General features: G+C 64.5%; 231 protein-coding genes, 3 tRNA genes and 2 pseudogenes (1 of these 236 only partly in view). 106 read left to right on the plus strand and 130 right to left on the minus strand.

Annotation, left to right across the window (positions count from 1 at the left end; translation table 11 throughout):
• Positions 1–54: 54 nt before the first annotated feature.
• Entirely contained in the window at positions 55–1,890 is a 1,836-nt protein-coding gene (locus QN358_RS00005; protein WP_323511008.1) for a phage tail tape measure protein, read from the minus strand.
• 43 nt (positions 1,891–1,933) lie between these two features.
• On the opposite strand from QN358_RS00005, the gene QN358_RS00010 reads away from it, so the two are divergent.
• Positions 1,934–2,173, plus strand: a complete 240-nt coding sequence (locus tag QN358_RS00010) for a hypothetical protein (RefSeq protein WP_323511011.1) — start codon at positions 1,934–1,936, stop codon at positions 2,171–2,173.
• On the opposite strand, the gene QN358_RS00015 is transcribed toward QN358_RS00010, so the two are convergent.
• The 17 genes from QN358_RS00015 to QN358_RS00095 all read right to left on the minus strand — a co-directional run bounded on the left by QN358_RS00015 (position 2,152) and on the right by QN358_RS00095 (position 15,217).
• On the minus strand, positions 2,152–2,484 hold the full coding sequence (locus QN358_RS00015) for a hypothetical protein (RefSeq protein ID WP_323511013.1): 333 nt from the start codon (positions 2,482–2,484) through the stop codon (positions 2,152–2,154). The two genes, QN358_RS00010 and QN358_RS00015, sit on opposite strands and share 22 nt — an antisense overlap.
• Before the next feature lie 14 nt (positions 2,485–2,498).
• Positions 2,499–3,014, minus strand: a complete 516-nt coding sequence (locus tag QN358_RS00020) for a hypothetical protein (protein WP_323511015.1) — start codon at positions 3,012–3,014, stop codon at positions 2,499–2,501.
• Between the two features lie 78 nt (positions 3,015–3,092).
• Positions 3,093–3,581, minus strand: a complete 489-nt coding sequence (locus QN358_RS00025; RefSeq protein WP_323511017.1) for a hypothetical protein — start codon at positions 3,579–3,581, stop codon at positions 3,093–3,095.
• A gap of 79 nt (positions 3,582–3,660) precedes the next feature.
• A complete protein-coding gene (locus tag QN358_RS00030; protein WP_323511018.1) occupies positions 3,661–4,083 on the minus strand; it encodes a hypothetical protein in 423 nt (140 codons plus the stop codon).
• Positions 4,080–4,490, minus strand: a complete 411-nt coding sequence (locus tag QN358_RS00035; protein WP_323511020.1) for a hypothetical protein — start codon at positions 4,488–4,490, stop codon at positions 4,080–4,082. The genes QN358_RS00030 and QN358_RS00035 overlap by 4 nt, the downstream gene beginning before the upstream one ends.
• Positions 4,491–4,492: 2 nt before the next feature.
• On the minus strand, positions 4,493–4,891 hold the full coding sequence (locus QN358_RS00040; protein ID WP_323511022.1) for a DUF6093 family protein: 399 nt from the start codon (positions 4,889–4,891) through the stop codon (positions 4,493–4,495).
• Complete coding sequence (locus tag QN358_RS00045) at positions 4,888–5,529, minus strand: hypothetical protein (protein ID WP_323511024.1); 642 nt, start codon at positions 5,527–5,529, stop codon at positions 4,888–4,890. Before QN358_RS00045 ends, QN358_RS00040 begins: the two co-directional genes overlap by 4 nt.
• Before the next feature lie 72 nt (positions 5,530–5,601).
• Complete coding sequence (locus QN358_RS00050) at positions 5,602–5,844, minus strand: head fiber protein (RefSeq protein ID WP_323511026.1); 243 nt, start codon at positions 5,842–5,844, stop codon at positions 5,602–5,604.
• 3 nt (positions 5,845–5,847) lie between these two features.
• Positions 5,848–6,669, minus strand: coding sequence for a P22 phage major capsid protein family protein (locus QN358_RS00055; protein ID WP_323511028.1), 822 nt, complete (start codon positions 6,667–6,669; stop codon positions 5,848–5,850).
• 27 nt (positions 6,670–6,696) lie between these two features.
• A complete protein-coding gene (locus QN358_RS00060; protein ID WP_323511030.1) occupies positions 6,697–7,374 on the minus strand; it encodes a hypothetical protein in 678 nt (225 codons plus the stop codon).
• A gap of 116 nt (positions 7,375–7,490) precedes the next feature.
• Positions 7,491–8,756: a hypothetical protein gene (locus QN358_RS00065; RefSeq protein ID WP_323511032.1), complete on the minus strand. Its 1,266-nt coding sequence runs from the start codon at positions 8,754–8,756 to the stop codon at positions 7,491–7,493.
• Positions 8,728–10,179, minus strand: coding sequence for a phage portal protein (locus QN358_RS00070; protein ID WP_323511034.1), 1,452 nt, complete (start codon positions 10,177–10,179; stop codon positions 8,728–8,730). The genes QN358_RS00065 and QN358_RS00070 overlap by 29 nt, the downstream gene beginning before the upstream one ends.
• Positions 10,180–10,201: 22 nt before the next feature.
• Positions 10,202–11,917 carry a hypothetical protein gene (locus tag QN358_RS00075; protein WP_323511037.1) on the minus strand — a complete coding sequence of 572 codons (1,716 nt, stop codon included), beginning with the start codon at positions 11,915–11,917 and terminating at the stop codon, positions 10,202–10,204.
• Positions 11,910–12,461, minus strand: coding sequence for a hypothetical protein (locus QN358_RS00080; protein WP_323511039.1), 552 nt, complete (start codon positions 12,459–12,461; stop codon positions 11,910–11,912). The genes QN358_RS00075 and QN358_RS00080 overlap by 8 nt, the downstream gene beginning before the upstream one ends.
• 577 nt (positions 12,462–13,038) lie before the next feature.
• A complete protein-coding gene (locus QN358_RS00085; protein WP_323511041.1) occupies positions 13,039–13,410 on the minus strand; it encodes a hypothetical protein in 372 nt (123 codons plus the stop codon).
• A gap of 41 nt (positions 13,411–13,451) precedes the next feature.
• Positions 13,452–13,524: transfer RNA gene (locus QN358_RS00090), tRNA-Asn, on the minus strand.
• Between the two features lie 1,486 nt (positions 13,525–15,010).
• The gene (locus QN358_RS00095) at positions 15,011–15,217 is read right to left on the minus strand and encodes a hypothetical protein (RefSeq protein ID WP_323511042.1); all 207 of its coding nucleotides are present in this window, start codon (positions 15,215–15,217) and stop codon (positions 15,011–15,013) included.
• A gap of 136 nt (positions 15,218–15,353) precedes the next feature.
• On the opposite strand from QN358_RS00095, the gene QN358_RS00100 reads away from it, so the two are divergent.
• The gene (locus QN358_RS00100; RefSeq protein WP_323511044.1) at positions 15,354–16,040 is read left to right on the plus strand and encodes a hypothetical protein; all 687 of its coding nucleotides are present in this window, start codon (positions 15,354–15,356) and stop codon (positions 16,038–16,040) included.
• Positions 16,041–16,051: 11 nt separating this feature from the next.
• On the opposite strand, the gene QN358_RS00105 is transcribed toward QN358_RS00100, so the two are convergent.
• Positions 16,052–16,888, minus strand: a complete 837-nt coding sequence (locus QN358_RS00105) for a hypothetical protein (protein WP_323511046.1) — start codon at positions 16,886–16,888, stop codon at positions 16,052–16,054.
• A 58-nt stretch (positions 16,889–16,946) separates the two neighbouring features.
• Between QN358_RS00105 and QN358_RS00110 the strand changes: the two genes are divergently transcribed.
• Positions 16,947–17,630 carry a hypothetical protein gene (locus tag QN358_RS00110; RefSeq protein ID WP_323511047.1) on the plus strand — a complete coding sequence of 228 codons (684 nt, stop codon included), beginning with the start codon at positions 16,947–16,949 and terminating at the stop codon, positions 17,628–17,630.
• A 5-nt stretch (positions 17,631–17,635) separates the two neighbouring features.
• Here the strand turns inward: QN358_RS00110 and QN358_RS00115 are convergent, their stop codons facing one another.
• The 12 genes from QN358_RS00115 to QN358_RS00165 form a co-directional block, all read right to left on the minus strand.
• Positions 17,636–18,802, minus strand: a complete 1,167-nt coding sequence (locus tag QN358_RS00115) for an RtcB family protein (RefSeq protein ID WP_323511048.1) — start codon at positions 18,800–18,802, stop codon at positions 17,636–17,638.
• 40 nt (positions 18,803–18,842) lie between these two features.
• The gene (locus tag QN358_RS00120) at positions 18,843–19,949 is read right to left on the minus strand and encodes an RNA ligase family protein (protein ID WP_323511050.1); all 1,107 of its coding nucleotides are present in this window, start codon (positions 19,947–19,949) and stop codon (positions 18,843–18,845) included.
• Positions 19,950–20,150: 201 nt separating this feature from the next.
• Positions 20,151–20,375 carry a hypothetical protein gene (locus QN358_RS00125; RefSeq protein WP_323511052.1) on the minus strand — a complete coding sequence of 75 codons (225 nt, stop codon included), beginning with the start codon at positions 20,373–20,375 and terminating at the stop codon, positions 20,151–20,153.
• Between the two features lie 4 nt (positions 20,376–20,379).
• On the minus strand, positions 20,380–20,793 hold the full coding sequence (locus tag QN358_RS00130) for a hypothetical protein (RefSeq protein ID WP_323511053.1): 414 nt from the start codon (positions 20,791–20,793) through the stop codon (positions 20,380–20,382).
• Positions 20,790–21,428, minus strand: coding sequence for a hypothetical protein (locus QN358_RS00135; RefSeq protein ID WP_323511054.1), 639 nt, complete (start codon positions 21,426–21,428; stop codon positions 20,790–20,792). The genes QN358_RS00130 and QN358_RS00135 overlap by 4 nt, the downstream gene beginning before the upstream one ends.
• Before the next feature lie 308 nt (positions 21,429–21,736).
• Entirely contained in the window at positions 21,737–22,267 is a 531-nt protein-coding gene (locus QN358_RS18795) for an HNH endonuclease signature motif containing protein (RefSeq protein WP_416351937.1), read from the minus strand.
• A 135-nt stretch (positions 22,268–22,402) separates the two neighbouring features.
• Positions 22,403–22,906: a single-stranded DNA-binding protein gene (locus QN358_RS00140; RefSeq protein ID WP_323511056.1), complete on the minus strand. Its 504-nt coding sequence runs from the start codon at positions 22,904–22,906 to the stop codon at positions 22,403–22,405.
• A 2-nt stretch (positions 22,907–22,908) separates the two neighbouring features.
• Positions 22,909–23,112: a hypothetical protein gene (locus tag QN358_RS00145; RefSeq protein WP_323511058.1), complete on the minus strand. Its 204-nt coding sequence runs from the start codon at positions 23,110–23,112 to the stop codon at positions 22,909–22,911.
• 154 nt (positions 23,113–23,266) lie between these two features.
• Positions 23,267–23,620, minus strand: a complete 354-nt coding sequence (locus tag QN358_RS00150; RefSeq protein ID WP_323511060.1) for a hypothetical protein — start codon at positions 23,618–23,620, stop codon at positions 23,267–23,269.
• Entirely contained in the window at positions 23,620–24,453 is an 834-nt protein-coding gene (locus QN358_RS00155; protein ID WP_323511062.1) for a hypothetical protein, read from the minus strand. Before QN358_RS00155 ends, QN358_RS00150 begins: the two co-directional genes overlap by 1 nt.
• A complete protein-coding gene (locus tag QN358_RS00160) occupies positions 24,453–24,722 on the minus strand; it encodes a hypothetical protein (RefSeq protein WP_323511064.1) in 270 nt (89 codons plus the stop codon). The genes QN358_RS00155 and QN358_RS00160 overlap by 1 nt, the downstream gene beginning before the upstream one ends.
• A gap of 110 nt (positions 24,723–24,832) precedes the next feature.
• On the minus strand, positions 24,833–24,979 hold the full coding sequence (locus tag QN358_RS00165) for a hypothetical protein (RefSeq protein ID WP_323511066.1): 147 nt from the start codon (positions 24,977–24,979) through the stop codon (positions 24,833–24,835).
• Between the two features lie 30 nt (positions 24,980–25,009).
• Here QN358_RS00165 and QN358_RS00170 point away from each other — a divergent pair, with 30 nt between their 5' ends.
• A complete protein-coding gene (locus QN358_RS00170; protein ID WP_323511067.1) occupies positions 25,010–25,558 on the plus strand; it encodes a hypothetical protein in 549 nt (182 codons plus the stop codon).
• 4 nt (positions 25,559–25,562) lie between these two features.
• Here QN358_RS00170 and QN358_RS00175 read toward each other — a convergent pair whose 3' ends face one another.
• From QN358_RS00175 to QN358_RS00265, 19 genes are all read right to left on the minus strand, one after another.
• Complete coding sequence (locus QN358_RS00175; RefSeq protein ID WP_323511068.1) at positions 25,563–27,422, minus strand: DNA cytosine methyltransferase; 1,860 nt, start codon at positions 27,420–27,422, stop codon at positions 25,563–25,565.
• A complete protein-coding gene (locus QN358_RS00180; protein WP_323511070.1) occupies positions 27,419–29,995 on the minus strand; it encodes a DNA methyltransferase in 2,577 nt (858 codons plus the stop codon). Before QN358_RS00180 ends, QN358_RS00175 begins: the two co-directional genes overlap by 4 nt.
• Positions 29,992–30,342 (minus strand): hypothetical protein, encoded by a 351-nt coding sequence (locus QN358_RS00185; protein ID WP_323511072.1) that lies wholly within the window; start codon positions 30,340–30,342, stop codon positions 29,992–29,994. Before QN358_RS00185 ends, QN358_RS00180 begins: the two co-directional genes overlap by 4 nt.
• A 168-nt stretch (positions 30,343–30,510) precedes the next feature.
• On the minus strand, positions 30,511–30,996 hold the full coding sequence (locus QN358_RS00190; RefSeq protein ID WP_323511074.1) for a hypothetical protein: 486 nt from the start codon (positions 30,994–30,996) through the stop codon (positions 30,511–30,513).
• The gene (locus tag QN358_RS00195; RefSeq protein WP_323511075.1) at positions 30,993–31,463 is read right to left on the minus strand and encodes a hypothetical protein; all 471 of its coding nucleotides are present in this window, start codon (positions 31,461–31,463) and stop codon (positions 30,993–30,995) included. Before QN358_RS00195 ends, QN358_RS00190 begins: the two co-directional genes overlap by 4 nt.
• Before the next feature lie 2 nt (positions 31,464–31,465).
• Entirely contained in the window at positions 31,466–32,407 is a 942-nt protein-coding gene (locus QN358_RS00200) for a hypothetical protein (protein WP_323511076.1), read from the minus strand.
• A complete protein-coding gene (locus tag QN358_RS00205) occupies positions 32,404–33,024 on the minus strand; it encodes a hypothetical protein (RefSeq protein ID WP_323511078.1) in 621 nt (206 codons plus the stop codon). The genes QN358_RS00200 and QN358_RS00205 overlap by 4 nt, the downstream gene beginning before the upstream one ends.
• Positions 33,021–33,629, minus strand: a complete 609-nt coding sequence (locus QN358_RS00210) for a hypothetical protein (protein ID WP_323511079.1) — start codon at positions 33,627–33,629, stop codon at positions 33,021–33,023. The genes QN358_RS00205 and QN358_RS00210 overlap by 4 nt, the downstream gene beginning before the upstream one ends.
• Positions 33,626–34,348, minus strand: coding sequence for a hypothetical protein (locus QN358_RS00215; RefSeq protein WP_323511081.1), 723 nt, complete (start codon positions 34,346–34,348; stop codon positions 33,626–33,628). Before QN358_RS00215 ends, QN358_RS00210 begins: the two co-directional genes overlap by 4 nt.
• Positions 34,345–35,568, minus strand: a complete 1,224-nt coding sequence (locus QN358_RS00220; RefSeq protein ID WP_323511082.1) for a hypothetical protein — start codon at positions 35,566–35,568, stop codon at positions 34,345–34,347. Before QN358_RS00220 ends, QN358_RS00215 begins: the two co-directional genes overlap by 4 nt.
• A complete protein-coding gene (locus QN358_RS00225; RefSeq protein ID WP_323511084.1) occupies positions 35,565–35,714 on the minus strand; it encodes a hypothetical protein in 150 nt (49 codons plus the stop codon). The genes QN358_RS00220 and QN358_RS00225 overlap by 4 nt, the downstream gene beginning before the upstream one ends.
• The gene (locus QN358_RS00230) at positions 35,714–36,028 is read right to left on the minus strand and encodes a hypothetical protein (protein WP_323511085.1); all 315 of its coding nucleotides are present in this window, start codon (positions 36,026–36,028) and stop codon (positions 35,714–35,716) included. Before QN358_RS00230 ends, QN358_RS00225 begins: the two co-directional genes overlap by 1 nt.
• A complete protein-coding gene (locus tag QN358_RS00235) occupies positions 36,025–36,153 on the minus strand; it encodes a hypothetical protein (protein ID WP_323511087.1) in 129 nt (42 codons plus the stop codon). The genes QN358_RS00230 and QN358_RS00235 overlap by 4 nt, the downstream gene beginning before the upstream one ends.
• Complete coding sequence (locus QN358_RS00240; protein ID WP_323511089.1) at positions 36,150–36,296, minus strand: hypothetical protein; 147 nt, start codon at positions 36,294–36,296, stop codon at positions 36,150–36,152. The genes QN358_RS00235 and QN358_RS00240 overlap by 4 nt, the downstream gene beginning before the upstream one ends.
• On the minus strand, positions 36,293–36,565 hold the full coding sequence (locus QN358_RS00245) for a hypothetical protein (protein WP_323511091.1): 273 nt from the start codon (positions 36,563–36,565) through the stop codon (positions 36,293–36,295). The genes QN358_RS00240 and QN358_RS00245 overlap by 4 nt, the downstream gene beginning before the upstream one ends.
• Complete coding sequence (locus QN358_RS00250; protein ID WP_323511092.1) at positions 36,562–36,912, minus strand: hypothetical protein; 351 nt, start codon at positions 36,910–36,912, stop codon at positions 36,562–36,564. The genes QN358_RS00245 and QN358_RS00250 overlap by 4 nt, the downstream gene beginning before the upstream one ends.
• A gap of 155 nt (positions 36,913–37,067) precedes the next feature.
• Entirely contained in the window at positions 37,068–37,352 is a 285-nt protein-coding gene (locus QN358_RS00255) for a helix-turn-helix transcriptional regulator (RefSeq protein ID WP_323511094.1), read from the minus strand.
• Positions 37,349–37,615 (minus strand): helix-turn-helix domain-containing protein, encoded by a 267-nt coding sequence (locus QN358_RS00260; RefSeq protein ID WP_323511096.1) that lies wholly within the window; start codon positions 37,613–37,615, stop codon positions 37,349–37,351. The genes QN358_RS00255 and QN358_RS00260 overlap by 4 nt, the downstream gene beginning before the upstream one ends.
• Positions 37,612–37,836 carry a hypothetical protein gene (locus QN358_RS00265; RefSeq protein ID WP_323511098.1) on the minus strand — a complete coding sequence of 75 codons (225 nt, stop codon included), beginning with the start codon at positions 37,834–37,836 and terminating at the stop codon, positions 37,612–37,614. Before QN358_RS00265 ends, QN358_RS00260 begins: the two co-directional genes overlap by 4 nt.
• Positions 37,837–37,925: 89 nt before the next feature.
• Here QN358_RS00265 and QN358_RS00270 point away from each other — a divergent pair, with 89 nt between their 5' ends.
• Complete coding sequence (locus QN358_RS00270; RefSeq protein WP_323511099.1) at positions 37,926–38,180, plus strand: helix-turn-helix transcriptional regulator; 255 nt, start codon at positions 37,926–37,928, stop codon at positions 38,178–38,180.
• On the opposite strand, the gene QN358_RS00275 is transcribed toward QN358_RS00270, so the two are convergent.
• A complete protein-coding gene (locus QN358_RS00275; RefSeq protein ID WP_323511100.1) occupies positions 38,169–38,414 on the minus strand; it encodes a hypothetical protein in 246 nt (81 codons plus the stop codon). The two genes, QN358_RS00270 and QN358_RS00275, sit on opposite strands and share 12 nt — an antisense overlap.
• A 166-nt stretch (positions 38,415–38,580) precedes the next feature.
• Between QN358_RS00275 and QN358_RS00280 the strand changes: the two genes are divergently transcribed.
• Entirely contained in the window at positions 38,581–38,844 is a 264-nt protein-coding gene (locus QN358_RS00280) for a helix-turn-helix transcriptional regulator (RefSeq protein WP_323511102.1), read from the plus strand.
• Here QN358_RS00280 and QN358_RS00285 read toward each other — a convergent pair.
• Together QN358_RS00285 and QN358_RS00290 are read right to left on the minus strand one after the other, a co-directional pair.
• Positions 38,841–39,911, minus strand: coding sequence for a tyrosine-type recombinase/integrase (locus QN358_RS00285; protein WP_323511104.1), 1,071 nt, complete (start codon positions 39,909–39,911; stop codon positions 38,841–38,843). The genes QN358_RS00280 and QN358_RS00285 overlap by 4 nt on opposite strands.
• A 319-nt stretch (positions 39,912–40,230) precedes the next feature.
• Positions 40,231–40,311 (minus strand) — tRNA-Leu (locus QN358_RS00290).
• A 39-nt stretch (positions 40,312–40,350) separates the two neighbouring features.
• Between QN358_RS00290 and QN358_RS00295 the strand changes: the two genes are divergently transcribed.
• The 3 genes from QN358_RS00295 (at position 40,351) to polA (ending at position 44,183) form a co-directional block, all read left to right on the plus strand.
• Positions 40,351–40,956, plus strand: coding sequence for an ANTAR domain-containing response regulator (locus tag QN358_RS00295; RefSeq protein ID WP_136641766.1), 606 nt, complete (start codon positions 40,351–40,353; stop codon positions 40,954–40,956).
• Positions 40,957–41,047: 91 nt separating this feature from the next.
• The gene (locus QN358_RS00300; protein WP_136641774.1) at positions 41,048–41,440 is read left to right on the plus strand and encodes a PaaI family thioesterase; all 393 of its coding nucleotides are present in this window, start codon (positions 41,048–41,050) and stop codon (positions 41,438–41,440) included.
• 46 nt (positions 41,441–41,486) lie between these two features.
• Positions 41,487–44,183: a DNA polymerase I gene (polA, locus tag QN358_RS00305; protein WP_136641767.1), complete on the plus strand. Its 2,697-nt coding sequence runs from the start codon at positions 41,487–41,489 to the stop codon at positions 44,181–44,183.
• Positions 44,184–44,332: 149 nt separating this feature from the next.
• Here polA and QN358_RS00310 read toward each other — a convergent pair whose 3' ends face one another.
• The 4 genes from QN358_RS00310 to QN358_RS00325 form a co-directional block, all read right to left on the minus strand.
• Positions 44,333–47,881 carry an error-prone DNA polymerase gene (locus QN358_RS00310; RefSeq protein WP_323511107.1) on the minus strand — a complete coding sequence of 1,183 codons (3,549 nt, stop codon included), beginning with the start codon at positions 47,879–47,881 and terminating at the stop codon, positions 44,333–44,335.
• A gap of 66 nt (positions 47,882–47,947) precedes the next feature.
• The gene (locus QN358_RS00315; RefSeq protein WP_136640518.1) at positions 47,948–49,780 is read right to left on the minus strand and encodes a DNA polymerase Y family protein; all 1,833 of its coding nucleotides are present in this window, start codon (positions 49,778–49,780) and stop codon (positions 47,948–47,950) included.
• Between the two features lie 3 nt (positions 49,781–49,783).
• Positions 49,784–50,578: a hypothetical protein gene (locus QN358_RS00320; protein WP_237280206.1), complete on the minus strand. Its 795-nt coding sequence runs from the start codon at positions 50,576–50,578 to the stop codon at positions 49,784–49,786.
• A gap of 81 nt (positions 50,579–50,659) precedes the next feature.
• On the minus strand, positions 50,660–51,022 hold the full coding sequence (locus QN358_RS00325) for a DUF3140 domain-containing protein (protein ID WP_136640517.1): 363 nt from the start codon (positions 51,020–51,022) through the stop codon (positions 50,660–50,662).
• A gap of 74 nt (positions 51,023–51,096) precedes the next feature.
• Between QN358_RS00325 and QN358_RS00330 the strand changes: the two genes are divergently transcribed.
• From QN358_RS00330 to coaE, 4 genes are all read left to right on the plus strand, one after another.
• Entirely contained in the window at positions 51,097–51,426 is a 330-nt protein-coding gene (locus QN358_RS00330) for a hypothetical protein (RefSeq protein ID WP_136640516.1), read from the plus strand.
• A gap of 86 nt (positions 51,427–51,512) precedes the next feature.
• On the plus strand, positions 51,513–53,351 hold the full coding sequence (locus QN358_RS00335; RefSeq protein WP_323511110.1) for a DUF885 domain-containing protein: 1,839 nt from the start codon (positions 51,513–51,515) through the stop codon (positions 53,349–53,351).
• 206 nt (positions 53,352–53,557) lie between these two features.
• Positions 53,558–55,012 (plus strand): 30S ribosomal protein S1, encoded by a 1,455-nt coding sequence (rpsA, locus tag QN358_RS00340; RefSeq protein ID WP_136640514.1) that lies wholly within the window; start codon positions 53,558–53,560, stop codon positions 55,010–55,012.
• Positions 55,013–55,103: 91 nt separating this feature from the next.
• Positions 55,104–55,757 (plus strand): dephospho-CoA kinase, encoded by a 654-nt coding sequence (coaE, locus tag QN358_RS00345; protein ID WP_323511113.1) that lies wholly within the window; start codon positions 55,104–55,106, stop codon positions 55,755–55,757.
• Positions 55,758–55,786: 29 nt separating this feature from the next.
• On the opposite strand, the gene QN358_RS00350 is transcribed toward coaE, so the two are convergent.
• Complete coding sequence (locus QN358_RS00350; RefSeq protein ID WP_323511115.1) at positions 55,787–56,812, minus strand: ATP-dependent 6-phosphofructokinase; 1,026 nt, start codon at positions 56,810–56,812, stop codon at positions 55,787–55,789.
• Between the two features lie 82 nt (positions 56,813–56,894).
• Between QN358_RS00350 and uvrB the strand changes: the two genes are divergently transcribed.
• The 13 genes from uvrB to QN358_RS00415 all read left to right on the plus strand — a co-directional run bounded on the left by uvrB (position 56,895) and on the right by QN358_RS00415 (position 71,273).
• Positions 56,895–58,958 carry an excinuclease ABC subunit UvrB gene (gene uvrB, locus QN358_RS00355; protein ID WP_136640511.1) on the plus strand — a complete coding sequence of 688 codons (2,064 nt, stop codon included), beginning with the start codon at positions 56,895–56,897 and terminating at the stop codon, positions 58,956–58,958.
• Between the two features lie 103 nt (positions 58,959–59,061).
• On the plus strand, positions 59,062–59,358 hold the full coding sequence (locus QN358_RS00360) for a helix-turn-helix domain-containing protein (RefSeq protein ID WP_136640510.1): 297 nt from the start codon (positions 59,062–59,064) through the stop codon (positions 59,356–59,358).
• Between the two features lie 176 nt (positions 59,359–59,534).
• A complete protein-coding gene (locus QN358_RS00365) occupies positions 59,535–59,834 on the plus strand; it encodes a helix-turn-helix domain-containing protein (protein WP_136640509.1) in 300 nt (99 codons plus the stop codon).
• Between the two features lie 68 nt (positions 59,835–59,902).
• The gene (gene uvrA / locus QN358_RS00370) at positions 59,903–62,794 is read left to right on the plus strand and encodes an excinuclease ABC subunit UvrA (protein ID WP_323511119.1); all 2,892 of its coding nucleotides are present in this window, start codon (positions 59,903–59,905) and stop codon (positions 62,792–62,794) included.
• A gap of 25 nt (positions 62,795–62,819) precedes the next feature.
• On the plus strand, positions 62,820–64,673 hold the full coding sequence (gene uvrC, locus QN358_RS00375) for an excinuclease ABC subunit UvrC (RefSeq protein WP_323511121.1): 1,854 nt from the start codon (positions 62,820–62,822) through the stop codon (positions 64,671–64,673).
• Positions 64,674–64,758: 85 nt separating this feature from the next.
• Positions 64,759–65,637 (plus strand): RNase adapter RapZ, encoded by an 879-nt coding sequence (rapZ, locus tag QN358_RS00380; RefSeq protein WP_136640506.1) that lies wholly within the window; start codon positions 64,759–64,761, stop codon positions 65,635–65,637.
• A 64-nt stretch (positions 65,638–65,701) separates the two neighbouring features.
• Positions 65,702–66,679, plus strand: coding sequence for a DNA-binding protein WhiA (whiA, locus tag QN358_RS00385; RefSeq protein ID WP_136640505.1), 978 nt, complete (start codon positions 65,702–65,704; stop codon positions 66,677–66,679).
• A gap of 87 nt (positions 66,680–66,766) precedes the next feature.
• The gene (locus QN358_RS00390; protein WP_323511123.1) at positions 66,767–67,387 is read left to right on the plus strand and encodes a superoxide dismutase; all 621 of its coding nucleotides are present in this window, start codon (positions 66,767–66,769) and stop codon (positions 67,385–67,387) included.
• 99 nt (positions 67,388–67,486) lie between these two features.
• Complete coding sequence (gap, locus tag QN358_RS00395; protein ID WP_136640503.1) at positions 67,487–68,494, plus strand: type I glyceraldehyde-3-phosphate dehydrogenase; 1,008 nt, start codon at positions 67,487–67,489, stop codon at positions 68,492–68,494.
• A gap of 63 nt (positions 68,495–68,557) precedes the next feature.
• The gene (locus QN358_RS00400) at positions 68,558–69,775 is read left to right on the plus strand and encodes a phosphoglycerate kinase (protein WP_136640502.1); all 1,218 of its coding nucleotides are present in this window, start codon (positions 68,558–68,560) and stop codon (positions 69,773–69,775) included.
• Complete coding sequence (tpiA, locus tag QN358_RS00405; protein ID WP_136640501.1) at positions 69,769–70,572, plus strand: triose-phosphate isomerase; 804 nt, start codon at positions 69,769–69,771, stop codon at positions 70,570–70,572. Before QN358_RS00400 ends, tpiA begins: the two co-directional genes overlap by 7 nt.
• Before the next feature lie 67 nt (positions 70,573–70,639).
• Positions 70,640–70,891 carry a preprotein translocase subunit SecG gene (gene secG / locus QN358_RS00410; RefSeq protein WP_136640500.1) on the plus strand — a complete coding sequence of 84 codons (252 nt, stop codon included), beginning with the start codon at positions 70,640–70,642 and terminating at the stop codon, positions 70,889–70,891.
• 10 nt (positions 70,892–70,901) lie between these two features.
• Entirely contained in the window at positions 70,902–71,273 is a 372-nt protein-coding gene (locus QN358_RS00415; RefSeq protein ID WP_136640499.1) for an RNA polymerase-binding protein RbpA, read from the plus strand.
• A 90-nt stretch (positions 71,274–71,363) separates the two neighbouring features.
• Here QN358_RS00415 and QN358_RS00420 read toward each other — a convergent pair whose 3' ends face one another.
• The 7 genes from QN358_RS00420 to tkt all read right to left on the minus strand — a co-directional run bounded on the left by QN358_RS00420 (position 71,364) and on the right by tkt (position 81,577).
• Positions 71,364–73,229, minus strand: coding sequence for an Ig-like domain repeat protein (locus QN358_RS00420; RefSeq protein ID WP_323511125.1), 1,866 nt, complete (start codon positions 73,227–73,229; stop codon positions 71,364–71,366).
• A gap of 125 nt (positions 73,230–73,354) precedes the next feature.
• Positions 73,355–74,125: a 6-phosphogluconolactonase gene (gene pgl, locus QN358_RS00425; RefSeq protein ID WP_136640497.1), complete on the minus strand. Its 771-nt coding sequence runs from the start codon at positions 74,123–74,125 to the stop codon at positions 73,355–73,357.
• A 22-nt stretch (positions 74,126–74,147) separates the two neighbouring features.
• Positions 74,148–75,122 (minus strand): glucose-6-phosphate dehydrogenase assembly protein OpcA, encoded by a 975-nt coding sequence (locus tag QN358_RS00430; RefSeq protein WP_136640496.1) that lies wholly within the window; start codon positions 75,120–75,122, stop codon positions 74,148–74,150.
• On the minus strand, positions 75,119–76,660 hold the full coding sequence (gene zwf / locus QN358_RS00435; protein WP_136640495.1) for a glucose-6-phosphate dehydrogenase: 1,542 nt from the start codon (positions 76,658–76,660) through the stop codon (positions 75,119–75,121). Before zwf ends, QN358_RS00430 begins: the two co-directional genes overlap by 4 nt.
• Positions 76,661–76,708: 48 nt before the next feature.
• Positions 76,709–78,319, minus strand: coding sequence for a glucose-6-phosphate isomerase (locus QN358_RS00440; protein WP_323511127.1), 1,611 nt, complete (start codon positions 78,317–78,319; stop codon positions 76,709–76,711).
• On the minus strand, positions 78,316–79,452 hold the full coding sequence (gene tal, locus QN358_RS00445; protein WP_323511129.1) for a transaldolase: 1,137 nt from the start codon (positions 79,450–79,452) through the stop codon (positions 78,316–78,318). Before tal ends, QN358_RS00440 begins: the two co-directional genes overlap by 4 nt.
• 25 nt (positions 79,453–79,477) lie before the next feature.
• Positions 79,478–81,577, minus strand: a complete 2,100-nt coding sequence (gene tkt, locus QN358_RS00450) for a transketolase (RefSeq protein ID WP_323511131.1) — start codon at positions 81,575–81,577, stop codon at positions 79,478–79,480.
• A gap of 188 nt (positions 81,578–81,765) precedes the next feature.
• Here tkt and QN358_RS00455 point away from each other — a divergent pair, with 188 nt between their 5' ends.
• Positions 81,766–82,701, plus strand: coding sequence for a heme o synthase (locus QN358_RS00455; RefSeq protein ID WP_136640491.1), 936 nt, complete (start codon positions 81,766–81,768; stop codon positions 82,699–82,701).
• Positions 82,702–83,178: 477 nt separating this feature from the next.
• The gene (locus tag QN358_RS00460) at positions 83,179–83,442 is read left to right on the plus strand and encodes a DUF559 domain-containing protein (RefSeq protein WP_201799199.1); all 264 of its coding nucleotides are present in this window, start codon (positions 83,179–83,181) and stop codon (positions 83,440–83,442) included.
• 39 nt (positions 83,443–83,481) lie between these two features.
• Here the strand turns inward: QN358_RS00460 and QN358_RS00465 are convergent, their stop codons facing one another.
• On the minus strand, positions 83,482–84,609 hold the full coding sequence (locus tag QN358_RS00465; protein ID WP_136640489.1) for a COX15/CtaA family protein: 1,128 nt from the start codon (positions 84,607–84,609) through the stop codon (positions 83,482–83,484).
• A gap of 269 nt (positions 84,610–84,878) precedes the next feature.
• On the opposite strand from QN358_RS00465, the gene sufB reads away from it, so the two are divergent.
• The 5 genes from sufB to QN358_RS00490 all read left to right on the plus strand — a co-directional run bounded on the left by sufB (position 84,879) and on the right by QN358_RS00490 (position 89,056).
• Positions 84,879–86,297, plus strand: coding sequence for a Fe-S cluster assembly protein SufB (gene sufB, locus QN358_RS00470; RefSeq protein WP_136640488.1), 1,419 nt, complete (start codon positions 84,879–84,881; stop codon positions 86,295–86,297).
• Between the two features lie 128 nt (positions 86,298–86,425).
• Positions 86,426–87,586: a Fe-S cluster assembly protein SufD gene (gene sufD / locus QN358_RS00475; RefSeq protein WP_136640531.1), complete on the plus strand. Its 1,161-nt coding sequence runs from the start codon at positions 86,426–86,428 to the stop codon at positions 87,584–87,586.
• Positions 87,586–87,915, plus strand: coding sequence for a non-heme iron oxygenase ferredoxin subunit (locus tag QN358_RS00480; RefSeq protein WP_136640487.1), 330 nt, complete (start codon positions 87,586–87,588; stop codon positions 87,913–87,915). The genes sufD and QN358_RS00480 overlap by 1 nt, the downstream gene beginning before the upstream one ends.
• Entirely contained in the window at positions 87,915–88,706 is a 792-nt protein-coding gene (gene sufC, locus QN358_RS00485; RefSeq protein WP_136640486.1) for a Fe-S cluster assembly ATPase SufC, read from the plus strand. The genes QN358_RS00480 and sufC overlap by 1 nt, the downstream gene beginning before the upstream one ends.
• A 20-nt stretch (positions 88,707–88,726) precedes the next feature.
• Positions 88,727–89,056 (plus strand): metal-sulfur cluster assembly factor, encoded by a 330-nt coding sequence (locus QN358_RS00490; protein ID WP_136640485.1) that lies wholly within the window; start codon positions 88,727–88,729, stop codon positions 89,054–89,056.
• A 94-nt stretch (positions 89,057–89,150) separates the two neighbouring features.
• Here the strand turns inward: QN358_RS00490 and QN358_RS00495 are convergent, their stop codons facing one another.
• Complete coding sequence (locus QN358_RS00495; RefSeq protein ID WP_136640484.1) at positions 89,151–89,744, minus strand: biotin transporter BioY; 594 nt, start codon at positions 89,742–89,744, stop codon at positions 89,151–89,153.
• A gap of 149 nt (positions 89,745–89,893) precedes the next feature.
• Here QN358_RS00495 and QN358_RS00500 point away from each other — a divergent pair, with 149 nt between their 5' ends.
• Complete coding sequence (locus tag QN358_RS00500) at positions 89,894–91,492, plus strand: ABC-F family ATP-binding cassette domain-containing protein (protein WP_136640483.1); 1,599 nt, start codon at positions 89,894–89,896, stop codon at positions 91,490–91,492.
• A gap of 76 nt (positions 91,493–91,568) precedes the next feature.
• Here the strand turns inward: QN358_RS00500 and QN358_RS00505 are convergent, their stop codons facing one another.
• The gene (locus tag QN358_RS00505) at positions 91,569–92,585 is read right to left on the minus strand and encodes a hypothetical protein (protein WP_323511135.1); all 1,017 of its coding nucleotides are present in this window, start codon (positions 92,583–92,585) and stop codon (positions 91,569–91,571) included.
• Between the two features lie 28 nt (positions 92,586–92,613).
• Here QN358_RS00505 and QN358_RS00510 point away from each other — a divergent pair, with 28 nt between their 5' ends.
• The gene (locus QN358_RS00510) at positions 92,614–92,742 is read left to right on the plus strand and encodes a hypothetical protein (RefSeq protein ID WP_323511137.1); all 129 of its coding nucleotides are present in this window, start codon (positions 92,614–92,616) and stop codon (positions 92,740–92,742) included.
• 321 nt (positions 92,743–93,063) lie between these two features.
• On the opposite strand, the gene QN358_RS00515 is transcribed toward QN358_RS00510, so the two are convergent.
• The 3 genes from QN358_RS00515 to QN358_RS00525 all read right to left on the minus strand — a co-directional run bounded on the left by QN358_RS00515 (position 93,064) and on the right by QN358_RS00525 (position 94,419).
• Positions 93,064–93,696 carry an RNA polymerase sigma factor gene (locus QN358_RS00515; RefSeq protein ID WP_136640481.1) on the minus strand — a complete coding sequence of 211 codons (633 nt, stop codon included), beginning with the start codon at positions 93,694–93,696 and terminating at the stop codon, positions 93,064–93,066.
• Positions 93,697–93,797: 101 nt separating this feature from the next.
• Positions 93,798–94,046 carry a hypothetical protein gene (locus QN358_RS00520; RefSeq protein WP_136640480.1) on the minus strand — a complete coding sequence of 83 codons (249 nt, stop codon included), beginning with the start codon at positions 94,044–94,046 and terminating at the stop codon, positions 93,798–93,800.
• A 55-nt stretch (positions 94,047–94,101) separates the two neighbouring features.
• A complete protein-coding gene (locus QN358_RS00525) occupies positions 94,102–94,419 on the minus strand; it encodes a DUF3099 domain-containing protein (RefSeq protein WP_136640479.1) in 318 nt (105 codons plus the stop codon).
• 113 nt (positions 94,420–94,532) lie between these two features.
• On the opposite strand from QN358_RS00525, the gene fabG reads away from it, so the two are divergent.
• Positions 94,533–95,255 carry a 3-oxoacyl-ACP reductase FabG gene (gene fabG / locus QN358_RS00530; protein ID WP_136640478.1) on the plus strand — a complete coding sequence of 241 codons (723 nt, stop codon included), beginning with the start codon at positions 94,533–94,535 and terminating at the stop codon, positions 95,253–95,255.
• A gap of 91 nt (positions 95,256–95,346) precedes the next feature.
• Here the strand turns inward: fabG and serB are convergent, their stop codons facing one another.
• Both serB and QN358_RS00540 read right to left on the minus strand, forming a co-directional pair.
• Entirely contained in the window at positions 95,347–96,099 is a 753-nt protein-coding gene (serB, locus tag QN358_RS00535; protein ID WP_136640477.1) for a phosphoserine phosphatase SerB, read from the minus strand.
• Positions 96,096–97,340: a glucose-1-phosphate adenylyltransferase gene (locus tag QN358_RS00540; RefSeq protein ID WP_136640476.1), complete on the minus strand. Its 1,245-nt coding sequence runs from the start codon at positions 97,338–97,340 to the stop codon at positions 96,096–96,098. Before QN358_RS00540 ends, serB begins: the two co-directional genes overlap by 4 nt.
• Positions 97,341–97,415: 75 nt before the next feature.
• Between QN358_RS00540 and glgA the strand changes: the two genes are divergently transcribed.
• The 3 genes from glgA (at position 97,416) to QN358_RS00555 (ending at position 99,778) form a co-directional block, all read left to right on the plus strand.
• Positions 97,416–98,597, plus strand: a complete 1,182-nt coding sequence (gene glgA, locus QN358_RS00545) for a glycogen synthase (RefSeq protein ID WP_323511310.1) — start codon at positions 97,416–97,418, stop codon at positions 98,595–98,597.
• A gap of 59 nt (positions 98,598–98,656) precedes the next feature.
• A complete protein-coding gene (locus QN358_RS00550) occupies positions 98,657–99,445 on the plus strand; it encodes an ABC transporter ATP-binding protein (protein WP_136640474.1) in 789 nt (262 codons plus the stop codon).
• Positions 99,446–99,526: 81 nt separating this feature from the next.
• Positions 99,527–99,778, plus strand: coding sequence for a type B 50S ribosomal protein L31 (locus tag QN358_RS00555; protein WP_136640473.1), 252 nt, complete (start codon positions 99,527–99,529; stop codon positions 99,776–99,778).
• Positions 99,779–99,870: 92 nt separating this feature from the next.
• On the opposite strand, the gene QN358_RS00560 is transcribed toward QN358_RS00555, so the two are convergent.
• The 3 genes from QN358_RS00560 to treS form a co-directional block, all read right to left on the minus strand.
• Positions 99,871–100,596: a hypothetical protein gene (locus tag QN358_RS00560; RefSeq protein ID WP_323511141.1), complete on the minus strand. Its 726-nt coding sequence runs from the start codon at positions 100,594–100,596 to the stop codon at positions 99,871–99,873.
• Between the two features lie 7 nt (positions 100,597–100,603).
• Positions 100,604–101,428 carry an exonuclease domain-containing protein gene (locus QN358_RS00565; protein WP_323511143.1) on the minus strand — a complete coding sequence of 275 codons (825 nt, stop codon included), beginning with the start codon at positions 101,426–101,428 and terminating at the stop codon, positions 100,604–100,606.
• Between the two features lie 114 nt (positions 101,429–101,542).
• The gene (gene treS, locus QN358_RS00570) at positions 101,543–103,261 is read right to left on the minus strand and encodes a maltose alpha-D-glucosyltransferase (RefSeq protein WP_323511145.1); all 1,719 of its coding nucleotides are present in this window, start codon (positions 103,259–103,261) and stop codon (positions 101,543–101,545) included.
• A 138-nt stretch (positions 103,262–103,399) separates the two neighbouring features.
• On the opposite strand from treS, the gene QN358_RS00575 reads away from it, so the two are divergent.
• A complete protein-coding gene (locus QN358_RS00575) occupies positions 103,400–104,335 on the plus strand; it encodes an alpha/beta hydrolase (RefSeq protein WP_323511312.1) in 936 nt (311 codons plus the stop codon).
• 50 nt (positions 104,336–104,385) lie between these two features.
• Entirely contained in the window at positions 104,386–105,486 is a 1,101-nt protein-coding gene (locus QN358_RS00580; protein ID WP_323511314.1) for a glycosyltransferase family 1 protein, read from the plus strand.
• On the opposite strand, the gene QN358_RS00585 is transcribed toward QN358_RS00580, so the two are convergent.
• Positions 105,413–106,036, minus strand: coding sequence for a histidine phosphatase family protein (locus tag QN358_RS00585; protein WP_136640470.1), 624 nt, complete (start codon positions 106,034–106,036; stop codon positions 105,413–105,415). The two genes, QN358_RS00580 and QN358_RS00585, sit on opposite strands and share 74 nt — an antisense overlap.
• 21 nt (positions 106,037–106,057) lie before the next feature.
• Positions 106,058–106,891 (minus strand): Sir2 family NAD-dependent protein deacetylase, encoded by an 834-nt coding sequence (locus tag QN358_RS00590; protein ID WP_136640469.1) that lies wholly within the window; start codon positions 106,889–106,891, stop codon positions 106,058–106,060.
• A 95-nt stretch (positions 106,892–106,986) separates the two neighbouring features.
• Between QN358_RS00590 and QN358_RS00595 the strand changes: the two genes are divergently transcribed.
• Positions 106,987–107,799 (plus strand): TrmH family RNA methyltransferase, encoded by an 813-nt coding sequence (locus QN358_RS00595; RefSeq protein WP_136640468.1) that lies wholly within the window; start codon positions 106,987–106,989, stop codon positions 107,797–107,799.
• A 65-nt stretch (positions 107,800–107,864) separates the two neighbouring features.
• On the opposite strand, the gene QN358_RS00600 is transcribed toward QN358_RS00595, so the two are convergent.
• The 3 genes from QN358_RS00600 to QN358_RS00610 form a co-directional block, all read right to left on the minus strand.
• Positions 107,865–108,662 carry an SGNH/GDSL hydrolase family protein gene (locus QN358_RS00600; RefSeq protein WP_323511147.1) on the minus strand — a complete coding sequence of 266 codons (798 nt, stop codon included), beginning with the start codon at positions 108,660–108,662 and terminating at the stop codon, positions 107,865–107,867.
• Between the two features lie 91 nt (positions 108,663–108,753).
• The gene (locus tag QN358_RS00605; RefSeq protein ID WP_323511149.1) at positions 108,754–109,758 is read right to left on the minus strand and encodes a DNA-3-methyladenine glycosylase family protein; all 1,005 of its coding nucleotides are present in this window, start codon (positions 109,756–109,758) and stop codon (positions 108,754–108,756) included.
• Positions 109,759–109,811: 53 nt separating this feature from the next.
• Entirely contained in the window at positions 109,812–110,129 is a 318-nt protein-coding gene (locus QN358_RS00610) for a hypothetical protein (RefSeq protein ID WP_323511151.1), read from the minus strand.
• A gap of 261 nt (positions 110,130–110,390) precedes the next feature.
• Here QN358_RS00610 and QN358_RS00615 point away from each other — a divergent pair, with 261 nt between their 5' ends.
• Together QN358_RS00615 and QN358_RS00620 are read left to right on the plus strand one after the other, a co-directional pair.
• Positions 110,391–112,211: a DEAD/DEAH box helicase gene (locus QN358_RS00615; protein WP_323511153.1), complete on the plus strand. Its 1,821-nt coding sequence runs from the start codon at positions 110,391–110,393 to the stop codon at positions 112,209–112,211.
• Between the two features lie 25 nt (positions 112,212–112,236).
• Positions 112,237–113,214: an aldo/keto reductase gene (locus tag QN358_RS00620; protein ID WP_136640463.1), complete on the plus strand. Its 978-nt coding sequence runs from the start codon at positions 112,237–112,239 to the stop codon at positions 113,212–113,214.
• A 13-nt stretch (positions 113,215–113,227) separates the two neighbouring features.
• Here the strand turns inward: QN358_RS00620 and QN358_RS00625 are convergent, their stop codons facing one another.
• The 4 genes from QN358_RS00625 to QN358_RS00640 form a co-directional block, all read right to left on the minus strand.
• Positions 113,228–114,811, minus strand: coding sequence for a serine hydrolase domain-containing protein (locus QN358_RS00625; protein WP_161580313.1), 1,584 nt, complete (start codon positions 114,809–114,811; stop codon positions 113,228–113,230).
• A complete protein-coding gene (locus QN358_RS00630) occupies positions 114,808–115,260 on the minus strand; it encodes a nitroreductase family deazaflavin-dependent oxidoreductase (protein WP_136640461.1) in 453 nt (150 codons plus the stop codon). Before QN358_RS00630 ends, QN358_RS00625 begins: the two co-directional genes overlap by 4 nt.
• Positions 115,261–115,357: 97 nt before the next feature.
• Positions 115,358–115,561, minus strand: a complete 204-nt coding sequence (locus QN358_RS00635; protein WP_104243768.1) for a cold-shock protein — start codon at positions 115,559–115,561, stop codon at positions 115,358–115,360.
• 248 nt (positions 115,562–115,809) lie between these two features.
• Positions 115,810–115,894 (minus strand) — tRNA-Leu (locus QN358_RS00640).
• Between the two features lie 97 nt (positions 115,895–115,991).
• Between QN358_RS00640 and QN358_RS00645 the strand changes: the two genes are divergently transcribed.
• The 3 genes from QN358_RS00645 to mshC are packed head-to-tail and all read left to right on the plus strand — an operon-like array spanning position 115,992 to position 119,498.
• A complete protein-coding gene (locus tag QN358_RS00645) occupies positions 115,992–117,302 on the plus strand; it encodes a M20/M25/M40 family metallo-hydrolase (protein ID WP_136640460.1) in 1,311 nt (436 codons plus the stop codon).
• 9 nt (positions 117,303–117,311) lie between these two features.
• Positions 117,312–118,166, plus strand: coding sequence for an undecaprenyl-diphosphate phosphatase (locus tag QN358_RS00650; protein WP_136640459.1), 855 nt, complete (start codon positions 117,312–117,314; stop codon positions 118,164–118,166).
• A 60-nt stretch (positions 118,167–118,226) separates the two neighbouring features.
• Positions 118,227–119,498 (plus strand): cysteine--1-D-myo-inosityl 2-amino-2-deoxy-alpha-D-glucopyranoside ligase, encoded by a 1,272-nt coding sequence (gene mshC, locus QN358_RS00655; protein WP_136640458.1) that lies wholly within the window; start codon positions 118,227–118,229, stop codon positions 119,496–119,498.
• Between the two features lie 6 nt (positions 119,499–119,504).
• Here mshC and QN358_RS00660 read toward each other — a convergent pair whose 3' ends face one another.
• Complete coding sequence (locus tag QN358_RS00660; RefSeq protein WP_237280205.1) at positions 119,505–120,437, minus strand: proteasome assembly chaperone family protein; 933 nt, start codon at positions 120,435–120,437, stop codon at positions 119,505–119,507.
• 113 nt (positions 120,438–120,550) lie between these two features.
• Here QN358_RS00660 and QN358_RS00665 point away from each other — a divergent pair, with 113 nt between their 5' ends.
• Genes QN358_RS00665 through lnt form a run of 10 tightly spaced genes read left to right on the plus strand, consistent with a single transcriptional unit; the run spans position 120,551 to position 130,886 of the window.
• Positions 120,551–121,261 (plus strand): HAD family hydrolase, encoded by a 711-nt coding sequence (locus QN358_RS00665; RefSeq protein ID WP_237280204.1) that lies wholly within the window; start codon positions 120,551–120,553, stop codon positions 121,259–121,261.
• Positions 121,258–122,277 (plus strand): tRNA (adenine-N1)-methyltransferase, encoded by a 1,020-nt coding sequence (locus tag QN358_RS00670; RefSeq protein ID WP_136640457.1) that lies wholly within the window; start codon positions 121,258–121,260, stop codon positions 122,275–122,277. Before QN358_RS00665 ends, QN358_RS00670 begins: the two co-directional genes overlap by 4 nt.
• A gap of 47 nt (positions 122,278–122,324) precedes the next feature.
• Entirely contained in the window at positions 122,325–123,284 is a 960-nt protein-coding gene (locus tag QN358_RS00675) for an FKBP-type peptidyl-prolyl cis-trans isomerase (protein ID WP_136640456.1), read from the plus strand.
• A 23-nt stretch (positions 123,285–123,307) separates the two neighbouring features.
• Positions 123,308–124,384, plus strand: a complete 1,077-nt coding sequence (locus QN358_RS00680) for a helix-turn-helix transcriptional regulator (RefSeq protein ID WP_136640455.1) — start codon at positions 123,308–123,310, stop codon at positions 124,382–124,384.
• A complete protein-coding gene (locus QN358_RS00685; protein WP_237280203.1) occupies positions 124,365–125,384 on the plus strand; it encodes a helix-turn-helix transcriptional regulator in 1,020 nt (339 codons plus the stop codon). Before QN358_RS00680 ends, QN358_RS00685 begins: the two co-directional genes overlap by 20 nt.
• Positions 125,384–125,731: a hypothetical protein gene (locus tag QN358_RS00690; protein ID WP_136640453.1), complete on the plus strand. Its 348-nt coding sequence runs from the start codon at positions 125,384–125,386 to the stop codon at positions 125,729–125,731. Before QN358_RS00685 ends, QN358_RS00690 begins: the two co-directional genes overlap by 1 nt.
• The gene (gene tatA, locus QN358_RS00695; RefSeq protein ID WP_136640452.1) at positions 125,721–125,990 is read left to right on the plus strand and encodes a Sec-independent protein translocase subunit TatA; all 270 of its coding nucleotides are present in this window, start codon (positions 125,721–125,723) and stop codon (positions 125,988–125,990) included. Before QN358_RS00690 ends, tatA begins: the two co-directional genes overlap by 11 nt.
• A 6-nt stretch (positions 125,991–125,996) precedes the next feature.
• Complete coding sequence (gene tatC / locus QN358_RS00700; protein WP_323511159.1) at positions 125,997–126,812, plus strand: twin-arginine translocase subunit TatC; 816 nt, start codon at positions 125,997–125,999, stop codon at positions 126,810–126,812.
• Positions 126,812–129,277 (plus strand): DEAD/DEAH box helicase, encoded by a 2,466-nt coding sequence (locus QN358_RS00705; protein ID WP_323511161.1) that lies wholly within the window; start codon positions 126,812–126,814, stop codon positions 129,275–129,277. The genes tatC and QN358_RS00705 overlap by 1 nt, the downstream gene beginning before the upstream one ends.
• A gap of 10 nt (positions 129,278–129,287) precedes the next feature.
• Complete coding sequence (lnt, locus tag QN358_RS00710; RefSeq protein ID WP_136640450.1) at positions 129,288–130,886, plus strand: apolipoprotein N-acyltransferase; 1,599 nt, start codon at positions 129,288–129,290, stop codon at positions 130,884–130,886.
• A gap of 114 nt (positions 130,887–131,000) precedes the next feature.
• Here the strand turns inward: lnt and QN358_RS00715 are convergent, their stop codons facing one another.
• From QN358_RS00715 to QN358_RS00730, 4 genes are all read right to left on the minus strand, one after another.
• Positions 131,001–131,366 carry an RNA polymerase-binding protein RbpA gene (locus QN358_RS00715; protein ID WP_136640449.1) on the minus strand — a complete coding sequence of 122 codons (366 nt, stop codon included), beginning with the start codon at positions 131,364–131,366 and terminating at the stop codon, positions 131,001–131,003.
• 121 nt (positions 131,367–131,487) lie between these two features.
• Complete coding sequence (locus tag QN358_RS00720; protein ID WP_136640448.1) at positions 131,488–132,282, minus strand: glycerophosphodiester phosphodiesterase family protein; 795 nt, start codon at positions 132,280–132,282, stop codon at positions 131,488–131,490.
• Positions 132,248–133,162 (minus strand): SPFH domain-containing protein, encoded by a 915-nt coding sequence (locus QN358_RS00725; RefSeq protein WP_136640447.1) that lies wholly within the window; start codon positions 133,160–133,162, stop codon positions 132,248–132,250. Before QN358_RS00725 ends, QN358_RS00720 begins: the two co-directional genes overlap by 35 nt.
• Entirely contained in the window at positions 133,159–133,632 is a 474-nt protein-coding gene (locus tag QN358_RS00730) for an NfeD family protein (RefSeq protein WP_323511165.1), read from the minus strand. The genes QN358_RS00725 and QN358_RS00730 overlap by 4 nt, the downstream gene beginning before the upstream one ends.
• 151 nt (positions 133,633–133,783) lie before the next feature.
• Here QN358_RS00730 and QN358_RS00735 point away from each other — a divergent pair, with 151 nt between their 5' ends.
• Together QN358_RS00735 and QN358_RS00740 are read left to right on the plus strand one after the other, a co-directional pair.
• Complete coding sequence (locus tag QN358_RS00735; RefSeq protein ID WP_136640445.1) at positions 133,784–134,548, plus strand: SDR family oxidoreductase; 765 nt, start codon at positions 133,784–133,786, stop codon at positions 134,546–134,548.
• The gene (locus QN358_RS00740) at positions 134,529–135,032 is read left to right on the plus strand and encodes an NUDIX hydrolase (protein WP_161580312.1); all 504 of its coding nucleotides are present in this window, start codon (positions 134,529–134,531) and stop codon (positions 135,030–135,032) included. Before QN358_RS00735 ends, QN358_RS00740 begins: the two co-directional genes overlap by 20 nt.
• Positions 135,033–135,236: 204 nt before the next feature.
• Here the strand turns inward: QN358_RS00740 and QN358_RS00745 are convergent, their stop codons facing one another.
• From QN358_RS00745 to QN358_RS00765, 5 genes are all read right to left on the minus strand, one after another.
• Complete coding sequence (locus QN358_RS00745) at positions 135,237–136,088, minus strand: fused MFS/spermidine synthase (protein ID WP_323511167.1); 852 nt, start codon at positions 136,086–136,088, stop codon at positions 135,237–135,239.
• Between the two features lie 17 nt (positions 136,089–136,105).
• Positions 136,106–136,705 (minus strand): HdeD family acid-resistance protein, encoded by a 600-nt coding sequence (locus QN358_RS00750; protein WP_161580311.1) that lies wholly within the window; start codon positions 136,703–136,705, stop codon positions 136,106–136,108.
• A gap of 121 nt (positions 136,706–136,826) precedes the next feature.
• Positions 136,827–137,291: a nucleoside deaminase gene (locus QN358_RS00755; RefSeq protein ID WP_136640441.1), complete on the minus strand. Its 465-nt coding sequence runs from the start codon at positions 137,289–137,291 to the stop codon at positions 136,827–136,829.
• Positions 137,288–138,709 carry a purine-cytosine permease family protein gene (locus QN358_RS00760; RefSeq protein WP_136640440.1) on the minus strand — a complete coding sequence of 474 codons (1,422 nt, stop codon included), beginning with the start codon at positions 138,707–138,709 and terminating at the stop codon, positions 137,288–137,290. The genes QN358_RS00755 and QN358_RS00760 overlap by 4 nt, the downstream gene beginning before the upstream one ends.
• 62 nt (positions 138,710–138,771) lie before the next feature.
• A complete protein-coding gene (locus tag QN358_RS00765; protein WP_136640439.1) occupies positions 138,772–139,170 on the minus strand; it encodes a pyridoxamine 5'-phosphate oxidase family protein in 399 nt (132 codons plus the stop codon).
• A gap of 50 nt (positions 139,171–139,220) precedes the next feature.
• On the opposite strand from QN358_RS00765, the gene QN358_RS00770 reads away from it, so the two are divergent.
• From QN358_RS00770 to QN358_RS00800, 7 genes are all read left to right on the plus strand, one after another.
• Positions 139,221–140,432 (plus strand): exonuclease SbcCD subunit D, encoded by a 1,212-nt coding sequence (locus QN358_RS00770; RefSeq protein ID WP_323511172.1) that lies wholly within the window; start codon positions 139,221–139,223, stop codon positions 140,430–140,432.
• Positions 140,429–143,419: an SMC family ATPase gene (locus QN358_RS00775; protein ID WP_323511174.1), complete on the plus strand. Its 2,991-nt coding sequence runs from the start codon at positions 140,429–140,431 to the stop codon at positions 143,417–143,419. The genes QN358_RS00770 and QN358_RS00775 overlap by 4 nt, the downstream gene beginning before the upstream one ends.
• Positions 143,420–143,500: 81 nt before the next feature.
• A complete protein-coding gene (locus QN358_RS00780; RefSeq protein WP_323511176.1) occupies positions 143,501–143,875 on the plus strand; it encodes a hypothetical protein in 375 nt (124 codons plus the stop codon).
• Between the two features lie 67 nt (positions 143,876–143,942).
• Positions 143,943–145,325: an LLM class flavin-dependent oxidoreductase gene (locus tag QN358_RS00785; RefSeq protein WP_136640435.1), complete on the plus strand. Its 1,383-nt coding sequence runs from the start codon at positions 143,943–143,945 to the stop codon at positions 145,323–145,325.
• Positions 145,322–146,362 carry a methionine ABC transporter ATP-binding protein gene (locus QN358_RS00790; protein WP_136640434.1) on the plus strand — a complete coding sequence of 347 codons (1,041 nt, stop codon included), beginning with the start codon at positions 145,322–145,324 and terminating at the stop codon, positions 146,360–146,362. The genes QN358_RS00785 and QN358_RS00790 overlap by 4 nt, the downstream gene beginning before the upstream one ends.
• The gene (locus tag QN358_RS00795; protein ID WP_136640433.1) at positions 146,359–147,096 is read left to right on the plus strand and encodes a methionine ABC transporter permease; all 738 of its coding nucleotides are present in this window, start codon (positions 146,359–146,361) and stop codon (positions 147,094–147,096) included. The genes QN358_RS00790 and QN358_RS00795 overlap by 4 nt, the downstream gene beginning before the upstream one ends.
• Positions 147,097–147,174: 78 nt before the next feature.
• Positions 147,175–148,080: a MetQ/NlpA family ABC transporter substrate-binding protein gene (locus QN358_RS00800; RefSeq protein WP_136640432.1), complete on the plus strand. Its 906-nt coding sequence runs from the start codon at positions 147,175–147,177 to the stop codon at positions 148,078–148,080.
• Positions 148,081–148,098: 18 nt separating this feature from the next.
• Here QN358_RS00800 and QN358_RS00805 read toward each other — a convergent pair whose 3' ends face one another.
• The gene (locus tag QN358_RS00805; protein ID WP_323511179.1) at positions 148,099–149,370 is read right to left on the minus strand and encodes a chloride channel protein; all 1,272 of its coding nucleotides are present in this window, start codon (positions 149,368–149,370) and stop codon (positions 148,099–148,101) included.
• A 69-nt stretch (positions 149,371–149,439) separates the two neighbouring features.
• Entirely contained in the window at positions 149,440–150,312 is an 873-nt protein-coding gene (locus QN358_RS00810; RefSeq protein WP_323511181.1) for a response regulator transcription factor, read from the minus strand.
• Positions 150,313–150,441: 129 nt separating this feature from the next.
• Here QN358_RS00810 and QN358_RS00815 point away from each other — a divergent pair, with 129 nt between their 5' ends.
• From QN358_RS00815 to QN358_RS18800, 5 genes and pseudogenes are all read left to right on the plus strand, one after another.
• A complete protein-coding gene (locus QN358_RS00815) occupies positions 150,442–152,397 on the plus strand; it encodes an AMP-binding protein (protein WP_136640430.1) in 1,956 nt (651 codons plus the stop codon).
• Between the two features lie 61 nt (positions 152,398–152,458).
• Complete coding sequence (locus tag QN358_RS00820) at positions 152,459–153,088, plus strand: acetate uptake transporter (RefSeq protein ID WP_323511182.1); 630 nt, start codon at positions 152,459–152,461, stop codon at positions 153,086–153,088.
• Positions 153,089–153,123: 35 nt separating this feature from the next.
• Positions 153,124–155,085 (plus strand): annotated as a pseudogene (gene acs / locus QN358_RS00825) (acetate--CoA ligase).
• A complete protein-coding gene (locus QN358_RS00830; RefSeq protein ID WP_136640428.1) occupies positions 155,078–155,728 on the plus strand; it encodes an adenylate kinase in 651 nt (216 codons plus the stop codon). The pseudogene acs and the gene QN358_RS00830 overlap by 8 nt, the downstream one beginning before the upstream one ends.
• Entirely contained in the window at positions 155,713–156,027 is a 315-nt protein-coding gene (locus QN358_RS18800) for an ArsR/SmtB family transcription factor (RefSeq protein WP_161580309.1), read from the plus strand. The genes QN358_RS00830 and QN358_RS18800 overlap by 16 nt, the downstream gene beginning before the upstream one ends.
• A 43-nt stretch (positions 156,028–156,070) precedes the next feature.
• Here QN358_RS18800 and QN358_RS00835 read toward each other — a convergent pair whose 3' ends face one another.
• The 4 genes from QN358_RS00835 to QN358_RS00850 are packed head-to-tail and all read right to left on the minus strand — an operon-like array spanning position 156,071 to position 158,553.
• On the minus strand, positions 156,071–156,415 hold the full coding sequence (locus QN358_RS00835) for an ATP-dependent DNA ligase (protein ID WP_136640426.1): 345 nt from the start codon (positions 156,413–156,415) through the stop codon (positions 156,071–156,073).
• Complete coding sequence (locus QN358_RS00840) at positions 156,412–157,002, minus strand: universal stress protein (RefSeq protein WP_136640425.1); 591 nt, start codon at positions 157,000–157,002, stop codon at positions 156,412–156,414. The genes QN358_RS00835 and QN358_RS00840 overlap by 4 nt, the downstream gene beginning before the upstream one ends.
• Before the next feature lie 42 nt (positions 157,003–157,044).
• Positions 157,045–157,509 (minus strand): pyridoxamine 5'-phosphate oxidase family protein, encoded by a 465-nt coding sequence (locus QN358_RS00845; RefSeq protein WP_201799196.1) that lies wholly within the window; start codon positions 157,507–157,509, stop codon positions 157,045–157,047.
• 33 nt (positions 157,510–157,542) lie between these two features.
• Positions 157,543–158,553 (minus strand): zinc-dependent alcohol dehydrogenase, encoded by a 1,011-nt coding sequence (locus QN358_RS00850; RefSeq protein WP_136640424.1) that lies wholly within the window; start codon positions 158,551–158,553, stop codon positions 157,543–157,545.
• Positions 158,554–158,708: 155 nt separating this feature from the next.
• Here QN358_RS00850 and QN358_RS00855 point away from each other — a divergent pair, with 155 nt between their 5' ends.
• The 4 genes from QN358_RS00855 (at position 158,709) to QN358_RS00870 (ending at position 163,293) form a co-directional block, all read left to right on the plus strand.
• Positions 158,709–159,869, plus strand: a complete 1,161-nt coding sequence (locus QN358_RS00855) for an NAD(P) transhydrogenase subunit alpha (protein WP_136640423.1) — start codon at positions 158,709–158,711, stop codon at positions 159,867–159,869.
• Positions 159,866–160,213, plus strand: coding sequence for an NAD(P) transhydrogenase subunit alpha (locus tag QN358_RS00860; protein WP_136640422.1), 348 nt, complete (start codon positions 159,866–159,868; stop codon positions 160,211–160,213). The genes QN358_RS00855 and QN358_RS00860 overlap by 4 nt, the downstream gene beginning before the upstream one ends.
• The gene (locus QN358_RS00865; RefSeq protein WP_323511187.1) at positions 160,210–161,628 is read left to right on the plus strand and encodes an NAD(P)(+) transhydrogenase (Re/Si-specific) subunit beta; all 1,419 of its coding nucleotides are present in this window, start codon (positions 160,210–160,212) and stop codon (positions 161,626–161,628) included. Before QN358_RS00860 ends, QN358_RS00865 begins: the two co-directional genes overlap by 4 nt.
• 69 nt (positions 161,629–161,697) lie before the next feature.
• Positions 161,698–163,293 carry an aldehyde dehydrogenase family protein gene (locus QN358_RS00870; RefSeq protein ID WP_323511188.1) on the plus strand — a complete coding sequence of 532 codons (1,596 nt, stop codon included), beginning with the start codon at positions 161,698–161,700 and terminating at the stop codon, positions 163,291–163,293.
• Positions 163,294–163,799: 506 nt separating this feature from the next.
• Here the strand turns inward: QN358_RS00870 and QN358_RS00875 are convergent.
• Entirely contained in the window at positions 163,800–164,291 is a 492-nt protein-coding gene (locus QN358_RS00875) for a universal stress protein (protein WP_323511189.1), read from the minus strand.
• Between the two features lie 239 nt (positions 164,292–164,530).
• Here QN358_RS00875 and QN358_RS00880 point away from each other — a divergent pair, with 239 nt between their 5' ends.
• On the plus strand, positions 164,531–165,196 hold the full coding sequence (locus QN358_RS00880) for a hypothetical protein (RefSeq protein WP_323511190.1): 666 nt from the start codon (positions 164,531–164,533) through the stop codon (positions 165,194–165,196).
• A gap of 44 nt (positions 165,197–165,240) precedes the next feature.
• Here QN358_RS00880 and QN358_RS00885 read toward each other — a convergent pair whose 3' ends face one another.
• Both QN358_RS00885 and QN358_RS00890 read right to left on the minus strand, forming a co-directional pair.
• Positions 165,241–165,879 carry a response regulator gene (locus QN358_RS00885; RefSeq protein ID WP_136640416.1) on the minus strand — a complete coding sequence of 213 codons (639 nt, stop codon included), beginning with the start codon at positions 165,877–165,879 and terminating at the stop codon, positions 165,241–165,243.
• A gap of 3 nt (positions 165,880–165,882) precedes the next feature.
• Positions 165,883–167,583: a GAF domain-containing protein gene (locus tag QN358_RS00890; RefSeq protein WP_136640415.1), complete on the minus strand. Its 1,701-nt coding sequence runs from the start codon at positions 167,581–167,583 to the stop codon at positions 165,883–165,885.
• Positions 167,584–167,779: 196 nt separating this feature from the next.
• Between QN358_RS00890 and QN358_RS00895 the strand changes: the two genes are divergently transcribed.
• Genes QN358_RS00895 through cydC form a run of 6 tightly spaced genes read left to right on the plus strand, consistent with a single transcriptional unit; the run spans position 167,780 to position 178,374 of the window.
• A complete protein-coding gene (locus QN358_RS00895; protein WP_136640414.1) occupies positions 167,780–168,643 on the plus strand; it encodes a universal stress protein in 864 nt (287 codons plus the stop codon).
• A gap of 41 nt (positions 168,644–168,684) precedes the next feature.
• Positions 168,685–169,593: a universal stress protein gene (locus QN358_RS00900; RefSeq protein ID WP_161580307.1), complete on the plus strand. Its 909-nt coding sequence runs from the start codon at positions 168,685–168,687 to the stop codon at positions 169,591–169,593.
• A 5-nt stretch (positions 169,594–169,598) separates the two neighbouring features.
• The gene (mgtA, locus tag QN358_RS00905; protein ID WP_237280208.1) at positions 169,599–172,334 is read left to right on the plus strand and encodes a magnesium-translocating P-type ATPase; all 2,736 of its coding nucleotides are present in this window, start codon (positions 169,599–169,601) and stop codon (positions 172,332–172,334) included.
• Positions 172,335–172,338: 4 nt separating this feature from the next.
• Positions 172,339–173,934 carry a cytochrome ubiquinol oxidase subunit I gene (locus QN358_RS00910; protein ID WP_323511195.1) on the plus strand — a complete coding sequence of 532 codons (1,596 nt, stop codon included), beginning with the start codon at positions 172,339–172,341 and terminating at the stop codon, positions 173,932–173,934.
• 22 nt (positions 173,935–173,956) lie between these two features.
• Positions 173,957–174,985, plus strand: coding sequence for a cytochrome d ubiquinol oxidase subunit II (gene cydB, locus QN358_RS00915; RefSeq protein WP_136640410.1), 1,029 nt, complete (start codon positions 173,957–173,959; stop codon positions 174,983–174,985).
• On the plus strand, positions 174,982–178,374 hold the full coding sequence (cydC, locus tag QN358_RS00920; RefSeq protein WP_323511198.1) for a thiol reductant ABC exporter subunit CydC: 3,393 nt from the start codon (positions 174,982–174,984) through the stop codon (positions 178,372–178,374). The genes cydB and cydC overlap by 4 nt, the downstream gene beginning before the upstream one ends.
• Here the strand turns inward: cydC and QN358_RS00925 are convergent.
• Positions 178,371–179,120, minus strand: coding sequence for an SDR family NAD(P)-dependent oxidoreductase (locus QN358_RS00925; RefSeq protein ID WP_323511200.1), 750 nt, complete (start codon positions 179,118–179,120; stop codon positions 178,371–178,373). The genes cydC and QN358_RS00925 overlap by 4 nt on opposite strands.
• A gap of 86 nt (positions 179,121–179,206) precedes the next feature.
• Here QN358_RS00925 and QN358_RS00930 point away from each other — a divergent pair, with 86 nt between their 5' ends.
• Complete coding sequence (locus tag QN358_RS00930) at positions 179,207–179,833, plus strand: TetR/AcrR family transcriptional regulator (RefSeq protein ID WP_136640407.1); 627 nt, start codon at positions 179,207–179,209, stop codon at positions 179,831–179,833.
• Between the two features lie 309 nt (positions 179,834–180,142).
• Here QN358_RS00930 and QN358_RS00935 read toward each other — a convergent pair whose 3' ends face one another.
• Together QN358_RS00935 and QN358_RS00940 are read right to left on the minus strand one after the other, a co-directional pair.
• Positions 180,143–180,400 carry a hypothetical protein gene (locus QN358_RS00935; protein ID WP_323511202.1) on the minus strand — a complete coding sequence of 86 codons (258 nt, stop codon included), beginning with the start codon at positions 180,398–180,400 and terminating at the stop codon, positions 180,143–180,145.
• A gap of 65 nt (positions 180,401–180,465) precedes the next feature.
• Positions 180,466–180,744, minus strand: coding sequence for a GlsB/YeaQ/YmgE family stress response membrane protein (locus QN358_RS00940; RefSeq protein ID WP_136640405.1), 279 nt, complete (start codon positions 180,742–180,744; stop codon positions 180,466–180,468).
• A 119-nt stretch (positions 180,745–180,863) separates the two neighbouring features.
• Here QN358_RS00940 and QN358_RS00945 point away from each other — a divergent pair, with 119 nt between their 5' ends.
• Positions 180,864–181,535 (plus strand): response regulator transcription factor, encoded by a 672-nt coding sequence (locus QN358_RS00945; RefSeq protein WP_323511204.1) that lies wholly within the window; start codon positions 180,864–180,866, stop codon positions 181,533–181,535.
• A 68-nt stretch (positions 181,536–181,603) separates the two neighbouring features.
• Here QN358_RS00945 and QN358_RS00950 read toward each other — a convergent pair whose 3' ends face one another.
• On the minus strand, positions 181,604–182,155 hold the full coding sequence (locus QN358_RS00950) for a dihydrofolate reductase family protein (RefSeq protein ID WP_323511206.1): 552 nt from the start codon (positions 182,153–182,155) through the stop codon (positions 181,604–181,606).
• Positions 182,156–182,546: 391 nt separating this feature from the next.
• Between QN358_RS00950 and QN358_RS00955 the strand changes: the two genes are divergently transcribed.
• Positions 182,547–183,554, plus strand: coding sequence for an oxidoreductase (locus QN358_RS00955; RefSeq protein WP_323511208.1), 1,008 nt, complete (start codon positions 182,547–182,549; stop codon positions 183,552–183,554).
• Between the two features lie 113 nt (positions 183,555–183,667).
• On the opposite strand, the gene QN358_RS00960 is transcribed toward QN358_RS00955, so the two are convergent.
• Complete coding sequence (locus tag QN358_RS00960) at positions 183,668–184,099, minus strand: Hsp20/alpha crystallin family protein (RefSeq protein ID WP_323511209.1); 432 nt, start codon at positions 184,097–184,099, stop codon at positions 183,668–183,670.
• 205 nt (positions 184,100–184,304) lie between these two features.
• Here QN358_RS00960 and QN358_RS00965 point away from each other — a divergent pair.
• Positions 184,305–184,758: pseudogene (locus tag QN358_RS00965) on the plus strand (LysE family translocator).
• A 64-nt stretch (positions 184,759–184,822) separates the two neighbouring features.
• Here QN358_RS00965 and QN358_RS00970 read toward each other — a convergent pair.
• The 4 genes from QN358_RS00970 to QN358_RS00985 are packed head-to-tail and all read right to left on the minus strand — an operon-like array spanning position 184,823 to position 188,417.
• The gene (locus QN358_RS00970; protein WP_323511211.1) at positions 184,823–186,058 is read right to left on the minus strand and encodes a redoxin domain-containing protein; all 1,236 of its coding nucleotides are present in this window, start codon (positions 186,056–186,058) and stop codon (positions 184,823–184,825) included.
• Positions 186,051–186,911, minus strand: coding sequence for a cytochrome c biogenesis CcdA family protein (locus tag QN358_RS00975; protein WP_136640399.1), 861 nt, complete (start codon positions 186,909–186,911; stop codon positions 186,051–186,053). Before QN358_RS00975 ends, QN358_RS00970 begins: the two co-directional genes overlap by 8 nt.
• Complete coding sequence (locus QN358_RS00980; RefSeq protein ID WP_323511213.1) at positions 186,908–187,951, minus strand: cytochrome c oxidase assembly protein; 1,044 nt, start codon at positions 187,949–187,951, stop codon at positions 186,908–186,910. Before QN358_RS00980 ends, QN358_RS00975 begins: the two co-directional genes overlap by 4 nt.
• Entirely contained in the window at positions 187,941–188,417 is a 477-nt protein-coding gene (locus tag QN358_RS00985) for a MarR family transcriptional regulator (RefSeq protein ID WP_161580306.1), read from the minus strand. Before QN358_RS00985 ends, QN358_RS00980 begins: the two co-directional genes overlap by 11 nt.
• Before the next feature lie 140 nt (positions 188,418–188,557).
• Between QN358_RS00985 and QN358_RS00990 the strand changes: the two genes are divergently transcribed.
• From QN358_RS00990 to QN358_RS01005, 4 genes are all read left to right on the plus strand, one after another.
• A complete protein-coding gene (locus QN358_RS00990) occupies positions 188,558–190,462 on the plus strand; it encodes a chloride channel protein (protein ID WP_323511217.1) in 1,905 nt (634 codons plus the stop codon).
• A gap of 67 nt (positions 190,463–190,529) precedes the next feature.
• On the plus strand, positions 190,530–191,096 hold the full coding sequence (locus tag QN358_RS00995; protein ID WP_323511219.1) for a sigma-70 family RNA polymerase sigma factor: 567 nt from the start codon (positions 190,530–190,532) through the stop codon (positions 191,094–191,096).
• Entirely contained in the window at positions 191,086–191,682 is a 597-nt protein-coding gene (locus QN358_RS01000; protein WP_323511221.1) for a hypothetical protein, read from the plus strand. The genes QN358_RS00995 and QN358_RS01000 overlap by 11 nt, the downstream gene beginning before the upstream one ends.
• A gap of 142 nt (positions 191,683–191,824) precedes the next feature.
• Positions 191,825–192,634: an SGNH/GDSL hydrolase family protein gene (locus QN358_RS01005; RefSeq protein ID WP_323511222.1), complete on the plus strand. Its 810-nt coding sequence runs from the start codon at positions 191,825–191,827 to the stop codon at positions 192,632–192,634.
• Here QN358_RS01005 and QN358_RS01010 read toward each other — a convergent pair.
• A complete protein-coding gene (locus tag QN358_RS01010) occupies positions 192,621–194,096 on the minus strand; it encodes an MFS transporter (protein WP_323511224.1) in 1,476 nt (491 codons plus the stop codon). The two genes, QN358_RS01005 and QN358_RS01010, sit on opposite strands and share 14 nt — an antisense overlap.
• Before the next feature lie 226 nt (positions 194,097–194,322).
• Here QN358_RS01010 and QN358_RS01015 point away from each other — a divergent pair, with 226 nt between their 5' ends.
• On the plus strand, positions 194,323–194,856 hold the full coding sequence (locus tag QN358_RS01015) for a TetR family transcriptional regulator (protein ID WP_272898602.1): 534 nt from the start codon (positions 194,323–194,325) through the stop codon (positions 194,854–194,856).
• Between the two features lie 9 nt (positions 194,857–194,865).
• Here the strand turns inward: QN358_RS01015 and QN358_RS01020 are convergent, their stop codons facing one another.
• The 9 genes from QN358_RS01020 to QN358_RS01060 form a co-directional block, all read right to left on the minus strand.
• Positions 194,866–195,360: a hypothetical protein gene (locus QN358_RS01020; RefSeq protein WP_323511225.1), complete on the minus strand. Its 495-nt coding sequence runs from the start codon at positions 195,358–195,360 to the stop codon at positions 194,866–194,868.
• A 140-nt stretch (positions 195,361–195,500) separates the two neighbouring features.
• Positions 195,501–196,238, minus strand: a complete 738-nt coding sequence (locus QN358_RS01025; RefSeq protein WP_136640392.1) for an FAD:protein FMN transferase — start codon at positions 196,236–196,238, stop codon at positions 195,501–195,503.
• Positions 196,238–196,786, minus strand: a complete 549-nt coding sequence (locus QN358_RS01030; protein WP_136640391.1) for an FMN-binding protein — start codon at positions 196,784–196,786, stop codon at positions 196,238–196,240. The genes QN358_RS01025 and QN358_RS01030 overlap by 1 nt, the downstream gene beginning before the upstream one ends.
• Positions 196,783–198,069, minus strand: coding sequence for a ferredoxin reductase family protein (locus QN358_RS01035; RefSeq protein WP_323511227.1), 1,287 nt, complete (start codon positions 198,067–198,069; stop codon positions 196,783–196,785). Before QN358_RS01035 ends, QN358_RS01030 begins: the two co-directional genes overlap by 4 nt.
• 289 nt (positions 198,070–198,358) lie before the next feature.
• The gene (locus tag QN358_RS01040) at positions 198,359–199,720 is read right to left on the minus strand and encodes a HAMP domain-containing sensor histidine kinase (protein WP_323511229.1); all 1,362 of its coding nucleotides are present in this window, start codon (positions 199,718–199,720) and stop codon (positions 198,359–198,361) included.
• On the minus strand, positions 199,720–200,412 hold the full coding sequence (locus QN358_RS01045) for a response regulator transcription factor (RefSeq protein WP_136640388.1): 693 nt from the start codon (positions 200,410–200,412) through the stop codon (positions 199,720–199,722). Before QN358_RS01045 ends, QN358_RS01040 begins: the two co-directional genes overlap by 1 nt.
• 58 nt (positions 200,413–200,470) lie before the next feature.
• Complete coding sequence (locus tag QN358_RS01050; RefSeq protein WP_323511231.1) at positions 200,471–201,208, minus strand: VIT family protein; 738 nt, start codon at positions 201,206–201,208, stop codon at positions 200,471–200,473.
• 47 nt (positions 201,209–201,255) lie between these two features.
• Positions 201,256–202,371, minus strand: coding sequence for a cation diffusion facilitator family transporter (locus QN358_RS01055; protein ID WP_323511233.1), 1,116 nt, complete (start codon positions 202,369–202,371; stop codon positions 201,256–201,258).
• Positions 202,368–202,730 (minus strand): ArsR/SmtB family transcription factor, encoded by a 363-nt coding sequence (locus QN358_RS01060; protein ID WP_136640385.1) that lies wholly within the window; start codon positions 202,728–202,730, stop codon positions 202,368–202,370. The genes QN358_RS01055 and QN358_RS01060 overlap by 4 nt, the downstream gene beginning before the upstream one ends.
• A gap of 155 nt (positions 202,731–202,885) precedes the next feature.
• On the opposite strand from QN358_RS01060, the gene QN358_RS01065 reads away from it, so the two are divergent.
• Positions 202,886–203,791 (plus strand): Fic family protein, encoded by a 906-nt coding sequence (locus QN358_RS01065; protein WP_323511235.1) that lies wholly within the window; start codon positions 202,886–202,888, stop codon positions 203,789–203,791.
• A gap of 1 nt (position 203,792) precedes the next feature.
• On the opposite strand, the gene uxaC is transcribed toward QN358_RS01065, so the two are convergent.
• The gene (gene uxaC, locus QN358_RS01070; RefSeq protein WP_136640383.1) at positions 203,793–205,295 is read right to left on the minus strand and encodes a glucuronate isomerase; all 1,503 of its coding nucleotides are present in this window, start codon (positions 205,293–205,295) and stop codon (positions 203,793–203,795) included.
• Positions 205,288–206,370, minus strand: a complete 1,083-nt coding sequence (locus QN358_RS01075; protein WP_323511237.1) for a LacI family DNA-binding transcriptional regulator — start codon at positions 206,368–206,370, stop codon at positions 205,288–205,290. Before QN358_RS01075 ends, uxaC begins: the two co-directional genes overlap by 8 nt.
• A 157-nt stretch (positions 206,371–206,527) precedes the next feature.
• On the opposite strand from QN358_RS01075, the gene QN358_RS01080 reads away from it, so the two are divergent.
• Together QN358_RS01080 and manD are read left to right on the plus strand one after the other, a co-directional pair.
• Positions 206,528–207,937 (plus strand): mannitol dehydrogenase family protein, encoded by a 1,410-nt coding sequence (locus tag QN358_RS01080; protein WP_136640381.1) that lies wholly within the window; start codon positions 206,528–206,530, stop codon positions 207,935–207,937.
• On the plus strand, positions 207,934–209,172 hold the full coding sequence (gene manD, locus QN358_RS01085; protein ID WP_136640380.1) for a D-mannonate dehydratase ManD: 1,239 nt from the start codon (positions 207,934–207,936) through the stop codon (positions 209,170–209,172). The genes QN358_RS01080 and manD overlap by 4 nt, the downstream gene beginning before the upstream one ends.
• Positions 209,173–209,206: 34 nt before the next feature.
• Here the strand turns inward: manD and QN358_RS01090 are convergent, their stop codons facing one another.
• The gene (locus tag QN358_RS01090) at positions 209,207–210,076 is read right to left on the minus strand and encodes a hypothetical protein (protein WP_136640379.1); all 870 of its coding nucleotides are present in this window, start codon (positions 210,074–210,076) and stop codon (positions 209,207–209,209) included.
• 101 nt (positions 210,077–210,177) lie between these two features.
• On the opposite strand from QN358_RS01090, the gene QN358_RS01095 reads away from it, so the two are divergent.
• From QN358_RS01095 to QN358_RS01120, 6 genes are all read left to right on the plus strand, one after another.
• Complete coding sequence (locus QN358_RS01095; RefSeq protein ID WP_136640378.1) at positions 210,178–210,546, plus strand: hypothetical protein; 369 nt, start codon at positions 210,178–210,180, stop codon at positions 210,544–210,546.
• Positions 210,547–210,610: 64 nt separating this feature from the next.
• Positions 210,611–211,102: a MarR family winged helix-turn-helix transcriptional regulator gene (locus QN358_RS01100; RefSeq protein WP_136640377.1), complete on the plus strand. Its 492-nt coding sequence runs from the start codon at positions 210,611–210,613 to the stop codon at positions 211,100–211,102.
• Positions 211,103–211,132: 30 nt separating this feature from the next.
• Complete coding sequence (locus QN358_RS01105) at positions 211,133–211,573, plus strand: OsmC family peroxiredoxin (protein WP_136640376.1); 441 nt, start codon at positions 211,133–211,135, stop codon at positions 211,571–211,573.
• Positions 211,574–211,692: 119 nt separating this feature from the next.
• Positions 211,693–212,751, plus strand: a complete 1,059-nt coding sequence (locus tag QN358_RS01110; protein ID WP_136640375.1) for a PHP domain-containing protein — start codon at positions 211,693–211,695, stop codon at positions 212,749–212,751.
• Positions 212,752–212,929: 178 nt separating this feature from the next.
• Positions 212,930–213,106, plus strand: a complete 177-nt coding sequence (locus QN358_RS01115; protein WP_161580304.1) for a hypothetical protein — start codon at positions 212,930–212,932, stop codon at positions 213,104–213,106.
• A gap of 16 nt (positions 213,107–213,122) precedes the next feature.
• Positions 213,123–213,980 (plus strand): phosphatase PAP2 family protein, encoded by an 858-nt coding sequence (locus QN358_RS01120; RefSeq protein ID WP_237280200.1) that lies wholly within the window; start codon positions 213,123–213,125, stop codon positions 213,978–213,980.
• Here QN358_RS01120 and QN358_RS01125 read toward each other — a convergent pair whose 3' ends face one another.
• Positions 213,981–214,622, minus strand: coding sequence for a hypothetical protein (locus QN358_RS01125; protein ID WP_136640373.1), 642 nt, complete (start codon positions 214,620–214,622; stop codon positions 213,981–213,983).
• Between the two features lie 102 nt (positions 214,623–214,724).
• Here QN358_RS01125 and QN358_RS01130 point away from each other — a divergent pair, with 102 nt between their 5' ends.
• A complete protein-coding gene (locus tag QN358_RS01130) occupies positions 214,725–215,804 on the plus strand; it encodes an NYN domain-containing protein (RefSeq protein ID WP_136640372.1) in 1,080 nt (359 codons plus the stop codon).
• A 56-nt stretch (positions 215,805–215,860) separates the two neighbouring features.
• Here QN358_RS01130 and QN358_RS01135 read toward each other — a convergent pair whose 3' ends face one another.
• The gene (locus QN358_RS01135) at positions 215,861–216,157 is read right to left on the minus strand and encodes an antibiotic biosynthesis monooxygenase family protein (RefSeq protein WP_323511242.1); all 297 of its coding nucleotides are present in this window, start codon (positions 216,155–216,157) and stop codon (positions 215,861–215,863) included.
• A gap of 57 nt (positions 216,158–216,214) precedes the next feature.
• Here QN358_RS01135 and QN358_RS01140 point away from each other — a divergent pair, with 57 nt between their 5' ends.
• From QN358_RS01140 to QN358_RS01150, 3 genes are all read left to right on the plus strand, one after another.
• Entirely contained in the window at positions 216,215–216,628 is a 414-nt protein-coding gene (locus QN358_RS01140; RefSeq protein WP_416351938.1) for a YchJ family protein, read from the plus strand.
• 62 nt (positions 216,629–216,690) lie between these two features.
• Positions 216,691–218,163 carry a cardiolipin synthase gene (cls, locus tag QN358_RS01145; protein WP_136640369.1) on the plus strand — a complete coding sequence of 491 codons (1,473 nt, stop codon included), beginning with the start codon at positions 216,691–216,693 and terminating at the stop codon, positions 218,161–218,163.
• A 106-nt stretch (positions 218,164–218,269) separates the two neighbouring features.
• Positions 218,270–219,409, plus strand: coding sequence for an ice-binding family protein (locus QN358_RS01150; RefSeq protein ID WP_323511246.1), 1,140 nt, complete (start codon positions 218,270–218,272; stop codon positions 219,407–219,409).
• Here the strand turns inward: QN358_RS01150 and QN358_RS01155 are convergent.
• Positions 219,393–220,961: a polysaccharide biosynthesis tyrosine autokinase gene (locus QN358_RS01155; RefSeq protein WP_323511317.1), complete on the minus strand. Its 1,569-nt coding sequence runs from the start codon at positions 220,959–220,961 to the stop codon at positions 219,393–219,395. The genes QN358_RS01150 and QN358_RS01155 overlap by 17 nt on opposite strands.
• A 38-nt stretch (positions 220,962–220,999) precedes the next feature.
• Positions 221,000–223,120 (minus strand): glycogen debranching protein GlgX, encoded by a 2,121-nt coding sequence (gene glgX, locus QN358_RS01160; RefSeq protein WP_416351939.1) that lies wholly within the window; start codon positions 223,118–223,120, stop codon positions 221,000–221,002.
• Between the two features lie 80 nt (positions 223,121–223,200).
• Here glgX and QN358_RS01165 point away from each other — a divergent pair, with 80 nt between their 5' ends.
• Complete coding sequence (locus QN358_RS01165; protein WP_323511248.1) at positions 223,201–224,307, plus strand: acyl-CoA dehydrogenase family protein; 1,107 nt, start codon at positions 223,201–223,203, stop codon at positions 224,305–224,307.
• Positions 224,301–224,589, plus strand: partial view of a PIG-L family deacetylase gene (locus QN358_RS01170; protein ID WP_323511249.1) — the 5' end (the start) only. 1,121 nt of this gene lie beyond the right edge of the window; 289 of the gene's 1,410 nt are visible here — the first part of the coding sequence; it begins with the start codon at positions 224,301–224,303; its stop codon lies beyond the right edge, outside the window. Before QN358_RS01165 ends, QN358_RS01170 begins: the two co-directional genes overlap by 7 nt.

Below are 224,589 nucleotides of genomic sequence, written 5' to 3' on the forward strand. Positions count from 1 at the left end.
CTTAGGCACAACAACATCCTTCCAGCCCGCCCTCCGGGCAAGCCAACTCAGATGTCACCTATCCGTGCAGCAGACCCCAGCGACGCCCTGGGCGCCGGCCAACTCGACCAGTGAAGCCTTGTACTCAGGCATCACCTCAAGGAGACGTTTGACCGTGTCCTCGCCGCCGCCGAGCTTCGTTACCAAGTCAGCGAACTGCTTCGACGCAGACGAGTAATCCGTCTTTGCCAGATCGCCGAACGACGTCCCGATCTGTTTAAACGTGGCCTCGTTCGTCTTGTACACGTCAGAGAGGTGCGACATGCCGAAGCTCGCACCGTCGACCCACTTCACGAACCCCGAGCGGGTTTCGTCTCCGAAACCGCCAGAGATCTCTTTCAGCGACGCAAGTGCGCCCGATGTCGCGTCGATCGAGACGCCCGACTTCGGGAACAGATCGTCAATGTTCTTGAGCTTCAAGTTGTCCAGTGAAACATTCACAGCGGCGAGCTGATCTGCGGTCAACTGTCCCTGAGCGCCGAGACCAGCAAAACCACTGATGAGGGCAGTCACCGCGAGAAGGACGCCGCCGCCCTTGCCGAAGCCGATGGCAACGGACTTGCCGCTCAGGCTCAGCTCCTGCATCGCCAGCTTCGTGGCTGCGATCTTGGGAATTAGAGCAATGAAGCCGCCACCGAGCAAACCAACGGCAGCCAGAAGGACACCGAAAATCAGCCCCGCCGCGAGCACCGGTGCCGGCAGATTGCCCACGGTGTCAACTACGTTCGTGAGGCCTTGTACCAGTGCGCGTAGGGTTTCGTTCGCCGACGACCCTGTCTGAATGAGTGCGGTGTCGATCGAGCCAGACAGAAATTCAAGGTCGCCCCTGAGATTGTCGAGCTTGATACGGGCGGTTTCGGCTGCGAACCCAGAGTCGTTGACCTTATTGGTCCAGTCCTCGATGCCCGCTGCGCCCTGGTCGTAGAGGACTGATGCTGAGCGGACAGCGTCCGACCCGAAGATCGTCGCTAGAGCGGAGTTCCGCTGCTCCTCGGTGAGGCCGCCGAGCTTTGTCTTCAACTGGTCTGCGATGCCCGAGAATCCAAGCATTTTGCCCTGCGCGTCGTACACGCTGATGCCGTACTGCGACATCACGCCCGCAGCCTTGGTCGAGGGGTTCTCGAGCGCCAGCAGCATGGTCTTCAGCGAGGTGCCCGCGTCGGAACCGACGAGGCCCGCAGATGCGAAAGCCGCAAGCGTACCCGTGGTCTGCTCGATCGACTGGCCTGCCTGAGATGCGACAAGGCCACCCTGCTTCAGTGCCTGACCGAGGTCATCAACTGAGCCCTGCGCCTTGCCCGCACCGGCAGCCAGAAGGTCAGCTATATGCGGTACGTCGGTGCCAGCGAGCTTGAACTGCGTCATCGCCGTAGCTGCGAGCTCCGCAGCATCAGCGACACCGAGACCACCAGCCGAGGCGAGAGACATCGCGCCCGTTAGTGCGCCGCCAAGAATGTCGGCGGTTGAAACGCCAGCCTTGGCCAGCTCGTTCTCGGCGTCTGCAGCTTCCTTCGCCGAGAACACCGTGTCGGCGCCCGCTTTGATAGCGGCCGATCGCAGCAAGTTCATGTTCGAAGCGGACTCGTGCGTGGACGCCTGAACCTCGGACATCGCCTGATCGAACTCAGCAAACTTCGACACCGCGAGGCCAACACCCGCCGCCGCTGCCGCGCCCAGGCCAATGAGAAGCGGCCCGGCCGTCGACGACAATTCCTTGATCGCGTCGCCACGCTGCGCGAGCTGCTCAGCAGCACTACCCGTGTCACGAGTTGCCTGAGCTGCCCGCTCCATACCCTGCACATAGTTACTGACCTGCGCCGCAAGGGTTACTCGCACTGTCCTATCGGTCATCAAAACCTCCAGGGAGTACGTATTCAGCTATATGGTTTGACGCATGACAACAGGGGATGCAAAGGTTGCCGGCGACGGAACCGTACGGATCATCGCGGGCGCAGTATTCTGCTTGCTCGGTGTATGGGGTGTGTTCCGGCTGCCGTTCGCAGTGGCGACAGGGGAAGGCGCAACAATCGCCGGCGGGCTGACGAGCGTATTGCTTTTTGGTGGGCTGGGCGTCTTCTTGCTTGTGCGCGGGCTCATCGCGCGCGGCAAGTATCAGCGGCCCTCGAGCGACTGACCTTCCGCCACAGGGGTGTAATCGACGCGCCTGACCGGGAACACCTTGCCGTTGAGGTTCGCTTTTTCGCCATGTGATGCCCGATAGGCGTCGACTGCATCGAGGCGTGCTTTATCGGCCCAATCCGTTCGGACCTCGTCAGCCACATATCGGTAGCCACCCGTGTACTTGGTGGGGTCCGCGTCAGGGTTCGTCGCTTCGGCGAATGGAAAGCCGTGGGTACCGAGACCTTCTTCGCGCAGCTGGTGTGCGAGCATCAGTTCGATGTCGTCTTCATCCCACTGCTGCAACTGAGAGTGCGGAATTCCCATGACAATGCACAGTGCTAGCTCGGCGCGGAGTCTCCCGTCGACTCCAAGACTTTTTTTAGGCGTTCGATGCGCTCCGTCGGCTCCGTCTCGTTGAGCATGTAGGAGGCCTGCGTGAGCAGCGAGTACGACGAGGGCGCCAGCGTCGAGAAGAACTCTTCCCACTCGTCTGTCGTCTGAACGAGTTCGTCGGTGCCCTCGAGGATGCGGGCGTCAACCATGATCGCGGCCTTGAGTGTTGACTCAGTGCTGTAACCGACCTGAGCTGAAAGACGTGCCCAGAAACTCGGGTCGGAACGGTAGATCTTCACAGTCACCAACGATTCGACTTCTGCAGCATCTAACTTCGCGAGGCTGGCTCGCGCCGCGACGCCACTGGCCATGCCAGCCCGCTTGTCGCTGTCGGCCGCCGCTATCTCGGCCATGAGAGCGTCGCGTTCATCGGTCGCGTCGGAGTCCATCGCGACGACGACAATCTTGAAGTTGCGACGAGCCTTCTTGGCTTTGGCAACCTTTTCTTTGTGACTGAGCATTCTGTTTCCTCCGCTGATATTTCCGCTGATGGGTTGAGCCGGCCGGATGCTCAGCGGGAGACACCCGGCCGGGGCTTATTACGTGAGGGTTACGGTGCGAATGACCGAACCCAGCGCCATCGACTGCTCGATGCCGAACTTGCCGTCGTCGCCATTCAGCGGCGACTGGATGCCGAGGGTGCCAGCGATGACGCGGCCTGTCTGTGCGGCAGCGAAGTCGGTCGGGTTCGACACGCTGCGACGTTCGAAGAACCAGCCGGGAGAGTAGGCGGTGAGCAAAACAGCGGCCGAGTTCGGGTCAGCCGAGTCCACGTACTGCATCTTCAGGCTCGCGTTGATCTTGCCGAGCGATTCGAGGTCCTGCGGAAGCGACTTCCGCGGGTCCTTCACGATGTCCTGCGTCTGGTCTGGTGCCCACCCGCCAGGGATGAACGAGTACGTGACCCGCTTGCCAGCCTTCACGGCAGCAGCAGTGATCGTGGCAGGCACTGCGCCAGCGACCCAAACAACGGTCAGGTTGCCCAGCACGTCTACTGCCGGGGCTGGAATTTCAATAACGTCAACCATCGGTCGACTCCTTTACTCGTAATCCCGCTGATTACAGATGCCCCGGAAGGGCTCACCGCACAGGTAGCGCGGTGAAAAATTAGGCCGGGTAGCTTGAGAAACCGCATTCGGCAACATGGAAGATGACCCACGGTACGAGTTCCTTGTCGACCTGAATTGCAGCCGGTGAGTTCCACCAGATCGGGTCGGGAAGCTCTCCTGAGATGACCGGGGTGACACCCACACCCACGCCGCCAGGCACAAGCACCTCGCCGACCTTCTCGCCGATTAGCGCCGCCTGATCAGCGGTCACCCCGACCGAGTGGATTATCCATCGTGGGTTCTTCGTGAATCTTCCAGAGCTCGCACGCGTAGCCGTATTCGTGCCGCTCGAAGGATGAATCACCACGTACGGCGGAGCAACCTTCATCTGCTCAGGGATGATGCCAACGAACGTCTTAGACGCAAGCGCTGGGATGGTCTCGACTTGCGCTTTCAGCCACGCCGTGTGCGTGCGGCTCACGAGCCAAGACCGTTCAGCGCTTGATCAATGGCAATCTCGATGCCGCGCTGAAAATCGGCCTCGTTCTCGTTCAACGACGCCAACCCGTAACCCTTTGGCGGGCTGGTTGGCGAGCCGTACTCGGAGATGAAACCAAGCGAACCCTGCGCCTTTCCTACCTCAATGCCAATCTCAGAGCTGATCGGTGCCTGGGGGGAACTCTCTGACGTGATGTCGTAGTTGATCGCCCGGGCGATGCCGCCCAGGGTGGGGGAGCCCTGCGCTTTACCCTGCCAAGTCCGTTTGATTTTCAGCGAAGTGGTGTTCAGTGCGGCACGAATGTTTCGCCGCGAGACGGGGGCCGTTGCATCGAGAGCCGTTGCGAGGCTGTCGATCTGAGAGAAATCGAACGATACGCCGTCAGCCATAGTCAGCTCACAATCTCGACGGGGAAGCGGCGGGCGGTTGAGAATGACTGAACATGCCCGCCCCGGATGACCATGTGCACCCCAACGGACTCGGGGTCAAGAGGATTCGCGGTGATCGTCGCGACATCGTCGGGCAGTATTCTGCCGGTGCCGGAAATCGGTAGAGACAGCACGCCCTCCTGACGGGCCAACGACTGGCCTTGCACGTCAGCTTCTCGAACGATGGGGGAGACGAACCTGAATCGGCACGGCCCCTCGTACATCGTCGTCAAGACCTTCGGATACAGCCCCGTTGACTCATCGATCGGGCCAAGAGTTTCCCGGGTCACCGCGCACTGGGCAGACATCAGTGACTCGGCGACCGTGCGCCCGAAGAGAGTTGCGCCAGATGCGATGCTCATCGGGTCATCTGCGAGTAGACACCGCTCGCCCCGTACTGGTTCTGCAGGCTCAGGATATTGCGGTCGCTCAGGGCCATGCCGGACATGTCGCCGGCGTCAGCCCATGCGGCCTTGAAGTCGTCAATAGCGACTGACGAGAGCCCGCCGGCAGTGAGCCCGAGCTTGAGTTCGAGAGGGATCAGAGTTTGTGAGACGAGCACACAGGCCCATCGTTTGAGACCTTCAGGCGCGAGCGCGTAACCATATGTGAAGGTCACGGTCACGGGGTCGTCGTGGGTGAGCCTGTAGCCTTGGGAGACGAATGTTTCGGCGCTGAAATCGTCAGTGTTGGTTGAGTAGAAGCGGTTGTACGGGTCGATGCTGAGCACCATGTCGCGGCGCGTGTACGGTACGTCGATGCCGGCGCGCCGGACGCTGTCGACGGAGATCAGCGGCTTGGCTGGAATCTCGACAGTGCCGCCGTCGGGCTGCGCTTCATAGGTGACCTGAGACTGCGGAAAGACGTTCTGCCCGATGACGTCTTCACGGAGATACGCGGATGCTGCCTCAAGCAGGCTCGTGATCCATGCTTGCTCGTCAGTATTGAACGTGCGGTTCAGCATGGTGCCGAGATCTGTGTACGTCGCGAATGCCTGCACGATGCCCCCTTGGACGTTGTGGGTCGTTGGACGGCACCACCGAAGCGATGCCGCCCAACGGGTTGTTGTGGGTCAGGTGATGATGCCCGCGGTGCGCAGCGAGACGATCAGCGCGTTCAGCTGTGTGCCAGCCGAAGTGCCATCAGCAGCAACGGTCGCCGGGGCGACAAGAGCAGCCTTCTTGACCTGGCCTGCCGTACCCGCGGTCGCCGCCGCGTTACCGCCGACGACGCCCGCTTCGAGGTTCTGCATCTGGGCCGGAGTGGGTTTGACCCGTTCGCCGTTCGCCCAGACGCCAGGCGTGTACGTCGCCACGGGTCAGGAACCCGTGTAGTAGACGACACCGGTCGGCTTGATGACCTTGCCGCCGTAGACGTGCAGACCACGGTAGCGGTCCGCGAAGGAGTCGTTCGCGCGCAGGGCTTCCACCTTGTCGAGCTGCGACACGTAGGCCGCGGCGTTCTGGTGGAACGCGACGAACTGCGGGTAGTTGACGACAGGCAGGTTCGCGGCCGACACGATGCGCATGCCGAGGATCTTGCCGATGGTCGCCTCGCGGAGACCGTTGTTGTCACCCGAGGTGTCGAAAGCCGTGAGCTTCGAGTTCGCCTGCAGAAGCAGGGCCTCGAACTCGGCGTTGATGCCAACCACGCGGTTGGCCGCGGGCACCTTGGCCTTCTGCAGCTGCTTGCGCGCCGAGACGAGCAGGTTCCACGCGGCATCGCCCGAGGTCGGCGTCGCAGGCGAACCAGCGAGAGCCGTGCCGTTGGTGATGAGGAGCCCACCAATGAACGCGTCCGAGTCGGTCGCGAGCGCGTCGCCGGCAGCGTTCGTCCAGTCGCCGAACGAACCGGCAGCCTGGGTGGCATCGATGTCGTCGATCTTGAAGTCGAACGACTTCTCCTGATTGATGAGCAGGTCTACACCGGTATCACCGATGTTCTGCGCAGAGGTGACACGGCCGGCGGCCTTGTAGTCGGTGATGTCGGGGGCGACGACACCGGTCAGCTTGACGACATTGCCTTTAGCGGCAATGCCCTCGTACTTGCGTGAAACGAGGGTCGGAAAGACAACTTCCGCGACCCACCGATCGATGGTCTGATCCGACCATACGGACGGAATGAAGTTCGCTACAGTCATGTGGACCACAGCTCCTTATCTGGTTGGTTAGGCGGAGATGCCCATGAGGTTGTTGATCCGCCCATCCGCGCGTGCTTTCGCGCGCTCGGCGGCGGGCAGTGCGGTGTACTGCGACTCGGTGAGCTGGGTGACCTTCGTCTCCTTGCCCTTCGCGCCCTGGTCGGCGGTGGCGTCGAATCGACGCACCGGAGCAGCAGCGAGATGTGGCTTGCGTGCGATGAGGTCATCGATGGCTTCGTCGAGCGCGTCTGAATCGACATCGCCGTTCGCGTCGACAGAGAGTTCCTTGAGATCGATGTACAGGTGCGCGTCAGACGGGTCGGCGAGCTTGCCCTTGGCCGCAGCCTTGAGTTCGCTCTTGACCAGCCGAGTGTTCAGCGCGTTGGTCGCCTCGCTTGCACCCTCACGCCGGGCCGCGTCAAGCGCAGCCTGTTCAGCGGGGAGGTCCTTCGCCGCGGCCGCGGCTCGAAGCTTCTCGAGTTCGGCTTTCGCTTCTCGCGCGTCTTCACGTGCCGCGTTGCGCGCCACCTTCATGCGGTCGAGAGCCTGCTTACCTGCGTCGGCGAGAGCGGATTCGCCTTCGCCTTCGTCGTCGATCTCTTCGTTTTCGTTCTCTGCCTCTTTGGCGGCTTCTTCCGCTGCCGCGGCGGCCAGTGCGGCCTTGTCGGCTTCGGTTTCAGTGCCCTGAATATTTGCTACGGACATGCCTGTTGCTCCTTTGAGGTGTGCTGCCGCGTTGCGCGACGTTCTTCCGCCCGAAAGGAGCGGGAAGTTTTGAGCACAAAAAAGGCGCCTCGCGGGGAGACGCCTGATGTGCGGAGTTAGAAGACGCCCATGGCTCTTGCGAGCCGCTGGACTGATGCGGGGGAGTCTGCGACCTTCGCAAGTTGCAGGTCGTATTGATCCTGAATCAGCTGACGCTGCAGAGGCGTGATCAGCTGCGGCTTCGAGTACTTGTCAGCCGAGTTCTCACCGATCGACCGCGGCAAAATGCCCGTGTTCGCGATGTCGAGGCGGGCCTTGGAATCGAACAGCCGGCGCTCGGCCGCCGTCATCGTGTAACGGTTCAGCGGGTCACGAATCCCGGTCGCGTTGGCATCGAGCACTGCGTTCGATGCCGCGCGCGCCTTCCCGCCTTTGCCGAGCTGGCCGAAGCCTTGCGCTGCGGGTCCCGTGCCGATGATGTTGCCACCACGAATTTGCGGGCCGGTGATGTAACCGTTCTGTTCCATCATCTTCACCGCGTTCGTGCGTGTTCCGGCGGTGCGGTAGATGTCGTCGATCGACATCTTGTGCGGGGTACCGTACTGCGCATTCGATTTCACGGTGCCCAGTCCGCGGGCCCGCAGGTTCTCGACACGGTAGATGTCGCCGCCGTCCCGGATAGACCGAGCTTCGATGCGACCAAAGAGTTTCGTCTGGTCATCGTTCGACAGCGAGTGGAAGTATGCGTACGGGTCAGTGCGCAGGTCGCCGGACGTGTCCTCAGATGCGGGGATATGGCGGCAGTCGCAGCGTGGGTGGCGGAGAAAGCCCGAGTTCCACCTGAACCATTTGCCCGCCAAGATGATGCAACGCGAGCACGAAGGCGCGTTCAGCATCCGCACGTAGCCTGAGATAGCTGGGCGTGCGCCCATGTCGGCCTGCGCCACGCTCCGGCCAGTGTCGGCGAGGATCGTGAGCGTCGTTCCGGTCAGCCACCTGCCCGCCTGGGCGAGAGCCGACTGCGTGTCGCGCCCGCTCCCGACCGCGACCTTCGCTTTCGTGACCGACGTGTCAAGCAAGTCGTTCACGAGTCCGCCGGCGGGGGTGAACTCCACGAACGCCTCGGGAATGATCGCGTTCGCGGTAGGAGCGGACTGCCCAGTCTCGGCGAGCACGGCAGGCAGGTACGCCGCCGAGGTAGCGACCGCTGCCAGCCGCCCGACACGGAGCACGTCGGCGATCTGCGGGCGAAGACTCTTCCACGACGGGTCGAAGTCGCTGCCCATCTGGCGCCACAGCTTGCCTATCGATGCAGCCGTGGCGCCGGCGATGGACTGTTGCTGCTGGTAGTAATCAAGCGACGACTGCGGGTACTGAACCAAGCTGAGCCAGTCCCCTCGTCGCCGCCGTGATCTGCGGGTCAACCGCTTCCTGCTCAACCATCGCCATGACCCTCTCGATCTCGAGCGGGTCGAGGCCGTCGATCTCCATCAGGTACTCGAGTGGGTAGCCGAGCTGCTTCTTCTTCAGAAGGGCATCAGCCAGTTGGGCCTCCGAGCGGATCTCCGGGTTCATCCACGTAGGAACAGCGAGACGCGCCTGCTCGGCGAGCGCCTGGTCACCCTTCGCGAGCGCGATGAGCCGGAATAGCTCACGCATCGCCGGGTTCGTGAAGGTCTGGAACTCCAGAACCTTCTTGTTGAGCCCAATCTCCGACGCCTTCAGCCCGTCACCGTTCACGTTCGAGATGCCCTTATTGGTCACCAGATACGTCGGCGGTGTGCGCGTCTGAGCGGCGATGTGGCCCACAGCGATCTCGATGGTGTCCGTGAACACGTCGAGCGCCGCGGCGGGCCACGAATCGATCTTCGCGGACTCGCCCGACAGGTATAGAAGACGCTTTTCGGCGAGATCCTTGATATCGGCCGGCTTCTCGCCGATCCTCTTTCCCTCAGAGTCAAGAATGGGAATCATCGGCGGCTTCGACGCCAGCACCACCCGTGCAGGCATCGAGGCGTAGTCGGCAGAGAGGAACAGGTACGCCCAGAGAAGGTTGATGGCGTCCTGCATTGGCATGACGCCCTGAATCTCCGAAACAGGGTCGCCGAGCAGAGTCGGCCGGTTCTGGAACTCGACCACGTTCACAATCCCCATAGGGTTCACTGCCGGCCACGGCTCAGCCGGGATCTCGCGGGGCATCCACCCCCAGTCGCCCTCGTAACCGGGGCGGTTCTGCTTCGCCTGCGACTGCCGGTCGTTGCGGGTAACGGCGCGCTTCCGCTCGTACTTGAATAACCAGGTCGGCGTGTAAAGGGTTGCGTACTCCTTCTCGTCATCCATCCACGTCTTTAGCGCTGCACGCCGGAGCCGAGGGTTCACGAAGTCGTACTCAATCTCCACCTGCGACGGGTGCTCCCACGTCACGATCGGATTGTTGTCCGAATCGCCCCACACGATCACGAAAGACCGACTCGTCGCCAGCGTGGTCACGAACCCCATCGACGACTGCATGTCGAGCTCGTTCCGCAACCACTCCTCGTGCAAGGCCTTCGCCGCGGTCGCCTCACCGTTGATCTTGATGCCGGTGTACTTGATCCGCTCAGCCTCAGCGTTCACGACCGGTCCGCACCAGTTGTCGGAGAATCCGTCGTAGCGGGCGGCGTTCGCACGCTTCCACTCCGCTGTCGCAAAACTCAGCGGCTGCTCGCCGTGGAAGTACCGCTCCCGGTTATCGATCTCCGGGCGTCGTGCATTCAGCCTCGTGTGGATCCTGATGACCAATTTGAGGGCTTCCTCGGCATCCAAGAGCGCCTCCAATTCGGGTGGGTCAGTAGTAAACGTCGTTCGATTCGTCGAACTCGGTCTCGCCATCGGCGATCGCGTCCAACGTCGCTTCGTGCGCGAGAGTGCCAGACATGGCTTGGTCGATCTTTCGGTGCTCGTCAGGCTTGCCGATGATGTACTTGTCACCCGGGCGCGCCCGCGTGACAGCGTTCTTCACGTGCTTCGCCACCTGCTCGTCACCGTCGTGCGTGAACAGCGAGTCCACATTCGACACGTCCGTGCGAATCCGCTCGAGCGCCCCGTGCATCCGGCCGACCTGGTTCGTTGGCCACTTGATGTACTTCTTCTCGCCGAACTTCGCGCCGAGCATGTCGGCCTCGGTCTCCCAGAACTGCGGGTCCATATAGAAACGCACGATCTGGTAGTTCGCTTCGAGCCACTCAAACGCTGTCATCACCTCAGAGCGGGGAATACGGCCGCCCCACTGCTTCGGATCCCACAGCGTGGGCCGCTTCTCGCCGCCAACGTCGTACGTTGGCGTGAACTGGTACTGACTCAGCGTCTCGAGACGGATGCCCGTCCAGTCGTTGTTGTCAGAACCGTCGAAGCCGCCACAAACCTTCGTGCGGAATTCCACCACAATCGGGGTGACCTTCTTCCTATCCCAGTTGCCCAGAGGCATCCAGACACCAGAGCCCGACACCACCCGGTTGCCGAAGAACCGTTCCGCCTGGGCGGGGTCGGTTTTCATCAGCTCGGCGGCCTCAGCCTCGATCGATGCGAGATCCACCCACCATGAACCCGCGTACACGTATTCGTGAATGAGCTGCCGGTCCGCTTTCCGTGCGTACACGAGAGGCTTCCCGTCCTTGCCCTTCAGAACAAGGTCAGGGTCGCGGTAGAAGATGAAGCAGTCATCCGCGTCGGAGTCGTAAGTCTGCTGCGCGTACGAGTTCAGCGCAGGATCCCACGCGTTCGTCGTGCCATGCGTTCGACCACCCATGCCGGCGGCGCCACGACGCTGCGTCTCCGCAACATCGATCATCTTGTTGGACTTCGTGTACAGCCCAACCTCGTCCTGCTCAGCATCCGAGATCGGGTTACCGAGACGAGAGTTCGCCGATGCGGTCACGACATCGATGCGGTCGAGGTCGTCGTCGCCGTTCTCCGAGAGGATGCGGATGAAGCCCTCGCGCACAGCGAGCAGCGCACTCAGCGGGCCAAGCTTGATCATCGCGCGAAGCGGCCGGTAAATATTGTCGGCCTGATCCTCCGAGTTCGCGGTGATCTGGATCAGTGGGGAAGGGTGACGCATCCCGATCGGGTCGCCCGCCGCATACACATACGGGTCGTCTTCGTCATCATCATCGCCCCAGCCGCACGGGCATCCATGATCGGAGCACACGTACATCTCGCCGCCGACAGCCCACCCGCCGAACACGCTCGGCCCGCACGCCTCAAAAGCGACCTGCGCCGCAGACCACGGCCCCTTGCCGGTCTTCTGCGGTGCCACGATCAACGTCTGCCGATACACGAACGCCTGGTTCAGAAGCGGCGGGTTCTCCGGGCCAACATCATCCGGATGAACGAACACCGACTCCGGACGGATCCGGTACCGATTCGCCGTGCACCAGAACTGCCAGTCAGCCATCTCAAAGGCCTTGCCGCGAGTGAAACCGTTCGGCACACGGCAATGACGCGTGATCCACGCATCCGCCAAGTCGCCGAGAGTGGGGAAGTCGACGAGGAACTCACTCATCGCTCACAGCACGAAGACGACGCTTCGGCTCAACAGAGGAAGGATCGGCACGAACCCGCTGATTCGCAACCTCATCGACAGCGATCGCCCAGCCGTTCTCCTTCAACCCCGCCGGGGTCAGACCGATCTGATCCCGGTAGCGGTGCAGCTGACCGACGAGAGCAGCAGACGCGCTCGGATCGAACTCCACAACAGCTTTCAGCCGGCAGTACTCACCGATGATCGGCCAACGCCACGACTGCACAGCCCAAGCACACGCCTGCGGAGTCGTCCAAGCCTCAGCCCAGATGTCAGCCTCACGCTCACGGAACGACTCGGTCTCTCCGTCGTCGCGCTCCTTTACCTTCCGACGCTCAGTACCGGATCCTTCGAAGTACTCCATGAACAGCACGATCGGCTGCAGAGGGAACTCGGGAACGACGCCAGCGAATCCGCCAGCCGGCAGTGCGCTGAGCACCAGATTGCGGCGGTCAGACCGCTCGGACTTCGGGTCGGCCTGAGGCCCAGATCGATTGCGTGCACCACCTGAAACCATTTTGGTCATACCTCCGAGCAGCGTTGCGCCGCATCACATCGCAGCCCGTTGCGGGCCACTTTCGAAACTTTTGAACCATCCGCAAGGTTTAGTCACCTCCCCGGCGGTCCAGGGCGGCGGTCTGGTTGGGGTCACCCCCCACCCTTCAGCGCTCTTGCCGGGCTGTTTCGGGGCGGGTTAGTTGGCTTGGTGCCAGCCGCCGGGCTGTTCGGCTGCTGTTGCTTTGTCGTGACACGGTTTGCATAGTCCGCGACCGTGGGTTGGGTCGTTGGGGTTCTGTCCTGTGTCTGTTAGTTCTTTACGTGATGTGGGCCAGTGGTCTGCGATGTTCGCTTCTGCTGCGTTGCAGATGACACAGATGGGGTCACGTTGGAGAACTTCGTTTCGGAAGCTGCGATGCCCGGCGCTGTTGTATCCGCGTTGTGTTGCGGTTCCTCTGCGTTTGTCAGCATCTACCCGGTGTTGGTGGCAGCGTGAGCCTTCGCCGGTGGGGTAGATGGTGGGGCACCCTGTGACGCTGCATACCCGCATGCTCACCCTTCGATAGCGGTGGGTTGGTCGCGCGTTGCTGCATCATCGGCGATCATCAGGCTGTGGGCTTGGTGGCCTTTGCCGTGGTCTTCGTGTCGGGGGTCTCTACGACGGGTTCGATGATGGGGTCCGCGATAGGTTCAGCGGTCGGCACGAACGACAGCGCAGTCTCGTCGACGGTCGAGGTCACGGTCGCATCCGGCGTCTCAGCGGGCACGTCGAGGGGGATCGGTGCTGTCAGTGTTGCGAGGGCCGCGTCGTATGCGGTGCGCACGGTGGTGAGTACCGCTTCGTCGCGTTCGATCGCGCTGATGCGGTGCTCGAGTTCGACCTTCTCGTTCGCGAGCTCCTGGCTGTCGCTGCCGTTGCGGGCGATCGCGGACTTCAGGAGTTCGATGGGCGACTGGGGTGTGAATGAGAACGTCAAGGTGGAACCTCTCTTGGAGTTGTTGTCTACCATTTGTGCTGCTGACCCTGCAGGGCTCGAACCTGCGCCACATCGGTTAACAACCGAACGCTCTGCCAACTGAGCTAAAGGTCAATACGGGCGGCGGCTATCCGATCTACAAGTCGGAAGCCCCGAACGGCTTTTCGCCGCCGCCTATGCCACGCGTCGATTGCGTGCGCTATCTGTCCGGGCCGCCAACCCCAGGTTGTGGCGGTCACAAAACAAGCTCGGGGAAACCGGCCCATTTCGAGAGTGTGAAGCAGTCAGAATCAGCCGACTCGTTCAGGCAGTAGTAGCCGGTGAGACGACCGAGGCGGGCGGGCACCAGATGGGTGCCAGATTCGCCGCAGCGTGCGCAGCTGAGCATCTCAATCGTCACCGTTGCGCATGAACACGGCGATGACGATGACGGCGGCGAGGATGATCGCCGACATGCCGACGGCAGCGAAGATCAGACCCATCATTGCGTCTCCCGTTTGTTGAGGATTCCCGGGGGCGCAGGTACACCTCGCTGGAGGTATCAGTCAGCGTCTTGGATGCCCTTCCGGACACAGGGCCGGTTGACGCCCCCGAAAGCTGGTGTGCCCGGGCAGCATTGATGGCCCGGGCGATGCTCGTTGTGGTGAGCTACCAATGGAAAAGGCCCCGCATCTGAGTGCTGGGGCCTGAACCGGGACGGCGTAAGCCATCCAACAGGTTCTATCTTCCTGACTTTCCACCTTTGTTGCACGGTGCGACGCTGACGGCGTGTCGCGACACGCCCGGACTCCATAATTTGCGCGTGAAAAGTTATCCTCAGGCCACCCTCGCCAGGTTATCCACAGGTGCTCGTATAGGCCCGGAAAGCCGGGAAACGTCCTGTGGACTTCGAAGGTGAAATTAGTGTGAAAACTCGGCGAAACCTGCGGGAAGTTACACGCGTGTAACTACTTCATGTAGGGGTATGTCTATGAGCTCACAACCAGATGTAGGGTTATTGAACGGACCGAGAACTTCTCATCCCACGAAAAAAAGGCTTGAAACAAGCGTCTCAAACCTAGTTTTCGTCTTCGCAGTAAACCGAGACCCGAAGTTTGGCGCTTCTTGTTTCAGATTGGAGTTTCCGTAATGGGAAACCGTTCGTTCGTTCGTCTCTTGTCCAACTATATGCCTAACGCAGATCGCGATACCAGCGATTTCAGCTATCGGCGCATCAGAATGCTGTTGCTCTTCTGCAGGGCCATCATTTCCGTCTTTTTGGACATCTCAGTCGCCCTCTCGCGAGGCTTCAACTTCGCTTCTTGAACGAATCAGTCTCCCAGCTACGTCTCGTAGCTGGGAAACCATTCAACGAAAGGAGGTGAACTATGACCAGCAAGCAGTCTGCTAGTACCGGTAAGAGTGCTCGAAGCGCGATTGACGGTCGGTATGTAACTGTCGCGTATGCCAACGCACACAAGTCAACTACCGTCGTGTCAAAGACGAAGAAGAGCAAGTAGATAACACAAACAGCATGATCAGCAGGGGCCGTATCGTCCGAAGGGTGCGGCCTCTGTTGCCTTCTGATCTTACAGATGATGCCCGCATCCGCAGCGCAAAATCATCCGTGCTTCGAGGTGCCTTTCGGCCGGCCGCGCACCATGGCGTCGAGCACGCGCCGCAGCTGCAGCATTCGCACTTCGAGCCCACGCGTGCCGTCGTACGTGTCGAGCTGGCTGGTCTCGATGAGGCGGTAGATGCGCGATTTCGACCGCCCGGTGAGTATAGCGGCTTCCGCCACTGTGGCCAGCACAGGATCCATGGTCATGCGCGTTTCACTCTCAATTGTGTGAGGTCGCGTTCTTCGTGGTCGCGAACTCGTGGCAGGTCAGAGAGCGGTCTGTCCCGGCGGTGGCGACGCCAACGGTCTGCATTGACCAAAGCTCCCCGAGTAGTATCTGGGCGTGGGGAACGAAAAAGACCTTAGGCTTGCGCTTGACATCGCAACAGCAACCGGCGGCGCAATAATCGCGGCGGTGATGCCTGCGCTTGCAATTCCGGTTGCCACAGTCACGGTAGGAGCGAATGCTGCTGGACATTCGTTCATCGATCGACATCTCGCCCGTTCTCGCGCGGCCGTGCAAGAGACGATAGAAGCAGCTGTCGTCACGGCGGGCATAACAGCTGAACAGCTCATTGCAAAGATCGCGGCTGATGAGAGACTCCTTCTCGTGTTCTCCGACGTCGTCGATTCCTCTATCCGGTCGGCCCTGCACGAGAAAATTCGTGCGATGGGTCGGTCGTTGGGAAAGATGGCGGTCGACGAGGCGCTTATCGATCCCGAATCCGTTTGGATCGGCATATACAAGGTGATCGAGCGACCGCATGTTCGTGTTTTGCAGATCCTTTTCAGCGAACGGGCGAAAGCCTTTCAAAGCGTCTATCCCGATCTTTACGACGCCGAGCGACTTGGGTCGCTCACGGGACTCGGGGTAGCTGTGCAACCGATACTTAGTACGCTCACCGACATCGGAGCGCTCGAACTGTATTCTGCACAGAGGTCGACGAGTGCTATGCCAGAGCACTACCGAGAAGGAAAGCTTGCGCGGGTGCTCCTGTCGAACCTCGAAGGCTTGAGTCACACTACCTAGCACGCCCACCATCAGAGCCCGTCATCGCACGTGCATGGCCGCTCGACGAAACACGTCGTGCAAACCTCAACTGGTCGCCGCTCGGGCTCATCGTTCGCTTCGTCGTCAGATTCGACCGGTTCAACCTTCCGGCTCCACTCCGACTTCGGGCGCGAATTCGGCGACAGGCGTGGCTGCTTGAAAGCCGACCGACGCAACACATCGGCCTTGCCCTCATCCGTGGCCGCCATGCTCAGTGCACCAGCCTTGATCAGCATCCCGTCCACCTCAGGAACCGGCTTCCAATCCACACCAGCCCATGGCCACGACGGCGGTGCGATCGCGAGAAGGGCGCCCGGGCCAGACATTATCAACAGCTTCGCCTGGTACTCGTAACACACTGACGCGAGGTGAAGATCGCTGAAATGCCCAGCGTCGTGATCGGCGTCGAACCCTTCGACGTTCACCTGCCGTGTGCGCTCCTCACCGATCGCGAACTCCAACAGTGCGTAGATCCGTTCGACCTCGTCATCGAGCGACAGTTCCGCCGGAGACCACGAACCGACATCGGGACGCGGGGGAGCCTTCACGACGCGCTCGTAACTCTGATCGAAGATCGACCCCTCGCACGGGTAGAACTCGCCCGCGACACCCCGAATGATCCACCACCCCGGCCGGGCCGCCATGACACCTTCGAGAGTCGCGATGAACAGCAGCGGCTCACCATCGCCGAGCGTGAACGTCGCCGCGCCCTGCTTGTCGCCACCGTTCACGAATTCGAGCACAGTGATCGCGTTCTCCAGCGTGCCATCGAACTGCATCGCTTGAAGCGTGATGCGCATCCTGCGGTACTTCACAACTTCAGGCATCAGCGACGTCCCTCGATTTGACAAATTCAATTCTCAAGCTCGCGATACGATTTGCAACATGGCGGATACAAGCTGGATTGCGTGGTCGGGCTGGGCCTTCATCGGTAACACGACTCAAGTTCTTTCTTTGGTGGCGATTGCTTTCGCAGTGATTGAAGTGCTTGCGCGGCGACGTGCGATTGAACCGGTCGCGTGGACTTTTGATATCGTCGGGACTGCCCAACGCGAGCGCGGAAAGTTTCATCTCGCCACTTTCGGAAATGTGGGCAGCGGTGTTGCCCAAATCCTGAATGTTTCTTTCATTGAGTCTCGTGTCTGGGAAGAAGAGGACTTCCGTTTCAGATCGGTTATGGGTTCCGGTCAGACCGTAGATCTCTTCGTCTCCGCTGAGAGAATCGAACGCGCGTGGATGATCATTCTTTGGCGGTCGCACTCCGACTCGAATGTGACGATTTGCACGTGGCTTCCTCTTGCCAGTAAGGGTGAGCGACGTCTGGAGTGGGAGACGTCCGTTCAAGCCGCGCCGACCAGGTATTGGTGGATGAACTGGCGACGCGGACTGAACCCGGGCCCAGTTGGTCCGGGTCACCTTCCATCGACGGCGATCCGACGGTCGAACGACCAGGCAAAGTCCACAGCCCGCACTATTCGAGCGCTGAGCGGCGTGCCGGAGGGCAAATCCATGAGCCCATGGTCTTTGTCGAAGGGCGTACCTAACATCGATATTCCGCAACCTGAGTAATAACATCAGTCGCCCTTGACCGAGATGATCTGGCGGAGCGTGTGCCGGATCTCGACAAGGTCGGCCGCGTCAGCCATTACCACATCAATCGGCTTGTACGCCTGCGGGATCTCGTCAAGGAACGCGTCCGTGTGGCGCCACTCGATACCGACCATCGCGGCGTCGAGTTGCTCACGAGTGAACGTCTTGCGGGCGGCCGTCCGCGAGTACTCACGGCCAGCGCCGTGCGGTGACGAGTTCAGCGCGAGCGGGTTACCCTTCCCCGTCACCACGTACGAGGCAGCGCCCATCGACCCGGGGATGAGACCCCACACGCCGGCGTGTGCGTCGATTGCGCCCTTCCGGGAGAGCCACACGTCTTTGCCGAAGTGGTGCTCCTGCTCGGTGTAGTTGTGGTGGCAGTTGATCTCGTGCTGCCGGATCACCGGCTCGCCAACCCAGTCTTCGAACTGGCGCACAACCCGGTCCATCATCTCGGCCCGGTTCAGCAGCGCGAACGACTGCGCCCACCGAAGCTCACGGATGTAGGCCCAGAATTCTTCAGTGCCCTCCACGAGGTAGGCCAGATCGGGGTCAGGGAGATCGATCCACCAGCGGGCCGCCAGAGCCTTCGCGACCTTGATGTGGTGCTGCGCGATCTTGTTACCGATGCCGCGCGACCCGGAGTGCAGAAACAGCCACACCCGGTCAGCCTCATCGAGAGACACCTCGATGAAGTGGTTGCCGGATCCGAGGGTGCCCAGCTGAAGACGCCAGTTCCCGGCATACGAAGCGGGATCGAAGTGGGCACGATCAGCGAGACGCTCCAAATCAGCGATCCGGGGCGACGCCGTGTCCACGATCTTCGAGTTGTAGTTCCCGGCTGACAGGGGGATGGCCCGCTCGATCGCCTCACGCAGCGGCGTGCGGTTCAGCGGCAGCTGGTCAGCGGTGAACTGCGTACGAACTGCGATCATCCCGCACCCGATATCGACACCCACTGCGGCGGGCATGATCGCCTCGAGCGTCGGAATGACCGAACCCACCGTGGCTCCCATGCCAAGATGCGCGTCAGGCATCAGCGCCAGGTGGGGGTAGATGAACGGCATGGTCGCCGTCGTGACTGCTTGGTCGCGCGTCTTCTCGTCGAGGATGCTCGCCCAATTCAAAAGCCGTTTGCTGATCTGTTCCATGCTGATACCTCGTCTTGTTTGGTGGATATGATCGGTTGGTTTACGCGGCGGCCGCAGCTTCGATATCGACCGCTTCTTCGTCCAACATCTTCGATTCGTGCTGCAAGAAGATCGGAGACTTCGCCTTCAGGAGGTACGGCGCTTTGCCCTCAGCGCGCACGACCACGCCTTCGTCAACGAGCTTCTTGCCGGGGCTCAAAGGCACCGCCTGAGGGTGGGTGTTGTGAAGGACCACATCGATCCATGCGGAGGCGTCGAAGTCAGCGTGCCGGCCCCGCCACAACTCGGGCACATACTTCAGCCCAGATTCGGTACAGAACGTCTTCACCTGATCCCAACCCAGATCAACGACGCGGCCCTGGTTCGTGATGACCGCTACCCGATAGACATACATCTCGCTCTGCCGGTCGGGCAGGTTGTAGGTGTAGTTCTTTTGGATTGGCGCGCCGTCTTTCGTCCAGCCAACGACCTCGCCGTAGACGAGGAAGTTCTCCGGCACGAGATCGTCAAAGCGGCTGCCAACCTCAGACCATAGGTCGGTGGCGTAGAAGTGGTTCTGGTTCGGGTTGTTGGCGTCCTTGATCACCTTGCGGCTGCCATAGACGTGGGCATAGCCGGTCTCAGCAACGCGTACGCCGAGACGCTTCGCGAGCCGGTCCTTCCAGCCAAGCTGATGGCGCACGACCGTGTTGCCAATGCGGATGCTCGTGCCGTGCAGCTTCTGCGTGACGATCACTTCGGTCTCGTCCGCGATGGCGCCAGCGTTCCGGAAGTAGTTGTCGGTGTCGTAGTGCTCGGGCATGAACTTCGAATCAATGCGGCTGAAGGTACGCGTCGAGTTCTTATCGATGCGCTGCACGCCCGGCTGCTTCACGAGGTACTTCGTGCAGATCTCGTGACCGTTGATCTGATCGAACGTGTCGCCCGGCTTCAGATCGCCAAGGCTGATCCCGAGGTACGCGAGAGACGACAGAGGCATCAGCAGAGAGTCAGACTGGTGTCCACGAAACTTCAGCGCCTTCACCCGCCGGTTGTCTTCGAGGTAACCGGTCAAGTCCTTGTCGACGTTCCGATCACTGTGACGGTGAAGGCTGTTCTCGTAGGCGTACCGCAAAGACAGCTGCGACTCGGCGGAGAAGAACACCATCACGTCACCGATCTTCACGTCACGAGAAACGATCGCCTGGTAACCGAAAACTGGAACGCCTACGACGTTGTCGCATCCCTTCAGTTCGGTGATGGATCGGACCACAACGATTGTTGCGGCGTAATTCGAATTAATCGGTAGGTCGAGTTTCATGCGAAGGCCTCGTTCTCTTGTCGGTGCTTGTGAAGATGGGTTTGGCAGCTACAGCGCGCCAGCTCGGCGCGCCACGTTCCGGATCGCCTTCCGGGCCACGAACTTCCGCCCCGAGTCGAAGGACTCATAGGTCGAGAGAAGAACGGCGGCAGACATGAACGCCCAGACGTAACCGCCCACAGTGTCGCCGGCCACGAACAGGTGAACTGTGTGAATCGCAGCGTTGACGGCGATCATGATCGGCAGGAACCAGAACCCGTACAGAGACTTCATCGTCTTACTGCGTTCCAGTTTCGACACGCAGATCGGGTACGACGGTCTCCGGCTTGAAGATCACCTCGTAGTGGTAAACACTCACGTCGACGGCCTTCTCCTGAAGCGAGAACCAGGCCACATTGTCGGACTGGCCGAGGTAGTCCTTGATGTACTGGTCGTCACCGATCTTGCAGGTGACCGCCAGAGTGTTCACGAGACCGTCCGCCGGATCGACGGAGCATCGGCCCTCGACCGTGGCGATGTACTTGTCGGTGATGCTGTTGTAGAAAACGATCTTCCGGTCGATGCGGAACTGCTCCGCCTCCGTTGACAGGTTCTTACTCACGACCTTCGAGTCCGAGTCGCAGGCTGTGAGACCGACCACCACGAACCCTGCGGCTAACGTGAGCGCGACGATCTTCGTCATGAGCTTCATGCGTTCCTTCTTTCCTCGTTGGTTGATGCCTCTTCTGCAAGCGCGTCGGCGGCTTTCTCCGCCGCGCGCACGACAGCCTTCGCCGCCTTGATACGGGCGCGGCTCTCCGCACGCACACGCTCCTTCACCGCCCGGGCACGCTCAGCGGCGGCCTCCACAATCGACGTGCGCAAGATCTTCAGATCGAAGTCAACGAGACGCGGATCCCACAGCTCCCCGCACTCCTCGTTCGTGCACTCCACAACGATCGGATCCTGATACTCGAGCGGGGGCCGACGGCGGAGCGTCATCTGCTTACAGGCCCTGCACCGCACAAAATGCGCCTTCTGCGGCGCATCATCGGACGGGTACCGTGCCAACGCTGTCTGCATCGCTGAGACGTACTGCACCGCACGAATCGCGCCCTGCACTCGGCTGAAAACGTCAGGCACCGACGCCTGCACATACTTCACGAGCATCTCCGTCACGAACCAGACAGCCTCGATGTTGGCCTCCGGATTGAACCCATCGAGCGGGGAAGCGGTCACATCACGCTCCGGCCGCTCAACACCCCACTCGACCGCGTAATCGTCAGCTAGAGCCCAGAGCGCACACCACAACGCGTCAGCCTCAAGCCACGACGACGGGACGATCATCCGAGAACCTGGAGCCGACCGAGTCGGAGTCTGATCGCGGGGCCCCGACTCGATCGAACGCAAGTGCGAGATCAGATCCACCGACCCCGCGAGCGCCGCGTTGACCTTCTCGACGCAAGACCCACACAGATACCCGATCTCTGCCGGGTACGGCAGACAGCCCTTGCACACCCGGTCTGTCTGCACGTTGAACCCGGTCTGCCGATCGACTCTGATGACGAAACCGTTGCAGTTGTCGAGGTGCTCACCCAGAATCGTGCAGGCTCGAACCCCAGGAATCTGGTCATTCGAGATGCATGCGATGTAACTCATGCTGCCACCAACGCAGAATGACTGGGCATGTAGCAGTAGGCCACGAAAGAGCATTGCTTTCCGCGCTTCGCGTGAGTTCGGATGAGAATGCACTGACGGCAGCGCTTCGAGTCTCCACAAGCGAGAGTGTTCTCAATCGTCCAAGCATGGCCATGCAGGCAAGCGTCTCGCTCGACCTTGAATCGATTGCCTCGGATCGAGTTCTCGGTGTCTGTTACTGGTTCCAAATGATCAGGATTCACACAGTTACGAATACGACAGAGGTGATCGAGAACCAATCCTTTAGGAATGGAGCCGATGAGCAACTCATACGCGAGGCGATGAACCGCTACGGTTCTGTCTTTGAGCCAATACAGCGCGTAGCCTTCCGGTCCGAGTTTGCCCGTCCATAACCAGCAGAACCCCGTAGGTTCGACTTTCTGCCAAAAGGTGTCCTCTGTGTTTCGGATCGGATGACCGAGATGAGTGCCCCAAAGCACGGGTACCTCGCGCTCTACTTGATCAAGCATTGGTCCCGGTCCTTTCATGGCATTTGTTCGGGCACTTCTTGTCGTATCCGCAAGGCCCGGCGAGTGCCCGGGTCCCACGTCGACATTTCGCACAGCACTCGTCGGTTGGCCGTTCCCGGTGCTCCGGTTTGCCTGGCGACTTGAGCCCAGATTTCAAAACGGGGTCGTATCGTCGTAGCTGGCTGGCGTGTTCCACACATCCGGGCCCGTACTCGATGTGGCCGGAGCCGACGTCGCCCATGGTTCGTCAGTGGTACCGGAGGCTGGCGCGGCCCCGCGCGCCCCGGCACCACTGACGGCTCGTGTGACCTGCACGGTTGCCCAGCGCAGGTCAGGTCCGATGGAGTCGATCTCCAACTCGATCGAGGTGCGCTTCTCGCCCTCTTTCGTCTCGTAGCTCCGCTGTCGCAACGCGCCGACGGCGACGACCCGGGTGCCTTTCGTCAGCGACCCGGCGATGTGCTCAGCGAACTCGCGCCACGCACTCGCGCGCATGAACAGGGCGGCCCCGTCTTTCATGTCACCGGACTGCTTGTCGTACACCTTCGGGGTCGATGCGATCGTGAGATTCACGACAGCCAGCCCGCTCTGTGTGTACCGAAGCTCCGGGTCGCCTACTAGGTTTCCGACAACCGTGACGACCGTTTCGCCGGCCACTATCAGCGCCGAGCTACGAGATACACGGCGAGAATGACGAGCAGCACGATCAACCAGACGCCGAACGGGATCCAGATCGGCGCGAGCACCCACAGCCACGACCACGCGATAACACCGGTGAGCTTCAACACGATGAACACGATCCCGAGAACACCAGCGAAGCCGATGCCACCCGACTTCGTGGTGGAAGAGCCTGAACTGGACATGGTTTCTCGTTTCGACTGGGGCAGAAAATTGATCTAAGGGCCGGGAGTTTTTGATGAACTCCCGGCCCTTGAACACCGACTCTTTGAGTACAGGCGATGGTGGTTTCGAGGGCAATACGTGGCTGGGAGCCTGTCTCAGATATGAGACAGATCGTCAGGCGGCATCCGACCGGCGGGCCTCAACGACGTCGAGTGCGGCGCTCGCTATCTCCATCTGCCGAGGGGTGAAGAACGGAGTCGCCGGGCGGCGGCGAGGCTTACCGGCAGGCTTCGGCTGGATCGGCGAACGAGACAAATCCACCCCCGACACGCGCGCCTCCCGGATCGCCCACGCCGCCTGGTCGCCCCGAGACGGCAGATCCTTCGGTAGAGAGCCCAGCCATTCCCGGGCAGCGAGATCGTCGACGAACATGCCCGCCTTCACCCGGGCGCAGAACGCCTCCCACTTGATCGCGTTCCACTCCTCACGCTCCGACAGGATCTGTCGCGTCACCTCGATGTCGCTCATCAGAAGTCACTCCCGCCGTTAGCATCCCGGTCACACGCCGGGCACGGGTTGCCCCACGTCGACGCCGGATACCCCGGATGTGTCGGGCACTGCGCAGGCTGTCCAGTCGACTGCGGCAGGTTCGCGTTCACGATCTGCTCGTCCTCCCAGCGCCGATCGTTGAGCCAGCCAGCGGGGAGCTTCAAGAACGTCTTCTCGGTGCCGATGTTCAGCAACGAATACGCCTGCGCCCCGGCGAGCAGAAGCTTCAGCTCCGTCGTTTTCCGTGCGGCCTTGAATGACTTCAAAGCGGCCGGCTTTGCCTGCTTCCTCGGGTACAGGCTCCACCACTCGTCGAACTCAGAATCGATCGAACGAATAGCTACGTCAGTAGTTGCTTTGGGATGGTCGGGCCGGGCTGGGCTGGGATGGAATGGGGTAGACCGAACATCTTCCGAACTTCGCTCGAACTTCGCCCGAACATCCTCCGAACGTTCGCCTGTTGTTCGGGTTTCGTTCGGGCGAACACCTTTTTTCGCCGCCCGAACTTTCTCCATCCGTTCCTGCGCAGCCTTGCGCTCATCAAGCACGGTCTTCTTGAGCGGCTGGTAGTCGGACCAATCGTTGAACTGGTAGCCGTCATCGGTGGCGATCCACAAATCAGCGGCCACAAGCGCATCAGCCAATGACTCATCGCCACCCATCCGGCGAACAGTTTTCAAGGCGATGAATCCGTCAGTGAGGTACTTGGCGCACCACGATCCAGCGAGCGTCCATAAGCCCACTGCCGCAAGGTCAAGTTCGACTACCTTCGGATGGCCATGAAACCCGTCGTCGATCTTGAACCATGGCATCAGTGCACCGCCGAGGGGTAGATCGATCTCCGGCCGCCGTCGGCGGTCAGGTACAGCTGTTTGCCCCGGTACGTGACCTGCGTCTCGGCAGGGTCGCCGCCGGAACGGATTGCCCAGCCGAGCAGCTCACCCTCGGCGCCCGAGTGGGCGGTTCCGTGGCAGCCTGTGTGGTTGCCCCAGCCGCAGAGGTGAAGCAGGTTCTCGACGTTGTGGGTACTGCCCTGGCGGCCTCGGTAGAGCCGGTGATGCATCTCTGTTGCCGGGTGCACACCACAGCCTTCGCACAGGCCACCAGAGCGCGCCTTCACGGCGTCGCGCTTGACCGCGGGGATGTCGTCCTTCGGCTTCTTCTTCCGTGGGGCTGGCTTCGGATGCCCGATCATCGCGGCACCTCTGAGATCCGCTGCAGGTCGATGACCTCGCCCGCCCGGCGAACCTTCAGCACCGTGGGGACTTCGACCTTCGGCGGCACGCACAGCGTCGCTCTTGTACCGTCTGCGGCTTGGTAGACAAATCCGACATCCATCAGTTGTTCACCGCCGATAGAGTTCGAGCCATGACGATCGTGCTGCTTGATCCTTCGGATCCGAACTGGACTGAGGTTGCTGGATTCTTTATCGCGCTTGGAGGTTCGATCGCAACCGTTGCTATCGCAATCGTCGCGATCGTAATCTCTGTACGCAGTGGCCGTACTGACCGCTCCCGAGCGGCATCTGACAAGGAAGAGCGTCTACGGTCGAGGAGGGAATCGTTCGCGACGGATTTACTGCTCTGGAACCGAAATTCCCAGGTCCACATGATCATCGGAGGCGACTCACTGTTGGCTGACGAAGCGTTCGTTGAATCGGGACACCATCTCGACGCTCGCGCGAAGGTACTCGGCGACGATGGTGCACACGGCCTGCTGTCTCTGCACCGCTTGCTCCGCGAAGATATATCGCTCATCGAGGATGAGAAGCGGACTGAGACGTCGGCCCTGATGGTCGCCTCGTTCGAGTCATATGTGCGAGATTGGGTGGATAACCCAGTCAGCGCGAACGCTGCGATACTTGAGTTCTCCCGCTTGCTGGCTGAGGACATCGTGCTGCGCGAGAACGGACATTGATTGGTCATGCTGCCATCTCCACATCGATGCCGAATGACTCGATGACGGCAGCTCCCAGGTCACGGGCGGCCGGCGGGGTGACCGCGTTGCCTGCCTGCCTGACCTGCTCGCGTTTTGTGCCGAGCAGGGTGTAGTCACGGGCGAATGCCATGCCGACCTTGATCTCGTCGGGGGTCAGCATCCTAAAGATGCAGTCTTCGATGTCCACGGGTCCGGTGACGAGCGAGTACCGGTCGACGGTGGTGAGCGCCCGGTGTGGTTCGCTCGCCGGGGCCGCGTTGCCGTTGCCGTAGTAGGGCACGAGCAGCGACTGGTGCCCGCCGGTCGTGAGGGTACGGAGCGTCTCGTAGACGGGCGTGGTCATCTCTGCGCCGCCGGAGTTGTTCCGCATCACGAGCGCGTGGTGGTTGCCGTTCGCTGACACGGTATCGATCGGTGAGCTTGCACCCTTCGCTACTCCGTGGTTACGGAGCGGGATGACGATGGCCGTCTCGTTGCGCGTCGACTGGGTGCGGAGCGCATCGGTGCCAGGCGCGGCCGACTTCCCCTCGCGGCCTTCGACCGGAACGAGGAGCGGGTGCTGAATCAGTGCGTGGTTGCCGCCGTCAGACACAACGGTGGGCAGCACCTCAGCTGAAGGGTCGAGCGTTCGTTCTCTCTCGCGAAACTGGGCAAGAAACGCGGGGTACGCCACGCCTTTCGTCTGCGCGGTGGTCTGCGTCAGCATTGGGTTCGCACCAGACTGCACGGTGCCCTCACCACAGATGCCGTCAGTGATCAGCGGCGGCAAGGCGAGCCCTTTCGACTCCGACGCGTGCAGCGTCCTGAACGACTCCTCAACGGGCCACGTGCGCAGGTAGCCCGTGTCGCTGCCAAAGTTTGGGTGCTTCGGGTCGGTGGAGTCGTACGTGTTCCCGGTCGCCTCGACGACGAGCGGGCGCCAGTACCGCTCGATGCCCTTCTCGATGCGGGTCATCGTTTTCGGGCTCAACGGCTTGTCGCGGTCACCGATGCGGGTGCCCTCGATGCTCCAGTCGATCGCCGACGATGCGGGTAGCCAGCCGGGCTCGACGACGGCCGCGCACTGCGGGCATCGGTAGAGGTATTGCGCCTTGTACCGCCCCCAGTGCTCGGCCTTCTTGAAGGTCTGGACTGCGGTGATCTGCCCGTGCCGCTCGCAGAATGCCTGGGGGCGAGTCCACTTCTCGATGTCGGGGCGGCGGTTGCCCTTCAGCCAGAACACGATGTACATGCGGTCGCGTGACTGCGGGGCCGGCAGACCGCGGGCCTGCGCGTGCATCGAGTTCAGCCAGACGATTTGGTGCTCGTAGCCGAGCAGTTCCATCGATTGCAGCCACGCGGGGAACGGTATCCACCGGTACGCGTCGACGACGTTCTCGATGATGATGGCTTTGTAGTGGTGGTACTCCGCGAACCGGGGCACATCCCACATCGTCGCCCGCGAGCGGATCGCGGCAGCGTCGGGCAGGGGTGACTCGTCAAGGTCGAACAGAGACGCCTCGGTGGCGCGCTGCCGTTTGATGCCCTTCGCGACCGAGTGGTTCGTGCACTCCGGTGACGCCCAGAGAATGTCGGTTGTCGGGAACCACGACGGTTCGACCTGCGAGATGTCGGCTGACGAGTGGTCGGTATCGGGGTGGTTGACCTGGTGGGAGTCGATCGCGAGCTGCCAGTGGTTCGCGGCCATGATGACTTTCACTCCGGGCAGCGTCGCAAGGCCCGATGACGAACCGCCCGCGCCGCAGAACAGATCAGTGACGGTCGTCTCGCCGTAAACCTTTCGCCGGCGGGCCGGGCCGCGCTTCTGGGCGGTCTTTGGTCGGGAGATGGTGGTTGCGCTCATGATGCGATCGCCGTTTCTTCGTCGTCGAGCAGGTCGAACAGGGAGGGAATCGACTGCCGGTTGTCGTGGCGCCGGAGATACACGAGCGAGTCAGCGACCGACGCCGGGTTCAGCTCTGACGAGTAACCTTCACGGCCGGCCTCGACTGCGCACAGAACGGTTGAACCGATACCGCCGAACGGGTCGTAGACCAGCTCGCCCGGGTTTGACCACTCCTCGATCAAGCGCCGGGGGATGTCAAGCGGGAACGGGCAAATGTGGTTCTCGACGTCGCGGCGGCGCTGCTCCGAGTTCAGGGTGTCGAGCCGGTTGATGTCGTGCCATACGTCGGGCCGCCATGAACCGGGTACCAGCGACGCGAACGTCGACGGCAGCGAGTGCGTCGAGAGGAGGCTTTCAGCGAGGGCCACGTGCTCGTCGTAGTCGTATACGTTCGACGTCGACTGCGTGGTGAACAGCCGTGACCTGGCCTCAGGCGAAAGCCCGGCGAGTTCGTCACCGGTGAGCAGACGGTTGCCGGCCGTGCGCCATGCCGCCTCGGCGTCGATCTGCCAACGGCCGAGGGAGTAGTTCTCCATCAGCTTCACGATGCGTTCGTCAGCCCAGCCCACGGATCTGTCGGTCTGCGGCTTGTGGAAGAGGAGCACATACTCGGGGGAGCCGACGCCCATGCTCGAGTGATCCTTGAGCATCTTCGAGAACCCCAGGCGGTACGTCTGGTTGTTCTCGCGCACGACGTCGGTGGTGACGGTGATCATCCCGAAGTAGTCGAACCCGTGCCCGGTGTAGTGCGCGATCGCCTCAGCATGGAAGGGGGAAACGGTGTACACGCCGGCACCGGTGACGGAGCCGAACAGTTGCCGGTCCTTCACGTGCACGGCGAGGATCCGGCCGGGCTTCAGCGCGCGAAGCAGAGACGGGGTGATGAAGTCGTTTCCCCACCAGAAGTGCGCGTTGTTGTCGGTGTGGCCCATGTCGGCGTAGTTCGGTGAGTACTCGTAGTGGTTGCCGAACGGGATCGAGGTGACGATCAGCCCGACCGATTCCGGTTCGAGGTGGTCACGCGCCTCGACGACGGAATCGTTCAGTGCGATGGTCCACCCGTTGCCGGTGTGCACGACACGTTCGACACCCATCGCCCGGGTCAGCTCGGCGCTAATCGCTTCCGGGTTGAGGCCGAACTTCCGGATGACTTTCGACATGGTGTCGGCGAGCACATCGTGCTCCACCCACTTTGATTCGAGGGTCTGGCGGACGTCGGATTCGGTCTCGGCGTAGATCAGGTGCACGGTGCACGCGCGTTTCTGACCGAAGCGTTGGATTCGGTGCACGGCTTGGATGGTCTCGTTGAACTTGTGGTTCACGCCCACGAAGACGGCTGTGTTCGACTGCTGCAGGTTCATGCCCTGCCCGAGCATCACGGGCTTGCCGATGAGCGCATACGTCTCCCGGTCGCGCCACTGGTCGAGTCGACGCTCAGCCTCGTCGTCGGTCAGCGAGCCGTGCACGGAGGAGAACGAGAGTCCCTCGGCCTTCAGAGCTTTCTCGATCGCGTCTTGCTCGTCGTTCAGGTGGCACCAGATGATGATCTGGTCGGGGGTGCCAGCGGTTGCGTCTCGGTGTCCGCGAACGAGGCGCAGCATTTCCACCAGGCGAAGGTCCATCGTGCGGCGCTTCTCGCGTGCCGCTTCCACGGCAGACATCGCGCCGCCGCGGAACATGAGGCCCTGACCGTCCCGGTCGACAGCGTCGGAGCTGATGTCTGCTTCGAGTTGATGCCACTGCACGTCGAGGTCGGGGAGGTCGTAGCCGGCGTCAGAGAAACCGAGATCGGAGGGCCGGGCGACGAAGCATGCCCACGTGTTCAGCCATAGCCAGAACTCGTCCTTCTTGTGCGGGTGCAGCTGCAGGTTGCCCGCCTTCGACGGGTCGCGTTTGAAGAACCGGGTAAGCGCTGCACCGGTGTCCATGATGCCGAGGTACCCGGCGTAGTGGATCAGCTCCTTGTGCCGGTTCGGCGACGGTGTCGCGGTCGCGACGAAACGAAACGGCGTCTTGTCGAATAGGGTCAGGAACCGCTGGTAGGTCTCGGATCCGAACGAGCGGAGCACTGACGCCTCATCAAGCGAGACCGCGGCGAAGAGGCCGACGTCGATCTTGCCGTCTCGCACCGACTCGTAGTTTGTGATGTAGATACCGGGCCCGGCGACCTGCTCGGTGCGGCGCACGAACGAAACGTCGAGACCCAGAAGGTTCTTGCCGTCGCGGATGAATTCGCCGCGCACGCCGAGCGGCGCCACTACCAGTGCACGGCCGCCGACCTTGTCGAGAACGATGCGGAGCGTCTCGAGCTGCATGATCGACTTGCCGAGACCGAACTTCGCGAAGATCGCTCGCCGGCCGCCGCGCACCGCCCACTTCACGATCGCGCGCTGGTGAGGCAGAAGGACTGGGTTGATCTCGTCGTCGGTGATGTCGAACCCGAACTTACGGTCGAACGCGACTTTGTCTCTCAGGAACTCGTCATAGCTGAGCGACGGGTCAGCGCCAGTGTTGAGGGTGAGGAGGCTCATCGCGTGGCCCCCAGATCGGTGATTGTCACGACAAACCGGGGACGCTCGGCGCGCGCGAGGCGGATCGTCGGCGTCGGCGTTTCCATGTACTCGGGGGAGTCATCGGGTACGACGTGCGCGGATGGTTCGTGCTTGGCGCCGATTCCGTCGTAGATCGGTTTCGTCCAGAGTCCGAGGTTGGATGCGTCCCGGCCACGGCGGAGGTTCACCACCCATTCGACATCGACACGGCACTTCAGCATCGGAGGGATTTTCAGCGATTGCACGGTGCGCCACACCTGCGTGCGAATGGTCTTCGTGTTCGTGGAGCGGGCGAATCTCTGCCCGTAGCCGTCGTTCGCGGACATGCCGGGGAGCGGCTTTGAGTATCGGAGCTCGAAACTCCACATGCTGTTTGCGGTGGTTTCCACGGGTGTGGGCGTGCCAAAATCTAAGGGCATTGGTTCTCTCTCAAAGGGGTGTCGGTGTTTTGAGGGGGTCGAGATGCGGCAAACATCTCGACCCCCGGTTCGGGGTTACTCGGCGGGGGCTGTGTGCTCGGCCTCTTCTTGCTTCTTTCGGCGCTGGCCCGCGGGTTCCGCCAGCCACGCTTGGTGTTCCATTCGGGCCTCGCTGCGGATCTTCTCCGGGTCCATCCCGCGTTCGCGTGCCCAGTCCCAGATCCACTCTTGATATAAGTCGCCGTATTCGAGCCAGCTCTTGACCTCGGCGGCGATCGCCTCGGCAACCCGGGGCACGTTCTCTTGCATCCGGATGAGGAAATGCGCGGTGGTCGCGTGCCATAGGAACGCGTGCAGGTCACGGAAGTAGTCGGCGTAGATCGCTTGCGCGTCAGCGTGCGTCTTGGACGCGTCGGTAGCACCGAACTCAGGGAGTTTCATTCGGTCTTCGTAGATGAGCGCCGCGCTCAACGACTCCTTCAGAAACTCTTCGAACACGAGCGCTTTCGGTGGTTCGAAATCGACTCCCTGCAGCGGGGTGTCTTCGGTGGTGTCAGTCATCGCTGTCCTATTCCTGATGCGTTGTAAGACGCAGCGAGCGCCTTGTTGAGGTTGAGGTAGCCGTACAGCTTCGACTTCAGGGCGTCTTGCAGCCACTCGGCGTACCGCAACTGCTCCTTCGCCAGGTTCACCGCGAGAAGTTCGTCGGCGGTGTGGAACTTCGCATATTCGCGAGCCATGGTGATCTGCTGGTTCGGCGATTTGATCACCATCTTCGAGAATTCCTTCTGGAAGGCCTCCTCAGCCCGGTGCTTCGACTCGTAGAGCCGCACCATGACGGCGGGTGCCCGCTCGATCCGATCGGAGAGAATCCGGATCAGTAGCTCAAGGTCACCCGGGCCGATCGGTTCGTAGTCGATCAGCTCGACTGGGGTGAGCAGGGCGGCCACGCGCGCTTCGGCCACCGACTCGACCAACTCACCTGAGACTGGATCGACGATGTCTTGTGTGACCAATTCGCCGCCCACGGTCAGACTTCGTCCGCGTACGCCTGTGCGGCGGAGTACGCCTCGAACTCTTCAGCCGTCATCTGCCGCTGCGGCTCGGCGCCCACGGGCTCAGCGGCCTCCGCCTCAGCGGTTTCGTCTGCATCAGTGACGACCTCGGCGTCGACCGTGTTCGCTGCCTCAGCCTCAGCGCGCGACACCGCCCCGGACCGCTCGAGGTACGAGGTGCGCAGCTCGTCGGTACCCTCGTTCGAGATGCGGAGGTCGTCACGAATGACCAACAGTTCCGCCGTGGTCGTAGCCTCGGCGATGAGCGTCGTCCAGTCTTTCGATGCTTCCTTCGGTTCATCCTCGTCGGCGAGCGGGATGCCGTCACGGATCTCCTCGGTGGAGTACATGCCAAACAGCACGTCACCGAACCCTTCGCGGGCGACGTCGGAGATGGCCCGCCACACGGGCATGACCTCGGCGTACGCCTCCCACGGGAGAGCCTTACCGCCCGACGACCGGGCCCGGACCTCGAACTTCCCCGTCACAGAGTTACGCAGGTACGAGTCGACGCTTCCCGCACGCATGCCGCGGTCGATGTCCCACGTCGACGTGTGCGTCTCGCCGTTGTCAGCCCGGGTGGCGTTCACGGTCACGCTGTAGTCTCCGCCGGGGATCGTGCCCGTCTTCACGATCGACACGGAGTGGCCGGCGTTCGTGATCAGCGACTTCATCAGCTGCGCCGACAGTGTGGCCTTGCCTTCGACTACGTTGATGCTCTGCAGCGCCGCCATGGGGTGCAGCCCGAGCATGGAGCCCGTTTCCATCACGAGCAGGATCTTCGGACCGGAAGGTTTCCCCGTCTGCGGGTCGAACAGGCCCTTCGGGATCAGTTGCCCAGCCTGGGCTAGAGCGTTCGCGTATGTGACCCGGTCGGTCAGGGATGATGCTTGGTATCCGACGATTGCTGTGCTCAAAATCCGGCGCTCTCTTTCAGGTTTCTTCGTTGACGCATGCCTGCCAGAACGGCGGTAGCGATGGGGACCAGTAGTTTTTGAGCGGCGACGATTGCGGCGTCGTCCTGCCAGTAGGTGATCTTCTTGGGTGAGTCGTCGCGGAGGATCCACCGGCCTTCGCTGTCGCGCACCAGCTCGCCCCACGCCCATTCGACGCAGTGCGCCTCTGGGAGAACGAGCAGCTGCCATGCCACCTGACGGAACTCGGCTGGTGTGGGGCCGTAGACGATCTTGTTGTGCTTGACCTTGATCTCAGCGAGACGGATGCCGGCGACGTGCGGTTCGTCGATGACACCGTCCGGTGTAGCGGTGAAGCCGATCTCGTCGGGGTGATGGAAGAGGCGCTTGTTCTGTCTAATCCCGACCCATGCGAGGATGTCCGGCTCCCAGATGTGACCGTTCTCCGTTGTCTCGTTGCCTCTAAACGTGCTCGGCTTCAGCTTCGCGTCGACGTACTTTGGCGCCGCTTCCATCCGGGCAAAGTGCGCTGCGTCCGACGCACCTATCCCGGGCTCGCGGGCGACGAGCCAGCTATCGCGGTCCTCGCCGTCGTGGAGGACTCGGTCAAGGTAGCTCATGCTGCGGCCGCCGCGCGATACTTCTCGATGCACCAGACGATCGCGTTGAGGCACCAGAGGTAGTGGGAGTCGTAATCGGTGAAGTGGTGCTCCCACGTGTCCGTGAAGACGTACCCTTCGACGTCGAACCCATCGAGTACTTCCATCGCCGACTCGTGAGAGTCAGCGTCGGTCAACTCCTCGTACATGGCGTTGAGGATGGTGTTGCGTGCGGCTTGCCCGTAGTCGTCGCGGCGGTCTTCCCAGTTATCGGCAAGCCATTTCAGGTAGGCCTGCTGGGAGAAGTCTTCGACGCCCTGGCGGTTGGTCGATTCGAGCTTCTGCGTCCAATAGCCGGGGTTGATGTAGTCACCCACGGCCCGGGCTCGGTCTCCAAAGAAGTCGAACATGTCATGGATTCGTGAGAAGACGTAGCAGCCCATGTCGCCACGGATCGTGAGTTGCCACGGTGAGGTGATCAGCTCGAACCAGTAGAACGACGAGCCGGGCTCTTTGCAGACGATGTGACGATAGGTGCCGTCGTCATGCAGAACCTCGACCTGGTGTTCCGCGACATCTTCGACGAACCGCTCACGCGCCTCTGGGTAGTAGGGGTCAGCGTTCATCCTTGGCTACTCCCAAGTGGTGTGTGGCCGAAGTCTCTGGCTGCCGACGCTGGGTCGTTGCGCGTGACGGCGCGTTCGTGCATGGGCCAGTAGTAGTCGAGGCCGTGGTTGTGAGCGTTCCCCAGCAGGTCATAGCGGTCGTTGCTGAAACTGATCTTCACGAACGAACGCTCGCCACCGGGTACGGGAATCTCGGGGGCCGCGTGGACGACGCTCGGGTCGAGCCGCATCAGCTCGCCGTCACCGTAGGTATTTACGCGGATCGAGCCGCCATCCCATGCATAGTCCCGAATCTGCCGCTCGAATTGCTGGGCGCTCTCCAGATGGTCTTCGCTGATGCGGCGGAACTCGCCCTCTGCGAACAGAGTCGGGAATCGATCGGTCCAGACGTAGTTCACGTCGTCGGTGCCGAAGCCGTCACTGTGCCAGCCTGGGCGGTTCAGCGGGTTGCCGGGTGTCGCGTAGCCGCGCCGTGCGGTGAGGTAGACGTACTTGTACGGGTGGCTGAGCCCCTGAAGAGTCAGCTTGGCCTCCCTCTCCATTGCCGCTTCGATCAGCGGTTCGGCGAAGGTCAGGTTGCGCGGCAGATCGGCTTGATAGCCGCCGTCGTGCTCGTAGTCCTCGGCGATGTAGAAGGGCAGGTACATGTAGTGCATGTACTCGGTGAAGTCGAGGTCGAAGTGACCCAGCAACTGGGGCGGTGAACCGTAGATCGTCACGCTGCGACCTCGCCTTCGACGATCACGATGCCGGTTTGGTCGTTCGGCAGCGTCCGGCGTTCCATCAGCGCGAGGTAGCCGCGCTCCTCGCAGCGCACACGGATCTTCTCGACGGCGGCCCGGTCGAGGTCGTTGCCGTTCTTGATGACGACGAGGCGCAGGTCAGGGGTCGGCAACGTCGCGAGATCGAACGCAACAACGGTCTGGTCTGCCTCGTTCAGGTTCTTGAATGGTCGCCCGCCGAACGTCACCCCGTCGTCGTCGAACCCGAGCCCGTCGACAGGGAACGTCGCCGACGCGAGGCCGGCTCGCTTCAGCTCGACGATCGCGGCGACCTCCGCCTCGAGCGTGGCGACGGCCTCGGTTTCCGAAGCGACGGCCGCGACGGCCGCGAGGTACCTCTGCCCGTCTCGGATCTTCGCGTTAGTCGCTTGCAGGGAGTCAATACGAGCGACAATCGCGCCGGTGTCGACCCGCGGAGCGTGCTCTGAAAGCGAGGTTTGGACGAACGCGAGAGCAGCGCGCGCCTCAGCCAGGGCGGCTTCGAGCTTCGTCACTCGTTCTGACAGGTCAGTCTTCGAGGATTCGAGTTTCTCGTACTCGTCGTTCGCTCTCCTCGCTGTCTCAAGTTCGGCCATGATGTCGCCGGCAGCGAGTTCATCCGGCGGGGTGTCGTCGTCCGGGGCGGTCAGCTGCGTGAGTGCAGCGGCGACGCGGGCGAGGTCCTTCTTTTTATCGGCGCGACGGCTGAACGCGCCAGCATATTTGCGGTCCTCCTCGTCGAGATCGAACGGTAGGTCGACCGCCTTCAGTAACTGCGCGCGCTGCTTCTTGTCGTCGAGCCCGACAAACTCGAACGGGTCGAACAGAACCCCACCGGTGGCGTCGACGATGAACTGTTTTCCCGAGGGGTACTTGGCGCCGTCCAGCGCGTAGGCGCTCAGCTGCCCGGCGTCGTCCTTCTTCCACACCCGCCTGACCCGGGCGACGTCGGTCTCGATCTCGACGAACGCTTCCTCCTCACCCGTGCGGATGGGTGCGGTTGTGAGCTTCACGCCTTTCGGGTCGATGATCTCGCCCACACCATCGATAAACGACGTCTTGCCTTGCCCGTTCGCTCCGGCGATGACAACGAGGGCCGACCCCTCGGGGTGAACGATGATCTCGCGAACGCCCTTGTAGTTCCTCACGGTGATGCTGGTGACGGTCTGTTTCGTCATGACTGCTTCTTTCCTGCTGATACGAGTACTTGGCTGAGGACGATGAGGAACGCGCCGACGATGAACAGCGACACGTTCAGGCCGCATTTCGGGATGGCGGTGGCGAACAGCCCGGAGACGACGGCGATGATGCCGACTGTGCGCATCACTGGCTGACCTCGAATCCGTCGGGTGCGATGCGCACGTGCTCGGCCAGAAGCCGGTCTCGGATGTCGACGTCAGACTCCACGACCATCCAGTTGCGGAGACTCAGATCAGACACAGTGATTGGTTTGTCGCGGGGGAGGAAGAGCGGCTTCCCGTCGAGTTCTGCGCAGACCATGTCGACCCGGTGGGTGAGCCTGGTCAACACCCCGGTTCTCTTGGTGGCAGCACCGTGCTGCTTCGCGGGCGGAATAATCACGGTGATCTGTGCACCCACAGCGTTTTCGGTGAGGTCGCCGGCGAAGAGGCCGGTCATCCGCACACGTACACGATCGCGATTGCCGCGCCGGCGAGCAACGCGAACGTCACCTCGATGGCGAACATGATGAATAGGCCTCGAAAGAATCGCACCCCTTCGGGCCGAACGTCAGCGGCGGTCATGCCTGCGCTCCGGACAGCCATGCCCGGAGGCGGGCGAGCTTCGAGGGCGTGACGGCTTGGGCAACAGCTGCGGCCGCGAGTGCGGCCTGGGCGCGCTCGGCGATCACGCGGTGGGTGTCCCAGTAGAGGGGTTCGATGCTCATGCTGCCACCGCCAGAATCGCTTCGTCGATCGACGCGACCGGTAGGCGCAACAGTGGGGAATCGCAGGCCACAGCACGGAATGCCGCGTCAGCGCCGACACCACCCGACCGCTCCAGCTTGGCCGCCGCCCAAATGGTCGTCACTCGCTGGTACGCCTTGACGATCGGGGATGGCCGGTCGACCACCTGTACAACGAACTCGGCTGACTTGTTTCCGATGATGTAGAACATCGATTCCTTACCGGTTCGGGTGCTCAGTACGTGCATCACAGTGCGACCTCCCATTTCTCAGCCCAATTGCCGAGCGCGGACTGGCCGAGCGCGGCGTGTTCTTTCACAAGCGCCGGTGACGCCTGCTTCGTCATCTCGTGTCTCGCGGTCCGCACGCGCTGCGACGTCCTGCGCGGCAGGTTCGCGGACTGGTAGTCGGCGAAGATCTCGTCATCGGTCGACGGGCCCCGCCGTTTCAGGATGAGGAGGATGTCCTGCTTGAGCGTCGAGAGTTCCGGATACGTGATCATCACGGCTGCCAGCCACGAGGGATCGGCGTCACGGGAGCGCACACGCCCCGCGGCATCGACCGCCTCGTCGGATAGAGTTGTCGTAGCTATTGGCATGAGTGGTGCCTTTCTGCTTTGCCCTCCGGTTGCACCCGGGGGGCTTTTCTTATGGGTGGAGGTTGGCCGCCGGGGTGACCATTACGAAAACCCGCCTTTCATTTAGAGAAAAGGGAGTTTGTAAAACCGGCGGCCGGTCTGGCGCCGCGGCTCAGTTAGAGCGACGCGACAAGATCTGAGGGCTTCAGCGAGAGTGCCAGGCAGATGGTCGCGACCTCGGCGAGGGTGAGCGTCCCGGGATTAGCAAGTCGACGGTGGAGAGTGGCGCGGGAGGTGCCGATGCTCTTCGCGAGATCATCAACCTTGCGGTCATCGCGCCCAAGCGCTGCTTGGATCTGGCCGGACACCGAACGAAACTCACCCGCCATGGAAGGAATCAGCTGAGGTGCCGCCGTCGTGGAACCGTCACGCAACATTGCGACGATCTGCAGGGTGCTCACGATGCGACCCGCTTCGTGCGACTGCTTCGACCGTCGCGAAGATTCGCCAGCGACGCGTCGGTGAGCCCCCACGGATTCACATTCGCCGCAACGGTATGAGTCTCGATGTAGGCCTCGATCGCGGCGCGGGGGATGGTCACGACGCGACCGATCTTCAGCGACCCGATCTGCTTCGACCTGGCCATGCGGCGAATCGCTGCTTCCGTCACCTGAAGGTACGCCGCCGCTTCCGCGATTGAAGAGACGTCGCGCAGCTCGATCATGCTGCTACTTCCACAGGGAAGAACGAGACGACCGGGCGCCCCGTGACCTTGCTGAGGCGTCGCAGCTCCGAGACGTTGAACGGCGCGAGGCCCTTCAGCTTCCGGTCCAGCGTGGTGTACGCGATGCCCGATTCTTTGGCGGTGCCGTGGACTGAGCGGTCGGTATCTTCGATCGCGGCCTTGACGTTCGCAGCGACCTTTTCGTCGTAGTCGTTATCCATACGGAGCACACTAGCTGTTATCCATATGGAGCACAAGTCGACCAGTCAAGGTCTACCGGTCGTGCTCCAAATGGGATAACGTATCCCATATGGATAACGATTCGGAACTCAAAGACAGCTACACCGTCGCGGTGGCAGCAGTCCTCACCGAGGCAAAGGAGGCTTCAAAAAAGTCTCTTTCTGACCTCGTCGCCGAAACTGATCTCTCTCGCGCCACCATTGTCCGAGTGCTCGCGGGCACGCGGGATATTACCGCCAACTACCTAAACCAGCTGAGCCGGGCGTTCGGGATTAGCGCCGGCGACGTGCTCGACGAGGCTGAGCGGCGGGACTCAGGGAAGTAGGGCGCCAGGCTGCACGCCCAGCAGCCGAGCAATTCGCGACAGCTCGAAAACGGTGAAGTCTTCAATCCCATCGAGCTTGTGACGCATCGCGACAGCACCAACGCGGCACGTCTCCGCCAGGCGCACGTGCGGCACGCCCTCTGCGGCCTTCGCGACGCTGTTCGCGACCCTGAGCAAGTACGTTCCTGTGCCAGCTTCGAGCACTTCCGTGCCCGTGACTATCCTGTTCCCCATGTGTTGACCGTACCCGTGTTTCTGTGGACCAACTCAGAAATCATTTGCCGTTAGCACCCCCAATACGGGGGGTAGTTTGCTAGGGATGTATCGTGATGCCTAACCACATATAAGGTAGACAGTCGCGCGCCACAAGGGCTAGGCGAGGGCGCGATAGCTTCTCAGCGTGCCACGAGGGAGAAACAGACAGACGGGCGAGCTGACTACAGCGGTCGCCGCGATCCTCTCCGACGCCTTCCTCGATCTGTTCATCACTCAGACCCAGTTCGGCGTACTCACTGGCATCTCGCAGTCCATGGTGTCTCTGTTTTTCAGAGGCGAACGCTCACCCGACCTCGATCAACTCGACCGTATGTGCAAAGCACTCGGCCTCGATGTGTCGCTTGTCGTCAGCCAGGCGAGCGCCTCGAGGTCGACAGCCGACAGCTAGCCCTCTATCTGCGGCATCGCACCAACGAGCACGCTATCGACTGATGCGGCCGCAGCGTGCAGCATGTCGGGGGAGAGGTGGCCGTACGTGTCAGAGGTGGTCTGAATCGATTCGTGGCCCAGACGCTGCTGCACGACTGCGAGCGGGTGCCCGTCCCTGATCAGCCAGTAGGCATGCGAGTGGCGAAGGTCATGCACGCGCGGCCACTTCCCAATAGGGTTCGTCGACACTGGGCGATCCCAGACCCCATTCGTTGCTGGCTGCCATTCCGGGTTCTTGTTCCGCTCGGCGTAGGCTGCCTGCCCGTTTGCCATTCGACGTGCCGGCTGCCAGGTGTCGTAGTAAAAGTTCGATTGCCGTACCGGCTGACCGTTACGGTTTTCAAACACGAACTCGCTTGCCCTCGCGGCGAGCTCACGGAGGTCGGGGATCAGTGACGCCGGCAGGGTGATCGAGCGCCGAGACTTCCGGGTCTTCGGGGCACCCAGATAGAAACCCTTCCCAGCGGATTTCTTCCACGCTCTTGAGACCCGGACCATGCCGTTGTCGAAGTCGAAGTCGACAGGTTTCAATGCTGTCGCTTCGCTCCACCGCATTCCGGTCCCCGCAAGCGTCAGGACGAGGGTCTCGTACTTCGGCGGGATGAACGACAACAGTTCAGTGAACTCGTTGGGAGTGAGGAAGGTCATCTCGAGGCGCTCCGACTCGGGCAGCCCGGTTTTCTGGCATGGGTTCTTCTGGATGAGCCCCGACTCTCGGGCGTCTTCGAACATAGCGAAGAGGAACCCGTGCCGATTCTTGATGGACTTCGCGGCAGCGCCGTCGTCAACTTGCTCGTTCACCCACGCTGCGATGCGGTCGGGCGAAACCGCATCGATCGGCAGGTCGCCCATGAAAGGCCCGATGTGAAGCCGCATGAACATGCGGTAGTCCTTGATCGTCTTCGGCTCGACACCGGACTTGCCGTTGATGTATTTTTCTGCTCGCTCTCCGACCGTGGGAGCGTCGTGACTGCTGTCCGACTCAATGAGCTTCAGTGCCTCTTCGGGTCCGATCTGTCGTACCACGTTCGCCCACTTCTGGGCGCTGCGATCGGTGTCGAAGCTGATCGACCGCGAACTCTTCTCGACCCGGAACCGGACGTCGAAGGCGACTGTCCCATCGCGTCGAGCACGCACTCTGACTGTCGCTGAATATGGGGTACGTTTCGCGGCCATTTAGGCTGCCTTCCATGGTGCAAACATGGTGACTTGTGGCACGCTGCCACACCTAAGTTTCCCATGATTCCGGGGAAGTGTGGCATGAAAGTGTGGCATAGCGCATGAGGGCAAAGAAAAGACCCCCGTACTTTGGCCCAGTCACTGGGCTGTACGGGGGCTATATTTGTACCGGTGGTGGGACTCGAACCCACACGTTTTGCAACAACGCATTTTGAGTGCGCCGCGTCTACCATTCCGCCACACCGGCTCGCGTCAACATTCACAAGAATACCGTAGGGTTGTGTTTGTGACTGACCAACCCGCGTCGACTCCCGCACCCCGTCGTGTGGTTGTTGCAGAAGACGAATCCCTTATCCGCCTCGACATCGTCGAGATTCTCCGTGACAACGGTTTTGAAGTTGTAGGAGAAGCGGGCGACGGCGAGACCGCTGTCGCGCTTGCGACCGAACTTCGCCCCGACCTCGTCATCATGGATGTCAAGATGCCGCTTCTCGATGGCATCTCGGCAGCCGAGAGGCTCAGCAAGGGTCACATCGCCCCCGTCGTGCTGCTCACCGCCTTCAGCCAGAAAGAACTGGTCGAGCGGGCAACCGAAGCCGGCGCCCTCGCCTACGTGGTGAAGCCGTTCACGCCGAGCGACCTGCTGCCGGCCATCGAGATCGCGCTCTCGCGTTACACCCAGATCATCACGCTCGAGGCCGAGGTCGCCGACCTGGTCGAGCGCTTCGAGACCCGCAAGCTCGTCGACCGGGCCAAGGGCCTGCTCAACGAGAAGATGGGGCTCACCGAGCCTGAGGCGTTCCGGTGGATCCAGAAGGCCTCCATGGATCGCCGGCTCACCATGCACGATGTGGCCCAGGCCATCATCGAGCAGCTGTCGGTCAAGAAGTAGCCGCAGAGGCACCGGCAACGGCCGCACGCTTCAGAGCCTCATGACGACACCACCCGGCACCGGGCATCCGGATGCCCTGACCCCCCTCGACATGACCGAACTGTTCGGGCGCGGCAGTGGCGCCCTGGCCGAGAAGATGGGCATCGAGTTTCTCGAGCTGAGCCCTGAACGCTCGGTCGCGACCATGCCGGTCGAGGGCAACACACAGCCGTTCGGCGTGGTGCACGGGGGTGCGTACGTGGTGCTCGCCGAGAGCCTCGGGTCGTTCGCTGCGAACATCTTCGCGGGCGAGGGCCGACTGGCCATGGGCATCGAGATCAACGCGAGCCACACGGGCTCGGCGTCGGCCGGTGTCGTCACCGGAGTGTGCACGGCCATCAAGCTCGGGCGAAACCTCACGGTGCACGAAATCGTCGTCTCCGACGAGGCCGGGCGGCGGCTTTCAACCGTTCGCATCACGAATTTTCTGCGCGACCTTCCGTAGGTCGAGAGCCCCACGGGGTGTCGGAGCCCGCTAGTAGGCTGGGGCTGTGCCTGACAACGTTCCCCCCACTCTTCTGCTCATCGACGGTCATTCGCTGGCGTTCCGTGCCTTCTACGCTCTGCCGGTCGACAGTTTTCAGACCCGCGACGGGCAGCACACCAACGCCATTCACGGCTTCATCTCCATGCTGCTCAACCTGCTGAAAAACGAGAAGCCCACACACCTGGCAGTTGCGTTCGATATCTCTCGGTTCTCCTTTCGTACGCGTGAATACCCCGAGTACAAGGGCACCCGCGGTGAGACCCCGGCCGAGTTCATCGGCCAGATTCCCCTGCTCAAAGATGTACTGCATGCCATGAACATCGAAACCCTCGAAAAAGAAGACTTCGAGGCCGACGACATTCTCGCAACCCTCGCCCGACAGGGCTCTGAGCAGGGCTTTCGCGTGCTGGTCGTCTCGGGCGACCGCGACGCCATTCAACTTGTCACCGACGACGTCACCCTGCTGTACCCGTCACGCCAGGGCGTGACAGACCTCACCCGGTACGACCGCGACAAGGTCTTCGAGCGCTACGGCATCGAGCCGCACCAGTACCCCGAGATCGCCGCGCTGGTGGGCGAGACGAGCGACAACCTGCCCGGCATTCCGAAGGTCGGCGAGAAGACCGCCGTCAAGTGGCTGAACCAGTTCGGCAGTCTCGACGAGATTCTTCGCCGCTCCGACGAGATCGGCGGCAAGGTGGGCGAGAGCCTCCGCGAATTCCAGGAGAATGCGGTGCGCAACCGCCGGCTGAACCGGCTGCTCACCGATGTCGAGCTGGGCGCAGGCCCCGCCGACTTCGACCGCAAGCCCGTCAACGAGCAGGCCGTGCGCGATCTGTTCGCGCGCCTTGAGTTTCGCACGCTGCTCGAGCGGGTGTTCAAACTCGACGGCATCACGGTCGACGGGGGTGGGGCATCCGGTGGCGGCGGGGCTGGCTCTGCTGGCTCACTCATCGACGAGCAGGCCGTCGTCGTACCGGTGCCGAGCAACGAGCTCGACGAAGAGCTCGGCGCGTGGCTCACCCGGCACAGCGCCGCCGAGCCGTTCGGGCTCGCCTTGTCGGCCGAGATACTGGATGGCCGGCCCATCGGCTTCGGAGTCGCCGCCTCCGACGCGGCCGTGTTTGTGCCCTGGTCGCCCGACAGCCGCGACTACCTGCCGTTCGAGAACTGGCTGGCCAGCGATTCGCCGAAGATCATGCACGGCGCGAAACACCAGATCAAAGCGATGATCTCGGCAGGGCTCCCGACCACGGGCATCACTTTCGACACGTCGATCGCTGCGTGGCTGCTGAAATCCGACGGTACCCCGCCCACTTTGGCCGACCTCGTCGACCGGCAGCTCGGCGAGACCCTGCCGACCCCTGACCCCAACCAGCTCGTACCCGACGACGACTCGGTCATCGGTCCGGCCGTACAGGCCTGGTACATCGGCCGCGTCGCCCGCGCCCTGAACGAGCGGCTCGACGAGGGCTCACGATCGGTACTCGTCGACATCGAGATGCCCGTGCTCGCGGTACTCGCGCAGATGGAGCTCGACGGCGTCGCCGTCAGCCATGCGCAGCTCTCCGAACTCTCGGGCGAGCTGAGCACACGCGCCAACGCCCTCGCTGCCGAAGCGTTCGCCATCATCGAGCGGGAGATCAACCTCGGGTCGCCCAAGCAGATCCAGGAGGTGCTCTTCGAGCAGCTCGGTATGCCCAAGACCCGGGCCACGAAGACGGGGTACTCGACCGATGCCGTGTCGCTGGCCGATCTGCAGGCGAGCTCGCCGCATCCGTTTCTCGACCTGCTGTTGTCACACCGCGACGCCACGAAGCTCAACCAGATCGTCGAGACACTCGACAAGTCGATCGCGTCCGATCGGCGCATCCACACGACCTACGTGCAGACCGGCAGCTCCACCGGTCGTATCTCCTCGACCGACCCGAACCTGCAGAACATCCCGGTTCGCACCGAGGAGGGCCGCCGCATCCGCGAGGCCTTCATGGTGGGCGAGAGCTTCGAGACCCTGCTCACGACCGACTACTCGCAGATCGAGATGCGCATCATGGCGCACCTCTCCGAAGACGAGGGGCTCATCGCCGCGTTCCAGTCGGGCGAAGACCTGCACCGGTTCGTCGGCGCGCGCATCTTCGGTGTCGAGCCGGCCGATGTCAGCTCGGCGATGCGATCGAAGGTGAAGGCCATGTCGTACGGTCTTGCCTATGGCCTCTCGGCGTTCGGCCTGTCGAAACAGCTGCGCATTCCCACCTCCGAAGCCAAACAGCTGATGAGCGACTACTTCGAACGTTTCGGCGCAGTGCGCGACTACCTCCGCAACGTAGTGGTTCAGGCGCGCGAAGACGGTTACACCGAGACCATCTTCGGGCGTCGCCGTATGTTCCCCGACCTGAACAGCCCCAACCGGGTGCTGCGAGACAACGCCGAACGGGCGGCGCTGAACGCGCCCATCCAGGGCACGGCCGCCGACATCCTGAAGATCGCCATGGTGAACATCGCGGCCGACCTGCAGGTGCACCAGCTGAAGTCGCGCATGCTGCTGCAGGTGCACGACGAGCTGGTCTTCGACGTGTACCCCGGCGAGTGGAACGAACTGGCCGCCATCGTGACCGCCCGCATGTCGACCGCGGCCGAACTGAAGGTTCCGCTCGACGTGCAGCTCGGTCGCGGGCAGAACTGGAACGAGGCGGCGCACTAGGTTCCGCCGCCGCGTTGTCGCCGCGCTCTCCGCTGCCGTTGAGGTACGGGTTTTGCCCGGTTTGCGACGGTGCAGGTGCGCAAAACCCGTACCTCAACGATCAGTCGAGCGAAGGGCGAAGGGCGACGTGCGACGTGCGGCTCGGCCGGTCAGCGAAAGTCGCGGGAGCGAGTGGGGGCGCCGAGCGGCAGCAGCTCGAAGCGGTCAGCGATGAGGTTCAGGATGCCTTCGGGCGAGCGCTCGATGATGCCGCGCACGATCATCGCCGGCGCCTCCCGCGCTACCCGGCGGTAGCGATCCCACACTCCCACGCTGCAGATCACGTTCAGGATGCCCGTCTCGTCTTCGAGGTTCACGAAGGTCATTCCGCTCGCCGTTGCCGGCCGCTGCCGGTGCGTCACCACACCGCCCACCTCGATGCGCCGCCCATTTTCGGTGGTCATCAGCGCAGAGATCGGCAGGGCACCCCGATCGCTCAACAGTTCTCTCGAATGCGACACCGGATGATCGTCGGGCGAGATGCCTGTGCTCCAGAGGTCGTAGATCACCTGCTCGGTGGGGCTCAACATCGGCAGCAGCGGCGGCTGAACGCTGACGAACGTGCCCGGCAGGTATTCGGACTTGTCTTGCGCGGCGTTGCCCGCCTCCCACAGCGCCTCGCGCCGGGTGAGGTTGAGGCTGGTGAACGCCCCCGCCGACGCGAGGGCCTCCATCTGCGTGGTGTTCAGATCGTTGCGCCGGGCCACGTCGGCCATGCTGCGGTAGGGGCCGCCGCGGTCGCGTTCGGCGACGATACGCTGGCCCACCTTCTCGCCGATGGAGGTGATATCGGCGAGGCCCAGCCGCACATCGAGGGTGCCGTCGCGTCGGTGCCGAGCGGTGTGAACTGCGACGTCGGCGGCGGCAACGGCATCGCGGTCGAACTTCCCGCTGACCGGAGGCTGCTCGAACACGGCGCAGGCGGGCATACCGGTGGGGGTAACGAGATTGGTGGCGGAGTCCGGTGCCTGCCGCGGCTCGAGCCCCGCCTGAACGCCGGAGCGCTGAATGTCGGGTCGGTGCACCACAACGCCGTGCCGACGAGCATCCGCCACCAGGGTCTGCGGCGAGTAGAAGCCCATGGGTTGGGCGCGCAGCAGTGACGCCAGAAACGCGGCGGGGTAGTGCAGCTTGAACCACGAGCTCGCATAGACGAGCAGGGCGAAGCTGTTCGAATGGCTTTCGGCGAACCCGAAGTTCGCGAAGGCCTCGATCTTCTGGTAGATCTCTTCGGCCACATCGGGTTCGATGCCGTTCTCGGCCATTCCGGCGAAGAGTTTCTCCTTCAGCGACGAGATCTTCTCGATACCGCGCTTCGACCCCATGGCCCGGCGCAGCAGGTCGGCGTCTTCGGGTGTGCAGTTACCCACCGCCTGCGCGACCTGCATGAGCTGCTCTTGAAACAGCGGCACCCCTAGCGTTCGTTCGAGAGATTCTTGCATCGACGGGTGCAGGTAGGTAACGGGTTCGAGGCCCAGTTTGCGCCGGATGTACGGATGCACGGCTCCGCCCTGAATCGGCCCCGGGCGAATCAGCGCGATCTCCACCACGAGGTCGTAGAACCGGCGCGGCTGCAGTCTCGGCAGCGTGCCCATCTGCGCCCGGCTCTCGACCTGGAAGACGCCGATGGAGTCGGCCCGGCAGAGCATGTCGTACACGCCCTCTTCTTCTTTGGGAATGTTCTTGAGGTTCCAGTCTTCGCCGAGGTTCTCGCGCACGAGGTCGAACGAGTGCTGCAGGGCCGAGAGCATGCCGAGGCCCAGCAGGTCGAACTTCACGAGGCCCATCCAGGCGCAGTCGTCTTTGTCCCACTGCAGAACGGTTCGGCCATCCATTCGCCCGTTCTCGATAGGGCAGACCTCACCCACGGGTCGGTCGGTGAGCACCATTCCTCCCGAATGAATGCCCATGTGGCGTGGAAACTTCAGCACCTGCTCGGCCAGCCCCACGACCGCCGGAGGAATATCGTGGTCTTGCGTGGCGATCGCAGGGCCCCAGCGCTCGATCTGCTTCGACCACGCGTCTTGCTGCCCGGGGCTGTGCCCCAGCGCCTTCGCCATGTCGCGCACCGCGAACTTGGGCCGGTAGGTGATGACGTTCGCCACCTGGGCAGCATTGCGGCGACCGTACTTCGTATAGACGTACTGGATGACCTCCTCCCGTCTGCCCGAATCGAAATCCACATCGATGTCGGGCTCTTCGTCACGCAGGCTCGACAGAAACCGCTCGAATGGCAGCTTGAAGAAAATGGAGTCGACCGCGGTGATGTCGAGAATGAAGCACACCGCAGAGTTGGCCGCCGAGCCCCGGCCCTGGCAGAGAATTCCCTGCTCCCGGGCGTGGCGCACGATGTCCCATACGATCAGAAAGTAGCCGGGAAAGTCTTTTTGCTCGATGACTGCCAGCTCGCTCTCGATTCGCTGGCGGTCGGCGGCGGTTGCGTGCGGGTAATGGCTCGCCATGTTCTCGTCGACCAGGTGACGCAGGTACGACATGGGCGTGTGCCCCTCGGGAACCTCCTGCCGAGGCAGCCGTGGTTTCGCCGTGCGCAGCTGAAACGACAGGTCATCGGCCACCTCGACCGTTCGTTCGACAACCCCCGGGTAACGGCCGAAGCGCGCCGCCATCTCGGCGCCCGAGCGCAGGTGCGACCCGGCCGAAGCCGGCAGCCACCCCTCGAGGTCATCGAGGCTGCGGCGGGCCCGTACGGCCGCCAGTGCCTGCGCAAGCGGAAACTGTTTTGGCGTCGCGTAATGCACATTGCCGGTCGCCACCGCGTTGACCTTGTGTTTGAGAGCCAACTCATAGAGCGCATCGTTCGCGTCGCTGTCGAGCGGATTACCGTGGTCGAACAGTTCGACCAGTACGTTGTCGCGCCCGAACAGAGCCACGAGTCGGTCGAGTTCGCGCGACGCACCGGGCAGCCCCTCTGCCTCGAGCGCCTGCCGCACGGCACCTTTGCGGCAGCCGGTCAGCACGGTCCATGCGACGCTTCCGGATGCCCGGGGTGAGCCCGCACCCGAGCCTGTGCCAGCGCCTGCCCAGCCCGCCTGCACCTCGCTGCCGTCGGCCCCGCTGCCACCCCGGGCCTGGTCTGCGAGCAGCTCGAGGTCGTACAGCGGGCGCCCCTTCTCAGCCCCACCCGCCAGCTGCGCGGTGGTGATCGCCGCCGAGAGTCGGTGGTAGCCCTCCTGTCTGCGCGCCAGAATCACGAGATGGGTGCCTTCGGGGTCGGCAAATCCGTTCTGCGGTTTGCTGAGCCCGAGCGACAGTTCCGCGCCGAACACGGTGGCAACGCTCGGGTATGCCTCGGCCGCCTCGGCCAGGTGCACCACCCCGTAGAAGCCGTCGTGATCGGTGAGGGCGATGCCGTGCATCCGGAGCCGTGCCGCCTCTTCGAGCAACTCTTCGGGAGATGAAGCTCCGTCGAGAAAGCTGAAGTTCGAGTGCGCGTGCAGTTCGGCGTACGGCACCACCGGGGTGCCGTCGCCACCGGACTCTGGTGGCGGGGGTGGGGGCGCGGGAGGGACGTAGGGCATGCGTTTTCGCGAGAAAGCGGGACCGTCGCCGCCATCGCGTTCGGGTGTCTCGCCGGGCCTTCGCCCCGACAGCTTGCGTTCCAGCTCCGACCACGGAATCGCAGGATTGTTGAACCCCATCAGCACACCTCTGCTGGGTTTGCATACGGAGGTGTGGTTGCTGTTGCTGTTGCTGTTGCTGTCGGCTCAGTCATAGCGGGCCTCCGCCCACCAGGTTTTGTCGTGCAGCGCGAGCAGCCACGCGGTTCCGTCGGCGTCGACCACTTGGAAGCGGTGAAACGAGCGCGCCTGCTCCTGATCCCACCAACGCTCGTGAACCGGCCAGGGGCCAGCCCACGCCGTGATGGCCTGCGGTACGGGCGCACGCGTCATCCCGACGGTCGAAGGCGCGGTGCCTGCGCTGGTGTTGCCAGCCCTGCCAGCCCCGTCAGCCCCGCCAGCGCCGGGCGCAAAGCGGCTCGGAACACCGGTCAGTGCCCCCCGTTCGTCGACCTCCACGGCTTCGCCCGACACCCCGAGCACAGTGACCCTGCTCGGACGCTCGAACACCGACGACGGGGCAGGCAGCGGCACACTACCGGGCCACGGCTTGAACGTCTCTCGCCCTGCCGTTGTTCTACTCCCACCTGCAACGGTCGCAGCCCCATCTGCTGCCCGACTGCCCGCAGCCCCACGCCGTACCCGACTCGCCGCCGCCGTGCCCTCCACCGGGTCACCCCACGGAGTCAGAATCTGCCGTTCGGCCACGCCGCGCCCCCCGCCGATCACCGCGGTGACCACCCCGCCGTGCCCGAGCAGGCTCTGCACCCGCGACAGCCCGTGGTGCACCCGGTCGTCGGGCGTGCTGCCCCACAACCCGGTCTCGTAGTTGCCGATCGTGTCGAGGCCTTCGGGCAGCACCCGAACCTTCGTGATGGGCGACTTCAGGGCGCCGTTGCCGGTACCCATACGGCCCTGTACCTGCCAGCGAATGCGGTCGAGCACATCGTTTGCACTGAACCAGCGCGGATGCCCCCACCCACGCTCGTGCATCAGCCCGTTGTCGGTGTGCAGCTCCACCCGGATGCTCGTGCACACCAGAAGCGACCGGGTGAGTTCGTCGACGAACCGCTCTGCTGCCGTTCGAAAGGCGAACGTGATCTGGTCGACGAGTTCGAGCGGAGGTTCGAACGAGACCTCGATGTCGCGCAGCTGCGGTGGTAGCCGCGGAGTCACCCGGCGCAGGTCACCACCGCTGGCGAGACTGTGTGCATACACCCCGGTCTCGCCGAACCGCGCCCGCACGTCGCGAAAGTCGAGGGCAGCGAAGGCGCCGAGCGTCGTCAGCCCGAGGCGGCGCAGCAGCGTGGCCAGCGCTTGGTCACCGATCAGTTCGATGGGCTGGGGTGCCAGGAATTGGGGCGAGGTCGAGGGAGCCACGATACGGATGCTCTGCCGCCCCGGCATCCGAACAGCACGCTCTGCGGCGAATCGACCGTCGGCGATCGCAATGCGCGCGGCAAAGGCGCCAACGGCAGCAGTGCCGCCATCAGTCGTAACGGCAACGCCGCCGTTCGCAGCAGTTTCACCACTCGCAGCAGCGCCAGCTTCGCCGTCTTCACCCAACCGCGTCACCTCGAGCGAGGCCAGCGTGTTCAGCAGCACCTGTGCCACCTGATTTTCGCCGCCGTAGTAGCGGCTGGGGCCGCGGGCGTCGAGGGCGCAGGTTCCGGGGCGGAGCATCTGTACTCCCGGCATGAGCTCTTCGATGGCGTTCATCACCGGCTCGAAACTGCGGTGGTCGAGGGCGGAGTCGTACTCGAATGTCAGCAGGTCGGGGCATGTGGCCTGCGCTTCGCGAAGGCGAAGGCCCCGCCGAACACCTTCGGCCCGAGCGCTCGACGAACAGGCGAACACCAGGCCCCGTTCGATCAAAGCGATGGGGCTGTCGGTGGGGATGTCTTCGATGAGCGCCCGCGCCCTGACCGGCCAGTCGGGAAACCACACCACCAGGGTGCGCGACTTCTCTGTTCGGGGCACGGCTCACCCCGCCAATTCGTGCTCGGCGAAGCCATGCTCGGCCCGTTCGTGGCCACCCGAACCGGCACCGCCACCCGAACCGGCACCGCCACCCGACGCCGACCCCACCTCGCGGATCTGCTCAGACGCATCCGGCAGCCACAGCCGGGCCGTGCGTTTCTGGCCCCAGAGCGACTTGCCGCTCGAACTCACCGTGACCTGTCTGCTCGCGAGGTGCCCGTGCCCGGCGCCGATGCCGCCCCAGGTGCTCTCGGTGATGCGGAGGGTCGCTTCGCTCTGCGCCCAGCCGCCCAACACGATGAGCGTCGCTTCGCGCTGCCGGATGCGCGCCGCCAACCGAGCCGTCACGGCATCGCTGAGCCGCGGGGGAGCGACCGTGACCACCACGCTCACCACATCGATGATGGCCGATGTCACCGCGAGCCACTGGTCGCCCGGATGCGGCACCAACACCAGCCGTTCGAGGTCGATACCCGAGCGCGCAGCGGCTTCAACGCCGAAGTCGGGAATGCCTACGACTCCGCACCAGGCACCCGCGGCAGACGGCCCCGCCATCAGAGCCATCAGCAGCGCATGCGAGCGCTCGACCGAGTACACCGCGCCGGCCTGAAGCGCCCCACCGGGCAGCAGCGAAGCCAGTGCCGGCACCGTTTCGAGCCGTCGCGTCTCGAGCTTGGTGGTCTGCATCTGCCGGATACGCTCCTGCAGCTCGCGCACGGAGTCGCCCCGGCCTGCCTCCACCCGCGCCAAACCGGCCGCGGGTGCGGCTTCGGCGAGGAGGACGGAAAGGTCTGGCATCTCCCCATATTCGAACATATGTTCGAATATGTCAATCGATGCGGCGAGTCGCCTGCCAGAGCATCCGGAACCCGGAAAGCACTACTTCTTCAGTGGGTCGTGACCCCAGTTCATAAGCGAGAACCGCCAGGGCGTGTCGGTGACATCGCCGCTCGGGCGCTGTTTCAGATGCCGGTGAACGAAGCCCACCACTGTGGTCATGTGCTCGTAGTCGCCGTCGGTGAACTCCGACTGATTCTTCTGCAGGAGGGCAACGATACGCCTGCCGCTGGCGTGGCCCACCGACTCGTCTGAGTCCTTTTTCCCACCTGAGTCCTTTTTCTGACCCACCGCTTTCGATTCCTCGGTTCTGAGCCATTTCTCCAGCTGCGACGCCGTCATGTTCACAACGGAATGAAAGCTCCTGAGAGTCACTTTCGGGTCTGTCGCCGTGTCATCTGTCATGCCTGCAGTATCGACAGACCGTACGGATGCGTGCAACGGGTTGCCAATGTCGTCAAAATGCGTAGGTTCAAAGTATGACTTTCGAGAGAGAAGCCCGCGAAACCCGTCACGCCGAAAAAGATGCCGCACAGCAGCATTCGGCGCATGGGCTCTCCGATCGCGACCTCACCGCACTCGACCGGGCTGACGACCCCCAGAGCGAAGCCGAGACCGAGGTTCTGCAGAACGAGAGCGTCTCCGACAGTGCCGCGATCGACGACGACATCGACGCGTCTGACGTCGATGTGCTGCCCGGAACGGGTGGCCCCGACGACTACGGCGACACCGAAGTCGACCCCGCCGAGCTGAACATGAGCGGGGATTCGATTCCCGGGCATCCGAAGCCCGCGTCGCACCCGCACTAGTTCTCCACAGCGGGCCAACGTTGAGAGTTGTGCACAGCCTGGGTACCGAGCGGATGCGTGTCAGGGCCCAGGCATAAGCTGAATCCATGACCGAGAGCACCAATTTCGCCCCCGTCCCTGAGTCCGCCGCATCAGGGTTCCCCACAACAGGGCCTGCCGCAGCGTCCGTCGGCGCATCCATCGCGGGCGAGCGCACCCCCACCGCCATCGACGCCGTCGCCGAGCGCTGGGTCGACACCCTGGTAGCACTCGAACCCGCGGTGGGCACCTACATCGGCCGCAACGAGGCCAACGATCGTTACGGCGACTACTCGCCCGCTGGCCACGAGGCCTACGCCGCGGCCGTGCGCAGCACACTGCGTGAGCTCGAGGCGCACACGGCGGTCGACGACATCGATGTCGTCACGCAGGCCGACCTCGGCAGCTCTCTACGCCTGGCCCTCGAGAGCTCTGAGGCACGCCTGCAGCTCCGCAACCTCAACGTCATCGAGTCGCCGTCGCAGGAGATCCGCGAGGTCTACGACCTCATGCCCACCGACAGCGCCGACGACTGGGAGGTCGTGGGCCTCCGTCTTTCGGGCGTGGGCACCGCGCTCGACGGCTACATCGAGACCCTCCGCGAGGGCATCCGATCGGGCGTCACACCCGCCCGGCGACAAGTGCGCGAAGTGCTGCTGCAGGCCAAGAAGAATGTCGGCGAGAGTGGCTTCTTCCACAACCTCGTGCGCTCTGCCTCAAATCCCGATGCGTCGCGGTCGCCCTCGTCGACACAGTCGTCTTCGTCAGCCCAGCAGCCTCCCAGCTCCGGGTCGCCTGCTCCGGATGCCCTGCCCGACACCCTCGTCAGGCAGCTCACCCACGGGGCCGAGGTCGCTTCCGCAGCCTACGATCGCTTCGCCGAGTTCCTGACAACCGAGCTGATGCCCGCCGCCACCGAGCACGACGCGGTCGGGCGGGAGATCTACGCCCTCGAATCGCGCAAGTTCCTCGGCGCCACGGTCGACCTCGACGAGACCTACGAGTGGGGCATTGAAGAGTTGCGGCGCATGGTGAGCGAACAAGAGGCCATTGCCCGCGAGATTCTGCCCGGTGCGTCTGTGCTCGAGGCGATCGCCCACCTCGACGCCGACCCATCGCAGAAGCTGCATGGCACCGCCGCGCTGCAGCAGTGGATGCAGGAGACCAGCGACCGTGCCATCGCCGAGCTCTCGGGGAGCCAATTCGACATTCCCGCCGAGATCAGGGCGATCGAGTGCATGATCGCTCCCACAAGCGAGGGCGGCATCTACTACACCGGCCCCACCGACGACTTCTCCCGGCCGGGCCGTATGTGGTGGTCGGTGCCCGAAGGGGTCACCGAGTTCGACACCTGGCGTGAATTGACCACCGTCTACCACGAGGGTGTTCCCGGGCACCACCTGCAGATCGGCCAGGCCGTCTACAACCGCGCCAAGCTGAACACCTGGCGCCGCCAGCTGGCCGGCACCTCCGGCCACGCAGAAGGCTGGGCGCTCTATGCCGAACGGCTCATGCAAGAACTCGGGTACCTCGACAACCCGGCAGATCGGTTCGGCATGCTCGACGGCCAGCGCCTGCGGGCCGCCCGGGTGGTACTCGACATCGGAGTTCACCTCGGCAAGCCGCGCCTCGACGGCTCCGGCGTGTGGGATGCGGAGTATGCGCTCGAGTTTCTGCGCGCCAACGTCAACATGAATGACGGATTCGTTCGTTTCGAAGTGAACCGCTACCTCGGTTGGCCGGGCCAGGCACCCGCCTACAAGGTGGGCCAGCGCATCTGGGAGCAGCTGCGCGACGACTACCGCGCCCGACAGGGCTCGGCATTCGACATCCGCGAGTTCCATCGCCGCGCCCTCGACCTCGGCGGCGTGGGTCTCGATACCCTCGTGGCCGCCTTCGAGAAGTGAACCTGTCCCGTCTCTGCGGCGAGATGCGCCCGACGGGTCTTTCTATCGGGTTGCTTGAGGCAGAATCGCGGGGCTAAGATTGATTGGCGCAATTTGCGTCAAACATCCATTGCCGTGCGCTCACGAACTCTCTCCGGGTGAAGCTTCACTCGGATGAGTTTTCTGCTGCACAGCCTGATATATGTCCATACTGGAGCAACTACTACATGACAATCGTAACGACCGACAGGGCACCCAAGCAGGTAGCCGTTAACGACATCGGGTCTGCTGAAGACTTTCTTGCCGCGGTCGAGAAGACACTGAAGTTCTTCAACGACGGAGACCTCATCGAAGGCACCGTTGTAAAGATTGACCGCGACGAGGTTCTCCTCGACGTCGGTTACAAGACCGAGGGTGTCATTCCCTCGCGCGAACTTTCCATCAAGCACGATGTCGACCCGACTGATGTCGTGAAGGTCGGCGACCTGGTCGAGGCTCTTGTTCTTCAGAAAGAAGACAAAGAAGGCCGCCTCATCCTGTCGAAGAAGCGCGCTCAGTACGAGCGTGCATGGGGCGACGTCGAGAAGATCAAAGACGCCGACGGTGTTGTCACCGGTTCGGTCATCGAGGTCGTCAAGGGCGGGCTCATCGTCGACATCGGCCTTCGCGGCTTCCTGCCGGCATCGCTCATCGAGCTGCGCCGCGTTCGTGACCTCACGCCGTACCTCGGCCAGGAGATCGAAGCGAAGATCCTCGAGCTCGACAAGAACCGCAACAACGTCGTTCTGAGCCGCCGCGCGCTGCTCGAGCAGACGCAGTCGGAGAGCCGCACCACGTTCCTGAACAACCTCCAAAAGGGTCAGGTTCGCAAGGGTGTCGTTTCGTCGATCGTCAACTTCGGTGCGTTCGTCGACCTCGGCGGCGTCGACGGTCTCGTTCACGTCTCCGAGCTGTCGTGGAAGCACATCGAGCACGCTTCAGAGGTTGTCGAGGTTGGCCAGGAGGTCACCGTCGAGATCCTCGAGGTCGACCTCGAGCGCGAACGTGTCTCCCTGTCGCTCAAGGCGACGCAGGAAGACCCGTGGCAGGTCTTCGCCCGCACCCACGCCATCGGCCAGGTTGCACCGGGTAAGGTCACCAAGCTTGTTCCCTTCGGCGCGTTCGTTCGCGTTGCAGAGGGCATCGAGGGCCTCGTGCACATCTCCGAGCTGTCGGGCAAGCACGTCGAACTCGCCGAGCAGGTTGTCTCGGTCGGCGACGACGTGTTCGTCAAGGTCATCGACATCGACCTCGAGCGTCGCCGCATCTCGCTGAGCCTCAAGCAGGCCAACGAGGGCGTCGACCCCGAAGGTACCGAGTTCGACCCGGCCCTTTACGGCATGCTCACCGAGTACGACGACCAGGGCAACTACAAGTACCCCGAAGGCTTCGACCCGGAGACCAACGAGTGGCGCGAAGGCTTCGACAGCCAGCGCGAGAAGTGGGAGCAGGACTACGCTGCAGCCCAGGCTCGCTGGGAAGCCCACAAGAAGCAGGTTGCAACCTCGAACGAAGAGACCCCGCTCGACGCCTCAGGCGTTCCCTCGGGCTCGTCGTTCTCCAGCGAGTCGACCGGAGCCGGCACCCTCGCCGACGACGAGACGCTCGCCGCGCTTCGCGAGAAGCTGAGCTCGAACAACTAGTTTCTCTGCATTACCTCGTTCGGCCGCTCTCCTTCGGGAGGGCGGCCGTTCGCCGTCAAGGCAGCTTTAGGCGGGCGGGTAGCATGAAGTCGTGTATCTCGTAGCGCTCACCGGCGGCATCGCCTCAGGCAAGTCCACCGTCGCGAAACGCCTCGCCGAGCACGGGGCCGTTCGCATCGACGCCGACCAGCTGGCGCGCGAGGTTGTCGAGCCGGGCACGGATGCCCTGCAGAACATCGCGAACACCTTCGGTGAGCAGCTCGTGCTGCCCGACGGGTCGCTCGACCGGGCATCCCTCGGTGCCGCCGTCTTCGGGCACCCCGAACAGCTCGTCAAGCTGAACGCCATCGTTCACCCAGCCGTTCAGCAGCTCACTCGTGAACGCATCGCCGAGGCCGAAGCGGCCGACCCCGACGCCATCATCGTGTACGACGTTCCGCTGCTCGTCGAAGGCAAGCTTCCGCACCCCTTCGAAAAGGTGATCGTGGTGAGCGCCCCCGATGAACTGCGCATCGACCGCCTCATCACGCACCGCGGGATGTCGCGTTCTGACGCCGAACGGCGCATAGCGTCGCAGGTGTCCGAGGCCGAACGCCTTGCCATCGCCGACATCGTCATCGACTCCACCGGTACGCTCGCCGACACCCTCACCGGCGCCGACGCCCTCTGGCTCACCCTGCGCGCTCAAGCAGAGGCCAAAGCCAAAGCTACCCCCGCCGAGCCCACCGCGCTCCCCACAAACTGAATTGGGGAGATAGAAGACAACGACGATGCTCAGCCGAAGAGAAGCGCAGCCTCGTCGTAGCGGTGCTGGGGCACGACCTTGAGCTTGCCGAGGGCCTCTTCGAAGCCCACGTTCACGATGTCGGTTGCGCGAAGCGCAACCATCTGCCCCCAGCGCTCCTCGAGCACCGAATCACTCGCGGCCATGCCGAGGCGGGTAGCGAGCACGCGGTCGTAGGCGCTCGGCACCCCGCCGCGCTGAATGTGGCCGAGCGTGGTGGCCCGCGTCTCGATACCGGTCATCTCTTCGATCATGGGGGCGAGCCGTTCGCCGATACCGCCGAGGCGGGGGCGCCCGAACGCGTCGAGCCCGCGCTCGGAGTGCGCGTCATCCGCCTCGCCGGGCACGAAACCTTCGGCCACCACCACGAGCGGCGCGCGACCGCGGGCATTGGCGCTCTCGACCCAGCCGCGAATCTGCTCCATCGTCGTCTTCTGTTCGGGGATAAGTATGGCGTGTGCCCCCGCGGCCATGCCGGAGTGCAGCGCGATCCAGCCGACGTGCCGGCCCATGACCTCGGCCACCATGCAACGGCTGTGCGAATCGCCAGTGGTGCGCAGGCGATCCATCGCGTCGGTGGCGATCTGAACGGCCGTGTCGAAGCCGAAGGTGTAGTCGGTGGCGTCGAGGTCGTTGTCGATGGTCTTCGGTACTCCGACGATCTTCAGCCCAGCATCCGTCAGCCGTTTGGCCGCAGCAAGGGTGCCCTCGCCACCGATGGCGATGACGGCGTCGATTCCCTCGCGTTCGAGATTCTGCTGGATGCGCTCAGCGCCGCCTTCGCCCTCGAACGGGTTCGTGCGGGAGGTGCCCAGAATGGTGCCACCCTCTTTGGCGATGCCGCGCACGTTCGAGCGGCCGAGTTCGATGAGATCGGAGTTGACCACACCGCGCCAACCGCCCTTGAACCCCACGAACTCCTGGCCGTTGATCTCCGTGCCCTTGAGCACAATGCCCCGGATGACCGCGTTGAGGCCGGGGCAGTCGCCGCCGCTTGTCAGAATTCCGATTCTCATGGCTTCACCTTAGGGCTTTCTCGCTGGGCGTAATCGGGCCCGGAAGGGGAGCAGTGTCAGTGGCCCTACGTAAACTTATTGCATGGAACCCACCCGCTCTGTTCGCCCGTTTGAAGTCATCAGTGACTACACGCCCAGCGGCGACCAGCCCACGGCGATCGCCGAACTGACCGCGCGCATCAACGCCGGCGAGACCGATGTCGTGCTGCTCGGTGCGACCGGTACCGGCAAGTCGGCGACCACGGCGTGGCTCATCGAAGCCGTACAGCGGCCCACACTGGTTCTGGCGCACAACAAGACCCTGGCGGCCCAGCTCGCGAACGAGTTTCGCGAGCTCATGCCGAACAACGCGGTCGAGTACTTCGTGTCGTACTACGACTACTACCAGCCAGAGGCGTACGTTCCGCAGACCGATACATTCATCGAGAAAGACAGCTCGATCAACTCAGAGGTCGAGCGGCTGCGACACTCCACCACCAACTCACTGCTGAGCCGGCGCGACGTCATCGTGGTCTCCACTGTGTCGTGCATCTACGGCCTCGGCCAACCCGAGCAGTACATGAACGCCATGATGGCGTTGCAGGTGGGCCAGAAGGTCGACCGCGACTGGCTCATCCGTAAGTTCATCTCCATGCAGTACCAGCGCAACGACATCGACTTCTCGCGCGGCAACTTTCGGGTGCGCGGCGACACCATCGAGATCATCCCCATGTACGAAGAGCTCGCGATTCGCATCGAGATGTTCGGCGACGAGATCGAGGCGCTCTACACGCTGCACCCTCTCACGGGCGACATCGTGCGCAAGATGGATTCGATCTCGGTCTTCCCCGGCTCGCACTACGTGGCCGACACCGAGGTCATGCACCGGGCCATCGGCACCATTCAAGAAGAGCTCGCCCAGCGCCTCACGCAGCTCGAACGCGAGGGCAAGCTGCTCGAAGCCCAGCGGCTGCGCATGCGCACCACCTTCGACCTCGAGATGATGCAGCAGATCGGTTTCACCTCCGGTATCGAGAACTACTCCAGGCACATCGACGGGCGTCAGCCCGGCGAGGCTCCGCACTGCCTGCTCGACTACTTTCCCGACGACTTTCTCGTCGTGATCGACGAATCGCACGTCACGGTGCCGCAGATCGGTGCCATGTACGAGGGCGACTCGTCGCGCAAGCGCACACTCGTTGAGCACGGCTTCCGGCTGCCGAGCGCGCTCGACAACCGTCCGCTGCGGTGGAACGAGTTCAACGACCGGGTGGGCCAGAAGGTCTACCTCTCTGCGACGCCGGGAAAATACGAGATGGGCATCGCCGACGGGGTGGTCGAGCAGATCATCCGGCCCACCGGGCTGATCGACCCCGAGATCATCGTGAAGCCCTCGAAGGGGCAGATCGACGACCTGCTCGAGGAGATTCGTATTCGCGTGGCGAAAGACGAGCGCATTCTCGTCACCACGCTGACGAAGAAGATGGCCGAAGAGCTCACCGACTTCATGGGCGAGCACGGCGTGCGCGTGCGGTACCTGCACTCCGACGTCGACACACTGCGTCGCGTCGAGCTGCTCACCGAGCTTCGAGCAGGCGTCTACGACGTGCTCGTGGGCATCAACCTGCTGCGAGAGGGCCTCGACCTGCCCGAAGTGTCGCTCGTGGCCATTCTCGACGCTGACAAAGAGGGGTTCCTGCGCTCGTCGACGTCGCTCATCCAGACCATCGGCCGGGCCGCACGAAACGTGTCGGGCCAGGTGATCATGTACGCCGACGTGATGACCGACTCGATGACCCGCGCCATCGACGAGACCAGCCGGCGCCGCGAGAAGCAGGTTGCCTACAACCTCGAGCGCGGCGTCGACCCGCAACCGCTCCGTAAACGCATCGCCGACATCACCGAGATGCTCACGCGCGAAGGCGCCGACACGGCCGAACTGCTGGCCGGGCGCAACAGCAAAAAGCGGAGCCCCACCCCGAACCTGCGCCGGGAGGGCATCGCCGCCGCGGGCGCGAATGAACTCGAGACGCTCATCGCCGACCTGAATGACCAGATGATGACCGCCGCTGCCGAACTCAAGTTCGAACTGGCAGCGCGGCTGCGCGACGAACTGGGAGACATGAAGCACGAGCTCCGCCAGATGGAGAAGGCAGGTCACATCTGATCGGGTTCGACGCTTGAGCGCATCTGGTACACAATCGTGAGGTCTGAAAGCATCGGATGCTTACACTCTGGTAGCAAAAGGCGTGGTCACGTAGTCATGAGGTATGCCCGAATACTCTGAAGCCGCCCGCATCGTGGGGGAGCGCGTTCGCGCCACCCGCCAGAAGCTCGGGCTGAGCCAGGAAGACGTGGCCGTACTCGCGGAGATGCACGTGACGAACGTGGGCAAAATCGAGCGGGGGCAGTCGAACCCGAGCCTGACCACGCTGATCTCGCTTGCCGGGGCACTCAACGCGAATGTGGGCGACTGGACGTCGGGGCTGACGACCGCCATGATTCCCGGGCGAACGCACACGCTGACGGCCGCCGAGTTTCTGCGCGAGCGTGCCCGCCGCGGCTGACAGCGATCGGCGCACGCACCCGAACGCCCGCCACGGGCCGCAGGGGCCGTCACGATGCAGCCCAGCGCAGCGCAGCGCAGCGCAGAGTAGATAGGCACAGCGCACACGCCTCATCCCTCCGCGCCGCCCGCCCCGACGCTCTGGTCTGCACTCCGGGCAGCCGATAGTCATGAGTAATGCTCGAACACTCTGAGGCCGCCCGCATCGTAGGGGAGCGCATCCGTGCCACCCGTCAGCAGCTGGGCCTGAGCCAAGAAGATCTCGCCGACCTCGCCGAGATGCACGTCACCAACGTGGGCAAGGTCGAACGGGGGCAGACCAACCCGAGTCTCTCGACACTGGTCGCTCTCTCCGGCGCGCTGAACGCCGAACTCGACGGGTGGGTGGCGGGTCTCACTGCGGCGATGATTCCGGGGCGAACGCACCGCCTGAGCGCCGCCGAGTTTCTTCGCGAACAGGCTTCGCGTCGCGCCTGATGATGCGCCCTGAGCGTAGCGAGCGCCACCGGGGGAGCAGTGTCAGTGGCAGACCGTAGACTTCATGGGTGTCAATTACAGAGGTGGATTCCGCCGGAAAACTGAGTGTCCGTGGTGCCCGTGTTCACAATCTTCGCGACGTAGACCTTGATATCCCGCGCGATTCGCTCGTGGTCTTCACGGGGCTTTCGGGCTCGGGGAAGTCGAGCCTGGCGTTCGACACGATCTTCGCCGAGGGCCAGCGCCGCTACGTCGAATCGCTGAGCGCGTATGCACGCCAGTTTCTCGGCCAGGTCGACCGCCCCGACGTCGACTTCATCGAGGGCCTGAGCCCGGCGGTCAGCATCGACCAGAAGTCGACGAACCGCAACCCGCGTTCGACCGTCGGCACCATCACCGAGATCTACGACTACATGCGCCTGCTCTGGGCGCGCATCGGCATCGCCCACTGCCCCGTGTGCGGCGAGAAGATCTCGGCGCAGACGGTTCAGCAGATCGCCGACCAGCTGATGGAGCTCGAAACGGGCATCCGGTACCAGATCGTGAGCCCGGTCATCACGCAGAAGAAGGGCGAGTTCGTCGACCTCTTCAAAGAACTCGCTGCGGGCGGCTACTCACGTGCGGTGGTCGACGGCGACATCATTCAGCTCAATGAGCCGCCGAAGCTGAAGAAGCAGATCAAGCACGACATCTCGGTCGTGATCGACCGCCTGGTGGCCGGCCCCGACATTCTGAGCCGCCTCACCGATTCACTCGAGACCGCACTGCGGCTCACCGACGGCATCGTTCAGGTGAACTACGTCGACGCCGACGGGCCGGATGCCTGGCAGACGTTCAGCGAGAAGCTGAGCTGCCCCAACCAGCACCCCCTGCAGCTCACCGAGATCGAGCCGCGCACCTTCTCGTTCAACGCTCCGTTCGGTGCCTGCCCCGAGTGCTCGGGGCTCGGCACCCGCATGTCGGTCGACGCCGACCTGCTGCTGGGCGACCCCGAGCTGAGTATCAACGAGGGTGTCGTCATCCCGTGGTCGACGCAGGGCAAGGGCCTCTACAACTACTACGAGAAGCTGCTCGACGGCCTCGCCCGCGACCTGAAGTTCGATCTCAGCACGCCGTGGAACGAACTCAGCAAGACCGTTCAAGAAGCGGTGCTGCGCGGCGACAACTTCGAGGTGCGGGTGAAGTGGAAGAACCGCTTCGGCCGTGAGATGAGCTACACCTCGGGCTTCGAGGGAGTGGTTCCCTACATCGAACGCCAGTATCTGCAGGCCGAGACCGACAACCAGCGCGCCCGCTGGGCCGAATATCTTCGCGAAGTGGCGTGCCCGGTCTGCGATGGCAAGCGGCTGAAGCCCGAAGTGCTCGCCGTGCTGGTCAACGGTCACAGCATCGCCGATGTCACCGACATCAGCCTCACCGATGCCCAGAGCTTCATGGCAGAACTCACCCTCACCGACCGCGAGGCGCAGATCGCCGCGCAGGTGCTGCGGGAGATCCGCCTGCGGCTCGACTTCCTCATCCAGGTCGGGCTGAACTATCTGAACCTGGCCCGCGCGGCGGGGTCACTGAGCGGGGGCGAGGCCCAGCGCATCCGGCTGGCCACGCAGATCGGCTCGGGGCTCACCGGGGTGCTCTACGTGCTCGACGAGCCGAGCATCGGCCTGCACCAGCGCGACAACCGCCGCCTCATCGAGACGCTGGTGAAGCTCAAGAACCTCGGCAACACGCTCATCGTCGTCGAGCACGACGAAGACACCATTCGCATGGCCGACTGGGTGGTCGACATCGGCCCCGGCGCCGGTGTGAACGGCGGAACCGTGGTTCACTCAGGCTCGTACGAGGGGTTGCTCGCCAACACCGACAGTCTTACGGGTGACTACCTGTCGGGCCGCAGGAGCATCGAGATTCCCGCGACGCGCCGGCCGATCGACCCTGAGCGCAAGATCACGGTTGTCGACGCCGAGGCGAACAACCTCAAGAAGGTGACGGTCGACTTTCCCCTCGGCACGTTCATCGCCGTCACCGGCGTCAGCGGTTCGGGTAAATCGTCGCTGGTGAACGACATCCTGTACCGCGTGCTGACCAACCAGTTGAACGGCGCCCGCAAGATTCCCGGCAAACACAAGCGGGTCACCGGGCTCGAGAACCTTGACAAAGTGGTGCACGTCGACCAGAACCCCATCGGCCGCACCCCGCGGTCGAACCCGGCGACCTACACGGGCGTGTTCGACCGTATCCGCACGCTGTTCTCCGAGACACTCGAGGCGAAGGCCCGCGGCTACCAGCCCGGCCGGTTCAGCTTCAACGTCAAGGGTGGGCGCTGCGAGGCGTGCTCGGGTGACGGCACGATCAAGATCGAGATGAACTTCCTGCCCGACGTGTATGTGGCATGCGAAGTGTGTGGGGGAGCGCGGTACAACCGCGACACCCTCTCGGTGCACTACAAGGGTAAGAGCATTGCAGAAGTGCTCGACATGCCCATCGCCGAGGCTGCCATCTTCTTCGAGCCGATCACCGCGATCCACCGCTTTTTGAACACCCTCGTCGAGGTGGGGCTCGGTTACGTGCGGCTCGGCCAGAGCGCCACCACACTCAGCGGCGGCGAGGCTCAGCGCGTGAAGCTCGCGACCGAGCTGCAGAAGCGCTCGAACGGCCGCAGCGTCTACGTGCTCGACGAGCCCACCACCGGGCTGCACTTCGAAGACGTGCGAAAGCTCCTCCTGGTACTGAACGGGCTCGTAGACAAGGGCAACACCGTCGTCGTCATCGAGCACAACCTCGACGTGATCAAGTCGGCCGACTGGCTGATCGACCTCGGGCCCGAGGGCGGATCGGGCGGCGGAAAGGTGCTGGCGACGGGCACCCCCGAGCAGCTTGCCAAGGTCAAGAAGAGCCACACCGGTTTCTTCTTGAAAGAGATTCTGCAGGCGGGCGCAGGCGAGCGGCGCAAGGCGTCGTGACCTCGGCAACACCAAGAAGAGTTCGATGACAGACACGGTCAGTTACCGCCCCAAGGCGGGCGAGATTCCCACCCAGCCGGGTGTCTATCGTTTTCGTGACGCGAACGGCCGCGTGCTCTATGTGGGCAAGGCGCAGAACCTGCGTGCCCGGCTCAGCAATTACTTCGCGCCGCTGAGGAGCCTGCACGAGCGCACCCGGCGCATGGTGACGACCGCCTCGAGCGTCGAGTGGACCGTGGTGGGCACCGACGTCGAAGCCCTGCAACTCGAATACACCTGGATCAAAGAGTTCGACCCGCCGTTCAACGTCAAGTTTCGCGACGACAAGTCGTACCCGTTCATGGCCATCACGCTCGGTGACGAGGCTCCCCGGGTCATGGTGACGCGCAACCAGAAGATCAAGGGCGCCAAGTATTTCGGGCCATACCCCAAGATCTGGGCCGTGCACGACACGATCGACCTGATGATCAAGGCGTTTCCCATTCGCACGTGCTCCGATTCGAGCTACAAGAAAGCGATGCAGACGGGTCGACCCTGCTTTCCCGGGCAGATCGGGCGCTGCGGGGGTCCGTGTTCTGGGCGCGTGACCATCGAAGAACATCGCGAGCTAGTGAACGACTTCATCGCCTTCATGAATGGGCATGACAAGCGGTTCGTCACCGAGACGACGAAGAAGATGCGTGCGGCATCCGAAGCCCAGGAATACGAGAAGGCTGCCCGTTTTCGCGACCAGCTGCACGCACTCGACGCCGTTCTCGAGAAGAGCGCCGTTGTGCTCGCCGACAGCGTCGACACCGATCTGTTCGGCATCGAACACGATGAACTCGCCGCCGCCGTGCAGCAGTTCATCGTGCGGGGCGGCCGCATTCGCGGTGTGCGGGCCTGGATGGTCGACAAAGAGCTCGACCTCACGACGGCCGAGCTCGTCGATTCGATTCTGCAGACGGCCTACGAAGGCCAGGTTCCGCCGCGCGAGATCATCGTGCCCGACCTGCCGGGCGACGCCCAGGAGCTCGAGCAGTGGCTCTCAGAGCGGCGGGGCACCTCGAAGGTGGCCCTGAAGACGGCCCAGCGCGGCGAGAAGGCGGCGCTCATGCAGACCGCCACGATGAACGCGAAAAACGCCCTGATGCTCTACAAAATGCGGCGCAGCACCGACTTCGTTGCACGAACAGAAGCCCTCACCGACATTCAGAACGGGCTCGGGATGCCCGACGCACCGCTGCGCATGGAATGTTTTGACGTGTCACACCTCGGCGGCACCAACGTGGTGGCGTCGATGGTGGTCTTCGAAGACGGGCTCGCCCGCAAAGACCAGTACCGGCGCTTCACGATTCCCGAGACCACCGACGACACCGACTCGATCTACCAGGTCATCTCCCGGCGGCTCGCCTACCTCGAGGAGGGCTCTGAGCGCGCGGAGTCTGATACCGCGACCAAGAAGTTCTCGTACCCGCCGAACCTGCTCATCGTCGACGGCGGCCAGCCCCAGGTGCAGGCCGCTGCCCGGGCGCTCAAGGAGTCGGGCGTCACGGGTATCTTTCTCTGCGGCCTCGCGAAGCGGCTCGAAGAGATCTGGCTGCCCGACGACGACTACCCGGTCATTCTCCCGCGCGGCAGCGAGGCGCTCTTTCTGCTGCAGCGCATCCGCGACGAGGCCCACCGCTTCGCCATCACGCACCAGCGCGCCCGGCGCAAACGCGACATCACCAGCGTGCTGTCTGAGATTCCGGGCCTCGGCCCTACTCGCGTGAAGGTGCTGCTGAAAGAGTTCGGTTCGGTGGCCAAGCTCAAGCAGGCCACCGCAGCCGAGATCGGCGAGGTCAAGGGCATCGGCGAGCAGCTCGCGACGACCATCTTCGAGCAGCTGCGTTCGTAGGCCCGGGGTCTGTGCGGGCGAGCGACACGCAGAGGCCGATAGTCTTAGACGACACGCACCGACGAGGCGAAAGCACACGAAAACGATGACACTCGAAACTGCCCAGCAGCAGGAAGTGCTCATTGTGACCGGAATGTCGGGCGCCGGGCGATCGACGGTGGCGAACGCCCTCGAAGATCTCGGCTGGTACGTGGTCGACAACCTGCCGCCGCAGATGCTGCGCCCGCTGGTCGACCTGGCCGAGCACGCCGGCTCCACGCTGCCGCGCCTGGCCGCGGTGGTCGACGTTCGCGGCCGCGATTTCTTCTCAGATCTGCAAGAGATCATCCAGGCTCTCCGCAGCGGCATTCAGGTTCGCGTCGTGTTCCTCGAGGCCACCGATGCGGCGCTGGTCAGGCGTTTCGAGCAGGTCAGGCGACCGCATCCGCTGCAGGGCAACGGAACCCTGCTCGACGGCATCGGTGCAGAACGCGCCCGCATGACCGCCATTCGCGAGTCGAGCGACATCATCATCGACACCTCAGACCTGAACGTGCATCAGCTTGCAACGGCGGTCGCAGACCGGTTCTCGGCCGTCGGCACAGCGGGAGTGCAAGTCACCATCATGAGTTTCGGCTTCAAGTACGGCGCGCCCTCCGACGCCGACGCCATGGCCGACTGCCGGTTCATTCCGAACCCATTCTGGATTCCCGAACTGCGAGACAAAACCGGCCTCGACGCCGAGGTCAGCGACTATGTTCTCGCCCAGGAAGGTGCTGAAGATTTCATTGAGAATTACGCCAAGGCGCTCTCACCTGTTTTGGCCGGCTATCAGCGTGAGAACAAACGCCACGCCACAATTGCCATAGGCTGCACGGGCGGCAAACACCGATCGGTTGCTGTCGCACGCAGACTCGCCGAGTTGATCAGCACGAATCCCGGCGTCGTCGTCAGCGTCAAACACCGCGACCTGGGTCGCGAATAACGGTAGTCGACCGGCCCTGTGACCCAGGAGCCGGCCAGACACCGCACGAAGGAGATGGAAGAGATTGGCTCTTACTGCCGATGTCAAAAACGAACTGACGGCTGTCGCTGTCACGAAGACGGCGGCCCGCGCGGCCGAAGTCGCCACCATTCTGCGCTTCGCCGGCGGCCTGCACCTGATTTCGGGCCGCATCGCCATCGAGGCTGAACTCGATACGCAAGAGCTCGTCAAACGCGTGCGCAAAGACCTGGCCGAACTCTACGGGGTTCGGGGTGACGTCTCGCTCGTGCCCGCCTCTGGCGTACGCCGCAGCAGCTACTATCTCGTTCGTGTGCTCGACGGCGGTGAGACCCTCGCCCGCCAGACTGGGCTTCTGGATGCTCGCCGCCGGCCCATCCGCGGCCTTCCGAACCGTCTCACCACGGGTTCAGCAGACGAACTGGCCGCCGTCTGGCGGGGGGCCTTCCTCGCCCAGGGCTCGCTCACCGATCCGGGCCGCTCTGCGGCCCTCGAAATCGTCTGCCCCGGCAATGAATCTGCTATGGCTCTCGTCGGTGCAGCGGCTCGGCTGCACGTCGGCTCGAAGGCACGTGAGGTGCGCGGAGTGCATCGCGTGGTCATCCGCGACGGCGAAGCCATTGCCTCGATGCTCAGCCTGATGGGCGCGAAAGAGTCGGTCAGCCGCTGGGAGGAGATGCGCCAGCGCCGGGAGGTTCGCGCCACCGCCAACCGGCTCGTCAACTTCGACGATGCCAACCTGCGCCGCTCGGCACAGGCCGCCGTTGCCGCGTGTTCACGGGTCGAACGAGCTCTCGAAATCATTGGCGACGAGGTTCCCGACCACCTGAAGTACGCGGGGGCGTTGCGGCTGAACTTTCGAGACGCAAGCCTCGACGAGCTCGGCCACCACGCCGACCCGCCCATGACGAAAGACGCGATCGCGGGCCGCATCCGGCGCCTTCTCGCCATGGCCGACAAAAAGGCCAGCGACCTCGGCATCCCCGGAACCGACGCGAATCTGCCCCCCGATCTCGACGACTGAAGTTCGGGAAGCATTCAGAAGCCGTGCGGCTTACATCAATAGACTGATCAGGTCGCACAATCGCAACACCAAGTACAAGGAGACACAATGGCTGAATACACACTTCCAGATCTTCCCTACGACTACGCCGCTCTCGAGCCGCACATCAGTGCGACCATCATGCAGCTGCACCACGACAAGCACCACGCGACCTATGTCGCCGGGGCGAACACGGCACTGGCCCAGCTCGCCGACGCTCGCGACTCCGAGAACCTCGCCGCGGTCAACAAGCTCGAGAAAGACCTGGCTTTCAACCTCGGCGGCCACGTCAACCACTCCATCTTCTGGACCAACCTCTCTCCCGAAGGCGGAGAGCCCACGGGTGAGCTTTCGAGCGCCATCGATGAGAACTTCGGTTCGTTCGACAAGTTCAAGGCTCACTTCACTGCAGTCGCGCTCGGCGTGCAGGGCTCCGGATGGTCGGTGCTGGCCTACGACGTCATCGGCAAGAAGATCAGCATCTTCCAGCTCTTCGATCAGCAGGGCAACGTTCCGTTCGGACTCGTTCCGCTGCTCATGCTCGATGTGTGGGAGCACGCCTACTACATCGACTACAAGAACGTTCGCGCCGACTACGTGAAGGCATTCTGGAACATCGTGAACTGGGAGAACGTCGCCGCCCGCTACGCCGCAGCCGCATCGAAGACCGACGGCCTGCTGGTACTCTGAAGCGATGCTTTTGCCGGGCCCCGCGAAGGGGCCCGGCACCATTTTGATGCACGGTAACCACCATCTTGCCCCTCGGGGCCCCAGTCACAGGAGCACTACGTGTCCGTAAAGATCGGTATCAACGGCTTTGGCCGTATCGGCCGCAACTACTTCCGAGCGGCCCTCGCCAAGGGCAGCGACATCGAGATCGTCGCAGTCAACGACCTCACCGACAACAAGGCGCTTGCGCACCTGCTCAAGTACGACACCATCGGTGGCCGTCTCGACGCCACGGTTGAGCTCGACGGCGACAATATCATCGTGAACGGCAAGCCCATCCTGGTGCTGGCCGAGCGTGACCCTGCCAACCTCCCGTGGGGCGAGCTGGGTGTCGACATCGTCATCGAGTCGACCGGCCGCTTCACCAAGGCCGAAGACGCTCGCAAGCACATCCAGGGCGGCGCCAAGAAGGTCATCGTGTCGGCTCCCGCAACGGGCGACGGCGTGGCAACTCTGGTTCTCGGCGTCAACGAGGGCACCTACGACCCGGCCATTCACGACATCATCTCGAACGCGTCGTGCACCACGAACTGCCTCGCGCCGCTCGCCAAGGTGTTCATGGACAACTTCGGCATCGAGCGTGGCCTCATGACCACGGTTCACGCCTACACCGCCGACCAGAACCTGCAAGACGGCCCGCACAGCGACCTGCGCCGCGCCCGTGCCGCCGCAGCGAACATCATCCCGACGTCGACCGGTGCCGCCAAGGCCCTTGGCCTCGTCATTCCCGAGCTCGTCGGCAAGCTCGACGGCTACGCACTACGCGTACCCGTGCCCACCGGTTCGATCACCGACCTCACGGTCGAGTCGTCGCGCATCGTGACGGTCGACGAGGTCAACGCGGCCTACAAGGCTGCTGCTGAGGGCCCCCTCAAAGGAATCCTGAAGTACACCGAAGACGAGATCGTGTCGAGCGACATCGTCGGAGACCCGCACTCCTCGATCTTCGACGCCGGCCTGACGAAGGTCATCGGCAACCAGGTCAAGGTTGCTTCGTGGTACGACAACGAGTGGGGCTACTCCAACCGTCTCGTCGACATCACCGAGTACGTCGCAGACAAGCTCTGAGCCTACGGTTTCGCCGGCCCGGCCGGCAGAACAAATACATCTGCGAGATAGGTAAGACGAGAAGTGACGATACGAACCCTTGAGTCCCTCGGGTCGCTGGCTGGCAAGACTGTTCTTGTTCGCTGCGACCTGAACGTGCCGTTGAAAGACGGCATCATCACCGACGACGGGCGAGTACGCGCGTCACTTCCCACACTGAAGGCGCTTGCCTCCCAGGGTGCCCGGGTGGTCATTGTGAGCCACCTCGGGCGCCCTGAGGGCACGCCCGAAGCGAAGTACAGCCTGGCACCGGTTGCGGCCCGGCTGGCTGAGCTCCTCGAAACACCCGTCGCCTTCGCAGGCGACACCGTCGGAGCCGAGGCGGCTGCGGCTGTCTCCGGTCTTTCCGACGGCGGTTACGCACTGCTCGAGAACCTGCGTTTCAACGCGGGGGAGACGAGTAAGTCGGCCGACGAACGACGTGCCTTCGCCGAAGAGCTGGTGAGTGCATCCGGAGCTGACGCGTTCGTGTCAGACGGCTTCGGGGTCGTGCACCGCAAGCAGGCGAGCGTGTTCGAGCTGGCAGAAATTCTTCCGAGCGCGGCGGGCCTGCTCATTCAGGCTGAGCTCGAGGTTCTCGACAAGCTCACCGAGACACCGACCCGACCGTACACGGTCGTTCTGGGTGGCTCGAAGGTGAGCGACAAGCTCGGCGTGATCGGGCACCTGCTGCCCAAGGTCGACTCGCTGCTCATCGGCGGCGGCATGCTCTTCACGTTCCTTGCGGCGCAGGGTTTTCAGGTGGGCGCGAGCCTGCTCGAGAAAGACCAGATCGAGACCGTGAAGGGCTACCTCGAGAAGGCGGCCGAGCTCGGTGTCAGCATCGTTCTGCCCACCGACGTGGTCGTGGCTTCGAAGTTCGGCGCCGACGCCGAACACACCGTGACGTCGGCCGAACGCATCGAAGAGACGCCGTTCGGTCAGAATGGGCTCGGTCTCGACATCGGGCCCGACACCGCCGCTACCTTCGCTAGCATCATCGCCGCGTCGCACACCGTGTTCTGGAACGGCCCGATGGGCGTCTTCGAACTCGCACCCTTCGCCGAAGGCACCCGCGTGGTTGCCGCGGCACTCACCACCGTCGACGGCCTCGCCGTCGTCGGTGGCGGCGACTCGGCTTCGGCCGTGCGCGCCCTCGGTTTCACAGATGACCAGTTCGGTCACATTTCTACGGGCGGCGGTGCCAGCCTCGAATTCTTGGAGGGCAAACGCCTCCCCGGCCTGGAGGTACTCGGATGGTAAGCAGCACTCAGCCCGGCGGTCGCATTCCGCTCATCGCCGGCAACTGGAAGATGAACCTCGACCACCTGCAGTCGATCGCGTTCGTGCAGAAGCTCGCCTGGAACCTCAAAGACGCCAGCCACAGCTACTCCGACGTCGAGGTTGCCATCTTCCCGCCGTTCACCGACCTGCGTTCGGTGCAGACGCTCATCTCAGCCGACAAGCTCGAGCTCGCCTACGGTGGCCAAGACCTGTCGGCCGCTGACTCGGGTGCCTACACCGGCGAGATCTCAGGTCAGTTCCTGGCCAAGCTCGATTGCGCCTACGTCATCATCGGGCACTCCGAGCGCCGCACCATGCACAACGAGACCGATGAGGTCGTCGCGGCCAAGGTGGCTGCAGCCCTCAAGCACGGCCTCGTTCCCGTGCTGTGTGTTGGCGAGACGGCTGAAGACCTTGAGAAGTTCGGCCCAAGTGCGGTTCCCGTCGCCCAGCTGAAGGCCGCCCTTGTGGGCGTGCCGTCGACCGCGAACATCGTCGTCGCCTACGAGCCCGTCTGGGCCATCGGCTCGGGCCAGGCGGCCACGCCTGAGCAGGCCGAAAACGTCTGTGCGGCACTCCGCACGGTTCTCGCCGAGACACTGAGCGACGAGGCCGCCGCGGCCACACGCATCCTGTACGGCGGTTCGGTGAAGTCGGGCAACATCGCCGGTTTCATGCGTGAGCCGAACGTCGATGGCGCACTGGTGGGCGGGGCGAGCCTCGACCTCGACGAGTTCAGCGCCATCGTGCGGTTCAAGAAGCACGTCGGCGTGTAACGCACGGTATACTTGCCCTTGGTCTGCGGGGGGCCACCGTCTCCCGTTTTGTGTGAAAGGTTATCTGTTGCAAATCCTCCAGGTTGTCTTGCAGGTTCTGCTCGGCATAACCAGTCTGTTGCTGACTCTGCTCATTCTGCTTCACCGCGGTCGCGGTGGAGGCCTGTCTGACATGTTCGGCGGCGGCGTCACATCCAACCTCGGTGCATCAGGCGTCGCAGAACGCAACCTGAACCGCATCACGGTGATTCTCGGGCTTGTGTGGGTTTCCTGCATCGTCGTGCTCGGTCTCATCACCAAGTTCGACACCGGAAACTAGGGGAAATTCCATGGCATCAGGCGGCAGCGCAATTAGAGGTTCACGTGTCGGCGCGGGCCCCATGGGGGAGCAAGACCGCGGCTACCACGCCGACCGCATCAAGGTCTCCTACTGGGACGCCTTGGGCAACGAGACCGTACGCTACTTCGCGGCGAATCTCCCCATCGACGAGATCCCCGAGACCATCGACTCTCCCCAGTCGGGTCTTCCTGCTGGTCGCGACCAGCTGAACCCGCCCTCGGTCGCAAAGCTCGAGCCCTACAAGACGCACCTCGCATACGTCAAAGAGCGCCGCACCGAAGAAGAGGCCGCCCAGCTTCTTGAAGATGCGCTTGCGCAGCTTCGCGCGCGTCGCGGCACGGCGGCTCCGGTCGCCAAGTAGTTCTCAGCACTTAACGTAAGAAGCCGCCCGGTTCACGCCGGGCGGCTTCTTACGTTAGACGGGCACAGGGCACCGGCCGACGTCTGGCAATCAATTGGTGTCGTGTTCTGTATCTGCCGACGCCGGGTCGCAACCGTCGTCACCCGAGTAGTCGGCTGTGACGACGTGTGTGCCACGCGTGCTGAAGATCCACGAAGCAAGCGCGTTGCCCGACGCATCGATGTTCGCCGAACCGATCAGCACGCCATTCTCATGAAACAACACGACGCCGGTGTGAGTGCCGGGTGACGCGCAGTAGACGTTCGCGGAGAACGTGACCGTGGCCCCTGCTCTTGATGTTCCCGGGTGGTTCACCACGTCGAGGTACGACGGGTTGGTTACCTTCACCGTGGCGGTGGCCGAGGTTCCCGAACACGAGGTGGTCGGCGAACTCGTCGCGGTTATCAGATGCGGTCCCGGCTGCAGACTGCTTGTTTCGAACACGGCCGTGCCCGACGCATCGAGCTTGAGCGTCGACAGGGGTGAACCCCGGTCATCCAGCACCACCGTCGTGCCGAGCACGGGCGCCGCGCAGGTGAGATGCACAGAGAAATCGACGCGGTCGCCCTCGTGGGAATGTACTGGTGAGGAGCTCATCGAGAGAGACGCCGTGAATCGTTGCGCCGCAAGAACCAGGCCGCCGTCATCGTATGCCGTCACCAGTGTTGCCACATTGGTGGGGCCGAACCCCGGCACTGGCTTCGGGGTACCGATGATTGCCGTCGTAGGGCAGTCGGCCTGTTCACAGTAGACATCTGTGCCCCACGAGAGTACCGACCCGTCGCTCCGCAATGCCAGAGCGAAATCTTCGCCTAGCGAGACTGACACAATACCGCTGCCTGCGGCGAGTGGCGCCGGCATAGCGAGGGGGTTTGGATGAGTTGCATTGTCTGCCACGCCCGAACCGAACTGGCCGCAGGCATTCGACCCCCAGGCCCACAGAGAGCCGTCACTTCTCAGCGCCATTGAGGTCTCGTCGTCACCCCCGCGTGATTTGCACCCGGATCCGGCGATGCCCGACTTGTGGTTGTAGTGATTCGTACCGTCAATCGAGACGACCCCGCTACCACTACCGAAGGCTGTCGTAACGGGCGCGAACCGATTGCTGATGGATCCGTCGCCCAGCTGCCCATTCTCGTTGTCTCCCCAGGCCCAGACCGACCCATCAGACTTCAGCGCGAGCGAATACTCCTGGGCAGCAATGATCTGCACCACTCCACTACCAGCACCGAACGGGAGCTGGACTGGAACGAGCACATTTCCTGATCCCGTACCAATTCCGACGTCACCGTAGTCGTTGTCACCCCAGCCCCACACAGACCCATCAGACTTCAACGCGAGAGCGTGGTTAGCCCCGGCGGAAATTGCAATGACGCCCGAACCGGCGCCAAGTGTGGGCACCTGGGTCGGCACCACGTGTATGACTCCAGATCCGTCACCTTGCTGCCCCTGGTCGGCTTGACCCCATGCCCACACAGAACCATCGCTCTTCAACGCGAGCGAGAACGACCCACCAGCCTTCACCGAGACCACACCACTTCCGGCGCTTATGCCAACGACTGAAACAGGGCTCACAGACGGGGTCATGCCCCCGTCACCCAGTTCGCCCCAGTATCCATAGCCGGAAGCGAGCACCGATCCGTCACGCTTCAGCGCAAGGGTGTGATATCTCGAACTCGACACATCGAGAACATCTGTGCCCCAGAGACTCAGTGCTTCTGGCGTGCCACGCTGCGTACTGGTTCCATCGCCCATAACGCCAATGGCGGTTGGATGCGCGCCCCAGGAATTGCCGTTGTCACCCCACCCCCAAAAGCCTGAAACCCCCGGGGTCGTCGTCGCCAAGGCAGGCGACACTCCACCCGACAACAGCGCAACGGCCACAACGCCGACCAAACCCATGCTTCGAAACTTCATACCCACGCTCACTCACGCGACATCGAGCGTTCGCTTACACAATCGCTCGCGAGCGAAGACGTTCTCCACCCATATGAGAGAGTGGGGATGGGCCTGTCTATTACGCCGCTTTCGCCCGAACAGACTCAGTAGGAGGGCGCGATGAGGCTTTCGGGCACCTCGGCGGCAGCGTCTTTGTCGACGAAGAAGACGGTGCGCTTGCGGCCCTGGGCGCCGGCAGCAGGCACCTCTTCGATGGATGCACCGGCGAGGGCGAGCCCGAGAGGTGACGCCTTGTCGGCGCCGGCCATGACCAGCCAGATGCGGTCGGCCGACTGGATGACCGGGAGGGTGAGGCTGAGCCGCAGCGGCGGCGGCTTGGGGGAGTTCAGCACCGAGACGACGGTCTTCTCGGTCTCGCGAATTCCAGCGAGGCCGGGGAACAGCGACGCGATGTGACCGTCGGGGCCAACTCCGAGAAACATGATGTCGAAGCGCGGGTACCGTGCGCCATCCGGAGCCGCCTCGTCGAGCTGGCGGGCATAGTCGGCCGCTGCCTCGTCGATATCGGCGATCTGGTCGGTGGAGGCGAAGGCGTGAATCTTCGCCTCATCGACCGGGATGTGGTTCAGCAGAGCCTCGCGGGCCTGCAGGTCGTTGCGATCGGCGCTGGACGCCTCGACGAAACGCTCGTCGCCCCACCAGAAACTGATGCGATGCCAGTCGACGTTGTTTTGCGCCGGCGAGTTCTTGATGGCTGCCAGAACGGCGGTATTCACGCTACCGCCGCTCAGCACGACATGAGCTTCGTCGTACTCGTCAAGGATGTCGATGATCTTTGTGATGAACCGGGCGGCTACAGCCCCGGCCAAAGAGTCTTTATCGGGATGAACGAGAACACGACGGTCTGTTGTCATTGATTCCAGCCTTCACAGCTACTTAGGAACGGCTTTGGAAGCCTACTTCAGTCGATTCGAAGAGCTCAGCGAGCCCAACGGAGATCACTTCACCATACAGGTCGTCAGGGTCGAGCCTGCGCAGTTCTTCGGCCAGGCAGTCACGGAGGTTGCGACGTGGTAGGGCGAGGTCGTGTGTGGGCTGATTGGGCTGAATGAGCGTCGCCACGTTGGGAATCTCGCGCGTCAGGTCGATGGTGCCCGACTCGCGAACGAGCTTGACACTGTGAATGCCGCTCGACCCGTTCGCCCGCTGGGTGAGGCCGTACGTGACCGGCACCTTCAGCTGGTGACCGAGCCAGGCCGCGAGCAGCAGAGTGGAGGGAGAATCGGATGCTCCCTGAACCTCGACCGCGGTGACCGGCTCATACGGGGGCTGGTCGAGCACAGCTGCCAGCTGCGCCCTCCACAGGGTGAGGCGAGTCCACGCGAAGTCGGTATCGCCGGGCGCATACGTCTCTGAGAGACGGATCAGCGACTCGACCGGGTTCGGGTGGTTCGACGCGTCGGTGATGCGGCGCTGGGCGATGCGGCCGAGGCTCGACGTCGACGCCTTCTCGGGGCTCTCGCCGGGCCACCAGACCACGACGGGTGCATCGGGCAGAAGCAGACCGGTGACGAGGCCTTCTTCGTCTGAGGCGGCTGCGCCGTAGGCCTTGAGTAACACGACCTCGCTGGCGCCTGCGTCGCCACCGACGCGGATCTGGGCATCCAGTCGCGCACCGCGACCACTGCGGGCACCGTCGGTCTCGCTGTCGGTCGACACGACGATGACGCGCATCGGATGCTCGCGCGAGGCGTCGTTGGCGGCCTCGATGGCCTCCTCTTCGTGCCCCAGGCTCGTGCGGATGACCAGCGTCAGAACACGCCCGAGGGCGACAGCGCCACCCTCTTCACGAATCTTGACGAGGGCTTTCGAGATCTTGCTGGTATTGGTGTCGGGAAAGTCGACGATCACGGGCGTCTCCAGGTTCTGCCGTCGCGGGAAAGAAGTTCATCGGCCGAGTCGGGGCCCCAAGTTCCGGGGCGGTACTGGTCGGGCTGGCCCTGCGTCGCCCAGTACTCCTCGATGGGGTCGAGGATCTTCCACGACAGCTCCACCTCCTGGTGGCGTGGGAAGAGGGGCGGGTCACCGAGCAGAACGTCGAGGATCAGGCGTTCGTAGGCCTCAGGGGAGGCCTCGGTGAACGCGTGGCCATAACCGAAGTCCATGGTCACGTCGCGCACCTGAACACCGGCACCGGGCACCTTCGAGCCGAACCGGATGGTCACACCCTCGTCGGGCTGAACCCTGATGACGAGGGCATTCGAGCCGAGCTCAGACGTCTGAGCCTCAGCGAAGAGGTGCTGGGGCGCACGCTTGAACACCACGGCGATCTCAGTGACGCGGCGGCCGAGGCGCTTGCCCGCACGCAGATAGAACGGCACGCCGTTCCAGCGACGGGTGGCGATGTCGAGGCGCACCGCGGCATAGGTCTCGGTGGTCGAGTCGGGGTTCATACCGTCTTCTTCGAGGAAGCCGGGCACGTACTCACCGCCCTGCCAGCCGCTCGAATACTGGCCTCGAGCCGTGGAATGGCTGAGGTCTTCGGGAAGCTTGACAGCCGCCAGCACCTTCTCCTTCTCGGCACGCAGGTCTGCGGCGTTGAACGAGATGGGCTCTTCCATTGCGGTGAGGGCCATGAGCTGAAGCAGGTGGTTCTGGATGACGTCGCGTGCCGCGCCGATGCCATCGTAGTAGCCGGCCCGGCCGCCAACGCCGATGTCTTCGGCCATCGTGATCTGCACGTGGTCGACGTAGTTTGCGTTCCAGATGGGCTCGTAGAGCTGGTTCGCGAAGCGCAGAGCGAGGATGTTCTGCACGGTCTCTTTGCCGAGATAGTGGTCGATGCGAAAGACGTCGTCAGGTGCGAACACCGATTCGACCACATCGTTCAGCTCACGAGCCGTCTTCAGGTCGCTGCCGAACGGCTTCTCGATGACCACGCGGCGCCACTGGCCGGGCTCCGGGTGAGCGAGGCCAGAACGTCGAAGCTGCTCGGTGACCAGCGGGAACGCCTTCGGGGGGATAGAGAGGTAGAACGCGTGGTTGCCCATGGTGCCCCGGTGGGCGTCCAGCTCGGCGATGGTCTCTTTCAGGTGCACGAACGCCTGGTCATCGTCGAATTCGCCCGAGACGAAACGGATACCCTCCGACAGCTGGCGCCACACGTCTTCATCGAAGGGCGTGCGCGCGTACTCTTTGACGGCGTCGTGAACGACGCGCTCGAAGTCTTGGTCTTCCCAGTCGCGGCGGGCGAACCCGACGAGCGAGAAGCCTGGAGGCAAGAGCCCCCGGCTGGCCAGATCGTAAACCGCTGGCATCAGTTTCTTGCGGGAGAGGTCGCCGGTCACACCGAAGATCACGAGGGCGCTGGGCCCCGCGATGCGGTTGAGTCGGCGGTCTTTCGCAAGTCTGAGCGGATTGTAATCCGGAGTGATTTCTACCGGGGGCATCTTGCTCCTTGTACTAGTACAGTGACGCTTCGGGTGAGCGCTGGATCGTTATTTGACGGCGTCGAACAACGTCGAGACGTTGACGGCGGGGTCGGTCAGGTTGAGCCGCAGAACCGGGCGGCCGTGCTGTTCGAGAACAGCCGCGTCACCCGCTGCCTGGGCCTTTATGAGCTGGCCGAAGGTGAACGGCCGCTCGGGAATGGTGAGATCGCTGGGCGCGTTCTCGGTGATCTGCAGGAACACGCCGACGGCGGGGCCGCCCTTGTGGAACTGACCGGTCGAGTGCAGAAACCGAGGGCCCCAGCCGAACGTCACTGGGCGAGCGATCTTCGACGCGAGGGCATCTCGCAGCTCAACGAGCTGGGGGAGCGAGAGCCGGTCGACATATGCCTGGATCGACACATACCCGTCGGTCGGCATCTCGGCCAACAGGGCTGACACAGCGGCTGCGATGGAGTCGACACCGGAGACGACCGATGCGGTACCCCGAACCTCGATGCCGCCGGCTGTGAACGCCGGGGCTTCGGGCGCAGGCTGCGCGTCGAGCAGGCCGCGCGTGGCGACCTTAGCCGACTCCACGTCGGGCTGGTCGAACGGGTTGATGCCGAGCAGGCGCCCGGCGACAGCCACGGCGTACTCCCACGCGAGAATCATTCCGCCGAGCGAACCGCTCATGAGAATCTCGCCCTCGTGGCGGTTCTGCGGGAACAGGTGGAACTGGTCGGCATCTTTCACCAGGCGCACGATCTGCACGTCGTCGAGCTTCTCGGTGAGCTCGGGCGACGTCGTGTCGAGAACGACCGGCAGCAGACCGCGGCCGATCTTTCCCGTCGACTCGGCGATCAGCTGTTCGACCCAGTCACCGAAGCCCACGATGTGGGTTCCGTCGGCCACGATGCCCAGCTTGTTCTTCAGGGGAGAAGTGCCGGCGATGGCAGCCCCGAGGATGAGCCCGGGGTTGTCGGCGTCGTCAGTGGCCAGGTACAGCTCGATTGCCTCGGCTTCGTCGAGCAGCTCGCCTATGTCGGCACCTGCGAGCCCCGACGGCACGAGGCCGAACGCGGTCAGCGCGGAGAACCGGCCGCCCACGGTGGGGTCTGCGGTGAACACGCGGTAGCCGTCGGCACGAGCGGATGCCTCGAGAGGCGAACCGGGGTCGGTCACGACGATGATGCGCTCTTTCGGGTCGATTCCGATGTCTCGGAACGCCTTCTCGTACGAGCGCTTCTGGCTGTCGGTCTCGACGGTCGAACCCGACTTCGACGAGACCACGAGCACGGTCGTGGCGAGGCGGTCGGCGAGGGCCGCCTCGACCTGCGTGGGGGCTGTCGAATCGAGCACAGTCAGCTCGACGCCGGCCGTGCGGGTGATGACCTCGGGAGCGAGCGACGAACCACCCATCCCCGCGAGAACGATGTGGTTCACGCCTGTGGCGAGCAGCTCAGCGCGAAGCGCCTCGATCTCGGCGACAAGCGGCCGCGAGATCGAGACCGCTTCGGTCCAGCCGAGACGCTGCGACGCCTCTGCCTCGGCCTCGGGGCCCCAGAGCGCCGGGTCGAGCCCGGTGATGCTCGAGGCCACGAGGTCACTGACCAGCTGCCCGACGTGTGTCTCGACAGCTACCGCAGCAGCGCCCGTGACATGGACGCGAACGCTCATGCGTTGTCGGCGCTCTTGGCGCCGTCGAGTGCCGTCTGAACGGTTTCGAGCAGTTCGTTCCACGACACGATGAACTTCTCGACGCCTTCCTTCTCGAGCAACTCGGTGACCTCGGCGTACGAGATGCCCTGCGCCGCGATGGCGTCGAGAACCTTGTTGGCCGTGGCGTAGCTGCCGGAGATGGTGTTGCCGGCGACGACGCCGTGATCGAACGTGGCGTCGAGGGTCTTCTCGGGCATGGTGTTGACAACCTCGGGCGCCGCGAGCTCGACCACGTAGGTCGTGTCGAGAACATCGGGGTCCTTCACACCGGTGGAGGCCCAGAGGGGGCGCTGCTTGTTGGCACCGGCAGCGAGAAGAACCTTCGCGCGCTCGGTGGTGAAGGCCTGCTCGTAGACCTCGTAGGCCAGCTGTGCGTTGGCGACGCCGGCCTTGCTCTTCAACGCGAGGGCGTCTTCGGTTCCGATAGCCACAAGACGCTTGTCGATCTCGGTGTCGACGCGCGACACGAAGAACGAAGCGACCGAGTGGATCTTCGAGAGGTCGATGCCGGCGGCCTGGGCCTGCTCGAGGCCCGCCAGGTACGCGTTGATGACGTCGCGGTAGCGATCGAGGCTGAAGATCAGCGTCACGTTCACGCTGATGCCGGCCGCAATGGTGGCCGTGATGGCCTCGAGACCCTCGATCGTCGCAGGAATCTTGATGAGCACGTTCTCTTTGTTCACCTTGTCGAACAGCTCTTTGGCCTGCGTGATGGTGGCGGCGGCATCGTTGGCGAAGCCGGGCTCGACCTCGATCGACACGCGGCCGTCGAAGCCGTTCGTGGCGTCGTAGATCGGGCGGAAGATGTCGCAACCCTGCGCCACATCGCTCGTGGTGATCTCGAACACAGCGTCGGTGACGGTGAAGTTCTTGGCGGCGAGCTCGCGAACCTGCTCGTCGTAGGCCTCACCCTTGGCCAGGGCAGAAGCGAAGATCGACGGGTTCGTGGTGACGCCCACGACGTTCTTCTCGGCGATGAGCTTCTGCAGGTTGTCGGTGCGCAGACGCTCGCGCGAGAGGTCGTCGAGCCAGATGCTGACACCGACGGCTGACAGCTGAGCGGTGGGAGTGGTGGTTCCTGTATCAGTCATTTGTTTTTCTCCTTGAAATCGAAAATCAGAGTGAAAGGCCGGCGAGCGACGTCTTGGCGGCTTCGATGGCGGCGCCGGTGGTCATGCCGAATTCGCGGAACAGGGTCTTGTAGTCAGCGGATGCACCGAAGTGCTCGATCGAGACGCTCTTGCCGGCGTCACCGACGTATGAACGCCAGGTCAGTGACAGGCCGGCCTCGATAGAGACGCGGGCCTTGACGGCCGTCGGCAGAACGCTCTCTCTGTACTCCGCGCTCTGCTCCTCGAACCACTCCAGCGACGGAGCGGAAACAACGCGGGCGTTGATCCCGTCTGCCTTCAGCAGTTCGCGCGCTTCGACGGCGATCTGAACCTCGGAACCCGTCGCGATGAAGATCACGTCGGGCGTGCCGTTCGGCGCCTCGGCGAGCACATACGCACCCTTCGAGACGTTCTTCGCCGACGCGAAGGTCTCGCCTTCGGCGTCGCCCTCACCGCGTGCATAGACGGGGATGTTCTGGCGGGTCAGTGCGATGCCAGCGGGGCCTTTACGGCGTTCGAGGATCGTCTTCCATGCCCAGGCGACCTCATTCGCGTCACCGGGACGAACCACGTCGAGTCCCGGGATCGCACGAAGCGTCGAGAGCTGCTCGATGGGCTGGTGGGTGGGGCCGTCTTCACCGAGCGCGACGGAGTCATGCGTCCAGACGAAGATCGACGGTGCCTTCATGAGCGCAGCGAGGCGTACGGCGGGGCGCATGTAGTCAGAGAAGATCAGGAATGTGCCACCGAACGGGCGCGTGTTGCCGTGCAGCACGATACCGTTCAGGATCGACGCCATCGCGTGCTCACGAATACCGAAGTGCAGTACGCGACCGTACTTGTTGCCCGTCCACTCGTGGGTCGAGTGCTCGGCCGGTACGAACGAGGCGCCCGACTCGATGGTCGTGTTGTTCGACTCGGCGAGGTCGGCAGACCCACCCCAGAACTCGGGCATGATGCCCGCGATGGCGTTGATGACCTTGCCGGAGGCGGCTCGAGTCGAAACCTCTTTGCCGGCCTCGAACACGGGCAGAACGTCATCGAAGCCCTCGGGCAGATCGCCCGTGAGAACGCGGTCGAGAAGCACCTTCTTCTCGGGGTTCGCTGCGGCCCAGGCATCGAACCCGACCTGCCACTCCTCGTGGGCGGCGGTGCCGCGAGTCAGTGCCTCACGAGTGTGGCTGATGACCTCATCGGCCACCTCGAACGTTTCGTCGGGGTTGAAGCCGAGAACCTCTTTGAGGCCCTTGAGTTCGTCTGCGCCGAGAGCCGAACCGTGGATTTTACCCGTGTTCTGCTTCTTCGGGCTCGGCCAGCCGATGATGGTCTTCAGGATGATCAGGCTGGGCTTCGACGTCTCGGCCTTAGCCACCTCGATGGCGTCGAACAGCGCGGCGACGTCTTCGACGTACACGCCGGTCTTCTTCCAGTCGACGACCTGCACGTGCCAGTGCAGCGCCTCGAAGCGCGCGTGCACGTCTTCGGTGAACGCGATATTGGTGTCGTCTTCGATCGAGATCTGGTTCGAGTCGTAGAACGCAATCAGGTTGCCGAGCTGCTGGTGACCGGCGAGAGAAGACGACTCGTTGGTGACGCCCTCCTCCATGTCACCGTCGCCGGCGATCGTGTAGACGAAGTGATCGAACGGGCTCGTGCCGGGTGCGGCATCCGGGTCGAACAGGCCACGCTCGAAACGCGAGGCGTAGGCGAAACCCACGGCGGAGGCGAGCCCCTGGCCGAGCGGGCCGGTGGTGATCTCCACGCCGTCGGTGTGGCCATACTCGGGGTGACCCGGTGTGAGCGAGCCCCACGTGCGCAGCTTCTTCAGGTCGTCGAGCTCGAGGCCGTAGCCGCCGAGGTACAGCTGGATGTACTGGGTCAGCGAGCTGTGGCCCACCGAGAGAATGAAGCGGTCGCGGCCGATCCACTCATTGTCGCTGGGGTCGCGTCGCATGACCTTCTGGAAGAGCAGGTACGCGGCCGGAGCGAGGCTGATCGCCGTTCCGGGGTGACCGTTGCCCACCTTTTCAACCGCGTCAGCAGCCAGAACTTTCGCTGTGCTTACGGCCTTGTCGTCAATAGATTCCCACTGCAGTGATGCCACGAGGTGTTGAGCCCTTCTTCAATTGCGGACGAGGGGAAGGGAGCCCCGGGGCACCATTGAGCCGCAGGTGATTCCCACCCTTCATCCAGTATAGAGATTGCCGGGGTACCGAACCCTGACACTTGACATCGCTTCAACAAGCGTTCGCCTAGACTGCTAGAGGTATGTCAAACGCAGTTAGAGGAGCAATGGACGTAGCTGTAGAGGGTCGACTCGGGCGTCCGCGAATTTCTGCGGGGCAGAAAGTCAGGGCCTACATAGCGCTCACCAAGCCGCGGGTCATGGAACTGCTGCTCGTGACCACTGCTCCCGTCATGATTCTGGCCCAAGGGGGCATCCCGAACCTGTGGCTCGTTCTGGCGACGCTCATCGGTGGTGCGCTCAGCGCCGGCAGCGCCGGGGCGTTCAACTGCTACGTCGACCGCGACATCGACCGCGTCATGAACCGCACCCAGGGTCGCCCGCTCGTCACCGGTGAGCTCACCGACCGACAGGCACTGGTGTTCGCGTGGGTTCTGGCCGTGGTGTCGACGCTGTGGTTCGGGTTGCTCGTCAACTGGTTCGCCGCGCTGCTGTCGGTCATCGCAATCTTCTTGTACGCGGTCGTCTACACGATCATCCTGAAACGGCACACGGCGCAGAACATCATCTGGGGTGGCACCGCGGGCTGTATGCCGGTGCTCATCGGCTGGGCTGCCGTCACGAACTCGCTCGACTGGCCGGCCTGGATTCTGTTCGGCGTGATCTTTCTCTGGACCCCGCCGCACTACTGGCCGCTGTCGATGCGGTACCGCGACGACTACAAGTCGGTCGGCGTGCCCATGCTGGCCGTCATCCGTGGCCGCGCGGTCGTCGGGCTGCAGACCATTCTGTACGCGTGGGCGACGGTGGCGTGCTCGCTACTGCTCGTGCCGGTGGCGTCGATGGGCATCGTCTATTCGGTCGCGGCGGTGGCAGCTGGTGGCTGGTTCATCTACGAAACGCACCGGCTCTACAACACCGCGATTCACCACACCGAGGTTCGGCCGATGCGCGTGTTCCACGCGTCGATCACGTACCTGACCATCCTCTTTCTGGCCATCGCCATCGACCCGCTGCTGCGTATCTTCCCGTTCTCGTTCTGAGCAGCTTCTTCTTCTGAACACTTTCGCGCTCCCTTTTCCCGAGCGTGAGAGTCGGGTTTCCCCAGATCGTCGGTTCTGACACCTCGTAGCGACGTTGTTGGGAAAGTGGATGCTCGGGGAGCGCGTGCGCGCTGTGGATAACTTTTTCGGGGTCGCGCCTCGCCTGGCTCGGGCTGCCGGGGTCGGCGTCGAGCGGTTACGCCGAGGTGACCTCGCGGCCCCGCACTACAGCGTTCGCGAGCGGCGCGTGCCTAATGAGGTGTCGGGCGCATCCGACGAAGTGCTTCATCGACATGCAGTGGGGGACTACTTCGCACACCAGCCCGTGTACGCCACCCGGGGCGAGGTGAGGCCCTACGCGACGCTCGAGGAGCTGGCCTCGCACGTGCAGACGTTTCGTGGCCGCGGCAAGAGCCGGGCATCCGGAGCCCTAGAGCACATCTGCACGGGGTCGGAGCCGAGATCGGTCGTGCCGACTTGGTCTACCGTCGATGGAAGGTCATCGTCGAGTACGACGGCGACCACCACCGAACCGACGACACTCAGTACGACAGGGACATGCTGAGGCTCGAGCGTTTTCACCTCGACGGCTGGAGTCTGCTGCGCTTTCGCAAACACGCACTCTTCGTCACACCGACTCTCACCGTCGCCCGCATCGAGCTCGCCCTCAGGCGTGCGGGCTGGACCCCCACTCCCGCGGGCCGACACACCCGCCCCCTGGCGCCCACGCAACCCATTTGACGCAGGTCGAGTTTGCCCAGAATGTCGGGCGGGGGAGGGTCAGGCGACGTTCTGGGGAAAGTCGATCGACTTTCCTGAGGTCGAGGCGAACGGGGCGGCCGAATCCGCGGAAGTAAAGGGGGCCGTGGCGCGGGAGCGTTGGGCGAGGAGGGTGGCGGTCATGGCGGCCACGAGGGTGGCAGCGAGGATCATGTGCGCCACGACGAGGGCAGGCGGCAGGCCGAGGCGCGACTGGGTGAGCCCCACGGCGATTTGCACGACCTCGATGATCAGCAGGGTGACAGGCCAGCGGCGGGGGAGCCGCAGGGCGAGGGCGACGATGACGAGAACGAGGGTGAGCGCGAAGGTGGCGTAGGCCGGGTAGCTGTGGATGTGTTCCATGACGTCGGTGTTGAGGCCGTTGCGCGGGGTGTTCGCGTCGCCAGCGTGCGGGCCTGACCCGGTCGTGAGGATGCCCATGATGACGGTGAGGCCCACGAAGACGGCCGTGACCTGCGAGATGCGCAGGTACCAGATGGGAACGACGAGGGAGAGACCTGCGCCTTCGGCAGCCACCGCTGTGCCAACACCAGTGCGGGAGGCCGAGGCACGGTCGCGGCCGGAAGGCAACAGCGACGCGACGAGCGCACTCGAACGCGCGTCGACGGCGCCGGCCTCGGCACGGGCGATGCCGAGTGCGCTGCGCGGGCCGAAGTAGACGCGGTAGACGAGCATGGTGGTGACGACGACGAGCCCGATCGAGATGACGAAGTGCACGCCCACGATGTACGGGTTCAGCCCGGTGAGAACGGTGATGCCACCGATGACCGCCTGCAGCGGGATCGAGAGGCCCTGCAGCAGAGTCAGAACGAACAGATCGCGACGTTCGCGGCGCATCCGGAGCACGGCGACGAAGACGAGAATCGCGATGATCACAATGACGAACGTCAGCAGTCGGTTGGTGAACTCGATGATTCCGTGCACACCCATCTCCGGTGTCGACACGAAGGAGCCCGCGGTGCACTGGGGCCAGGTGGGGCATCCGAGGCCGGAACCGGTCAGGCGAACCGCACCGCCCGTGCCCACCAGGATGATCTGCACCACGAGCGACGCCCACGCCAACAGACGAACACGACCGTCGATGCGGGCAGGGAGCACGGCGGCTAACCGGGAGAGCAAGCGGTTCACGACGGGTTGAGCCCTTCATTCTGATGCGATTGCATAACACATGGCCGCGAATTGCTGCGAAAGACCCGGGGTCTCTTCATCGCGGCCTCGGGTGCCGATAGAGTTGAGATGTCGAGAATCCGCGCCACGAGGCGTAAGGGTTTCACACGAGGCGGCGACGAAGCTGCAGTTTCTCGGTTTCATTCTAAGTACAGAGCCTGCGAGTTCTACGCTTCGTGGAATTCCCGCACAACTCGACGTGTTGACAGAGTGAGAGGAAGGGAGAAGTCATGACAGACGTACTCATCGACCGGCCAGAACTGCAGAACCTGGGGGTGTACGAGTTCGGGTGGTCCGACTCCGATGCCGCGGGCGCTATCGCGAAACGCGGCATCTCGCCCGAAGTGGTCACCGGTATCTCAACGCTGAAGAGCGAACCTGAGTGGATGCTCAAGAACCGCCTGAAGGCATTGCAGATCTTCGAGCGGAAGCCCATGCCGACGTGGGGAGCTGACCTTTCCGGCATCGACTTCGACAACATCAAGTACTTCGTACGATCGACCGAGAAGCAAGCCCAGAGCTGGGAAGACCTGCCCGACGACATCAAGAACACGTACGAGAAGCTCGGCATCCCCGAGGCGGAGCGCCAGCGCCTCGTCTCCGGTGTCGCTGCACAGTACGAGTCCGAGGTGGTCTACCACACCATTCGTGAAGACCTCGAGGCCCAGGGCGTCATCTTCATGGACACCGACACGGCACTTCGCGAACACCCCGAGTTCTTCGACGAGTACTTCGGTACGGTCATCCCGAGCGGTGACAACAAGTTCGCAGCGCTCAACACGGCCGTCTGGTCGGGTGGATCATTCGTCTACGTTCCGAAGAACGTGCACGTCGAGATTCCGCTGCAGGCCTACTTCCGTATCAACACCGAGAACATGGGCCAGTTCGAGCGCACGTTGATCATCGCCGACGAAGGCTCGTACGTTCACTACATCGAGGGCTGCACCGCCCCCATCTACAAGAGCGACTCGCTGCACTCGGCCGTGGTCGAGATCATCGTGAAGAAGAACGCCCGCGTTCGGTACACGACGATCCAGAACTGGTCGAACAACGTCTACAACCTGGTCACCAAGCGCGCTATTGCGCACGAGGGCGCGACCATGGAGTGGATCGACGGCAACATCGGCTCGAAGGTCACCATGAAGTACCCGTCGATCTACCTGGTCGGCGAACACGCCAAGGGTGAGACCCTCTCGGTCGCGTTCGCGGGCCCCGGCCAGCACCAAGACGCCGGCGCGAAGATGATCCACATGGCACCGTACACGCAGTCGTCGATCGTCTCGAAGTCGATCGCCCGTGGCGGCGGTCGTGCGGGGTACCGCGGTGAAGTGAGGGTCGCTGAGAATGCGCACCACTCGGCGAACACGGTTCGCTGCGACGCGCTGTTGGTCGACACTCAATCTCGGTCTGACACGTACCCCGCCATCGACATCCGGGTGGATGATGTACAGCTCGGCCACGAGGCAACGGTCTCCCGGGTCAGTGAGGAGCAGCTCTTCTACCTGATGAGCCGCGGCCTGCCCGAAGACGAAGCCATGGCCATGATCGTGCGCGGGTTCATCGAACCCATCGCGCGCGAGCTGCCCATGGAGTATGCCCTCGAACTGAACAAGCTCATCGAAATGGGAATGGAAGGCAGCGTCGGATGACCTGTCTCGTTCCGCCGAAAGGACCTGTCGGCTAAATGTCTGCAGTCGCACCATCCAATACGACCGCGCCCGAAAGCGGAAGCGGAACCGAGCGCATCTCGACACCCGGTGGTCACCGCGGTGAACCGATGGGGTCGAAGTCGCACACCGACGGCGCCTGGTCGGAGAGGCCCGTTCAGACCCGTTCTGAGCGCTACACCTCGCCGAACGTGGTCGACTTCGACGAGCCAACGGGCCACGAGGTCGACTGGAAGCTCACCCCGATCAAGCGCATCACCGGCCTGATCTCGGGCGAGCTCGACGGCTCGCCGTTCGAGCCCGCGCTCGAGCAGCCCGTCGACGGCTTCGAGCTGCTGTGGATCGACCGCACCGACCCTCGCGTCGGCAGCGCGGGCCTGCCCGAAGACAAGGCCAGCGCAAACGCGTGGTCGGGCTTCGAGAAGGCTCTCGCCATCGAGGTCACCGGCGAAGAACCGACGGCCCCGTTCGTGCTCACCCGCGACGGTCTCGGTGAGACGGCACGCGCCGCGCACACGGTGATCACCGCTCGGCCGAACAGTCGCGGCCTGGTCATCCTGCAGAACAGCGGCGACGCCCAGCTCACCGAGAACGTCGAGATCGTGGTGAAGGAGGGCGCCCACCTCACGGTGGTGTCTGTGCAGCAGTGGAACGATTCCGCCCTGCACGTGGCAAGCCACTTCGCCCAGGTGGGTCGCGACGCGAGCCTGCGCCACATCGTGGTGTCACTGGGCGGGGCTGTGGTGCGGGTGAATCCGAGCATCCACCTGTCTGAACAGGGCAGCTCAACGGAGGCGTACGGGCTGTACTTCGCCGACGCCGGCCAACACCTCGAGCAGCGCGTGTACATCGACCACGAAGCCGAGAACTCGCGTTCGCGCGTCAAGTACAAGGGCGCGCTGCAGGGCGAGGGCGCGCACTCGGTCTGGGTCGGCGACGTGCTGATTCGCCAGAGCGCCAACGGCACCGACAGCTACGAGGAGAACCGCAACCTCGTGTTGAGCGAAGGCACCCGCGCCGACTCGATTCCGAACCTCGAGATCGAGACCGGCAACATCATCGGAGCTGGCCACGCCAGCTCGACCGGCCGCTTCGACGATGAGCAGCTGTTCTACCTGCAGTCGCGGGGCATCAGCGAAGAAGAGGCACGCAGGCTCGTTGTTCGCGGGTTCCTGGCCGAGATCATCCAGCAGATCGGCGCAGAGAGCGTCGAAGCACGCCTCAGCGCAGCCGTCGAAGCCGAACTGACTCTCACGGTCGGTGCCGTCTGATGGCCGCTGTGAAGATCTGTTCGGTCGACGAACTGAACATGAACGAGGCGCTCCGCGTTGAAATCGACGGCGTGGCCATCGCGCTCGTCAAAGACAGCTCGGGCCAGTGCTTCGCCATCGGCGACACCTGCACGCACGGCGACATCTCGCTGGCCGAAGGTTTCGTCGAGGGCGACACGCTCGAATGCTGGGCGCACGGCTCGAAATTCTCGCTCACCACGGGCAAGCCCCTCACTCTGCCGGCCTACGAGCCGGTACCCGTCTACGAACTCACCATCGTCGACGGAGACATCTACATCGACCCCTCAACTACCAAAGAAATCTCATAATGTCAGTACTAGAAATTCGCGACCTGCACGTCAGCGTCGAGACCGAACAGGGCCCCAAGCAGATTCTGCGCGGGGTGAACCTCACCATCAACCAGGGTGAGACACACGCCATCATGGGGCCGAATGGCTCGGGCAAGTCGACGCTCGCGTATGCGATCGCCGGGCATCCCAAGTACCAGATCACGAGCGGTTCGATTCTGCTCGACGGCGTCGAGATGACAACCCTGACCGTGGATGCTCGCGCGCGGGCCGGTCTTTTTCTGGCCATGCAGTACCCGGTGGAGATTCCCGGTGTCACGGTGACCAACTTCTTGCGCACCGCGAAGACCGCAATCGACGGCGTCGCCCCGCCCATCCGCACCTGGGTGAAAGACGTTCGGAGCTCGATGGAGGCGCTCCGCATGGATCGCACGTTCGCCGAGCGCAACGTGAACGAGGGCTTCTCGGGCGGCGAGAAGAAGCGCAACGAGATTCTGCAGCTCGAACTGCTGAAGCCGAAGTTCGCCGTTCTCGACGAGACCGACTCCGGCCTCGACGTCGACGCGCTGAAGATCGTCTCAGAGGGTGTGAACCGCGCGAAGGAGAACACCGATCTGGGTGTGCTGCTCATCACTCACTACAACCGCATCCTGAAGTACATCACCCCTGACTTCGTGCACGTGTTCGTCGCGGGCAAGGTTGTCGAGTCGGGCGGGCCTGAACTGGCCGTTCAGCTCGAGAACGAGGGCTACGACGTGTATGTTGCGGCCAACGCCGAAGCGATCGCGGCCTCAGCCGCCGTCGACGCCTAGAGTCGGCGTAGAATTTTCGTATGGTCACCACACTGGAACCCGCGAAGTTCGACCAGGTCGAAGAGGCGCTCAAAGACGTCATGGATCCGGAGCTCGGCATCAACGTTGTCGACCTCGGCCTCATCTACGACCTCGGCTGGGATGAGGAGAACACCGCTCTCGTCATCTCGATGACCCTGACGAGTGCCGGATGCCCGCTCACCGACGTGCTCGAAGAGCAGACCGCCGAGGCGCTCGACGGCGTCGTTGACGCATTTCGCATCAACTGGGTGTGGATGCCGCCGTGGGGCCCCGACAAGATCACTGACGACGGCCGCGACATGATGCGGGCGCTCGGGTTCAGTATTTAGGCTTCAGCCAGCTATTCAGACAACGAGAAAGCCCCCGCTACCGGATGACCGGGCGGGGGCTTTTTCGTGCGCTGGGCGCTGGGCGCCGGGCGCGCTACTTCTTGGCGAAGCGGGTGACGAACTTCCACGCGAGAGGAATGAGCGCCGCCGCGATGACGGCCTTGACGATGCCGCCCACAATGAAGGGGTACAGCCCGCCGTTCAGCGTCTGCTGCAGGTTGAGGCCGAGAACGGCTGCGAGCCAGGCCATGCCGATGGCGAAGGTGACGATGGTGCCGCCGGCGAAGGAGATGAAGGCCCCGACGAACTTGTGGTCCCACGCGCGCTGTGCCACCCAGCCGGTGAGGGCTGCGGCGGCGATGAAGCCGATGATGTACCCGCCGGTCGGCCCGGCGATGATGTGCACGCCCGAACTGCCCTCGCTGAACCACGGCACGCCGATGATGCCGATGACCGCGTAGACCACCATCGCGAGAGCGCCGCGCAGCATGCCGAGCGAACTGCCCACGAGCAGAACCGCGAGCGTCTGACCGGTGATCGGCACGGGCCAGAGCGGAATGGCGAGCTGAGCGAGGATACCGGTGAAGGCCGCCCCTCCGAGAACCAGTGCGGCGTCGGTGACGAGCGAACGCGGAATGACCCGGTCTGCCAGGGTGGGGCGGGTGTGGGCCAGTGTCGAATTCGACATGTGTCTCCTCTGTGAGATCCCGTACGAGCGGGGTGAGTGGGGCATCCGAAAGCCGTGAAAGGAATAAGAGACAGGGCTCACGTTTTATACTAGGGTGACATCCCCCCACCCCTGTCATAGAGATGTGACGAAAGAATTGGACTACTCCTGTGCTCAGTGTGCATGACCTTGAGCTACGTGTTGGCGCCCGGGTTCTGATGGAAGACGTGAATTTTCGCATTTCTGCCGGCGACAAGGTGGGGCTGGTGGGGCGAAACGGTGCCGGTAAGACCACTCTCACGAAGACCCTCGCGGGCGAGCTGAAGCCCGACGGCGGCCGCATCGAGATGACCGGCCAGATCGGCTATCTGCCGCAAGACCCCCGCTCGGGCAACCCCGAAGACCTCGCCCGCACGCGCATTCTGGATGCCCGCGACCTCGGCCAGATCGTGCTGCAGATGCAGCAGTCGCAGCTCGACATGGCCTCGAGCGACCCGGCGGTCGTTGCCAAGGCCATGAAGAAGTACGGCAGCCTCGACGACCGTTTCAACGCGCTCGGCGGGTACTCGGCCGAGGCCGAAGCCGCCTCCATCGCGTCGAACCTCAGCCTGCCCGACCATATCCTCGACCAGCCGCTCTCAACCCTCTCGGGTGGCCAGCGGCGCCGTATCGAGCTCGCTCGCATCCTCTTCTCGGGCGCAGACACGATGCTGCTCGACGAACCGACAAACCACCTCGACGCCGACTCGGTGGTGTGGCTGCGGGAGTTTCTGAAGAACTTCCAGGGCGGCCTCATCGTGATCAGCCACGACGTGGCACTCGTCGAAGAGACCGTCAACCGCGTGTTCTACCTAGATGCGAACCGCACGGTCATCGATATCTACAACATGAACTGGAAGAACTACCTGCGCCAGCGCGCCTCCGATGAGGAGCGCCGCAAGAAAGAGCGCGTCAACGTCGAAAAGAAGGCCGGCGTGCTGCAGATGCAGGCCGCCCGCTTCGGGGCCAAGGCCTCGAAGGCCGCCGCCGCCCACCAGATGGTGCGTCGCGCCGAGAAGATGCTGTCGGGGCTCGACGAGACCCGCGTGGTGGAGCGCGTTGCCAAACTGCGTTTTCCCGACCCGGTGGCCTGTGGGCGTACGCCCCTGATGGCCTCTGATCTGTCGAAGAGCTACGGTTCGCTCGAGATCTTCACGGCGGTCGACCTCGCGATCGACCGCGGGTCGAAGGTGGTCATCCTCGGCTTCAACGGTGCCGGCAAGACCACCATGCTGCGCATTCTCGCGGGCATCGACAAGCCCGACACAGGCAAGGTCGAGCCCGGGTTCGGCCTGCGCATCGGGTACTACGCGCAGGAGCACGAGACCATCGATGTGAAGCGCAGCGTGCTGCAGAACATGGTGTCGTCGTCGCCGAACCTCACCGAGATGGAGGCGCGGCGCGTGCTCGGCTCGTTCCTGTTCACCGGTGACGACTCGCACAAGCTCGCCGGCGTGCTCTCAGGCGGCGAGAAGACGCGGCTGGCCCTCGCCATGATCGTGGTCTCTGGCGCGAACGTGCTGCTGCTCGACGAGCCCACAAACAACCTCGACCCCGCGTCTCGTGAAGAGATTCTGGATGCCCTGGCCAACTACGCCGGAGCCGTGGTCTTGGTCTCGCACGACGAGGGCGCTGTCATGGCGCTGAACCCCGAGCGGGTGCTGATTCTGCCCGACGGCGTCGAAGACCACTGGAACAAGGAGTATCAGGATCTGATCGAGCTCGCGTAGCGGTTGCCCTGCTGCCCGGCTGACGGCCCGTTCTGTGCTTTGTGCGCAGAGCGGGCCGTTGTGCGGTGGCGGGGCGTCAGTTGACCGGGGTGTGTTCTACGCCGTCAGCCGTGGTGAACGACAGCGTCGGCGGGCCGGCGGGAATGGGCGCGTCCGTTGGTGCCGGGGTCGAGGTCGGGGCGGGCGCGGGCTTCGCGGTGATCGTGGTGCCGTCTACGACCGCGCCGTTGAGGGCGGCTGTTTCGTCTTCGGGCCACCAGGCCATCCAGCTGCCGTTCGCAACCGTGGCCTGAACGTCGTGTCCGGCGGCGAGGTGCAGTGTGACCGCGGTGACGCCGGGGTCGGCGGTGCCGAGGGCCGTGGAGATGCGTGTCCCGGGAACCACTCCGTCAACGCTCTCGTCCATGACGAGGGCGGCGGTCGGAGCATCCGGCGCAGGGGATGAGCCGGTTGGCGGGTCGATCGTGGGCATGGTTCCCAATTCTCGCGACCAGGTGACGGCACCCGCGGTGAGAACGCAGTACGCACGATCACCGTCTTTGTCGAGCAACAGCGACTCGAAACCGCCGCGTGTCTCAGCCAAGACGACGCTCGCCGAGCCCGTAGGCCAGCCTGCAGCCGATGCTGCGCAGGTGTTGACGTCAGCCGGGGTTGGTGTCAGCGCTGCAGCGCCGGCTGCCCAGCCCGGGAGTGCGCCGAGGGCGGGCGGGTTGTCGGTCAAGTTCGACGTACTATCGTCAGAGCCGGTGTCTGAGGCATTCGTGGAGACATGAGTGGTGCCGTCGATGAGGGTGTACGAAATAGAAATGCCGTCGGCGTAACCGCCCGCAGTCGGCCCCCAGGCACGAGACCCTTCGCCCACGGGCCACCACGCAGACCACACACCCTTCGCCAGGGCAGCTGTGACAGCGGCTCCGGTGTCGGGGTTGGTCACCGTGAGCGAAGTCACATTGGCACCGGCGCGACCGGAGACCACGTACATCCATTCGGCGCCCTGTGTGACGCTGATGCTCGCCGAGTTCGGGTCGGTCAGCGGGTGTGCTTTCAGACCCGCGAAGTTGACCGAGTTCTCGACGGTGCCACCCGAGAGCACGCAGTAGCCGTCTGAAGCGCCCTGCTCGATGAAGAGCGAGGTGAAGTCGCCGCGCTTCTCGCTGGTGAGGGCGGTTGCCGGATGCCCGGGGCTCGAGTCGAAGCCGAGCGCCGAGGCGCATGCCTGGACATCGGCCGGGTTCGCGTCGGTGTGTTGAGGCGATGAGGTCCAGCTCGCGAGCGAACCGTGCGCTGGGAGCGCGAACGAGGCGGCCGGAGGGTTCGTGGCGCCGGGCAGCGCCGTGATCGCGATGGCGGTGACGAGGGCGAGCGCGGCAGCGGCGCTGACCGCGGTGAAGATGGTGCGGCGGGGGTGGCGTGCCCAGCGGGGGCGGTCTGCGGTGGGAATGGACGAAGCGGTTTCGACGAGCGAGGCCAGAAGGGCGTCGCGGTGGCTGCGTTCGGCCGGGGTGAGGTCGAGCGTCTCACGAGCGGGGTCGAGAGCGCGGAGAAGCTCGGTGTGGGGGGGGTGGGAGAGTTCACGAGAGAGGGTCCTGACGGGAGAGCTGAAGTGTGGAATTCGGTGGGCGCACCGGTGGCGTCGGTGGCGCGGGTGCGAGCAGCGGAGCCGGGTTACCTCGAGGCGGCTCGAGCAACACCGCGAGACGGCGGCGGGCGCGGGTGAGGCGCCTCGCGTAGGAGGCGCGCGAGCATCCGAGCACCGCGGCGGCCGAGCGGGTATCGAGGTCTTCCCACACGTCGAGCGCCAGAACCTCTTGGTCAGCCACGCGCAACGTGCTGAACGCGGCCCGCACGTCGAGCCGACGTTCGAGGTGATCGACCTCGTCGAGGGGCGCGGCGGCGAACGAAGCCATGCGCACAGCGAGGGCGCGCTGCCGACCTGTGCCGCGGGCGGAGTTGAGCATCACGTTTCGGGCCGTCGTGTAGAGCCACGGCAGCGGCGTCGACGGCACGGATGCCCGGCGAACCCATGCGGCCGTGAACGTCTCGCTCACAATATCGTCGACGTTAAGTGGATGCGCACGCCGGCGCACGAACCGCAGCACGGCCCGGTAGTGCTCGAGGTAGATCTGCTCGAAGCGCGCTTCGACCGACGGATTCGGCGACGAACCCGTCTGCGTGTTCGTCGGCGGATGGACTGGCGGACTCATGACCCTCATTTCGTGAGCCCACCGTGGGCTCTACAAGGGAAATGTCCGGCAGTCGCCCACGTGCAACAGCATCACGCCGATATTATGACACTAATTCAGTATTACCGGCTGCGGGCGCCCGCTTCAGAGATCGAGCCGAGCGGCCCCACGGTGAGGGGGAAGTCGCGCGCTGCCAGAAACTCCCGCAGGAAATCGACGTGCTCGTCGCACGCCACCCACACTTTCACACGGTCAGAGCCGTGAATCTTGGGGTTTCGCCACCCGATACTCCACGAGGCGGCGGTGCGGCATCCGGCGCGGGAGCATTCGTGTACCGCGGGCGCACCACCCAGCGCGTCAAGCAGGCTCATGCGGGGAAGCACACGTCAGGCGACACCACCGCGGGCTGAACCCGCAGAGGCATCCTCACTCGGGCCGACCCCCGGTTTCGCGGCCGCCCGTGTAGAGCGGCGGCTGGCCGACGGGCACCATCTGGCCACCGGGCGCCTGCATTGTTCCCGGGGTGTTCGAGCCGGTGTTGGCGATGACCACCGCGAACCACGGCAACACCACCGCGGCCACGCCGAGCACCAACAGCCACCAGCCCTGCACGAACAGCAGCCCTGCGAGGCACAGTAGACGGATGCCCATGGCAAGCGAATACCTGATCATGCGCGCGTGGCGCTCTTGGTCTCGGTTCTGCGGAAGAGAGGTAATGGAATGCTGCTGTGAATCGTGCTTCATATGTGCCACCTTGGGTGAACGGATACCCCTCAGCCTACGCTTCCCTCCGCTCTCGTATGCTGGTACGCGGCTCAGGAATCGACTGGGTTGACAGGCTTTACGAAAGGCTTCGCATGACGACCCCCACCACGACACCCCGCACGGTTCTGATCACCGGCGGCAACCGCGGCATCGGCTTCTCGCTGGCAGAGGAGTTCATCGCCCAGGGGTACCGCGTGGCCGTGACAGCGCGCTCGGGCGAGGGGCCCGCCGGCGCACTCACGGTACGGGCCGACGTCACCGACAGCGCCTCGATCGACGCCGCGTTCACCGAGGTCGAAGCCGCCCTGGGCCCGGTCGAAGTCGTGGTCGCCAACGCGGGCATGACCCGCGACATGCTGCTGCTGCGCATGAGCGAAGACGACTTCACCGATGTGATCGACACGAACCTCACGGGGGCATTCCGGGTGGTGAAGCGAGCGTCGAAGGGCATGCTCAAGGCCCGCTTTGGCCGCGTTATCTTGATTTCGAGCGTTGTCGGGCTGTACGGCTCGGCCGGCCAGGTGAACTATTCGGCGTCGAAGGCCGGGCTCGTGGGCCTCGCCCGCTCCATCACGCGCGAGCTCGGGGCCCGCGGCATCACGGCGAACGTGGTCGCGCCCGGGTTCATCGAGACCGAGATGACAGCCGAGCTCCCGGATGCTCTGCAGGCCGAATACAAGAAGAGCATCCCCGCGGGTCGCTTCGCTTCGCCTACCGAGGTCGCTCGCGTGGTGGCCTGGCTGGCCTCCGACGATGCCGGGTACATCAGCGGCGCCGTCATCCCCGTCGACGGCGGACTCGGCATGGGGCACTAGCCCACCCCGTTCGACTTTCCCCACTCTGTCGGTCGGGCTGCTCAGCACCGACCGACGGGGGAAAGTCGACGGCGCTTCAGGCCGAGCCGAGTCAGCCGCGGAGGCCGAGGAGCGGCAGCAGCTGCGCGAGGTCGCGCGAGTCGATGGCCACGTGCGCGCGGGCCCGCACGACGGGGCGCGCGTTGAACGCCACCGAGAGGCCCGCGGTCTGCATCATGAGCAGGTCGTTGGCACCGTCACCCACGGCCACGGTCTGCGCCAGGGGTATGGATGCCCCCGCCGCCCACTCCCGCAACGCAGCGGCTTTCGCTTCGGCGTCGATCACCGGGCCGATCACGTTGCCCGTGAGGCGGCCGTCGACCACCTCGAGCCGGTTCGCACTCCAGAAGTCGAGACCGAGGTCGATCGCGACCTGGTCGACGAGCTCGTGGAACCCGCCCGACACCACCCCCACCAGACCGTCGGCGGCATGCAGGCCCGCGATCAGCTCAGGTACGCCCTGCGTGACACGGATGTCACGCGCCACCTCTGTGAAGCAGTCGATCGAGAGGCCGGCGAGCGTCGAGACGCGCGAACGGAGGCTCTGCTGAAAGTCGAGCTCGCCCGACATGGCGCGTTCGGTGATGTGCGCGACGAGGTCGAGGCTGCCGGCGCACTCGGCCAGCATCTCGATGACCTCGTTCTCGATGAGGGTCGAGTCGACGTCGAGCACGACGAGGAAGCGGGGTGCGGTGGCCGGGGCGTGAGCAGCGGGGGTACCGGAGTGCACGGCCCGGGGAGCCAGGAGAGTGTTCGTCTGCTGAAGGGGGAGCCGAGCATCCGGAAGCAGCAGGTGTTCACTCATGGTTCTACGCGTACTCCTTTGCCGACCACGGTGATGCCCGTGTCGGTGACGGTGAAACCGCGTTCGCGGTCGCGAGCGTGGTCGATGCCGATCATGGCCCCGGCGGCGACAACCACGTTCTTGTCCAGAATAGCGCGGCGCACGACTGCGTCGGGTTCGATGTGCACGCGGTCGAAGAGCACCGAGTCTTGAACGAGGGCACTCGACTCGATGGTCACCCAGGGGCCGAGCACGCTGCGCTCGATGCGGGCGCCCGAGATGAGGCAGCCGAGGGAGACGATCGACTCGATGGTTGTTCCGCTGTTGCCCTTCGCGTCGCGCACGAACTTCGCTGGGGGCGAGTTCAGCTGCTGCGTGTAGATGGGCCACGCGCTGTTGTACAGGTTGAACACCGGCAGGGCAGAGATGAGGTCTTGGTGGGCGTCGTAGAACGACTCGATGGTGCCCACGTCGCGCCAGTAGTAGCGGTCGCGGTCGGTTGCCCCGGGAACCTCGTTGTGAGACAGGTCATAGACGCCGGCCTGGCCGCGCGACACGAAGTCGGGAATGATGTCGCCGCCCATGTCGTGGTTCGAGTCGGGCTTCTCACCGTCGCGGATGACGGCCTCGATGAGGGCGTCGGTGTTGAAAACGTAGTTGCCCATCGAGGCCAGAACCTCGTCGGGGGAGTCGGCGAGGCCCACTGCCGTCTTCGGCTTCTCGAGGAACTCCGAGATCTGCGCCGGGTTGTCGGGGTCGGTCTGGATGATGCCGAACTGGTCGCTGAGCTCCATCGGCTGCCGAATTGCCGCGACCGTCGCCGGCAGGCCCGAAGCGATGTGCGCCTGGATCATCTGGGCGAAGTCCATGCGGTACACGTGGTCTGCACCGACCACCACCACGATGTCGGGCATCTCGTCGCGAATCAGGTTGAGACTCTGCAGGATGGCATCGGCCGAGCCGCTGAACCACCTCTTGCCGAGGCGCTGTTGCGCGGGCACCGACGCCACGTAGGAGTCGAGCAGGCCCGACAGTCGCCACGTCTGCGAGATGTGCCTGTCGAGGCTGTGCGACTTGTACTGGGTCAGCACAACGATCTTCGTCAGCCCCGAATTGATGAGGTTCGAGAGTGCGAAGTCAATGAGGCGGTAGCCACCTCCGAACGGAACACCGGGCTTCGCTCGGTCTGCAGTCAGAGGCATGAGCCTCTTGCCTTCGCCACCAGCGAGAACGATGCCGAAAATCTTCTTTGATGCAGCCATACGACGACTATAGGTGGTTCGGCGGCGCACTCGCGGCACTCGACGCGCGGCGCGTAACGCGCTACGTTCGTGGTTGTGCGCGTCGATGTGATTACCAGGGAATATCCACCAGAGATTTACGGCGGGGCGGGGGTGCATGTCGCCGAACTCGTGAAAGCTCTGCGGGTCAACATCGACGTCGTGGTGCGGGCCTTCGGCCAGCCGCGCGACGAGAAAGACGTGTTCTCGTACCGGCCTCCGGCTGAGCTGCAGGGGGCGAATGCAACCCTCAGCACACTCGGCGTCGACCTGCAGATCGCCAACGACCTGGGCGGCGCCGACGTGGTGCACTCGCACACCTGGTACGCGAACGCGGCCGGGCAGCTCGGCTCGATGTTGCACGGTATTCCGCACGTCGTCACGGCGCACTCGCTCGAGCCGCTGCGCCCGTGGAAGGCCGAACAGCTCGGCGGCGGCTACCGTCTGTCGAGCTACATCGAGAAGAGCGCCTTCGAGAGCGCCGATTCGGTTATCGCGGTCTCGAACGGCATGCGCAACGACATTCTTCGCTCGTACCCGTCGATCTCCGAAGACCGCGTGAGCGTCGTCTACAACGGCATCGACCTCGAGAAATGGAAGCCTGTTCGCGACGATGCCGTTCTGGCGCACTGGGGCATCGACACCTCGCGCCCCTCTGTGGTCTTCGTGGGCCGCATCACGCGCCAGAAGGGCCTGCCGTACCTCCTCCGTGCAGCTGCCCAGCTGGCTCCGGATGTTCAACTGGTGTTGTGCGCCGGTGCCCCCGACACCCCCGAGATCATGGCCGAGGTCACGGCGCTGGTGCAGGAACTGCAGCAGACCCGCTCGGGTGTGATCTGGATCCCGGAGCTGCTCAGCCAGCACGACCTCTCAGCTATGCTCACCAGCGGCACGGTGTTCGTCTGCCCGTCGGTCTACGAACCGCTCGGCATCGTGAACCTCGAGGCCATGGCCTGTGGGCTCCCTGTCGTCGGAACGGCGACCGGCGGCATCCCTGAGGTCGTCGATGAGGGCGTCACAGGGCGTCTGGTGCAGATCGACCAGGCCACCGACGGCACGGGCACTCCGGTCGACCCCGAGCGCTTCGTGCGTGACCTCGCGGGCACGTTGACCGATGTTCTCGCCGACCCCGACGAAGCCCGCCGGATGGGTGCAGCCGGCAGGTTGAGAGCTGAGAGCACGTTCAGTTGGAAGCAGATCGCCGAAGAAACCGAGCGTATCTACCGCAGCCTGATCTAGCGGGCCGAGCGGGCGTTTTCGGGCAGAAACGGGTGCCGCTGCCCGATAGGCTTGGGGTCATGCCCACAGTTCTTGACCTCGAAGACGTGTCGGTCGTCCGTAACGGTAACCGCATCCTGAACGACATCAACTGGAAGGTCGAGGCTGACCAGCGCTGGGTGATCCTCGGGCCGAACGGCGCCGGCAAGACCACGCTGCTTCAGCTGGCCTCGGCGATGGTGCATCCGTCATCCGGTACCGCGCAGATCCTCGACTCCCGCATGGGCCGTGTCGACGTGTTCGAGCTGCGCCCTCGGGTCGGTTTCGCGTCGTCGGCGATGGCGAAACGCTTCCCGGCCGACGAGACCGTGCTGAACGTCGTGTTGACAGCCGCCTACTCGGTGACCGGCCGCTGGAACGAGCAGTACGACGAGATCGACCTGCGCCGCGCCCAGCGCGTGCTCGCCGAGTGGCGCCTCGATCACCTCGAAGAACGCCGCTTCGGCTCACTCAGTGACGGCGAGCAGAAGCGCGTGCAGATCGCCCGCTCGGTGATGACCGACCCCGAACTGCTGCTGCTCGACGAGCCCGCCGCCTCGCTCGACCTCGGCGCACGCGAAGAGCTGCTGCAACTGCTCGGTGGGTATGCCAGCGCGCCGTCAGCCCCCGCCATCGTCATGGTGACGCACCACGTCGAAGAGATTCCGCGCGGCTTCACCCACGTTCTGCTCATCTCGAAGGCGTCGGTCGTTGCGGCCGGCCCGCTTCAGGATGCGCTCACTGCAGAGAACCTCGAAGCGACGTTCGGCCTGCCCATCGTTCTCTCCGAGACCGATGGCCGTTATGCCGCACGGGCCGCCTCGGTCTGATAGACTCTTCAGCTGGCCCTCGAGCCATAAATTTTCATCACCGTTCTATTCAATTCCCACCGCATCACCAAGGAAGCCCTCATGAAGACCGAAACTCACCCCGACTACCTGCCCGTCGTGTTCCGCGACCTGGCCTCGGGCGCAACCTTCCTCACTCGTTCAACCGTGACGAGCCAGAAGACCATCGAGTGGCAAGACGGTAACACCTACCCCGTCATCGACGTCGAGATCTCGTCGGAGTCGCACCCGTTCTACACGGGCAAGCAGCGCATCCTCGACTCCGCCGGCCGCGTAGAGAAGTTCAACAGCCGCTACAAGGGTTTCGGCAAATAACCCCACTTTTCTAAGGAAGGGCGGGCAGCTTCGGCTGCTCGCCCTTCCTTTTTGCATGCCCGCCGTGTCAGTTTGCGCGCCCGGCGTGCGTCTCAGTTTGCGGGGGCCGCGGTGGCGTGGGCGGTCACCGTCTGGGGCGCGTGCAGGCGGCTGTCAATGTCGTGGGCCCAGGCGGTGATGCGGGCGAGGGTGTCGGTGCCACCGGAGGCAGAGCCGACGGTGACAAAAGCGTCGTCGCTCGCGATGATCACGGTGGCGGCGTAGCTCTCGGCGTCGGTCGTCGACGGGGTGGTACCCGTTGGAATCGGTTTGCCGACCACGGAGTAGATCGACTCCCGAGCGAAAGTGGACTTCGTGTAGGCGTCGGCGAAGTTCGCCTCGGCTGCGGGTCGGCCGCCTTCGGCTGCGGTCACGGCCGCGACCACGAAGTAGACGTTCGTGGTCTGTTCGGCGCCGGTCTGGTAGATGCACTGGTAGGCATCGAACGGGCGGCTGAACCCTCCACTGCCGAACAGTACCGGCGCGCCGCCCGAGGCTGCAGCCAGTTCGGGCAGGATCGTGTCGCCCATGATCTGGGCGCAGTTCTGCCGGGTCACCCACGCGAGCGCCGACGAGGTTGCCGAAGTGTCGGTTGCCGCAGGAGATGCCGCCGCGACCGACGATGACGACCCTCCGGCGCTAGCACTCGTATCTGAAGGCAGAGTGGCATCGGGAAGAGTCGAACATGCGACAGCGACCAGAACCGTGGCAGCCGCCAGCATCAGGGCCTTGGTCTTACGAACAGCAGAGCGACTCGGCACCGGCGACGACGACGTCATGACGTCGTCAGCCGAGGGGCCAGAGAGTACGCGCGGTGAAGGTGGGGTCTTTGGTGCGGCGCATGTACTCCTGAAAACTGGTGGCCTGGTCGGCGAACCACCCTGCCTGCGAGTGGTGCAGGTCGTGCTGGGAGACGTCGAGTTCGGCCGTGTAACGCAGCGCTAGTGCCTGGGCGACACGACCGGCGGCGATGGCGTCGGCGCCGGCATCGTGCGCGTCGAGCAGTTCGACCTCGTAGTGCAGGGCTGCGGCCTCGAGGGTGCGCTTTCCTTTGCGGTAGCGGTCGAGTGCCTTGTCGATGACCAGCGGGTCGACAACGGGGATGGGCTCCCGTAGGGGGGTGATGCCGTAGCGACGGGCCTCGCGGTCGAGCAGGGTGAGGTCGTAGGGCGCGTTGTAGATCACGATGGAGAGGCCCTGGTCGAGGGCGTCGGTGAGGGCATCCACAATCTCGGCGATGACGTCTGCTGCAACCCGGCCCTCGGCGACGGCACGCTCGGTGCTGACACCGTGAACGGCCGAGGCACCGGCGGGAATGGGTACCCCCGGGTTGGCGAGCCAGTCGAAGCGCGACTCACTCGTGCCCGTGTGGTCGATGATGCTCACGTTGGCGGTGACGACCCGGCTGGTCTCGACGTCGATGCCGGTGGTCTCGAGGTCGAACACCGCGAGCCGATGCGCCCACACGGGCCCGGCCGGAGCGGCGGACGTCAGAGAAACGACAGGATCGGCATCGCCGTGCAGCGGAACCGACGGCGCCTCTGGCCGATCGGTGAGCACGTGCCTGCCGTGCGGCAGCACCTCCTGCGGCTCGAGATCGAACAGTGTCACCGGGGTTTGCCGTACAGAAGTATCCACACAGCAAACTCTACGGCGAACCTCTGACGCCGGCTCGGAGCCCGCGCGCACAGGGGCCGCATGAGACCCGCACGAGCCCCGCAGACCCTAGTAGACGTCTGCCCCCGCCTGCCCGATGTGCAGCCAGTAGAAGCTCTGCGTACCGAGCGTCAGCGTCACGCTGCCGTCGTCGCCGATGGTGGGGAATTCTGCCCCACCGAACAGGTCGTTGAGGCGGCGGCCGGCGAACTCGGGCAACGAGAGGGTGACCGAAACGGGGTTGTGGGCAAAACTGAAGACGCAGAGAATGCGCTCGGGCGCGTCGCCCCACTGGGTGGATGACCCGGCATACGACCGCACGAACGACAGCACCGACTCGTGGTTGGTGGGCACCACCGCGAGCGAGCCGAGCCCGAAGGCCGGGTGCGCCTTTCGCACATGGATCACATTGCGCACCCAGTGCAGCATCGAGCGCGACTGCGCCAACTGCGACTCGACGTTGACCAGGGCGTAGTTGTAGACCAGCGACTGCACCACAGGCAGAAAGAGCTTGCCGGGGTCGGCGGTGGAGAATCCGGCGTTGCGGTCGGGGGTCCACTGCATGGGCGTGCGGGAGGAGTCGCGGTCGGGCAACCAGATGTTGTCGCCCATGCCGATCTCGTCGCCGTAGTACAGGAAGGGAGAGCCGGAGAGCGAGAAGAGCAGCGCGTGGGCGAGTTCGAGCTCGGCCCGCGAGTTGTCGAGCAGGGGAGCGAGGCGACGGCGAATACCGATGTTGGCGCGCATGCGCGGGTCGTAGGCGTACCAGCCGTACATGGCCTGTCGGTACTCCTCCGACACCATCTCGAGCGTCAGCTCGTCGTGGTTGCGAAGGAACACGCCCCAGCCGGCACCCTCGGGAATCTCGGTGACTTCGGAGAGCACCCGGATGAGCTCACCGGCTGTCTGCGAACGAAGCGAGTAGAAGATGCGGGGCATCACCGGGAAGTCGAACGCCATGTGGCACTCGGGCTCGTCTTCGCTGCCGAAGAACGCGGCGACCTCCCGCGGCCACTGGTTTGCTTCTGCGATCATGATGCGGCCGGGGTATTCGCGATCGACCATCTTGCGGAGCTTCGCCACGAACTCGTGCGTCTTCGGCTCGCCTTCTCCGTTGCCCTCCTCGCTCTCGTAGAGGTACGGGATGGCATCCAGCCTGAAACCGTCGACCCCGAGGTCGAGCCAGAATCGCACGATCTCGAACATGGCCTCGTGCACGGCCGGGTTCTCGTAGTTGAGGTCGGGCTGGTGCGAGAAGAAGCGGTGCCAGAAGAACTGGCGGCGAACGGGGTCGAACGACCAGTTCGACTCTTCGGTGTCGACAAAGATGATGCGGATGTCTTCGTACTTCTTGTCGGTGTCGCTCCACACGTAGAAGTCGCCGTAGGGCCCATCGGGGTCTGCCCGGGACTGCTGGAACCAGTCGTGAGCATCTGACGTGTGGTTCAGGGGCAGGTCGATGACGATGCGCATGTTGCGCTCGTGGGCCTTCGTGACGAGGTCGCGAAACTCGTCGATCGAGCCGAACTCGGGCAGAATCGCCCGGTAGTCGGAGATGTCGTAGCCGCCGTCGCGAAGGGGTGAGTCGAAGAACGGCGGCAGCCACAGCCCGTCGATTCCGAGCCATTGCAGATAGTCGAGTTTCGACACCAGCCCAGCGATGTCGCCCGACCCATCGCCGTTCGAATCGACGAACGACCTGATCATCACCTCATAGAACACCGAGCGGCGAAACCACTGGGGATCGAGGGTGAGACCGGGCAGCTGGATGGGTGCAGTAAAGCTCACGGGAGGCCTTCCTGGTGGCGGGATGAGGGCCGACGAGACCCGCTTTCTACGCTAGTGCAGCCACCCGTGAGTTCAGTTGTGAAACACGACGGGTCAGTACCAGCAGGCTTCCGGATGTTCGACCTAAACTTGACCGCGATGCTTCCCCCCTCGCCCTACGCCGCCCAGCTCGCTCTGATTCCGCTCACCCAGCGGAGCATCGAGGTCGCCGGCGGCACCACCGCGCTCTGGATCTACGGCCCCGCCGACGCCCACACCACCATCGTCATGGTGCACGGTTTTCGGGGTGACCACCACGGGCTCGAGCCCATCGTGGCCCAGCTGCCCGGCTACCGCGTGGTACTGCCCGATCTGCCGGGCTTCGGCGTCTCGACGCCGCTCGGGGTGGCGCATGACATCGACGGCTACTCAGCGTGGCTGACCGAGCTGGTGACGACGCTCACCGAGAGTGCGGGGGAGGCAGAGCCCCCGGTACAGAAGCCCGCCGGCCATCTCGTGATCCTCGGCCATTCGTTCGGTTCGATCATCGTGTCGGCGGCGGTGGCGAAGGGGCTCTCGGCCGACGCGGTCGTACTCGTGAACCCGATAGCCGCGCCTGCGCTGTCGGGCCCCCGGGGCATCCTGACCCGGCTGGCGGTGTTCTACTACAAGATGGGCGCGTGGCTGCCGACGAAACCCGGTTTCGCGTGGCTGCGCCTCGGTGCGGTGACCCGCATCATGAGCGAGACCATGGCGAAGACGAGAGACAAGGGGCTTCGCCGCTGGATCCACAGCCAGCACGACCAGTTCTTCGGCGCATTCTCGAACCGCGATGTGGTGCTCGAGGCGTTCGAGGCCTCGGTGAGCAACGACGTGTCCGAGTACGCGAAGAAGATCACCCTGCCCACCCTGCTCGTGGCCGCCGACCGCGACGACATCACGCCCGTGGCCGCCCAGGAGCGCCTCGTGACGCTGCTGCCGAATGCCGAACTCGTGGTGCTTCCGGGCGTGGGTCACCTTGTGCACTACGAGCGGCCGGCCGAGGCCGCCGCCGCCATCGAAGCGTTTCTGAAGAAGCAGGAGGCACTCCGGTGACCGCCGCTTCAGATTCGACCCCCAGAGGCTCAGGCACCCACGGCGCCCCCCTGAAGATCGTCTTCGACTGCCGCTACACCCGCGTCGGCCGACACGACGGCATCAGCCGGTACACCGCCGGCCTCGTCACCGCTCTCGCTGAGTTGCACCCCGTCACCATGTTGATCAGCGACGAGCGACAGCTCGAACTGCTGCCCGACCTGCCCTGGCAGCTCGCGAGCTCGCCGACGAGCCCGCTCGAGCTGTTCGTGGCGCGCCAGGTCAACCGGCTGAAGCCCGACGTGGTCTTCACCCCGATGCAGACCATGGGAACCTTCGGCCGCAAATACCCGCTCGCCCTCACCGTGCACGACCTCATCTACTACTCGAACCCCACGCCGCCGCGCGAGTTCGCCTGGCCGCTGCGCGCCCTCTGGCGCCTCTACCACCTCGCCTGGTGGCCCCAGCGGCTGCTGCTGAACCGGGCCGACGCCGTTGTCACCGTGTCGCACACCACCGAAGCGCTCGTCGCCGAGCACCACCTCACCTCGAAACCCGTCGTCGTCGTGAGCAACGCCGCCGACGTTCTCGACGCCGAGAGCCTGCCCACCGGCGCGAGCGGTGGCCCGGTCGCGCGCTCGAGCGCCAAATCGCTTGTCTACATGGGCTCGTTCATGCCCTACAAGAACGTCGAGACCCTCGTGCGGGCCCTGCCTCTGCTCGAGGGCTACGAGCTGCACCTCATGAGCTCCGTGCGTGATGACGACCGGGCTCGCCTTCAGGCGCTGGCTCCGGATGCCCGGCTCATCTTTCACGACGGCGCCTCCGACGCCGAGTACCTCGCCGCCCTCGACCACGCCACCGCCCTCGTCACGGCCTCCCTCGAAGAGGGCTTCGGCATTCCGCTCGTGGAGTCGATGGGGCGCGGCACCCCCGTCGTGGTGAGCGACATCGCGGTGTTCCGCGAGATCGGGGCCGACGCCGGGCTCTACTTCGAAGCGAAGAACCCGGCTGCGCTGGCCGCGGCCGTCAGGCGCCTCGAAGACCCGCAGGAGTGGCTCTCGCGCTCGCTCGCCTCCCGGCGGCAGGCGAAGAAGTTCAGCTGGGCGGCGTCAGCGACGGCTCTTCTGGCGCTGCTCGAAGGGCTAGCTGGTTCACCGGCTCGCCGTTGAACTCGTCGAGCCTCAGCACGCCATCGATGTAACTGAAGTAGTGCACCGAACCGTTCGGAATGCGTTCGTCTTCGCGTGGGCGACCGCCGTCGGTGGCGTAGCGCACGAGGGAGCTGATGACGCCGCCGTGGCAGACGACGATGAGCTGCTGGCCCGGGCGGGCCTCTGCCGCCTCGATGAGCGCCACGTGAACCCGCTCCCGCACCTGGCGGTGGGTCTCGCGGCCGGGAACGTGCGACTGGCCGGGAAACCGTTCGTGCAGTTCTTCGAAGTCGAGCCCCTCTGCCTCGCCGTAACGCCGCTCGACGAGGCCGGCGACGGGCTGGGGTGACGGCAGGCTGAGTGACGTGGCAATGATCTGGGCCGTCTCACGGGCCCGGCCGAGCGGGCTCGTGAGTACAGCATCCCAGTCGCCGCCGGCAAGAAAACTCGCGGTGTCGAGGGCCTGCGCGCGGCCCGTGGCGTTCAACGGAATGTCGGTGCTGCCCTGGATGCGTTTCTGAAGGTTCCAGTCGGTCTGGCCGTGCCGAACGAGCGCGAGGTACGTCATGGTCGGTTCGGGCCCTTCACGTCAGACGATGAGCCGTGCGGCGAGGGCCGCGAGCGTCTCCGATGTTCCTGTGTCGAGCTTAACAGTTGCGCGCGAATCGCCCTTGGTGATGCCCCGATTGATGATGATCACCGGCAAGCGTCGACGCCGAGCCTGCTCGAGCAGACGAATTCCCGAGTTGACCACCAACGACGACCCCGCAATGATCAGGGCACCGGATGCCCGAACCAGGTCGCTCGCCTCGCTGAAGCGCTCTTTCGGAATGAACTCACCGAAGAACACCACATCGGGCTTCAACACGCCGCCGCACACTGAGCACTCGGGAACCACGAACTCCGCCCAGTTCAGAACCTCGGCGTCTCCGTCGGGGTTCACTGTCACGGCGTCAGGCTCTGTGATCCACGGATTCGCTTTGTCGATCTGCTCGGCAAGGGCGTCGCGGGCGAACATCTGGCCGCAGCGCAGGCACCGCACCCTGTCCATCGAGCCGTGCAGGTCGACCACGCGATTCGAACCGGCGCGCACGTGCAGGCCGTCGACGTTCTGCGTGATGACCCCGTTGATGACCCCGGCGGCCTCGAGCTCGGCCAGTGTCACATGGCCGCTGTTCGGCGATGCCGCGGCAAAGAGCTTGTAACCGAGGTGGCTGCCGGCCCAGTAGCGCTTTCGGTAGTCGGCACTCGAACTGAACTGGTCGAACGTCATCGGGTTGCGTTTGGGCGCACCTTCGCCGCGGTAGTCGGGGATACCCGAGTCTGTGCTGACGCCGGCACCGGTGAGCACAACCGTGCTTTTGCCGCGAAGAATATCGGCCACCTCGTCGATCGCCGTCAGGGAGAGAACGCTGTCAGACACGGCACACCTCCTCAGTCACAATCGACACTTCTGACCTTGAGTCTAGAAGGCCCAGTTTTCCGTTTTGTTTCGTCGCACTGGCAGAGTGGTGTTTTGTGCCCGTCATACCCCTCACCGATCTCGCCGATTCGCTTCTGGCCAGCCCTCTGCTCGCCGACTACCGAGGTCTCACCGATGTCGCCCTGCGGCGGGTCAGCGAACCCGAGGGTGGGCTCTACATCGCCGAGTCGGCGAAAGTCATCGAGCGGGCGCTCGGGGCGGGGCATCAGCCGCGATCGGTACTCTGCGAGGCGAAGTGGGTGGCGGGCATCCAGAGCCTGGTCGCGCCAGACGTGCCCATTTTCGTCGGTAGCTCTGAGCTGCTCGAGAGCCTCACGGGCTTCAACCTGCACCGCGGAGCTCTGGCCTCGATGCACCGGCCAGAGCTGCCCTCGGTCGAATCGCTGGTTCGGGATGCCCGGCGGGTCGTGATTCTCGAAGACATCGTCGACCACACCAACGTCGGCGCCATCTTTCGTTCGGTGGCGGGGCTCGGGGCCGACGCGGTGCTCATCACGCCGAGGTGCGCCGACCCGCTGTACCGGCGCAGCGTTCGGGTCTCGATGGGAACCGTGCTGCAGGTGCCGTGGAGCAGGCTGCCCGAATGGAGCGAAGCCGCGCCGCTTCTGCACGGGCTGGGGTTCACGATCGCGGCGCTGGCGCTCAGCGACGACGCGGTGACGCTCGACGCGTTCGCGGCCGACCCGCCCGAGCGCATCGCGCTGGTCATGGGCACCGAGGGCGACGGGCTGAGCAGGGCAGCGCTCGAGGTCGCCGACACGGTGGTGACGATCCCGATGCTGCATGGGGTCGACTCGCTGAACGTGGCGTCGGCGACCGCCGTGGCGCTCTGGTCGCTGCGGGTCTGAGCTGGCGCATTCGACTGCAGATGCGGGAAGCGGGCCCGGTCGAGTTCACCGCGACGCGGGCGCCGTCAGGTGAGGTCGGGGGAGTGCGCGCCGATCGGGATGGCGTCGGGCCGCTTCGGCGACACGCCGTCGCCCGATGACTGGTGGCGAACACGGCGCAGAACCCACGGCACGAAGAACTGGCGCGCCCAGACGAGGTCTTCGCTCCGGGCCTGGCGCCAGCTGGAGGCCGGAAGCGGTTCGGGCTTGTTCGGCTGCAGGTCGTTCGGCACATTCAGTGCGGCGAGCACGAGCCGCGCGACCTCGTGGTGGCCCAGCGCGTTCAGGTGCAGGCGGTCGGGGGCCCACATGCGGGCATCCTGAATCGCAGAGAGCCCCCACTGATCGGCCACGATGCAGTCGTAACGGGCGGCGATGGCGCGGATGTTCTCGTTGTAGATGGCCACTTTGCCGCGGATGCCGCGGAACACGGGGGAGAAGCCCACGTCGGTTCCGGTGAACATGACGATGGTCGCGCCGTCGCGTTTCAGCTCGGCGATGCCGGCGTCGAACTGGGCGGCGATGACATCGGGGTCGGTGCCGGGGCGGATGACGTCGTTGCCGCCGGCCGAGATCGTGATGAGGTCGGGCTTCAGGGCGAGCGCCGGCTCGACCTGCTCGTCGAGGATCTGGCGAATGAGCCGCCCCCGAATGGCGAAGTTGGCGTATGCGAAGTCGCCGTCGGCCTGGGCACTCAGCACCTCGGCGACACGGTCGGCCCAGCCGCGATGGCCGCCGGGGCTCGCGGGCTCAGGGTCGCCGATTCCCTCGGTGAACGAGTCACCGAGGGCGACATATCGACGCCACGGGTGAGATTCGGTCATGGCTGACGCTCCTTCGAAATCGCTTCCCTTTCAGCCTAGTCACGGTCGCGCGGGGGTCAGCCCCCTGCGTCCGTGGCACCCGTGGCCGCACTCAGGTGCCTGCAGCGAGGCGCGCGACGGCGTCCCGCCAGAGGTGCATGCCGAAATAGCTGCGCCACGGGGCGACTCTCTCGGCGAACCGCACGAGTTCTCGACGTTCGCCCGGGAGCCCGAGCTCGGCCGCGCCCGCGCGGAGCGCGAGGTCGCCGTCGAGCAGTACATCCGGCGCGCCGAGCACCCGCATCGCAACGTACCCGGCCGTCCACGGCCCGATGCCGGGCATCGCCACGAGCCGCTCGGTCAGTTCGGTCTGCGTGAGCGTCACGTCTGTTGGGCTTGCGTCAATGACAAGCCGCCCCTCGGCCAACGCCTCCGCCACCTCGAGAATCGTCTGCACCCGACGCGGCGGCCCCCGCAGTTCAGCCGCCCCGCCCGCCGCGAACTGTTCGGCCGTGGGGAAGAACCGCCACACCCCTGGCGCGAGCTGCCCCGCATCGACGCTGGGTTCGTCACCGACGCTGGGCGTACCACCGAGGGTGAGCTCGTCGCCGAGCGCCGCGGCGAGGCGACCCTGCACGGTTCGCGCCGCTGTGACCGAGACCTGCTGACCAATGAGGGTGCGAAAGAGAGTTTCATGGGCATCCACCGAGCCGGGCACTCGTATGCCCGGGGCAGCCGCAAGGGAGCCTCGAAGTTCTGCCACCCGACCGAGCACCCCATCGATGGCCTGAGCGTCGGCCTGCACGTCGAACAGCCCGGCGAGACGCACCTCGGCTTCTGCCGCATCGGCACCGTGCTCGAGCCAGAGCGTGCACTCGATGCCGGCGGGACTCACGGGCCCGGCTGGCTCGGCGCTCGGCGAGGGCGCTGCCAGCCGAACGGCCACGACTGCGCGGCCCTGGGGGAGCCTCAGGGTGCGCCGGTACGTGCCCGCCGAGTGGGTTTCGACCCCTTTCACGGCGTGCACCGCCAGAAACCGCATCACGCCGGCGCCGTCGAACGGCTGGCGCGCCGGCAGCGTCAGGTCGACGCGGCTCCACGCCGCTGTATCGCTCATGCACCCATTCTGGTCGGCGCAGACGACACGGGTGGGTACCCTGGACTTCGTCTTCACCATGGGCGCGCTGGTGTGCAGCTAACGGGCCCACGACTGCTGCTCGGCTGCCCATCGTCGTTATCAGACGTCGACGGCTCGGGGTCATCGAACCAGACGACCACAGAATCCCACTCGAACACGCTGGCTCCCGCGGCAGGCTCTTGGCCCACAACCGTCAGGTTCTTCTTCCACGCCAAAGCAGACACCGGCGGGCCATCGGCGTCAGGCTGCGCCAACGCCACGCTCGCGCTGAACGCGACCAGCCGGGCATCCTCGAACGCCAGGCCGACGACATCCGGTACGACCACTCGAGGACCCCGTCGCGTAACCACACCTGAACCCTAGGTGATCACGCTTCCTAGCCCGTGACCCGACGCTAACCGATCGGCCCGCGTTCCGCGACAGCCAGGCGCGAGCGACGTCTCTGGCGCACGTTCTGTCGTCATGTTGTCCAGAAAAACGGCCCTCGACGACGGCGGTGAGACCTGGCTGTGGCCCTCGGTGACGCCCCGGTAGCTCGAAGACCCGGCTGATCACACGCCAGCGCGCGCGGCTTGGGCGCGTCTCGCGGCGAGCGGGTAAAGTCTTGGTCAGTGACTACTCTGCCTCTCTCCTCCGGACACCCTGTCGGAACCTCTGCGGCCGAGCACCTCTCTCCGTCGTTTCCCGAGCGCGCAGCGTGGGGTACCGCCGGAAAACTGCGTGCCTGGCAGTCGGAGGCCCTCACCGCCTACTTCGAACACGAGCCGCGCGACTTTCTCGCCGCCGCAACGCCGGGCGCCGGCAAGACCACGTTTGCACTCCGTCTTGCGGCCGAACTTCTCGCCCGCAAGACCATCGACCGCGTGACAGTTGTCGCGCCCACCGAGCACCTGAAGAAACAGTGGGCTGACGCGGCGCATCGGGCGGGCATCCGGCTCGACCCCATGTTCAAGAACGCGCACGGCACCCACGGTCGGCACTATCACGGCGCCGTCGTGACCTATGCCCAGGTCGCCACGCGCGCCGAGGTGCACCGCGACCTCACGCTGAGCGGCCGCACGCTGGTCATCCTCGACGAGGTGCACCACGGCGGCGACGCGCTCAGCTGGGGCGACGCCATTCGCGAGGCTTTCGCGCCCGCCACGAGGCGCTTGTCGCTCACAGGCACGCCGTTTCGCTCTGACACCGCGCCCATTCCCTTCGTGAGCTACCTGCCCGACGAGCATGGCATCCGCACCTCGCAGACCGATTACAACTACGGCTACGGCCGCGCGCTGGCCGACGGCGTCGTGCGCCCGGTGCTCTTCATGGTCTACGCCGGGCACATGCGCTGGCGCGACGGTGCGGGTGAAGAGATGGAAGCCCGCCTCGGCGAGGGCAACACCAAAGACATCACGTCGCAGGCCTGGCGCACGGCGCTCGACCCCAAGGGCGAGTGGATTCCTTCCGTTCTGAAGGCCGCCGACCGACGTCTCACCGAAGTGCGGCAGTCGGTTCCGGATGCGGGTGGCCTCGTCATCGCGACCGACCACTACACCGCGCGGGCGTACGCCGAGCTGCTCGAGACTCTGTCAGGCCAGCCCGTCACCGTTGTGCTCTCTGACGAGAAGGAGGCCAGCGACCGCATCGAAGAGTTCTCGAACTCGACCAGGCGCTGGATGGTCGCCGTGCGCATGGTGTCTGAAGGCGTCGACATTCCGCGACTCTCGGTGGGCGTCTACGCCACCTCTGCCGCCACCCCGCTCTACTTCGCCCAGGCCATCGGCCGCTTCGTGCGCGCCCGTCGCCGCGGCGAACTCGCCTCCATCTTCCTGCCGAACGTGCCGTCGCTGATGGCGCTGGCCAGCGCGATGGAACTCGAACGAGACCATGCCCTCGACCGCCGTGAGACCGGCGACCCCGAGATCGATATGTTCGCGCCAGAAGAAGACATGATGGACGCGGCGAACCGCCAGGAGAAGGCCTCCGAAGCGCTACAGCAGGAGTTCAGCTTCGAACCGCTCTCCTCCCACGCCACCTTCGACCGGGTCATGTTCGAGGGCGACGAGTTCGGCGAAGAGGCCATCGGCGGCAGCGACGAGGAGCTCGACTTCATCGGTATTCCCGGCCTGCTCGAACCCGACCAGGTGCGGGAACTGCTGCAGCACCGGCAAGCCCGCCAGGCCAAACGCAAGACCGAGCCGGGCTACCAGGCGCCCGTCGTCGAGACTCCGGATGCCGCACCGGCCGCTCCGCTTTACCGAACCCTCAAGGAGCAGCGCTCCCTCTTGAACACCGTGGTGGGCATCTGGTCGAAGACAGCGGGTGAACCCCACGGGCTCATCCACGCCGAACTCCGCCGTGTCTGCGGGGGGCCTGCCGTCGCACAGGCCTCTGTCACCCAGCTGCAGGCCCGCATCGCCCTGGTACGCAAATGGATGGGCAGCCACTGATGCACGACTCACGAAAGGTCACACAATGAAGTACCTGAAACTCGGCTCAAGCGGTCTCGAGGTCTCGGCCATCACGCTCGGCTGCATGAGCTACGGCACCGCGGAGCGGGGCAACCACGACTGGACCCTCGATGAGGAGACCAGCCGCCCGTTCATCCGGAAGGCCCTCGAAATGGGTATCACCACGTTCGACACGGCGAACGTCTATTCTGACGGCACCAGTGAAGAGTTCGTGGGCCGCGCGCTGGCCGACTTCGCCTCGCGCGAAGACGTCGTCATCGCCACCAAGGTGCACGGCACGATGCGCCCCGGGCCGAATGGCGGCGGGCTCTCACGCGTGCACATCATGAACCAGATCGACGCGAGCCTGAAGCGCCTCGGCACCGACTATGTCGACCTCTACCAGATCCACCGGTGGGACGACACGGTGCCGATCGAGGAGACCATGGAGGCGCTGCACGACATCGTGAAGGCCGGCAAGGCGCGCTACATCGGTGCCTCGTCGATGTTCGCCTGGCAGTTCGCGAAGGCCCAGTACACCGCCGACCTCGGCGGCTTCACGCGTTTCGTGTCGATGCAAGACCACTACAACCTCATCCAGCGCGAAGAAGAACGCGAGATGCACCCGTTCTGCCTCGACCAGGGCGTGGGCGTTCTGCCGTGGAGCCCCCTGGCCCGCGGCCGCCTCACCCGCCCCTGGGGCGAGTCGAGCACGCGCGACGACACCGACAACGTGAGCGCACGCGTCTACGCCGGCACCGAAGACGTCGACCACCAGATCGCGGATGCCGTCGGTACCGTCGCCCTGAACCGCGGCATCTCCCGGGCCCAGGTGGCCTTGGCCTGGGTGCGGCAGCAGCCCGCCGTGACCTCGCCCATCGTCGGTGCCACCAAGCAGCAGCACCTCGACGACGCCGTGGCCTCGGTCGACCTCACCCTCAGCGCCGACGAACTCGCCGCTCTCGAGGCGCCCTACACCCCGCACGAGCCCACCGGCTTCTGAGCCGGCGGCGCCACTACAGGAGGCGCTCGGCCGTCTCACGCTCAGGGGAGAGCGGCACGTAGTGCTTCTGCACCGACGGGTTCTCGTCACGTGACGCCGCGGCTGACGGCGTTGCAACTGCCACCACCACCTCGAGGCGCTGCACCATCGGGGGAGCAGTGGGCGTCAGCTCGACGCGGCACTCGAGACTGCCGCTTCGGCCCCGGATGCTCCACGCGAGGTGGGCGGGCGACACGCTCCACAGCATCCGTTGCTCGAGCCCCTGCGTCTCGGCGTCGCCCGCCAGACCACCGATCTCGGCGATGCTCGCCGCAAGCCGCGCGTCGCGCACCTCAGACGGCACATCGCTCAGCAGGTTTCGGCTGAAGATCACCCCGGGCCCTGTTGCGGCATCGGCCATGCGGCCCGAGCCCCGAAGGGCGGCGTCGATGGCCGCGGCGGCGTGCAGGGTTTCGGGCCAAAGGGTGATCTGCTGCGCGGGAACGTCGAGAGACTCCAGAACGAAGCGCAGCATCGCGGCAGCCGCAGCCGACGGCTTCGCACCGTTCGCGTTGGCGAAGACGACGACCCCGAGGCCGGATTCTGTGTGCCAGCGCATGTTCGACGACCATCCGGGAAGCCCGCCCGAGTGCTGCGCAATCACGCCGAAACGCCGATCGTGCTCGATGTTCAGCCCCAGCCCGTACCCCGCGCCCTCGATGTGCTCGCCGTGCGGGCGGTCGACCGGGGCCGGGGTGGCGGTATGAGCGCGCTGCATGCGCCGACGCGACGCCCGCGAGAGAATGTTGTCACGATTCGTGAGAGCGCCCGGCGTGTCGAACGCGCTCGAGAGCCACGCGCTCCAGCGCGCGATGTCGCCGACGGTGCTGAACATGCTCGCCGCGCAGCCACCGATGCCCGTGCCGACCACGGGGCGCTCGTTCCAGGTGACGCCCTCGTCGAACGTCGAGTAGCCGTGGGCGAGAAAGGGGGCGTTCTCGCCTGAGGGATAGGCATCGGCGTCGTAGTGGGTGTCGTTCAGTCCGAGCGGGGTCAGCAGGGCATCCCGGGCGAACTCGGCGAACGGCTGGCCGGTGACGTTCTCGACGACCACCCCGAGCATCCAGAACCCGATGTTCGAATACTGGTACCCGTCACCCGGTACTCCCGCGAAGCGAAGCCCTTCGGCCACGATGGCGACGAAGTCATCGCGGCTGAGGGCGAGCTCGTCGTCGGCCCAGCCGTTGTCTTCGGGCAGGCCCGATGCGTTGCTGAGCAGCATCTCGAGGGTCACGGGCAGCGGCGCGCCGAACCGGTCGACGGGGTCGGCGAATTCGGGCAGATGGATGCCCACCCTGTCACTGAGGCTCAGCAGCCCCTGTTCTTCGAGTACCAGTATCGCCGCGGCCAGAAAGCTCTTCGACATCGACGCGATGCGGTACACCGTGTCGGCACCGGGCGCACGCCTATGCCCGTCTAGCTGGAACTCGCCCCGCCCGTGAGCGAACAGCACTCCCGAGCGGTCGAAGACCGCGTAGTTCACCGAAGGGGCGACCACGCTGCCGTCGTCGAACCACGTGGCGAGCCGACTCTGAACGGAACGGGGCAGCTCGCTCACGACACGCGGTCGATGATCACCACGGGAATGTCGCGGTCGGTCTTCACCTGGTACTCGGCGTAGTCGGGATAGATCTCGACCATCTTCTGCCACAGCGCCGGCTTCTCGTCGGCGGTCGCCGTGCGGGCGACACCGTGAAAACGTTCAGCCTTGACCTGCAGGTACACCTCGGGGTTCTCGACGAGATTGAGGTACCACACCGGATGCTTCGGAGCCCCACCGAGCGAGGCGACGATAATCTGGCGGCCGTCGTCTTCGCCATGGATGAGTGCCGTGCGGCGCCACACGCCCGATTTACGGCCCTTGGTGGTGAGCAGCAGCAGGGGAGCGCCGTTCGCGAAGACCGGCTTCTCGCCGTCGGTCGCGAGATATTCGACGATCTGTTCTCTCACCCACTCGGCGTCGTTGTCGAGGGGGTTCTCTGGGCTGGTGCCGGCTTCGTCTGTCATGACTCCAGCTTAAACAAAGAACCCCCCGGCGTTGCCGCCGAGGGGTTCTTCACTCAAAATATCTAATCCATGAAGCCCAACCGAGCTTCAAGAAGGATTAAAGCGAACGGATGTTCTCCGCCTGCGGGCCCTTCGGGCCCTGAGTCACGTCGAACTCCACGCGCTGGTTCTCGTCGAGCGACTTGTAGCCGTTCGAAGCGATAGCCGAGTAGTGCGCGAACACGTCGGGGCTGCCATCTTCGGGAGCGATGAAGCCGAAGCCTTTTTCAGCGTTAAACCATTTAACGGTACCAATTGCCATTTTAAAACTCCTCCAGGAGCGTTCTATTTAGCCCCGACTGCCGGGACCTGATAGCGCGGTGCCTGTCATCCATCATTCAAGCGCAATGGGCAACGGGGCTTGGCCGCGAGCGTTCAGAACTGCGAGGCACAGCAACTTCAGATAACACTGTACCCCAGCAATGGGCAAAAGAAGAACGGGACCCGGCATTCTCTGCCAGATCCCGTTCTTTTTTTCTGCTTTTGTTCTTTTCACTGTCTCAACCAGTGTGTCCGAAAGGGGACTTGAACCCCTACGCCCATAACAGGCACTAGCACCTCAAGCTAGCGCGTCTACCATTTCCGCCACCCGGACAGGTGTGAGCATCTCTGCACAACAAGGTAAGACGATAGCACGGAACCGAAGCCACCAAACGCACATGCCACGCTCGCGCTGCCGGTAGCGTGAAGGCATGACGTCGACGAGCGAAACTCCGCTAGACCGCACCGCCCACATCACCCGTGACCTGATTCGCTTCGACACCAGCAATTACGGCGATGGCAAGTCGAACGGCGAGACCATCGCGGCCGAATACGTTGAGGCAGAACTGCGGGCCCTCGGCCTCAGCCCGACCCTGTACGACGCGGCTCCCGGCCGCACGAGTGTGCTGGCGCGGGTCGAAGGCTCCAACCGTGACGCACCGGCCCTCGTCGTGCACGGCCACCTCGACGTGGTTCCCGCCATGGCCGACGACTGGTCGGTCGACCCGTTCGGTGGCGAGATCCGCGACGGGATGGTCTGGGGTCGAGGCGCCGTCGACATGAAGAACATGGATGCCATGATCCTCACCGCTCTCGGGGAGATCCTCGGCAGCGGCCGGCAGCCGGCGCGCGACCTCGTGGTGGCGTTCTTCGCCGACGAGGAGGCCGGGGGAGTGTTCGGGTCGCATTTCATGGTGCGCGAGCATCCAGACGTCTTCGAGGGCGCGACAGAGGCCATCAGCGAAGTGGGTGGGTACTCGATCGACCTCGGCGGGCAGCGCGCATACCTGGTGCAGACCGGCGAGAAAGCACTCATCTGGATCAAGCTCGTCGCCCGAGGCAGGGCCGGTCACGGTTCGCAGATCAACGACGAGAACGCCGTGACGCGCCTCGCCGGCGCTGTCGCCCGCATCGGCAGCCAGGAGTGGCCGGTCAAACTCACGAAGACCACCCGCCAGCTGCTCGACAGCGTGGCCGCCATTCTCGGCCACGATCCGAAGCAGGTGTCAGCCGAAGAGCTCGCCATCGCCACCGGAACAGCGTCGCGCTTCATCTCGGCGACGCTACGGGCGACCACGAATCCCACGCTGCTGAGCGGCGGCTACAAGGTCAACGTCATTCCCGATCGCGCAGAGGCGCTCGTCGACGTGCGCGTGCTGCCCGGCGACGAGGTCGAGGTGATGGCGCGCATCCGCGAACTGGCCGGGCCCTACGTCGACGTGGAGGTCATGCACCAAGATGTGGGCCTCGAGACCGACTTCACCGGGCCGCTCGTCGACCAGATGATCGCCAGCCTGCAGAAGCTCGATCCTGGCGCAGAAGTGCTGCCCTATCTGCTCTCGGCGGGCACCGACAACAAGGCGCTCAGCATGCTCGGAATCAAGGGTTACGGCTTCGCACCCCTGCAGCTGCCGCCTGATCTCGACTTTCCGGCGCTCTTCCACGGGGTTGACGAGAGGGTGCCGCTGAACGCACTAGTGTTTGGCACAGATGTTCTGACCGACCTTCTGCTGCGGTACTGAAAGAGAGCAATGCAACTTCTCCAAGCGATCATTCTGGGTCTCGTTCAAGGCTTGACAGAATTTCTGCCCATCTCCTCGAGCGCGCACGTGAAGATCGTGGGCGAGCTCATCGGAGCCGGCGGCGACCCGGGCGCGGCCTTCACCGCGATCATCCAGCTGGGCACAGAGGCAGCCGTTCTGGTGTTCTTCTGGCGCGACGTGGTGCGCATCGTGTCGCGATGGGTGAAAGCCCTCTTCGGTCGCATTCCCCGCAGTGATCCGGATGCCCGCATGGGCTGGCTCATCATCATCGGGTCTCTGCCCATCGTCATTCTCGGGCTCATCTTTCAGAACGCCATCGAAACGACGCTGCGTTCGCTGTGGATCGTCGCGGTCACCCTCATCGTCTTCGGAATCCTGCTCGGCATCGCCGACGCCGTGGGTGCCAAGAAGCGTCGCCTGAAAGACCTCACCTACCCGCACGGCGTCGTCTACGGGCTTGCCCAGGCACTCGCCCTCATTCCGGGCGTCTCCCGCTCGGGTGGCACCATCACCGCCGGGCTGTTCATGGGCTACGAACGCAAGGCCGCCGCGCGGTACTCGTTTCTGCTCGCCATGCCGGCCGTGTTCGGCAGCGGGCTCTTCCAGCTCTACAAATCGGTGAAAGACCCCTGCACCAGCGCGCTGGCCGGATGCACGCCGGAGATCTTCAACGGAGCCGAAACCGCCGTGGCCACCGTCGTGGCCTTCGTGGTGGGGCTCGTGGTCATTGCGTTCTTCATGAACTACATCTCCCGGCACAGCTTTCTGCCGTTCGTCGTCTACCGCGTGGCCCTCGGTATCGTGCTGATGGTGCTGCTCGCGACGAACACGATCGCGGCGTAGCGAGCTCGGCAGAGCACCCCGCGGTTCGGCCGCCCGCCGCCGGGCCGTTAGAGTTTGAGAGTGCATTCCTGGCGCTCACCCGACGTTCCAGCGCTACCGGGCCCCGGCCCCGTTCCGCGCCTCTTCAACCAAGCGACGGGTACGGTCGAACCCGCTCCCGGTACCGACGGCACCGCTGGACTGTACGTCTGCGGCATCACGCCGTACGACGCCACGCACCTCGGCCACGCGTCGACGTACCTCGCCTTCGACACGCTGAACCGCCTCTGGCGTGACGCCGGTCTCACCGTGAACTACGCACAGAACGTCACCGACATCGATGACCCTCTGCTTGAGCGCGCGGCGGCCACGGGCGTCGACTGGCGTGAACTCGCCGCCTCGCAGACCGATCTGTTCCGCGGCGACATGGTGGCGCTTCGCGTCATCGCACCGCAGCACTACATCGCCGTCACCGAGGTCATCGACGAGGTCTCCGACGCAGCAGCAGCCCTGCTCGCCCAGGGTTTCGCCTACACGGTCGAGACCCCCGATGCACAGACGCCGGGCGACAGCGACCTCTACTTCGATTCCCGCCGGGCCGACCAGGCAACGAGTTGGTTTCTTGGCCTCGAGAGCCGCTACGACCGAGACACGATGCTCAGCCTCTTCGCCGAGCGCGGGGGAGACCCCCTGCGCCCCGGCAAACGCGACCCCCTCGACCCGCTGCTCTGGCGAGCCGCCCGCGAGGGCGAGCCGTCGTGGCCGTCGCTGCTGGGTGCGGGGCGTCCGGGCTGGCACATCGAGTGTTCGGTGATCGCGCTGCAGCACGTGGGCACGTCGTTCGCCGTGCAGGGCGGTGGCAGCGACCTCATCTTTCCGCACCACGAGTTCAGTGCCGCGCACGCGACGGCGTTGACGGGGCAGCCGTTCGCGAGCATCCACGCCCATTCGGGCATGGTGGCCTACGAGGGCGAGAAGATGAGCAAGTCGCTCGGCAACCTCGTGCTCGTGTCGAAGTTGCGGGCGGCGGGGGTGGATGCCCGCGCCATTCGCCTCGCACTGCTGGCTCACCACTATCGCAGTGACTGGGAGTACACCGACGCCGACCTCGAAGTCGCCTCAGGGCGCCTGGCCCGCTACACGGCGTGGCTCGACGGATCGGGTGACGCCAGCACGGCCGACTCCGACGCGGCGGCCCTCGTCGAGCGCCTCCGCGAACGCCTTTCGAACGACCTCGACACACCTGGCGCCCTCGCCGAACTCGATGCCTGGTTCGACACTGCGACGGCCGTGCCCGACCTGGTGGTCGACGCGATCGACGCCCTGCTGGGCATCCGGCTCACCGCGCCGTAACGCAACTCAGTCGCGGGAGCGCCAGGGCTCTGCGGTGCCGCCGGCGGGCCCATCGCCGCCGCGCTTGCGGAGGTAGCGCTCGAACTCCTGTGCGATGGCCTCGCCGCTCGCCTCTGGCGAATCGACGGTGTCGCGCGCCTGCTCGAGCTGCTGGATATAGCCGGCCATCTCTTCGTCTTCGCCGGCGAGGGCGTCGATGCCCGTCTCCCAGGCCGACGCCTCGTCGACCAGGTCGCCGCGCGGGATGGTCACGTTGATGAGTTCTTCGAGCCGGTCGATGAGGGCGAGGGTAGCCTTGGGCGACGGGGCGTTGTGCACGTAGTGCGGAACCGATGCCCACACGGTGACCGTCGGGATGCCGAGAGTCTCGGCGGCCTCGCCGATCACACTGAGGATGCCCACTGGCCCCTCGTATGTGCTGCGCTCGAGGTCGAGCTCGGTGCGAACGGCAGCGTTCTCGCTGGTCGAGAAGACACTGATGGGCCGGGTGTGCGGCACGTCAGCGAGCATGGCACCGAGAAAGACGATTCCGGTGACACCCGCGTCGACCGCGACCTGCATCACTTCGGTGGTGAACCGGCGCCAGTTGCGCGAGGGCTCTGTGCCGATCAGCAGGTACACGTTGCCGGTGTTGCCGCTCGACACGTCGAGGCCTGCATCGGCGGCGAGGTTCTCGTCACCCTCGTCTGCATCGGCAGGCCCGTACACCTCGGCCGTCGGCCACACCAGGATGCGTTGGCCGTCGTCGTCGAAACCCGCGGTCGGCCGGTTGAACTGGTAGTCGAAGAAGTCTTCGGAGTCGACCTCGGCGATGAGTGAGACGTCGAGCTGTTCTTTGAGCACGCGAACGGCCCCGGTAGCCGCCTCGCCCGCATCGTTCCAGCCCTCGAAGGCGACGACCATCAGTCGACCGCTCAGGAATTCTTTGGAGTCTGCCACCGTGTGAAGAACCTCTGACTTTGAGCCCGGCGAAACGGTTCCACCGGGGATCCCTCAAGGATAGGCCGTCAGGCTCCCGGCGCGGGTGGGAGTGCCCTGTAGGCTGGCTTGCCGTGACTGAACTGTATCCCGCCGCCGTTCTGTGGGACATGGACGGCACCCTCGTCGACACCGAGCCCTACTGGATGAGCGCGCAGAGCGACCTCATCGAATCGTACGGCGGCACCTGGAGCCATGACGAAGCCCTGCAGCTCGTCGGCTCCGGGCTCGGGCGCACCGCCCAGACCATGCAGGCGAAGGGCGTGACCCTCTCCGAAGACGCCGTGATCTCGCTGCTGACCGACCGCGTGATGGAGCAGATCACCGTGAGCGTGCCGTGGCGCCCGGGAGCCAGGGAGCTGCTGTCGGCCATCCGTGAGGCGGGCATCCCCACCGCCCTCGTCACCATGTCGATCGGCCGCATGGCCGAGCACGTGCGCTCGTTCATCGGGTTCGATGCGTTCGATCTGGTCGTCTCCGGTGAGAGCGTCACCCACGCGAAGCCACACCCCGAGGCCTACCTCATGGCCGCGGCCGCCCTCGGTGTCGACCCGATCGACTGCGTGGGAATCGAGGACTCCATCGCCGGTGTCACCTCGTCGGCCGCTGCCGGCATAACGACGATCGGCGTACCGCACTACCTCTCACTCGACACCAGCCCCGCCCACGTTCTCTGGCCCACCCTCGTCGGTCGCACGGTGGCCGACCTAGCAGAGGCGCACTCCCTGCAGCGCGCAGGCGACCGGATGCCCGCTGCACCCCTCACCGAAAGCCCCCACTCATGACAGCCCAGCTCAGCGGAGCCTTCCGTGCCGGTGACCGCGTTCAGCTCACCGGCCCCAAGGGCAAGCTCAACAGCATCACCCTCACCGTAGGAGCCACCTTCCACAGCCACCGCGGCTGGATCAACCACGACGACCTCATCGGCCTGCCCGATGGGTCTGTCGTCGAGAACTCGAGCGGTGTCGAGCATCTCGCCCTTCGCCCTCTGCTCACCGACTTCGTCATGTCGATGCCGCGGGGCGCCGCCATCATCTACCCGAAAGACGCCGCGCAGATCCTCGCCCAGGCCGATGTGTTCCCGGGCGCAACCGTGGTCGAGGCCGGTGTCGGCTCCGGAGCCCTCTCGCTCTGGTTGCTGCGCGCGCTCGGCCCCACCGGCCGGCTGTCGTCGTTCGAACGTCGCGACGAGTTCGCAGACATCGCCCGTGAGAATGTCGCCGCGTTCATGGGTTACGACCCCACCAACTGGAGCGTCACCGTCGGCGACCTCACCGACGCTCTGCCCGAGACCCACGAGCCCGCCACCGTCGACCGCGTCATTCTCGACATGCTGGCTCCCTGGGAGTGCATCGAGGTGGCCGCCGCCGCCCTCAAGCCGGGCGGTGTGGTGCTCTGCTACGTGGCCACCGTCACCCAGCTCTCGCGCGTGACTGAGACCATCCGCAGCACGGGCCTCTTCACAAACCCAGACCCCAGCGAGACCATGGTTCGCACCTGGCACGTCGAGGGCCTCGCCGTTCGCCCCGATCACCGGATGATCGGCCACACCGGCTTTCTCGTCACCGCCCGCAGGCTCGCCCCCGGCTCGGTTCTGCCCGAGTTGAAGCGCCGTGCCTCGAAATCCGATTATGACGACGCCGACGTCGAGGCGTGGACCCCCGGGGCCCTCGGCGAACGCGGCATCAGCCCGAAGAGCCTCCGCAAGCGCGTTCGCGAGGCGAGTGCCAGTGGTAACGCGGCCCGCGACCGTGAGGCGGCCGACCCCGCCGACTCGGTCGAAACAGACAAGTTAGAATAGGCGCGCTCCACTCGTGAGCCGAATACCCCGAAGTGAAATGAGGATCCGTGCGTAAGTCCGTCGCGCTCATCGTGGCCGCTGGCCTGCTTGCCACCCTTGCCGGGTGCAGCTCGTCTGGCAGCTCCGCCTCCGGATGCACACCCCAGCTCTCGGCGGGTGACGCGTCGAACACCATCGCCGCCGCCGGCGCCTTCGGCACGGCCCCCACGGTCACCGTGAACACTCCGCTGCACACCGCAGACAGCCAGTCGACCACGCTCATCACGGGTACGGGCCCGCGTGTCGAGACGGGTGACTACCTGCTGGGTGAGTACACCTTCGTCGACGGAGCCACCGGTGCCGTCGTTCAGAAGTCGGCGTACAACGGCTCCGACTCGGCCGGGTTCGTCGTGGGCAAGCTCGACACCCTTCCCGGTCTCGATTCCGCTGTGGTCTGCGCGACACAGGGCTCGCGCCTTGCCGTCGCCATGGCGCCCATTCAGAGCACGACCTCCGCCACCCCGTCGACCGACTCGATCGTCGCCGTCTTCGACATCACCACGGTCTTCCCGAGCCGCGCCGACGGCGCGGTACAGCCCGCACAGGCCGGCTTCCCGAGCGTGGCCCTCGGCCCCGACGGTCGCCCCGGAATCACCATTCCCTCGGGTTCGCTGCCCACCAGCCAGCAGGTCGCCGTTCTCAAGAAGGGCAGTGGGCAGACCGTGGCCGAGGGCGACCATGTCGTGTTCAAGTACACCGCCGTCGTGTGGGCCGACAAGTCTGTCGCCAAGACCACGTGGGATGACGGCGTTCCGGCCGCCGCCACTGCCTCATCGAGCGCACCCCTGGCAACCAACATCGTGCCGGCACTCGTGGGCCAGACCGTGGGTTCGCAGTACATCGCGGTCGTGCCGCCGAGCGCCGGCTACGGCGACACGGCATCGACCACTCCCGTCATCCCGGCGAATTCGACTCTCGTGTACGTGGTCGATGTGCTGGGCATCCTGCCTGCCGCAGCCGCTCAGTAGCGGGCACAGCCTAAAATGGCAGAGTGACCGACAGCCAGGGGGCCGCTCCCGTTCCCGTTGAAGAGCGGCTCTTCAGCCTTGTGCTCGCGCTGCTCGCAAGCGAAGCCGGGCTGACGAAGAACGAGATTCTGTCGACCGTGCAGGGCTATCGCCAGCGTTACGCCTTCGCAGGCGACAATGCGAGCCTCGAGCGGCAGTTCGAGCGTGACAAAGACGACATTCGAGAACTCGGCGTGCCGCTCGAGACCATCGAGCCGCTCGATGAGCCGGGCAGCAATCACCACCTGCGCTACCGCATTCCCAAGGGCGCGTACGACCTGCCCGCCGACATCTCGTTCTCGCCCGAAGAGATAGCGCTGTTGAACCTGGCCGCCATGGCCTGGCGCGAGGGCTCTCTTTCGCGCGAGTCGCGCCACGCCCTCCTGAAGTTGCAGTCACTCGGCGTGGAGTCGGTCGAACCCGTTCTCGGCTACGCGCCCCGCATCAGAACCCGCGATGCCGCGTTCGATCCGCTCACCGATGCCCTGGCGCGACGCGTACTGGTGCGCTTCGCGTACCTGAAGCCCGGCGACCTGTCGCCTCGGGAACGAACGCTGGCACCGCTCGCCCTCGTGCAGCACCAGGGGAGATGGCACGTGACCGGCATCGACCAGGGCGTGGGCGAATCGCGTACCTTTCTCCTCTCGCGCATCGTGGGGCCGGTCACACGCACGCGCACCGGGTTCGTCAGCGACCAGACCGACGCAGCCGAACAGGCCCTCGCAGACCTCGACCTCATCTGGGCCGCCAATACGGCCATCGTGCGCGCGCAGGCCGACTCCGACGCCGAGACGAGGCTGCTGAAGCGCCGGGGCAGCGAACGGGGCGAGGGCGGCGAGCTCACGCTTCACTTCACTGACCTGCACCTGCTCGCCGACGACCTGGCCGGGTTCGGCCCCGAGGTGTACGTGGTGGCTCCGCCCGAGCTGCGGGCCGCGGTGCGACGACGACTCGAACTGACCGTGGCCACGCACGCGCAGCCGGCGAACGAGGCTCGCCGCTCGGGCGCCGACGAGACGAATGACAAGAGGGGAGCATCCGGTGCAGAAGAAACCGTCTGACCCCAATTCGTTCGTACTCGCGCAAGACAAGTTGGCCTTTCTGCTGGCGCTCGTGCCCTACCTTCTCGACCGCGACCGCGTTTCGGTCACCGAGGCAGCGGCGCACTTCGAGGTCTCGCCCGAGCAGGTGCGGGAAGCCGTGCGGCTGATTGCGGTGTCGGGCGTACCCGGCGAGACGACCCAGTACCAGCACGGTGACCTGTTCGACATCGCGTGGGACGACTTCGAAGACAGCGACGAGATTCAGATCACCCACCGGGTGGCGCTCGACGACTCGCCGCGGTTCTCGGCGCGGGAGGCCGCCGCCCTGCTCGCCGGGCTGCAGTACCTGCAGGCGCTGCCCGAGACGCTCGACAGCGCGGTGCACGCCTCGCTGATGGCGAAGCTGGCCCGCGGCGCGTCGGAGGCCCCCAGCCAGGTGTCGGTTGCGCGCTCGGAGGCGAGCGAGAGCCTCGTCACCATTCGCCGGGCCGTCGAAGCCGGTACGCAGGTCGAATTCGACTACGTGAGCTCGCGGGGCGACCGCGAACACCGTATCGTCGACCCGCTGCGCATCGATTCGAACAACGATGACTGGTACCTGCGCGGCTGGGATCACGGGCGCCAGGCCATCAGAACTTTTCGCCTCGACCGCATGGCCCAGCCGACCGTCACCGACACAGCCAACACCTACCGGCCGGGCGACCTGGCGCTGCCCGACACCCTGTTCGACGGCTCGGGCGACACGCAGGGCGTCGTGCTCGAGGTGAATCCGGCCGCGATCAGCCTGTTGGGGGAATACCTTGCCGAGGGCGAGCTGCCCGTGATCGACGGCGCCGTACTGCGGGTCACCGTGCGGGTTGCGCACATCCACGGTCTGAAACGGTTGGTCGCAAGTCTGCCCGGCGTCGTGCGCGTGGTGGCGCCCGCCTCGGCTCGTGACGCGGTCCGCACCTGGGCGGCAGCGGCACTCGACCCGTATGACGCTGACGAACAGGGCCGGGGCGGTAGTCTTCTCTGATGCAGTGGTGGGCGTGGGTGATCATCTGGGCGGGCCTCGGGCTCTGCCTCGTCGGCATGCTCGCGTTCTTCGCAGTACGCCTGTTTCGAAAGGCCATGCGAACCCTGGGCGAACTGACCGACCTCGGCGAGAAGGTTGCGAACATCTCCGCCACTGTCACCGAGCTGGAGCTTTCGGTCAGCGACAACGCTATTCTGTTGGGATACCCCGTGATGTCGCGTCGGCGCGAGGTAGTGAAGCGTCGCCGAGACGACAGAAAGCAACTTCGCAGGGAGAAAACGCTCGAGCGGGGTAAACTGCTCGTACGAACCGATTTTAGACAAAGGACGTGGCCTCATGCTCGGTAACCTTCAGGGATGGCACCTGATTGTCATTCTCGCCATTGTTCTGCTTCTTTTCGGCGCACCGAAGCTTCCGGGCCTCGCTCGCAGCGTGGGCCAGTCGATGCGCATCTTCAAGTCTGAAGTCAAGACCATGAAGACCGACGACCCCAAGAGTGCCGACGCCGAGACGGCTTCGAGCGTGGCAGACCCCGCACCGCTCGCGACTCCGGTCGAGGTTCGTGCGTCTGACATCCACGCTTCAGAAGCCAACCCAAAGTCCTAGCCTCCGGTGGCTATCGAGCCTAAAACCAAGCCGCCGAAGAAGAAGAGTGCGAGCCGCGACGGCAGAATGTCGCTCGGCGAGCACCTCGTCGAATTTCGCAAGCGTATTTTTCGAGCGGTGCTCGGCATCCTCATCGGCGGTGTGGTCGGGTGGCTGCTCTCCGACCAGATTCTGGTCGCTCTGAGTGCACCCGTCAGCGCCATCACCAACTCTCAGGGGCGCACGGCGTCTCTGAACTTCACCGACATCTCCGAAGCGTTCGACCTGCGCCTGCAGATTGCCATCACGGTCGGTGTCGTCATCTCCTCGCCGATCTGGCTCTACCAGATCTGGGCGTTCCTGGTTCCCGGCCTCACCCGCCGGGAGAAGCAGTACGCGGTCGGCTTCGTGCTCACCGCTGTACCCCTCTTTCTCGCGGGCTGCGCGGCTGGCTGGTACGTGCTGCCGCACATGGTCGCCCTTCTCACGGCGTTCGCGCCCAGCGACACGACCGCCATCATCAGCGCACAGACCTACTACTCGTTCGTTTTGAAGCTCGTGATAGCCATCGGTATCGCGTTCGTGCTGCCGGTACTGCTGGTACTGCTGAACTTCGCCGGCATTCTGAGTTCCAAGTCGATTCTGAAGTCGTGGCGCATCGCCATTCTCGTGATCATTCTCTTCACGGCCATCGCCACCCCCGCTGCTGACGTCTTCTCGATGTTCCTGCTCGCGATCCCGATGATCGTGCTGTTCTACAGCGCGGCCTTCATCGCCTGGCTCCACGATCGTCGCAAAGCAAAGAAGCAGGAGAAGTTCGACTCCGAACTGGTTGTGCCGTAATGGTCACCCCGCCGCCCGTCGGCGCCGCGAGTCTGTCGGCTGCCGAGCGGTACGCCCTCAGCAAGACACGCAGTGCGAACCCCGTGGTCGATGAGTTTCGGCAGGGGCTGAAGTTCGATCTCGACCCGTTTCAGATCGAAGCCTGCCGACTCGTCGAAGCCGGGAACAGTGTTCTGGTCGCCGCCCCCACGGGCGCCGGCAAGACCATTGTGGCCGAGTTCGCCGTCTTCATGGCCATGCAGCAGCGTTCGGCCAAGGTGTTCTACACCGCACCCATCAAGGCGCTCAGCAACCAGAAGTTTCAGGAGTTCGTGGCCGAGTACGGCCCCGACGAGGTGGGCCTGCTGACCGGTGACACCAATGTGAACCCGACCGCGCGCATCGTGGTCATGACGACCGAAGTGCTGCGCAACATGCTCTACGCCGAGTCTGACCTGCTCGCGAACCTCGCGTTCGTCGTGATGGACGAGGTGCACTACCTCGCAGACCGGTTCAGGGGCGCGGTGTGGGAAGAGGTGATCATCCACCTGCCCACCTCAGTGAGACTGGTCTCGCTGAGCGCAACGGTCTCGAACGCAGAAGAGTTCGGCGACTGGCTGCAGGCGGTTCGTGGTGACACCGAGGTCATCGTCTCTGAGGAGCGACCCGTACCCCTCGATCAGCACATGCTCGTGCGCCACAAGCTGCTCGACCTCTTCGATGCGACCGGCCAGGCCGCAAGCAGCCGGGTGAACCCCGAGCTGATGCGCATTGCGCGATCGACCGGTGCGCCCCAGACGCGCGGCAGGGGCGACCGTCGTGGTCGTGATGCCAATACGAAGCACCGCCCGCACCACACCCAGGCACCCCGCATGGACAGGGGCGAGGTGGCAGCCCTGCTCGACGAGCACAACCTGCTGCCGGCCATCTTCTTCATCTTCAGCCGGGTGGGCTGCGACCAGGCCGTGAAGCAGGTACTGCGGGCCGGGGTTCGTCTCACCACGACCGAAGAGCGCGAGGAGATTCGCTACATCGTCGACCAGCGCTGTCGCACCCTGCTCGATGAAGACCTCGCCGTGCTGGGCTACTGGGAGTGGCTCGACGGTCTCGAGCGCGGTGTCGCGGCCCACCACGCCGGGCTGTTGCCGGCGTTCAAAGAGGTTGTCGAAGAACTCTTTCAGAAGAAGCTCGTGCGCGTCGTCTTCGCCACCGAGACGCTTGCCCTCGGAATCAACATGCCAGCCCGCACCGTGGTGCTCGAGAGCCTCGAGAAGTTCAACGGCGAGGCCCGGGTGCCCATCACGCCGGGGGAGTACACCCAGCTCACCGGGCGGGCGGGGCGACGAGGTATCGACGTCGAAGGTCACTCGGTCATCCAGTGGCGCGATGGTGTCGACCCTCAGGCCGTGGCCTCTCTCGCCTCCCGCCGCACGTACCCGCTGAACTCGAGCTTTCGGCCCACGTACAACATGGCGGTCAACCTCATCGACCAGTTCGGCCGCTCGCGCACGCGCGACTCGCTCGAGCTGTCGTTCGCACAGTTTCAGGCCGACCGGGCCGTCGTCGACCTCGCCCGCAAGGTGCGCCAGCAAGAAGAGACCCTCGCGGGCTACGAGAAGGCCATGACCTGCCACCTCGGCGACTTCACCGAGTATGCGGCCCTTCGCCGCGATCTCAGCGATGTCGAACGCTCGGGCGCCGGCCGTGCTGACTCGCAGAGCCGCGCCGAGCGCGACAGCCGCCAGAAGAAGATCACCGATCTGCGCCGCCAGATGAAGGCGCACCCGGTGTCGAACTGCCCCGACCGCGAGAACCACGCCCGCTGGGCTGAGCGCTGGTATCGGTTGAAGCGCGAGACCGACCAGCTGGTCGCACAGATCAACACCCGCACAGGCGCCATCGCGAAGGTGTTCGACCGCATCAGCGAGGTACTGCTGCAACTCGAATACCTGCAGCAGGATGACCAGGGCGAACTCGCTCTCACCCCCACCGGCAAGACTCTCAAGCGCATCTACGGAGAGCGTGACCTGCTGGTGGCGGAGTGCATCCGGCGCGGTGTCTGGGCAAGCCTTGACCCGGCCGGGCTGGCCGCCATGGCCTGCGCACTGGTCTACGAACCTCGGCGCGATGAGAGCGACATGCCCGAGCGTTTTCTGCCGCGCGGGCCGTTCAGGGGAGCGCTGGAGAAGACGCAGGAGCTCTGGAGCGACCTCCAAGAACTCGAGACACGGCACAGACTGCCCGGCACCTCGCCCATCTCGGTGGGGCTCTCGAAGCCGATGCACGAGTGGGCGCGGGGCGCGAGCCTTGACACCGTTCTCTACGACGCCGATCTCGCGGCCGGCGACTTCGTGCGCTGGACCAAGCAGACCATCGACCTGCTCGACCAGCTGCAGAACCTCTCTGATGTGAAGGTCGCGACGACAGCGCGCCTGGCACTCGATCTCGTCAAGCGCGGCATCGTCGCGTACTCGTCAGTAGCGTAAGGCACTCCGGATGACCGCTTCACTGCTCAATCGACCCACGAACCCGGGGGCACCCGCGCCCCGCGCACGCCTGGCCGCGGCCCTCGCCGAGCCGGTGCGCCCACTGTTTCCGCTCTGGCTCGCGTGCCTGACCGCCCTCGGCGCCGGAATCGCACTGAAGAGCGGTTTTCCCGGCCAAGACGTGTGGCCGTTGACCCTTCTGGGTGTCGCACTCATGCTCATCAGCCTCATCGGTCGCACCTGGAGGAGCGCGGTTCTCGTGGGGCTCGTCGGCGGACTGACATTCTGGTGCGCCCACATCTCGTGGCTGACGCTCTACCTCGGCCCGGTTCCGTGGCTGGCGCTGGCCATCGTCGAGGGTGTCTTCTTCGCCATCGGCGCCGTCGCCATCGCCGTCGTCTACCGGTACGCCGACGCCATCTGGCCGACCCGGCTGGGGCGCCTCGGTGTGCTGCCCGTGGTCATCTCGGGGTTGTGGGTGGCGCGAGAGGCCATCACCGCCGTTGCCCCCGAGGGCGGCTTCTCGTGGGGCCGCGTGGCGTTCTCGCAGTCGACGAGCCCGTTCGCGTCACTCGTCGCGTGGGTGGGCATCTCAGGTCTGAGCTTTCTGCTGGTCTGGCTGGTCGCCTTTGTCATCCAGCTGGTGCGCGAAGGGCGCGCCGCCGTAGTGGGCCGCGCGACACTAGCCGTCGCCGCCGCCGCCCTGTTGCTCGTCATACCCGCGTGGGCCGCGCCCACGTCGGGAACGACGCGCATCGCGGCGGTTCAGGGCAACACCAAGTCGGGCCTACTCGACCGGGTCGTGCAGGGCGACAACCTGAACGCTCATATCACCGAGACCCTCAAGCTCGAGGGCCAGCAGGTCGACATGGTGGTGTGGCCCGAGAACGCCAGCGACATCGACCCAGAAGCGTCTCCCGTTGCGGCCGAAGACCTCGACTTCATCAGCTCGATCATGAAGGCCCCGCTCGTGGTGGGAACCATCGCCGAGCGCGATGGAAAGTACTACAACACGTCACTGCTGTGGGAGAACGGCTCGGTCGCCGACTACTACGACAAGCGGCATCCGGTGCCCTTCGCCGAGTACATGCCCGCACGGCCCCTGTTCTACGCTCTCGCGCCCGCCCTGGTGAGCATGGTCACGCGCGACTACACCCCGGGCACGACCAGCACGGTCATGAACGTGAACGGGGTGCCAGCGGGTATCTCCATCTGCTTCGACATCACCGACGACCAGGCCGTGCAGTCGATGGTCGACGAGGGCGCGCAGGTCATACTCGCGCAGACGAACAATGCCGACTTCGGCCAGACCGATGAGAACCTGCAGCAGCTCGCCATCGCGCGCCTGCGGGCCATCGAGACGGGCCGCAGCGTGGTGAACATCTCGACCGTGGGCCACAGCGCGATCATCGCTCCCGACGGTTCGACCATCGATTCGCTGACACCCTACGAACCGGGCGCCATGGTCGACAACGTTCCGCTCTCGACCACCGTGACCCCGGCCAGCCTGTTCGGAAAAGGCGTCGAGCTGCTGGTGTCGGGCCTCGGCGTGGCCGGGCTCGTCTTCGCCCTCGTCGCGGCAGCGCGACGGCGCCGACGCGCGCGCTGAGCACTGCTGCACAACCGTACAGCCGCACTGCTCAGCAGACGACTGCCGTTAAAGAACAAGCGCGCCCCCCATAGCTGCGATCTATGAGAGGCGCGTAAGTCAGGTACGGGGCCGCTACGCTCCGATTTTCTGCTGGCCGCGACGGGCCCGCAGATAGTCGAGTCGCTCTTGAAGAAGATCTTCAAGCTCGGCCCGGGTTCGACGTTCGAGAAGCATGTCCCAGTGCGACCGAGGAACTTTGGCCTCAGCGCGGTCGAGAACGACGACGTCAGAACCGATCATCAAGATCGCCTCGTTGCTGTCGAACTTGCATTCCCAGGTGTCAGGTGCCTCGGCGTCAGCCGAGAACACCATTTCGGTCTCTTTGCCACAGGTGCTGCAAAGATATGTGTGTGTCATGCGCGGGGAGAATACGACTCCCTCTTCACTCTGGAGGCTTTGGCCCCCGAGTCTCATTCCGCGCAAGCTGCGATCTGCCATTGTGTGGTCTCCTCCCGCTTCGCTTACCTCTGTATAAACCCCGGGGCTGGGAGCTACATTCGCCCTCTGAGCTATTAACAGAACACTCCCAGATAGGTTCTCGGGGTATTAGGCCTTGACTTCACAGCCGTCGTTCTACCGCAAGTCGAAGTGCGATGTCGGCGCGATCGGTCACCAGTCCGTCGACACCGAGTTCGAGCAGCGAGGTCATCACGGCCGGGTCGTTGATGGTCCAGACGTGCATCTCGACGCCGGCGGCATGAATCGACGCAATGACCCTCGGCGCTGTGACGGTCAGCCCGAGCGCCTTCTGCGGCACCTGCACAGCATCGACGCCCCGCAGCACAAAGCGCACGACCGGTCGGAGCCCCAGCATGGCGGCGATCAGAGCGGTGGCGAAAAGACGCGCCGAGGCGGAGGTCGCCACGCCCGGCAGCTGCCGCACGGCGGCCCTTCGCCGTTTCTCTGAGAACGAGGTCAGCAGCACTCGGTCGACGGCACCGGCCCGCCGGATGGCTTCGACCGTGGGTGTCACGGCGTCGGCGGCCTTCAGATCGATGTTGAAACGAGTGCCGGGAAACGCCTGCAGGACATCCTGAAGCCGGGAGAAACCGCGCCCGGCGCCGAGGTCGAGCGCTTCGAGCGACGCGAAGGGCGAACCGGCGATGGTGTCGGTGCTGCCGAGCAGGCGGCCGAGGCTCGGGTCGTGCGCCACAACGGCGACACCGTCGAGCGAGGCGTGAACGTCGAGTTCGACGTACACCGCCCCGGCCTCGACAGCGGCCCGAAACGAGTCGAGCGTGTTCTCGGGAAAATCGAGCGCAAGGCCCCGGTGCGCGAAGATACGGGGCCGCTCGGGGGCGAAGAACGCCCCCGGCTGCCTACTCGTCGCTGGTCTTGTTCGAACTGCGGTCACCGAAGGCCTGACCTATGCCTTTCAGCGCCTCTGTCAGCTCGCTCGGAATGACCCAGAGCTTGTTGGCGCTGCCCTCGGCCAGCTTCGGCAGGGTCTGCAGATACTGGTAGGCGAGCAGCAGCTGGTCGGGCTTGCCACGGTGGATGGCCTCGAACACGGTGGTGATGGCCTGCGCCTCACCCTCGGCGCGGAGAACTGCCGCCTTCGCGTCACCCTCGGCTGAGAGGATGGCCGACTGGCGGTGACCCTCGGCCGACAGGATGGCCGACTGCTTGGTGCCCTCGGCGGTGAGAATCACGGCGCGGCGCTCCCGCTCGGCGCGCATCTGCTTCTCCATCGAGTCTTGAATCGACAGGGGCGGGTCGATGGCCTTGAGCTCGACCCGGCCGACCCGGATGCCCCACTTGCCGGTCGCTTCATCGAGCACGATGCGCAGTTTGCTGTTGATCTCGTCGCGGCTGGTGAGAGCCTGCTCGAGGTTCAACCCGCCGACCACGTTACGGAGGGTGGTGGTCGCGAGCTGTTCGACGGCCCCGAGGTAGTTGGCGATCTCGTAGGTGGCCGCCCGGGCATCCGTCACCTGGAAGAAGACGACGGTGTCGATGGAGACCACCAGGTTGTCTTCGGTGATGACGGGCTGCGGGGGGAACGAGACGACCTGCTCGCGCAGGTCGATGAGCGGGCGCAACCGGTCGATGAACGGAACCAGCAGGTTCAGGCCGGGCATGAGGGTCTTGTGGTACTTGCCGAGCCGCTCGACGACCCCAGCATTGGCCTGCGGAATGATGCGAATGGCCTTGGCGAGGGTGACGATGACGAATATGACAATGATCACCACCACGATGATGGCGACGACGGAGCCGATGTCGGAATTGCTCACAGTTGCACTTTCTCTTCGGGAGCGACCAGTGCGGTCGCCCCATCGATTGCTTTCACGTAGACGAGCGAGCCGGGCAGCAGTTCGAGGGCACTGGCGTTCGGGAAGACCCGTGCGGTCCAGGTGTCGCCGTTGCTCAGTTTGACACTGCCCGATTCGGTGGTGACGGCCGCGAGAACGCGGGCCTCGAGACCCAGCAGCGCTTCGACGTTGCTCTTGGTCGGGTCGCTGCCGTGCCGGAGGCGCCGCAGCAGCGGGGGCCGGATGCTGAAGATCAGCAGCAGCGCTATGACGCCGGCAATGGGGATCTGCAACAGAAACGGGGCACCCAGGAAGTGCGAGACGAGGCCGCCGATGCTGCCGATGGCCAGCATGAGAAAGATGAGGTCGAGCGTGAGTGTTTCGACGACGAGAAAGATGAGGATGAGCGCCAGCCAGATCACCCATGCGTACGAGGCCATGAATTCGGCCATCACGTGCTCCTTTGCTTGTCGATCTTCATACGAAACTACCAGTTGGCCCCCGGCGGATACGAAGTTCACAGCCACTGCCTTGGTAGTCTCGATGCGGTGCACGCGCGTGACGCACCACTGTTTACAATTCACTCGATTCAAGGAGCACGACGTGTCAAACCCTCTCTCCCCCCAGTCGCTCGAGGGCAAACGGGTTCTCGTCACCGGCTCGTCGCGTGGTGTCGGCGCCGACACCGTGGCGTACTTCGCAGAGGCCGGCGCGAGCGTTGTCATCAACTTCCGAAACAAAGAGGCGCGGGCCGTGAAGCTCGCCGACACGCTGCGGGCCGGGGGAGCGAAGGCCATCACGGTGGGGGCCGACCTGACCGACGCCGGGTCGGTTGCCGTGCTGTTCGAGACGATCCGCCGCGAGCTCGGCGGGCTCGACGTACTCGTACTGAACGCCTCGGGCGGAATGGAGAGCGGTATGGCTGCCGACTACGCCCTCACGCTCAACCGTGACGCGCAGGTCGACCTGCTGACCGCTGCTCTGCCGCTCATGCAGCCGGGCTCCCGCGTGGTGTTCGTGACGAGCCACCAGGCGCACTTCATCCGCACCACCGAGACGATGCCCGAGTACGAGCCCGTCGCCCTCAGCAAGCGTGCCGGCGAAGATGCCCTTCGCGACATGATTCCCCGGCTCGACGAAGCGGGCATCTCGTTCGTCGTGGTCTCGGGCGACATGATCGAGGGCACGATCACGGCAACCTTGCTCGAGCGTGCGAACCCCGGCGCCATCAGTGCACGCAAGGAGTCGGCGGGTCGGCTGTACAACGTGGCCGAATTCGCTGCGGAGGTGGCTTCGGCCGCCGTCGACCCCATCCCCGAAGACCACACGCGTTACGTGGGCGACACCAGTGACTTCGCCCGCGCCTGACGCCGAGCCGGGGCACGGGGCTGGTCACTACGACTTCACCAAGTCGCGGGTGCTCGTCTTCGACGCCGACGACCGCGTACTGCTGTTTCTGACGAAGCCGCCGGTCGACACCAACCCCATCCGTTGGGTGACTCCGGGCGGGCACGTCGAGCCGGGCGAGACGCATCCCGAAGCCGCGGTGCGCGAACTCTTCGAGGAGACCGGCCTCGTGGTGAGCGAAGCCGAGCTGGGCGAGGCGATCTGGTCGCGCGAATTCAGCGACGAGCGTGCGCCCGGGGTCTTCAAGACGAACTACGAGCAGTGGTTCGTGGTTCGCACGAAGCAGTTCACTCCGTCGAGCACGAACTGGACCCCGGAGGAGCACGTCGACATGGTGGCGAGCCGCTGGTTCTCGGCCGCAGAACTCGACGCTCTGGCCGAGGTCGGCGAGCCGTATGAGCCCGACGAACTGCCGGAGATCATCCGGGCAGAGGTGCAGTCGTAGTCTGGATGCCCGGGGCGACATTCGCTGATTTATACTCAGCTTCGTACTAGAGTTGGCGGGTCAGAACTCGTACCGAGGCCGAGAGGAGGCCGCGCATGGGCACCCTTCCCCCGAAACCGCCGACCGAGTAGGCGACCGTCGCCGGGCGCCGGCACCTGCCGGGCGTCGGGTATCTGCCGGGCGTCGGGTATCTGCCAGGCATTGTCAGGCCGCCGGCCACGGCTCGCCGGCGTGGGCGCGAAAGTGTTCCTCGTCGGGTGGGGGAGAGTCGCTGGCGGTGGCATCAGTCACCACGGGTGCATTGCCGATGAAGCGATGTGCCTCGTCGCCGATGAGCACCCGCGGCGGCGGCGTTTCAGCCGAGAGAGATCCGGTCGAGACCGCGAAGCCGAGCGGGCTGTCACTCGCGAAGAGCACGACGTTGCCGATCTCGGTGTTCGACGTCATATCGTGGCGTACAACCACCGCGACATTTGTGAACAGCGCGGCGAGCGTCGCCGCCTGGCCGCGGGAGTCCACGAAGCCGGGCCCGTCGAGGAGGTTGACGGCCAGAAGTGCGCCCGGGGCCATACGTCGGGTGACGAGGGCGTAGAACTCGAGGCTGGCCACCCGCGCCGAGATGACGGCCCCAGCCCACAGATCGACGACGGTGACGTCGGCGCAGACATCAACATCGAGGTCGGCCCGCGCGGCGAGGTCGCGGGCATCTCCGTAGAGCAGACAGATGTCGTGGCCCGCCGGCAGCGGTAGCACCGCGAGCATGGCCCGCGACAATTCTTCGTCGCGCTCGACGACCCATTGCACCGAGCCGGGCCTGGTCGCCGCGACATAGCGAGGCAGGGTCAGGGCGCCACCGCCCAGGTGCGCCACGCTGAGCGGCACACCCGGTGCCGCCCACGCGTCGATGGCTCGGGCGATGACGCGAACGTAGTCGAACTCCAGCACGGTGGGGTCGGTGAGCGACACCTGCGACTGCAGAACCCCGTCGACGGTGAGCAACCAGGTGCCGGTTGCGGCGTCGACGAGGGTCAGTTCGGTTGGGGGCTGGGCGGGCATCCACCCAGCCTACAAAGTCAACGTGAGGTTTTGGCGACTTTCACGGGGCGGCCGAGAGTGAACGCCGACATGCCCTGAAAGACGCCCAGGATGATGAGCGTGTACGCAGCGAAGACGGTGAGTACGGCGAGCGACCACAGCGGCACGAAGATGAACACAATGCCGGCGATGAGCGACAGCACGCCGCTCAGGGTGCCGAACCAGCGCGACGAGTCGTTGACGGTCTGGGTGAGGGCGATGATGCCCTCGGTGATCCACGAGATACCGATGAGCAGCGCGAGCACAACCAGAGACGAGAGCGGGTTCTTCAGCGCGAAGACACCGGCCACCAACAGAAACACGCCGAGAATGACACTCAGTACACGCACACCCGACGAGAGCGACCCGTTCACGATGCCCACGACAACGCGCACGAGACCCACCACGAAGAAGTAGAGCCCGAAAAGGAACGCCACGACCTCGAGCGTCGAACCCGGCCATACCAGTACCACGATGCCGATGATCACCGAGAGAACGGCGCCCACCCACAGCGCCGTCTTGAACCACCGGATGGCGCTCGGCGGAATGTCTTCGGTGTGAAACGAGAATCGAAACAGACTCGGCTGCGGTACTGACACGGTAACCCCCTGGTGGTGCTGATGTGATGGTGCTGATCTGACGAGCAGATCTCAGAGATCTCTCTGACTCCACAACTTACCCGAACGGGGGAGGGCCCAGGAAAGCGCGCCCGTGCGGCGATCAACCTTCGCCGATGTCTTCGTTCCAGAGCACCGGATGCCCGGCGATGAACTCCCGCATCTCTCCGATCAGCGTGGCATCGTTCAACACGCTCACCTCCACGCCGTTCTCCGCCAGCCACTCCTGCCCGCCGAGAAAGTTCTGATCGTCACCCACGACGACCCGCCCGATGCCGAACTGGCGCACCAGCCCCGAGCAGTACCAGCACGGTGAAAGCGTGGTGACCATGACGGTGTCGCGGTAGCTCCTCTGTCGGCCGGCGTTTCGAAAGGCGTTCGTCTCGGCGTGCATCGCCGCGTCGTCGTCTTGCACGCGGCGGTTGTGTCCACTGCCGAGAAGGGTGCCGTCGGCGGCGAAGAGCGCGGCGCCGATCGGGATGCCGCCCTCGGCCGCACCACGGCGGGCCTCGGCTGCCGCGACGGCGAGCTTCTGGGCATCCGTCGCGTAGATGTCGCCGACACTCATGCGACAGTCTGTGCGTCGTCGCCCGCGGCCAGAGGTGCACCGAGCTGGGGTTTGACGGCCGCGAACAGCACGGCGTACAGCACCGCGGCGAGCACGAAGCCGACTACGGCCGTGAGGTCTCCGACGCCGGGAGCGGCAGCGGGAACCACCCCGATGAAGAACGACTGGTTGGAGAACAGCCAGATCGAGACCACCAGGCTCACCACGAACGCGATGATGCCGGCCGGATTGCGGTACCTGGCCGTGTCGCCGACGATCGAGGCGATCTCGGTGCCGCGCCTCAGAAACCGGTCGACGAAGACCACGCCGAGCCACGGGGCTATCCAGTAGGCGATGACGAGCAGGAAGTTCTCGTACTTCTCACCCGCATCGGCCAACGCGCTCCACGCGATGAAGAAGCCGATGACTCCGAACCCGAGCGCCACGAGCGCGCGCCTCAAGGCGAACGGTATCGAGATGCCCGCCGCAAGGAACGACATGGCTCCCGAGTAGATGTTCAGCGAGTTCGCGGCGATCGCGCCCACCGCGATGGCGACGAGCGTGAGGTCGCGGATGACCGTGGGCATGCTCGACGTGAAGGAGGTTGTGGGGTTGGTGGGGTCGAACCCCGCGATGGTGGCAGCCGCGGCTCCGGCCGCCATGAGCACCGCGCACGACACGAAGTTGCCGAGGCCGGCGGCCCACGCGATGGTGCGCCTTCTCGTCGCCGTGGGCAGGTAGCGGCTGTAGTCGGCCGCGTACGGGTTCCAGCCGGCTGCGTAACCGAAGGCGGCCCCGGCGGCGAGCGTGAAGCCGCCGAACGAGAAGCCGCTGCCCCCGGCCACGAAGCCCAGGTCAGCGTGCACGAAGATGGTCACGGTCGCGGTGATGAAGATCGCACCGAGCACGTAGCTCGCGTAGCGCTCGAACAGCTGTACAAGGTCGTGCCCGACGAATGCGACGGCCACCTCGACAACCACAACGATGAGCAGCGCCAGAACGGTGGGCATGCCGGTGAGGGTCGACAGCGCGAACGCCCCGCTGACCGAGTTCACGGCGAACCAGCCGAGCCCGGCCATGACGGTGTTGATGGCCGCGGGCAGAATGTTTCCCCGGTAACCGAACGCGGTGCGGCTGAGCACCATCTGCGCGAGGCCTTCGCGTGGCCCCCAGGTCGACAGGATGCCCTGGGTCAGCGCTCCCGCGGCACAGCCGAGCACGATCGCGGCCATGGCCTGCCAGAAGCCGAGCCCGAAGAACGCAATCGCGATGACGCCCACGAAGACGGTGGCGAACTCGAGGTTCGGTGCGCTCCACGTGGCGAACAGCTGCCAGGGCGATCCGTGACGGCGTGCGGCAGGGATCGCCTCGATTCCGCCGGGTTCGATCCGCGTTGGCGAAGCTTCGGCGGATGCACGAGTGAGCGTGTGGTCGGTCATGCAGAAATACTAGGCGCAGCGTCGGCCGGTGTCTCTGCCCTGGCGCTTTTGTGCTGCGGCGTCTACGAGACGGGTGCCGCCGCGACGCCGGATGACCCGAGCAGCGTGTCTGCAGCGATCTCGATGACTACGCGGCGCGGGTTCACGCCCGGTTGCCGGTAACGGGCCGCGTACAGCTGTACGGCGTGGGCCACGGCGGCCGGGTCACGATCGATGCGGGCGGGGCCCGACAGCGACAGCCAGCGCGCGCCTTCGACCTGGGCCACGGTCGCGTGGCCGGCACGCTCGACGTTTCGCACCTTCTGCGTCTCGTCTGAGGTGATGATGCGCACGAGCCCGTTCTCGAACGTGAAACCGACGGGAACCGAGTGGATGCCCCCACTGCGGCCGAGCGTCGACAGGATGGCGAGGTGGCGCTGAACGACGAAGTCGAGCCCATCGGGCGAAAGCAGAACGGTCATAGTGTGCTCAATACTGCACCAGTGTCGGCGGAGCGGGCTACGGTCGAAGCGTGAAGATCTTGCATACCTCCGACTGGCACATCGGGCGGAGCTTTCACGGCCACGCCACGCAACCGTTCGTGCGTGAGGTGTTCGCGGCCATGGTCGAGCTCGTTGAGCAGCGCGGCATCGACGTCGTGGTCGTCTCGGGAGACGTGTTCGACTCGGCCACTCCGGCAGCCGAGAACTACGAGGTGCTCACCGAGACGCTCGGGGCGCTTCGGCAGGCCGGCGCCATCGTGGTGATGACGAGCGGCAACCACGACTCGGCGACGCGCCTCGGTTTTCAGTCGGGGTTCGCGTCGCTTGGCGGCGTGCACGTCATCACCCGGCACGAGCAGCTCGACACGCCCGTCACCATCGACGACGACCACGGGCCGGTGCACTTCTACGGCATCCCGTACCTCGAGCCGGCGCTGGTTCGCCACCACTACCCCGACACGCCCCTGCGCAGCCACGAAGAGGTGCTCGGCCACGCGATGAGCCGCATCAGAGACGATCTGGCTCATCGCGGTGGCCGCAGCGTCGTTCTCGCCCACGCGTTCATCGCCGACGTGCCCGCGAGCGATGTCGAGCGCGACATCAGCGCCGGCGGGCTCGACCTGGTTCCGCTCTCGGTCTTCGATGGCCCCGACTATGTGGCGCTCGGCCACATCCACGGCCGGGCGACGCTTCGAGACGGCGTGCGGTACTCGGGTGCCCCGCTGCACTACTCGTTCAGCGAGGCGGGCACGCCGCGGGGTGGATGGCTGGTCGAACTCGATTCGGCGGGGCTCCATACGGTCGAGTGGGCCGAACTACCGGTTCCTCGTCGGCTGAGCGTGCTGACGGGGGAGATCGACGAGCTGCTGGGCGGCGAGCAGTACGGCGAGAACGAGAACGACTGGGTGTCGGCCATCCTCACCGACCGGGTGCGCCCGCTCGACGCCATGCGCCGGCTGCAGGTGCGGTTTCCCTACGCGGCTCACCTCGAACACCGGCCGGCGGTGACGGCCGAGCGATCTGCGGCGACCTACGCCGAGCGGGTTCGCGGGGCGAGCGACACCGAGGTCGTGGCCGGGTTTCTCGAGCACGTGCGCAACGGCGTGGGGCCGAACGCGGGGGAGCAGAGGTTGATCGCCGACGCACTCGGTGCCGGGGGCGACCGCCCGGGTACCCGGTCAGCGCCAACCGAGCGATCAGCGCCAACCGAGCGGTCAGCGACGATCGAGGGTGCCTCGTGAAGATCAGGCAACTGCGACTCGCCGGCTTCGGGCCGTACCTCGGCGAACAGCACGTCGACTTCGATGCCTTCGCCGACGACGGAATTTTTCTCATCACGGGCAAGACGGGAGCAGGGAAGTCGACCATTCTCGACGCCATCTGCTACGCCCTGTTCAACGGGGTGCCGCGCTACGACGGCACCCAGCAGAAGCTGCGGAGCGACCACGCGGGCCCTGCGAACCCCACCTGGGTCGAGCTCGAGTTCACCGCAGGGGGCGTCGACTACCGGGTCAGGCGCAGCCCCGAATACGACAAACCGAAGCTCCGCGGAACCGGGCTCACGAACGCCGCGGCCACCGCCGAACTGTACCGGCGTGAGGGCGACACCTGGCAGGGCATCGCGGCCAAGCCGGTCGATGTGGGCCGCCAGCTCGACCAGATCGTGGGCCTCACAAAAGACCAGTTTCTGCGCGTGATGCTGCTCGCGCAGAACCGTTTTCACCACTTTCTGCAGTCGACCAACGACGACAGGCAGGCGGTTCTGCGTACGCTGTTCGGCACCGACCGTTTTCGGCAGGTTGAAGAGGTTCTGCTCGAAGAGCGCCGCACGCTCGAGCAGGCGTTGGCCGGCACCTCGGCCCGGGTCGAGCAGCGCGCCGGCCAGGCTGCCGAGCTGCTTCGTGTCGACGCGCCGGCGGCCGCCACTCCCGGCTGGTTCGCCGAGTCGCTCGCTGCTCTTCAGACGCGGGTTCAGGATGCCCGGGCGACGGCCGCGCGAGCCGACACCGCACACACCCTCGCCGCCGCCGAGTACCGCCGGCTCGAAACCGTTCGGGCCCTGCAGCTGCGGCGCGCGGCGGCCACCGCGGCGCTCGAAACCCTCGGCGAGACGCAGCCGCAGATCGATGAGCTGCGGCTGGCCGTGAAGGCCGCAGGGCGCGCCCGGGCCGTGTGGCCTCACATCACCGCGGTTCGGGGCGCCGAGGAGGGCCTTCGCACGGCCGATGTGCTCGAGCGGGTCGCGCGGGTCGATTACGTGGGGGCTGCTGGCGGCGCCGCTGGCGATCCTGGCGATCCCAGCGATCACAGCGATCACAGCGAGGCGGTGACAGCCGCGGGCCTGCTGGTCGAGGTCGACGAGACCACACGCCAGCTGGGGTCGCTCGCCGACGTGCTGGCTGACGAGAAGACACTGCCTGAGCTCGAACGGCGGGAGCACCGCGCGCGCGACGCCGTGGCAGCGGCCGAGAGCGCCCTCGCCAACGCGACCACCGAGGCCGAGCAGGTGCCGGCTGCACTCGACGAGCTCACCGCGGCACTGGCAGAGGCGCGGCTCATTGCCGGGGGAGCACCCGATGCAGTCGACGCCGCCGCACGCGCCTCGGCCGCACTGGCTGCGGCCGAACGCGTCACTCAACTCGACACACAGCTCGGGGAGGCACGGGACGCCCACCGCACGGCCAGCGCGGCACACCTTGCCGCCGCAGCGAAGCACCACGCCCTCGTCGAACAGCGGCTCACCGGCCACGCATTCGAGCTGGCCTCCGCGCTGGTGCCGGGCGAACCGTGCGCTGTCTGCGGATCACGCGCCCACCCGGCGCCCGCCACGAGCGATGCCCCGCCGGTGACGGCCACCGACGTCGACGCGGCCCGCGACACCCTCGAGCGGTGTACGACGGCGATGGATGCCGCGAAACTCACCGTCGACGACCTCGCCGTCGCTCGCGCCGAGGCCCAGGCCCACGCGGGGCAGAAGCCGGTCACCGAGCTCGAAGAGCAGCGGGCGGCAGCGCTCGAGCGCGTGCAGCAGGCGGCTGCGGCCAGGGGGCGGGCGGGCATCCTCGAGGCCGACGTCGCGCGCCTCGCCGACACGGCCGCGGCGCTGCGCGAGCGGTTGGGCGCGCTGGCGACCCGCCGAGACGAAGCGAGCAGCGCCCTCACCGAGGCGCGCACGGTGCGCGCCTCGGTCGCCGCCCGCGCCGAAGCCAACCGGGGCGAGTTCGAAACGGTCAGCGCGCGGTACGACCGGTTGTCGGCCCAGCTGGCACGCGCCCAGCTGCTCGCCACGGCGATCGAGGCCGTGACCGCCCGGCGGCACGATCTCGACCGAGCCCACGATGCCCTCGTGGCGCAACTCGACGAACACGACTTCGCCGATGCGGCGGCGGTCGAGCAGGCACTACTGGCACCCTCTGCTGCGGCCGACGCCGAGAGCACGCTGCGGGGCCACGACGAAGCGCGGGCCGCTGCAGCCGCCATTCTGGCCGACGCCGAACTCAGCGATCTGCCGGCCGAACCCGTCGACGTCGACGACACCGCGCTGCGTGCCGCTCAGGAGACCCGCGATGAAGCGCTGGCCGAGTCGAGCACCCTCGCCGACCGGCTGGGTTCGCTGCAGACTGTCGTTGCCGCCGCGAATGCCGTTTTCGCCGAGTCTGCCGCCCTGCTGGAGCAGTTCGATGCGGTCGACGAGCTCGCCCGGGTGGTGCACGGAGACGACCCGAACACCATGCGCATGAAACTCGAGACCTACGTGCTCGCGGCACAGCTCGAGGAGATCGTCGCCGCGGCCAACGCACGGCTGAGGGTCATGAGCGCCGGCCGGTACTCCCTCGAACACGACGACTCGGTTCAGTATCGCCGGGCTCAGTCGGGGCTCGGCCTGAGCATCCTCGACGAGCACACCGGCAGGTCGCGGCCGACCCACTCGCTTTCGGGAGGTGAGACTTTTCTGGCCTCGCTCGCCCTCGCGCTCGGACTCGCCGAGGTGGTGACCCAGCAGGCCGGCGGCCTGAGGCTTGACACGCTCTTCATCGACGAGGGCTTCGGCTCGCTCGACGCCGACACCCTCGACATCGCCATGAGCACCCTCGACAGCCTGCGCGCCGGCGGTCGCACCATCGGGCTGATCAGCCATGTCGGGTCGATGGGGGAGCAGATCCACGCCACCCTGCGCGTGGCAGCCGATGCCCAGGGGCACAGCACCATCTCGCAGTCGCTCGATTAGCGTGCGGCGCCGCTGGCCGCCGTGACCGCAGTGACCGCCCCTGGGAGGCGGCTGCACCCGAGGCAGGAATATGCTGGAGAGATGAGTGGCAGACAACTCCTCGCTAACCCCGTTCGGCGCACCCCCGACGGCCTCCGCCTCACATCGAAGACGTGCCCGTTCGCCTCGAACTGCTCCTGCGTCTTCGCCGGGCCCTCGTCGGCCCATGCCACCAAGCCGCTGGCGTCGGCGCCCTTCAGCGAAACCACCCGTGCAGAGATCGCCGAGTGGCAGCTACGCGGCTTCGTGGTCGTCTCGACCGACGCCCACGAGGTCGTTCTCGAGCGCACCCGCCCGACCTCGTTCTGCGTGAACGTGCTGCTGGTCATGCTGACCGCCTCGCTCTGGGCATTCGTCTGGGCGAGGCGCGCCCGCCACCCGCGCATCGAGCGCCACACCGTCACAATTGTGGACTGAGTTCTGAATGTGACGTTGTGTAACGTCGCGGTATCACAACGCACCGCGTTTCGCAGAAAATGTGTACATGGCCCGTCAGATTCGTTTTAATGCTTTCGACATGAACTGTGTCGCCCACCAGTCGTCAGGAATGTGGCGTCACCCCGAAGACCAGTCGTGGCGCTACAAAGACCTCTCGTACTGGACCGACCTCGCGAAGCTGCTCGAACGCGGCCGTTTCGACGGTATCTTCATCGCTGACGTACTCGGTACGTATGACGTGTACGGCGGATCGAACGAGGCGGCCATTCGCCACGGCGCCCAGGTGCCGGTGAACGACCCCATTCTGCTCGTGTCGGCGATGGCTGCTGTGACCGACCACCTCGGGTTCGGCATCACGGCGGGCACGGCGTACGAGCATCCGTACCCATTCGCCCGCCGCATGTCGACGCTCGACCACCTCACAAAGGGCCGGGTGGGCTGGAACGTCGTCACCGGCTATCTTCCGAGCGCCGCGCGCAACATGGGCCACGAAGACCAGCTCGAGCACGACGATCGCTACGACGTGGCCGACGAGTACCTCGAGGTGCTCTACAAGCTGTGGGAGGGCTCGTGGGAAGACGACGCTGTCATCCGCAACCGCGAAACGGGTGTCTTCACCGACCCGAGCAAGGTGCACGAGATCGGGCACTCGGGCAAGAACTTCCAGGTTCCGGGCATCCACCTGTCTGAGCCGTCGCTGCAGCGCACGCCCGTCATCTACCAGGCGGGGGCGTCACCCCGCGGCATCCAGTTCGCCGCCGGCAATGCCGAAGCCATCTTCGTCGCCGCGTCGACGAAGGCCGGGCTGAAAGAGACCGTCAGCAAGATTCGGGATGCCCTCGAAGAGGCCGGTCGTGACCGGTACTCCGCCAAGATCTACACTCTGCTCACGATCATCACCGACGAGACCAGCGAGAAGGCCCACGCCAAGCACGCCGATTACCTGCAGTACGCGAGCGAAGAGGGCGCCCTCGTCTTCATGTCGGGCTGGATGGGCATCGACCTGTCGACGTACGACCTCGACGAGCCCATCGGCAACGTGAAGAGCAACGCCATTCAGTCGACGGTCGCGAACTTTCAGGCCGCGAACGAAGACGGCAGCGAGTGGAAGGTGCGCGACATCGCGAAGCTCGGCGCCATCGGCGGCCTCGGCCCGTTCATCGTGGGCTCGCCCTCTGAAGTGGCCGACCATCTCGAGGAGTGGGTCGCCGAAACCGACGTCGACGGGTTCAACCTCGCGTACGCCATCACGCCCGGAACCTTCGAAGACGTCGTGACGTTCATCATTCCCGAGCTGCAGCGGCGCGGCTCGTACCCCGAGGAGTACGTCGAAGGGGCACTTCGCAACAAGCTCCTCGGCCGCGGTGACCGCCTGCCCGACGAGCACCGCGGTGCCGGTTACCGTTACGCCCTGCCCGCGCGCACATGATCACCGTAGAGAAGCTCACGAAGGTCTACGGCAATGGCGACAGTGCCGTGACCGTGCTCGACAACCTCGACTTCAGCGTGCAGCAGGCTGAGATCTTCGCTGTCGTCGGGCCGAGCGGCGCCGGCAAGAGCACCCTGGCGCAGTGCGTCAACCTGCTCGAGCGGCCCACTTCGGGTTCGGTCATCGTGAACGGCGAGAACCTGTCGCAGCTCACCGAGGCGCAGCTGCGGGCCGCCCGGCGCCGCATCGGCACGGTGTTCCAGTCTGACGGACTCTTCAGCCGTCGAACCGCCGCCGAGAACATCTCGCTGCCGCTCGACTACCTGGGCGTCACCCGCGCCGATGCGAAGAAGCGCGTCGGCGAGCTGCTCGAGCGCGTCGGGCTGTCGTCGCACGCCAAACACTACCCGCACCAGCTCTCGGGCGGCCAGCGCCAGCGCGTCGGCATCGCCCGCGCCCTGGCGCTCAAGCCGACCGTGCTGCTGGCCGACGAGGCGACCTCGGGGCTCGACCCCGCGTCGACCGCGTCGATCACCGCGCTGCTCAAAGAGCTCCGCACCGACCTCGGTCTCTCGATTCTGTTCATCACGCACGAGATGGAGACGGTGCTGCAGGTGGCCGACTCCGTAGCGCGCCTCGACAACGGGCACATCGTGGAGTCGGGCCGCGTCGTCGACCTGCTGCGCGACGCCTCCTCACCGCTCGGGCGCGACCTGAACCCTGCCAAGCCGGCCCTTCCTGCCGCGCCCGACGAGACCACCTGGTTCGTCAGCTACACCTCTGCCCACGTGCCCTCTGACTGGGTCACCCGGCTCGGCGAGGCACTGTCGAGCCCGGTTTCGCTGCTCGGCGCCTCGATCGAGACCATCGAGGGTGCCGTCGTCGGCCACGCCCAGGTGGGCCTACGTGCGGCGAATGCTGAAGCGGTCATCCGGCAGGCCCAGAAGCTGGGGCTGGATGCCCGGCCCGCCGCCGCGCACGACCTCGCCTCGACGACAGTGGCCGCGCCTGCCGGCCAGAAGGAGCCCGTCGCATGAGCGCCCTCCACGCGAACGTCAACGATATTCCGCTGGCCGGCATCCCCGCCCTCGTGCTTCCTGCGCTCGGCGAGACGCTGATCATGGTGGGCATCGTGATGGCGATCGTAGTGCTGGTGGGCGTGCCGCTCGGCGCGATCATCCACAACCTCGCCCGCGACGGGCTGTTCCCGAACCCGGCGCTGCACTCGACCCTCAGCTGGATCGTCAGCGTGGGGCGTTCTCTTCCGTTCCTCATCTTGATGGTGGCGATCATTCCGTTCACCCGACTGATCACTGGCACGAACATCGGAATCGCGGCCGCGGTCGTACCGATGTCGGTGGCGGGAATCGCATTCTTCACCCGCATCGTGGAGAACTCGCTGCGCAGCGTGCCGCCGTCTCTCGTGAAGGTGGCGAAGGCATCCGGTGGCTCGTCATTCCAGATCATCTGTACGGCGCAACTCGGCGAGGCCATACCTTCGCTCATCGGTGGGCTCACGATCAACACGATTGCCATGATCGAGTACTCGGCCATCGCCGGAACAATCGGAGCCGGCGGAATCGGCTATGTGGCCGTCACCTACGGCTACCAGCGATTCGATAACCAGGTCATGCTCGCCACAATCATCATTCTTGTCGCCCTGGTGGCAGCGGTGCAGGTGATCGGTGACGCGCTGGTGCGGCTTACGACGCCACACAGCGCCGCACGGGTCAGCCGCCGGTCTGTTCGGCGCCCGGTGCTGGTGCCCTAGCCGAAACCCCCTCTTCTCCTCTTCGTTCTTCCTCGTTTCTCCTCACCTTCCCGCAGCCGCCTGAAAGGCACTACAGCCATGTCTGAAAACACCCCTGAAACCCCCGAGAACGGCCACGGCTTCGAGCTGAAGAAGCGCCGTCGTTGGCCCTTCATCGTGGGCGGCGCGGTGGTCGTCGTCGGAATCGCAGCCGGCATCACGATTCCGCTGCTGAACCCCACCGCCTCGGCCAACACTCAGGCGGGGGCCGTGCTCTACGTGGCCACCGCCGAGGGCAATGCGTCTGAAGAGGCCCTTGTCAACTACGTTGCCACGAACATCGCACCGAAGTACGGCATCACGGTCGAGTTCAAGGGGCTCGCCGACAGCAACACGATCAACCGCGCGGTGAGCGACGGCGAGGTGGCCGCGACGGTCTACCAGCACAAGCTCTGGCTCGGGCAGGTGCTGCAGGCCAACCCCGACTTCAAAGAGGAGGCCGCCACACCCGTCTTCCGTTGGGGCTTCGGTCTCTGGTCAGACAAGTACACCGATGTGAGCCAGATTCCGGATGGCGGCACCATCTCGCTGTACTCCGACCCGGCCAACGAAGCCCAGGGTCTCTGGATCCTCGACAGCGCCGGCCTCATCACCCTGAAGCCGGGAACCAGCAAGGGCACCGCGACGCAAGACGACATCGCGTCGAACCCCAAGCACCTGAAGTTCACCCTTCTCGACTTCGCCGCGCAGTCACGCGCCCTGCCCGACCTCGACGCGGCCGTGGGCTACACCGAGTACTACCTGGCAGCGAACATCCCGATCGCGAAGCAGATCTTCGCACCTCAGGCCCCCGACGAGTTCGCCGGCCAACTCACCATCGGCTCGAACTTCGCCGACACCGACAACATCAAGAAGCTCGTTCAGGCGTTTCAAGACCCCGCCGTGCAGACCTTTCTGGCAACCGACCCGTCGGTGAAGAACATTCTGCTGCCGCTTCAGAAGTAACCATGCCTGCCGGCGCCCTCAGGGTGCCGGCAGGTTTCTGCGGGCCACGAGCGGTGATCGAGATACGAGTCGGCTGACGGCGATCGAGCCGGCAATTGCGAGCATGGCGGGCACCAGCAGCGCGGGGCCCTGGCCCGTGAACTCGATGAGCAGAACCAGCGCAGTGAACGGTGCTCGCATCGACGAGGCCAGAAACGCAGCCGCTGCGACGAATGCGAAACCGGCGATCGGGCTGCCGGGCCACCACAGACTCCACAGACCGCCGAGCGCACCACCGAGTGCGGCGCCCACGGCAAGCGACGGCGTCAGCGTACCGCCGGCAGCTCCCGCTCCGATGGTGGCGGTCGTCGCAACCACCTTCGTCACGGCCAGAACCGCCAGCAGGCCGATGGATGCTGCGCCGGCGAAGGCAACCTCACCGAGTGCCTTGCCGTTTCCGAGCACCGCCGGAAACGGGATGGCCAGCAGCCCCACGCCCGCGAAGACCACGGGCATGATGCAGACGATCAGCCAGGTACGCGGCCGAAGCCTCGCCGCACCCCGCACCAGCCAGACAAAGCCCATCGCCGCCAGACCCATCAGTGGGCCTGCGAGCAGCGACCAGACAAACAGGGTTTCACTCAGCTGCATCGGGGGGAGCGAGTAGAGCGGGGCATCCGGTACCACCAGTCGGGCGACGATCGTCGCCACAGCGGCCGTGATGAGGGCAGGCACGGCGACGGCGAAACTGATCTCGGCCAGCAGAACCTCGATGGTGAAGATGGCGCCGCTCAGCGGAACGTTGTAGACGGCCGCGAGGCCAGCGCCTGCTCCGCACGCCACGAGAATTCTGCGCTCCCGGGCAGAGATATGCGCCCGGTCGCTCAGCCAGCCCGCGACCAGCGCGCCGAGTTCGCGTGGTGCGACCTCACGGCCGATCGAAGCCCCGAGGCCGACAACCACGATCTGCAGGGCCGCGTTGAGCAAGGTCGGCAGCCCGGGCATCCGGCCGCCCGCCACGCTGGCCTCGACCGAGACCACCGCGCGCCCGAAGCGCCGAAGCGCCCACCAGCCCGCACCCCCGACGAGCCCTGCTACCGCCAGTGCGGCCACCCGCCGCCACGGGTCGGCTCCCAGCACACCGTCAAGAAATGAGCCCTGAGAGTAGCCGTAGGCGACGTGTTCGATGGCGGTGAGACTCATGCTGACCAGCAGCCCGGCAACACCCCCGCCGACGCCCACCAGCACGGTCACAACGGCCAGCCGAATCAGCCAGGCCGGGGCGGCCCTGCCACGGCGGTTGGCATCCATACGCCGATTCTCGCACGTGCCGGGCCCGCGGCTCTGCTGGCGTGCGTTCGAGCCGAACGCTGGCGTGCTTCACGGAATGAGCCCCCGTTGGCGCGCCGTGATGACCGCCTCGTACCGATTGTTCGCGTCGAGCTTTCGCATCGCTGACGAAAGGTAGCTCTTCACGGTGCTCTCGGCGAGGTCGAGCTGGTCGGCGATGTGGCCGTTGCGCTTGCCGAGGGCCACCTGTGAGAGAACATCGAGCTCTCGGGGTGACAGCTGTTCGCGATGGTCTCGTTGCTCGGCCGTCGGTTCTGAGTGCGCGCCAGCCCTCGGCACCAGGGTTCGGCCGAAAGCATCGAGGCGCTCAGCCAGCAGTGGGTCTGCGACAACCCGGGAGAGCGAGCGCAGTTCGGCGTAGAGGTCGCGTAGCTCGGCCCTCTGCTTGGCCGCCAGGGCCCGGATGTGCGCGGCGCCGCCTTCGGTCTCGAGCAGGGCCACTCGGCGTTCGACTTCATCGTGCACCGAATACTCCCATGCCAGACCGGTGGCCAGAGCCAGCGAAGTGCGAAGAACCGGGTCACCGAGCTGAATGGCGCTGCGGTGCGCCCCATAGATCACCGCTCTGACGGCGCCACTGACGACAACCGGAACGGCGACAAGGCAGACAATGTGTTCGGCCAGAACTTCGCGGTCGTAGCGATGAGTGATAGACGTCGAGCCGCGATACTGAATCGCTGTGACGGGCCGTCGTTCGGAGATGGCCCGGCCACCAAGGCCCTCGGTCGGCTCGATGAGAAGGCCGTTCAGCGTCTGCCCGCGCGTGCCGACGAACGCGGTCAGGGGCGCGCCCTCCCGCGTGACGAGCCCGCCGAAGGCGAGAGGGAACTCGGCTTTGACGGTGAGCGCGCTGAGCGTCTTCTGAAGCAATTCGAGATCATGCGTGGCTGTGCTGATACTCATGCTGCTACCTCCTTCAGGCGGTAGTTGAGCACATCGGCGTGCTCGTAGCCTGCACTGTAGCAGCCGATACGACGAACTGCTTGCCCAGTGTCGAGATCGATCGACTGGTCATTTCAAAGGAGAAATGCGATGAGCGTTACGGAGCACCTGCAGGCACCTGCGGGCACTACGCCCGGCGAGGTGACCCTGCCGGGCGCGTTCGCGGCGGTCGCCGAGCGCGCGACCAGTGATCCCGAAGGCTTTTGGCTCGATGCCGCCCAGGCCATCGACTGGGATGTCTATCCGACGTCTGCGCTCGATGATTCGGCCGCACCCCTCTATCGCTGGTTTCCGGATGCCCGGCTGAACACCTCGTACAACGCACTCGATCGGCACGTTCTCGCGGGCCGCGGCGAAACGACCGCCCTGATCTACGATTCACCGGTCGTGGCGAAGTCGAAGCGGTACTCGTACAGCCAGCTCCTGCAGAAGGTGGAGCTGTGCGCCGGCATGCTCGCCGAGGCCGGTGTGGTCGCCGGCGATCGTGTCGTCATCTACCTGCCGATGATTCCCCAGGCCGTCGTCGCCATGTTGGCGTGCGCCAGGCTCGGCGCGGTTCACTCCGTCGTATTCGGTGGCTTCGCAGCGAAAGAGCTCGCCGCTCGGCTCGATGACGCCGGAGCCAAGGTCATCATCACTGCATCGGGCGGAATCGAGCCGAGCCGGGTTGTCGAGTATCTGCCCACCATCGTTGAGGCTCTGGCGCTCAGCTCCCACACGGTGACCACGGTCGTTGTCAAAGACCGGCCCGAGGTCGCCGGGTCAGCCGCCGAGTACTCATCGCCCGGCACTGAATGGCTCGACTGGCACGAACGGATGCTCGCCGCAGAGCCGCACGCACCCGTTTCGGTCGCGGCGACCGACCCGCTGTACATTCTGTACACGTCAGGCACAACAGGCTCTCCGAAGGGTGTCGTGCGTGACAATGGCGGTCATGCCGTCGCGATGACCTGGTCGATGAAGAACATCTACGGCGTGCATGCGGGCGAGGTGATGTGGACAGCGAGCGACGTGGGCTGGGTCGTCGGGCACTCCTACATCGTCTACGGGCCTCTCTTGGCCGGCGCCACGACGGTTCTCTACGAGGGCAAGCCGGTGGGAACACCGGACGCCGGTGCGTTCTGGCGGGTCGTGTCTGACTACCGGGTGAAAACGTTGTTCACCTCACCGACTGCGCTGCGATCGATTCGCAAGGCAGACCCGCACGCGCACCTCGCGAAGAAATACGACCTCACGTGTCTTGACGCGCTCTTTCTGGCCGGCGAGCGGCTCGACCCTGACACGTGGACGTGGGCCACGGCGCTGCTCGAGAAGCCGGTCATCGATCACTGGTGGCAGACCGAAACGGGGTGGGCCATCGCGGCCAGCCCCTACGGAATAGAACGCCTGCCGCTGCGTGCAGGGTCGCCGTCGTTTCCGTCTCCTGGGTACAACGTCGAGATCGTCGACGACGCCGGCCGACGAATGAATGCGATGCAGGAAGGCCACATCGTGATTCGGTTGCCGCTGCCACCCGGCACGCTTTCGACACTCTGGCGGGGCGATCAGCGTTATATCGACGGCTATCTCAGTGCCTTTCCCGGTTTCTACCTGACGGGCGATTCGGGATTCTTCGACCGTGACGGCTACCTCTTCGTGATGGGCCGCACCGACGACATCATCAACGTCGCAGGGCACCGCCTCTCGACGGGGTCGATGGAGCAAGTGCTGGCTCAGCATCCGTCAGTCGCCGAGTGCGCGGTGATCGGGCTGCACGACGCCATCAAAGGCCAGAAGCCGGCTGGCTATGTGGTACTCAAAAGCGGCGCCGACATCGAAGAGAGGGTTCTGGCACTCGAACTGGTGGCAATGGTGCGCAACCAGATCGGCGCGGTCGCCGCGTTCAAGGAGGTCACAGTGGTCGCTTCGCTGCCCAAAACGAGGTCGGGCAAGATTCTGCGCAAAACCATGCGACAGATCATCAACGGTGAAGAGTACGTGGTTCCGCCGACGATAGACAACGTCGAGGCCATCGCCGTGATCGTAGCGACTCTGGCCACGAACTGACTTCTCAGCTCGTCAATTTCTCACAAGATCGCAAGAAAACAACACAAAGGAGTGTCACACAATGAGTATCACGGCCGAAAAACCTGCGGTATCTGCGCTTCCCCTGAACGTCGTTCGACCCGCCGCGCTCGGGCGGCCCGATATCGCTGACCCCGGCGCGCTGGGGCTCGGCGCTTTCGCCTTGACGACCTTTCTGCTGAGCCTCGCCAACTCCGGTCTGATGCCCGCTGCCGGTGCAGCTGTGCTCGGTATCGCCCTGTTCTACGGCGGAATCGCGCAGATCGCCGCCGGGCTCTGGGAGTTCGCCAAGGGCAATACGTTCGGTGCCACCGCGTTCGTCTCCTACGGCGCGTTCTGGCTCGCCTTCTGGTGGCTCGAGACGAACCCCGATGTCGCAAAGTCGGCCGGAGCAGTGGGAGTCGGCGCATTCCTCTTGGCGTGGACGATCTTCACCGCGTTCATGACCATCGCCTCGGTCAAGACCAACGGAGTGCTGCTCGCGGTCTTCATCGTTCTGACCCTCACGTTCGCCGCGCTCACCATCGGAGAGTTCAGTGGCCAAGCGGCCTTCACTCACATCGGTGGGTGGCTCGGGTTGCTCACCGCGGTACTCGCCTGGTACGGGTCGTTCGCGGTCGTCATCAACGCCACCTGGAAGCGCACCGTGCTTTCGGTGTGGCCGAGCAAGTAAGGGCAGGCAGGGCCGTGTCGATCAGCACGACGCCGGTGCAGCATCCGGCAGCCTTCGAAAACCTGTCTCGCGAAGACCGCAGATTCGCGCCGACGGAGGAATTCGCAGAAGCAGCGAACGTCACAGCTGCGGCCTACGCCGAGGCGTCGGCCGACAACCTGGCGTTCTGGGCGAAGCAGGCAGAACGGCTCACGTGGGCCGAACCCTTCACCCAGACGCTCGACTAGAGCACCGCGCCGTTCGCCAAGTGGTTCGTCGGCGGCACCCTGAACGTGGCGGTCAACTGCCTCGACCGCCATGTTGCGGCGGGGCTCGGCGACCGGGTCGCGTACTACTTCGAGGGCGAGCCCGGTGACACACGGGTCATCACCTACAGCCAACTCACCGACTCGGTCTGCCAGGCTGCGAACGTGCTGACGAGCCTCGGTGTGAAGGCTGGCGACCGGGTGGCAATCTATATGCCGATGATTCCCGAGACGGTGATTGCCATGCTCGCCTGTGCCAGACTCGGGGCGATTCACACGGTGGTCTTCGGTGGTTTCAGTGCAGATGCGTTGAAGACTCGCATTCTCGATTGTGACGCGACGGTGGTCATCACGGCCGACGGCGGTTTTCGCAAAGGGTCGGTGTCGCCCATGAAGCCCACCGTCGATGCGGCCCTTCTTGGGTGCCCCGCAGTTCGCTCGGTGCTGGTCGTCAATCGGGCGGGCAACGACGTCGACTGGATGCCCGGCCGGGACGTGTGGTGGCACGAATCTGTCGAGGCGGCGAGCCCGGTGCACGCGGCCGAGGCTTTCGACTCCGAGCATCCGCTCTATGTCATGTACACGTCGGGAACAACCGGCAACCCGAAGGGCATTCTGCACACATCGGGCGGCTACCTCACAGGGTGTTCGTTCACGCAGTGGGAGGTCTTCGACCTCAAACCCGAGACAGATGTCTACTGGACTGCGGCCGACATCGGCTGGGTCACCGGCCACAGCTACATCGTCTACGGCCCCCTGTCGAACGCGACCACGTCGGTGCTCTATGAGGGAACCCCCGACTCACCGCATCAGGGGCGCTGGTGGGAGATCGTCGACAAGTACCAGGTCACCACCTTGTACTGCGCCCCGACGGCGATTCGCACGTTCATGAAGTGGGGCCACGAGACGCTCGCGAACTATTCACTCGAGAGCCTTCGTCTCATCGGCTCGGTCGGCGAACCCATCAACCCCGAGGCGTACATGTGGTACCGGGAGCACGTCGGGCACAACCGCGTGCCCGTCGTCGACACGTGGTGGCAGACCGAGACCGGGTCGATCATGATCAGCCCGCTGCCCGGCGTCACACACGGCAAGCCCGGTGCGGCCATGAAAGCTCTGCCCGGAATCGTCGCTGACGTTGTCGACGACGACGGCGTCTCGGTACCGAACGGAACCGGTGGGTACCTTGTCATCACAGAGCCCTGGCCGTCGATGCTCCGCACGATCTGGGGAGATGACCAACGGTACGTCGAAACGTATTGGTCGAAGTTTCCCGGCACGTATTTCGCCGGCGACGGTGCGAAGAGAGACGATGACGGCGATATCTGGCTGCTGGGCCGCGTCGACGATGTCATGAACGTGTCGGGGCACCGACTCTCGACCACCGAGATCGAGTCGGCTCTCGTCTCGAACCCCAAGGTGGCCGAAGCGGCCGTCGTCGGGGCCGCAGACGCGCTGACAGGTCAGGCGGTCGTCGCGTTCGTGATTCTGCGAAGTGAAGCCGGCGACGGCGGCCCGCACGATGTGCACGAGCTGCGGATGCACGTGGCCAACCAGATCGGCAAGATCGCCCAGCCCCGGCAGATCATGATCGTGGCCGAGCTGCCCAAAACCCGTTCGGGCAAAATCATGCGGCGTCTTCTTCGAGATGTGGCCGAGAACCGGCCCGTGGGCGATGTGACCACCCTCGCCGACACCTCTGTCATGACGACCATCGCCGCCGGCATATCGACAGGAATGCACGATGACTGATTTCGTTACACCGCTGCGTCTGCCGGTCACGCCCCGACGTATTCTCTTGATGGGGCCGCCGGGCGTGGGTAAGGGAACCCAGGCGCGCCTGCTCGCCGAGAGCCTGAGCGTGCCGGCCATCTCGACGGGCGACGTTCTTCGGCACCACGTCAAGGCGAAGACTCCGCTCGGTCTTCGGGTCTCAGCTCTGCTCTCGTCAGGAAGCTACGTACCCGACGACGTCGTCGACAAGGTGGTCGCCGACCGCCTCAGCGAACCAGATGCCTGCAATGGTTTCATTCTCGACGGCTACCCCCGCACGGTCGAACAAGCCGTCTCGCTCGACGAGTCGCTCTCAGCCGTCGGGCACCTCGTTGAAGCAGTACTGCTGCTCAGCGTCGGCGAGGCTCAGATCAGGGAACGCCTCGCCGCTCGGGCCGTCACCGAGGGCAGAAAAGACGACACTCCCGACGTCATCAGGGTGCGGCTTGAGCAGTACGCCCGCCAGACCGCCCCCCTTGCTGAGGCTTACGAACAGCGAGGAATTCTGCGGCGCATCTTCGGCGAAGGAACCACCGCCGAGGTCTGCGGCCGCATCAGTCGAAACCTGAGCCTGTCACCGCAGTTGTCATGGCCTGGTCAGTCGTCATGGCCTGGCATCTAGATCTCCACGGCCCCGACTCTGCATACTCCGGGCTCGGCGTCTCGTTCAGTCGTCTGGAGATTCTGCGTATTGTGCTCGCGAGAACAGAAGTCAGCTCCAGTACGGTCATGGCAGAGATGGGAATGACGCGTAACGGCGTGACTCGGCACCTCGAAGCGCTCAGAAACGCGGGTCTCATCTCCGAGCGCCGCACGACACACCCGAGGGGGAGTGGGCCGATCACCTATTGGCGAGCTGACCGCGGCGATGTCTGGGACGCCGTGGACGAGCTCGGTCAGTATCTGCTCGGGCCACGCTGACGCTGCGCGCTTGCTGCGGCTCGTTGCTCTGACCCGGTCAGCCTCACGCGCTGCGTGCGAAGTCACTCGTTGGCTCTTCGACGAGAAAGAGTCCGCCGCCACCATTCGCTGATCTGGTCAGAGCATCGATCCAGGCCCGATTGATCGGATCAGGTCTGCCGTGCGGATAGTCGAATTGCAGCGGGATCGCACAATCCAGCCAGAGTGAAGTGCTGGGGCGGCCGGGAACATCTCTCTGCGTCCACGAGAGAAAGAAGCTCTCCTTGCGGCGCAACTTCGCACCGATGACGACCTGCAGGTGCAAGAGTGCACGGGCATCGAAGGCGGTGACGGTGTTGTCATTGCCGTAGACCAGCGTGGCCAGCTGGACGTCAGCCCCGGTTGTCATTGGCTGGCGGTGTGCATGACGAGAACCGGGCAGTGGGCATGCTCGGCGCAGGCGGTGCTCACCGACCCGAGGAGCAGGCCGGTGAAACCGCCATGACCGCGGCTGCCGACAACGAGCATCTCGGCGCCCTTGCTCTCTTCGATCAGAACCTGGGCGGGGTAGCCTTCCCGAGCGGTTTCGTTCAACCACTCTGGTGGGTTCTGGTCGAATACTGCTTCTGTGGCAGCTGCGAGGATGTGCCGCGCATCGGCCTCTGCAGACCAGTCGCTGAATCCGAAGGTGCCCACGCTCGTGGGGTTGTGCCACGCGACGACGGTCTGCACGGTTGCATTCAGCCCGCCGGCGAGGCGCACGGCCCGGCGGAAAGCCTCGATCGATGCTTCCGACCCGTCGATGCCGACGACGATGCGGGTTGTGCGCGGCCGATGTGCAGACGCTTCGGATACAACAGAGGTGACCGTCGAGCGATCGTACTCGGCGACAGCGACACCCGTACCGTCGACTCCGAAATCGACAACGCGGTTGTCGATCACGGCGACCGAGGGGGCCTCGCGAGTGGCTGAGGATACGTTCCGTGTGTTGATCATGAGTCGATGATTCCACCGGTGAAGACCCCGCAGGCAGGGCCTTTAGTCACCAATGTGAGCCTGCGGAACGAGCCGGAGCTGCCGTTCGAACAGGCGGCCACGAATGTCGACGGGCATGATGCGTACGTAGATGAATTCGGCTGTGGGAACCCACTGGGGTAGCCGCAGGTCTACATCTCGGGCGACTGGCGCGTCAGCGCCTTGAACTTCGGCTCTGCCTTTAACGGTCACACTCCATGCCCCATTTTCGAGTTGCGCGTCGGCTTCGAACACCACAGAACTGTTCGCGATCAGATCGCGAAGCTTGGCACCTCTGGCTGTTCTGAACACGATGGATGCGCCGTCAGCGACGTAGTTGACGGGAAAGATCTCCGGTTGGTTGTCGACGCTGACGCCCAGGTGTCCGAACGTCGAGCCGTCGAGCAACTTCCAGCAGTGCTCCACAGACAGCTCGGTGACCGGGCCCTGCGGCGACCACTCGTCGATGTCTTCTGCCGTCATGACCATTTTCGTTTCCTTCTGTCTCTGTGTGCGGTGTTGTCAGAACTGAAAGACGAGTCGTGCCGGTACCGTGCTGGAAAGCACTTCGGCCATGGCCGTGTTGACCTGCTCGAGGGTGCGGGTTTCGGCGATCACCTTCGTCTTGCCTGCCAGATGCAGCGCGAAAACCTCGGCAACATCCTGCCGAGTGCCGACGATCGAGCCGATGATCGAGATGCCTTTGAGTACCGTCTCGAAGATCGGGATACTCATGGTGCCTTCGGCCGGAAGTGCGACACAGATCAGTCGCCCACCGCGCTTGAGTGAGGCGAACGCTTGTTCGAACACCTTCGGCGAAGCCGCGAGCACGAGAGCGACGTCTGCGCCGCCGAGCTCGGCGATCGCGTCGACGGGGTCGAGTTTCGCGGCATTCACCGTGAACTCGGCACCCAGCTCGCGTGCAAGGTCGAGTTTCTCATCTTCGATGTCGACGCCGATCACCGTTGCGCCCATGATGCGGGCGTACTGCACGGCGAGGTGTCCGAGACCGCCGATGCCGAAGACAGCGACGTTCTCGGTGGGTACGATATTCGCTACCCTCAGCGCCTTGTAGGTGGTCACACCAGCACACGTGAGCGGCGCGGCATCCAGTGCACTGATGCCCGCTGGCACGGGTATGACGAACCGGGCGCTGGCGACGGCGTACTCAGCGAATGCTCCGTTGACGGAGTAGCCGCTGTTCTGCTGTTGTTCGCAGAGCGTCTCACGCCCATCGATACAGTAGCGGCATTCACCGCAGGCGAACCCGAGCCACGGAATGGCAACTCGCTCGCCGATCACACGGTCGGTGACGTTCGGGCCGAGGGCTTCAACGATGCCGACACCTTCGTGGCCGGGAATGAAAGGGAGAGTGGGTTTCACGGGCCAGTCGCCGTGCGCAGCATGAATATCGGTGTGGCAGAGCCCGCAGGTCTCCAGTCTGATGAGAACCTCACCGACACCCGGCGTGGGTATGTCGATCTCCTCGATCTCGAGCGGTGCGTTGAATTCGGTGACGACGGCGGCTTTCATGGTCGAGCCTTTCTGATGGCGTGCGGCGGGAGTGCATCATCAGCTTCGCGGCAGCCGCCACGGGGTGCCAGTGCCGAAGGTCCCGCGCGGCACGGGCATTCACGCAGGACCTTCGGCACTGGTTCGCTTTTTCGCGAAAGAGCAGTCTCAGCAGTATGAAGAAACAGATCACGATCGGCGTTGTCAGAGAGACGGCGGCCGGCGAACGACGGGTCGCTCTTGACCCTGAGACGGTTGCACGCCTGACGGCGGCAGACCACGACGTGCTGATCGAGTTCGGCGCCGGAGAGGAAGCCCGTTTTCCTGACAGCGCCTATCAACAGGCCAGCGCGTCTCTAGCCACGCGCAGCGAGATCATCGATCAGTGCGATGTACTCGCCGTTGTTCATGCCCCCGGCGCCGACACCATTGCTCTGCTGAGGGCGGGCCAGTTTCTGATCGGCCTCCTCGACCCTCTGAACGACCCTGTGCTGGTCGCGGCGCTCACCCAGACTGGTGTGACGGCGGCCGCGTTCGAGTTGTTACCCCGAACCCTCAGCCGCGCTCAGTCGATGGATGCGCTCAGCTCGCAAGCGAGCGCTGCCGGCTACAAAGCGGCCGTCGTGGCGGCCGACAGCTTCGGCAGGTACCTACCGATGATGATCACCGCCTCGGGCACCGCTCGACCGGCGAACCTGATCGTCATCGGCACCGGCGTCGCGGGCCTTCAGGCAATCGCTACGTCCAGGCGCCTTGGCGCTGTCGTCACGGGATACGACGTCAGACCCGCCTCCCGCGGTGAGGTCGAGTCGCTCGGGGCCCGCTTCCTGACCTCGAGTATCGCCGAGGGCGCCGCTGCCGGTGGCTACGCACGGGCGCTCTCGCCCGAGGAACACGAACTGCAGCAAACAGAACTCGCTCGCGAATTGGTCACATTCGACATCATCATCACCACAGCGAAAGTGCCCGGTCGCACACCGCCGCTCCTTGTGTCGGCAGAAACCCTCACGGCCCTGAAACCCGGCTCGGTCTGCGTCGACCTGGCCGCAAGCGATCTCGGCGGCAACGTCTCTGGGTCAGTCGATCGAAAAACGGTTGTCACTGCCGGGGGAGTGAGCATCATCGGCGCCGGTGATCTGGCAGCAGAGCTGCCCACTTCTGCATCGGCAATGTACGCCCGCAACATCCACGCCCTGCTCGAATCGTTCACCACCGACAACCAGCTGCAGGTCGACCTCACCAATGACATCCATACCGCCGTGCTGATCTGCCACAACGGCGAGGTCGTCAACGCACAGCTTCACGCCCGTCGACTCGAGGAGAGCCTGAACGCATGACCGAGACCCTGTTCAGCAATCTGGCCATCTTCGTACTCAGCCTGCTCGTCGGGTTCGAAGTGATCAGCAAGATTCCTTCGACTCTGCACACACCGATGATGTCGGGTGCGAATGCCATTCACGGCGTCGTGATCGCCGGAGCGGTCGCTGTCGCGGCGGCGGCCGACACCCCGGCCGGGTACATCCTCACCTTCATCGCGGCACTTTTCGCTTCGGCGAACGTCTTCGGTGGGTACGTCGTCACCGACCGCATGCTTCGCATGTTCACTCCCGCTGCCGCACGGCCATCGACACCAGTGGCAGCAACCACACCTGCAACAACGATGTCTGGGAAGACCTCATGACTCTGCTCGCTTTCATCATCGGCGTGGTCTACCTGGCAGCCGCGGTGTTCTTCGTCGTCGGGCTGCATCTCATGCGCACCCCTCGAACAGCCCGGCGCGGCAACCTCATTTCGGCCGGCGGCATGATCACGGCGGTCGGCGCGACCCTCGTGTACGCCATCACGCTCTCTCACTCGCACTCTCTGGGCTGGATCGCCTTGACATCAGGCGTGATCGTGGGCGGCACGTTCGGCGTCGTGCGCTCCCGGTCGGTGAAGATGACCGACATTCCGCAACTCGTCAGCCTCTTCAATGCCGTGGGCGGCGGGGCCGCAGCGGCGATCGCGTTCGCCGACTTCCTCGGCCGAGACGTGTCGGCCGGCCTCACACCCAGCACGAGCGTTCCGGTGGTGCTCGATGTCATCATCGGCTCTGTCAGTCTCTCTGGCTCACTGATCGCTGCCGGTAAACTGCAGGGCGTCATCCCGGGCCAGCCGATCCAATTTCCCGGCGCCCGCGTTGTGAATGTCGTAGTTGTGCTCGTCGCACTGGGCGCCGGGGGAGCGATGATCGCGCAGCCGACGTCGTGGCCGATGCTTCTCGTCGTTCTCGTCGCGTCGCTTCTGTTCGGCGTGTTGATGGTGCTGCCGATCGGTGGCGCGGATGCTCCTGTTGTCGTTTCGCTCCTGAACGCTTTCACCGGCCTCGCTGTGGCGATGGCGGGTTTTGTGATCGACAACCAGTCGATGATCATTGCCGGTGCGCTGGTGGGAGCTGCGGGCACGATTCTCACCCTCCAGATGGCCAAAGCGATGAACCGATCGGTGCTCACCATCATGCTCGGCGGCTTTGGAACCGGCGACAGCGGTTCGGTGGCGCTGGGCGCCACCGTCACGGCCAACGTTCGTGAAGTGACGGCAGACGACGTCGGGTTGCAGCTGGCCTACGCCCGCCACGTGATCATTGTTCCCGGCTTCGGGCTCGCAGCGTCCCAGGCCCAACACGAGGTCGCCGGACTCGCAAAACTACTGACTGACCACGGCATCGATGTCAAGTACGCCATTCACCCTGTTGCTGGCCGGATGCCCGGGCACATGAATGTGCTCCTTGCCGAGGCGAACGTACCGTACAGCCAGATGCTGCAGCTCGAAGAGGCCAACCCGGCCTTCGACACCTGCGATGTGGCGCTCGTCGTCGGCGCGAACGACGTCACCAATCCGGCCGCTCGCCGCCCCGGCAACGCTGTCTCAGGGATGCCGATTCTCGACGTCGACCACGCCACCTCGGTGGTCGTCGTCAAACGGTCGATGAGTCCCGGCTACGCCGGCATCCCGAATGAACTGTTCTCAGCACCGCAGACCGGAATGCTGTTCGACGACGCCAAGAAGGCGCTGGGCGACATCACCCTCGCGGTGAAGCAGTACGTCACCACCTGACTGTGCCGCCGCGACCTGCGGCCGCGCCGCCGCACTCGAACCCGAACCAGAAAAAGAAAGAAGAGAACCATGACACTCGTCGCAGAACCGAACACGAGCAGTACAGAATCCGACAACCGTCAGCTCGGCAAAATCGGCACGACGTACACCCGGCCGGGCAGCGCTGGCAGCATTGTGCCGCTGAAGAGCAGGTACGAGAATTTCATCGGCGGCGACTGGGTCAAGCCGATCTCTGGCGAGTACGCCGAAGATCTCGCCCCGGCGACAGGATTGCCGATCGCCGAGTACACACATTCGGGTCACGCTGACGTCGACCTCGCCGTCTGGTCTGCCCAGCGCGCGTTCAGCACCTGGTCGGTTACGACCACGGCCGAACGCGCAGCCGTGCTGAACGCGATCGCCGACCGGCTCGAGCAGCATCTCGAAGATATCGCCGTAATGGAATCGTGGGAGAACGGCAAACCGGTCAGAGAGACCCTCGCCGCCGACATCCCGCTCGCCATCGATCATTTTCGATATTTCGCAGCCGCCATCCGCACGCAGGAGGGCACCATCAAGAAGCTCTCGAACAACCTCGTCTCGTACCATTTCTACGAGCCGATCGGCGTCGTGGCCCAGATCATCCCCTGGAACTTTCCCATTCTGATGGCCGCATGGAAACTCGCCCCTGCCCTCGCGGCCGGCAACACCGTTGTTCTGAAGCCTGCGAGCGCCACGCCGATCTCGATTCTGTACGTGATGGAGTTGATTCAGGATCTGCTGCCCCCGGGCACCATCAATGTCGTGAACGGCAGCGGTTCACTTCTCGGCCAGCACCTCGTCGAACACGAAGGTGTGGGCAAGGTCGCATTCACGGGATCGACCGAGACGGGCCGGCAGATCATGCAGTACGCGATCAAGAACATCATCCCGTCGACAATGGAGCTCGGTGGAAAATCCCCCAACCTGTTCTTCAACGACGTTGCTCGCGAGCACGACGACTACTACCGCAAAGCCATTGAAGGTTTTACGATGTTCGCGCTGAACAAGGGCGAGATCTGCTCCTGCCCGTCGCGTGCGCTGCTGCAGGAAGACCTCATGACGAACGGATTCCTCGACGATGCGGTCTCGCGAGTGAAGAGAATCAAGGTGGGCAACCCGCTCGACACCGAAACCGAGATGGGCCCGCAGAACAGCGCTGATCAACTTCAGAAGATCTCGGGCTACCTCGCCCTCGGGCCGCAGGAGGGCTGCAGAGTGCTCGCCGGGGGAGCTCGGGCTGAACTCGGCGGCGACCTGGCCGGCGGCTACTTCGTCGAACCGACCGTCTTTCAGGGCTCGAACGGCATGCGTGTCTTTCAGGAGGAGATCTTCGGCCCTGTCGTCACGGTGGCTCCGTTCGCCGACTACGACGACGCGATCCAGATCGCCAACGACACCATCTACGGGCTCGGCTCCGGGGTGTGGAGCCGAGACACCGACATCACGTTCAAGGCCAGCCAGGACATCCGCGCCGGTCGTGTGTGGGTGAATACGTACCACCAGTACCCCGCGGGTGCCGGTTTCGGCGGGTACAAGCAGTCAGGGTACGGGCGGGAAACCGACCAGCAGACCCTGCGCAACTATCAAGAGGTGAAGAACGTGCTCGACAACCACGACCCCGAACCCCTCGGCTTCTTCGTTTGAGTCGCAGAAGACGGCTTCAGGTCGACTCGAACCGAGTGTCGAGCGCCTGGAGCAGCTTCGAGCATGCCCGCTCGACTCGGGCGCAGGATGCGATCCAGAAGAGATGACCGGCGCCCGGCCGATGCGCGTTCAGACCCGCCCAGACGCAGGTCTCTACTACGCTTCGGCACCCTGTGACGATCGCACGGGTGACGTCAGGATACGCGCCGGTGAAGTGCTGAAGAGACGTAGCAACCGCATCGCAGATTGCCATGCAGTCCAAGGTGAGCAGAAAGACACTCCTGGAACCAGCGTCGCAATCGAACCGTACACACTCATCTGCACAGTCTGTTGCAGCTTCAGAAGCAATGGCGCATGCGTCGATGCACTCTGACAACTGTGCCCAGAGCGCCTCCCGCGCATTCACGATCTCCACTGACAAAACGATAGACAGGAGCGATTCCACATTCACCCGGTTGACAATTGCGGCAGAGTAGCTTTTTTCCACTCCCACTCGCGGCCTGTTGTCAGCTGAATTCGGCTGCACCGGCCGAACGTACGTCGTGCATGATGAGCACAGGGCAGTGAGCGCGCAGGGCGCAGGCCGCACTGACCGAGCCGAGGGGCAGGTCTGCGAGAGCGCCGTGGCCGTGATGACCGACAACAAGCATCTGCGATCCGACGCTTTCTGCGACCAATACGTGGGCCGCCACCCCCTCGAGCACCGACTGCGTGAACCACTCCGGGGTTCGGTCGCCGAAGACGGCGGTTGTCACGTGCCTCAGTGAATTCGTGGCGTCGGTCTCGGGTGAGGTCTCGTAGTTGGCGAGGCCACCGAAAGAGACGGGGGCACGCCACGTGATCACAGCATGCACCGGCGCGTCTAGCGAACCAGCCAAACGAACGGCTCGGCGCAGCGCATCGATGCTCTGCTCCGACCCGTCGATTCCCACCAGAATACGTGCCGCAGTGCGGGTACTCGGTGCCGGTGTCGCTGCATTTTCGAGTGTCTTCGTCATGTCTTGAGTTTTGTCGGTGTGCGGCGTCATCGGTAGGGCACAAGGTCACCTGCACGATCTGCGTGCGACCGACGCACGAAGCCGCGCGCGAAGCGGCGCGCGCGAAAGTGCAGGACCAACGACCCTGCCGCAGACGTACCCGGCTTTGTCAGTATGGCTTCGCCGGCAGAAATCTTGCACGCCTGATCCGGTGCATTGACCTCTTATGCCACCTGAATGCGAGACCGAGAGTGAGTACCATGACAACCGCAACACATCTCCGCCCGACCCGCGAGACCAGGCTGCGTAAAGCGAGCTTCCTCCCGCACCCTGCCGACACGTTCCCTGCCCTGTTTGCGTGGGACGAAAACGCAGAGGAGCTGTGGCGGCACAGTTCTGCCTCCCATCTCGCGGCGACCTTTTGTCGAGTCGCCGAGCTGTTGCACACGAATCCCGACGGCGAGATGGCGGCCGGCCAGTTTCAGAGCTTCGTGCACAGCTTCACCGAAGTCGGCGACAGCAGCACCGCGGTCATCCTCGGCCAGCAGGTTGTGAGCACACCGCGACCGATCGGTACCGCCCTGATTGTGAGCGCACCGTCGTGCGACCCTCAGACGGTGGCCGAAAATGTGGCGGCGGCACTGGCCGCCCGCAACTGCGTCGAGCTCGCACTGTTCGAACAGCCCCACCCCAGCCTCATCGCCATGATCGCGGCGCTGCACGGAGTGTTGCCGAACGGCGTCTTCACCGTCTTGAGTGAGCAGACCGGATGGGGCGGGCGGGGCCCCGAGACAGCGATTGTGATTCTCACCCCCGAGAATGCGTTCATGAACGACCGGCCGTGGGTGAGATCGGGCGCCACCAGCAATCGAAGAGCGCTGATGTCGTTCTACAGCCGCTTGGAGAACGAACCTGTAGAGGTCTGATCGGCTGTCTCGAGAGAGTCAGGGGCAGCCCCGCAGGCTGTGATTCAGGCGTCGCGGGTGCGTGCCTGCAGGTCGAAGATCGCCGCCTGGGTGCGCCGTTGCAGCCCGAGTTTGCTGAGCAGGCCAGACACATAGTTCTTGACCGTCTTCTCTGCCAATGACAGCTCGACGCCGATCTCACGGTTGGTCAACCCGTCAGCAATGAGGGTCAGTACCTGACGTTCGCGAGGGTTCAGGGAGCCGAGCCTCGGATCAGCTTCTGCCGTCGATTGCAGCCGTTGCACAACGCGTTTCGTCACTGTTCGGCTGAGAAGCACCCGGCCCGCGGCAACCGCCCGAATCGAGTCGATCAGCCCGCTGCCCCGGATGTCTTTCAGCACGTAGCCTGCCGCGCCGGCCAGAACGGCTGCCGAGATTGCGTCATCGTCGTCGAACGCCGTCAGCATCAGGCACCCCAGCTCGGGATGCTGCGATCGGAGGTCGCGGCACAGATCGATGCCGTTGCCATCGGGCAGTTGAACGTCAAGAACTGCGATGTCGGGCAGGGTCGCAGCGATACGCGTGCGGGCCTGCGCCGTGGTTGCGGCTTCGCCGACAACTTCGATATCAGGCTCGGCACTGAGAAGCGCGGCAATACCGCGTCGCACCAACTCATGATCGTCTAACAGAAATACTCGAATCACGGTTCAGCCTTCTACCTCGGGGAGGGGTACGCGCCACAAGAGGGCGGTTTCGCCCGGCGCTGACGTGACAGTGAAAGAACCCCCGCGGTCGGTTGCCCGCCTTCGGAGATTTCTCAGCCCGCTCTGGCGGCCGGCAGCTGGAATGCCGACCCCGTTGTCACGCACCACCAGCTCCACCTCGTCACCCAAGACGTGCAGCGTCATACTGGACTTCGTCGCTGACGCGTGCTTGGCAATGTTCGTCAGCGCTTCGCGGCACACGGCAACGACGTCGTCGGCCAACTCGTCGGTGATGATCAGATCGACCGGGCCCGCAAAAGTGACCTGCGGGGTGTCGATGAAACCGGCACCGAGTTCATTGATGAGGTCGAGCATCCGGTGCCGCATTGTCTGCTCAGAACTGGCCGGGCGCCCAGAAAGCGCGAAGATGATGGTGCGAATCTGGGCGATACTCGAATCGAGGTTGGCCACCGACTGAACGATGCGATCGGAGTCGGAGCGAGAACGAAGGCCACCCGCAACACTTTGCAGTTCGAGGCCCGTCGCGAAGATCTGTTGAATCACGTGATCGTGCAGGTCACGTGCAATGCGCGCCCGGTCTTCGAGCAGGGCCGAACGTTGACGGTCTGCGCGAGCCCGGGCCAGCTCCATCGCCAAGCTCGCCTGGCCGGCGAAATCCGCCGCCAATTCGAGGTCGCTCGAGATGAACGGGAGCCTCTCGGTGGTACGGACGACAACCATGAGGCCGCTGGCGACACCGTCGGAGAACAGCGGGATCGTCATCGCCGGGCCAGCGTGCAGGTCTGCCGAAAATCTCAGTTTCAACTCACCAGAGCCGAACAACCGAGGTTGGCCGCCCTCGAGCACGCCGCCGAGAGGCGATGTCGAGATCTGGTGTGTCTGGCCGGCGTGGACCAGCGGGTCGGTACCTGCAACCGTTTCGACAATCAGGGTATCCGGCCTGTCGCTCTGTACGAGCACGAAGACGAGGTCTGCTTCGGCCAGCGGAAGAACGCGGCTTGCCACCACAGAAATCAGATCGGTGTCATCAGAAGACAGCAGCGCCGACGTGATCTCAGCCGATGCTGCCGACCAGCGCTGGCGACGCCGCGTTTCGGCGAACAGGCGTGCGTTCTCGATCGCCACTCCCGCTGTTGCTGCCAACGCCGTAACGAGTTGCTCATCTTCGGCGCTGAACGAACCGGATGCCTGGTTCGAGAGGTACAGATTGCCGTACACCTCTGAGCGCACCCGTATCGGCACACCCAGAAAACTACCCATCGGCGGGTGGCCCACCGGAAAGCCAGAGGAGCGAGAATCAGCAGACAGCTGCTCCAACCGAATGGGTCGAGGATCATCGATCAACGCGCCCAACAGCCCATGGCCTTCGGGTAGGTGGCCGATGACACGAATGTCTTCTGGTGTCATTCCCACATTGATGAACTGTTCGAGACCGCCCTGCGGTGACAGCACCCCGAGAGCACCATACTGTGCTCCCACCAGTTCGACAGCGGCCGCGACAATACGCTCGAGCACCACCGGAAGGTCGAGCTGTTCGACGACGGCCTGATTCGCTCGGAGCAGAGCGCGAAGTCTGCCCTGGGTGGAGAGCACGTCTCGGGCTTTGCCAACGAGATCGGTGATGGCTTGGTCGAGTTGCCCGCGCTGCGCGTCGGGAAAGGAGAGAAACTCTTCACCAGTCATGCAGATACCGCCTCGGATAGCTGACGCCCCCGCGGTTCGTTGCCCACGACCAACCCCGGTACCCCGAGTGTAGCGCGGCCGGGGCAGCGACCGGCAGCAATGTCAGGACCAAAGCCTCTGCACTCGGCGACTGACAGCGGTCACGCTGGAAGGTACCAGAACCGCAACCACGCGTGCGTGAAAGAAGAAAGTAACCATGAGCGGCAACATCATCGTCGGTATCAACGAATCCGCACCCAGTCGGGCTGCAACGTCGTGGGCGCTCGACCACAGTGGCGTCGACAACGCCGAAGTCGTGCTCACCCACGTGATGACGGTCACCGACTCGCATGACGCACATATCGTTTCGGTTGCATCGGCACGCTTGGCCGACCATGCCCACACAGCACGCCTCGCGGCTCCACACGTCACAGTGTCATCTGAACTGCGCGTCGGAGACACCCTCAACGAATTGATCGAAGCGACCTCGGGCGGCGCAGCCGCGATCGTGATCGGTACCCACAAGACGGGCTTCGTGCAGGGTCGCGTTTACGGCTCGCGGTTCATTCAGCTCGCCGCGGCGGCCCACTGCCCGGTCGTGTTCGTACCCTCCAGTTCGGGTAGAAGCTCGCACACCGGCGTCGTTGTGGGCGTCAAAGGCGTTGAGCTCGACCGGACGGCACTGGCCTTCGCTGCCCGAGAAGCAGCATCGACGGGGAGCAGGCTGAGCATCGTTCACTGTTGGACTCTGCCCGACGTCGCCGACGAGACGTTCACGGCTCACACGAATCGGTCGATGCTTCAAGCGCTTCGTGCCGACAAAACGCTGGCCGCGGCCGAAGCCATCGCGCGCGCCGTCGAACCCGCCCTCACCATCAGAACGCGAAGCATCCGTCGCCCAACGGCGGAAGGACTGATCGAAACATCTGCGTCAGCGCTGCTGCTGGTTCTCGGGCAGAGCCAGCACGAAGGATCAGCGGGTCGAGTACTTGGCCACACCGTGCACGACGTGCTGATGAACCTCGCTGTGCCCACCGCGATCATGGCTGTCGATGCCCCCGCATACGCTACGGCCACCTGATGAACTCCCACGCCCGCCATCGCTTTTCGAGGAGCCAGAGCATGAATCCCTCCGCACAGTCCACCCCGTCGGCGTCGCAGCTCCCTGCGGCAGCCTCTCGGGCCGCCGACCGTAGCGCCGTTCTCTGCATCGGCGAATATGGCGCCGACGATGCCGCTGCCGCGTGGGCCGTCGAATACGCGAGTGCGCACGACCAGACGCTGACGCTGGTGCACGTCATCGACCCGCAGACGAACGACGACGCTCACCCTGCCACCCAAGCCGAAGTCGGTGCCGCCACCGAACTTCTCGAAACGACCGCAGACCATATTCGATTCACGAACCGAGCGCTTGACATCGTCGTGCATGTCTCGAACGGAAACGTGCACGACGAGATTCTGCGCCTCAGCGCGCCCGAAACTTTGCTCGTCTTCGGTGCGCCGGCCGGGCCAGGAGGATCGCGCGCCCGCAATTCGCTGGGCATCACTCTGGCGAGCACCGCGTACGGCCCAGTGGCTGTCATTCCAGCTCCAGACGCTCAAGCCCGGCAGGGTGTCATGGCTGCCGTCGATGGAACTGAGACAGCGATGACCGCAGCACTGTTTGCTGCGTCGGAGGCGGCGCTTCTCGGGCTCGAGCTACGCGTCATCAGCGTCTGGCGTGAACCTCCGATCTGGCAGGAGACATTCATCGACTCGCGCACCCGCAATGAACTGGAACGGGGTAACCGCGCTGTTCTGAACGCTGCCGTCGACCGGCTTCGTCTGGCGTTTCCGTCGCTGGCGGTGACCGGCCTGTTGTGCCACGCAGACACGGTAGAAGCGTTGGTGAGCGAGGCCCAGTCAGCGTCGCTGCTTGTCGTCGGTAGCCGCCAGAACCACGGCCTTCGCCGGCTGCTTCTCGGTTCGACAAGTCACGGCATTCTCACCAGCCTCCCGGCACCGACGATTGTGGTCGGAAATGTCACGTGAGCGAAGTGGCGACGTCGGCGCGATCACGACTCGGCGCTGCGGCAGCGATCGAACCGCATGAGGCCTGCGCCCTTGTCAGCTCCACACGAGATGGGCTCACTGCCGTGGAGGCCGAGGCCAGGCTGCGGTCGGACGGACCAAATGCTTTGCGAAGTCACCGCGCTCACCCATGGAGGGTGCTCGGGCGCCAACTGAAGAGCCCTATCCTCTTGCTGCTCTTCGTCGCAGCGGGGGTATCCGTTTTTGTTGGCGAGGGTACGAATTCCCTCATCATCGGTGTCATTCTGGTGGCCAGCATCGGTTTGGGGTTCGTGAACGAGTTTCGTGCAGAACGTGCTGCGGATGCCCTGCACGATCAGGTGCGGCACACGGCGGTCACCCTCCGCGACGGGCACGCAGTCGAGATCGACGTCACCCGGCTGGTGCCCGGAGACGTCGTAGAACTGTCGATCGGCGCCGTGGTGCCCGCCGACATCCGACTCCTCGATTCGCGCAATCTGTCGTGCGATGAGGGCATTCTGACCGGTGAGTCGCTGCCGGTCGAAAAGGCCCCGGCTCCATGCCCGCCGGGTGTCGGGGTGGGCGAACTCAGTTCGTGCGTGCTGATGGGCACGATCATCCAGTCAGGAACCGCGACGGGTATCGTCATCACCACCGGGCCGGCGACCGAGTTCGGACAGATCGTGGTGGGGCTCGGCACCCAGCAGCCCCAGACCGAGTTTCAGCGCGGGCTCGGCACATTCTCGGTGCTTCTGCTCGAGGTGGCGGTCATCTTGACGACCCTCATCTTCGCAGCGAACTTGCTTCTTCACCGCTCTGTGATCGACTCCCTGCTGTTCTCGCTGGCCATAGCGGTGGGCATCACCCCTCAACTGCTGCCCGCCGTGGTCAGCGCCAGCCTGGCAACAGGTTCTCGGGCTCTGGCTAAACGCAAGGTGCTGGTGAAGCGTCTGGTGTGCATCGAAGACCTCGGCGACATGGACATGCTCGTCACCGACAAGACAGGCACGCTCACCGAAGGGCGGATCAGTTTCACCGCCGCGCTAGCTGTGAACGAGAAGGCGATCTCCATCGAGCGAGTGCTCGAGCTCGGTCTCCTGGCTACCGAGACCGATTTCACCGCCCTGCCCGTCTCTACGATCGGTTTGAATCCGTTGGATGCGGCGCTGTGGAATTCACCACTGTCTGCGGCAGTGCATCCCGAGACCTACCGTCGAATCGACTCGCTGCCCTTCGACCACGAACGACGCATGACCACCGCCCTCGTCGAGTGCCCGGAACCCTGGCAGCGGCTCATCGTCACGAAGGGATCACCCGAAGACGTTCTTCGAATCTGCACTGATGTTCCCGCATCGGCTCAAGCGCTGCTGAGCAGCCAATACTCAGCTGGCGCGCGTGTTGTTGCGGTTGCGGTGAAAGCTGCGGGGGAGGTGCGGCACCTGAGCGCCACCGATGAGATCGGCCTTACCCTGGCCGGGTTTCTGGTCTTTCTCGACAAGCCCAAACCTGATGCTCGCGACTCGCTCGAGAGGCTTCGACAGCTGGGCGTGAGCGTGAAAATTGCTACCGGAGACAACGCTCTCGTAGCAGAGAAGGTGCTCGAAGACATCGGACTCAGCTCAGGGGGCACTCTCACGGGCAGCGATATCGACGCGATGACCGACGCCGACCTGAAGATCGCGGCGGCGGCTGCGACAATATTCGCGCGGGTGTCACCAGAACAGAAAGCCCGTGTGATCACAGCGTTGCGGCACACTGGGCGGGCAGTCGCGTTTCTCGGAGACGGAGTGAACGACGCGCTGGCCCTGCACCAGGCCGACATCGGTATCTCGGTTGAGACCGCGGCAGACGTCGCCAAAGACGCCGCCGACGTGCTCCTTCTCGACAAAGACCTCGGCGTTCTCGCCGATGGTGTCATCGAGGGGCGCCGAATCTTTGCCAACACCATCAAATATGTGCTGATGGGCAGCTCGAGCAATTTCGGCAACATGTTCAGCGCCTCAGTCGCCTCAGTCGTACTCCCGTTTCTGCCCATGCTTCCGGGGCAGATCCTGCTGAACAATCTGCTCTACGATTCGGGCCAGCTCGCTATCCCCACCGACACGGTGGATGCAGAACAACTACAGGCTCCCGCTCACTGGAACATCGGCTACATCAGACGCTTCATGTTGCTGTTCGGGCCCATCAGTTCCTTGTTCGACTTCGCGACGTTCGCGCTGATGATCTTCGTCTTCCACGCTCAGCAGAGCGAATTCCAGGCCGGCTGGTTCATCGAGTCGATCGCCACACAGACCCTGATCATCTTCGCGATCAGAACCCGACGAGTGCCCTTCTTCCGAAGCCGGCCATCCGTCGCCCTGACCCTCGCGTCGCTCGGCGTGGTGGTCGTCGGCGTCTGGCTTCCGTATTCGCCCGTATCGGGTCTGCTCGGCTTTCTGCCACTGCCCGTTCCATTCTTTCTCGCCCTGGTGGGGATGGTGCTGGCCTATCTGGTGCTGGTCGAGGGCGCGAAGCACTGGTTCTTCTCCCGCCCAGCCCAGGCGCTCACCGCTGCCCCGAACCGGCGTGTTCGCGGCTACCGGCACCGCATCGATCGCAGGTCTGCTCGTTTCACCCCGAAGAGCACTGCTGGGACCTTCGGCCCTAGTGGCGCCAGCACTGCTGCGAGACAGTGGGGGCACGGTACCAACACCAGTTCGCAGGCGGGCACACCGCAGCGCACCTCGACAGAGAGAGTCTGACCTCATGGACGCCCTTGACATCGCTCGCTGGCAATTCGGCATCACAACCGTCTACCACTTCTTGCTCGTGCCACTGACGCTGGGCCTCGGCCCGACGCTCGTCATCATGCAGACCATGTGGGTGCGCACCGGCAACGAGCGGTACCTCCGCATGGTGAAGTTCTGGGGCAAGCTCTACCTGATCAACTTCATTCTCGGCGTCGCTACGGGGCTCGTTCAGGAGTTTCAGTTCGGCATGGCGTGGAGCGAATACTCCCGATTCGTCGGCGACGTGTTCGGCGCGCCGCTCGCCATGGAGGGACTTCTGGCGTTCTTCTTCGAGTCGACCTTCCTCGGCCTGTGGATCTTCGGCTGGAACCGGCTGCCCAAGCGCATCCATCTCGCCTGCCTCTGGATCGCGGTAGCCGGCTCCTGGGTCTCAGCGTTCTTCATCATCGTCGCCAACTCGTGGATGCAGCATCCTGTCGGCGTAGCGCTGCAGAACGGCCGCCCGGTCATGAACGATATCTGGGCTGTGCTCACCAACAACACGGCCCTGCTGGCATATTCGCACACGATCTTCGGCTCACTCGCCGTCGCCGGCGGCTTTCTCCTCGGCATCGCCTGGTACCACCTCTGGCAGAGACGCAGAGACGGTATCGACACTGTCGACGCCGACAAACGCGTCATCGTCGGTGAGGCGCGCGAGATCGTCGGACGAGACAAGGCCGACCACAGGGTCTGGATCACGTCGTTGCGAATCGGAGCGGTCGTGGCCATCGTCGGGTTCGCGGCCGTTGCTGTCACGGGTGACATGCAGGCGAAACTCATGTTCGAGCAGCAGCCGATGAAGATGGCGGCGGCCGAAGCAGCGTGTCAAACCGGAACCAGCTTCAGCGTCTTGACGATCGGAGACGTTGGGGCGACTCAGAACTGCGACAACGTGGTCGGTGTGATCGAGATTCCCGGGCTGCTCTCATTTCTGGCCACGGGAACGTTCGACACCCAGGTGAAGGGCGTCAATGATCTGCTGCCCGAGTATCAGGCGAAATACGGCACAACCATTCCCGACAGTCCTGTCTATGGCGCACAGGCGGGGCAGAGCATTCAGTACGTACCCGTCATGCAAGTGACGTACTGGGGATTCAGGCTGATGATCGGCTTCGGAATCCTTGCCGCATTCGCAGCTCTGGTCGCGCTGTGGCTGACCCGAAAGGGCACCGTGCCCGAATCGAAGTGGCTGATGCGGCTCGCTGTGTTCGGTATCCTCGCGCCGTTCGCCGCGAACGCCGCCGGCTGGGTCTTCACAGAAATGGGCCGGCAGCCGTTCGTCGTCGCACCAAACCCCACCGGCATCGACGGTGTCTTCATGTTCACCCAGGCGGCCGTCTCTCCCGGAGTCTCACTGGGGGAGCTGCTGTTCTCTGTGATCACTCTGACCGTGGTGTACGCCGCACTGCTCGTGGTCGAAGTGCGTCTGCTCTTCAAATATGCCCGCGGTGGTGTCGCCGCAGCTGCCCCCGAGCTCTTCGAACACGATCACGACGGCGACCCGGGTGCGGGCCCAGGCCATGACGCCGACGGTGACCGCTCCGGCGACGTACTCGCATTCGCCTACTAGACAGAAAAGACGAGACACCGCTATGGATGCCCTACCCACCATCTGGTTCATCGCGATCGCCGCGCTCTGGATCGGCTACCTGCTGCTCGAAGGATTCGACCTCGGAGTCGGCATGCACATGCTGTTCACCGCTCGAACCGACACCGAGCGCCGCGTCATGCTGAACTCAATCGGCCCCGTATGGGACGGCAACGAGGTCTGGTTGATCACGGCTGGCGCTGCGACGTTCGCCGCGTTCCCGCTCTGGTACGCCTCACTGTTTTCCTCGCTGTACCTTCCGTTGACCATCGTGCTCGTCGGGTTGATCTTTCGCGCGGTCGCCATCGAATACCGCGGCAAAGGCACCAGCGTTCGGTGGACAGGGGCCTGGGATCGCTCGATCGGCGTCGGATCGCTCATCGTGGCGTTCGGCATCGGTGCCGCCCTCGCCCTCACCACAACGGGTCTGCCCATCAATGCGAACGGTGACCGCGTCGGCGGCGCATTCGCCTGGTTCACTGGCTACGCGGTACTCGGTGGCTTCGCCGTGGTGGGGTTCTGTCTCGTGCACGGTGCCGTGTTCCTGGCTCTGAAAACCGATGGCACGGTCAGGCAGAAGGCCAACCGTTTCGTCACGCGGTGGGCTCCGATCGCGTTGCTCCCCATTGTCGGATGGGTTCTCGCGGTGCAGTTCACCAGCGGAAGGCTCTCTTGTCTGCTTCTCATCGCGGGTGCCGTCGTTGCCGTGAGCTGGGCGTGGATCAGTGCTCGCCGCGGAAGCGAAGGCAAGGCGTTCCTCGGCCTGTCGATCTTTCTGGTGCTCGGCGCGGCATCGATCTTCGCGAACGTCTTTCCCGTTCTCCTGCCGTCGACCATCGACTCCGCATTCTCACTGACGACGAGCAACGCGGCCAGCGGAAGCTACACGCTGTCGGTGATGACGGTGGTCACCGCAATCGGGCTGCCTCTGGTGCTCGTCTACCAGGGCTGGACATATTGGGTCTTTCGTAAGCGCATCAGCGACACGAACATTCCCGCAGCGCACACCGTGGTGGATGCCGTGCGCACATGACGGTGGCAGAGACCAAGCCCAACGCCGAGGCGCACATCGTGTACCTGCTCGGCCTGATCAGTGCGGTCAGGGCACTCTCGCTCGTCATGATTGCCGGTGCTCTGGCCGCGGGCCTGGGCGGCCTCGCGACGGGCGCGGCCGACCTGCCGTCTGCGGCCCTCTGGGGCGCTGGCGGTGCGGTGCTGCGTGCTGTGTCCAGCTGGGCCAGCACCATCGCCGCATCCCGCGCCGCAGTCGGCGAAAAGGAGCGACTGCGACAGGGCATCGCCCGCACCGCCCTCGATGATCCGAGTATCAGCGTGGGCTCAGCCGCAGTTCTGGCCACCCGCGGGCTCGACCACGTCGACGCTTACTATTCGACCGTGCTGCCGGCGGTCACGAACGCCGCCGTCATTCCTCTGCTGATCGGCGCACGCATCCTGTTCGCCGACTGGCTCAGCGCACTGATCGTGGTGGTCACGCTTCCACTCGTCCCCATTTTCATGGCGCTGATCGGGATGCATACCCGCGACAGGGTCGACGCCGCATCTCGCGCTCTGGGCCGGCTCTCTGATCATCTCGTCGAGCTCGCACGCGGGCTGCCTGTTCTCGTGGGCCTCGGCCGCGCCGATGAACAGCGCGACGCCTTGCACGCCGTGTCCGACTCGTATCGCGTCGCCACTGTTCGCACGCTGCGCACGGCATTCATATCGTCGCTGGCACTGGAACTCATCTCGACGATCTCGGTGGCTCTGGTCGCCGTCACTATCGGATTCAGGCTGATGGGCGGCACTCTCACCCTCGAAATCGGCCTGCTCGTGCTCATACTGGCTCCCGAGTGCTTTGCTCCGTTTCGTGAAATGGGCGCGGCCTTCCATGCCGCACAAGAGGGCCGTTCCTCCCTTCGATCGGCCCGAGACCTCATCGCCCGACGCCCCCGGCTGAGCATCAGTCGACCCGGACCCGATCTGCGACTCGAAGAAGTGAGCGTGCATTTCGCGGGGCGCGACTACGCGACCCTCGACCGACTGACCCTCGCAATCGCGAAGAACACGACAACTCTTCTCACCGGCCGAAGCGGCAGCGGCAAATCGACTGTTCTCGCGGTGCTGGCCGGCCAGCTGGGCGCGGGAGCACCTGAGTATGAGCTCACCGGATGCGTCACGGGCGTCGACGCCGACCGCATTGCGTGGATGACACAGCATCCGCACACCGTTCTGCCGACGGTACGTCACGAGCTCGAACTCTATGGCGGTACCGCCGCGATCGAGCGACCCGAGCGCGTCGCCGAGGTGCTGGAATCTCTCGACCTCACGGGGTTCTCCGATGTCGACCCCGCCCAGTTGAGCCCGGGGGAGCTCCGCCGGGTTGCCTTCGCCCGTGTTCTGCTGCGGGTCGATGACGGAGCCGACCTCGTACTGCTCGACGAACCCACTGCCCATCTCGATGAAACGAATGCCGAGCGAATCGAGCGGCTCATCGCCGGGCTCAGCGGCCGGGTGACCATTGTGATGGCCAGTCATGAGGCTGGCGTCGCGCGCATCGCCGACACGGTCATCCATCTGGGCTCCCCGAGCGGGTTGCGTGATACACCGCACCGCGGCGGCACAGACGGCGCGGGCGAGAACGGTCACCACGATTCAGCCATGAGCAGCCCAGAGCAGCTCGCCCTCTCAGATCAGCACGCGGTAGCCATGCAGGCCGACCAGCCGTCGCGCCGCCCGCTCGTGACGGCAACTCTCGGAGAACTTTGGAGGTTCTTGCGCCCCGCACGTGGCCACTACGTCGGCTCCATTCTTCTCGGCACCCTCTCGACCCTCTTCGCCGTCTCACTCACCGCTGTGTCGGGCTGGCTGATCGTGCGAGCCAGCCAGGAACCCGAAGTGATGTACCTGCTCGTCGCCATCATCGGCGTACGGTTTTTCGGTATCGGTCGCTCGGCTCTGCGCTACTGCGAGAGGCTTGTCGGTCACGACGCGATTTTTCGGTCTGCCACCGACCTGCGCGTGCGCCTCTGGAGTGCACTGGCCGAAAACGGCGCGCGTTCCCGCAGCCTGTTTCGGGGCAGCACGGCTCTTGACCTCTTGGTCAATGCTACCGACGACATCCGCGACCTCAGCTACAGAGCAGTGATGCCTCTGGCAGTCGGCACGATGACCGCCGTCGCCGTTCTCGTCGCCGTCGGTCTGCTTCGGTGGCAGTTTTTGCCCGTCATTCTGGCGCTGTTCATTGTGTGCCTCGTAGTGATTCCCTGCGCCGTTCTCGTCGCCGATCGAAACGTGACCGAGCGTCAGCGGCACCGACAGCGCGACATGCTGCGCCGCTTCACGTCGATGCTCGGCGCCGCAACCGACCTGACAACGAACTCGGTCGACACGACCGTACGAGCCGACCTGCAGCGGCTCGATGCCGAGGTGACGAAGGATGCCCGGCGAATCGCCTGGGTATCGGGATTCGGTCATGCTCTGACAATTCTCGCGTGCAGCGCCACCTCGATCGTGATGCTGGCGGCGGTCTGGCAGAGCGTGGCGGCACGCGCCCTGCCGCTCGAAATCGCCGCCGTTCTGGTACTGCTCCCACTCGCACTTGTCGAGCCGTTGGCGGCTGTCGTCGACGCGGTACTCCAGTGGCCATCGCTCGCGTCTGCACTTGCCAGAACCACCGATTTCTGTAGCGGCGGAGAACCGCGCGTCGTCGAGAACCCGCATCCGCTCGGCCGGGTGCAGCGGCTCGAAGTTCGTGAGCTCGCCGCCAGCTGGCCCGGGCATCCGCAACCCGTCTTCGAGAGTGTCTCGTTCACGGCGCGCACGGGGGAGTGGGTGGTCGTTGAAGGGTGCTCGGGTTCAGGGAAGTCAACGCTGTTGAGCATTCTGCTCGGCGATCTTCTGCCGCACGCAGGCAGCTACCTGATCGGGGGAGCCGACGTTTCGACGGTCGAAAGTGACGACCTGCACCGCCACATCACCTGGTGCCCTCAGCAGGGTCATCTGTTCGATTCGACCCTGCGCGCCAACCTGCTGCTGGCGCGGGAGCGCAGCGACGCCCCGAGCGATGCCGAGATGCTGACCGTTCTGCGGCGAATCGGGCTCGATTCGCTGGTCGCCGAGCTGTCGAACGGTCTCGACACGCGACTGGGCCCCGAAGGCAGCTACCTCTCAGGGGGCCAGCGTCAGCGCGTGGCGGTGGCGCGGGCCGTGCTCGCCCGCTCCGACGTTGTGCTGCTTGACGAGCCCACCGCCCATCTCGGTTCTGACGACGCGCTGACACTGCTGGCCGACTTACGGCAGGCTCTCGCCGACAAGATCGTCGTTCTGATCACCCACCACAGCGCCGAGGCCCTGCCAGGCGATGTGCGGGTGCGACTGGGGGCTCCGGCGCGAGCGTTGGAATCCTCGGCAAGAGGGCGCTAAACCGCCAGGCGCCCGCCGTCGACGGGCAGAACGGCGCCGTGGATGTGACGAGCCGAATCTGACACCAGAAAGACGATCGCATCGGCTATGTCGGTGGCCGCGCCGGGATGTCCTGCCGGAGTCGTGGCGGCGAGCTGATCGAGGCCCTCACCCATGCCGGCGGTTCCCTCGGTGCGGGTCGGCCCGGGGCTCACCGCATTGACTCGCACGCCGTGCCCTCCGAATTCTGCGGCCCACGCCTTGGTGAGCAGTTGCAGCGCGGCCTTGCTTGAGCCGTACAGGGCCATGCCGGGCATCCCGAAGTTCGCGACCATTGTCGAGATGTTCACGATTGCGCCTGAGCCCTGCGCTATCATCGCTGGAGCGAGGCCGGCAACGAGCAGGAACGGTGCTTTCACGTTGATCGCAGCGACACTGTCGATTTGCTCATCGGTGACGTCGACTGTCGGCCCGAATGGAAAGACGCCTGCATTATTGACCAGGATGTCGACGTGACCGCCGCCGAGTTCGAGCGCCCGTGCGATGAGCTGACGCACGCTCGAGGCGTCTGAAAGTTCGACGGCGACGAAATCCGCGGTGCCGCCGGCCTGGCGGATGGCGGCCACAGCCGCCTGCCCACGGGTGATATCGCGCCCGCTGATGATGAGCCGGGCGCCTGCAGCGGCAAGCTTGTCTGCGGTGGCGCGGCCGATGCCGCTGGTCGATCCGGTGACGAGGGCGGTCTTGCCCGTGAAGTCGTATGTCATGAAACTCTTCTCTCAGTGGATGGTGATATCGCAAGAGTGGACGAGACAAAATGGAGTGGCAACTACAAAACGGATATAGTCATCACATGGCCGTATCGAATCTCGAGTACCCTGCAGTTCGCACCTTCACAGCGAAAGGCCTCGCAACGCGTGAACGAATCGTCGTCGCCGCAAGTTCATTGATGCTCGAGCACGGTGTCGACGCGGCGAAGCTCGAAGACATTCAGGCCGAAGCGCGCGTGAGCGCCTCGCAGCTGTACCACTATTTCGAAGACAAAAGCGCCCTCATCCTCGCGGTGATCGACCACCAGACCGACGCGGTTCTCGGCATGCACCGGCAGATTCTCGTGCGGCTCGACAGCTTTACTGCCCTGCAGGAGTGGCGAGACCTGATCGTCGCGTCAATCGAGTCGAACCAGTGCGTGGGCGGGTGCCCGCTCGGATCATTGGCGAGCGGACTCGCCGAGTCTGACCCGCTTGCACGGGCGGCCCTCGCGAAATCGTTCGCCGAGTGGCAACGGATGCTTCGCGTGGGCCTTGAGACGATGCGCGATCACGGCGAGTTGCGGGCCGACATCGATGCCGAATCTCTCTCACTGAGTATTCTCGCCAGCGTGCAGGGCGGACTGCTGCTGAGCCAGACCCGCCGCGACTCAGACGCGGTTCGCGCTTCTGTCGACATGGCAATCGCCTACCTGAAGACGCTCAGGTGACATCGCGCTGTGATCGCTTTTCTTCTTCGTCATGAAATGGGTTTGGCAGCGCGCTCGGGTCGCTGATAATGCACATTATGTCAAGTAAAGTGTTGGGCCAGCCCCCCAACCGCTGCTCGGCGGAGGAAAAAACGCAATCGGCGGCCCTGGTTCACACCGCGGCGAATACAGCAGAGGTATGAACGAGGGCCGCCGATTGGGTGCTTCCGGAGCGATTCTGGCGAGGCGAGCGCAGCCTACCGTCCGCGGTAAGGCACAGTCGCGATCCGTTACCGCGTGAGAACGACCTGAGCGGCAAGCTGGCGTCTGTCAGAGTCTGGGCAGCCTCGCCAGTGCGGTGTCAGCCGAACCCTCGCTGACACCGAGGTCATCAATGAGCAGAGCACGGGCGGGAGCGTGGTCGCCGCTCTTGAGGGCCTGGTAAGCCGAGTCGGCCTTCTCCCCCAGCGCCTCGGTGGGTTCTTTTGTCACGCCGAGCTGGTCGGCGGGTTCTTGGGCTGTGTCAACACCGTAGACCGTCGTGATCGCGCGTGGCAGACGGTAGCTGCTGAGGTATCCGAGGTTCATGTTTGTACCTTTCCCTTGCAGTCGGGTGCAGGCGTATTGCCTGCGGGTTTCAGCGAACGGGTCGCTCAGCGGTTCACGGCGCGGCGGCCGCCGACGCGCGTGTAGATGAAAAGCACGATGATCGCGCCGATGACGGAGCCGATGATGCCGGCGGGCTGAAAGAAGCCGTCCATCGGGTCGTGCTGGAAGATCAGAAAGCCGAGGAAGCCGCCGACGAAAGAGCCGATGATGCCGAGCACGATCGTCATCAGAACAGACATGTGCTGACGGCCGGGGATGATGAGTCTGGCGAGGGCGCCGGCGATGAGGCCGATGACGATGAGGCTGATGATGAGACCAAGCATGATGTTTGTCCTTCTGGTTGTAGGTGGGTGGTACGTGTAAGAGCAAACCAGCCTAGAAGGCGTACCGGACCACCCCAAGGGGTGGTCTTTGACGAACCCGTGTGATGTACCTTCGAATCATGAGTGGATCGACACACCCGGCCCCCCTGCGCATCGCGCTCGTGGACGACTACGACGTTGTTCTGTCGGGCCTGGCGCACATGTTCGACCAGTGTCGCGACCGTGTCGTGGTCTGCGAGATCGATGCGAATGCCCCGCTTGACGACGTGGTCGACATCGTTCTGTATGACTCGTTCGCCCAACCCGAGTCAGACCAGCAAGAACTTGGTGCGCTGGTTCGAAATCCGCGGGCAAGTCGGGTCGTTGTCTACACCTGGAACTTTCAGCCCGCACTTCTGAGTAGCGCCCGGCAGCAAGGCATCCACGGTTACCTTTCGAAAACCCTTCCGGCCAGGGATTTGGTTGCGGCCCTCGAGTCGGTTCACGCAGGCGAGATCGTCATCAGTACGCCGCCGCCGCGAAGCGGAAGCGCTATGGGCCTTGACTGGCCCGGCCGGAGGGAGGGTTTCACCGACCGCGAATCCGAGATCCTGGCGCTCATCACGCAGGGCAAGAACAATGCCGACGTTGCGTCGCTCACATACCTCAGCCCTAACACCGTGAAGTCATACATCCGGAGCATCTATCGCAAGATCCGCGTGACGAGTCGCACCCAGGCCGTTCTGTGGGGTGTCGCTCACGGATTCACGCCCGATCACCACCGCATCGACCACTGGCTCGGCGGGCCCTGAAGCCCGGTACACGCGCCCCGAAACATCACTTTTGTGCACCACTGACGAGCAGTTCTGCTGCATGTGAGCTAGTGCTTGCGCAGACCGTAGGTCGTGAGCACATTTCCTTTGCTGGTGGTGCTTGAGCGGAGTAATACGAGTGGCGTGATCGGATCGTTGGTGGTGAAGAGATGCCGCCCAGCTCCGGCAATCACCGGATGGGTTATGAGCGTGAGTTCGTCGAGCAGACCCGCGAAGAGCAGGTGCCGTACGAGGGAGATGCCGCCCATGAGGCTGATCTCGCCGCCGTCGATGTTCTTCAGATGGCGGATGAACGTGTCTAGATCGCCTTCGATCAATTCAGAATTCTGCCACTCGAGAGTGCCCGAAAGCGTGTTCGACGCCACGAACTTCTGTACCGGGTTGATGAAGATGGCGAATGGATCATCCGGCCCGGCGTTCGGCCAGTACCCCGACCACTGCTGGTATCCGATCCTGCCGAGGATGACCGAATCGACTCTCGCCAGCAGCGAGCCCATCTCGTCGCCGAGCTCCGCGTCGAAGCTGTCGCCCTGCCACAGGTTTGGCGCTTCGACGACCCCGTCGATCGAATGAAACAATCCCGCACTGAGTTTTCTCATCGGTTACCTCCAGTACAAAACAGGCTACCCGGCCAGGCGCTGTCGCACGATATCCCGGGTCGCGAGGGTGACCACCGCATCCGTCGGCGCTCATGCACTTACTCAGCGGGTGCTCGGGAGCATCCTGCAGCCTGAGGCGCGCCTGGATCTGGTGAATGGTGGTCGCAGCTGACGACTGCGGGTGGGCCGTTGTGATGGGTTTTGGTCAGGTCAAGCCCTGCCCGTTCCGTCCAGATGTGAGAAGAATGGTGGATGTTCCGTCGGCTCGCGGCGGTGTTCTCTGAGACGGGTGTGCACGATGGTATCCAAAGTCAGATCGACCGTCCGGCTCGGCCTGTCAAGGCCCCTACTACCCGACTGCTAATTCGCTGCCGCTGCGTAGATTGGCAACATGACATCTCGGTGGACTACGTCGAACATTCCTGACCAGACCGGAAAGACCATCATTGTCACCGGAGCCAACAGCGGCCTGGGCGAGGCAACCGCTAACGCCCTGGCCGCACACGGTGCGCGGGTCATTTTGGCGTGCCGCGACACAGACAAAGGTGCCGCCGCGGCCAAGAAAATGAACGGTGACGTGACAGTGCGAGAACTTGACGTCGCTGACCTCGATTCCGTCCGCAGCTTCGCAGACCAGACCGGCCAGGTGGATGTGCTGATCAACAACGCCGGGGTGATGGCCACTCCCGAACAACGCACGGCGGACGGATTCGAGCTTCAACTCGGAACGAACTATCTGGGTCACTTCGCTCTCACCGGCCTGCTGCTACCGCACATAACCGAACGCGTCGTGATGGTGTCGAGCCTCGCGCACATCATCGGGCGGATCGACTATGACGATCCCAACTGGCGTACCCGCAGCTACCGGCGTTGGCCAGCATACGGGCAGTCCAAACTCGCCGATCTGATGTTCTCGTACGAACTGCACCGACGCCTGCAGGCCTCGGGATCCACGCTGCGATCGATCGCGGTGCATCCGGGCCTGGCCCGCACCGCACTGCACACCCACACCGATTCGGTGCAGAGCGGGCTGATCGCCGCTCTCACCAGCGTCGGCCAGAACAGCGCACGAGGAGCGCTCCCTTCGTTGTTCGCCGCAACCGCCCCGGATGCCGCAAGCGGCCACTACTACGGCCCGAGTGGACCCGGAGAGATTCGCGGCTACCCTCGCCCCGCGTTCTCGACACCGGCGTCTCGCAATGTTCAGGCCGCCGCCGCACTCTGGGATCTTTCTGAAACCCTGACGGACGTGCACTTCTTGACGCCGATTCCAGCTGGCACCGAATCAGTCCCTGTCGGTGGCGCGGCAACGGGCAGAGAAAAAGCTTCGTGGCTGACGGCGGGCGCTGTATTGGGGGCTGCTGTTCTCACAGTGGCTTTGCGGCGTTCCCGACGCTGATCGCAGGTCGTGAGCACCAAAGGAGGGGGTGCGTGCACAGCCCGCACCCCCTCCTTTCTGTATTCATATGGCTCGCGGAGGCGATCTCCTGGTCATGCACCGGCATCCGGTTCTCAGACGCTGATGGTTTTCCGATCCCCACTCTGCTCAGCCGAGCTGACCTGGATCTTTCGCGGCTTCGCTTTCTCGCTGACGGGCATCACGACGGAGAGCACACCGTTGTCGTAACTTGCCGAGATGTGCTCGGAGTCGACGCCCTCGCCCAGGCTGAACTGTCGGAGGTAGGTGCCGTGCGGTCGTTCTTCGGCCAACCACTTCACTCCGTCCTGGCTTTCCGCGCTGCGCTGAGCTCGGATCGTGAGCAGCTGACCATCGACGTCGACATCGACTGAACCCGGGTCGACCCCGGGGAGATCGGCGTTCAGCACGTACCGGTCGCCGTCACGATAAAGGTCCACAGGCATGAACCGGGGACCGGGGCGGAACTGGAGCAGGTTGCCGGTGAGGCGGTCCAATTCGCTGAAAGGATCAAAAGACATTGCCATAATGAGGATTCCCCTTCCTTGTAGTTGAGTCCCTATGACTCAACTTCCGAAAGATATTAACTCCACAAAGCGGGTGCACGCAACATACAGTCAAAATTTTTTGGGCCTTTTATGTCGCACCGGGAAAGCTGCCCCTCGCGTACCGTCCGGAGTGAACCGAGCCGGTCTACGTGTTTCGGCGGCAAAGCAATGGAAGTCGCCTTCGATGCCCGCACTCATTGTCATCCCTGGTCCGAGTGTGCTCTTCGTCATCGGACGATCGCTCTCGCTTGGTCGGAGGGGTGGATTCCTCAGCGTGCTCGGCAACGCCATCGGCATGCTGCCCGCCGTCGCACTGGTGTCGGCCGGAGTTGGTTCGACTACTCCGCGAAGGCTTCACCGTGGGTGCCACGAATCCCAAGTCGATCGTTTTCTTCGTCGCGGTCCTCCCCCAGTTCGTTGCCTACGACATAGGCTCCGTGCCTTTGCAGATGGCGCTCCTCGGACTGGTCTTCTTCGTTATCGCCCTCGCGAGCGACAGCGCATGGGCCTTCACCGCAGGCACCGCCCGCAACTGGTTTGCACGCAACCCCCATCGTCTCGCTCGAATGAGCGCCGGCGGGGGCGCCATGATGATCGGCCTCGGCGGAACGCTTGTACTTACGGGAAACAAATCCTGATGCGCCGCTAGCCCGCACCAGTTGTCAACGCGCTTCTCAGTACTCGTGAAAATACCGCGACGAGCTAACCGAGGCTGCGCAACAGGTAGTCGAGCTGGTCTTGAGTGAATGCGCCCGGATGCCGAATCACGACCTGACCGCCAGGATCCAACACGACGGTGTATGGGAGTCCCGTAATCGCGTAGCGGCCAGCAACCGCGCCCGTGGCGTCGGAGACCACGTCGTAGGTCGTGCCGAATCGTTGGGTGAATGTGTGGCCCGCCGCGGTCTTGTCGTCGACGTCGACCCCCACAAATGCAACACGGCCGCCGAGAAGACGATATTCCGATTCGAGGGCGGGCATCTCAGTGGCGCAGGCCGTGCAGGTACTCCCCCAGAAATTGATGACCGTGTATTTTCCCGCGTCTGCACGCGTGGAGACGGTGGTTGACGGGTCGCTGAGCTTCGGCAGTTCGACAGGCGCAGGGGTCGACCCGAGCTCCGTGTTGTCGGTGCTCGCCGACACAACACCGTGGCCCGAGACGGTGGTGCGTTTCCCGGCCGGCAGAAGATCGTCGGCGACCCGGGCCACAGCGTACGCGAACGGCGCGGTGTCAGCAGATTCTGTGCCGAACTCCCCGAGCCGCGTCTCGTTGCCAGAGGGGTCGATGAAGAAGATCTCCGTGCCGTGCTGAACGGTTCTGTCAGCGGGGTCGAGCTGAATGGGCACGCCGTACGCTGCAGCCACCGCAGAGAGCACCCCGGGCGTGCCCGTACCGAAATACCAGTTAGCGGTGTTGCCGAGGCCCTGCTGATCACTCCACTGTTTCACCGTGGCCGGAGCCGGGAAATACGGGTTGGCATTGAGAGAAACAAACGCAACAGTGTTCTGTGCCGCACCGAGATCGGTATTGGCGGCGAGTACGTCTTCTGCGAGCAGAGTGCAGAGGTCAGTGCACTGATCGTCGTTGAAGGTGAGCACCACCGAGCGGCCCTGAAACTGGTTCAGCGTCATCGGGGCGCCGTTCTGGTCGGTGAGCGAGAATGCAGGGGCGGCTACGCCTGGTTGATCGGTGCCGTCGAGTTGCAAGAGGTCAGCGGTGGCCTGCGTGATGCCGGGCATGACATCGGCACTCGCCGGCTGCGCCTGTGCTGAACCGTAGACGATGACGAGTGCCACAGCTACAGCGACCGTGACGGCACCGGTCAGCCAGAGCATCCAGACCGAGCCTCGCCGCTTGGTGGTGACAGAAGGCACCCGGATGCTCGGGTCACCCGTGTCGCGATCGTGCGTTTCGTCTTCTTCTGCCTTGTCAGGCATCGGGCGTGCCACCTTTCGGAATTGTGGATTCGCTGCGTGCGGCAAGGATCGTGACGAGAGCGAGAGCCGCGACGACAAGAAAGCCGAGACCCGCACCGACGGGAAGAGCAGCCGCGCCCAGCCCTGAGGCCATGGCGCTCTGAACCGTTTGCACGGCCGTTATCAGACCCGAGCCGATCGCCGGGTCGATGAGGTCATGAAGCCAATAGAAGACGAGATAGCCGCCTGACGTGACGAGCACTGCTCCGGCCAACGGCGACAGAATGCGTGTCAGGGGCCGCAGCACCCGCACCGCGTTGCCGCCGGCGAACGCCGCCACGATGCTCAGGGTTGTGACGAAGACGCCCATACCGAGGCCGTAGGCGACGAACGCAGACAAGCCGTTCACGAACGACCCTCGCACAAAGGCGCCGAAGACCCCGGCGAGAAAGAGTGGGAGGGAACAGCTGAGCGAGCCCACAGCGTAGCTTGCGCCGAAACCGAGGATGGCCGGCACACCGGTTCCGGAGCGGAAGGCCAGCGACGGAAGGTGAACGGCAACGGAACGCCCCGTCACGGTGATGACGCCGACGACGACGAGAGCCCCACCGACGGCGATCATCAGCCACGGTACGCAGGCGAGCACAACACTGACCGCCGATGCCGTCACCAGTCCCACGATGGTGAACACGAGGAGAAAACCGGCAGTCATGCAGAGGCCTGCTCCGAGACCCCGCATGAGCCGTTGGGGCCAGCGCACGCGCTCGCGGGTGACGAACAGGGTGAGATACGCCGGCAGCAGCGGAAAACCGCAGGGGTTCAGAACACCGACGAGACCGAGGGCGAAGGCGTATCCGACGACCGTGTAGCTCATCGCCCGACCGGTCTCGTGCCGGTCTGGTCGCGAGCGGCCAGCGCCGCCAACTGCGCGTTGTAGTCGTTCAGCTCGGCATCCCCATTCCGGGCCGCCTTGCGATCGGCCACTCGACTCTGGCGCGAGTCTGCCTTCTGCCACTGCCAGAACAGGACACCGAGAACGACGAGCGTCGGCAACTCGGTGAACCCCCAGGCGATTCCGCCACCGACCTGCTGATCGCCGAGTGGAGTGATGTTCCACCCCGGCATCGTGCCGGCATACGAACGCACAATGAGCACGGTCGACATCATCACCACAACCCCGAAGAACGCATGGAACGGAACCGTCGCGGCCAGCTCGATGACCCTCAGCGCAGGCTTGCTCAGCTGGTGAAGGCCACGGCCACTGTTGCGCGGGCTCGGGTCAACGCCTACGACACCCCAGAAATAGAGGCACCCGATCGCAAGAAAGTGCGCAAGCATCAGATTGTGGCCCCACATCGTGCCCATGAGGTAGTCGAATGCAGGGGTGAAATACAGCGCGTACAGACTGACCAGGAAGAGCAGCAGAGCCACAACAGGATGCGTCACAAGGCGCGCCGGCGCGCTGTGCAGCACGCGCAGAATCATGGCGCGTGCGCTTCGCCCAGAACCATGGCGGGCAGGCAGAGCTCGAAGCAGCAGAGTGATCGGTGCTCCGAGCACCAGCAGAATGGGAATGAGCATGTTGATCACCATGTGCTGAAGCATGTGCACGCTGAACAGCTCCATTCCGTAGCCGTCGATTCCCGTCGCGGTCATCAGCAGCAGGGTCGCTACACCCGCGACCCACCACACAATGCGACTGATCGGCCAGCGGTCGCCGCGCCGCCGGAGCCAGAAGACCCCGAACAGGTAGCCCACAAGCAGAATGACGGCGAAGGCGGGGAACAGCGGCACCGGTTGAAGGTGCAGAGCGAACAGATTCAGTGCGGTCGGCGGCGCGGTGGGCATCCACATCGCCCCACCCATCGCACGCAGAGAAGGTTCGGTGCTGGCGGCGAGCAGCTCACAGACCAAGGGTCAGCAGATCTTCAACACTCGGCTCTGCCGCCGCGGTGGCAAACAGCGTGAAGGCTCGCACCAGGGCGACCCGATCTTCATCGGAGAGAGCCGCCAGAATCTTCTGAATCTCTTGTTCTCTGCGCGTTGTCACGTCGGAGACCAGCTGACTCCCCTTGTCGGTGAGCTCAACGAGAACCGCTCGTCGATCACCGGGGCCAGGAATGCGAGTGATCCAGCCCGCGACTTCCATTCGATCGAGAGAGCGGGTGAAGGTTGACGCGAGTGTGGTCATCTGGTCAGCCAGAGTTCCAACGCGCGTCGGTCCGCTTGCCGACAACAGAACGAGCACCCGAAACTGCGGCAACGTCACCACTTCGAGTGCGCTCGCCACCGATCGCGCGACAACGCCGAGAAGTGCCCGGGATGCCGTCAGGGTCGCGCTCGTGGAGTCCAGGTGCGCGACAAGCGCCGCTTCAGTCATGGAGTTCTTCTCACTCTCAGGGTGATGCATCTGAAATATGCATCTGTGCAATAGTTGCATGTCTGCAAATAATTTGCCACACGGTGGCGCACATCCGCAGTCGATGATGAGAAAGCTGGAAGACGGTGTTGCCAGAACCTATGGTCGAGAAAAAGCGGGACGTTCGCAGTGCGCTCAGAGGGGCGCGAGCCTGGCTGCGTGGTTCGCGGTTCGGGCTGCTCACCCTCGCGCTCATCGTCGGAGTCGGGGCGGGGCTCGGAGCCGTCGCGTTTCGTTACCTTGTGTACGCGGTGACGTGGCTATTCACCGGCCAGGTCGAATTCGGCCAAGACGGTTGGGTCACGAGCTCGCATCTGCCGTGGTTGGGGCTGAGTTTCTATGTCGTCATTCCCGTCGTCGGCGGGTTGCTGTACGGGCCGCTGGTCTACTTCTTCGCCCGCGAGGCGCGTGGCCACGGTGTTCCGGAGGTGATGGTCGCCGTCGCCGTGAACGGCGGTCGTATCCGGCCACAGGTCGCTATCGTCAAAGCTTTCGCGTCTGCTCTCACGATCGGAACCGGCGGATCTGTCGGACGCGAAGGACCGATTGTTCAGATCGGATCGGCCATGGCGTCGAGCCTCGGCCAGTGGCTCAGGATGCCTGAGCATCGCATGCGCATCCTTGTCGCTTGCGGGGCAGCAGGCGGTATCGCGGCCACATTCAACGCACCCATCACTGGGGTCTTCTTCGTTGTCGAAATCATCATTCGCGAGATTTCGGTCGACTCCCTCTTCGCAGTGATGCTCTCTGCTATGGTGGCCGACGCCGTTGCGATCCAATTTCTCGGCAACTCCCCCTTTCTGGCCGACTTCCCTCACGGACTCGCACTGGGCACCCCGAAGAACTACCTGCTCGTAGCGGTACTCGCCGTCATCGCCGCCCTCATCGGAATCGGTTTCACGAAGGCCCTCTACGCCATCGAAGACCTCTGCGACCGACTGTGGCGAGGGCGCCCCGAGTGGGCACGCCCGGCTGTCGGAGGCATTTTTCTTGGTCTGCTCCTGCTCGGCGTGCCGCAGTTGTTCGGCGTCGGTTACCCCGTCATGTTCAATGCTGTCGCCGGCGACTACTCCCTCTGGTTCCTACTCATTCTCGCCGGGGGTAAAGTGCTCGCCACAAGCCTCACGCTGGGAATCGGGGGCTCCGGGGGCATCTTTGCACCGTCCCTCTTCATCGGGCTGATGACAGGCACGGCGTTCGGCATCGTCGCTGACCACCTCTTCGGCCCCGCTGCCGGCGACCCCGCTCTGTATGCGGCGATCGGGATGGCAGCCGTCTTCAGCTCCGCGACTCGCGCGCCTCTGACCTCGCTCGCAAGCGTGGTCGAGTTGACCGGCGACTTCACTCTCACCCTCCCCGTCATGCTCACCGTCGGTATCTCGACTGCGCTCTCCCGGGGCATCAGCTACGGCACGATCTACACGACCAAACTCATCCGCCGCGGACAAGACCTCGATCGCGCAGCACCGTGGCGCGCATTCAGCGATCTGACGGCCAAGAACACCATGCGCCGGCTCCCCTCCCCCACGGAGATTCGAACGCACGACACGCCAGATCGTGCATCCGATCCCGATGTGCCTCTGCCCGGAACCTTCGTAGTGTCACGCACACCTCAGTCTGTCTTCGAAACAGAACCCCTGCCCGACGTGCTCCGTCAGCTCGAGGCCTACCCACACACCGGGCTGCCCGTACTCTCAGAAGACGCCACCACCATTCTGGGCTGGGTCAGCACTCACAGCATCGTGGCCTCCGTCGCCCGAGAACTGACTGCACGGTCAGGAGACAGCGTTCGCTCCGCAGCACCATCATCAAATCTCCGAGGTTTTCACGTACTCGAAGTCAGCATTTCAGCCGAATCCGACGACGTTGGCAGAACCCTCGGCTCGCTCACCTGGCCGCGCGGCCACATTCCCGTTTCCGTGGCACGAGGCGGGCAACTCGGCGAAGCCGATCCCTCAATGATATTAGTCACCGGAGACCATATCAACGTGCTCGCGCCCGGCTGAACGAGAATCCCTCGCCCGGTCACCTTTTACTGTTTCCTGACACTTCTATAGTGAGGGGGATGCGCATATGAGCCAACAAAACAACACCGACACCGATGCCGACAGCGAGCTGCTCGCGCGACTGGTCATCGGCGATTCTGAAGCGCTCGCCGCGCTGTTCGACCGATATGCACCAACCGTCACCCGCTACGCGTGGGCAGTCGCCGACACGAAAATGGATGTCGAAGAACTCGTTCAAGACACCTTCGTCACCGTCTGGCTGAAGAGCGACACCATCGTGCTGCCCGACTCATCGCTACTCCCCTGGCTGCTCGTCACCTGCCGCAACCACGGTCTCAACCTCCGCCGAAGACACGAAAAACACCGTACCGACGAACTATCAGACGAACTCCGCGCGGACCCAAGAACAGACCCCCGGGCGAACGACGAAGCTCGCGAACAACTGCGCTGGGTACTCGACGAAATCGAACAACTCGACCCCGTCGACAGGCGCATCTGCGAACTCTGCCTCATCGAAGGGCGACCCTACTCCGAGGCCGCCGAGCAGATCGGCATCAGCGTCGATGCCGTCAAGAAACGGGTCTCCAGAACCCGCGCACGACTGAAAAAGGCGGTGACCGACAATGAGAACTGACCCCCCCAGCGGTGACGACCTCACCCGCATGCTCACCACGATGAAAACAAACATTCTGCGGCGGGCCGACGAAACCAGGTACGAACAGACGCCTGCCCGACGACCTCACAGCCGCACAGCCGCAATCACCATCGCGCTCGTCAGCCTGCTCGTCGTCGGCTCAGCGGGCGCCGCACTGGCCACCGGAGCCATCCCCAACCCCTTCACCGCACCACAGATTCCCGTCGCCACCACGACACCCACTCCCGCCAGACCGACCCCAACACCGACACCCACACCGACCCCCACCGTTTCTGACGATCCCCCGGCCGTCAGCGAGCCCGCCCCCGATTTCATCGACGGATACGACGCCCGAACTCTGTGGAACCTTTGCGTCGCCCGTGGCCACGACGAATTCCCGGGCTCCGTCACAACGAGCGAGTATGAAGCACGCTTCGTTCACCTGACGCCGAGCGGTGTGCCGGAGGTCTATGTCAGTTTCGCAACGCCCGCAGAGCCAATGCCGACAGGCACAATCTGGATCTGCCAGTTCGGCGGCGACCCCTCGTCACCCACACTCGATTTCTTCAACGCGAAAGATATCTGATGCGACAGACGCGCCCAGCGCGCGCCGGCGACAATCGAGCGAGGCGCGCCCATTCTCTTAGCGAACCCATAGCCCACTGAGAGGCCGCCCCCTCGAAATTCAGAATGTGCGAGCGTAGCGTCGACCTCAGAAGGAGGCCGAGATGCCCGCACAACACCGCACGCGACTGCTCGTCAGCGCCGGGGTGCTCCTGGCCGCGGTGGCGCTGGTCGGTGCAGTCAGTCTGTCGAACTCGCGGGTGGCGTCAGCACAAGGCACCCACCCCGCGGTTTCGGTCGTCGAAAGTGTACAACCGCCGCTCGCTCCCCCGGCCAATGCTCCGTCGGTCGCCATCCCTGACGTGACAGCGTCGCCCGTCGCCACCGCAGAAGCCGTATCGGCGGGGGCGGCAGCAGCAACCGATCCCGTCGTCGTGGCCATCGGCGACTCGATCATGGACGGCCACGGCGTCGACCCCGACCAGGCCTGGCCTGTGCTGCTGGCAGACCAGAACACGTGGCAGTTCGCCGACCTGGCAACCGACGGCACAGGGTTCGTGCGGCTCGGCAACGACGCGAACACCTTCGAAGCGCAGGTCACTGAGGCCATCGGCCTCGACCCCTCGGTCGTCATCATCTCGGCGAGCAGCAACGACCTGGGTGAAGACAATGCCGACATCGCCGACGCGAGCACGAGCGCTCTCGAGCAGCTGCACACCGCTCTGCCCCAGGCCCAGATCATTGCGCTGAGCGCATTTTGGGGCGACACTGCGGTGCCCGAACAGCTGCTGCAGATCGATTCAGACCTCGACAGCGCTGCTCAGAACGTTTCGGCCTCGTACGTCGACATCGGACAACCGTTGGCCGGGCAACCCGATCTGATGCAGAGCGATGACGTGCATCCGACCGCCGACGGGCTGCACGTGCTGGCGTCGGCGATCGGTACTGACATAGCAGGCGTTATTTCTCACTGACGGGAAAGTCGTCGACGCCGAGGGCCAGAGCCTGGGCGCGGCGTGCCCGCATCGAGGGCGCCGCGAAGGCACCGAGTATGGCGAGAACCGCAACGGCGGCGCAGACCCAGAATCCGATCGTGAACGCGTCGTTCTGTGGCAGGCCCTGCGGCGAACTGTGCGACGAGATGAGTGCGGCGATCACGGCTGTGCCGATGCTGCTGCCGATGGTACGCGAGATTGTGTTGACGCTGATCGCTTCGCCCGTCTGCGTGGCGGGAACGCTCTCGATGATGGCATTCGAGGTCGAAGCCAGCGCCAATCCGATGCCCGCGCCGGTGAGCAGTCCCGAGACCACGATCTGCCAGATCTGGCTGTGGTCGATGGCGGGCAGAATGAAGGCCGCCGTGACGAAGACCGAGCCGAGCAGAAGGGGCGGTTTGGGGCCGGTTCGACGAACCAGAATGCCGGCGACGGGACCGAAGACGATCATCATCAACACCGTGGGCAGCAGGTAGAGCCCTGCCGCTGACACCGATTCGCCGAACCCGTAGCCGGTGGCGGTGGGCAGTTGCAAGAGCGTGGGTACGAGCACGAACGTACCGAACATGGCAAAACCGAAGACGAGTGCGACCACGTGAGCCGTCCACACCCCCCTGACCTTCATCAGGCGCATGTCGACCAGAGGTTCTTTCACCCGCAACTCGACAAACACGAACACGACGAGCACAATCACGCCCAGCGCGATGAGGCCGAGCGTCTTGCCGTCGCCCCAGCCCCAGTTCTCGCCCTCACTGATGGCCAGCAGCAACGAGACGAGGGAGACACCGAGGATGCCCGCCCCCAGCACATCGAGACGACCCGGTTTCTTCACCGGCGACTCGGGCATGCCGAAGATGACGCCGGCCAGTGCAATGACGATGAGCACAGCCGGAAGCCAGAACAACCAGTGCCACGACAGGTTCTCGACGATGGGCCCGGCAGCCACGATTCCCACGCCGGCGCCGATTCCGAAGATCGCCGACAACAGGCCGATGGTCACGCCGACTTTGTCACGGGGCAACTCGTCGCGAACGACACCGATCGAGAGAGGCAGAATCGCGCCCGCAGCGCCCTGCAGCGCCCGGGCGACGATGAGCACGCCGAGGTTCGGCGCGAGGGCGGCGAGCAGCGTTCCGACCAGCAGCAGCGAGAGCACAACGATGAGAATGCGGCGCTTGCCGACCATGTCGCCCAACCGCCCGAAGATCGGCGTGAGCACGGCGGCCGACAGGAGGTAGGCGGTCAGGATCCACGACGCGTCACTGGTCGAGACGGTGAGGTCTCGGCCGATCGTGGCGAGGGCGGGCGCCACCAGCGACTGCAGTACGGCAAATGAGAGGCCCCCGAGCGACAGATAGATGACAATCAACGTGGTGTTGGGGCGGCGCTTGGTCAGCACCCCTGACACGCCCGTGGCCGGACTCTGAACGGTGGATGACATGGCTCTCCCGACGCGTGTAAACAAATGCTGACTTATGAAGCGTAACTATTTTCCACGACAAGTCAATACGCGTTTACTTATCACGCCGTGACCGGTACGGTGGCGAAGGGGCTCTTTAGAGCCCGACGCACACACGAGCGCGCACGCACGCGAAGGAGCGAAGACCATTTCCACCCCCCCGGCAGCACCGAAACAACGTGACGCCGAAGCCACCAGCCGACTGCTGCTGCACGCCGCCCGCCGGCGCTTCGCCCGCGACGGCTACTCGGCCACGACCGTTCGCGACATCGCAGCCGACGCCGGCGTCAACGTGGCACTCATCAGCCGCTATTTCGTTTCGAAAGAGGGCCTGTTCGAGGCCTGCCTGGCCCGTGTTGGCGAAGAATTACGACGCCCCGACACCGAGCCCGCCACGATCGAGAACATCATCACGACGATGATCTCGCAGATCGCCGACTCCCCCAACGGCGAGCAGGCGCTGCAACTGCTTCTGCTGCTGCGCTCGTCGGGTGACGAAGCCGCCGACCTCATCCGGCAGAATACGCTCGCCTCGTTCGCCGAACGCATGGCTCTAGCGACCGGATGCTCCACCTCAGCCGCACCCGCAGACCACCTTCTGCGTGCACAGCTCGCCATCGCCGCGGTAATGGGTGTCGTTCTCATGCGTACCTCGACGGGCCTCGAGCCGCTCTCGTCTGCGACGGCAGAAGACCTGCACACGCCGATGACAGAACTGCTCTCGGCCCTGTTGAAGCACTAGGTTGACGCCTTAGTACAGCCCTCCCGACGGATGCAATGCCACCAGCGCGGCGTCGGCCTCGACGATGCGGGCACCCTTCAGTACGGTGGTGACGGCCGGCATGAACTTGAACGACTGGGCTGGGCGCGACGTCGTGCCGGTGAGAGTGCACTTCGCTTCGCTCAATGACACCGGAATCGCCGCTTCATAGAAGAGCACGTTGCCTTCGGCGTACACCCGCAGCTCGACCGGCACCGATGTGCGGCCGCACTTCAGCGTGAGAGCGAAAGCGTCAGTCGTCGAGCCTCGCCCGATGTTCTGCACGAAGCCCATCATTTCGACGGTGCTGTCGGTCGAGGGGAACGCGTCGGGAACTGTGAACGTGACGGTCGACCCGCCAGTTTCAACCGGAGGTGCGGCGGGGCTCGCCTCAGCGGCCGTCGCCCCGGTCACGACGAGGGCGCAGATGGCCGCGCCTACCAGGGTCGCGGCAGAGAGGCGGGCGGGCAGGGTGGAGATCGACATGGGAGTCCTTTCGAGTGTCTTACTCGAGAGACGCGCGAAAGCTCATTTCCTTACGCTTGTTTGCGATATGACGGCAGATTGCGAAACAACTGCGAGTGCGAGTGCGGCCCGATGAGGGCTCCGCCTCACGGCTGCCAGTACTACGTCAGCGACGCGCGCAGATTCGGGGTGGCCCGCAGTGCGCCATTCCTGTCAATTGCGAGCACGTCGAGCGGCCAGGTTCGGGTGACCAGGTCGAGAACGCTGTGACCGCCGGCCAGAATGGCGGTGGCGAGCACATCGGCGGTGACGATGTCTGCGGCGAGAACAGTGACCTGAACGAATTCGGCCAGCGCACCGGTGCGCCAGATGTGTTCTCCTCGTTCGGCGGTTCCCGATGTCGCGACGGCTCTCCAGCCAGGCCCTGTTGGTACGGAGCCCAGAAGCTGCTGCCGGTCACGAGGGTCGACGATGCCGACCTGCCACGGGTCGCCGCCGCCGGCGAGCACATCACCGCCCACGTTCAGGAGCCACCCCGTTGGGCTGAGCTGGTCGAGAAGCGGTGCGGCCGATGCCATTGCCTGGGCTTTGACGATGCCGGAGAGGTCGATGACACCGTCTGGCCGGTGCGGAGTGAACGCTCCACCGGTCAGGTTTCGCCAGCCGATGGCCTGTTCGTAGGCGTCGCGTAGCGTGGTCGAGGCTGCGGTGAGGGGGAGATCAGCCCGAGCGACAGCGCTCAGTTCGGAGTCGGCCCGATAGAGACTGAACCTCTCGTCGAGGGCTCGGAACACCTCCTCCAGAGCGTCATAGTCACCGCCCCCTCCCCCACCGCTGACACACGTGCGCAAGCGGATGCTGACCACGGTGCCCATCGCCTGGAACGTGTGCGTGCGCATCACATTTTGGCCTGGTCGAGCGCGGATTGCAGCGATTGGAGATACCCGTCAGTGGTGTACGTGGCACCGCTCACCGAGTCGACGTTCGCGGACTGCGCGGCCAGCACTTCTTTTCGAAGAATGGGGGCAGCCTGGTTGCTGATCTGAACAGAACGACCACCGTCGTCGGTGAGGTGCAGCGGGGTCACGTCTGTGATCTTTCCACCGCTCACGGTGATCTGCACTTGAACCGTTCCGTACCGGGTACTGACTGCAGACCCCGTGAACGCACCCTGGGTGGCTGCCGGAGTGGCAGCAGGCGCTGCGGCAGCGGGCGCAGCGGGCGCTGCGGGCGCTGGTGCAGTTGTCGTCGATGACTGCGCCGCGGGCGCTGTCGTCGGCGCAACGGCACTGCTCGCCGGCGCTGCCGTTGCCGCGGGCGCCGCCACGGGCGCCGCGCTGACCGCCTGAGGAGCATTCGCGGCCTGAGATTGGGTGCCGATCTGCCAGCCCAGAAGAATAACGGCGCCAGAGGAGACAATGCTGGCGGCAACGGCACGCCGCCTCATGAGCCGAACCTCTCGATGTGAATCTGGCGTTCGGGCATGCCGGCGTGCCGGGCATCGGCGACGACTTCATCGGCCCACGCGGCCGGCCCACAGATGAACAGGTCTGACTCGTGCAGGTGCGGGAACGTCGATTCGAGGGTGACGTTGTTCGCCAGCGCGTGCGCAGACATCCAGGTCGGGTAGTTGGCGGGCCTGTGGCCGAGCATCGAGAACGCGGTGGCGTTCGTATTGTGGGCGATCTGGCCGATTTCGTGCCAGAGGTACTGTTGGCTCTCGTCGGTGCCACGCAAGAGGATGCTCGCCTCCCCCGGTCGCAGCGTGGCGTGTTCGAGCATGGCCCGCACCGGGGTGACGCCGATACCAGCGGCGATCACCGAGAGGTAAGGAGAAGTTCTCGCCTGGTCGGTGAAGATACCGTACGGACCTTCGATCGAGACAAACGTTCCCGGCCGCAGCCGGGTGAGCCGTGAAGTTCCTCGGCCGAGCTCCCGCACGGTCAGTCTGACCGAGCGGTCGGTGGGCATTGCAGAGAAGGAGATGGGGTGTGCGTGCCACCAGGTGCGCCACGACCAGAACCGCCAGATTGCGTACTGCCCGCCTGAAGCGCCGAGCCTGCGAAGATCAGCGCCTGCGAGCTGCAACGACACCACTCCCGGGGCGACCTGGTCGATTCGTTCGACGCGGAGCCGGTGCCGCAGTGTTCGAGCGACGGGCACCGCAAACCGGAACACGGCGATCGCGCCGAACGCCACACAGTACAAGCCGAGCCAGTACACGCGTTGCAGAGTGCCGTCGGCGAGAACACCGCCGATGCTGAGTTGGTGCGGCAGTGCCACGAGAACCGCAAGATAGCTGAGCAGATGGATCAGGTGCCACGCTTCGTATGCAAAGTGGCGGCGAACGGCGACAACCGAGGTGACGACCACAACAATCAGCAGCGCGGTTGCGATATACGCGAGCAGGAGGTCGTTTCCGAGCCCGAAGAAACTGATCGTTTCTGCAATGACGTTCGTGCCGTCTTGCACCGAATAGCCGATGGTGAGCAGTACACCATGGCCGAGAATGAGGTAGAGCGCTGGTTTGCCGAGACGTTTGTGCAGGGCGATGGCGCGGTCTTGCCCAACGGTTCGGTCGATCCAGGGAACCCGTGCGGCCAGCACCAGCATCAGCAGAATGAGGTCGGTGCCCGCGAGCCCCGTGATGATTCCTGTTGCAGTGATGATGCCGCCGGGGCTGGTGAATTGACTTGCTCCGCTGTAAGCGAGGTACAAACCGACCGACACAGCGACAGAGAGCCAGCACAGCACGCCCATCAGGTCTGCAGCACGCGCCCGTGAACGGTAGTTTCGTGCCCGTTCCCGAGCCGCAATCATCGTTTCCCGGCTCAGCTGGGCGGGCGATGTTCTGCGGTGCGAGGCTCGGGGGTGATGCGCAGTGCTCGTGGCCACCGTGTGCTCCCTGTCTCATCAGACACGGCAACCCCCTGCGGGTCAGACGGTCTGTGTCATCTCAGAGCTTGTCGGCAGTTCTCGGGTAGACGGTGAGCAATCAGTATGAAACCTGTTCGAGACTTCATACGTTGTCGATCAGAACTTCGACCGTCAGGCCAGAGGGGTGACGGTTTGCGAGAGTGACACTCCCTTCGGCTCGGGTCACGATGCTGTGCACCAACGCCAGTCCGAGGCCACTGCCGGAGAGGCCGGATGATTGCGCGGTGTCGGGTTGGCTGAACCGGTCGAACGCATGCGGAAGAAACTCCTCCGGCATCCCTGTTCCCTCGTCGTCGACTCTCAGGTGCAGCGCGCTGGCGGTCTGGCTCAGCGAGACCACAATGTTTCCGGCCCCCCGGGAGGCGTTCAGAGCATTGATGAGGAGGTTGTCGAGCACCCGCCCGAATGCTGTCGGTGACAACGCGTACCGCTGGTCGGGTGAGACGATATCGTCTTCGAACTGGATGTTCTCGTGCCCCACTCCTGCCATCATCCGGGCCCGGTCGATGGCGCCCATCAGCTCGGTGACAAGCTCTGTCGCAGTTGCTGTCTCAGAGGGTAGCTGCCTGTTCTCGGCGGCGTCGAGGCGCGAGAGTTCCAGTAGATTGCTGGCCAATCGGGAGAGCCTGGACAAGGATGCTTCGGCGCTGAGGAGGTCGTGTTCGAGCGCGACGGCATCGCCGAAATGAGTGTGGGCCAATTCGAGTTGCGTGGTCATGACGGCGATGGGGGTGCGCAGTTCATGGCTGGCGTCGGAGATCATCTGCTTCTCGCGCACCGACGTGTTTCTGACCCGGCTGAGAAACGTGTTCAGGGTCACGGCGAGGGCTGCGACTTCGTCGTCGGCCGGGCCCACCGGGAGTCCGTCTGTGGTGTTGGTCTCGCTGAGCGCTTCAGCGGCTGCCCTCATTTTCTTCACGGGTCGAAGCGCAAGCGTGGTCAGCAACCACGCGGCCAGTGTGAACGCGATGAGGATGCCCGCAAGGGCGACCGCGAGCCGCCGATCGACTTCGTTCACGGTGAGGTCGCTGGTCGCGCTGCTGCGAACGGCCCACAACTGCCACACCCCGGTTGAGGTCGCGAGGCTCTTTCCGACCACCGTGAACTTTCCGGCATCGCTCGGCACCGTGAACGTGTCGTCGCCGGAGGGATGGTGTTCGAGTGCGCCCCGCAGACTCACGGGCACGGTATCGATGCGGTACGCACCGGCTGGATCTTTGATCAGCACCAGTATGCCGGCTGCGGGCTGATCGGGAGTTTCATCGGGGTTGTTTCGAATATCGGACATGAACGCTTCGAGATCGCTGGTCGCGAGCGTACGGTCGGACTGGGTCGTGACGGTCAGCATCTGAAAGTGGATGCCCACCCCCACCAGAAACAACAGCACCGCCGCGACCAGGGCGCTGCCGAGGGTGATGCGCACGCGGATCGAGAGGGAGCGCATCACGTGGCCGCGGCGGTCGACGCCGCATCGATACGGTACCCAGAACCGCGAACGGTGCTGATGGTCACGAGAGCATGTGCTGTTTCAAGCTTCTTTCGCACATAGCTGATGTACTGGTCGACAAGCGTGGGCTCGAAGAACTCGGCTGACCCCCACACCTCTTCGAGGGCCTGTTGACGAGAGAAGACCGACCCGGGCTGGGAGACCAGAAGTCGAAGCAGAGCGAATTCCTTCAGGCTCAGCGAGACGGTCTTGCCGTCGACGGTTGCGCGCACGACTGCGGTATCGAGCATCAGGTTGCCGACTCCGAGGGTGCTGGTGCCGCCAGCGGTGTTCCGGCGGATGTGGGCTCGCAGGCGGGCATTCAGTTCGGCGATGGCGAACGGTTTGGTGAGGTAGTCATCCGCTCCGAGATCGAGCCCGGTGACCCGGTCTTCGATGCCATCGCGTGCCGTGAGCAGAATGATCGGGAGAGTGTTGCCGGATTCCCGGATGCGGCGACACAGCTCGAACCCTGTCATCTTGGGCAGCATCACATCAATGGCGGCCGCAGAGAAATGGGTGTGCCGCAGAGCGATCAGAGCATCGATGCCGTTGGTGACAAGGTCGATGGTGTGACCCTCTCCCACCAGCCCCCGCTCGATCAGGGCGCCCATCTGCGGATCGTCTTCGACTACGAGAATTCGTGCCATGCCGTCTCCAATGGATGCCTGTGAGTGGTGTTGGTTCAGTGTCACAGGTCTCGTGGGTCTAGGCGATTCCCGACGTGCCGAGCAGCGACCCGATCAGGAAAGTTGCCGCAAGCGCTAACACTCCGCCGATCACGACCCTCAAGGTGGCCCGAACGACTCGGGCGCCCCCGAGAATCGCACCGGTGATGCCTGTCGCCGCCAGAGCGATGATCACGACGATGAAGGTGATCGGGATGCGTGCCGGTTCGGGCGGCAGCAGAATGGCCAGAAGGGGCAGGATTCCGCCGAGGAGGAACGAGAGAGCGGATGCCCCCGCTGCGCTCCACGGGCTCACGACGTCGTTCTCGTCGATGTTCAGTTCCATCGCCAGGTGGGCTTTCAGTGCATCTCGCTGAGTGAGCTCGAGTGCGACCTGTTTCGCGGTCTCTGCCGAGAGCCCCTGATTCTGATACATGCCCGCGAGTTCGTTGAGTTCGCCGGCGGGGTCGTCGTGCAACTCCGCTCGCTCCTTCTCGATCAGGGCGTGCTGTGAGTCTCGTTGGCTGCTGACGGACACATACTCGCCAAGAGCCATGGAGATGGCACCGCCGACGAGGGCCGCAGAACCGGCTGCGAGGATGACCGGGGTCGATGTGCTGGCACCAGCGACACCGACCACGATCGCTGCGACCGAGACGATGCCGTCATTGGCGCCCAGCACTCCGGCGCGGAGCCAGTTCAGTCGCCCGGCGAGGCTCCCGGCGTGGGGCTCGTCATCGTGGTGTGCAAAAGAAGATTCAGCGGATGCGGTACTCATGTGCACACCATAGGCAGATGCGGTTTGCGAATACTAGGACGGACAGGCTACCCTTGCCGACCCAGCGGCGGGGTGCTGGCCACCCCAATGGTGAAGTCGTCGAGGTTGGGCAGGGCCTCGCTGAGGTTCTGTTCCGCGCGCCGAACAATGACGTCGGCGGCTGACAGCGCAATTTCTCCCACCTGGATTCGGGCCGCACCCTGAAGCCGGTGGCCCACCCATCGGAGCTGCATCCTCTGAACCGAAATCACTCCGGTGGTGTCGAGCAGAGCTCGTTCGGCCCGGTCGAGGAGGTCGGGGTCAATGCCATCCATGAGTCGGCGACCGATGCTCCGCACGGTGCCCCAGAGCAGGATCAGAATCGATATCGCTATCAACAGACCGACGATCGGGTCGGCCAGGGGGAACCCCAGCATCACACCAATGGCACCGATGACGACAGACAGCGATGTGAATCCGTCGATTCGCGCGTGCACTCCGTCGGCGACGAGAGCGGCGGAGCCGATTTGTCGGCCGACGCGGATGCGGTAGATGGCGACGGCCTCGTTGCCGGCGAACCCGATGATGCCAGCGGCAACAACCCAGCCGAGATTCGAGACGGTCTGCGGGTGGAAGAACCGGCCGATCGCCTCCCAACCGGCCACGACCGCTGACAGCGCGACGACGGCTACGATGAACAGCCCGGCGAGGTCTTCGGCCCGGCCGAAACCGAACGTGTAGTGCCGGGTCGCCAGACGCCGGGCCAGAACGAACGCGATCCAGAGCGGAACGGCGGTCAGGGCATCGGAGAAGTTGTGGATCGTATCGGCGAGCAACGCGACAGAACCGCTGACCAGGAAGACCCCGAATTGCAGCACCGTCGTGCCGAGCAGCACGAACAAGCTGATCTTCAGCGCACGCACTCCCGCGGTACTGGCCTCGAGCGCGTCATCGATGGAGTCTGCGGCATCGTGACTGTGCGGCACGAAGAGCCCGTAGAAGAACGCACGGATGCCGCTGGGGTGACGATGGCCGCCATGGCCGTGGCCGTGCTCGTGGCCGTGGCCGTGGCCGTGCTCGTGGCCGTGCTCGTGGTCGTGCTCGTGGTCGTGGCCGTGGCCGTGCTCGTGCTCGTGCTCGTGCTCGTGGGGATGCTCGTGGTCGTGAGCGTGCGGAGTGTTCACTTCTGTTCGGCCTGCGGGTGGTGGTGCCGAGGGGTGGTGCCGAGGGTGTGTTCTGCCTGAAAGATCGCGTCGGAGACGAGGGCGGATGCGTGTTCGTTCTCAAGGCGGTAGAAGACGCGTTGGCCGTCTTGCCGGGCGGCAACGATGCGCGCGAGACGAAGCTTGGCCAAGTGCTGCGAAACTGCGGCAGGGCTCTTGTCGACGAGCTCAGCAAGCTGGTTCACCGATCGTTCGCCCTCTCGAAGTGCCAGAATCAGTCGCACCCGGGTCGCGTCAGCGAGCATGCTGAAAATCTCTACGGCCAATTCAACGTAGTTGCTGTCTGGTCTTCTGCCGCATACCCGCGCATCTGCATCCATACGCAGATCATGACATGACAGACCGCATGAGCAAAATCGCGGCCTGCCCGCAAACCGGTCGCCTGACGCCGCATTCCGTGGTTGACGAAACGTCATGATGAGAGCAGGCTACAAAGCGTGGGGTACGAAATACACGAGACGCGGGGAGAGACAGAATGGCTGAACACGCTCTGCAGTGGCGAATCGACTTCGCCGACGCCAACCTCGCACTGCTGAATGTCGATGTGGGCGACGCGGCCGTGCGCGATCTGGTCACGCGCGTGGCGGTGGGCGGGCTCAGCTGCGACGAGGCGGTTGCCATGACCGCTGCTCGTTATGGCACTCGCATTGCGCCTCGACAGGCACCCGTCATCCATGACTTCGACGACTATCTCGTACCCGGTTCACTCACGCTCGCGAGCCGCATCGTCGACGACGCGCACCCCTTCGGCATCGTCGACGCTGACCAGTTTCGCATCGTCGAACTCGAGATATCGCGCCTCAGACTGGTCGAGCTGGCCGGCGACCCGGTACTGGGGTACTTCGACTACGAACATCTGAAGAGCATCCATCGCCGCCTCTTTCGCGACATCTACAACTGGGCGGGCCAGCAACGCGTCGGGCCAGAGACGTCGATGATTCGGTTCGCACCCGATACCGTCGAGCACGGGCCGGGCGACCCCGACGCGCCACTGATGAAATATGTCTACTACCCGGGCCCCGAAGTGGCTGAGGCTGCCTCGATGCAGTTCGCCCAACTGCAGTACTTCCGTCGGCGAACCGACCTGCCCCGAGCCGAACGCATCGACCGTATCTCAGAGTCGGGCGGCGAACTGCAGTCGGTGCATCCGTTTAGGGATGGCAACTCACGAGCCATGACCGCGTACTTCATCGAGTACCACAACTCGATCGGATTCGAAGTCGACCCGGCCGACTTTCTGATGGGCAAGCCGCTGCGCGAACAGATGATCCACTCGTGGTACCACTACCAGGCCACGGGGTCACACCGGCCTCTGAACGACACGCTCGACACCGCGCTTGACCCGGGAGTGGCTTCGCGCGAGAAGGTACTCGGCGACTGAGTCAGGGTCGGCTGCGGGCATCCTCTAGCCGAAATGTGCTCGTGGGAATGCTATCGACGAGGTCGACCGCGATGACCGTCGCCTCGTCTTCGGTGAGCTGGTGGCGCACGACGAGTGAGGCGAGGTGGCCCGCGTCGATGCGGCGGCTGAGGTCGTGCCTGGCCCCGATGGAGCACAGGGCACGAGTGTCGTCGATGAAGCCGGAGGTCTTGTAGAAGCCGGCGCTGTCGGTGGCCGCTTCGCGAAAGCGTCGCATTGCGTCGGGGGTATCGAGAAACCACCAGGGCGCCCCCACGAACACGCTCGGGTAGAAACCGGCCAGCGGGGCGATGTCGCGCGCGAAACTGGTCTCGTCGACGGTGAAGAGAACGAGCCTGAAGGCGGGGTTGGTGCCGAAATGGTTGAGAAGGGTCTGCAGGGGCCTCGTGAACTCGGTACTGACGGGCAGGTCGTGCCCGGTGTCGGGCCCGAACCGATCGAACGTGGCGGCGTGGTGGTTGCGCAGTACCCCCGCGTGCAACTGCATCACGAGGCCGTCATCGGCCGACATCTCGGCCATGCGGTAGAGCATGTTGCGGCGATACGCCGTGGCGTCGGCCTCTGAAATGGGGCCACTCAGTGCCCGCCGATGGATGCCCTCCGCAGCCCCCTCGTCGAGCGGAACGGCCCACGCGTCGACGACCCCCGAGTCTGTCGAGGTGGCCCCGTGGCGGGCGAAGTACTGGCGTCGGTCTCGAAGCGCGGCCACCACTCCGCGGTAGGTGGAGGTGTCGATGCCCGATGCCTCAGCCAGCGCCTCGAGAGATGCGGGCCAGCCGGCCTCAGACGGGTCGAAGTATCGGTCGGCGCGAAAGGTGGGAACGACGGCTGCGCGCACGCCCGGGTGCAGCGCCAGGGCCTGGTGGGCACCGAGGTCGTCTGCGGGAGCGTCGGTGGTGGCGAGCACGTCGATGCCGGAGCGGGCCAGCAGGCGGCGGGGCGAGAATTCGGGCAGCGCGAGCTTCGCCGAGAGCTCGTCGTACTGGGCGTCTGCATTGGCCTCCGACGGCTGTTCTTCGAGGCCGAAGACGCCGGCCAGCTGGTCGTCGAGCCAGTACCGCACGGGTGTTCCGGCGAGCTTCGGGTACACGCGGGCGAGCTCGCGCCAAGCCGCGCGGCTGCGGGCATCCTGCGCTGCCGTGGGGCCTGGAGCGAGTGCGGGCACCGCCGGGCCCGTTCTGGCCCCTGCTCTTCGGTCTGCTGCCGGGTCTGACGGGTCGAGCCCCAGCGCGTCGAGCCCGACACCGAGACTGTGCAGCAGCCGCGTCACGTAGTGGTCGGGGGTGATGAATAGCTCGGCGGGGTTGGCGAACGGGCGATTCGTTACGAACAGCGCCGGGTCGACGTGGCCGTGCGGGGAGACGATCGGCGCATCGGCAACCGTCGCGTAGAGCCGTCTCGCGACAGCCCTCGTGCTGGGGTCTGCCGTCAGCATTCTGTCGGGGTGCAGTCGCAGCTCAGGCATCGTGACCACCGATTGGTGCGGGGCCGGTCGAGTGCCGGATGACCAGATGTGTGCCGATCGTGACAGCCTGGCGCCGCGGCGCGGCAGACGGGTCGAACAGGCCGAGCAGCAGCGAAACGGCCGCGCGCCCAGCCTGTTCGATGGGAGCGGCGATGGTGGTGAGCGCGGGCGAGCAGAAGTCGGTACCGAAGATGTCGTCGCACCCCACCACACTCATCTCGGCGGGAACCGCGACCCCGCGCTCGGCCAGGCGGCCGAGAATGCCGATGGCGAGCAGATCGTTGTACGCGATACAGGCCGTCGCGCCGCTGTTGATGGCCGTATCGGCGGCGGCCACTCCCGACTCCCGGGTGGGCCGAAACGGGCGGGTGACCGCCACGTCGACACCGAGCCGCTCCCCCGCCCGCTGCACGGCAGCCAGCCGCCGGGTGTTCGACCACGACTCGGCGGGGCCCGACACGTAAAGGAGCGAGCGGTGACCCAGCGACACGAGGTGTTCGACGAGAGCCTCGAACCCTGTCGGAGTGTCGACGATGGTGCTCGCGACGCCCGGGGTTTCACGGTTGAGCACCACGAGAGGCACACGGGCCGCCACGGTGATGAGCTGTTCGTCGGTGAGCCGCGACGCGGTGAGAACAACACCGTCGACCGTGCCGAGCAGCTTCTGCAGGGTCTGCCACTCCACGTCGCCTGACTCCTCGGTGTCGACGAGTACCTGCAGGTAACCCGCCGCCGCGAGCTGGCGCTGGGAACCACGGATGATCTCCGTGAGAAACGGGTTGCCGATGTCGGGCACGAGCAGCGCAACCACACCGAGACCGTCGGCCGGAGTGCCGGAGCGTCGCGCACGCGCCAGCCCGGCCTCAGCAGCGGCAGCCAACGATTTCGACTTTGCGGCCGAGGGCGGCAGGTAGCCGAGCTCGCTCGCAATCCGGCCAACGTGCTCGCGGGTGCTCGCGCGAACCCGCTCCGGGTTCGAGAGTGCCCGCGACACCGTCGACGTGGCCACCCCGGCGGCCAGCGCTACGTCGTGAATGGTCACGGTGCGCCGACGAACCGTGTTCGATGCGGGCATGAATTGTCTCGTCTCGTCGTCGGTTGAGTCTCAGCTGCACTGTATTCGAGTCTGGCAAATAATGGCAACCATTGATGCAACGTTGCCTTCTGTCCTAGGGTGAGACCCAGCACTGCTTGCACTGCCACCCGCCGCCGCCCGTTCGCCCGAGGAAGAAATGCCCCGTCTCACCCGCTCGTCGGTCTCCGCTCTGGCCGCCGAGGTGCGCATGGTGCATCTCGGGCTGGGCGCGTTCCATCGTTCGCACCAGGCCTGGTACACGCAGCATGCGTCAGATTCGTCACCGACGCCAGAGGGCCTTGCCACACCGGGAGCCGGCGGCTCGGTGCCCAGCGGCACCGAGCCGTGGGGCATCCACGGTTTCACCGGTCGCACCGCGCGGGCAGCCGAACAGTTGACCGCCCAGGACGGCCTGTACACGCTGCTCACCGCCTCACCCACCGCGGTCACTGCCGAGGTGATCGGCAGCATCGTGGCGGCCACCGACGGCGGAGACGCCGTGCGGTGGAGGGCAGCCGTCAGCGACCCGCGGGTGTCGGTGCTGACCCTCACGATCACCGAAGCGGGCTATCACACCACACCCGACGGCACGCTCGATCTGACCGACGCGGCCGTGCGCGACGACATCGCCCGCCTGAAAACGGGGGCACTCCCCCACACCGGCATCGCTCGCCTGCTCGACGGTCTCATCGCCCGCCGCGCGGCCGGCTCGGGCCCGCTGGCCGTAATGAGCTGCGACAACCTCGTCTCGAACGGCGAGCTCACCCGAGCAGCCCTCACCGCACTGGCCGAGCAGACCGACTCTTCGATGGCCGACTGGATGCACGAGGGCGTGTCATTCGTCTCGTCGATGGTCGACCGCATCACTCCCGCCACAACCCCCGCCGACGTCGTCGAGGCCCAGCGCATCACGGGGTTCGACGACGAGTGCCCAGTGATGACCGAAGACTTCACCGAGTGGATCTTCGAAGGCGACTTTCCCGCAGGCCGCCCCGACTGGGAGCGCTCCGGCGCCCGCCATGTGAGCGACGTTCGCCCCTACGAACAACGAAAGCTCCGCCTGCTCAACGGCGCCCATTCACTGCTGGCCTACACAGGTCTCGCCCGCGGGCACTCGAGTATCGACCAGACGATGGGCGATGCGTTCTGCCGACAGGTGCTCGAACAGTTCTGGGCCGAGGCGAGGCCCACCGTCACCGGCGACGCCGGCGACCTGGGTGCGTTCACCGACCGCTTGGTCGAGCGGTTCGAGAACCGCCGCATCGTGCACTCGCTCGCGCAGATCGCCCGTGACGGCGAGCAGAAGATCGCCATCCGCGTGCTGCCGGTACTGCGGTTCAACGCCGCGAACGGCGGTGAGCTGGTCGGGGCGGCGATGGCGCTGGCCGCGTGGATCAATTTCACTCAGACCGCCGCCTCGCCGACCGCGGCCGATTGCGACCACTCAGCAGAACGTGTTCTTGAGCGCATCGCACCCGACCTGGCCGGGCAGACCGCGGTGACCCATGCCGTCGCTGATGCGCTGACCGAAATACGATCATCCAACCGAACGAAGGCAGCCTCATGAAGATCACCCACGCCGACGTCATCGTCACGAGCCCCGACCGGAACTTCGTCACACTCAAACTGACCACCGATGACGGACTCACCGGGCTCGGCGACGCCACCCTCAACGGGCGGGAGCTCGCGGTGGTCGCCTACCTTCGCGAGCACATCGTGCCGTTGCTCATCGGCCGCGACGCGCACGCCATCGAAGACACCTGGCAGTTTCTCTACCGCAGCGCATACTGGCGTCGTGGGCCCGTGACGATGGCGGCCATTGCAGCGGTCGATGTGGCCCTGTGGGACATCAAAGCCAAGGCGGCCGGCATGCCGCTGTACCAATTGCTCGGTGGGGCATCCAGAACCGGCCTGCTCGCGTACGGCCACGCGTCGGGCAAGACCCTCGACGAGCTGTTCGACAGCGTGCGGCAGCATCAGGAGAAGGGCTACCGGGCCATTCGCGTGCAGACCGGGGTGCCCGGCCTGAAGTCGATCTACGGCATTGCCTCGAATGCCACGTTCGAAGCCAACACCGGCGTGCGGTACGACCACGAACCGGCCCAGCGCGGGGCCCTGCCGGCTGAAGAAGACTGGGACACCCGCAGTTACCTGCGGCATGTTCCGACGGTGTTCGAAGCGGTGCGCAACGAATTCGGCCCCGAGCTGCCGTTACTGCACGACGGCCACCACCGCATGACGCCGATTCAGGCAGCGCAACTCGGCAAGTCGCTCGAGCCGTACGACCTGTTCTGGCTCGAAGACGTGACCCCGGCCGAGAACCCCGAAGCGCTGCGGCTGGTGCGCCAGCACACCACCACCCCGCTGGCCATCGGCGAGATCTTCAATACCGTGTGGGACTATCAGCAGATCATCCGCGAGCAGCTGATCGACTACGTGCGGAGCGCCGTCACTCACACCGGAGGAATCACCCACCTCAAGCGGGTGCTCGAGTACGCGGCGCAGTACCAGATCAAGTCGGGCATGCACGGGCCCACCGACATCTCACCGGTGGGCATGGCGGCGGCGATGCACCTGGGGCTGAGCATCCACAATTTCGGCATTCAGGAGTACATGCAGCACGGCGACAAGACGAACAGCGTCTTCGAGCAGTCGTTCACCTGGAGCAACGGCCTGCTGCACCCCGGCAACAAGCCCGGCCTCGGCGTTGACCTCAACGTCGACGAGGCGGGCAAGTACCCCTATGAGACGGCGTACCTGCCCTACAACCGGCTCGCCGACGGCACCGTTCACGACTGGTAGCCGTAGTGCCGACTCCTTCGGGAGTCAGGTACGCCTACCCGGTGAAGGTGGCACCGAAGACAGAGCGCAGGTGGGCGCCGACCGCATCGAAGTTCTCGTCGATGTACGCGTTCACGGCAGCGCGAGCAGCGTTCGCGCCACGGTCGACGAGATACTGCGCCTCGATGCGCCGGGCGAGGGTGGGCGCGGCCCGCACACGGCCCGCCTGGTCGGGGCTCGAGAGGTCGGGCAGCGCGGCGAGGTCATCCAGAGCCAACCGCTCGAACAGCCAGCAGATGTCCCAGAGCGGGCTGAACGAGGGCTGGTCAAGCGTCTGGCGAACGGCGGCGGTTTCGAGGTAGTACGACGAGACGCCGAGGCCTGTGCGGTACTTCCAGGCCAGCAGCAGCCGGATGCTCGCCCGCAGGCTGCCCTCATCGAGCCGGTCAATCAGCCGCTGCCTGGCCCCGGGCCGAACAGCCACCCAACGCCGGGCCGCATCGGGCAGCAGCACGATCTCGCCAGCGGAGTCGGCCAGAGACAGCGGCGCCGCCCTCCGCTGCTCGAACGCCGGAATCAGCCGCAACCCAGGCGAATCGGGCTGGTCGATGAGAACCGAGTCGCCCGCCGGGCTCTGGCGCGCGGCCAGCAGGCCCTCTGGCAGCGACTCGGTCACCAGTTCTACGGCGCGGGCCAGCGACGTCGGTTTTGCCGAGAACACGACCAGGCTGTCGAAGCGGCTGTAGCCACGAACTTCGGTGCCGTGCTGAAACGAGCCCACGTCGACAAGACGGGTGATCGACGCAACCGAGCCGAGCTCGGCGGCGACAGAGTCGCGCACCTCGGTGAGCCGACGGCGCTCCTCTGCCGGAACACGCAGCGACTCGTCGAACTCTGCAAAAACGCCTTCGATGTCGGGTCTCACAATGCACTCAGCGTACGCCGGTCGAACCGCGGGTATTGCACCCCCGAGGGCGTGAGGTCAACCCGTTTGTTCGTCGTGGTCGCCCTGAGAAGATATTTCTCATGAGGCACCTTCACTACGTCGACGGAACCCTGGTTGTGAGTTTCACCGTGTGCGAGGCGGTATTCCACTATGCCGCGGCTCTCACCCGAGCAGGTCAGGCTGACGTTGTGACGATTCCTGTGCTCTGGCACGGCCGGCGGGCCGAATCGAACCTTGTTCTCGGCCCGGCGAGCCAGCTCTACTGCACCCCGGCAGACGAGTACCCCGAGAACATCGACCTCAACGATGCCGCACTCGTGGCCGAGCTGCACAGGCGAGCACGGGCCCTCGGACCGCGGGCCGCGGTGCCGACGCCACACGCCGAGGTCAGTGCAGCCCGTATCGACTTCGATGAACGAGCCGAGAACCTCGGGCATCCGGCGGCCTAGAAAAACGACGTCACTCGTTGAGTTGCGTGCAACCTAATTGTGCACAATGTGTTAGAGTTTCATCATGATCCCGAGCGAAACCCCCACCCTGTCGCTCGACGAACAGATCTGTTTCGCCCTCTACAGCGCCTCTCGTTCGATCACGTCACGGTATCGCGAACTGCTCGACCCTCTGGGGCTCACGTATCCTCAGTACCTCGTTTTCGTGGTGCTCTGGCACGAGGGCGCACTGAGTGTCTCGCAGCTCGGTGAACGCCTCGCCCTCGACTCCGGCACCCTGTCGCCACTGCTGCGCCGCCTCGAGAAGAGTGGTCTCATTGCTCGCGAACGCGGCACCGCCGACGAACGTGTTGTCATGGTCTCGCTGACGCCGAGCGGCAGTGATCTGCGGGCCGAGGCGGCGGGCATTCCAGCCGCCATCTGCGCCTCGACAGGTCTGCAACTGCCCGAACTGCAGGCGCTCACCCAGCAACTGGCGAGCCTCACCGATCACGTGCGTTCGACGCCGCCGCGCTCGACGCCCGCACGCTCTACTTCTCTTCGTTCCGCTCCGTAACAGCTCCACCCCAACCCAAAGGAAGTAACAATGCCCACACGCACCGCACGCACCGCTTGGAATGGCAGCCTCGAGACCGGCGCCGGCCAGGTCGAGCTGTCAAGCTCGAAGATCGGCACCTACGACGTGTCGTTCCCGAAGCGCGCCGCTGATGACGCCAACGGCTTCACCAGCCCCGAAGAGCTGCTCGCCGCAGCCCACTCGGCCTGCTACGCCATGCAGTTCTCGGCCGTACTGGGAGCAGCCGGCGGCACCGTTGAAGCGCTCGACGTCAAGGCCGACGTGTCGCTCGGCGCCGACCCGGCCGGCGGATTCCGTCTCACTGCCATTCACCTCACGGTGCGCGGCGAAGTGACCGGTATCGACGCTGACGCGTTTCTCGCCGCGGCCAACGAGGCCAAGACGGGCTGCCCCGTCAGCAAAGCACTGACCGGTGTCGAGATCACGCTCGACGCACAGCTCGACGAGTAACCGAAGTACCACCACCAGCTCAGATCCATCACAGTTGAACGCCGGGGGTGCGCCACGCAGACAAAACTGCCGGGCGCACCCCCTTCTTCTGTGAAGCGTCTGCCATCCAAGATAGAACTATGAATCCGGTTGAAGCACTGAACGAGATCGCGTTCCGGCTCGAGTTCGAACGGGCGCCCCAGTTCAAGGTGCAGGCGTTCCGCCGGGCATCCGCCATCGTGGCGGCGCTGGCACCCGACGAACTCGCCGAGCGCGCTGCTGACGGGCGGCTGAAGAACACCAAGGGCATCGGGGCGAGCACCTTCGAGGTGGTGAGCCAGGCGCTCGGCGGCGATGTGCCCCACCGGCTCGAGAAACTGCGCGCTGACGCGGTCGAGATTCTGAGCGAAGAGGGGCGGGCATTGCACGCCCAGATTCGCGGAGACCTGCACTCGCACAGCGACTGGTCTGACGGAACCACCTCCATTGATCTGATGGTCGAGGCCGGCCGGATGCTCGGTCGGCACTACCTCGCCCTCACCGACCACTCCCCCCACCTCACCGTGGCGCACGGGCTGACGGCCGAGCGGCTGACAGAGCAGCTGGCGGTGGTCGAGAGCATCAACGCGGGCGGCGGCTCTACTTCGACCGACCTCACTTCTGCCGACTCCGCGTATGCCTCCGAACCCCTCCGACTGCTCACCGGCATCGAAGTCGACATTCTCGACGACGGGTCGCTCGACCAGACGCCTGAGCTGCTCGAACGGCTCGACGTGGTGGTGGCGAGCATCCATTCGCACCTGCGGGTCGACTCACGCACCATGACCGACCGGATGCTCGGGGCCATCGCCGACCCGCACACCAACATTCTCGGCCACTGCACCGGCCGTCTCGTCGAGGGTAGCCGCGGCACCCGCCCGCCCTCGGAGTTCGACGCCCAGCGGGTGTTCGCCGCCTGCGCCGAGAACGACGTGGCCGTCGAGATCAACGCCAGGCCCGAACGGCAAGACCCGCCCGATGAGCTCATCGCACTGGCGCTCGAGGCTGGCTGCCTGTTCAGCATCGACTCCGACGCGCACGCTCCGGGTCAGCTCGCCCTGCTCGACTACGGAATTGAGCGGGCGGCGCGGGCGGGCATCGCGGCCGAGCGCATCATCACGACGTGGCCGCTCGAACGGGTACTCGCATGGGCCTCATGAGGGCCCCGTCTACGACTTTGTGTGTACGAACACGTCGTTCGCGGGGCGGATGCCATGGCCCCGCTGCACTCGTAGTGTTACCTGAACAACGAGCACTCTGAGCGTGAGCACCCACCCAGCACCACGAACAACCAGCACCTGAACCAGCACCACAAGCACCAGAGACAGAGGAACCCCCGTGATCGACACCCTGCACGACCTGCTTCGAGACGGAGTGGCTGCCCTCGCTCTCTGGAGCGCAGCATCACTGCCGCTCGCTGTACTGGTGGGCCGCATCATCACCGCACGTGATCGCCCCGCAGGTGGCAGCACCGCGCACAACCGCGTCGATGCCCGCTCGACGCGTCGGTTCTGACGGGGGCTGGCGCACTGTGACGAACAGAAGAACCCCGGCTGAATCAGAAGAGACGGCCGATGGCGACCGCGTCGGCGTCTCTGGCGAACTCACCCGCGACCGGTATGTCGGCTCGGTCGACCTGACGCACTGGTACACGCCCGTCGGGCGCGGTGTTGCGCGAACCGTCGACCGGGCATCCACTCGACTGGGGCCGAATGGCTCACTCATTCTGACGCTCGTGATCGGCCTGCTGATCGCCCTGGCACTCAGCGTGGCCGCCGCCCAGGTCTACGACGGTGTGACCGACGCCGAGGGCGTTGCCGGCCTCGACCAGCCGCTGCTGAACTTCGCCCTCACCCTTCGTTCACCCTGGTTCGACACCCTCGCAACCGGGTACACCGACATCGCGGGCCCCATCGGCATGCCCATCGTGGCGGTCGCCGCGCTGCTGCTGCTCTCGATCAGCCGCCGCTCATGGACCCCGGTCATTCTCATCGTGGCGGCCGGCAGCGGCTCGCTGCTGATGACCATCGCCGGCAAAGACCTCATCGGCCGGGTGCGGCCGCCACTTGCCGACGCGGTGCCGCCCTACGAGTACTCCCCCTCGTTTCCGAGCGGGCACACGCTGAATGCCGTGGTGGTGGCCGGCATCATCGCCTACTTGATTCTGCTGCGCCAACACAGCCCCCGCACCCGCGTACTCACCGTCTCGCTGGCCGTCTTCTTCGCACTCACTGTAGGGCTCAGTCGGGTCTTCCTCGGGCACCACTGGTTCACCGATGTTCTGGCCGGCTGGATGCTCGGGGCGGCCTGGCTCGCCCTCATCATCACCGCGCATCGGTTGTACCTCACCACCCGCCGCCACCGCGCTCAAGGCGTAGTGAGCGCGTAGTCATCCTGGCGGGGTCGACGTGCCACTCTGGCGGGCCGCCAACGCTGGGAGGTCGACCTCGCGGAGGGCCCGCATGCGCTGGTCGCGCTCGGCGGAGTAGTCGGGTGCGGCATCCACCCCCGCCACGGCCTGGAGGCGCACTTCGATGGCGCGACTCAGCTCAGACCAGGCCCACTTCTGTGATGAGTCAACCGCCTCGGCGACGAACTCTGTGTCGTCGTGCAGACGCGCGAGTTCCGTCGCAAGCGACGAATACGTGACGCGCCGCTGGGTGAGCCACTGAAAGTCGGCCACCGAGCGCGACTTCGTGAACTGCGGAGGAAACTCGAGCATCAGCCGCTTCATGTGCTCGGCCATGGTGGCCTGTTCGAGAGAGAGCAGGCGCAGCTCGTTTCTGACGAAGGCGGCAATCTCCACGGGGTCGTAGTCGATGGTGTGCATCAAGGCGCCCACGATGATGTGGTTCATGGTGGCCATGGTGAGAGCGGTACGCGACATCAGTACGCCCTCATCGACCGCGCGGCCCACAGCGTGGCGGCTCACCGGGAAATACAGCGAGCGGACGCGCTTCGGCTTCACACCCTTGGGCCGCTTCGGCTTCTCGCCCTTCGGGCGTTTCGGCTTGCCGTTCTTGGCTGACATAGCTGAACACTAATACGCGAAGTTGCCCTCACCTGCCCGGCACAGCAGACTGAAGACACCGGATCGCAACTGAGTCTTCCGTCGGCCGCTAAGGAGCACACCATGACCGAACCGAACGATTCCCGCGTGGGCCTGTACATCGACTTCGACAACATCGTCATCTCGCGGTACCAGCAGCTGCACGGGCGCAACGCCTTTCAACGCGACGGTATCCGCGACTTCGTGACCTCGGGTGCCGACGCTGACCCCGACATCGCCGCCCGGCTGAAGGCGGCCACGGTGAACTTCGACGCCATCATCGACTTCGCTGCGTCGTTCGGCACCATGGTGGTCAACCGCGCCTACGCCGACTGGTCGGTACCCGTCAATGCGAGCTACCAGCGCCAGCTGATGTCTCGCGCGGTCGACCTCACCCAGCTGTTCACCACGACAACCCGGGGTACAAAGAACGGCGCAGACATCCGGCTGGCCGTCGACGTGGTCGAAGACCTGTTTCGGCTGCCCGACCTGACCCACATCATCATTGTCGCGGGTGACTCCGACTACATCGCCCTCGCCCAGAAGTCGAAGCGGCTCGGCCGATTCGTGGTGGGAATCGGCGTTGCCGGCTCGACCAGCACGTCGCTCGCCGCCGCGTGCGACGAGTTCGAGGACTACGACTCGTTGCCCGGAATCGAGAAGATCGACCCCAGCGTCTCGACATCGACCACGAACTCAGGCAGGGGCCGCGGCTCGTCTGCGGCGAAGTCGTCGACGACCTCTTCGTCGGCGGGATCAGCTGGAGTGGCCGGATCAGCCGACGACAGTGACGCTGCCGCCGCCGCGGCGCCGACGAAGAGCCGCCGCGTATCGACCATTCCCATGTTCTCGCACACCGACGATTCTCAGTTCGACGATGCTGAACCGGCTGACGACATCGACCCGCAGACCGTCGCCACCGAACTGCTGATGCGCGCCCTGCAGATCGGGCACGCGAAGGGAGACGCCGATGAGTGGCTGAACACCGGCACTGTCAAGAACCAGATGCGTCGCATGGATCCGTCGTTCAACGAGAAGCCGCTCGGCTTTCGGTCGTTCACCGACTTTCTCGCGTCGCACGACGACATGGCCGAACTCGCCGACGACGGCCCGCAACGGTTGATCCGCCTGCGCCCCGGTACGGGAACCGGCTCCGCGGCCTGACGTCGGCGACGGCCCAGGTCAGACCGCGGGGGCGACGGGCGCCGGTGCTGTCGGGATCAGACCCCTGGCGCGTCGGTGAAGATGGTGAGGGTGGGGGCGGCCGCGAGGAGGCTGCCGAGATCGCTTTTTCCCTCGTCGGTTTCCCGCCAGGCGCGGTACGCCTCATCTGCTTCGATCGAAGCCCAGTGCTCGATGAGCAGAATGTGGGCCGGGTCGTTCACATCGACGACGACATCAACGCCGAGGTTGCCCTCGAACGCCCGAGTGGCTTCGAGAACCGTCGAGATGGCGGCGTGTGCGCCGCTCAGGGCTTCGGGCTTGATCGTGAGGTCGAGCAGGGCGGTTGTGGGCATGGTGAGCTCCTTCGATGGTCACTTCACACTACCTCCGCCTGCCTGATAATGGCTTATGTGACCGATGACCCACTCGTGCCCTGGCCGGTGATCGACGACGACGCCCGGTGCCCGTGCCTCAGCGGCTCACCCTTCGCCGCGTGCTGCGCTCCGTTTCATCGCGGCATCAGCACCGCACCCACCGCCGAACGGCTGATGCGCTCGCGGTACTCGGCCTTCGTGGTGGGTGACGAGGCGTACGTGCTCGCCACGTGGCATCCGAGCACCCGCCCAGCTACCGTGGGCCTCGACCCGGCACACCGCTTCTACCGTCTCGACATTCTTGGCCGAACCGGCGGCGGCCTACTGGAGCACACCGGCACGGTCGAGTTCGAGGCCCGCTTCCGCTTGAACGGCCGCGCCGGTTCACAGCGCGAAAACAGCCGTTTCGTCAAACAGAACCAGAAGTGGTTCTACCTCGATGGCCTGTGACGCCGAACACCTCTACCCAATACCAATAGGGTGAGTGCAGCCGTTCGACGAGGGGAACCCGAATGACACGTGATCAGGTGACCATCATCATCATTGTGATTGCACTGCTCGTTGATCTGAGTGTGCGGGTCGCGGCCATCATCGTTGTTCCACGAAACCGTCGACCCGCCGCCGCCACGGCATGGCTGTTGGCCATCTTTCTCATTCCCTACGTGGGCGTGCTCGTCTTTCTGCTGATCGGCAGCTACAAGCTGCCCAAGAAGCGCCGCGACAAGCAGGCCGCCATCAACAGCTTCATCATCGAGACCACCGACGGTATCGAACTGGTGAGCAACGACCACCCGTGGCCGGCGTGGCTGAAATCCGTCGTGCACCTCAACCGCCAGCTCGGCGCCATGCCACTGGTGGGCGGCAACAGCGCCCGCCTGATCGGCGACTACGAGGCATCCATCGCGGCGATGACGGCTGAGATCGGCATGGCAAAACGGTTCGTGCACTGCGAGTTCTACATCATCGCGCTCGATACCGTGACGAGCGACTTCTTCGCCGCACTCGAGGCCGCGGTGAAGCGCGGGGTCACCGTGCGGGTGCTTCTTGACCACATCGCGTCGATTCGCACGTCGACCCACCGCGCCACCTTCAAACGTCTGACCGACATCGGTGTGATCTGGCAGTTCATGCTGCCCGTGCAGCCGTTGAAGGGCAAATGGCAGCGACCCGACTTGCGAAACCACCGCAAACTGCTGGTCATCGACGGCCTGGTGGGCTTCATGGGGTCGCAGAACCTCATCGACCGCAGTTACAACAAAAAGAGCAACATTCGCCGCGGCCTGCAGTGGCAAGACCTCATGACACGAGTCGAAGGGCCCATCGTCACCGGCATCAACGCCATCTTCATCACCGACTGGTACAGCGAGACAGACGAACTGCTCGACCGCGAAACGTCGCCGATTCGTGAAGAGGCCGTCAATTCGAATCCGGATGCCCTCGACTGTCAACTCGTGCCGAGTGGCCCCGGCTTCGAAGGTGAGAACAACCTGCGGCTCTTTCTCGCATTGATGTACTACGCGCAGAAGAAGGTCATCATCACGAGCCCGTACTTCGTGCCCGACGATTCGATGCTCTACGCCATCACCACCGCCGCCGAGCGCGGAATCCACGTCGAACTGTTCGTGTCGGAGATCGGCGACCAGGCAGGCGTTTATCACGCGCAGCGTTCGTACTACGAGGCACTGCTGCGCGCGGGAGTGCACATCTGGCTCTACGAGTCGCCCTACATTCTGCACGCCAAACATTTCACGATCGACGATGACATTGCCGTCATCGGGTCGAGCAACATGGATATTCGGTCGTTCAACCTCGACCTCGAAATCTCGCTCATGGTTCGCGGCGCAACCTTTGTGAACGAGATGCGCGCAGTCGAAGACGGCTACCGTGCCCGCAGTCGTGAACTCACTCTGACCCAGTGGATGAAGCAGCCGCTGCGCTCAACCATCCTCGACAACCTCGCCCGCCTCACCTCGGCGCTGCAGTAGCCAACGAGTCACCCGAACTGGGGGTTACCGCAGTTCTTCCCCAGTATTACCCCCGTTTCGGGCACGACCGGCCCGTGTACCCCGTTCGCGTGGCACACTTCGGAACATGTACCCCACCCGTCGAGCTGTTCTGATCGGGGCCGCCTGGAGCGTTCCCGTCATCTCACTCGCTGTGGCGACCCCGGCGTCGGCCGCCAGCGGTGGAGTCTCCCAACTGTCGCTCGCTTCGTCGTCGCCGAAGCTTCAGGGCATGCCATCGGGCGGAGGCACTGCACCCCTGATCGTCTCATTCGCCGAGGTCGGCGGTGCGCCCACGACGGGACCCGCATCGGTGTGGGTGACCCGCCTGAACGGCGCGAACGGCTACCCGACCGTCACAGACGAGCTCGTGAATGGAACGAACCCGGACTGGACCGTGTCGAGCAGCCCCACTCACCACGTGCTGACCTACACCGCGATCATCCCTGCAAACGCCGACTCCACGGGCTTCACCGGAACCTGGAATGTGATGTCAGCGGCACCGACCTCCGGTTTCTCAACGGCTACCCTTGTCGGCAACGATGTCGGCACCAGCACCAGCACCGGCAGCACCGACAGCAGCACCGCGGCGACCAACGAGGTCACCATTCCGTTCTCGATCACCAACACGGTGAATCTCGGTACCGCGCGAGCGTACGCCCTCATCGGTCAATTGGCGCTCACCGACGACGGCACTTCGACATTCGATGGTGCGATCGGATTCGATCCTGGCGCCGCCCTTACCGGCTTCTCTCCGGCGGCACAGACGCAGTACGGCACTGAGAGTCAGAACTCCCAGGCCACCCGTGATGCCCATGCCGCCTTCGCTTCGGCACAGTCGATGACGGCGACACACGCCTTGCCCGGCCAGCTCGGCGCCGCCGTCATCACGCCCGGCGTCTGGCACTCGGTGGCCGCCCTCGGCCTCACGGGCAACCTCACCTTCGATGGCGGTGGCCAGTCGAACGCCGTCTTCATTCTGCAGTGCGATGCCGCCATCACCACCGCTGCCGCGAGCACCATGTCGCTTGTCAACGGCGCCAGGGCCGCCAACATCTTCTGGGCGATCGGCGCTGCCACCACACTCGGCGCAGGATCACTGTTCATTGGTACCGCGCTCATCGGTGCTGCTCTCACCGTCGGTTCGGCCAGCCGCATCGAGGGCCGGATGCTCACGCCGAACGCTGCCGTCACACTGGCGTCGTCAACGATCACAGTGCCGCGGTAGGGTCTTTCAGCTCAGTGCTCTCGGCTCGTGCCGTGCTGTCGGCGCTCTCGGCTGCCGTGACCGGTATCGTGGGCGTCAGACGGCCGTTCGCAATGAGAGCGCCTACTACAGGCGCATCCTCTGAGTAGCTGCCGTGGTAGTAGCCATAACCCCGGCCTCCCGCACCCTTCGTCGGAACCCTGTTGAGCACGACGCCGAGTGTGCGGCCACCACCCATGCTGATTCCGGCGAGAGCACGTTCGAGTTCGTCGGTCGTGGTGCGACCCGCCGACACCACGATGATGGCGCCGTCGGAGATCGCGGCCAGAATGGCGGCATCTGTCACGGGCAGGAGCGGTGGGGCATCCACGAGCACAATGGCGTCGAGTGCCAGTTCACGAAGCAGCGTGGTCATTCCGTGCGACCCGAGCAGCTCGCTCGGGTTCGGCGGAATCGATCCAGCCCCCAGTACCCGCAGATTTCCCCGCTCACCCCACGGTTGCAACACATCGTCGAGTTCGGCCGAGCCGATGAGGAGGTCGGTCACGCCAACGCCGCCGACCACGTTGAACGTCGAAGCGACCATGGGCTTTCGGAGATCTCCGTCGACAACCACCACCTTCTGGCCGGCGGCCGACAACGCCACAGCCAGGTTCGCCGTCACCGTCGATTTGCCGTCGTTCGGCGAGGGGCTCGAGATCACGATGATGCGAGGCGGGCTGTCGACGCGCATGAACCGCATGTTCGTGCGCAGCTCGCGAAAAGCTTCAGCCAGAGGGCGGCTCTGTACTGTGACGGAACCCGCGTGAATACCACCCGTCTCCGAGACGATGCGATTCTCGTCGGTGAGTGCTGCGTCTTTGGGCAACACCCCGATGACCGCGAGTTTGAACTGCTGCTGAATCGTCGCCGCTGTGCGAATGCGTCGGTCGAGAACATTGCGCACCATTGCATAGACAATTGCCAGCACGAGCCCGATCAGGGCGCCGATGATCACCGATAGACGTACGTTCGGAAAGATCGGCTGGGTCGGAGCCACAGCCGACTCCACCGGTTCGAGAAACGTCACTGCCGCGACGACCGTGCTGCCGGCCTGCTGAGTGACGGCTTTGTTCTCGAGGGTGGCGATCTGGGTGGTCAGACCCACGATCCAGGCGTCGGCGAGCTTCTTCGCCTCGATACCGCTTGACGCACGGGCTGTGACGTTGATGGTAGGGGTGTCTTTGATGTTCGTCACGGTGATCTCGGCCGCGACAGTCTCGGGCGACGCCGTCAGCCCGAGGGCAGTGATCACAAGCTGGGCGACAGCGCGCGACTCCCCCACCGCCACGTAGGTGGTGGCCTTCGATTTCGCCAGCGCATCAGACGCGACGGTGTCGCCGATCGAACCGTCAGACATCAGCGTCACGATGCCACTCGAGTTGGCGGTGTACACGCGCGTCTGGGCGAAAGTCCACCCGAACGCCGCCGCGGCCCCCAGCAGAGTGATTGCAACGACGGTCACCCAGTGGGCTTGAAGAACGCGGATGTACTCCTGAAGTGAAATGGCGACCTCTGCCTGTTGGCTGAGCAGTCTACGCGCACCACACCCCCGATCGGGTTACAAATTCACTACCGGCGACTACGGAGAAGCGTGAACGAGCGATCGCGCACGATGAGGGTGGTGACCTCACCTTCCACCGTCTGGCCGGGATCGCTCGAGAGCGCGAGGCTCCATTCGTTCAGCGGCGCGGCAGGAACAGTGAACTCGACTCCGTTCGAGGCGGAGTTGAGCAGCAGTGCGAAAGCGTCGGCACCCTCGTGTTCGAAGACGAAAGTGATCGTGCGGGCATCCGGATTCGTCCAGTCATCGTCGCTGAAACCTTCGGCGTCGGAACGCAGAACGCGAACCGTGTTGGGGCCACCCACCTCAGGTGCCTGCCTGAACCAGGCCGGGTGCAGCGCCAGATTCTGCTGTCGCAGCGCGATCAGCTGCTTCGTGAACTCGAGCAGCTCGGTGTCGGCATTCTGCCAGTCGAACCACGAGATCTCGTCATCGTGGCAATAGGCGTTGTTGTTGCCACCCTGGGTGCGGGCGATCTCGTCGCCGCCCAGCAGCATGGGAACACCGGCCGAGAGCAGAACGGTCGCGAGAAAGTTGCGTCGCTGCAGGTCGCGCCGCTCGTTCACCTCTTCGTCGTCGGTGGGGCCTTCGGCACCCTGGTTCGACGACTTGTTGTCGCTCTCGCCGTCGTTGTTGTCTTCACCGTTCGCCTCGTTGTGCTTCTCGTTGTACGACGTGAGGTCGGCCAGCGTGAAGCCGTCGTGGGCGGTGACGAAGTTGATGCTCGACAGCGGCGAGCGGCGATCGCCCTCGTACACGTCGGGGCTGCCGAGAACGCGCTGCGAGAGGGTGCTGAGCACGCCGTCGGCGTCGTTCCAGAAATCGCGCACATCATCGCGGAACTTGCCGTTCCACTCGGCCCAGTCGGCCGGAAAGCCGCCCACCTGATAGCCGGCTGTATCCCACGGCTCGGCGATCATCTTGACGGGCGCGAGCACAGGGTCTTGCTGAATCAGTGTGAGGAATGCGCTGTGCAGCTCGGCATCGCCGCCCTGCCGGGTGAGGGTGGTGGCGAGGTCGAAGCGAAATCCGTCGATGTGCATCTCGGTCACCCAGTAGCGAAGCGAATCCATGATGAGGCCGAGAGCGGTCGGGTGGCCGACGTTGAGGCTGTTGCCGGTACCTGTCGTGTCGAAGTAGGCGCCCCGGTCATCCTGAACCAGGCGGTAGTACGCCTCGTTGTCGATGCCCTTGAATGACAGGGTTGGGCCCATGTGGTTGCCCTCGGCGGTGTGGTTGTAGACCACATCGAGAATCACCTCGAGGCCGGCCGCGTGAAACGCCTTCACCATCTCTTTGAACTCGGCGACCTGGGCTCCGCCGTCGCCACCGGCCGCATACTCGCCGTGCGGTGCGAAGAAGCCGATGCTGTTGTAGCCCCAGTAGTTGCGAAGGCCCTTTTCGAGGAGGTGACTGTCTTGCACGAACTGCTGAACGGGCATCAGCTCGACCGCGGTGACACCGAGCTCAGTGAAGTACCGGATGGCCGCAGGGTGGGCCATACCCGCGTACGTGCCGCGAATGTCTTCGGGAATCTCGGGGTGCAGCTTGGTGAAACCCTTCACGTGCGTTTCGTAGATGATGCTCTCGGAGAGCAGTGTGCGCGGGGCTCTGTCGTCGCCCCAGTCGAATGAGGGGTCGGCGATCACCGAGCGGGGGGTGGAGTCGGCTGAGTCGGTGGGGTCGAGCTCGTCGGGGGCATCCATGTTGTGGCCGAACACGGCCTGGCCCCAGGTGTAGTCGCCCTCGATAGCGGTGGCGTGCGGGTCGAGCAGCAGCTTGTGCGCGTTGTGGCGGAGGCCCTCTTCGGGGTTCCACGGGCCGTCGACGCGGATTCCGTAACGGGTGCCGATGCCGGCGCCCTCGACGATGCCGTGAAAGACGTGGCCGGTGCGCTCCGTCAGCCGCGTCTTCGTCTCGGTGCCGTCGTCGGCGAACGAGCAGAACTCAACGGAGTCGGCGGTCTCGGAGTAGACGGCGAACGAAATACCGCCGTCGAGCAGGGTCACGCCGAGCGGGTACGGAAGGGAACGAGGAAAGACTGTGGGCATGAGCACCATCATGACCGACAGAGGCGTCGGCGCACCGATCTGCAGCTGGGGCTTGACGAAGGCCTCGAAAACCCTCATTCTCGGCTGGTGCCAGTGCGCGCGAGACAGTGTGCACGAGACGGTGTGCGAAGCAGCAGTAAGAACGATTGGAGCATCGTGTGACAGAACCGTTCGTTCCCGTGTCGCTGTCGCCCTCGTCAGCTCCGGGTGCCCTCCCCAGCCCCTGGCCGGCACTCGCCGCCCTCCGGCTGCCCTCGACCGTGGCCGAGGCGCTGGCGTTCGCCGAAGAGCTCAGCCTCCAGCGGGCCGTGCCCGGAGACGGCCGCACCCGTGAACTCTTCGAGGCCCTCGGCACCCTGGCCTGCCACGACCTCGCGGTCGCTCGCGCCGCCGAACCGCACCTCGACGCGCATGCCATCCTCCGCCAGTCGGGAATCGACCCGGGGGCGCGCGGAACGTGGGGTGTCTTCGCGTCGGAGGGCGGCGAGCCGCTCGTCGTTGAGCGCTCTAACGACACGTGGCAGGTCACAGGCACGAAGCAGTGGTGTTCGCTCGCGGGTCAGCTCGACATGGCCCTTGTCACCGCAACTGTCGCGCCTGAGGCCGGCTCGGGCGGGTCTGGTTCGGGCAAGTCTGGCTCGGGCGGGTCTGGTTCGGCCACCGGCCCCGGCGAGCGCCGCCTCTTCGGCGTGCGGCTACGCGATCCGGGCATCACCGTCGAAAGGGGCGCCTGGCACGCCCGCGGTCTCACCGAGGTCGAGAGCGGCCCCGTGCACTTCGACCGCGTCGATGCCCTGCCGATCGGCGCCCCCGGCTGGTACCTCGAGCGGCCCGGCTTCTCCTGGGGCGCCATCGCCGTCGCAGCGTGCTGGTTCGGAGGCGCCGTAGGGCTCGCCCGCACGCTTTTCGAAGCAGTCTCCCCCAGCGCCAGCCCGTTCGCCCTCATGCACCTCGGCAGAGTGGATGCCCTGCTCGAAGACTCGCGCCGCGCCCTGCTCGAGGCGGCCGAACGCATCGACGACGGCCGCGCGACCGGGCCAGAGGGCCGCCTGCTCGCCAAGCGAGTGCGGGCAACGGTCGCACGGGCATCCGAAGAGATTCTGCTGCGCGTGGGGCACGCCCTCGGCCCGGCCCCGCTCGCCCTCGACGCCGCTCACGCCAAACGTGTCGCCGACCTGACCCTCTACCTGCGCCAGCACCACGCCGAGAAAGACGACGCTTCGCTCGGCTCCACGGTCGCGGCGCTGGGCACTCCGCCATGGTGAGCTTCGACGCACGCCTGCCCGGTACTTCGGTCGCCGACTGGGTGGCGGATGCCCGACTGCACACACTCCCGGCGTTCACCCTCGACGGATTCGCGCACCTCATCGTTCTCGCCGCCCACCCCGACGACGAGACGCTCGGTGCCGGCGGCCTGCTCGCCGAGGCCTTCGCCCGCGGCATCCCCAGCACCGTGGTCATTGTCACCGACGGCTCGGCGTCGCACCCGCGCTCGCCCACCGTCTCGCCCGAGGCCCTCGCCCGTCTCCGCGCCGCCGAGGTGCGTG

Source organism: Subtercola sp. RTI3, assembly GCF_035018625.1.
GTDB classification, from domain to species: domain Bacteria; phylum Actinomycetota; class Actinomycetes; order Actinomycetales; family Microbacteriaceae; genus Subtercola; species Subtercola vilae.

What these genes read in the sequence shown, in the direction of transcription:
- QN358_RS00005 (WP_323511008.1), bottom strand. Translation starts at nt 1,890, where the DNA reads ATGACCGATAGGACAGTGCGAGTAACCCTTGCGGCGCAGGTCAGTAAC.
- QN358_RS00010 (WP_323511011.1), top strand. Translation starts at nt 1,934, where the DNA reads ATGACAACAGGGGATGCAAAGGTTGCCGGCGACGGAACCGTACGGATC.
- QN358_RS00015 (WP_323511013.1), bottom strand. Translation starts at nt 2,484, where the DNA reads ATGGGAATTCCGCACTCTCAGTTGCAGCAGTGGGATGAAGACGACATC.
- QN358_RS00020 (WP_323511015.1), bottom strand. Translation starts at nt 3,014, where the DNA reads ATGCTCAGTCACAAAGAAAAGGTTGCCAAAGCCAAGAAGGCTCGTCGC.
- QN358_RS00025 (WP_323511017.1), bottom strand. Translation starts at nt 3,581, where the DNA reads ATGGTTGACGTTATTGAAATTCCAGCCCCGGCAGTAGACGTGCTGGGC.
- QN358_RS00035 (WP_323511020.1), bottom strand. Translation starts at nt 4,490, where the DNA reads ATGGCTGACGGCGTATCGTTCGATTTCTCTCAGATCGACAGCCTCGCA.
- QN358_RS00040 (WP_323511022.1), bottom strand. Translation starts at nt 4,891, where the DNA reads ATGAGCATCGCATCTGGCGCAACTCTCTTCGGGCGCACGGTCGCCGAG.
- QN358_RS00055 (WP_323511028.1), bottom strand. Translation starts at nt 6,669, where the DNA reads ATGACTGTAGCGAACTTCATTCCGTCCGTATGGTCGGATCAGACCATC.
- QN358_RS00060 (WP_323511030.1), bottom strand. Translation starts at nt 7,374, where the DNA reads ATGTCCGTAGCAAATATTCAGGGCACTGAAACCGAAGCCGACAAGGCC.
- QN358_RS00075 (WP_323511037.1), bottom strand. Translation starts at nt 11,917, where the DNA reads ATGAGTGAGTTCCTCGTCGACTTCCCCACTCTCGGCGACTTGGCGGAT.
- QN358_RS00080 (WP_323511039.1), bottom strand. Translation starts at nt 12,461, where the DNA reads ATGACCAAAATGGTTTCAGGTGGTGCACGCAATCGATCTGGGCCTCAG.
- QN358_RS00095 (WP_323511042.1), bottom strand. Translation starts at nt 15,217, where the DNA reads ATGACCATGGATCCTGTGCTGGCCACAGTGGCGGAAGCCGCTATACTC.
- QN358_RS00105 (WP_323511046.1), bottom strand. Translation starts at nt 16,888, where the DNA reads ATGCCTGAAGTTGTGAAGTACCGCAGGATGCGCATCACGCTTCAAGCG.
- QN358_RS00110 (WP_323511047.1), top strand. Translation starts at nt 16,947, where the DNA reads ATGGCGGATACAAGCTGGATTGCGTGGTCGGGCTGGGCCTTCATCGGT.
- QN358_RS00115 (WP_323511048.1), bottom strand. Translation starts at nt 18,802, where the DNA reads ATGGAACAGATCAGCAAACGGCTTTTGAATTGGGCGAGCATCCTCGAC.
- QN358_RS00120 (WP_323511050.1), bottom strand. Translation starts at nt 19,949, where the DNA reads ATGGTGTTCTTCTCCGCCGAGTCGCAGCTGTCTTTGCGGTACGCCTAC.
- QN358_RS00125 (WP_323511052.1), bottom strand. Translation starts at nt 20,375, where the DNA reads ATGAAGTCTCTGTACGGGTTCTGGTTCCTGCCGATCATGATCGCCGTC.
- QN358_RS00130 (WP_323511053.1), bottom strand. Translation starts at nt 20,793, where the DNA reads ATGAAGCTCATGACGAAGATCGTCGCGCTCACGTTAGCCGCAGGGTTC.
- QN358_RS00135 (WP_323511054.1), bottom strand. Translation starts at nt 21,428, where the DNA reads ATGATCGTCCCGTCGTCGTGGCTTGAGGCTGACGCGTTGTGGTGTGCG.
- QN358_RS18795 (WP_416351937.1), bottom strand. Translation starts at nt 22,267, where the DNA reads ATGAAAGGACCGGGACCAATGCTTGATCAAGTAGAGCGCGAGGTACCC.
- QN358_RS00145 (WP_323511058.1), bottom strand. Translation starts at nt 23,112, where the DNA reads ATGTCCAGTTCAGGCTCTTCCACCACGAAGTCGGGTGGCATCGGCTTC.
- QN358_RS00150 (WP_323511060.1), bottom strand. Translation starts at nt 23,620, where the DNA reads ATGAGCGACATCGAGGTGACGCGACAGATCCTGTCGGAGCGTGAGGAG.
- QN358_RS00155 (WP_323511062.1), bottom strand. Translation starts at nt 24,453, where the DNA reads ATGCCATGGTTCAAGATCGACGACGGGTTTCATGGCCATCCGAAGGTA.
- QN358_RS00165 (WP_323511066.1), bottom strand. Translation starts at nt 24,979, where the DNA reads ATGGATGTCGGATTTGTCTACCAAGCCGCAGACGGTACAAGAGCGACG.
- QN358_RS00170 (WP_323511067.1), top strand. Translation starts at nt 25,010, where the DNA reads ATGACGATCGTGCTGCTTGATCCTTCGGATCCGAACTGGACTGAGGTT.
- QN358_RS00175 (WP_323511068.1), bottom strand. Translation starts at nt 27,422, where the DNA reads ATGAGCGCAACCACCATCTCCCGACCAAAGACCGCCCAGAAGCGCGGC.
- QN358_RS00180 (WP_323511070.1), bottom strand. Translation starts at nt 29,995, where the DNA reads ATGAGCCTCCTCACCCTCAACACTGGCGCTGACCCGTCGCTCAGCTAT.
- QN358_RS00185 (WP_323511072.1), bottom strand. Translation starts at nt 30,342, where the DNA reads ATGTCCGCGAACGACGGCTACGGGCAGAGATTCGCCCGCTCCACGAAC.
- QN358_RS00190 (WP_323511074.1), bottom strand. Translation starts at nt 30,996, where the DNA reads ATGACTGACACCACCGAAGACACCCCGCTGCAGGGAGTCGATTTCGAA.
- QN358_RS00205 (WP_323511078.1), bottom strand. Translation starts at nt 33,024, where the DNA reads ATGAGCTACCTTGACCGAGTCCTCCACGACGGCGAGGACCGCGATAGC.
- QN358_RS00210 (WP_323511079.1), bottom strand. Translation starts at nt 33,629, where the DNA reads ATGAACGCTGACCCCTACTACCCAGAGGCGCGTGAGCGGTTCGTCGAA.
- QN358_RS00220 (WP_323511082.1), bottom strand. Translation starts at nt 35,568, where the DNA reads ATGACGAAACAGACCGTCACCAGCATCACCGTGAGGAACTACAAGGGC.
- QN358_RS00225 (WP_323511084.1), bottom strand. Translation starts at nt 35,714, where the DNA reads ATGCGCACAGTCGGCATCATCGCCGTCGTCTCCGGGCTGTTCGCCACC.
- QN358_RS00230 (WP_323511085.1), bottom strand. Translation starts at nt 36,028, where the DNA reads ATGACCGGCCTCTTCGCCGGCGACCTCACCGAAAACGCTGTGGGTGCA.
- QN358_RS00235 (WP_323511087.1), bottom strand. Translation starts at nt 36,153, where the DNA reads ATGACCGCCGCTGACGTTCGGCCCGAAGGGGTGCGATTCTTTCGAGGC.
- QN358_RS00240 (WP_323511089.1), bottom strand. Translation starts at nt 36,296, where the DNA reads ATGAGCATCGAACCCCTCTACTGGGACACCCACCGCGTGATCGCCGAG.
- QN358_RS00250 (WP_323511092.1), bottom strand. Translation starts at nt 36,912, where the DNA reads ATGCCAATAGCTACGACAACTCTATCCGACGAGGCGGTCGATGCCGCG.
- QN358_RS00260 (WP_323511096.1), bottom strand. Translation starts at nt 37,615, where the DNA reads ATGATCGAGCTGCGCGACGTCTCTTCAATCGCGGAAGCGGCGGCGTAC.
- QN358_RS00265 (WP_323511098.1), bottom strand. Translation starts at nt 37,836, where the DNA reads ATGGATAACGACTACGACGAAAAGGTCGCTGCGAACGTCAAGGCCGCG.
- QN358_RS00270 (WP_323511099.1), top strand. Translation starts at nt 37,926, where the DNA reads ATGGATAACGATTCGGAACTCAAAGACAGCTACACCGTCGCGGTGGCA.
- QN358_RS00275 (WP_323511100.1), bottom strand. Translation starts at nt 38,414, where the DNA reads ATGGGGAACAGGATAGTCACGGGCACGGAAGTGCTCGAAGCTGGCACA.
- QN358_RS00300 (WP_136641774.1), top strand. Translation starts at nt 41,048, where the DNA reads ATGACCGAACTGTTCGGGCGCGGCAGTGGCGCCCTGGCCGAGAAGATG.
- QN358_RS00310 (WP_323511107.1), bottom strand. Translation starts at nt 47,881, where the DNA reads ATGGGGTTCAACAATCCTGCGATTCCGTGGTCGGAGCTGGAACGCAAG.
- QN358_RS00320 (WP_237280206.1), bottom strand. Translation starts at nt 50,578, where the DNA reads ATGCCAGACCTTTCCGTCCTCCTCGCCGAAGCCGCACCCGCGGCCGGT.
- QN358_RS00325 (WP_136640517.1), bottom strand. Translation starts at nt 51,022, where the DNA reads ATGACAGATGACACGGCGACAGACCCGAAAGTGACTCTCAGGAGCTTT.
- QN358_RS00330 (WP_136640516.1), top strand. Translation starts at nt 51,097, where the DNA reads ATGACTTTCGAGAGAGAAGCCCGCGAAACCCGTCACGCCGAAAAAGAT.
- QN358_RS00335 (WP_323511110.1), top strand. Translation starts at nt 51,513, where the DNA reads ATGACCGAGAGCACCAATTTCGCCCCCGTCCCTGAGTCCGCCGCATCA.
- rpsA (WP_136640514.1), top strand. Translation starts at nt 53,558, where the DNA reads ATGACAATCGTAACGACCGACAGGGCACCCAAGCAGGTAGCCGTTAAC.
- QN358_RS00350 (WP_323511115.1), bottom strand. Translation starts at nt 56,812, where the DNA reads ATGAGAATCGGAATTCTGACAAGCGGCGGCGACTGCCCCGGCCTCAAC.
- uvrB (WP_136640511.1), top strand. Translation starts at nt 56,895, where the DNA reads ATGGAACCCACCCGCTCTGTTCGCCCGTTTGAAGTCATCAGTGACTAC.
- QN358_RS00360 (WP_136640510.1), top strand. Translation starts at nt 59,062, where the DNA reads ATGCCCGAATACTCTGAAGCCGCCCGCATCGTGGGGGAGCGCGTTCGC.
- QN358_RS00365 (WP_136640509.1), top strand. Translation starts at nt 59,535, where the DNA reads ATGCTCGAACACTCTGAGGCCGCCCGCATCGTAGGGGAGCGCATCCGT.
- uvrC (WP_323511121.1), top strand. Translation starts at nt 62,820, where the DNA reads ATGACAGACACGGTCAGTTACCGCCCCAAGGCGGGCGAGATTCCCACC.
- rapZ (WP_136640506.1), top strand. Translation starts at nt 64,759, where the DNA reads ATGACACTCGAAACTGCCCAGCAGCAGGAAGTGCTCATTGTGACCGGA.
- QN358_RS00390 (WP_323511123.1), top strand. Translation starts at nt 66,767, where the DNA reads ATGGCTGAATACACACTTCCAGATCTTCCCTACGACTACGCCGCTCTC.
- tpiA (WP_136640501.1), top strand. Translation starts at nt 69,769, where the DNA reads ATGGTAAGCAGCACTCAGCCCGGCGGTCGCATTCCGCTCATCGCCGGC.
- QN358_RS00415 (WP_136640499.1), top strand. Translation starts at nt 70,902, where the DNA reads ATGGCATCAGGCGGCAGCGCAATTAGAGGTTCACGTGTCGGCGCGGGC.
- QN358_RS00420 (WP_323511125.1), bottom strand. Translation starts at nt 73,229, where the DNA reads ATGAAGTTTCGAAGCATGGGTTTGGTCGGCGTTGTGGCCGTTGCGCTG.
- pgl (WP_136640497.1), bottom strand. Translation starts at nt 74,125, where the DNA reads ATGACAACAGACCGTCGTGTTCTCGTTCATCCCGATAAAGACTCTTTG.
- zwf (WP_136640495.1), bottom strand. Translation starts at nt 76,660, where the DNA reads ATGCCCCCGGTAGAAATCACTCCGGATTACAATCCGCTCAGACTTGCG.
- QN358_RS00440 (WP_323511127.1), bottom strand. Translation starts at nt 78,319, where the DNA reads ATGAGCGTTCGCGTCCATGTCACGGGCGCTGCTGCGGTAGCTGTCGAG.
- tal (WP_323511129.1), bottom strand. Translation starts at nt 79,452, where the DNA reads ATGACTGATACAGGAACCACCACTCCCACCGCTCAGCTGTCAGCCGTC.
- QN358_RS00455 (WP_136640491.1), top strand. Translation starts at nt 81,766, where the DNA reads ATGGACGTAGCTGTAGAGGGTCGACTCGGGCGTCCGCGAATTTCTGCG.
- sufB (WP_136640488.1), top strand. Translation starts at nt 84,879, where the DNA reads ATGACAGACGTACTCATCGACCGGCCAGAACTGCAGAACCTGGGGGTG.
- sufD (WP_136640531.1), top strand. Translation starts at nt 86,426, where the DNA reads ATGGGGTCGAAGTCGCACACCGACGGCGCCTGGTCGGAGAGGCCCGTT.
- QN358_RS00480 (WP_136640487.1), top strand. Translation starts at nt 87,586, where the DNA reads ATGGCCGCTGTGAAGATCTGTTCGGTCGACGAACTGAACATGAACGAG.
- sufC (WP_136640486.1), top strand. Translation starts at nt 87,915, where the DNA reads ATGTCAGTACTAGAAATTCGCGACCTGCACGTCAGCGTCGAGACCGAA.
- QN358_RS00490 (WP_136640485.1), top strand. Translation starts at nt 88,727, where the DNA reads ATGGTCACCACACTGGAACCCGCGAAGTTCGACCAGGTCGAAGAGGCG.
- QN358_RS00495 (WP_136640484.1), bottom strand. Translation starts at nt 89,744, where the DNA reads ATGTCGAATTCGACACTGGCCCACACCCGCCCCACCCTGGCAGACCGG.
- QN358_RS00510 (WP_323511137.1), top strand. Translation starts at nt 92,614, where the DNA reads ATGAAGAGCGAGGTGAAGTCGCCGCGCTTCTCGCTGGTGAGGGCGGTT.
- QN358_RS00515 (WP_136640481.1), bottom strand. Translation starts at nt 93,696, where the DNA reads ATGAGTCCGCCAGTCCATCCGCCGACGAACACGCAGACGGGTTCGTCG.
- QN358_RS00520 (WP_136640480.1), bottom strand. Translation starts at nt 94,046, where the DNA reads ATGAGCCTGCTTGACGCGCTGGGTGGTGCGCCCGCGGTACACGAATGC.
- QN358_RS00525 (WP_136640479.1), bottom strand. Translation starts at nt 94,419, where the DNA reads ATGAAGCACGATTCACAGCAGCATTCCATTACCTCTCTTCCGCAGAAC.
- fabG (WP_136640478.1), top strand. Translation starts at nt 94,533, where the DNA reads ATGACGACCCCCACCACGACACCCCGCACGGTTCTGATCACCGGCGGC.
- serB (WP_136640477.1), bottom strand. Translation starts at nt 96,099, where the DNA reads ATGAGTGAACACCTGCTGCTTCCGGATGCTCGGCTCCCCCTTCAGCAG.
- QN358_RS00540 (WP_136640476.1), bottom strand. Translation starts at nt 97,340, where the DNA reads ATGGCTGCATCAAAGAAGATTTTCGGCATCGTTCTCGCTGGTGGCGAA.
- QN358_RS00550 (WP_136640474.1), top strand. Translation starts at nt 98,657, where the DNA reads ATGCCCACAGTTCTTGACCTCGAAGACGTGTCGGTCGTCCGTAACGGT.
- QN358_RS00555 (WP_136640473.1), top strand. Translation starts at nt 99,527, where the DNA reads ATGAAGACCGAAACTCACCCCGACTACCTGCCCGTCGTGTTCCGCGAC.
- QN358_RS00560 (WP_323511141.1), bottom strand. Translation starts at nt 100,596, where the DNA reads ATGACGTCGTCGTCGCCGGTGCCGAGTCGCTCTGCTGTTCGTAAGACC.
- QN358_RS00575 (WP_323511312.1), top strand. Translation starts at nt 103,400, where the DNA reads ATGCTTCCCCCCTCGCCCTACGCCGCCCAGCTCGCTCTGATTCCGCTC.
- QN358_RS00585 (WP_136640470.1), bottom strand. Translation starts at nt 106,036, where the DNA reads ATGACGTACCTCGCGCTCGTTCGGCACGGCCAGACCGACTGGAACCTT.
- QN358_RS00600 (WP_323511147.1), bottom strand. Translation starts at nt 108,662, where the DNA reads ATGACCGAATCTCACCCGTGGCGTCGATATGTCGCCCTCGGTGACTCG.
- QN358_RS00605 (WP_323511149.1), bottom strand. Translation starts at nt 109,758, where the DNA reads ATGAGCGATACAGCGGCGTGGAGCCGCGTCGACCTGACGCTGCCGGCG.
- QN358_RS00620 (WP_136640463.1), top strand. Translation starts at nt 112,237, where the DNA reads ATGAAGTACCTGAAACTCGGCTCAAGCGGTCTCGAGGTCTCGGCCATC.
- QN358_RS00630 (WP_136640461.1), bottom strand. Translation starts at nt 115,260, where the DNA reads ATGACAGACGAAGCCGGCACCAGCCCAGAGAACCCCCTCGACAACGAC.
- QN358_RS00635 (WP_104243768.1), bottom strand. Translation starts at nt 115,561, where the DNA reads ATGGCAATTGGTACCGTTAAATGGTTTAACGCTGAAAAAGGCTTCGGC.
- QN358_RS00645 (WP_136640460.1), top strand. Translation starts at nt 115,992, where the DNA reads ATGACGTCGACGAGCGAAACTCCGCTAGACCGCACCGCCCACATCACC.
- QN358_RS00650 (WP_136640459.1), top strand. Translation starts at nt 117,312, where the DNA reads ATGCAACTTCTCCAAGCGATCATTCTGGGTCTCGTTCAAGGCTTGACA.
- QN358_RS00670 (WP_136640457.1), top strand. Translation starts at nt 121,258, where the DNA reads ATGACAGCCCAGCTCAGCGGAGCCTTCCGTGCCGGTGACCGCGTTCAG.
- QN358_RS00690 (WP_136640453.1), top strand. Translation starts at nt 125,384, where the DNA reads ATGCAGTGGTGGGCGTGGGTGATCATCTGGGCGGGCCTCGGGCTCTGC.
- tatA (WP_136640452.1), top strand. Translation starts at nt 125,721, where the DNA reads ATGCTCGGTAACCTTCAGGGATGGCACCTGATTGTCATTCTCGCCATT.
- QN358_RS00705 (WP_323511161.1), top strand. Translation starts at nt 126,812, where the DNA reads ATGGTCACCCCGCCGCCCGTCGGCGCCGCGAGTCTGTCGGCTGCCGAG.
- lnt (WP_136640450.1), top strand. Translation starts at nt 129,288, where the DNA reads ATGACCGCTTCACTGCTCAATCGACCCACGAACCCGGGGGCACCCGCG.
- QN358_RS00715 (WP_136640449.1), bottom strand. Translation starts at nt 131,366, where the DNA reads ATGGCAGATCGCAGCTTGCGCGGAATGAGACTCGGGGGCCAAAGCCTC.
- QN358_RS00730 (WP_323511165.1), bottom strand. Translation starts at nt 133,632, where the DNA reads ATGGCCGAATTCATGGCCTCGTACGCATGGGTGATCTGGCTGGCGCTC.
- QN358_RS00745 (WP_323511167.1), bottom strand. Translation starts at nt 136,088, where the DNA reads ATGCCCGCCCAGCCCCCAACCGAACTGACCCTCGTCGACGCCGCAACC.
- QN358_RS00755 (WP_136640441.1), bottom strand. Translation starts at nt 137,291, where the DNA reads ATGAGTGTCGGCGACATCTACGCGACGGATGCCCAGAAGCTCGCCGTC.
- QN358_RS00760 (WP_136640440.1), bottom strand. Translation starts at nt 138,709, where the DNA reads ATGACCGACCACACGCTCACTCGTGCATCCGCCGAAGCTTCGCCAACG.
- QN358_RS00765 (WP_136640439.1), bottom strand. Translation starts at nt 139,170, where the DNA reads ATGACCGTTCTGCTTTCGCCCGATGGGCTCGACTTCGTCGTTCAGCGC.
- QN358_RS00780 (WP_323511176.1), top strand. Translation starts at nt 143,501, where the DNA reads ATGAGTGGCAGACAACTCCTCGCTAACCCCGTTCGGCGCACCCCCGAC.
- QN358_RS00785 (WP_136640435.1), top strand. Translation starts at nt 143,943, where the DNA reads ATGGCCCGTCAGATTCGTTTTAATGCTTTCGACATGAACTGTGTCGCC.
- QN358_RS00790 (WP_136640434.1), top strand. Translation starts at nt 145,322, where the DNA reads ATGATCACCGTAGAGAAGCTCACGAAGGTCTACGGCAATGGCGACAGT.
- QN358_RS00795 (WP_136640433.1), top strand. Translation starts at nt 146,359, where the DNA reads ATGAGCGCCCTCCACGCGAACGTCAACGATATTCCGCTGGCCGGCATC.
- QN358_RS00800 (WP_136640432.1), top strand. Translation starts at nt 147,175, where the DNA reads ATGTCTGAAAACACCCCTGAAACCCCCGAGAACGGCCACGGCTTCGAG.
- QN358_RS00805 (WP_323511179.1), bottom strand. Translation starts at nt 149,370, where the DNA reads ATGGATGCCAACCGCCGTGGCAGGGCCGCCCCGGCCTGGCTGATTCGG.
- QN358_RS00810 (WP_323511181.1), bottom strand. Translation starts at nt 150,312, where the DNA reads ATGAGTATCAGCACAGCCACGCATGATCTCGAATTGCTTCAGAAGACG.
- QN358_RS00815 (WP_136640430.1), top strand. Translation starts at nt 150,442, where the DNA reads ATGAGCGTTACGGAGCACCTGCAGGCACCTGCGGGCACTACGCCCGGC.
- QN358_RS00820 (WP_323511182.1), top strand. Translation starts at nt 152,459, where the DNA reads ATGAGTATCACGGCCGAAAAACCTGCGGTATCTGCGCTTCCCCTGAAC.
- QN358_RS00830 (WP_136640428.1), top strand. Translation starts at nt 155,078, where the DNA reads ATGACTGATTTCGTTACACCGCTGCGTCTGCCGGTCACGCCCCGACGT.
- QN358_RS18800 (WP_161580309.1), top strand. Translation starts at nt 155,713, where the DNA reads ATGGCCTGGCATCTAGATCTCCACGGCCCCGACTCTGCATACTCCGGG.
- QN358_RS00835 (WP_136640426.1), bottom strand. Translation starts at nt 156,415, where the DNA reads ATGACAACCGGGGCTGACGTCCAGCTGGCCACGCTGGTCTACGGCAAT.
- QN358_RS00840 (WP_136640425.1), bottom strand. Translation starts at nt 157,002, where the DNA reads ATGATCAACACACGGAACGTATCCTCAGCCACTCGCGAGGCCCCCTCG.
- QN358_RS00845 (WP_201799196.1), bottom strand. Translation starts at nt 157,509, where the DNA reads ATGGTCATGACGGCAGAAGACATCGACGAGTGGTCGCCGCAGGGCCCG.
- QN358_RS00850 (WP_136640424.1), bottom strand. Translation starts at nt 158,553, where the DNA reads ATGAAAGCCGCCGTCGTCACCGAATTCAACGCACCGCTCGAGATCGAG.
- QN358_RS00855 (WP_136640423.1), top strand. Translation starts at nt 158,709, where the DNA reads ATGAAGAAACAGATCACGATCGGCGTTGTCAGAGAGACGGCGGCCGGC.
- QN358_RS00860 (WP_136640422.1), top strand. Translation starts at nt 159,866, where the DNA reads ATGACCGAGACCCTGTTCAGCAATCTGGCCATCTTCGTACTCAGCCTG.
- QN358_RS00865 (WP_323511187.1), top strand. Translation starts at nt 160,210, where the DNA reads ATGACTCTGCTCGCTTTCATCATCGGCGTGGTCTACCTGGCAGCCGCG.
- QN358_RS00870 (WP_323511188.1), top strand. Translation starts at nt 161,698, where the DNA reads ATGACACTCGTCGCAGAACCGAACACGAGCAGTACAGAATCCGACAAC.
- QN358_RS00875 (WP_323511189.1), bottom strand. Translation starts at nt 164,291, where the DNA reads ATGACGAAGACACTCGAAAATGCAGCGACACCGGCACCGAGTACCCGC.
- QN358_RS00880 (WP_323511190.1), top strand. Translation starts at nt 164,531, where the DNA reads ATGACAACCGCAACACATCTCCGCCCGACCCGCGAGACCAGGCTGCGT.
- QN358_RS00890 (WP_136640415.1), bottom strand. Translation starts at nt 167,583, where the DNA reads ATGACTGGTGAAGAGTTTCTCTCCTTTCCCGACGCGCAGCGCGGGCAA.
- QN358_RS00895 (WP_136640414.1), top strand. Translation starts at nt 167,780, where the DNA reads ATGAGCGGCAACATCATCGTCGGTATCAACGAATCCGCACCCAGTCGG.
- QN358_RS00900 (WP_161580307.1), top strand. Translation starts at nt 168,685, where the DNA reads ATGAATCCCTCCGCACAGTCCACCCCGTCGGCGTCGCAGCTCCCTGCG.
- QN358_RS00910 (WP_323511195.1), top strand. Translation starts at nt 172,339, where the DNA reads ATGGACGCCCTTGACATCGCTCGCTGGCAATTCGGCATCACAACCGTC.
- cydB (WP_136640410.1), top strand. Translation starts at nt 173,957, where the DNA reads ATGGATGCCCTACCCACCATCTGGTTCATCGCGATCGCCGCGCTCTGG.
- cydC (WP_323511198.1), top strand. Translation starts at nt 174,982, where the DNA reads ATGACGGTGGCAGAGACCAAGCCCAACGCCGAGGCGCACATCGTGTAC.
- QN358_RS00925 (WP_323511200.1), bottom strand. Translation starts at nt 179,120, where the DNA reads ATGACATACGACTTCACGGGCAAGACCGCCCTCGTCACCGGATCGACC.
- QN358_RS00930 (WP_136640407.1), top strand. Translation starts at nt 179,207, where the DNA reads ATGGCCGTATCGAATCTCGAGTACCCTGCAGTTCGCACCTTCACAGCG.
- QN358_RS00935 (WP_323511202.1), bottom strand. Translation starts at nt 180,400, where the DNA reads ATGAACCTCGGATACCTCAGCAGCTACCGTCTGCCACGCGCGATCACG.
- QN358_RS00940 (WP_136640405.1), bottom strand. Translation starts at nt 180,744, where the DNA reads ATGCTTGGTCTCATCATCAGCCTCATCGTCATCGGCCTCATCGCCGGC.
- QN358_RS00945 (WP_323511204.1), top strand. Translation starts at nt 180,864, where the DNA reads ATGAGTGGATCGACACACCCGGCCCCCCTGCGCATCGCGCTCGTGGAC.
- QN358_RS00950 (WP_323511206.1), bottom strand. Translation starts at nt 182,155, where the DNA reads ATGAGAAAACTCAGTGCGGGATTGTTTCATTCGATCGACGGGGTCGTC.
- QN358_RS00955 (WP_323511208.1), top strand. Translation starts at nt 182,547, where the DNA reads ATGACATCTCGGTGGACTACGTCGAACATTCCTGACCAGACCGGAAAG.
- QN358_RS00960 (WP_323511209.1), bottom strand. Translation starts at nt 184,099, where the DNA reads ATGGCAATGTCTTTTGATCCTTTCAGCGAATTGGACCGCCTCACCGGC.
- QN358_RS00970 (WP_323511211.1), bottom strand. Translation starts at nt 186,058, where the DNA reads ATGCCTGACAAGGCAGAAGAAGACGAAACGCACGATCGCGACACGGGT.
- QN358_RS00975 (WP_136640399.1), bottom strand. Translation starts at nt 186,911, where the DNA reads ATGAGCTACACGGTCGTCGGATACGCCTTCGCCCTCGGTCTCGTCGGT.
- QN358_RS00985 (WP_161580306.1), bottom strand. Translation starts at nt 188,417, where the DNA reads ATGACTGAAGCGGCGCTTGTCGCGCACCTGGACTCCACGAGCGCGACC.
- QN358_RS00990 (WP_323511217.1), top strand. Translation starts at nt 188,558, where the DNA reads ATGGTCGAGAAAAAGCGGGACGTTCGCAGTGCGCTCAGAGGGGCGCGA.
- QN358_RS00995 (WP_323511219.1), top strand. Translation starts at nt 190,530, where the DNA reads ATGAGCCAACAAAACAACACCGACACCGATGCCGACAGCGAGCTGCTC.
- QN358_RS01000 (WP_323511221.1), top strand. Translation starts at nt 191,086, where the DNA reads ATGAGAACTGACCCCCCCAGCGGTGACGACCTCACCCGCATGCTCACC.
- QN358_RS01005 (WP_323511222.1), top strand. Translation starts at nt 191,825, where the DNA reads ATGCCCGCACAACACCGCACGCGACTGCTCGTCAGCGCCGGGGTGCTC.
- QN358_RS01010 (WP_323511224.1), bottom strand. Translation starts at nt 194,096, where the DNA reads ATGTCATCCACCGTTCAGAGTCCGGCCACGGGCGTGTCAGGGGTGCTG.
- QN358_RS01020 (WP_323511225.1), bottom strand. Translation starts at nt 195,360, where the DNA reads ATGTCGATCTCCACCCTGCCCGCCCGCCTCTCTGCCGCGACCCTGGTA.
- QN358_RS01025 (WP_136640392.1), bottom strand. Translation starts at nt 196,238, where the DNA reads ATGCGCACGCACACGTTCCAGGCGATGGGCACCGTGGTCAGCATCCGC.
- QN358_RS01030 (WP_136640391.1), bottom strand. Translation starts at nt 196,786, where the DNA reads ATGAGGCGGCGTGCCGTTGCCGCCAGCATTGTCTCCTCTGGCGCCGTT.
- QN358_RS01040 (WP_323511229.1), bottom strand. Translation starts at nt 199,720, where the DNA reads ATGCGCTCCCTCTCGATCCGCGTGCGCATCACCCTCGGCAGCGCCCTG.
- QN358_RS01045 (WP_136640388.1), bottom strand. Translation starts at nt 200,412, where the DNA reads ATGGCACGAATTCTCGTAGTCGAAGACGATCCGCAGATGGGCGCCCTG.
- QN358_RS01050 (WP_323511231.1), bottom strand. Translation starts at nt 201,208, where the DNA reads ATGAGTACCGCATCCGCTGAATCTTCTTTTGCACACCACGATGACGAG.
- QN358_RS01060 (WP_136640385.1), bottom strand. Translation starts at nt 202,730, where the DNA reads ATGGATGCAGATGCGCGGGTATGCGGCAGAAGACCAGACAGCAACTAC.
- QN358_RS01065 (WP_323511235.1), top strand. Translation starts at nt 202,886, where the DNA reads ATGGCTGAACACGCTCTGCAGTGGCGAATCGACTTCGCCGACGCCAAC.
- uxaC (WP_136640383.1), bottom strand. Translation starts at nt 205,295, where the DNA reads ATGCCTGAGCTGCGACTGCACCCCGACAGAATGCTGACGGCAGACCCC.
- QN358_RS01075 (WP_323511237.1), bottom strand. Translation starts at nt 206,370, where the DNA reads ATGCCCGCATCGAACACGGTTCGTCGGCGCACCGTGACCATTCACGAC.
- QN358_RS01080 (WP_136640381.1), top strand. Translation starts at nt 206,528, where the DNA reads ATGCCCCGTCTCACCCGCTCGTCGGTCTCCGCTCTGGCCGCCGAGGTG.
- manD (WP_136640380.1), top strand. Translation starts at nt 207,934, where the DNA reads ATGAAGATCACCCACGCCGACGTCATCGTCACGAGCCCCGACCGGAAC.
- QN358_RS01095 (WP_136640378.1), top strand. Translation starts at nt 210,178, where the DNA reads ATGAGGCACCTTCACTACGTCGACGGAACCCTGGTTGTGAGTTTCACC.
- QN358_RS01100 (WP_136640377.1), top strand. Translation starts at nt 210,611, where the DNA reads ATGATCCCGAGCGAAACCCCCACCCTGTCGCTCGACGAACAGATCTGT.
- QN358_RS01105 (WP_136640376.1), top strand. Translation starts at nt 211,133, where the DNA reads ATGCCCACACGCACCGCACGCACCGCTTGGAATGGCAGCCTCGAGACC.
- QN358_RS01110 (WP_136640375.1), top strand. Translation starts at nt 211,693, where the DNA reads ATGAATCCGGTTGAAGCACTGAACGAGATCGCGTTCCGGCTCGAGTTC.
- QN358_RS01125 (WP_136640373.1), bottom strand. Translation starts at nt 214,622, where the DNA reads ATGTCAGCCAAGAACGGCAAGCCGAAACGCCCGAAGGGCGAGAAGCCG.
- QN358_RS01130 (WP_136640372.1), top strand. Translation starts at nt 214,725, where the DNA reads ATGACCGAACCGAACGATTCCCGCGTGGGCCTGTACATCGACTTCGAC.
- QN358_RS01135 (WP_323511242.1), bottom strand. Translation starts at nt 216,157, where the DNA reads ATGCCCACAACCGCCCTGCTCGACCTCACGATCAAGCCCGAAGCCCTG.
- cls (WP_136640369.1), top strand. Translation starts at nt 216,691, where the DNA reads ATGACACGTGATCAGGTGACCATCATCATCATTGTGATTGCACTGCTC.
- QN358_RS01150 (WP_323511246.1), top strand. Translation starts at nt 218,270, where the DNA reads ATGTACCCCACCCGTCGAGCTGTTCTGATCGGGGCCGCCTGGAGCGTT.
- glgX (WP_416351939.1), bottom strand. Translation starts at nt 223,120, where the DNA reads ATGAGGGTTTTCGAGGCCTTCGTCAAGCCCCAGCTGCAGATCGGTGCG.